Here is a 228960-nt window from a genome sequence, read left to right as displayed (position 1 = left end):
GCCGACCGAGCCGTCGGGGCATTCCACACATTCGCACACGCGAAAACTAGACAGTGGCGGCCCAAGCGCTTCACGTTATGGATGTTCTGTACCCAAACCGTGGCGCCCGGACGACACCGGCTCGGAGAGCGTCCAGGCCGTACCCCACCTGTCGCCGAACGCGACCTCCTCGAGCGGCCGCCGGACGCGCTCGCGCGCCTCGCGCTCGGCGTCGCGCGGATCGGCCTGCGCAGGGTCACCATGGCGGCCGACCGCGATCCCGGTCATGACCTGCCACCAGTCCGGTACGGCGAAGGCCGCCGCCACAGCATCGTGATCGAACCCGGCGAACTGGTGCGAGGAGAGGCCGAGGGACGCGGCCTGGACGGTCAGGTGCGCGGTCGCCTGACCGAGGTCGTAGTGGGAGTAGTCCGACCACTTCGGGCCGTTGCCGTCCGGGCCCGCGCCGACCTGGGAGATCGCGACGAAGACGACCGCTGCTCGCGGAACCCAGCCGGAGTTGCCGCGCGAGAGGTGGCTGACGAACGTCTCGTGCCCGGCGGAGCCCCGCGGCAGGACCAGGAACGACCATGGCTGGCTGTTGCCCGCGCTCGGCGCCCACCGGGCCGCCTCGACGAGCAGCCTGATCTCGGTGTCGGCGAGCTCGTGGGTCGGATCGAAGACGCTCACCGACCAGCGGTCACGCAGGTGCTCGGTCAGATCCTCGGCGCCGGGCTGTGGCGCTCGCTTCGCGGCAGTCATGCGGCCATTCTGCAATGTCTATCGAGTTGGCAGACAAACCGTCTCAGAGCCGCTCACGCGAGGTAGCGGCCGGGGCGGTGGTTGAAGGCCAGGATGATGTTGAGGACGACCGCGCCGAGGGCCGAGAGCAGGACGGTCGCGGGCGAGACGACGAAGAGCGCGAGCAGGATGACGCTGAGGTCGAGGCCCATCTGGACGTAGCCGGCGCGCAGACCGACCCGCTCCTGCAGGACCAGGGCGAGCACGTTGAACCCGCCCAGCGAGGCGCCGTGGCGGAAGATCACCAGGAGCCCGAGGCCGACGAGCAGGTTGCCGGCCACCACGCCGTAGATCGTGTCGAGGCCCTCGAGCGGGAGCAGGTCGGCGTGGACCCGGGTCATCGCGGACACCGCGATGACGCAGCCCAGCGACCGGGCGGTGAACCCGATGCCCTTCTTGGAGAGCGCTAGCCCGAAGAAGGGCAGGTTGACCAGGACGAAGAGCACCTCGAACGGAAGCCCGGTCCAGTAGCTCACCAGCAGGCTCAGGCCTGCCGTCCCGCCGGTCACCGCGCCGACGGACTGGATGAGGTAGAGACCCATCGAGGTCACCACGATGCTGGTCACGTAGCCGAGCGCGTCCTCCACCAAGGTGTGGGGGATGCGGATCGACTCGAGGGAGTCTGCGTACGGCTCTGACACGACACTCATTGTGGGCGTCGAGGCCGAGCCGGGCAGAATTCATCAGCACGAGACGTGCGTCACGTTTCCGCTGGTCAGGGATGCGTTCCCCAGAGCATGATGTCCCCATGAACCAGTCGCCTCGGGACGACCAGCCGCCTCCACCACCGCCCCCACCGCCACCTCCGGCGTCGCCGCCACCGACGACGCCACCGACGACGCCACCGCCGGGAGCGTGGGTTCCACCGCCACCGCCGACCAGCAACGTATGGATCCCACCGCCGCCCCCAGGTGCCGCCTACGCTGCCGCTCCGCAGAAGAAGCGGTCCAGGACCGGCCGCTGGCTACTCGTCGGCGGCGGACTCACTGCGCTCGTCCTGCTCGTCACTGCCGGGGTCGGGGCCTTCCTGATCTTCGGTCCCGACGACAAGGGCGGATCCGGGGACGAGACGGCCGAGACGGTGGGGACCAACAGTGATCTCGACGCGCTGACCTCGGAACCCGAAGAGAGCTGGGCCTGGAAGACGAGGGAGACGGTCCGCTGGGCGGTGTCCGGTCCCGGCTTCACGGTCGCCCTCCTCGAGGGCAAGGCCGGCTTCGTGGTGCTCGATGATCAGGGCAAGGAGATGTGGCGCCCGGAGAAGCACGACTACAGCAGTGTCTGGGTCGACAAGGAGACCAAGACCATCGAGTCAAGCTGGTACGGCCCGATCTCGACCACTGCGAAGGGCAGCAGCAGCGACAGCGGCAGCATCGTCTGGGACTACGACGGCAACGTCCTGTGGAAGGACACCGGCGAGAACCGCTACATGTACGGCGTCGAGGGCGACGGTCGCTTCCTGCTCTGGGACGCCGCGGCCGAGACGCTCGCCAAGGTCCGCGAGCCCACCGATCCGGGTGAGTGGAAGATCCAGGGCGAGGAGTTCACCGTCGTCGACGACGCCGTCTACGCCCTCGACGGTGACACTCTCGCGCGCTACGCCCGCACGGACGGCAGCCTCGTCTGGAAGGCCGATCTCTCACCCGGCTGGAAGGGGATCAAGCAGTCGAGCGAGATTGACTATTACGCCAACGACGACCTGGTCGTCCTGTCCGCCGACCGCACCTTCGGCTACTCCGCCAAGACCGGCAAGGCGCTGTGGGATGCGTCCGGGAGCGGTGACGTCGTCGCGACCGCCGGCAACCGGCTGGCGGTAATCGAGCCCGGTACGTACGACGAGAAACAGGGCGTCACGATGCCGTCGACCGGGCCGTACCCGATCTACGACACCTCGGGCAAGGTCGGCTCGCTGCCGTTCTCCACCGGCACGCCCTATGCCGCGGTGCAGATGGTCAAGGTCGAGGGCAAGGGCGAGCAGGTCAACTTCGGGATCGACGACGGCCAGCTCTTCGACGCGGCCGGGAAGCCGATGGGCGAGGACGGCTACGAGCACGCCTTCCAGGCGCTCGACGATGGCGTCTACCTGCTCGACCGGGCCACCGTCTCGTTCCGGGAGTGGCACAGCACCGAGGACGCGTGGTCGCTGACCGTGCCCGACGTCGCCTCGGTTGGCGACAAGGAGAACAACCGCGACGTCTACATGCAGGTCGACGACGACCGGCTGATCGTCAACGACAAGCACACCGTCCGGCTCTACGAATGAGCGAAAGGGGCTGGTGACGTACAGGATCCCTGTACGTCACCAGCCCCCTCGATCAGGTCAGGCGTTGACCCTCGAGAGCGCACCGACGATCTCGTCGACCTTGGTCTTGGCGTCACCGAAGAGCATCTGCGTGTTCTCCCGGAAGAAGAGCGGGTTCTGCACCCCGGCATAGCCCGCGGCCATCGACCGCTTGAACACGACCACGTTCTTCGCCTCCCAGACCCGCAGCACCGGCATCCCGGCGATCGGGCTGGTGGGGTCCTCGGCAGCGGCCGGGTTCACGGTGTCGTTGGCACCGATGACCAGGACGACGTCGGTCTCGGCCAGGTCGTCGTTGATCTCGTCCATCTCCAGGACGATGTCGTAGGGCACCTTGGCCTCGGCCAGCAGCACGTTCATGTGGCCGGGGAGACGCCCGGCGACCGGGTGGATGCCGAAACGTACGTCCACGCCCTTGTCCCGCAGGATGCGGGTGAGCTCGGCGACCGGGTACTGCGCCTGGGCGACGGCCATGCCGTAACCCGGGGTGATCACGACGGAGGAGGCGCCCGCCAGGAGGTCGGCGGTGTCCTCGGCGTTGATCTCGCGGTGCTCGCCGTAGTCGACGTCGCTTCCCGGGCCCGCCTCGATGCCGAAGCCGCCGGCGATGACCGAGATGAACGAGCGGTTCATCGCCTTGCACATGATGTAGGAGAGGTAAGCACCGCTCGACCCGACCAGGGCACCGGTGACGATCAGCAGGTCGTTGCCCAGGAGGAACCCGGAGGCCGCGGCGGCCCAGCCGGAGTAGCTGTTGAGCATCGAGACCACGACCGGCATGTCGCCGCCGCCGATGGAGGCGACCAGGTGCCACCCGAGCGCCAGCGCGACGACGGTGACGGCGATCAGCAGCGGGAGCGTCGGGTCGATGACGTAGACGACCGTCAGGATCACGAAGACGACCAGGGCGCCGATGTTGATGGCGTTCTTGCCAGGCAGCATCAGCGGGGCCGACTTCATCCGCGCCGAGAGCTTGAGGAAGGCGACGATCGAGCCGGTGAAGGTGACCGCACCGATGAAGACGCCGATGAAGACCTCGGCAGAGTGGATGGCACCGCCGTGAACATGGCCGGCAGCGGCCTCGAGGTGGCCGTTCCAGCCGATCAGCACGGCTGCCAGACCCACGAAGGAGTGCAGCAGGGCGATCAGCTCGGGCATGCCGGTCATCTCGACCACCTTGGCGCGCCACAGGCCGATGACCGCGCCGACGGCGATCGCGGCGACCAGGACGATCACCGCAGTGGTGGTGCCGCCGTCGACGACCTGGATCACGGTCGCGACCAGCGCCAGCGTCATGCCGGCGACGCCGTAGAGCCAGCCCTGTGAGGCGGTCTCGTGCTTGGACAGCCCTGCCAGCGACAGGATGAAGAGGAGGGCGGCGACGAGGTAGGCCGCACCGGCGATCGAGAAGATATCCATGACGTGTTACCTCAGGCCTTCCGGAACATCGAGAGCATGCGACGGGTCACCGCGAAGCCGCCGAAGATGTTGATGCTCGCCAGCAGCGTGGCGATGCCCGCGAGCACGAGGACCACGTTGTCAGCGACGGTGAGCTGCAGCAGTGCACCCACGACGACGATGCCGGAGATCGCGTTGGTCACCGACATCAGCGGGGTGTGCAGCGCGTGGTGCACGTGACCGATCACGTAGAAGCCGATCACGATCGAGAGCGTCAGGACCGTGAAGTGCCGGGTGATCTCGGCCGGGGCGACCGCGTTGAGCAGGAAGAGGGCGAGCGCGCCGGTGCCGACCAGAGCGAGCTTCGCACCGGCGGAGAGCGGCTTCTTCTCCTCCTTGACCGCCGCCTCGACGGGGGCCGCAGCGGCCGGGGCCGCGGAGACCTGGACCGGCGGGGGCGGCCAGAGCACACCACCGTCGTGCACGACGGTCAGGCCGCGCTGGACCTGGTCCTCGAGATCGAGGGCGAGCTCGCCGTCCTTCTCCGGTGTCACCAGCTTCATAAGGTTCACCAGGTTGGTGCCGTAGAGCTGGCTGGACTGGGCCGGAAGACGCGCGGGCAGGTCGGTGTAGCCGATGATCGTGACGCCGTTGGGCGTGGTGACGACCTCGTCCTTCACGGTGCCCTCGACGTTGCCGCCCATCGCGGCGGCCATGTCGACGATGACCGAGCCGGGCTTCATGGACGCGACGTCGGCGGCGGTGATCAGCTTCGGCGCCGGACGGCCCGGGATCAGCGCGGTGGTCACGATGATGTCGACGTCCTCGGCCTGCTCGGAGTAGATCTCCGCGGCGCGCTGGTCGTAGGCCTCCGAGGTCGCCTTGGCGTAGCCGTCGGTCGACTTCTCGACCTCGACCTCGACCTTCAGGTATTCGCCGCCGAGCGACTTGACCTGGTCGGCGACCTCCGGACGCGGGTCGGTGGCACGCACGATCGCGCCCAGCGAGCTCGCGGCGCCGATGGCCGCCAGGCCGGCCACACCGGCGCCGGCGACGAGCACCTTGGCCGGCGGCACCTTGCCCGCTGCGGTCACCTGTCCGGTGAAGAAGCGGCCGAAGTGGTGGGCCGCCTCGACCACGGCGCGGTAGCCGGCGATGTTTGCCTGGCTGGAGAGGATGTCCATGGACTGCGCACGCGAGATGCGCGGCACCGCGTCCATCGCGAAGGCGTCGACCTTACGGGCGGCCAGGGCGGCGAGGAGCTCGCCATTCTGCGCCGGCGCCAGCGGGGCGACCAGGGTGGCGCCGCTCTTCAGCAGCTCGACCTCGCCGACCGAGGGGGCGTTGATCCGGAAGACCAGATCGGCGCCCCACGCGTCGCCGGCCGTGCCGATGCGGGCGCCGGCCTCGGCGTACGCCTCGTCCTTGAAGCTGGACGCCTCTCCGGCTCCACCCTCGATGACGACGTCATAGCCCAGACCGGTCAGCTGTTTGACGGTCGCGGGGGTGGCCGCCACGCGGGTCTCGCCAGGCTTCGTCTCTCGGGTCACTCCGATGAGCATCCTCGACTCCTTGGATCTAGCTGCGCAGTGTTGTCAGTGTCCAGCACGGTGGGATCCCGGTCAGCCGATCAGCGCGTGACCGAATCATGACCGGCACGGGTCCGGAACCCCACCGTGCTGGTTACCGGTCGGTAACGGTAGGGCAGATCAGCAGGTGGACGCCAGGGTTGTCCGGTTGTATCGGTCCAAGACCTGTGGTCTTCCTCACGGCCTCACGGCTGGCCTTTCACCAGTGCTCGAGCGGTACGCATCCATCGTCGCGGGCGGCCGGCGATTCCGGGAGTACCCACTATTTACTGGGGTACTTACCCAGCGGTGCGCACGTTCCACCGGAGTGCCGCGCCGTGGCCCTGGAACCAGCCGACCGGTCGCCCGTCGACCGCAAGACAGAAGTGGTGGGCGGCGTCGGGCACGCTCGGCGGTGAGGGTGCGAGCGAGGGCATCACTCGGGGACCTTCCAGGCTGACCCAGTGGCAGCGACCGGCTGCCACCAGCGTACGCATCCGCCTGTCCAGCTCGACCCGGTCATCCTCGTCCAGGTACGCCGCCGCCGCGCTGTGATGGACCACCGGGGTGCCACCCGAAGCAGCGGCGATCTCGAGCGCGCTGTCCAGCCGGTCGAGCATGTCGCCGGCGATGAGGCGGGGCGGCTCGGCCCTGGTGACCTCGATCGCCGCGGCCAGGCGATCGCGCCGCTCGTCGTGACCGGGCCAGATCAGGGTGAGCAGCCAGTCCATGTCCTCCTCGGCGGCGACGTCGAGCGGGTGGAGGTCGACCCCGATCCGGGCGGTGATGCGCGGGTGCACCGCCGGGACCGGCACCGGCCCGACCGCCGGGATCCGGAGCATCGGACCTCCCGATCCGCGGAGCTCGCCCGCGCCCTCCCATAGGTAGTCGTAGCGGTCCGGGTAGAGACACAGTCCGGCGCTGGCGCCGAGCTCGACCAGAGCCAGTGGCTCCGGACCGAGCATCCCGAGCGCCGGGGTCAACGCCGTCAGCCGGGCGACCTCGTTGGTCTGGGTCCGGCGGCTCAGGATGGTCTCTCGGACCGCCGGCCACTCCGGCCCGAGCAGCAGGGCCCGCAGGCTGTCGTAGGGACCGGGTTGCAGGCCGTGCCGACGGGCCGCGGCGAAGACGAGATTGGCCTGCTGCTTCAGGGTGGGCAGATCGCTCAGCAGCCGGAGCACCTCCGGGTCGCCGGCGGCCCCGCTGGCCCAGGCCTGATAGCACGGTGAGGTGGACATCTCGACGGCATAGAGCCGATAGCTCTCTCGGATGTCGGTCAGATCGCTCAGTGGCTGCATCGGTCTCCTCCTGGAACAGGTCGTGAGCCCCACCGTGCAAGAGGCGTACGACCCGGCGCGATGTCGATCGAGTCGACATGGCGCCGTGAGCGCTTCGTGAGCGAGAGTGTGGTCGTGACGGAGTGGATCTCGACCCGGGAGGCGGCCCAGCGCCTCGGGGTGAAGCGCACGACGCTCTACACCTATGTCAGCCGGCAACTGCTCACCCGGCGGCGCAGCGGCGGCGAGAGCCTGTTCGACCGGGCCGAGATCGACGCGCTGGCCAGCACCCGCCACCACCCCGGCTCTCCGCTGGGCGTGCTGCCGATGCGTTCGGTCCGTTCCAGCGTGAGCGAGGTACGTGAGGGCGAGCTGTTCCTGCGTGGCGTACCGTTGGCAGACCTGGCCGACGAACCGTTGGCGGAGGTGGTCGAACTCGTCCTCGGTACGGCTCCGGGGGTCGTCGTCTCGGTGCCGGCGCACCTGTCCGCGCTGCCGCTCCACCGCCGGCTGCCCGCCCTCGCGCAATGGGCGGGGTCGCAGGGTGAGCGGGTCGAGTCGGCCGCGGCCGCCGGCATCGCCAAGGGGCTGCTCGCCGCTGCCCCTGTCGCTCTCGGCGAGGTTGCGGACCCGGACCGACCGATCCCGGACGCGACCTTCGCCGCCGTCGCCGGGCGTCCCGGCGACCCGCACGAGGTGGCGACGCTCAACACCGCGCTGGTCGCCCTCGTGGACCACGGCCTGGCCGCCTCGGTGGTGGCGGCGCGGGTCGCCGCCTCGGCCCGAGCCTCTGCGTACGACTGTCTGGTCGCCGGGTACGCCGCTCTCTCGGGGCAGCTGCACGGTGGCATCGGGCCGTCCGCGCTGGCTGTGCTGCGGGACGGCCCGCCGGTCGATCCGAGCAGCCCGATCAGCCCGGTTCCCGGCTTCGGTCACTGGCGCCACCCCGAGGGTGACCCGCGGGCCGATGCGATCCTCGCCCGCCTCGCCCTCGTCGACGGCTCCGCGCCGGCCTTGGCCCGACTGGACGAGATCGCCGCCCGCACCGATCGCCAGCCGAACATCGACGGGGCCCTCGCGGCGCTCATCGTCACCTGCGACCTGCCCGATGCCGCCGGCGAGGTGTTCTTCCAGGTCGGACGTACGGTCGGCCTCGCCGCGCACATCGCCGAGGAGTCCACGGAGGACCCGCTGCGCTGGCGCGCCACCGACCCTGACGTCTGAGGTGCACGAACGGATGCACGTCTGTCCGGGTCAGCCGCGGTACGGCACCTGCCACAGCGCGCTGATCGGAACCGCCCGGAACTTGGGGCCGAAGGGGAGAGTGCGCGCTCCTGTGTGCAGCACAAAACCTGCGACGAGGTCGTCGCCTACTCGGTCGGCAAGGTGTTGCAAGCCACGGAAGTCCTCCGCCCTGGGCGTCGCCGACGCCTTGACCTCGATGCCGACCACCCGGCCGAGTCGATCCTCCAGCACCAGGTCGACCTCGACACCGTCCCGCGTTCGGTAGTGGAACATGTCGGCTCGAGTCTCGGACCAGGTGAGCTGACGACCGATCTCCATCGCCACAAGTCCCTCGAGCAGCTCACCGAGCGGTGCACCAGGCTTCCGGAGCCGCGCCTCGTTGAGCCCGAGCACGGCGGCCGCGACTCCGGAATCGACCATCGCCACCTTCTGCTGCGACACGGCACGAGCGCTCAGCCGCCGGGTCCAGGCCGGGATCCGTTTGATCAGGAAGACCTCCTCCAGCAGGGAGAGGTAACGGCTCACAGTCGGATGGCCCAGCCCCAAGGACGAGCCGATCGATGTCGGCGCGATGGGCTGCCCGGAGCGGCCGGCAACCGTCCGCACCAGCGCTCGCATCTGCAGGCCCCGTTCGATCTCGCTGAGCTGCACGACGTCTCGATTGATCAGGTCCGCAACGTAGCCGGTGAGGAAGTCCGCACGACGCGTCGAGGACCGACGGATGGCGTCCGGGAAGCCACCTCGGACGATCCGCTCGATGTAGTCATCCCTGCTGACCACCGATGCGTGACGCAACTCAGGACCGAGTTCAAACGCAGCGTCGACGAAGGCATCGGGTGTGCCGTCGATCTCTCCCTGCGACAGCGGCCACAGCTCGATGGTCTCCATCCGCCCCACCAGAGTGTCCGGCAGGTCCCTCAACCCGAGAACCCTTGCTGATCCGGTCAGCAGGAAGCGGCCCGGCTCCGGATCCTCGTCCACCCGCTCCTTGATCGAGAGCAACAGCTCGGGCGTTCGCTGGATCTCATCGATGATCATCCGATCCTCGAAGTGAACGAATCCGGTGGGATCGGCCTCGGCCAGGCCGCGAGTCTCCGCGTTGTCCAACGTGTACCAAGCTGCGCCGGCATCCCTCCCGACACGGCGTACGAGCGTGCTCTTCCCGCTCTGCCGCGCACCGTTCACCAGCACGACCCGCATGTCTCCCAGCGCTTCCGCAACCCGGGCGGCCGCCCGTCGAGGCACGTACGCACCGTTCGTGGGACCATTCACATCCTCGAACTCTGCCAGACCGTTGTTCGGATTGCCAGGGGCCACGCGTTCGGATTGCCAGGCCGTTGGTGTTCGGTTTGCCGGTCAGCGAGGTGTGGCCCACACTCACCGTTCGCTGTCGAGCTGGTCCATGAAACGGGTCGGGTAGCGGTCGCCACGGGCGGCGCCGACGGGCACGGCTGCATCGATGCGGGCCAGTTCGGCCTCGTCGAGGGTGACCGCGTTCGCGCCTGCCATCGACTCGACCTGACTGACCCGGCGCGATCCGATGACGGGCACGATGTGCTCGCCGCGGGCGGCGACCCAGGCGATCGCGAGCTGCGCCAGGGTGATGCCCTTGTCCGCGGCGATCTCCTCCAGGGTGGTCAGCAGCGCGCGGTTGTGGTCGAGGTTGTCGCCCTGGAAGCGCGGCATGAGGGCGAGCGAGCCGCCCAGGGCACCGCTGCCGCCGATCAGGCCGCGGCCAAGGACGCTGTACGCGGTGATGCCGATGCCCAGCTCGCGGCAGGTGTCGAGGATGCCGTTGGTCTCGATCCCCCTGCTGAGCAGGGAGTACTCGATCTGCAGATCGCTGATCGGGGCCACCGCGGCGGCGCGGCGGATCGTATCGGCGCTGACCTCGCTCAGCCCGACGTGGCGTACGTAGCCCGCCTCCACCAGCTCCTGGACGGCGCCCACGGTCTCCTCGATGGGCACCTGCGGGTCCACGCGGGCGGGGCGGTAGATGTCGATGTGATCGGTGCCGAGGCGCTGGAGGGAGTAGGTCAGGAAGGACTTGACCGCCTCGGGGCGGCCGTCGAAGCCCGCCGGCATCCCGACCGGGGTCAGCAGCGCGCCGAACTTCACCGAGAGCACCACGTCGTCGCGGTTGCGCTCGCGCAGCGCCCGGGCGATCAGCATCTCGTTGTGGCCGGCTCCGTAGAAGTCGCCGGTGTCGATCAGGGTGCCGCCGGCATCGACGTAGGCGTGGATGACGCGTACGCCCTCCTCGTCGTCGACCGCGCCGTAGACGCCGGACAGGCTCATCCCGCCAAGCGCGGGGGAGGTGACCGTGGGACCGTTCTTGCCGAGCTGTCGGTTCGTGCTGAACCTGATTTCGTGGGTCGTCATGCCTTCAGCCTGCGTCGCTCGGTGGACCCTCGGGAGGCACGGCACATCCAGGGACGGGCCGTCCCTGGATAACCAGCCACGGCAGACGGAGGATGGACGCGTGACCGACCGCAGCGAGCTCGCCGACTTCCTCCGCCGCCGCCGGGAGCTGCTCCGCCCCTCCGACGTCGGCCTTCCGGACGGTTCTCGGCGGCGTACTCCTGGGCTTCGCCGGGAGGAGGTCGCCTCGCTCGCCGGGGTCTCGACCGACCACTACACGCGGCTGGAGCAGGCGCGCGGGTCGGCGCCGTCGGAGTCGGTGCTCTCCGCGATCGCGCGGGCGCTGCAGTGCGATCTCGACGAGCGCGACCATCTCTTCTACCTCGCCGGGATGACGCCGCCCGCGCGGCGGGCCGGCCACTACGTACGCCCCGGCCTGATCGCGCTCGCCCGACGACTGACCGACATCCCCGTCGTGATCTGCACCGACACCGGCGAGCTCGCCTGGCTCAACCCGCTCGCCACCGCGCTGCTGCCCCCGATGCCCGGCGGGCCCGGCCGTGGCCGCAACCTGATGTGGCGCTGGTTCACCGAGCCCGACCACCGGCCCGCGCCGGCCGAGGACTGGGACCGGATGTCGGCGGCTCACGTGATGGATCTTCGGGCGACGTACGCCCGGCGGGCGGGTGATCCGGACATCACCTCGTTGGTGCACGACCTCCTCGACGAGAGCGAGGAGTTCCGCCGGCTGTGGGAGCGCCACGAGGTGGCCGTCCGGCGTGCCGACGTGAAGACGTTCCTCCACCCCGAGGTCGGCGCGATCGCCGTACGCTGCGAGGTCCTGATCACGGAGGAGGCCGACGTGAAGCTGCTCGCCTACTTCCCGCTCGAGGGCACCGACGCCGCGGAGAGGCTCGACCTCCTCCGCGTCATCGGCACCCAACGGCTCACGAGCGCGAACTCGCAGCGCGACGCGCCGCACGTGTCGGAGATCACGCCTCCACACCTCCGCTGAACGAGAACACATTCTAGAATTGAGCGTGAGACCCGCGTACGCCACGCAACCACCTGGTGGAACGGATTCGGAGGGTTGCACGCCCCCCTTTAGGCTTGCCTTAGTAAATCCACGGAAGGTTGAACTCCCTTATGCGTGACATCCGCGTTGCGATCGTCGGTGCTGGCCCGGCCGGCATCTACGCTGCCGACATCCTCACGAAGGAGCACCCTGGTGCGCGCGTCGACGTCATCGAGCGCCTGCCTGCTCCCTACGGCCTGGTTCGCTACGGCGTGGCTCCTGACCACCCGCGAATCAAGGAGATCATCAAGGCGCTGAAGCGCGTCCTGAACCAGGACAGCATCCGGTTCATCGGCAACGTCGACTTCGGCACCGACCTCAAGCTCGACGACCTGCGTCGGTTCTACGACGCCGTCATCTTCGCCACCGGCGCGATGGCCGACCGCGAGCTCGACATCCCGGGGATCGACCTGCCCCAGTCCTACGGTGCGGCCGACTTCGTCAGCTGGTACGCCGGCCACCCCGACGTCGCCCGCGACTGGCCGCTCGACGCCGAGGAGGTCGCCGTCCTCGGCGCCGGTAACGTCGCCCTCGACGTCGCCCGCATGCTGGCAAAGCCCGCCGACGAGCAGCTGGTCACCGAGGTCTCCGACAACGTCTACCAGGGTCTGAAGAAGAACCCTGCCAAGACGATCCACGTCTTCGCCCGCCGCGGCCCGGCACACATCAAGTTCAGCCCGATGGAGCTGCGCGAGCTCTCCCACTCTCCGTCGGTCGAGGTGGTCGTCAAGGAGGAGGGCTTCGAGATCGACGAGGCCGGCGAGAAGGCGATCCAGAGCCACAAGGCGACCAAGCTGGTGGCCGACATCCTCCTGAAGTACATGGAGGCGCCTGCCGGCGAGAAGCCCCACAAGATCGTCATCCACATGATGCAGAACCCTGTGGAGGTCGTCGGCGAGGACGGCCGAGTGGTCGCGCTGCGCAGCGAGAAGACCGAGTACAACGGCGACGGCACCGTGTCCGGCACCGGCGAGTTCACCGACACTCCGGTCCAGGCCGTCTACCGCGCCGTCGGCTACCTCTCCGAGGCGCTCCCCGACGTGCCCTTCGACAGCGAGAACGGCGTCATCCCCAACGCCGGCGGCCGGGTCCTCGACCTCAACGGCGACCACATCGACGGGACGTACGTCACCGGGTGGATCAAGCGCGGACCGGTCGGCCTCATCGGCCACACCAAGTCCGACGCCAAGGAGACCATCGACAACCTCCTCCACGATCTCGACAAGCTCAAGCCGGCCGAGATCGGCTCGACCGCGGCAGTCCTCGAGCACCTGTCCGGCAAGGGCGTCGAGTTCACCACCATCGAGGGTTGGGAGAAGCTCGACAACCACGAGCGCTCCCTCGGCGAGGCCCAGGGCCGCGAGCGGATCAAGGTCGTCCCCCGGGACGAGATGATCCAGATCTCCAACCACAACCACTGACGCACGACGTACGCCGCGGAGAAGGGGTTGTGAACCTTGACCTCGGTCGGCGCGAAGTCCTTGGTGTTCCTGGTCGCGACCGTGAGTCCGTTCTCCATGGCGGTGGCGGCGAGCAGGGAGTCGATCACCCGAAGCCGCCGGTCGGCATTCAGATCACCCCACCGCTTCGCGACGCCGAGCGTCACAGGAAGCAAGCGTTCCCGGTAGGCCTGTTCGACTCCGTCGATCCACTGCAACAGGGACTCCGACACGGCCTCGTCGCCGCGTGCCGCCAGCTTGAGCGCGCCCTTGCGCAGCTCGGCGATGGTCAACACCGAAACGTACAGATCTTCGTCCCGCTGGGCGGCTAGCCATCTGACGACCGCTTGGTCGGGGTGTCTGCGCCGCAGCTCGGACACAGACGAGACCGAATCACGACTGGAAGCCAGGCCGATCCGGCCGTCAACCGACGGTTGACGGGGACGGTATCGTCAACCTATGGTTGACGCATGGATGCTCCCACTTCCGCCCCCGCACACCGACAGCGACAGATGGCCGAGTCCTTCGGTGCTGACGCCGACCGTTACGACCGCGCACGGATGGCCTATCCCGACGAGCTGATCACCCGGATCCAGGAGCTCGCCCCAGGCCCTGAGGTGCTGGACGTCGGCTGCGGGACCGGGATCGAGGCCAGGCAGCTGCAGGCTGTCGGCGCGAGCGTGCTCGGCGTCGAGCCGGACGCGCGGATGGCGGCGTACGCCCGTTCGCACGGGCTCGTCGTGGAGGAGTCGCGGTTCGAGGAGTGGGATGCGGCGGAGCGTACGTTCGACGCCGTCGTCTCGGCGCAGGCATGGCACTGGGTCGACCCGGTTGTCGGTGCCGCGAAAGTGCGTGACGTGCTGCGGCCAGGCGGGCTGTTCGCGGCCTTCTGGAACGTCTATGCGCCGCCCGAGCCGGTCGGCGACGCCCTTCTCGACGGGCTGAGGAAGGTCATGCCCGACCTCCCTCTCGACCCCGCAGCCATGAAGCAGGCGGACAGGACGTACGAAGAGGGTGCCCGGCAGGTCGGCGAGCGCTTCGCCGAGCTGGGCGGGTTCGCCGAGCCGGAGCCGTGGCGGTTCTCCTGGTCGCGCGACGTCACGCGCGAGGAGTGGCTCGACTTCGTGCCGACGCAGGGCTTCCTCACCCGGCTCTCCCCCGAACAGCGTGCGCCGGTGCTGGAGGCGGTCGGTGCGGCCGTCGACGACCTCGGCGGCACCTTCACGCTGAACACCGTCACCGTGGGAATCGCGGTCCCGCTCCGGCGCGCGCCATGACCCGACAGTTCCGCTCACCTAGGAGAAACGCATGACCAGCACACCGGACCCTGCCCTCAAGGCCGTACGCCTCGACACCCTGATCGACTCGATCAAGAAGGCTCGTGACGAGCCGCTGGACCAGCTGGCCGACGCGATGGTGGTCGGTGAGCACCTGGGCGAGGTGGCCGACCATCTGATCGGGCACTTCGTGGACCAGGCTCGCCGCTCCGGTGCCTCCTGGACCGAGATCGGCACCCGGATGGGGGTGACGAAGCAGGCGGCCCAGAAGAAGTACGTCCCCAAGGCCGGCGAGACCGCGCTCGACCCCAACGCCGGGTTCGCCAAGTTCACCCCGCGTGCCCGCACGGTGGTCGTCGCCGCCCAGGGGGAGGCACGGAAGGCCGCGAACGCGGAGACCGGCGTACCTCACCTGGTGCTCGGGCTCCTCGCCGAGCCGGAGGGCGTCGCGGGCCACGCGATCAGGGCCCAGGACGTCACCCTCGACGCCGTGCGCGCCGCCGCGACCGCCGCGACTCCGGAGCCCTACGGCGAGGTCGGGGAGATGATCCCGTTCACCGCCGACGCCAAGAAGGTCCTCGAGCTGACCTTCCGTGAGGCCCTGCGGCTCGAGCACTCCTACGTCGGCACCGAGCACATCCTGCTGGCCCTCCTCGAGTACGAGGACGGCGCCGGGATCCTCCACGAGGCCGGGATCGAGAAGGCGCCTACCGAGCAGAGCATCACCTCGATCCTGGCCTCGCTCCAGGTCGACTTCGCGTCGGCCGAATCCGACGCCACGGAGTAGCCGGCCCGGATGGGCTACCTGATCTGAGGGACCGCCGGCACGTGCGAGCAGCACGTACCGGCGGTCCCGATACGTTCCGAAGATGTCCCGCCGTGTTGCCCGCCTCGTCCTCGGCCTCGTCCTGGCCGTCGCGGTCCTCAGCGTGCCCGCCGCGGTGACGACGCCATCAGCGGAGGCCGCCTGCCGGCCGGCACTCAAGTCGTTGACTCTCGCCAGGAGCACGGTGGCCGGAGGAACGTCGACCTCCGCCACGATCCGGCTCACTTGCCGGACTCCCAGGCGCGCCAAGGTGCAGCTCTGGGCCAGCCCAGGAATCCGAGTCCCGGCGTACGCCTATGTCGCCGGCGGCCGAAGCACGCGAGCCGTCACCGTCCGGACCTCACCGACAACCGTCCGCAGCAGCGGCAGGGTCAAGGCGGTCTACCGGCAGGTGGTACGCCGCGCGACACTCGTCCGCACGGCCACCGCCTGCTACCCGACGCCGGTGCCCACCGCGGTGACGTTGCCCGCCTACGTCCACGCCGGCCAGAGGGCCACCGGGACGGTCACGCTCGATTGCGTCGCCCGAACCTCGCTGGCCGTGAGCGTCACCTCGAGTTCGTCCTTGGTCACGGTCCCGGGCACGCTCACGATCCAGGCCGGGCGGCGTACGGCCTCGTTCACGGCGGTCACAAAGGCGCCGGTGGTCGGGACCCTGCCCGCCTTCAACGTGACGATCAGAGCCACCCGGAACGGGAAGAGCGCCGCCCGGACGATGCAGGTCCGACCGGAGATCCGGCCCTTCCGGGCCGGCGACCGCTTCACCGTCAACGAGCCGATCCTGACGCCCGAGGGGACCGACGGGTGGGTGCGGGGAACCCTCCGGATCACCTTGGACCACCCGGCGCCGCCAGGCGGACTCGACGTCAACGGCCTGACCGTTCCCGAGGGCACGACCTGGACCGAGGTGACGATCCATCACAACCCGTATCCACCGGACTCCCGCGTGACCGACCACCTCACGATCACCGACTCATCCGGAACGGTCGTGCTCCGCGAGGACTTCACCTACAGCGTGCATCCGGCACCGTGAGGGGATCCCTGGCGTGCCGGGGCAACACCCCTGTGCCGAAGCACGCCAGGGACGTATCAGGCGCCGGCAGGCGCGAGGACGATGTCGAAACGCACCGTCGACCAGGTGCCGTCGACGACCCGGCCGTCAGGGGTCGGCGTCCCGGCGGCCTGCCGCTCGAACCTCTTGATCAGCGACTCCTTGACCCCGAAGACGGTGTCCTTCCAGCCGATCGGATCGCCCTCGGGGAAGATGTGGGTGACCAGCGTGCGGCAGCCCTCGTGGGTGACCATGAAGTGCAGGTGCGAGGCGCGCAGCGGCGAGCGCCCGACCGCGGCCAGCATCTTGCCGACGGGGCCGTCGTCGGGGATCGGGTACGGCGTGGGCGTCAGCCCCCAGAACCGGTAGCCGCCCTCGGCGTCGGTGAACAGGTGCGCCCGAGCAGCCCGCGCGCCGGCATCGCGCTGGACGTCGTAGAGCCCGTCCTCGTCCGCCTCCCAGACCTCGATCTTGGCTCCGACCAGCGGTTTTCCGTCCGTGCCGGTGACCGTGCCGGTGACCCAGCACGGCTCGCCCGGGGCCCCGAAGGCCATGTCCTCGCCCTGCTCGATCGCGGGGGAATCCTCCACGAAGAACGGGCCGAAGACGGTGGCCTCGGTCGCATCGGCGTACGCCTGGTTGTTGATGTTGATCGTCTGCATCGAGGCGCCGAGGGTGTCGGAGAGGAGAATGAACTCCTGGCGTACGTCGTCGGTGATGTGGCCGGCCTTGGTCAGGAACTCGATGGCGGCTGCCCACTCGTCCTCGGTGAGGCGTACGTCGCGGATGAAGGCGTGCAGGTGACGCGTCAGCGAGACCATGACCTCCTTCAGGCGCGGGTCCTCACAGGCGTCGAAGGACGCGACGACGGTGTCGACCAGGGTCTGCTCGACCGCCTGCTGCTCCGGCGATACGCCAGCTACGTCGCTCATCAGCTCTCCTCTCCCGCCCACGCCGCGGTCAGCAGCGCGGTCAGGTTCTCCTCGGTGACCGGGGTCGGGTTGTTGTCGGGAATCGCGGCCATGATCGGCGCGACCGCCTTGGCGATGCCGTCCTCGGGCATGCCGTAGTCCTCGAGCGCCTTCGGCGCCGAGAGTGTCGTACGCAGGGCGCCGAGCCCCGCGACCGCGCTCGGCGCCCCGAAGGCCGCCGCGATCCGCGCCTCCGCCTCGGGTGCGGACGGCGCGTTGAAAGCGAGCACGTGCGGGAGCACGACCGCATGGGTCTGGGCGTGCGGCAGGTTGAACATCCCACCGAGCACGTGGCAGATCTTGTGGTGCATCCCGGATCCGGCGGACGTGAACGAGACCGCCGCCAGGTAGGCGCCGTAGAGGGTCTGCTCGATCCCCTCGATGCTCTGGGGATTCGCGGCGACCAGCGGAAGCCCGGTCGCGAGCCCGCGGATCCCCTCGGCGGCGTTGACCTGGTCGATGGGGTCCACCCGGGGGCCCCACATCGCGTCGACGCAGTGCGCGAGCGCGTTCAGGCCGCTGGCGACGGTCATCTCGCCGGGCAGCGTGGTCAGCAGCGAGGCGTCGTAGACGACCGATCGTGGCAGGACGCGGGCGTCGATGCCGGTGGTCTTGGTCTCGCCCGTGGTCAGGCCCCAGACGTTGGTCGCCTCGGACCCGGCGTACGTCGTCGGGACCGCCACGATCGGCAGGCCCGTGGTGAGCGCGACGGCCTTGGCCAGCCCGGTGGTCGAGCCACCGCCGACGCACACCAGCGCGTCGACGCCCGCCTCGGCCGCCCGCTCACGAGCCCGCTCGGCGACCTCGACCGGCACGTGCATCACGACCTCGTCATGGTGCAGCGCGACCGGTACGTCGGCCGTCACCCGGGCGGCGAGCTCGGCCTCGCGCGCGCCGGCGATGACCATCACCCGCCGCGCGCCGAACTCGTCGATCTCTGCTGCCACCGCAGCGGGCGCCTCGCCGGTGGCGAAGCGGACCCGCTGCGGCAGCGAATCGTGCGTGAACTTCATCGAATCCCCCCGTCTGTCGACCGAATCGGTCAGGCCTTGCCCAGCAGCGTCGCGACCGCCTCGCCCAGCGCGGCGCCGGGGTCGTCGGGCAGCGACATGGAACGCCAGGCGATGTGCTTGTCGGGACGGACCAGGAGGGCGCCCGACTCCTCGACCTCGCGGAGCTTCGCCCAGTCGAAGTAGAGGTCGGTGACAGCTCGGCCCGGGCCGATGACGACGGTCTGGAGCGGGATCCCGAACTTCGTCCGGGCCGCCTCCGCCGCGTCCTCCCACGCCTCACCGGCGACACCGGTGATCAGCGTCCACTTCGTGTAGGGCGCGAGGTCGAGCATCGCGTGCTTCTCGACGTTGTCACCCACCCAGGCGTGCGGCAGGTGAGCCCCCGGCGAGGTCGACATCCGGTGGTAGAGGTCCTCGTCGTCGGTCGGCGCGGGCCGGGTGCCGTCAGAGACGATCGCGTTGGACTCGTAGAACTGACCGAGCTCGACACCGTGGGCGTTGAACTCGTAGTTCTTGCGCTCCATCGCGGTGACCAGCGCGGCGCGCTTGGCGGCGCCCTCGGGGGTGTTTGCCTTGCGCTCCTCGATGGCCTTGGCCATCTCCTCGCCCTCGAGGCCGACGACGCCGAGCGCCTCGAAGAGCTCGCCGAACTCGCGCGCGGACTGGTTGGCGCGAGTGACGATCCGCTTGGCGACCGGGGCGCGCTCGGCGGAGTAGGAGTCCAGCAGCGAGGTCTCCGCATAGCCCTGGAGCACGGCGGCGAGCTTCCAGGCCAGGTTGTAGGAGTCCTGGATCGACGTGTTCGAGCCGAGACCGTTCGACGGCGGGTGCCGGTGGATGGCGTCGCCGGCGCAGAAGACGCGGCCCTTCTGGGCGTGGGTCGCGTACATCTCGTTCACGCCCCACAGCGAGTAGCCGGTCACGTCGGGCTCCAGGTCGGGCATCCCGAGCAGGTCGCGGATGACCTTGACCGCGTACTCCTCGGTCAGCTCCGGCGGCGGCTGGTTGATGTCGTAGCCCCACACGATCAGCCATTCGTCCCAGGGGCGGACCATGCGGACCAGGCCGGTGCCGATGCCGCCGACGTTCGAGCCCGGCTGGATGACCCAGTAGAGGACGGACGGGCGGTGGTCGACGAGCTCGGAGAGGTCAGCCTTGAAGGTGATGTTCATCGACCCGGCGATGTCCATCGCGCCTTCCATCGGAAGATCGATGTCCGCGCCTACCTGGGTGCGGGCGCCGTCTGCGCCGATGAGGAACTTCGAGCGGATCTTGTACTCGTGACCGGTGAGCCGGTCGCGGGCGATCGTGGTGACGCCGTCCTCGTCCTGGACGTGCGAGAGGTATTCGGTGGAGAACCGGGTCTGGGTGCCGCGCTCGGTGGCGTTGCGGACCAGGATCGGCTCGAGGTAGGTCTGCGGGATGTCGACGGTGAGACACGGGCTCGCCAGCTGATAGTCGGCCTCGCGGTCGGGGCGGGTGCCCCAGGTGCGGATGCGGCCGATCTCCTCGCCGGCGATGCTGGTGCAGAAGACGGTGTCACCGACGAGCTCGTGCGGCGTCGCGTCGGCCTGGACCTGCTCCTCGATGCCCAGGTCGCGGAAGATCTCCATCGCGCGCTGGTTGGTGATGTGCGCCCGCGGGGTGTTCGCGGTCCAGCGGTATTTCGTGATCATGATGTTGTCGACACCGAGCTCGCTCAGGAAGAGCGCGGCGGAGGCACCCGCCGGGCCGGATCCCACGACGAGGACGTCGGTGGTCACCACATCCTCGGTCTCGGGGACCTCGGTCTCTTGCTGACCGTCGTCGAAGACTGGCATTTCCTCACCTTTCCGAGACCGCGGTGGGGTGTGTGATCGCAGCCTCAAGGCGAGTCATATCGTGCCGCGCCAGCGGCATCAAAGGAGGGTGTCGACTGTTGGCGGAAATGCGTACGCGCTGTCAGCTCGACGGCACTGAGACCCGGGTCCCATCGGCCAACGACGTCTCGACGGCATCGACGAGCTCCGCGACCCGAACCGCACGCGCGACGTCGACGGTGACGGGACTGCCGTTGCGGACGGCGCCGGCGAGCTCTGCTCGTGCCGTCGTCCAACACTCGGCGTGGTCCATGCCGGCCGTGCTGTAGCGCGCGACGCCCGCCGAGGAGTAGACATCGACGTCGGTCAGGACGCCGTCAGCGGCCACAGCTCCGGACAGGGTGACCTGCGCGACGGCGCCGTCAGCGTGCCAGGTGGTGATCGCGGTGAGCTGGTCGCGCGCCTGATCGGCTCGGGCCGCCACGACGGGCCCGACAGCGAGGTCGACGAGGTCCAGCAGGTGTGGACCGAGGTCGCGCAGGGCCCCGAGCGGTCCGGCCCGCCAAGTCCCGTCGGCAGCGGCGAACGAGCCCTGCAGGAAGCCGCCGTGCAGGTAGCGCGCGGACGCCCCGAGCACCGGTCCCTCCGCGCGGAGGGCGGCGGCGTCGGCAAGGAACGCGCGGGTCTGCGTGTGGTAGCGCTTGGTCAGCACGACGAGGTGCGGCACGCCTGCCTCGCGGACCGCGTCGGCCACCTTCCGAGACTCCTCGAGGGTCACGCCGAGCGGCTTCTCCAGCATGAGGGCGCGTCCGCACGCGGCGGCGCGTACGGCCAGCTCGGCCTGCACATGCGGCGCGACCGCGAAGTCGACGGCCTCGCACTCGTCGACGAGCTCGTCGAAGCTGCCGAACGCCCGGACCCCGTGCTCGGCGGCGAGCGCAGCGGTCCGGTCTGGGTCCCGGCCCCATACGCCCACGAGCCGAGTCGGGCCGGGGCTCGCATGCAGGGGCGCGTGGGTCGTACGTGCCCAACCGCCGGTGCCGACCAAGCCCACGGAGACGGGTGCGACGTCACTGCTCATGCCAACCTCGTGTTCACTGCTTCTGCGGAGAGCTCCTGCTGCACGACCTGTCCGGCCATTCCTCGGAGGCTGGAGTCGTCGCCGAGCTCGGCGAGCCGGATCTCCAGACGTCGGGTCGCGCGCGGGAGAACGGCCGGGTAGAGGGATTCCTGGACGCCGCTGAGCAGCGATGCCGAGGCCAGGTCGCCACCGAAGACGAGGACGCTGGGATTGACGAGCGTGACCACCGTGGCGAGAACCCGGCCGATGACCCGGCCCGCCTGGCGGGTGACCTGGACCGCATCCGGGTCACCCTGGTCCAAGAGCTGCTTGACCGCCCGACCCGACGGCGCGTCCCGACCGAGCTCGCGCAGCTGGCGGGCCACCGCCCGCCCGGAGGCGATCGCGGCGAGACACCCGGTCGCACCGCACTGGCAGAGCGCGCCTTCGGCCTCGGGGACGCGGACGTGGCCGATGTCGCCGGCGGCACCGTCGTTGCCCTGGTAGATGTGGCCTTCGATGATGATGCCCGAGCCGATGCCGGTGGACGCCTTGAGCAGGAAGAGCGACCGGGGGTGGTCCGGGACCGCCAGGTATTCGCCGTATCCCATTGCGTCGGCATCGTTTCGCACGATGACCGGAGCGTCGCCCCACCGCCGTCCGGTCAGGTGCGCGCCGATGTCGAAGTCGTCCCAGCCGGGGAGGATCGGGGGCTCGCTCGGCCGGCCCGTCGCCGGGTCGATCGGGCTGGGCAGACTCAGCCCGATGCCAAGTGGCCGGCCACGGTTCTCGTCGTCGATGACATCGGCCAGCGCAGCCGCGACGCGGTCCAGGGTCGCGACCGGCCCGGCGGCGACGTCCACGTCTATCAGCGTACGACGCTGGATGACGCCCCAGAGGTCGGTGATCGCGACCTCGGCGTGGGCCGTGTCGATCGCCGCCACCGCGACCCGGCCGGCATCGGCGTTGAACGCGAGTCGCGTCGGGCGACGTCCGCCCGTCGCGCTCCCCGACCCGACGCCCTCGACCAGTCCGGCTGCGAGCAGGGCGTCCACGCGGTGCGCGACCGTGACGCGCGACAGGCCGGTCAGCTCGGCGATCTCGCCCCGCGTGGTGGCACGGTCCTCCCGCACCAGTTCGAGGATGTCCCCAGGTCCGATACCCATACTCGCTCCGCCCGCTCTCTCAGCCCTTGTCAGCACCCGCCGTGAGACCCTCCGTCAGCGCACGCTCTGCGAGACCATAGAGCAGCACCACCGGGATGGTGAGCAGCACCGACCCAGCCATGAGCACGGTCTTGGACACCTCGATGCCGTTCGAGAGCTGCGAGAGTCCGAGCGACACCGTCCACTTGTCTCGGTCGGTGACCAGGAACAGGAGCGCGAACAACAACTCGTTCCACGCGATCATGAAGATGTAGAGCGCCGTCGACATGATCGTCGGCATCGCCAGCGGAACGGTGATCGTACGCAGCGTCGTCCATCGGCTGGCGCCGTCGAGCTTCGCGGCCTCGTCGATCGACACCGGGATGGTCTCGAAGTACGACCGCAGCATGTGGATCGACGTCGGCACGGTGAGCGCGATGTAGACGAGGACCAGACCGATCAGCGAGGTGCCCAGGCCGACGCGGGAGAAGCCGACGAACAGCGGGATGGCGATGACGATCGCGGGGAAGAGGTAGACGGCCAGGAACAGCGTGCCCATGAACTGGCGGCCCTTGAACTTCAGGCGCGAGACGGCGTACGCACCGGGGATGACGGCGAGCAGAGTCAGCAGCGTGCACGCCAGCGACACGATCGCCGAGTTGCGCATGAAGAGGGCGAAGCCCTGCCCACCCTCCTCCTCGCTGCGGAGCACCTCGCGGTAGGTCTCGGTGGTGAGGTTCTCCAGCGGCACCCAGAGCCGCTCGGGGTGCTGCAGCAGCTGCTCGATCGGAACGAAGCTGAGCAGCACCATGTAGTAGAAGGGGAAGACCGTTGCGACCACGAGGGTTGCGATGAGCAACCACCGCAGCACGGGCCAGAGCTTGGTCTCGAAGGCGAGCCGGTTCATCCGTCCTGCTCCTTCCGGCCGAAGAACCGCATGTAGACGGTGAGGAAGAGGGCCAGCACGACGGCGAGGACCAAGGCGTTCGCCGCGGCGCCGCCGATGTCGAGGTTGCCGGTGAGCTGGTCGTAGACACGTACGGGAGCGATCTCGGTCCCGGCCGTCCCGCCGGTCAGCAGGTAGACGTCGTCGAACTTGTTGAAGGTCATGATCAGGCGCAGCAGACACAGCAGCGCGATCGTCGGGACCAGCTGGGGGAAGATCACGTGCCGGAACGTCTGGGACGGGGTCGCACCGTCCACGCGGGCCGCCTCCTCGAGCTCGACCGGCAGCGCGACCAGCCGGGCGGTCAGGAACATGAACGCGAACGGGAAGTAGCGCCAGATCTCGAACGCGATGACGGTGAGGAGCGCGAATGGCTCCTGCCCGAGGAAGTCGACCGGCTCGTCCCAGCCCAGCCAGGAGGTGCCCCACGTGTTGACCAGGCCGTACTGCGGGTTGAGCAGCATCTCCCACACGAACGCGACCGCGACGACAGGCGCGACGTACGGCAGCAGCATGAACGCCCGCAGCAGGCCGCGCGACCGGAACGGACGCCGGAAGGCCAGCGCCGCGGCGAGCCCGACCGCCACCGACCCGGCGGTTGCGGCCACCGAGTAGACGACCGTCGTCCACAGCGACGACCAGAAGCCGGACGCGGTGAGGACCCGGACGATGTTGTCGAACGTCGGGGAGCCGGTGATTCCCCGCTCGGCGATGGTCTCGAGGGAGGTGTCCTGGAACGCCAAGACCACGTTCCAGCCGATCGGGATCACGATCACCACCAGGATGATCAGCGCCGTGGGCGCGATCATCGTCAGACCGTCGCGATTCTCCATCCGCGCGTCGAGCGATGCCCGCCGGCGCGGCGGGGCGGCGGCCCGCGTCAGGGTCGGGGTGCTCACTCGTCGACCTCCTCGGTGATGGACTCCACGTCGCTCTGGGCCTGTGCGGCCGCCTCCTCGGGCGGCAGCCCGTTCGCGAGCTCGCTGACCGTCTTCGACAGCGGCAGCTGCGTGCTGACCGGGCCGAGCACCGCGCCCTGGCCCTGGGTGATCGCCCACCGGTCGATGTTTTCGGCGACAGACCGCAGCGCGTCCATGGTCTGTGCGTCGTACACGTCCGAGAGCGGCTTCTTGGTGTCCACGCCGGCCTCGAGGTCCTCCCAGGCGTCGGTGAACCGCGTCGGGTTCTCGGCGTCACCGGTGCGGACGGGGAACTTGCCCTCCGGCGCCATCCCGATCCAGTCCTCGTATCCCTCGGACAGCATGTATTCGACCAGGCGCGACGCCCGGTCGGTCGGGGCGCCGTCCAGCAGGGTCCACGAGGTGATCTCGCCGTACGTCGCGCCCTCCGGGTTGTCCGGGCCCGAGATCGACGTGACCACACCGCTGTTGCGGGCCAGCCACTCCGGGTCGTCCTCGCACTCGTCGCACGCGGGCATGGCATCGTTCCGCAGGCCCGCGAGCTCGTCGAGGATGAAGGTGGACCACACCGTCATGGCGGCAGTGCCATTGAAGTAGGTCGCTCGCGTCGAGTCCACGGACTGGGTGCCGCGCGGCGAGTTCTCCGTAGCCAGCTGGCCGTAGAGGTCCCAGGCCTGCTGGCAGGCGGGCGAGTCCAGGGCGGCGTCGCCGGAGGTGTCCACCAGCTGGCAGTCGTTGCTCAGCGCCAGGGACTCGAACGACTGCGTGGTGAACACGTCCGCCGGATCCGTCGCCAGCGTGATGCCGAACCGACCGTCGCCGGTCAGCTCGTCGGCGGCGGTGCGGATCGCATCGTACGTCGTCGGGGGCTGCAGGCCGGCCTTCTCGAAGAGATCCTTGCGATAGACCAGGACCTGGCTCCACGCGTCGGACGGCACCGCGAGGTGGTCCTCGTCGTCGCTGGTGAGCTCGAGGGCGGACTCCTCGAACGTCTCCGGGCCGAGGTCGGCGACGACCTGGTTCGTCGCGGCGGTGTCGACCAGGCCGAGGTCGGCGATCTGGCGCACGTACGACAGCGAAAGGGCGCCGATGACATCCGGCATCTCGTCCGAGAGGACCGCGGACTGGATGAGCTGCGGGACCTGCTGCTCGTCGACGGCGACCAGCTGGACGTCGATCCCGGTCTCCTCGCTGAAGCGGTCGACGATGGCGCGGGTCGCCGCCACCCGCTCCGGCAGGTTCTCCAGCGACCAGACCACGAGCGTGTCCTCGTCGGTGTCCTTCGCCGGCCCGCACGCCGTCGTCCCGGCGACGACGGCCGCCGCCACGGCTGCGCAGCCGACTCGTCTCCACCGCCGTGTTCGCCACGGTGCGGTCATCTGTGGCACCTCCTCGTCAGAGCTTCGTACTCATCCTCGAGCACGGGCGCTACGCTAGCACTTCTGTCAACCCTGTATGCTTAAGTAGCAAAGCAGCTTTCTAGATGTGGCCTCCGGGCCAGGAACGGGACCGATTCGTGACACAGGTCGTGCGATTCGCGGCACCTCGCCGCGTCGAGGTGATCGAGACCAGCCCGCAGCCGCTCTCCAGCGGTCAGGTGCGCGTGCGCACCATCGCCACGGGGATCTCCGCCGGCACCGAGCTGACGGCATACCGGGGTACGAACCCGTACCTCACCTCCACCTGGGACGCGGAGTCCCGGGTGTTCCGCGACGCCGACCAGGTCGCGCCGCCCGGATACCCGCTCGACGGCTGGGGCTACTCCGAGGTCGGCGAGGTCGTCGAGATCGCGCCTGACCCCGCGCGCCAGGCCAACCACGACGACGTCGCCGTCGGCGACATCGTGTGGGGCATCTGGGGCCACCGCTCCGAGGGCGTGCTGACCCAGGACGCGCTGCGCGGCCACCAGCTTCCCGAGGGCCTGGACCCGGTCGCCGGCTGCTTCGTCCGGGTCGGCGCGATCGCGCTCAACGCCGTCCTGGCCGCGGACCTCAATCCCGGCAGCACCGTCGTCGTCCTGGGCCAGGGCGTCATCGGCCTGCTCGCCACCCGGTTCGCGACGCTCGCCGGTGCCCGCGTCGTCGCCGTCGACGGCATCGAGCGCCGCCTCGACGTCGCGAAGACGTTCGGCGCGCACGACGTGCTGACGCCCGGCCCCGAGCTGCCCTACCAGGTTCGCGAGCTCGCCGGCAGCACCGGCGTCGACGTCGCGATCGAGCTGTCCGGCAGCTACCACGCGCTGCAGTCCGCGACCCGAGTCGTCGGCCCGGACGGCACCGTCGTCGCGTCCGGCTTCTACCAGGGCGAGGCGCAGCCGCTGCGGCTCGGCGACGAGTTCCACCACAACCGCGTGCAGATCGTCGCCTCCCAGATCGGCGGCGTGCCGCCGCGGCTGCAGGCCCGATGGGACGTACCGCGCCTGCAGCGGACCGTCGTCGACCTGCTCGCCCAGGGGACCCCCGACGTACGCGAACTGATCTCCCACCGGTATCCGATCGCCGACGCCGCGGCTGCGTACGAGCTGCTGGACACCGACGGTGCCGCCGCCATCCAGGTGGTGCTGGACGCATGAGCACGCTTTCCCCGAACCAGGAGCAGACAGTGACCCACCCGATCCTCGTCCAGGAGCAGCACGTCCCCGGGCGTGACGTCGAGGAGAAGTTCGAGGTCGCTCGATCCTGGGGCTTCGACGGCCTCGAGCTGCGCGGCCAGGGCGACTACGCCCTGGAGAAGCGGCTGCCCGAGCTGCGCCGAGCGCACGCCAACGGCGTGGTCATGCCGACAGTCTGCGTCGAGATGCTGCACTTCGTCGGCGCGTTCGATCCCGACCTGGCCGAGGACGCGGTGCGCCAGCTGACCTCTCAGCTCACCGTGATGGCCGAGCTCGGCGGCGTCGGCGTGATGACCCCGGCCTCGTACGGGATGTTCTCGCTCCGGCTCCCGCCGTTCACCCCGCCCCGCTCTCCTGAGGACGACCAGAAGCAGCTCGTGGACGCGTTCGGTCGCTTGGCCGAGCACGCTGCCGAAGTCGGGACGCACATCCTGCTCGAGCCGCTGAACCGGTACGAGGACCACATGATCAACTCGATCGCGCAGGGCGTCGCGCTGTGCCGCGAGGTCGACAACCCGGCGTTCCGTCTGGCGCCGGACACGTACCACATGAACATCGAGGAGGCGGACCCCGCGCGCTCGCTCGCCGACGCGATCGAGTTCATCGCACACGTCCAGGCTTCCGACTCCAACCGGCTCGAGCCGGGTGCCGGGCACGTGGACTGGGCTCTGGAGATGTCGACGCTGCGCGCCGCCGGGTACGTCGGGCCGATCGCCGTGGAGTCGCGCCTCTCCGGGCCGGCCGAGGTCGTGCTCCCCACCGTCCCGCCGTTGCTCCGCAGGCACCTGACGTGACGGCGACTCTCCCCGACCGGCCGGCAATCGTCCACGACCGGGTGGCGACGCTCGCCGCGGCGACCGCCGTCGTGCGCGGCAACTGGGGCGGCGCCTACACCGTCCCCGCCACCGGTCTGTACCCGCACCAGTGGAGCTGGGACTCGGCCTTCATCGCGATCGGCCTGCGGCACCTCTCCCCGCGCCGTGCCCAGCTGGAGCTGGACAGCCTGCTGTCCAGCCAGTGGGCCGACGGCCGACTGCCACAGATCGTCTATGACGCCCGTCGCGACGACGACTACGCGCCCAGCGCGGCTTTCTGGGGCTCCGCCGATCTGCCGGGCAGCCCGCCCGTCCCGACGACCGGCCTGATTCAGCCGCCGGTGCACGCTTGGGCCGTCTGGCTGGTGCACGCCCACGAGCCCGCCGAGTCCGCGCGACGCGGATTCCTCGAGCGCGCCTACCCGCGGCTCGTCGCCTGGCATCGATACCTGCGCGAGCGTCGGGCCGCGCAGGACGGGCTCGCTGCCGTCGTCCATCCCTGGGAGTCCGGCACCGACAACTCGCCGCTGTGGGACGACGCTCTGGCCCGTGTGCCGGGCACGCCGCGTGCCCCGATCGAGCGCCCCGACCTCCAGCACGCCGACGCGAGCGAGCGGCCGAGCAACAAGGAGTACGGCAAGTACTTCTGGCTGGCCGAGCGTTACCGCGACCACGGGTGCTCCGACGCCGACCCCGACCACCCGTTCGTCGTGAACGACCCGACGACGAACGCGCTGTGGGCGCGCGCCGAGCTGGCCCTGGCCGACATCGCCGAGGCACTCGGGCGCGACGGCGCAGCCCACCGTGCCGAGGCCGCGCGGATCGTCGCGGCCATGGAGGCGCTGTGGGACGCTGACCTCGAGGTCTATGTCGCTCTCGACCGGCGCACCGGAGAGCTGGTGCGCAAGGCGACCGTGGGCGGGCTGATGGCACTCTTGCTACCCGCCGACGTCCTGCCTCCTGGGCGCGCCGACGCCCTGCTGCGCACCGCCCAGGGTCCGCGGTTCCTCGACGTCGATGGTGCCGCGCCACAGTTCATGGCGCCGAGCTACGACGCCACCGCCCCCGACCTCGACCCCGCCCTCTACTGGCGCGGCCCCGCATGGTTCAACATGATGTGGCTGCTGCTCGAGGGCCTGCGTACCCATGGTCTGGACGCTCGGGCGGAGAAGTACGTCGATCCGATGGTGGAGGCGGCGGTGCGCGAGGGTTTCCCCGAGTACGTCAACCCGTGGACCGGCGACGGGCACGGCACCCGGAGCTTCAGCTGGACGGCTGCGCTGACCGTCGACCTGCTGTCCCGCACGGTCTTCCCCGAGGCACCGGCGGGGCCCGAGGAGAACGAGAGAGCATGACCTCCGAGATCACCCTCGTCCGCGCCGGCACGATGCTGCTTGCCGACGCCGCCGGCGACGTCCTCGCGACCGCTGGCTCCGCACAGGGCCTCTACCTCGATGACGTACGACACCTGAGCACCTGGCGTCTGGTGCTGAGCACCACCGAGGGATCCGTGCCGTTCCGAGTGGCCGGCACCATGACCGACGCCTCCCTCGCCACCACCGCGCTGGTGCCGCCCGCCGCCCGCAACGAGCCCACCGAGGTGCTTCTCGCTCGCGAACAGGAGGTGCGCCGGGACGGCCTGCACGAGCGGTGGCGGATCACCCGCACAGCCCCCGGCGGCAGCAGCGCCCTGCGGCTGCGTCTGGAGGCCGGCGCGGACTTCGCCGACCAGTTCGCCGTGCGCTCGGACGGGCGGATCTTCGCCACCACCACGTCGACCTCGACGCGTACCCGTGCCGACGGTGCCGACCTCGATGGCGCCGTGACTGCGGGCGACACGACCCTCAGGCACACCACGAGCATCACCGCGTCGCCGGTCCCCGACCGGGTGCACACCGGCGACGGCGTCACCCTCGAGTGGGACCTGCGGCTCGACGCCGGCGAATCGGTCACCGTCGAGCTCCGGGCATCGGCAACCCACCGTCGAGTCGGCGCGTCGGAACGAGCCGACTCGGCGGGACCAAGCGGACAGGGCGTGGCGGCCCGCGCCCTCGGCGATCTCGACGCCCTGGTCATGCCCTGCCCGGGCGCGGAAGACCTGTCGATCCCCGCCGCCGGGGCGCCGTGGTTCCTCACCCTGTTCGGCCGCGACTCGATCCTCGCGTCGCTGCTTGCGGGCGAGGCAAGGCCCGGCCTGCTGCCCGACGTCGTGCGCGCCCTCGCCCGCACCCAGGCCACCACCGACGAGCCCGAGCGCCTCGCTCAGACCGGCAAGATCGTGCACGAGGTGCGTGTGGGCGACCTCGCCCGGCTCGACCTGGTCCCCTACTCGCGCTACTACGGCACCGTCGACGCGACCGCGCTGTTCCTCGTCGCGCTCGGTGCCCTCGACCCCGAGGACGCCCGCGACGAGCAACTGGAGGCTGCGGCGCGTGCCGCCGTCGGCTGGCTCCGCGGGCCCGGCGGGCTCGACGCCGGTGGGTTCGTCACCTACGTACCCGACCCTGGCGGCCTCATCAACCAGGGGTGGAAGGACTCCCACGACGCCGTCGCCTTCCGCGACGGCACCCTCGCTACCGGACCGATCGCCCTCTGCGAGGTCCAGGGATACGCCTGGCGCGGCCTCGTCGACACCGCGCGTCTCGCTCGCACCGTGTGGCAAGACCCCGCCTGGGCGGACGAACTCGACGAGCTGGCCGCCGACCTGCGCGACCGTTTCATGGACCGCTTCTGGATGGACGACCTCGCGTTTCCTGCGCTCGCCCTCGACGGCGCCGGTCGGCAGGTCGACGCGCTCGCCTCGAACGCCGGCCACCTGCTGTGGTCCGGCATCCTCGATGCCGACCACGCCACCGCCGTCGCCGACCGGCTGCTGGCCCCCGAGTTCTTCACCGGGTTCGGGATCCGCACCCTGGCCGCGGGCCAGGCGCTCTATGCGCCGACGTCGTACCACAACGGGTCGGTGTGGCCCCACGACACCGTTCTCGCCGCCGTAGGCATGGAGCAGGCCGGCCTCACCGCTCAGGCACGCACGGTCGCCACCGGGATCCTCGACGCCGCCACGGAGTTCGGCGGGCGGCTTCCCGAGCTTTTCGGAGGGTTCTCGACCGACGAGTTCCCCGTCCCCGTGCGGTACGCGCACGCCGGGGTGCCTCAGGCATGGGCTGCCGCGGCGACCGTCGCAGCGGCCAGGCTGCTCGCGAGCCGAGGCTAGTGGGTCAGCGGCGGGACTCCACCTCGAAATCCACAGACTGAGCCTCTTGTGGAGAACCCTGTGGATAAACCTGGTGACCGACCGGGAAGACCTCGTAGCGACCCCGCGTCGCCAGGCCCCACAACCCGCGCGGCGCCAGCAGGACGACCGCGATCGCGACGGCACCGAGGGCGATGAGATACCAGGTGCCGTAGGAGTCGAGCACCTGTTGGAGCGCGAAGAAGATCACCGCGCCCAGGATCGGGCCCTCGATCGTCCCGAGCCCGCCGATGACCACGATGAAGATCATGAAGGCGGTGTACTGGACCGAGAACATCGAGTCCGGCGAGACCCGCAGACCGTTGACCGCGATCAGCGCGCCGGCCAGGCCGGCACCGCCGGATGCGGCGACATAGACGATCCGCCGCGAGCGCCGGACCGCGACGCCGAGGGACGCCGCCGCGGTCGGGTCGTCGCGGATCGCGGTCAGGCCGAGCCCGATGCGCGAGCGCATCAGGACGTACGTCGCGAGCACGACGAGCACGGCCAGCGCGAGCGCCAGGTAGTAGACGGTCGCGATCCGGGTCACCCGGTCGACGCCCTGGAAGGCGGTGAGCGAGAGGCCGGAGCCGCCGCCGAAGCCCGGAAGCTCCTGGGTGACCAGCTTGAAGACCTCGGCCACCACCCAGGTGCCGATCGCGAAATAGCCTCCGACCAGCCGGAACAGCAGGAACGAGGTGGGGAGGGCCAAGGCGGCGCAGACCACGCCGGCCGCCACGACGGCCACCGGGATCGGTAGCCCGGCGATGTCGGCGAGCTTGATCACGCCGTAGCCGCCCGCGCCGATGAACGCCTGCTGCCCGATCGAGACGAGCCCGCCGTAGCCGGCCATCAGGTTCCAGGTCGTGCCGAGGATGATCAGCGCGAAGAGCGTGACCAGGTTCGTCACGTCGCCCGGGCTGAACACGAACCACGGGGCCGCGGCCAGGAAGACCACGATCGCGGCGAGGACGCCTCCGCCTGCGAGTGAGGGCCAGCCGCCGCGTACGACCTTGATGGTTGGGGTCATGCGACGACCGCCTTCGAGAGCAGGCCTTGGGGCCGGAACAGGAGTACGACCAGGAAGACCAAGTGACCGGCGAGGACGCCGTAGGCCGGGTCGATCTGGGCGCCGACGGTCTGCGCGACGCCGAGCACGAGGCCGCCGAGGAGCGTGCCCCACAGCGAGCCGAGGCCGCCGATGATGACCGCCTCGAAGGCGAAGATGAGGACCAGATCCCCGTACGTCGGGCTGAACTGTGTCGACATGCCGAGGAAGACGCCGGCGAGGGCGACGGTGCCGATCGCGATCGCGGTGGCCAGGGCGTACATGTGCCTCTCGTCGATCCCCATGAGCGTGGCTGCCTCGGGATCGTCCTTGGTCGCGCGCATCGCGCGGCCGATGCGGGTGTGGGAGAGGTAGAGCTGGAGGCCGACGATGACGGCGACCGCCACCACGAGCGTGAGCAGCGAGAAGGCGCCGAGCCGCAGGCCGCCGAGCTCGACGGATGCGGTGGACAGGTCGCCGATCGAGATCTTGCGGGAGTCGGCGGTGAAGATCTCCTGGAGCAGGTTGGCGCCGATGACGGCCAGGCCGAACGAGACCAGCAGCGGCGACAGCTCGCCGTGGCGCAGCGCCGGGTTGAAGAGACCGCGCTGGATCGCGTAGCCGACCGCGGCGAGCACGGGGATCACGATGACGATGGTGAGGAACGCCGGCATCCCGGTCTGCTGGACGAGCCAGTAGGCGAGGTAGGCCGAGGCGACGGCGAGGACGCCGTGGGCGAGGTTGACGATGCGCATCACGCCGAAGATGAGGCTCAGACCGCAGGCGAGGAGTGCGTACTGCCCGCCGAGCAGGACTCCCTGGAGGACCGCGTTGATCCAGTCCATCAGCCGACCTCCTGCTCGTCGATCCCGAAGTACGCCGCCTGGACCTGCTCTCGGGTGACGTCGGCAGCCGCGCCCTCGAGGACGGTGCGGCCCTCGAGCAGGCACTGCACCCGGTCGGCGACAGTTAGTGCCTGGGTGAGGTCTTGCTCGACCACGAGCACGGTCGTCCCCTTCGCGGTGATCGTGGGGAGCGCCTTGTAGATGTCGGCGATCACGACCGGGGCGAGGCCGAGCGAGACCTCGTCGAGCAGGAGCAGCTTCGGGTTGGACATCAGCGCTCGGCCGATGGCGGTGGCCTGCTGCTCGCCACCGGACAGGTGCGCTCCGCGGCGTGTTTTCTTCTCGGCCAGCAGCGGGAACGCGTCGTAGACGGTCTGGAGGTTCCAGGGGCCGGGCCGGCGTCCGTGTGCGCCAACCTTGAGGTTCTCCTCGACGGTGAGCGAGGCGAAGATCCGGCGTCCCTCCGGCGTGAGCGCGATGCCCTCGCGAACCCGCCGGTGGGCCGGGGTGTGCGAGACGTTGTGGCCGTTGAACCGGAGCTGGCCGGCGGTCGGGCGGAGCAGACCGGCGATCGTCTTCAGCAGCGTCGACTTGCCGGCGCCGTTGGCGCCGATCACAGCCAGCGTCTCGCCCTCGGCGACCCGCAGCGTGATGCCGTGCAGGGCGCGGAAGTCGCCGTAGCTCACGTCGATCGCGTCGACCTCGAGCAGGGTGGTCATCGGCCTTCCTCGAATGCTGACCGAGGTAACTCGGTGAACGGGTGCTTATTTCGTGGAACTCCACGAGGGAAGTGGTCGCTGACCGAGGTAACTCGGTGAGCATTCGCCGGGCCGCCCCGGACCGTTGACCGAGGTAACTCGGTGAAAGGGTGCTTGCTTCGCGGAACTCCACGAGGGAAGTGCGCGTCGACCGAGGTAACTCGGTGAGCATTCGCCGGGCTCACTCGCCCTCCAGATCAGGGGAGCCGAGATAGACGGCGGCGACCGCGTCCGAGGCCATCACCTCGCGCGGGTCGCCGGTGGCGACGACGTCGCCCTGCGCCAGGCACATCAACCGGTCCACGACCTGCAACAACGCGTGCACGATGTGCTCGATCCAGACGACTCCGGTGCCGCTGTCGCGGATCGCGGAGATGGTCTCGATCAGTGCCGGCAGCTCGTGCTCGGTGAGGCCGCCGGCGATCTCGTCGAGGAGCAGCAGCCGCGGCTGGGTGGCCAGCGCGCGGGCAAGCTCGAGCCGTTTGCGGTCGAGCAACCGCAGCGAGCCGGCGCGGGTGTTGGCGAGGTGGGCGAGCGAGGCGGTCTCCAGCGCCTCCCACGCCTGCGCGGCGGCCTCCTTCCGGCGCGACCCCGCGCCGAAGGTGGACCCGACCAGCACGTTCTCGAAGACGGTGAGCCCCTCGAAGGGGCGGGGGACCTGGAACGTACGTCCGATCCCCAGGGTCGTACGCCGGGCGGCCGGCATCCGGGTGACGTCGGTGCCGTCGAAGCGGATGGTGCCCGCGTCGGCCGGGAGGGTGCCGGTCACCAGGTTGAGCAGCGTGGACTTGCCGGCGCCGTTGGGGCCGACGATGCCGAGCGCCTCGCCGGCGGCCACCTGGAAGGAGACCGAGCGGGCCGTGACGACCTGGCCAAAGGACTTGGCCAGGTCGTCAACGTGAAGCAAGGTCACTTGAGCGCCTCGGGCTCGCCCCCGAGAGGTACGTCGGGAGCCAGCGAGTTCTGCACGACGACCAGCTCGAACGGGTGCTCCCCGCCCTCGACCTGGCGCCACTGACCGCCCGCGAGGGAGGTCTTGGCGACGTACGGCGGGACGTTCGGGTCCTTGCCCCAGGCCACGTCACCGACGACCGTCGAGACCTCGAGCCCGGAGAGGGCCTTGGTGATCGCGTCGGCGTCGGTCGAGCCGGCCTCGGTCACCGCCGCGGTGGCGACCTCGAAGAGCGCGTGCGCGAAACCCAGCGGCTGGGTCCACTGCTTGCCGGTCTTCTCCTCGTACGCGTCGGCGAGCTCCTGCGCGGACTGGCCGGTCAGCGAGGACTCGTAGGGAGCGGTCGGGGTCCACCACACCTCGGTGGAGAGGTTGTGGGCGATCGGGCCCAGCGCCTCGACGCTGCTCGGGAACAGCAGCGCCTTGCCGATGGTCGCGACCTTCGGGTTGTAGCCCTGCTGCTTGGCCTGCTGCCAGAACGTGGTGAAGTCCGGCGGGATCGGGACGCCGACCAGGACGTCGTGACCCTTGTAGGCACTGATCTGGGCGGAGAAGTCCTTGGTGCCGTTGGGGTAGTTGCCCGGGTTGTCGATCGTGACGCCCGACGCCTCGGTCAGCGCCGGGAAGTTGGCACCCCAGGCCTCACCGTCCGGGTCCTTCGGGAACAGACCGCCGGCCTTCTTGTTGTTGGGGACCTTGCCCCAGATGTCGGCGTAGACCGTCGAGACGTCCTCGAGGCCCCAGAAGAAGTGGTAGCTGTACTTCAGCTCGGCCGGCTTGTCGCCGCTGCGGATCGCGAACGGCTGCCACGGGGCGACCGTGGTGATGCATGGGATCGAGTTGGCCTCGCACTGCTCCGAGACCGGGTTGACGATGTCGGGCGTCGAGGAGGCGACGATGATGTCGGCGCCGTCCTTGTTGATCAGGTCGCCGGCCACCGCCCCGGCCTTCGTCGTGTCGCTCTGCGCGTCGCGCACCACGATCTCGACGTCGAGCTCCTTGTCGCCGGCCTTGACCGGGTTCTCCTTGAAGTAGGTCTCCAGCTCGTCGACGACGAAGCTGTTCGCCTCGCCGAAAGGTGCCGAGGAGCCGGTCTCGGTCGAGACGAAACCGATGGTGAGCGTGTCCTCCCCGCCACCGCCTTCGTCGTCGATGCCGCCCGACCCGCAAGCGGTCAGGGTCAGCGCCATCGCTGCGACACCGGCGGCGGCCATGCTCAGGCCGCGTCCGGTGGTGAGTCCGTTGGGCACGTACTTCTCCTTAGAGAGTGGGGGTGGTGAGGAGTGTCGTCCGCCGCTGCCCCTGCGGGTGGGAAGCAGGGTCTGGTTGGCGGAAAATCGCATGGAAGACCTATCGGACTTTGGTGGACTTGTCACCCTTTCGCGCCGAGAAGTCACGTACGTCGGTCGAGAAGTCACGTGCGTCGGCCGACTTGGCACTCGATTGCCCTCTCGGGCGACGGGAGTGACGCCTCGGGCGACGGGGGTGACGCCTCGGGCGACGGGGGTGACGCCTCGGCTGAATGGGGTCAGGCGAGGGCGGCGCGGCGTACGTCTCCGGCGGCGATGCCGAAGCGCTTGCGGAAGGCCTGGGAGAAGTACGAGGCGGAGGTGAAGCCGCACTTCTCGGCGACGTCGACGGTGCGGATGCCGGGGTCGGAGCCGGCGGAGAGCATCGCATAGGCGAGCTCGAGGCGGCGGCCGAGGATGTGGCGGGGGACGCTGGTGCCGGTGTCGGCGAAGAGCCGGGACAGGTGGCGCTCGGAGATGCCGGCGCCTGCGGCGACGGCGGGAGCGGAGAGACCGGGGTCGGCGAGATGGTCCTCGATGAACGCCTTCGCCGCCGCCCGGTGTGCGGTGGCCAGCGACACCTTGCCGGCGGTGGCGATCACCGAGATCAGGTCGAGCACGGCACCCTCGTCAGCCGGAACCGGGTCGTTGGCCCGAAGAGCACGGCCGACCATCTGCACCAGGGCTCGCCCGTGCGGGTCCTGGTCGCGGCCGGCGTCGAGGACGAGCGGCGTAGGCATGGACGCCATGCCGGTGCGGGCCGCGAAAGCCGGCACCGGGACCTTGACCGCGAGCTCCTCGAGCCCGTGCCCGAAACCGCGCAGGAACGGCGCGTCCACGTCACAGACGATCAGCTGTCCGGGCCGGATGACCTTCCGGTGGCCGGCGTACTCGAGGATCGCCTCGCCGCGGAGGCTGGCGTAGACGGCGATCGATCGGGCGGGCATCTCCTTGACCAGGCTGGCCGGCCGCTCGACGACGTGCCGGGTGGCCCGGACCCGGGCCAGATGGATCTGGTCGAGCTGGAGATTGATCTCTTGCGCATCGAAGCCGTGGCCGTCGATGGGCCGACAGGAGAGCGCCACCAGCGCGCTCGCGTTGTGACGTTCCCACGCCTCGACCTGAGCGTCCGCGCTCAATCGGTTGGTCTCGAAGACCTCCGGGCGACGAACCGGTGCGACGAGGGGGACTGAAGCGTCTCCGGCTGACGGCACGAACCGACTCTACGGCGTCCCCACAGCCCACGACGATGACTTAGGGAAGACTTACCTTTCTGGAATCGTTCAAGAAAAGGTGGCACAGTTGCTTCCAGAAGCAGAGACCAGAACACAACCCAGGGGGATCCACCGAACATGACCACCAAGACCGACACCAGCAGCGCCACCCACACCTCGCACCCGGCGTTCGTCCCGAGCCCGGCGTTCGCGACCCAGATGCAGCGCCTGCTCGTCGATCTGACCGAGCTCAGCCTGCAGGGCAAGCAGCTGCACTGGAACGTCGTGGGCAAGAACTTCCGCGACATGCACCTCGTCCTCGACGAGGTCGTCGACGCCGCTCGTGCCTTCACCGACGAGGTCGCCGAGCGGATGCGCGCGCTCTACATCCTCCCCGACGGCCGCACCGGCACCGTCTCCGAGGACACCACCCTCGCGCCGCTCCCGGCGACCGAGGTCGACACCGCGACGGCCGCAGACCTCGCCGCCGCCGCGCTCTACGCCACCTCGAAGACGGCTCGTGAGATCCACGACGACATCGACGCCGAGGACCCGACCACCGCCGACCTCCTCCACGCGATCATCACGCGGGTGGAGCAGCTCGCCTGGTTCATCGACTCGGAGAACCGCGTCGCCAACCAGTCGAAGCCGGCTCAGCTGACCGTCTGACCCAGTCGGCGCATCTGCCCCAAAGAAACCCGTCGAGTCGGCGCATCTGTCCCGAGTTATCCACAGGCCCTGTGGAAAACCTGGGACATTTGCGCCGACTCGGCGGATTTAGAGGAGCTTGCGGAGGTTCTGGGTCACGTCTGCCAGATCAGACGCCCGTACGTCAACCTGCCGGTCGATCATCCTGCGGGCTGCGCGCACGGCGTTGGGGTCGTCGACCGCGACAGCGCCGATGACGCGCTCGCTGCGGAGAGTGAACACCGAGAAGGGTGGCTCGCCGACCACGCCACGTACGACGGTCTGATGCACGGCATCCGGAGACCGCATCTCGCCGACCCCTTCGACGTGGAGGCCGTAGCGGTCCGTCCACCACCACGGAGCGGCGGCGGGCGGGGGCGCGATCTCGAGGATCGTCGCCGCCGCGCGGGCGCCGTCGACCTGGGCGGCTTCCCAGTGCTCGGCCCGCGGATGGTCGCGGAGACGGGAACAGTCTCCGACCGCGAGCACCGACGGGTGGCTGGTCAGCTGACCGGCGTCGATGAGGACGCCGCGGTCGACCTCCAGGCCGGCCGACTCGGCCAGGACGTTCTCGGGGCTCAGGCCGACGGCCAGAAGTACGGCGTCGAACTCGCGCGAGTCACGTTCGCCCTGCAACTGGACTGCGACTCCGGTCGGGGTCTCCAGCAGCGTCTCGACCGTGGTCGCCAGCGCCTCGACACCGTGGACTGCGTGCAGACCGTGCAGCCAGGTCGCAACCTCGGACCCGACCGCGGCCGCGAGCGGCGGCACGAGGGGGTCGACCAGCACGACCTCCGCCCCGAGGCCACGCGCGGTGGAGGCGACCTCTGCCCCGATCAGCCCCGCCCCGACGATCAGCAGGCGCGCCCCGGGCACGAGCTGCGTACGAAGCCGATCAGCGTCCGCGACCTCTCGCAGCACGTGGATCGGGGCTGCCTGAGCGATCGGCGGCCGGACCGCACGACCCCCGGTTGCGAGCACGATCCGGTCGGCGGTGAGTATCTGTCCGTCGGCGAGCTCGACCTCGCCCGCGTCCGGGCGCACCGCAACGGCGGCAGCGCTGCCGATCAGCGAGATCCGCTGCTCGGCGTACCACGAAGGCGGCTGCAGCGCGATCGACTCGAGGTCGCGGCTGCCGGCGAGATACTCCTTCGACAGCGGCGGGCGGTCGTACGGGACGGCATCGGCCGAGACGAGCGTCAGCTCACCGGCGTACCCATGCTTCCGCAGCTCTGCGACGGTCGACACCCCCGCGATCCCGCCACCGACGACGACGACGGACGAGACCGTCACGGCCTCTCGCCGGGGAACAGGTAGACCTCGCCGTCGCGCACCTCGACCCGGTGCGGCACGGTGTCGCGGGTGGCCGGGAGGCCGTCGACCTTGCCGGTGCGCAGGTTGAACCGCGAGGAGTGCAGCGGGCACTCGACGTCCCCGTCCTCGACCCAACCCTCGGCCAGCGAGGCGGTCTCGTGAGTGCAGGTGTCGTTGAGGGCCCAGCAGGTGCCGTCGTCGTCCCGCAGGATGGCGATGTCGTCCTCGGTGCCGGTGATGTCGGAGGAGATGGCGATCCCCTCGCCCTCCGGGATGTCGTCGACGGACGCGACGCGGATGCCTGTGCTGCTTCCGTCGTTTCCACTGATTCCGGTCATGCCCCCATCTTCTAACGCCGGGCACAAGGAACCGGCCACCTCCCCCCGAGGTGGCCGGTTCGTTTCCTACGTCAGACCGTCAGATCAGTCCGGGCAGGTGTTGCGGTAGTCGGACAGGTTGATCGAGGACGGCGCCGGGCAGAGGAACTGCGAGTAGCGGGTGTCGTCGTCGACGTACCTCTTCATCCAGGTGACGAAGAGGCGCCCTTGCCAGTCGTCGTCGGTGTTGGCGATGAAGTGGTCGCCGTTGTTGATCTCGCCGTACGCCTTCTCCCGGGCCCCGCTGGCGGAGGTGTAGAAGGGGATCGAGTGCGACGACACCGGCGCGACGCTGTCGTTCTCCGCGCCGATGATCATGGTCGGGACCTGGATGCCGGGCCAGGTCTTGTCGGTGTGCCAGGGCTGCAGCGCGACCGCGGCCTTGATCGAGGAGTCCTGGTTGGCCGCGGCGAGCGTGCCGCCGCCGCCCATCGAGTGACCTGAGACCGCGATCCGGGTCTCGTCCAGACGCGAAGCGACCGCGGACGAGGCACTGTTCTTGAGGTACGAGACCGCGGACAGGATCTGCGACCCACGGCTGTCGGGCTGGTCGTAGCGGGAGTTCGTGTCGATCGCGAAGACCACGAACCCGTGCGAAGCCACCCGGCGCGCGACGGCGGAGTAGGACGACGAGGAGGCCGTGAAGCCGGGGGCGAGCACGACACCGCCGTACGTCCCCTCGCTGGTCGAGGTGGGGTAGTAGATCGTCCCGCCGCCGAAGCCGGTCACCAGTGAGGAGACCGAAGCCGTGGAGAGGGAGAACGTGCCGTTGTCGAGAACGCTGGCCGAGGTGGGGTTCGGTCCGCGCTCGTAGGGGCTCTCCGCTTCGGCCGGGGCGACCAGACCGAAGAGGGGGAGAGTGACGGCCGCGGCGACCGCGGCGATTCGGAGAGAGAGTGATCTGAGCACCGAGCATGCTCCTTCGTCCATCCGGCCCCGGGCTGTCCGGGGTTCCGGTTGCTACTCGACGGTAGGGGCGCGGATCGGCGTCCGGCACCGGCACGGAGGCAGAACCTCGTTGGGCGGTTGTCACAAAACAGAAACACAATGGTGCGCCCCGGGGCGATCTCAGGGGAACGCCGGATGCCATAGGTACCGCGCCTACATATTGTCGACCCGTGACCACCCAGACACCCGCGCGCCGACCACGCATCAGCCTCCTCTGCTTCCGAGCTGTCGCGGTCGCGACCGCACTCTTCGCGATCGGACAACCGATCTTCATCGGCTCCTACTTCGCCGGCACCTTCGACGCCCTGGGGCTCCACACGGCCGGCGCGGCGGCCTTGCAGGGACTGGCACTGCTGCTCCCGATCGCTGCCGGGGCAGTCGTTGCAATGGGCGGTCGCTGGTGGTTCCTGATCTGGTCGGTCGTGCTCTTCCTCCTCATCCACGTCCAGGCGGTCCTCGGCTACACCCGGGTCCTCCAGCTGCACGTGCCCATCGGCGTCCTCACCGTCGGGGTCGCCGTGGCCCTGGCGATCGCCGCCGTGCGCCGCGGCGCCGGAACGCCGCGGGAGGTCCGGGGATGAGGCTCAGGCGACGCACCCTGCTCGGCGCCGGCCTGGCCGTCCCGATCACCGGATCGCTGACCGCCTGCGGAGACACGCACGGTCAGACCGGACAGGTCCTGGCCAGCGCGGCCCGGCTGCCCGAGGCGTACGCGACACCGTTGCCGCTGCCGCCCGTCAAGCGCCCTGCGGGCGGGCTGATCGAGATCGCCCAACGGCACGCATCGGTCGAGATCCTGCCCGGGCTGAAGACCGAGATGATGACGTACGACGGGGTTTTTCCCGGACCCACGCTGGAGACCCGTCGCGGCGAGACGGTGACGGTACGCCACACCAGCTCGCTCACGCTGCCGACCGCGACCCACCTCCATGGCGGGCACACGCCGGCGGAGAGCGACGGCTGGCCGACGGACCTGCTGGTGCCTCCGAGCTTCAACACCTACCAGGTGCCCCAGACCGGTCACGACGGGCACGCGCCGATGGCGGACCCGTTGGCGCAGGTCAGCACGGGGGAACGGGACTATCGCTATCCGCTCGACCAGCCCGCGACCACGCTCTGGTACCACGACCACCGGATGGACTTCACCGCCCCGCAGGTGTGGCGTGGGCTGGCCGGATTCCACATCGTCCGCGACGCCGAGGAGGACGCGCTCTCGCTGCCGCGCGGCGAACGGGAGATCCCGTTGATGATCGCCGACCGGGCCTTCGACGAGGACGGCGCGCTGCGCTACCCCGCGCTCGACCCGGAGCTGCTCGGCCAGCCCGGGGTCGAGGACCGCTACATGGCCGGCGTGCTCGGTGACGTCATCCTGGTCAACGGCGCCCCCTGGCCGGAGGCGGAGGTCGATGCGGCGCAGTATCGGCTGCGCCTGCTCAACGGTTCCAACGCGCGCCGCTACGAGCTGAGCCTGCGGACCGCCGACGGGAAGCCGTTGGCGTTCACCCAGATCGGCTCCGACGGTGGCCTGCTGGCTCGCCCCGTCCAGCACGACGCGATCACGATGGCCTCTGGCGAACGGTTCGACGTCGTCGTCGACTTCCGTTCCCTGGCACCCGGGACGACCGTCGAGCTGCGCAACGCCCTCGGCACCGGCCGGACCGCTCAGGTGATGAGGTTCCGCATCGCCCGCCGCGCGACCGACGACGTCCGGGTCCCTGAGCGGCTCGCCGACGTACCCGAACCCGAGAAGCCCGACGGAGCGGTCGTCCGTCGGTGGCACTTCCGCCAGGCGAAGGTGCACGGCCGCAAGGGCTGGGGGATCAACGGCAAACCCTTCGACCCCGCCGTGCCGCAGGCCCAGGTGCCGCTGGGCTCCACCGAGATCTGGGAGTTCTTCACCGACGCCCACCACCCTGTCCACGTCCACCTCTCGCCCTTCCAGGTGCTCCGCCGCGGCAACCGCGGCCCCGGCCCGATGGACCACGGCTGGAAGGACACCGTCGACGTCCGTCCCTATGAGGCAGTCCGGGTCAGGGTGAGGTTCGAGAAGTACGCCGGCCGGTTCCTGATCCACTGCCACAACCTGGAGCACGAGGACATGGCGATGATGGCCGGGTTCGAGACGGTCTGAACCGGCAGCGGCCGGGGCTCAGCTCGCGTCGAGCCGCTTCTCCATGTCGTCGAGGATCGACTCGACCCTCCGGTATGTGTGGGAGCTGTAGGCGCCGATGCTGCGCTCGGCGGCGAGCGCGTCGCGCATCGCATCGAGGTAGCGCAGCTGCAGGATCATCGTCTGCTCCATCGCCGCTGGCCTGAGTCTCGGCGTCTCCCGCACACCCGCCAGCACCCGCGGGAGGATGCTGTCCTTGAGCCTCGTCACCAGCTTCGGGTCGATCGGCTCGCCGTCGATGGTCTGGGACTCCAGCGGTCCGAGGGTGTCGATCGCATCCTCGCCGACCTGGCGCAGCAGCGCCCGGAACGCGTCGTGCCGATCCTTCGAGGACTCACCGGGGAAGCGCATCCGGCGGATCAACGCCGGGAGCGTGAGCCCGAAGAGCACGAGCGTGATGAGCGCGACCAGGAAGGCGGCGAGCACCACGGTGGCCCGGTAGGAGGTGCCGACGGGGATGGTCTGGGCGGCGGCGACCGTGACGACGCCGCGCATTCCTGCCCAGCCGATCGTCAGGAAGCCACGCCTGGTGATCGGCTCGCGCTCCTCGAAGTCGATGTCCGCCCGACCCCGGGCCAGTCGCCGACGCGCCGAGGTGATCCGGGCGTCCTCGCGATCATCGGCAGGGGTCAGCGAGTCGAGCTTCTCCTCGAACTGGTCCAGGCGGGCGCGTACCTGCTCCTGATCCTCCTCCCGGTCCCGGAGCGCCGGCCCGGCGAGCCCGACGAACCGCAGCAGGACCAGCAGGCCGACGATGACCAGAACGAGCCCGGTCAGCTCCCCGGGGGTGGTCTCGCCGCGGGCGGCATCGACGAGCGACGGGAGCTCGTAGCCCATCGCGAGGAAGACGCCGCTCTCGAGGATGAAGTTGAACGTCGTCCAGGTGGTGGCCTGGGTCTGCCGGTCGCGCGCGCTGAACCGGCGGCTGCCGAGCGCGCCGGTCACCAGGCCGGCGACGACGACAGCGAGGACTCCGGAGGCGTTCAGCTCCTCGGCCGGGAAGTAGGCGATGAACGGCACCGCGAACGAGATCGTGGTGTTGAGCACCGGGTCGTCCAGGCGCTGCCGGAGCACGACGGTGACCCAGCCGACGACACCGCCGATCACGAGCGCGCCCAGCACCGCCCACCCGAACTCCAGCGCCGCGCGCCCTACCGAGAACGAACTGGCCGCGGCGATCGCCGCGACTGCCGTCCGAAGGACGACGAGCGCGGAGGCGTCGTTGACCAGGCTCTCGCCCTCCAGCACCGTCATCACCCGCGGCGGCAGCCCGACCCGGCGCCCGATCGCTGTCGCCGCCACCGCGTCGGTGGGGCTGACGACCGCGCCGAGCGCGACCGCGAGCGGGAACGAGATCGCTGGGAACAGCCAGTGGACGACGGCGCCGATCACCAGCGCCGAGACGATCACCATCACGACCGACAGCCAGCTGATCAGCCGGAGGTTCCGCCGGAAGTCGATCACCGGCAGGTTGACCGCGGAGGAGTAGAGCAGCGGCGGCAGTACGCCGGCCAGGATCAGCTCCGGCTCGATCTCGATCTCCGGAGCCCCCGGCAGATAGCTCGCCCCGATCCCGAGCCCCACGAGCAGCAGCGGCGCCGCCACCCCCGTTCGCCGCGAGAACACCGACGCCGCGATCATGATCGCCAGCGCCGCTCCGACGATCAGCATCACCTGATGGTCCACGTTGGGGATTCTAAGTGTCCCCCGCGGTCAGATCGGGGAGGAGCGGCGACCGCCAATCAGGCGTCCATGGACGTCACACGCACTTCGTCATGGCCTCGGTGAGCTTCTCGTCACCCATCATCGCGGAGACGGACGAAGGGTCGGTGATGGAGTCCAGGTCCACGTTGTCCATGAACGCTGCCGACATGCACGTCGCCTGGTCGTCGGTCATGCCCGCCTTGACGTACATCTCGGTGAGGTAGTCCTCGAAGCCATCCGGGTCGTTCGTCGGGTCGGGGATGTCCCCGACAGCCGGCACCGACGGCTCTGCCGCGGCCTCGGTCTCGGTGGCCTCGGTCTCTGCAGCCTCGGTCTCGGTCGCCTCGGCCTCCGCGGCGGGCTTCGAGTTCGGCTCCTCGCTCTCGGAGCCACCGCAGGCGGTGGCCGTGGCCAGGAGCAGCAGCGGGACGGCAACGGCAGACGCCATGCGGCGAACATTGATCTTCATGGTCGACATCCTCCTCAGGTCGCTCGCCGACTGTCCACAAAAGCGCACAGAAGTGCGGAAACGTTGGGTCGCCACACCAACGCCACGACCACGAGCACCCGGCCGTCCCGATCACTTGGTGGCGTACGCGACGATCTGCTCGCCGATCGGCGAGAGCCGGTCCGCCTCGACCACCAGGTCCCAGCCGTGGCCGCCCTCGGCGGGCACGAACTCCGAGGACGTGGCCTGCGCCAGCGCTCGAGCGGCGTCGGCCTCATCGGCCCCGTCGACGTCCTCGGCGATGACGACCAGGCCCGGCATCCTGATCGAGTCGGCGAGGGCGGCCAGGTCGACGTCGGCCCACGTCGAGGGCCCCGACAGGTCGACCCAACCGTCGACGTCCACCCCGGCGGCGACGGCCCGCACGGTCTGGCTGCCGCCCATCGAGGCACCGACGAGCACGATCGGGGTGTCCGGCCACTGCTTCTCGACCTCGCTCAACGCGGCCCGCACCTGTGGCACCGGGTCGTCGAGATCCTTGATCCGACACTCGGCCGCGCCATAACCGCATTGGTCGAAGGAGAGCCCGGCGACGTCGTGGTGACCCGCCAGGATCGCGAAGTCACCCCAGCCGCAGCGGTCCCCGTCGGTCTGATGCAGCATCACCAGGACCGCCGACGGAGCCTGGCCGTCCGGAGGCGTGAAGCGGATGGCCGGCAGCGCGAGCGCCGGCCCCGACACCTGGATCGACTCGACCTCGACACCGGTCGACGGCAGGAAGCAACCGCGGAGCTCCCCCTCGACGTACGGACCGTCCGACGGCAGCACCGGACCCGACGCCTTCGCTTCTGCTGGGTCCCCGGCGCGGCCCTCCGCACCACACCCGGCCACCAGCAGGCCGATCACCGCCGCACCGGCCGCTATGCCGCCCTTCACGCTCCGCATATGTCAATATTGACATATGCCAGACCCGGCCGCACCTGTTTCCAACCTCGGCTTCGCGATCCTCGGGCTGCTGGCGCGACGCGAGAGCACCGGCTACGAGGTCGCGCAGCGGATGCGACAGCCGATCGGCTACTTCTGGACCGCCCGCCACTCCCAGATCTATCCGGAGCTGAACCGTCTCGACGCCGCCGGACTGGTCGAGCACGAGGTCATCGAGGGCGCCGGCCCCCGGCCGACGAAGCGATACCGGATCACGGAGGCCGGCAGGACCGCCCTCGCAGCATGGGTCGTCGGCGACCTGGATCCCCAGCCGGTCCGTGACCTGGAGATCCTTCGGCTGTGGTCGATCTGGACGGTCGAGCCCGCAGCCGCCGAGGACCTGGTCAGCCGACTCGAAGCCGCCCATCGGCGCACCCTCGACCGCTATCTCGAGGAGTTGGCCGAGATCTCCGACAGCCCGGGCGTCCGCGATCCCTCGAACCCGCTGTTCGCCAGCCGGATCACGCTCGAGGGCGGCATCCGGTCGCGGCGTACGGCGCTGGAGTGGTGTGCCTGGGTGCGTGCCGAGCTCGCCGCCGCCGAGCGCTGATCAGCCCAGGTTGGAGACCTCGGCGGCGATCGTGGTGTCGTCACCGTGGCCGGTGTGGACGACCGTCTCACCAGGAAGCGCGAACAGCTTGGCCCGGATCGACGCCTCGATGGTCGGTCGGTCGCTGAACGAGCGCCCGGTGGCCCCGGGACCGCCCTGGAAGAGGGTGTCACCGGTGAAGACGCAGCCCAGCGAGGGCACCGACAGACAGACCGCTCCCGGCGCATGACCGGGCGTGTGCAGGACGGTCACGTCGGTGTCGCCGATCTGAAGGATCTGCCCGTCGGAGAGGTCGGCGTCCCACAGCTCGTCGGGATGGGTGAGCTCCCACAGCGGCCGGTCGTCGGGGTGCAGCAGGATCGGGGCCCGGACTGCCTCCCGCAACGCCGGCGCCATGCGTACGTGGTCGTCGTGGGCATGGGTGCACACGATCGCCTTCACGGTGCGGTCACCGACCACCGCCAGGATGTCCTCGACCGAGTGCGGAGCGTCGATGACCAGGCACTCCGTGTCGTCGCCGACCACCCAGAGGTTGTTGTCCACCTGGTGCGTCTCGCCGTCGAGGCTGAAGGTGCCGCTCGTGACCGCGTGGTCCACACGTACGGTCATCAGAGCACCACCACCGAGCGGAGGACCTCGCCCCGGTGCATCTTCTCGAAGGCCGCCTCGATGTCCCCGATCCCGATCTCCTCGCTCACGAACGCGTCCAGGTCGAGCCGCCCCTGGCGGTAGAGGTCGACCAGCATCGGGAAGTCGCGGCTGGGAAGGCAGTCGCCGTACCAGCTGGACTTGAGCGCGCCACCGCGGCCGAAGACGTCGATGAGCGGGATCTCCGGCACGGTCATGTCGGGCGTGGGAACACCGACGAGGACGACGGTGCCGGCCAGGTCGCGAGCGTAGAAGGCCTGCTTCCAGGTCTCCGGACGCCCGACCGCCTCGACGACGATGTCGGCGCCTTCGGCACCGTCGTACGTCTCGGCGCAGATCCGCTTGATCTCCTCGACCGGGTCGGTCTGCGAGGAGTCCACGGTGTGCGTCGCGCCCATGGCCGCGGCGCGCTCGAGCTTCTTGGGGTCGATGTCGACGGCGATGACCGGGCTCGACCCGGCCAGCGCCGCACCGGCGATCGCCGCCACCCCGACACCACCGCACCCGATGACCGCCACCGAGCGCCCGCGGGTCGCGCCGCCGGTGTTGATGGCGGCACCGATGCCGGCCATCACGCCGCAGCCGAGCAGGCCGACGGCGGCGGGCCGGGCCTCCGGGTCGACCTTCGTGCACTGACCCGCCGCGACCAGCGTCTTCTCCGCGAAGGCGCCGATGCCCAGCGCGGGCGAGAGCTCCGTGCCGTCCTCGAGCGTCATCTTCTGGGTGGCGTTGAACGTGGCGAAGCAGTACTGCGGCTCACCGCGCTTGCAGGCCCGGCAGCTGCCGCAGACCGCGCGCCAGTTGAGCACCACGAAGTCGCCCGGCGCCACGTCGGTCACGTCCGGACCGACCGCCTCGACGATCCCGGCGGCCTCATGACCCAGCAGGAACGGGAACTCGTCGTTGATCCCACCCTCGCGGTAGTGGAGATCGGTGTGGCACACCCCGCACGACTGGATCTTCACCACCGCCTCACCCGGCCCCGGTGCGGGTACGTTGATCGTGACGAGCTCGACGGGCGCGCCCTTGGCGCGGGCGATGACGGCCTTGACCTGCTGCATATCTCTCCTCTCGAGGCACCGGAGACGTCCGGTCCCTCGCGATTCATCCTCGACGGTTGCTCATCGGCACGGCAAGGGCCGCCCGACATGATCCTGTCAGTTGCCTGCGCCGACCGCGTCGGCCGGCTCGAACTTCTCCCGATGGATCAGCCGGGGTGCCATCCGCCGCCGCTTGAACGCCTTGACCCCGGCCTCGACCAGTGCCGGCGAGCCGCACAGCCAGCCGGACCAGCCTCGGGCGCTGGCGATGTCGTCGACGAAGGCATCGGGTGCGTAGCCGCTGCGGTGCCCGGGCACTGACTCCCGGGAGAGCACCGTGACGAGGTTGAAGCCGCGATACGTCGCGGCCAGCTCCGCGAGCCGATCGGTGTCGTAGAGGTCCGCGGCGGTGCGTACGCCGTGGTAGAGCACCATCGTGCGGTCCGGGTGCCGCTCCAGAGCGGTGCGAGCGATGCCGAGCAGGGGTGCCAGCCCGGTGCCGCCACCGATGAGCACCATCGGCTCGCCGTCGTCCTCGTCCGCGTCGGGGACATGGAAGTCGCCGAGCGGGCCGCGTACCTCGACCCGGTCACCGACCGCGGCCGCGCCGAAGAGCCACTCGCTGGCCACCCCGCCGGGGATGCGGCGCACGTGCAGCTCGAGGACCTTGTCCTCCTCGGCGGTGTTGGCCAGCGAGTACTGGCGTCGCTCGCCGGTGCCGGGGACCAGCAGCTCGACGTATTGCCCCGCCGAGAACGCGAGCGGCTCCTCGAGGCCGAGGAGGACCCGCCGGGTGTCCCGGGCGATCTCCTCGACCTCGACGACGGTGGCGGTGAGGTCGCGCAGCACGTGGGTCGTACGTCCCATCTCCTCGCCCCGCAGCGCGACCTCGGTCTCCGCGAGCGGCCGGGCCTGGCAGGCGAGCGCCAGACCGGCGGCGCGCTCCTCCGCGGTCAACGTGTCGAGCGGCGAGCCGCCGTGGTCCACCTCGCCGCAGACGACCTGCAGCTTGCAGGTCCCACAGGTGCCCTGGTTGCAGGAGTTCGGCATCCAGATCCCGGCCCGGAGGAAGGCCTCCAGCATCGACTGGTCATCGGTGCACTCGACCCGGCGGCCTGAGACGCTGATCGCGGTGGCCACGGCTCACACCTCCCAGGTGCTGTGCAGGCTGGTCGGGCCGCGGAATCCCCAGCCCCAGAACTCGACACCCTCGCCGGTGTCGCGCTCCAGGTTGGGGATCGCCTCGAGGAGCTCCTCGAGACCGATCCGCATCACCTGGTTGGCGTAGTAGATCCCGGCGCACGCGTGGTTGCCGGCGCCGAAGGCGAGGTGCGGCAGCGGCGGCCGGTGCAGGTCGTACGCCGTGGGTGCGTCGTATTTCCCGGTGTCGTGGTTCGCGGAACCGTAGGACAGGATCACCGGGGTGCCGGCGGGCAGGTCGACGCCGGTGATCGTGACGGGCGTGGTGCTGATCCGCGCGGTCGCCGACCAGATCGGGGAGGTCCAGCGCATGCCCTCGGAGATGGCCCGCGGCAGCAGCGACGGGTCGTCGACGACCTCCTCCATCTGCTCGGGACGGCTGAAGAGCCCGACCAGTGTCGAGGCCATGCCGTGCCCCGGCTCCTGCATCGCACCCAGCAGGTAGACATAGATCGTCGGGTAGATGTACTCGCGGTCACGGGTCTTCCCCGGCGGCATCCCGTCGTGGAGCCAGTGCGAGATCGCGGTGTTCTCGGGGTGCTCGATCCACCGGTCGATAAGCGGGTCGACGACCGCCTGGATCTCCGCGCGAGCCTCGTCACCGGGAGTGAAGCCGTCGGGGTTGGTGAACTCACCGTTCTCGTCGACCCCGGCGTTGGTGAAGGACACGCTGAGCTTGTGGAACCACTCGCGGAGCTTGTCGGAGGAGACCGACTGCAGCCCGAGCAGGTCGCCGAGAGAGCGTACGGAGACGGGCTCGCAGTACTCCGCGACCAGCTCGGCGCGGCCGCGGTCCTCGAACTGCTCGACGTAGTTCCGCGCGATCGGGCGGACCAGGTCGTCCACCCAGCTGTCGACCTCGGCCGGCTGGAGCTGGGGCTCGACCATGCCGCGCAGGTCGGCGTGGATGTCGCCGTTGACGCCGATGATCGCCGGGTGGCCGAACGTACGCCCGCCGGCCGGGGTGATCACCGCCTCGAAGTCGGGGCTGGTGGCGACCTCCCGGCAGATCTCCGCGGTGGAGGCGACATAGGAGCCGAGGACCGGGACAAAGGCGAGCGGCGCCTCGCGGCGCAGGCGCTCGTAGGTCGGGTAGGGGTTCCGCTCGAGCTCGGTCATCGTCACGTCGTCGAGCCAGGAGAGGTCCTGCTTGCCGGCTTGCTGCGTGGTCGTCATGGGTGCTCCTCGAGAGATGGGAGGGTTCCGAACAGGACTCGAAAGTAGTTCGGTCCTCGCGACCCGGCGACACGGATTGCGCGGGTTCAGCACCCCGGACGCGACCAATTTGTGACGCTCGTCTCAGGTACGCTCTGCGGCATGGCCGGTCGTATGCGAGCCGCTCCCAGGGACTGGGGGCAGGCCTCGCGCGTCGTGGCCCAGGCCTACTTCCCGCACGAGCTCCGGCCGGTCGGCGGCGCTCACGAGCCGCGGCTCACGCTGCGTACGCTGGATCTCGGGCCGGTCCTGATCGGCCACGTCGGCTGGGGCGCGGATGTCGCGATCGAGTGCGACTACCCGAGTGCGTACGAGGTGAACATGCCGATCACCGGCCACCTGGAGAGCCGCGGCCGGTTCGGGGACCTGACCTCGGTCGTCGGCCAGGGCACCGTCTTCCGGGCCGACACCCCGTCCCTGATCAGCCACTGGGACGCGACCTGCACCGTGCTCGGCGTGAAGTTCGACAGCGACTGGCTGGAGGTCGAGACCGAGCGGATCCTGGGCACCGACCGCGTCAATGCCCGCGCCCTCCTCCCGGAGCAGCTCTCGCTGGAGCACGGCCGCGGACGCGCCTGGCACCACCTGATCACCAGCCTGGCCACCAACCTGCACGACCCGGACCTCTTCGCCGACAGCGAGCTCGTACGCCGCCAGCTCGCCGGCGCGGTCGCCGCCGGCCTGCTGGAGATGTGCTCCCCCGACGGCGGCGTCACCGCGGCCGCGCAGCCGCGGACGATCCGCCGCGTGGTCGAAGCCCTCCACGACGACCCCGCCCGGGCCTGGACCGCCGCCGACATGGCTGCGCTGGCCGGCACCAGCGTCCGGCGCCTGCAGGAGGGATTTCAGCGGTGGGTGGGCAGTCCGCCCTCGCAGTACCTCCTCGACATCAGGCTCCAGCGGGCCCACGCCGACCTGCAGACCAACCCGGCCCTGAGCGTCGCCGACGTCGCGGCGGCCTGGGGATTCTCGTCCGCGAGCCGTTTCGCTGCCGCTCATCGACGGAGGTACGGAACGGCGCCATCGGCCGTCCTACGGCACGGCGGCCGCACCATCTGACAGTTCCCGGCCGGGCCGACCGCTCGAGGACGCAGGGGTCAGGACGGGATCCCGTCGCGCAGCAGCCGGCGCTGCGTACGCCGCCCCTGCGCGACCACGAGAGGTACGGCCGCGAGGCCGAGCCCGGGCAGGGCATCGCCCAACCTGGCCACCAGCCCCCGCCAACCCGGCACGGCGGTCACCGGCCGCGGCTTGTCGAGAACCTTCGCGACCGCAGCGACGACCTCGCCGGGCTGGAGCAGCTTTCCCGAGAACGACAGCGCCGAGGCAAGGTCGTCGAGCTTGTCGTGCAGCATCGGCGTCCAGATCCCGTCGGGGCAGATGCACGAGATGTCGATGTCCTCGACGCCCGCCAGCCGAAGGTCCTGCAGCGTGCTGAGGCTGAACCCGATCGCGGCATGCTTCGAGGCGGCGTACACGGCCTCGCCCGGCACCGCGGTCAGGCCCGCCAGGGACACGATGTTGACGATGTGGCCGCCGGTGGTGCGCATAGCCTCGATCGCCGCGACCGTCCCGTTGATGGTGCCGCCCGCGTTGACCTCGAGGATCAGGTTCCGCTGCTCGGGCGACTGCTCCCAGGCCGGGCCGGTGAACAGTACGCCGGCGTTGTTGACCCAGACGTCGAGCCTGCCTGCGGCCTCCACGACCGCGTCCCGAGCCGCCTCCACCTGTGTGGCGTCACGTACGTCGACGGCCATGGCGGTGGCTCCACGGCCGATCTCGTCGGCGGCCGCCTGAGCGCTCGCGGCATCGACATCGGTGACCAGCACGTGGTGACCGCGGGCTGCGAGCAGCTCGGCGATCTGCCGGCCGAGGCCGCGCCCTGCTCCGGTGACCACGGCACCGCCGCGGACCTCGCTCATCGCAGCCCTTGCCAACGTCTTCTCCTTGCCACCAGGGAGTGATCAGGTTACGACCAGGTCATGTTGATCGCTCGCTGGAAGTTGATGTAGCCGGCACGGCTGAAGGCCTGCGCCATCGGGATGTTGTCGAGGTCCGTGGACGCCCGGATCCTCGGTACGTCCTGAGCTGCGAGGATCCGCGTGCCTTCGCCCAGCAGGTCGTCGATGTAGCCGTGACCCCGATGCGCGGGCAGGACGCCGACGTAGGCGATGATCGCGTGGTAGCTGTTCCGGGCGGGAATGACGAAGCCGACTGGCTCGCCGTTCTCGAGCTCGGCCACCTGCCACCACTCCCGCGGGCTGGAGAACCCGGCGAACTCGTCGTCGAAGTGCTTGGCGGCGACGTCCGCCGGCGACATCGTCTCGAGGTCGGCCTGACTGTGAGCGTCGAGCGTCCCCTTCAGTACGGGCTCCATCAGAGCCACGAGCTCGTCACGATCGCTCACCGATCGGAATCGCAGGCGCGCGCTCGGCGCCGGAACCGAGGAACCGGCCCGCCACTCGAGGCGCAGACGCTCGACGAGCGGTTTCGCGCCGAGTCCCTCGAGGACGGACATGCGCGACTCGACGACGCGTCGAGCGGCCGGATCGTCCCGCCAGTCGGGCGGGATGTACCGCCCGTACTCCGGAGGCGTCGACCCGGCCGGTACGACGGCAGCCTGCGCGGTCCGCAGGAGCCGGGTCCCGATCGCGATGGCCGCGTCCGAGTCCAGGGTGTCGTCGAGGTCGAAGAAGTCCAGGACGTCTGGTGCCGTCGCGTCCGGTCGACCCCACCACGAGGCGCGGGCAAGCAGACGGTCGCCGCTCATGGCGACCCACATCCACTCGGGGCGACGCCGCCCCTCGGCCAGATCGTCGGCCAGCTCGTCGTCGAGCACGTAGGTGAGCCGAAGGAACAGGTCGAGCTCGTCCTGGCCGGAGAGGGGTCGGACGACGACGTCGCCGATCGAGTCAGTGATGTTGTGCTCCTCGAGAGTGGGGGGGTGGGGTGCGGGTGCCGTCGTAGGCTAGGGCACCTTGTCCGGACCCGCGGGACTGGATCTACCTGACCAGTGGCACCAGAAGGAATCGCTCCAGCAGGCGACGTTCCGACTCGTCGCCCCCGGGGTTGGTGAGGAACGACAAGATGACCCGCAGGACCCAGTCGGCGAGGTCGGGGTCCTCGGCGCCGTCGGCGAGGTACGCCTCGGCGGTCCCGCGGATCAGCGGCGAGTCTCGGAGCACCTCCCGGAGCAGCGTGCTGTCACCGGCGTACCAGGGCTGGAGATGGGGCCGCTCGCGCACGGCGGCGAGGCAGGCGAGGACGGCCTCGACGATCCGGCGGCGGGGTTCGGCGAGGTCGGCCGTGGCTCGGGCGACCTGTGCGGTGATCTGCCGCGCCTCGCGGTGGGCGAAGGCGTGGACGAGCGCGTTGCGGTTCTCGAAGTAGCGGTAGAGCGTCGCCCTGGAGCAGCCGGCCGCGCGCGCGACCTCGTCCATACCGGGACGGTCGACGCCGCGCTCCACGAAGAGCGCGCCGGCGGCGTCGAGGATCCGCTCGGCCGCGAGGTCCGACCGGGCGTCAGCCAGCCAGCTCATCGGGCCACCTCGACGCGGAGACGGACGGGCCTGCGTACGTAGCTCCCCGGCGCCCACTCCACGGAGTCGTGGTCGACGGTGAACGACGGAATCCTGGTCAAGATCTCGGTCAGGGCCACCCGGCCCATCATCCGGGCAGCGGCCGCACCCAGGCAATGGTGGGCGCCGTGGGCGAAGGTCAGGATCTGCCGCGGGTTGCGCGTGACGTCGAGCTCCTCGGCGTCGGGACCGAAGACCCGCGGATCCCGGTTGGCGGCGGCGTAGCAGAGCAGCACCTTCTTCCCGGCCGGGATGGTGACGTCGTGGATCGTCACGTCGCGGGTGGTGGTCCGAGCGAGTCCCTGCACGGGAGAGGTGAGCCGCAGCAGCTCCTCGACGGCGGCCGGGACATCCTGCAGGGCGAGCTCGCGCTGGTCGGGCCGGTCCGCCAGCAGCGGCAGGCCGCCGCCCAGCAGCCCCGTGGTCGTGTCGTTGCCGCCGGCGACCATCGTGAAGGCGAACGCGAGCACCCGCAGCAGGCCGGCGTCGTCGTCGGCCTCGCCGGCCGCGACGAGGTGGGAGACGGTGTCGTCGCCGGGCTCGCGTCGACGTCGCTCGATGAGCTCGGCGAAGTAGCCCATGAGCTCGGCAGCGGCTCCGGCTCCGGCTCCGGCTCCGATGCTCTCGTCCTGCGCCGCATTGGCGGTGACGATGGCATCGGTCCAGCCATCGAAGCGACCCCAGTCCTCCTCGGGGACGCCGAGATAGTGGGCCACCACCATGCTCGGCAGGGGCTTGAACAGGATCTGGACGATGTCGCCGCCCCCGGCCGCCCTGATCTGCTCCACCCGTTCGACGACGAACCGGGTCACCCGAGGGGTGATGTCCTCGACCTGCTTAGGCGTGAATCCGCGGTTCACCAGCTTGCGGAAAGCCGTGTGCGACGGCGGATCGGTCATCACCATCGGCGGGTTGTCGGCCAGGCCGATCCGCTCCAGCTCGTCGGAGGCCGTGGTCAGCCCGCCGGTCGAGCTGAACGTCTCGTGGTCGCGTACGGCGGTGTGGACATCGTCGTACCTGGTCAGGACCCAGTAGTCGCCCTTGGTGACGTGGTGGACCGGGTCGCGCTCGCGCAACGCGGCGTACATCGGCCACGGGTCGGCCCAGGTCGCCCCCGTCAACGGGACATAGGACACCGGGCCGTGAGACATGACGGAGATCATGTCTCATAGAGTCGACAGTCGACACCAATGTGTCAAGGGGGTGGTTGAGTTATCGTGAGATCGGCTTCCTTCCGCAACGGGACGTTCTACGTGCGGTAGCCCTCAAACCAGGAAGTCTTGGTGTGTAGCCTCTCGGGCGGCCGTCGCGAACCCCGCGTCAGCCGCCGACAGCCGAAATCACTATCGTTCGTGATCGGCGTCACAAGAAGTATCGAGCAAGGAGGCGGAAATGAGCACGACACCTGAGAGCGTGCCGGACGGAGCAGCGGCTAAACGCGGAGCATTCTCTTCGCGAGGGGTCTTCATCTTCGCGGCGATCGGGTCCGCGGTGGGCCTGGGCAACATCTGGCGTTTCCCGTACGTCGCCTACGAGAACGGCGGTGGCGCCTTCGTCATCCCCTACATCGTGGCGCTGCTGACGGCCGGTATCCCGTTCCTCTTCCTCGACTACGCGATGGGCCACCGCTTCCGCGGCTCCGCGCCCCTGTCCTTCGCCCGCCTCCGCCGTGGCACCGAGGGCCTCGGCTGGTGGCAGGTCGGCATCTGTTTCATGATCGCCATCTACTACGCCGCCGTCATGGCGTGGGCGGTGCGCTACACGATCTTCAGCGTCACCAAGGCCTGGGGCGACGACCCCGAGGGCTTCTTCTTCGGCGACTTCCTCAAGGCCGGCGACCCGGGCGTCTCCACGACCCCGGTGTGGGGCGTGCTGATCCCGCTGCTGCTGGTGTGGGTCGCGATCGTGGCGGTGCTGCTGCTCGGTGTCCAGAAGGGCGTCGGCGCGAGCTCGGCCATCTTCATCCCGATCCTCGTGGTCGCGTTCGGGATCCTGGTGGTGCGCTCGCTCTTCCTCCCGGGTGCGGCTGAGGGCCTGGACGCGCTCTTCACCCCGAACTGGGGAGCGCTGACCGATCCGACGGTGTGGGCTGCGGCGTACGGCCAGATCTTCTTCTCGCTGTCCATCGGCTTCGGCATCATGATCACCTACTCCTCCTACGTCCACAAGCACACCGACATGCCGGGGTCGGGCCTCGTGGTCGGCTTCGCCAATTCGGGCTTCGAGCTGCTCGCCGGCATCGGCGTCTTCGCAGCGCTCGGGTTCATGGCGCAGGCAAACGGGGTCGCTGTCGGCGATGTCGCCACCTCCGGCATCGGGCTGGCGTTCGTCGCCTTCCCCGCGATCATCAGCGAGGCGCCCGCTGGTGCCCTGATCGGCGTGCTCTTCTTCTTCTCGCTGGTCATCGCCGGCTTCACCTCGATGGTGTCCATCGTCGAGGTCGTGATCTCGGCGGTGCGTGACAAGTTCGAGATGACGCGCACCCGCGCCACGATCGCGGTCACCATCCCGATGGCCCTGGTCAGCCTGGTGTTCTTCTCCACCACGAGCGGGATCTACGTGCTCGACATCGTCGACCACTTCATCAACCAGTTCGGCATCCTGCTGGTCGCCGTCATCTCGATGCTGGTCCTGAGCTGGGGGCTGCGCGTGCTGCCGACCTTCAGCGACCACCTCTCCGACGGCAGCTCGATCGTCGTCGGCGCCTGGTGGCGGATCCTGGTCAGCATCGTCGCCCCGATCGGCCTCGTGCTCGTGCTCGGCCTCTCCTTCTGGGAGGACGTGAAGACGCCGTACGAGGGCTACCCGACCTGGATGCTCGCCGTCTTCGGCTGGGGCGTGGCCGGCGCCGTCATCGTCTTCGGGTTCCTGGCCGCGCAGGCCAAGTGGCGCGACCCCGAGACTCTGTCCGAGGTTCACTTCAACAAGAAGGGAGCACAGTCATGAGCGGCTCCGCCATCGTCATGATGCTCGTCGCGATGCTGATCATCTGGGGCGGTCTGGCCGTGGCCATCGTCAACCTGCGACGCAGCCCCGACCTTCCGCACGCGGACGAGATCCAGCGCGACCTCTGATGGTTCGCTGACCGGACCCAGACGTAAGGGCCTGTCTCGGAGAGTGGCGTCAAGCCACCTCCGAGACAGGCCCTTCCTACGTCTACGGGCGGGCTAGAACGGCTCCAGCCCGAAGCGACCCCAGGCGACGAAGAGCATCGCGGCCAGGAAGAGCAGGTCACCGACCAGCTCCTTGTGCTCGCCGCGCCGGAGCCGTTCGGTGATCGCTCCGGCCATGTAGAGCGCCATGCCCGAGGCTGCGATCGGCACCAGGATCGGCGCCACGTCGACCAACGCCGGGATCACCAGGCCGATGCCACCCAGGACCTCGACCAGGCCCATGAACTTCACGTTCCCCGGTGTGAAGTCCTCGGGCCAGTGCAGCTTGGCTGCGTATCTCTCGTACGGCATCGTCAGCTTGATGGTGCCGCCGATGACGTAGGCGAGGCCGAAGACGCAGGCGACGATCCACAGGGCGATGTTCATGATGTCTCCAGGTTCGTTTCAGTGCACGGACGATCCCTATGACGGGGCAGGCGGTGCATCTGTGACATCTCCTGCGACATCGGTACGCCGCTCGGACCGCTAGGGGTTCCGGGGCGACGAGACCGGGTCGATGAGCACGCCCGGGTTGAGGATGCCGGCCGAGTCCAGGGCCTGCTTGGCTGCCGCGAGGGCGCTGGCGAAGGGGTCGGGTCGCTGGCGGTCGTACCACGGACGGTGGTCTCGGCCGACCGCGTGGTGGTGGGTGATCGTGCCGCCGTTGTCGATGATCGCCTCGGACACGGCGGCCTTGATCTCGTCCCACTGGGCCAGCGTGCTTCCCCAGCGGCCCGGCGCGTAGATCCCGTAGTAGGGCGCGGGGCCGTCCGGATAGACGTGGGTGAACCGGCAGGTGATCACCCCACCTCCGCAGATGTCGTCCAGGGCGGTCTGGGCGGCGGCACGGACGGCCGCGTCGAATCCGGCGAACCGGTCCCAGGTGCACGCGGTCTCGAAGGTCTCCACGATCATGCTGCGGCGGGCGAGGGCGTCACGCTGATAGGGCATCCGCAGGAAGTTCGACTTCCAGGCGCCGGCCGAGTCGCTGCCTTCGTCTCCGCGCGCACGAGCGGCACCGATCATGCCGCCGAGGTCGGCGGCGATCTCGGTGGCGCGGGCGAGCCAGGGCTCGACCGGGTGGTCGGCGGACTCGAAGGCCAGGATCAGCATCCCTCCGGTGGTGGCGACGCCCGCGCTCAGCAGCGCCTCGCCGGCGTCCAGCAGCCGGCAGTTGGTGGGGTAGAGGCCGGCCTGGGCGATCGTCCGCACCGCGGCGACCGCCTCCTCGTAGTCGTCGAAGGTCACCGAGGTGGTGACCTGCCAGCGCGGCCGGTCCTGCAGCCGCACCCACGCCTCGGTGATGACACCGAGGGTGCCCTCCGACCCGAGGAACAGCCGGTCGGGGGACGGACCGGCGCCCGATCCCGGGAGCCGCCGCGACTCGCTGATGCCGCTCGGGGTGACGACCCGCATCGACTCGGTGAGGTCGTCGATGTGCGTGTAGAGCGTGGCGTAGTGCCCACCGGCACGGGTCGCGAGCCAGCCGCCCAGCGTCGAGAACTCGAACGACTGCGGGAAGTGGCGAAGCGTCAGGTCGTACGGTCGGAGCTGGTCCTCGAGCGACGGCCCGAGGACGCCGCCCTGGATCCGCCCGGCGCGGCTGGCCCTGTCGACCTCCAGCACGCGGTCGAGCCGCTCGAGGTCGAGGCTGATCGCCGGCCCGTCGAAACGAGGCTCGACACCCCCGACGACCGAGCTGCCGCCGCCGTACGGGACGACGGCGATGCCGGCACCGCTGCACCACTCCAGCACGTCGACGACGTCCTGCTCGGTGGCGGGTCGGACGACCAGGTCCGGAAGATGTCGGATGTCTCCGTGCAGGTTGCGCACCACATCGCGGAACGCCTTGCCACGAGCATGAGCGAGCCGGTCCACGGTATCGGCCGAGCAGAGCCCGGCGAGTGCGGACGGCGGCGAGACACGAGGGGCGGGCACCGAAAGGCTCGACGGCGCGGGCGGGGGATGGTCGGTGAAGTCGTGATCGGGCAGCATCTGGCGCACCCGGTCTAGCAGCGAGTCGAGCTCCGCGCCCACGACCTGAGCGTCCTCACGCCCCCAGCCCCACCACGAGCGCGTCATGACCGGCCCTCCGCAAACATCGTCACGAGCGACTGCACGATACGCGCCATGTGTTCCTCCGTCTTCCTCGCGGGCTCCTCCGGGGTGGTCGATCCACCAGAGGCACAATGGCAGACATGTCACGACGCCGTCCTGCCTGGATCTACGACCAAGGGGAGGAACCCGACTACCGGTTCAGCTTCGCCAACGAACGCACCTTCCTCGCCTGGATCCGAACCGCGCTCGCCCTCGTCGCGGCCGGCGTCGCGCTCGACGTCGTCGACCTCCCGGGCTCATCGCACGCCCAGGAGGTGGCCGCGATCGCGCTGATCCTCCTGGGCATGATCGGCGCAACGTTCGCCTGGGCACGCTGGGCGCTGGCCGAGCGGGCCATCCGCCGTGCAGAACCGCTGCCCTCGTTCGGGTTCGGCGCCTTCTTCGCCGTGGTCGTCGTCCTCGTCGCGCTCGTCCTGCTGCTCGCCGTGCGATGACGATCGCCCAGCGCCCCGACGAAGGCGCGTCCAACGAGCGCACCGCCCTGAGCTGGCAGCGCACTGCGCTGTCCCTGCTCGGCGGCAGCGCCATCATGGCCCGCCTGACCTGGTCGTCGCTGGGGTTCGTGGTCCTGATCCCGCTCGGCATCGCGACCTGTCTGGCCCTCTGGGTCTTCCTCGAGAGCCGTGGAAGGTACGCACACGATGCCGGCACCCGCTCGCGGGGACGATCTCGCGGCGGGACCGCGCCGGCGTCCCTCGCGGTGGCCACGACCCTGCTCGCGGCCACCGAGCTCGCAGCGCTGACGCTCGGCTGAGGCACCACGACCGGGTTCCGGCCACAAGCGGAGCCCCGGCCGAGATGCGCCGTTCCGCGAGTGCCCCTAGAGACGCAGCGCCGCAGCGATCCGCTCGGCTTCGGCACGGCCCTGTGCGCGTCCTGCCTGCGCTGCGGGGGCCCGGGTCGCCGGGTCGAGCGGGTTGGCGCCGATCGCCCGGGTCGAGGCCTCATCCGGAGCCACCAGCGCGGTGCCCACGTTCCGCAGCGCCTCGAGCTCCTCCTGGACGCTCGCGCTTCCCCAGAGCCCACCCGGGAACGGGGCGATCACCAGGCAGGCGTCGCAGCCGTCGGCGAGCGTCGCATGGGTGGTGGACTGGATACCGCCGTCCATGTAGCGCCGTCCGGCGATCGTCACGGGTGGCCAGGCGCCGGGCATGGCGCAGCTCGCCGCCACGGCATGGCTCAGCGGGATGCCGTCGCGCTGCGACCACGTCCGTAGCTGTCCGCTCTGGATGTCGACCGAGGTGAGGATGAGCTCTTGTGTCGGCCACTCCGACCTCGGAAGACGCGCCTCGATGATCGAGAGCCGCTCCTGCTCGCTCATCGTCGCACTGCTGACGGCGTAGTCCCCGATGCGGCGCATCGCCTCGTCCGGGTCGTCGGCCCCTTCGGTGATCCGCGCCCAGTGCTCCTTCTGCTCCGCCAAGGCGTACGAGACGTGCTTCTCCGGCACCGACCCCACGATCTGAGCGTCGAACAGGTCAGGCAGAGAGATACCGCTGACCAGCTGCGGCCCCACGACCGACCCTGCCGACGTACCGATGATCCGGTCAGCGGTGGTGAGGTCGACGCCGCCGTCGGCGAGCCCAGCGAGGACGCCGGTCTGCCAGGCGATCCCTGCAACGCCGCCTCCACCGAGGACAAGTGCGAGTGTCATTCTGTCTCTCATTTCATTCTGCTGATGTCTGGATGTCTCGTTGGTCGAGCCGACCGCCGCTCACGCCACGAGGTCGCGGTCCCGGGTCTCATTGGTGATCAGGATGAGCACCGCGCTGACGGCGGCGAGCGCCATCACGAACAGCGACATCGGCCAGATCCCGCCGTGCGCGCCGCCGGCGAGAGCGGCCAGGACGGTCGGGGCGAAACCACCGCCGAGCGCCGCGAGCTGAAAGCTGACCGACGCGCCCGTGTACCGGCTACGCGTCGCGAACTGCTCCGTCAGGAACCCGGCCATCGGGCCGAACATGGCGTTCTGGCACACGCTGAAGAGCAGGAACGCCAGGAAGACGCTCGTCGGGGCACCTGATCCCAGGACCGAGAACATCGGATAGGCGAGCAGGATGATCCCGAGCGCACCGCCGACCATCACGGGCCGGCGACCGATCCGATCGGAGAGGTTGGCGTAGCCGAGCACCAGGAAGACCGCCACGAACGAACCGGCGGCCACGCCCAGCAGCGCATCGGTCCTCGAGGTCCCGTGCTGCACGGCGTACCCGATCCCGAAGGTGGTGATGATCGACTGCAGCGCGAAGCTGGTGACGCAGGCACCAGCGGCGACCAGGACCGTCTTCGGAGCCTTGAGCACCTCGATGATCGGCAGGGCCTCGTCCTTCTCCCGCCGGTCCTGCTCGACCGCCGCACGGAAGATCGGGCTCTCGGTGATGCTCAGTCTGACGAACAGACCGACGGCGAGCATCACCGCCGACAGGAGGAACGGGACCCGCCATCCCCACGACAGGAACTGATCGTCGGGCAGCTGCGCCGCCACCATCATCGCCAGCGTGCCGAGAACCCCGCCCATCGGCGCACCGGCATTGGTGAAGGACGCGTAGAAGCCACGTCGCCGAGGTTCCGCGTGCTCGAGCGCCATGAGTGCCGCCCCGCCCCACTCCCCACCGATGGCGACGCCTTGGCACACACGGAGCGTGACGAGGATGATCGCCGCCCACGAACCGATCATCGACGCGGGCGGGATCAGCCCGATGAGCACCGAGCCCAGACCCATCAAGGTCATCGATACGACAAGCATCTTCTTGCGTCCCAGCCGGTCACCGAAGTGTCCGAAGACGATCCCGCCGAGCGGCCGGGCCACGTATCCGACGGCGAAGGAGGCCAGCGAGGCGATCGTCGCCGCAGCTGCCGAGAGGTCAGGGAAGAACACGGGGCCGAAGACCAACGCCGCCGCGGTCCCGTAGAGGAGATAGTCGTAGTACTCGATGGTCGTCCCGAGAAAGCTCGAGACGACCACGCGGCGTGCCTCTCGACTCCTGGTCCCCGCGGACGACGACCTGTCGGGCGTTGATTGCTGCATTTCGGCGCTTCTGGCCATGGTGTTCTCCTCGATGAGGCGCTCGGTCGAGATCTGGATCGCCTCCGCGATGCGGACACGAATGAACGGCGGACCGAGCGGGTCCGGTCCCGCCCTCTGCCGTCGTCGGGCAACCAGCTGTCGTCAGCGGCCGCGCCGGGAATGTGACGACAGTCATCTGGTCGACAACCATGCTCACCGCCCAGCACCCGTGAGCACCAATGCCTATTCGTCCCTGCGACATAGCCGTTCAGGCATCCCGGGGTCGGACGCGGTCCCAGCGCCGCGGCCCGGAGTATCCTCTGGAGCATGTCGTCCGGACGCCTGCTCGACGGCAGACTCAAGATCCGCCACCTGATCTTGACCAGGACCATCGCCGAAGCCGGCAGTGTCGTCGGAGCGGCCGAGCTGTTGCACGTGACGCAGCCGGTGGTGACCCGCGGACTGCGTGAGGTCGAGGAGATCCTGGGTGTCACGCTGTTCGAACGACTCCCTCGCGGCGTGCAACCGACGGTGTACGGCGAAGCGTTCCTCGCCCATGCCGGCGCGGTGCTGGCGCAGCTTCGGGCGGCGGAGGACCAGATCGAGCGGCTGCGAAGCGGCGATCTGGGGACCATCACCGTCGGCGCACACTTCGCCGGCTCCAAGCTTCTACCGCTTGCAATCGCGGGCCTGAAGAAGGAGCACCCCAACGTGGTGGTGACCGTCAAGGAGGCGATCCCGGAGGCCTTGGAGCGCCAGCTCCTCACCGGCGAGCTGGACGTGATCGTCGGTCGGCTGCCACGCAGGACATCGGATCGCATCCGCCGGGTCAAGCTCCACGAGGAGCCGTTTCGCATCGCAGCCCGGCTCGGGCACCCGATCCACGATCACCCCGACCCGCAGCTCGCCGACACCGCACGCTTCCCCTGGATCCTTCCTCCCGAACAGACCAGGTTGCGCACCGAGCTCGAGCGGGTTTTCGCCGAACAGCGAGTCGACCTGCCGGCCGACGTGGTGGAGTGCACCTCCATCGTCACCCTCCGCGACCTGCTGCACGCGAGCGACATGATCACGGCCGTACCGATGTTCGTGGTCGAGCAGGACCCGGACCTGCGATCGCTGGCCATCGAGCTGAGCAACATCCGCAGGTCGGTCGGGGTCATGGTCGACGCGGAGCGTCCGCTGGCTCCGGTTGCTGCCATCCTCATCCGCCACCTGTCCGATGAGGCAGCTCGGATGACAGCCGACGCAGACGCGAACCGCCCTTTCGCAGAAACCGAAGGATCGCTTCCCGCAGCGACGGCCGAGCCCGGCCAGCCGTCGACGACTGGACTCTGAGCACAATCAACCGGCTTCCAGTTGTGGCGAACGCGCAGCGAGCTCGCGGTCCCGAGCGACGACGATGAAGCCATGAACTCAGCCGCTCGCACCTCTTCGCCGCGCCGAGTCGCCGTCGTCGGCGCCGGCATGGTCGGTCTGTCCACCGCGTGGTATCTCCAGGAGGCCGGCGTCGATGTCACCGTCGTCGACCGCGACGGCGTCGCTGCCGGGTCGAGCTGGGGCAACGCCGGCTGGCTGACGCCGAGCATCGCGGTGCCGCTTCCCGAGCCGTCCGTCCTGCAGTACGGCCTCCGTGCGGTCCTCAGCCCGTCCTCGCCCGTCTACGTACCGCCCACCGCGAACCCTCGGCTTCTGCGATTCCTTGCCCAGTTCGCCCGCAACTGCACTCCCGCACGCTGGCAGCAGGCGATGCGGGCGCTGATCCCGCTCAACAACGAAGCGCTGGCAGCGTACGACGAGCTCGAGCAGGGTGGGGTCGAGGCGCGGACGAAGGCGGCGAGCCCGTTCACCGCCGCGTTCCGGAGCGTCGAGGACAGCCGCGCGCTGCTCGACGAGTTCGAGCACATCGAGGCCTGCGGTCAGCGGGTGGACTTCGAGGTGGTCGACGGCGACCGTGCCCGTGCCGAGGAGCCCGCGCTCGCCGACAGCGTCGCGACCGCCATCCGGATCCACGGCGAGCGGTTCATCGACCCTGCGGCGTACGTCCACTCGATCGCGGACTCGGTGCAGAAGCGCGGCGGTCGTCTGGTGACCGGGACCTCGGTCGAGCATATCCGGTCGACCGACCGCGAGGTCGTCATCGCCGGCGAGCCCTACGACGCCGTGGTCGTCGCGACCGGAGCCTGGATCGGCGCGCACGGCCGGCAGGTCGGCGTCCGGCGCATCGTCCAGGCCGGACGCGGCTACTCCTTCACCGTGAAGGTCGACGACGTGCCGCGAGGCCCGGTCTACTTCCCCACGCAGCGGCTCGCCTGCACTCCGGTCGGCGACCGCCTAAGGATCGCCGGGATGATGGAGTTCCGCGACGCCGACGCACCTCGGGACCCGCGGCGGATCGACGCCCTCGTGGGCGCCGCCCGAACCATGCTCGCGGGAGCGCACCTGGACCAGCGCGAGGACGAGTGGGTCGGCGCCCGGCCGTGCACCTCCGACGGTCTTCCTCTGATCGGTGCCTCGAACGACCCACGGGTCTTCATCGCCGGCGGTCACGGGATGTGGGGCGTCACCCTCGGTCCGGTGACCGGACGGCTGCTGGCCGAGCAGATCGTCACGGGCGTACGTCCCGAGCAGCTCAGGAGCGTCGACCCGCTGCGCTGAGCGCCCGGAGCCGGGCGATCTCCAGCCTCAGCGCGAGCCGCTGCTCGGGATCCTCGAGGTCGATGGGGCACAGCGTGACGATGCGGGCCGCCCGGTTCCTGACCGTGTTCGGATGCACCCCGAGCGACCGGGCGGCTCGCTTCGGCTCGCCCCAGAAGTCGATCATCGCCTCGAGCGTGTCGACCAGGAGGCCGGCACCGTCGTCGTCGAGCAGGTCCCTGAGCGGTGACACGAGCGGACGGCTCTCCTGCCCGCGCACCGCCCGTGCCAGCACGATCGCCGGCCACCCGTCTGCGACGGTGACGACGGGGCCACCCTCGTCTCCGGTCGCAGCGAGCTCCGCCGCCGTCGCCCGCGAGTCCTCGAGATCGCGTGGCGAGTCGACGGTGGCGCCGACGTACATCCGTACGGCGGCGTTGGTCCGCCCCTCGCTGCGCACCAGATCCGCGAGCCAGCCGTCGGCTCCGGGGCCGGGCGCGCCGACGCGGAGCACGGCGTACACCTGGTCGTCGAGGTCGGCGACCACGGGTCTGCGCCACCCCCGCCGACGGCAGAGCGCCTGCCACAGCTGACAGCGGGCCTCCGCGTGCAGATCTGCCGGACCGACCAGGACCGCTACCCGCCACGGACCGTCGACGAGCCATTCCGGCTGCTCGGTCGTCGACCCGCGTACGAGGGAACGGACCTGGTCGAGCTGGACCTGCTGGTGGAGCTCAGCCTGCGCGCGGAGCCGGAGCAGGGAGAGCGCGACCAGCTCGGTTGCCGCATCCAGCTCACGCTCGTGCCCAGGCGGAAGCGGGTTCGCGGCGATCGCCCAGATCGACCCCAGCCACTCGCCGCCGGCACGGACCGGGACGACGTACCGTGCCTTGACGCCGGTGCCTGCAGGTACGAAGAACGCCGCATCGGAGCGGGCCATCCGCCGGAACACGCCGAGCGAACGGAAGTGGTCGCGCATCTCGCGGGGCACCCGGCGGCCGACGATGGTCGCCGTGCGGGCGTCGTCGATGTCGGACTGGCCACGCGAGTACGCCAGGACGTGCGAGCTCGCGTCCTCGATCGTCACCGGGGCGCCGAGCAGCGAGCTGATCCGGTCGGCCACGTGGAAGAGATCGTCGTGGAGATGGTCGGCCGACGTCCGTGAGGGCGCGGCCGACGCGTCGATCGCTGATCGGACGACGGCGACCACCGAGCTCAGCGAAGCCCCCTCGACCATCCCGAGCAACGGCAGCCCCGTCTCGGCACAGCGCCGGGCGACCTCGATCTCGTCCGCCAGCGAACGGCGCAGGAGCAGGCCGGCGGCGTCAGCACAGGACGAGATGATCGCCAGCACCTGTTCGGCGCTCGTGGCACCGACCACCGTCACCAGCTCGCCCCGTCCTAGCGCAACCTGTTCCCCGGCCTCCGCGATCTCCAGACCGAAGACCTGACGCGGCTCGCCCGGCACGACGACCTCGACAAACCCCTGGGGGAGGGAGTCGGCCAAACCGGCGGCAGTGATCACGACGCCACTGTGCCACGGTACGAACCGGTCGATCTGGCCGGATCGACGTCTTCCAGACCCTGCTACTCGTGACGAGTCGCAGCGAGCACCATCGCGATGCTGGCCGTCAGTCGCTGGGTGTAGGGCAGGTGCAACGACTCGTCCGGGCCGTGCGCCCCTGCACCAGGGCCTTGTACGCCGCACGCCAGGAACTGTGCGTCGGGGAACAGACCGCTCAGCATGCCCATCAGCGGGATCGTTCCGCCCTGGCCGAGCATGGCGAGCCCGGCGCCGTCGAAGTAGCCACGACTGGCGCGATCCAGTGTCCGTTCGAGCCACGGCTCGAGCGGCGGGGCAGACCAGCCGTCGGCGACGACGGTGTCGGGGGTGAAGGTCACCCGCGCACCGTACGGCGGGTCGTTCTCGAGCAGGGCCTTCAGCGCCCTCAGCGCGGCACGGCTGTCCACCTGAGGCGGTAGCCGGAGGGACAGCTTGAGGCTAGTCGAAGGTCGGAGCACGTTGCCCGCATCCGCGATGGCCGGCAGGCCGTCGGCGCCCGTGACGGCAAGGCTCGGTCGCCATGCGCGATTGAGCAGCTGCTCCGCGCCGTCCGCCGTCGTGGGGACGGTCGATCCGGACCAGTCGAAGCGGGCGGCCACCGCCGGGCCGAGGACGCCGGCAGCCGTACGAGCCTGCCGGATGCGCTCGTCCGGGATCGGACACCAGGCTGCGCCGAGCCGGACCTCCCCGGTTGCGCTGGACTCGAGGCGATCGAGCAGGCTGCGTCCGATCCGGAAGGACGACGGCACTACTCCTCCGGCATCACCCGAGTGCGCACCGTGGTCGAGCACCTGGACGTCGAGACGGCCACCACAGTGACCACGCAGCGAGGTCACCAGCCAGAGTCGGTCGTAGTCGCCCGCGCCGGAGTCGAGGCAGACGACCAGGTCGACATCGGCGATCCGCGACTCCAGCCGGGAGAGCCAGAACGGGAGATCGGGGCTTCCGGACTCCTCGGAGGTCTCGAAGATGCCGACACAACGCGGACGTGGGGCGTGTTGTTCGTCGACGGCCTGGATCGCCGCGACGGCCGCGTACAGCGCATAGCCGTCATCGGCGCCGCCGCGACCGTAGAGCCGGGTGCCGTCGAAGTGCGGTATCCAGGGGTCCCGGCCGGCGGACCAGCCCTCGCCCGCCGGCTGCTTGTCGAGGTGGCCGTAGAACAGGACCGTGCCCGACTCCGTGTCGGGCGCCGTTCCGGGCACGTCGACCAGGACGAGCGGAGTGCGCCCGGGCTCACGGAGCACGTCGACCTCGGCGCCGGCCAGACCCTGGGCGCGAATCCACTGCGCAGCCCGGTCGGCAACCGCATCCAGCTGGCCGGTCGCCTCCCACGCCGCGTCGTACGCCGGGCTGATGGCGCGAGCCTCGATGAAGGCGCTCAGCTCCGCGAGCAGGTCGGTCTCCCACCGGTTCCGGCAGTAGTCGAGGACCCGCCCCGGGTCGAGCGCCGTCGCAGACCGGGTCTCAGGCACCGGCAAGCACCGCCGGAGCGAACCTGCGGTCGAGCGCAGCCTCGAGCGGCGCGTAGAGGTCGGGCATGAACATGGTCTCGGCGAGGATGAGCTTCTCCGCCGGGACGGTGACCACAGTCAGCTCCATGCCCTCCGCGACGACGCCGGAGGGCACCGGGCGCGGCGGTCCGGACGTCGCGCTCGCGCCGTCGGCGACGAAGGTCATGATCAGGTCCGGGAAGGCCGAGATCCGGGTGCTGCCCTGCTCGAGCACCATGTACTCGTTGACGAAGTGCAGGGCCGTCCGGTCATCGTCGTCGAGGGTGACCACACCGACGTCCAGCCCCTCCTCCTGCCGGCAGGTGAAGCCGCTCACGGTGCCGGCGGTGACGACTCGACCACCCAGGTGCTCGATGGCACCGTGAAGACCGCCCTTGAGGTACTGCTGCCCCAGCTCGATGGCGCTGGTGATCGCACCCGGGGCGCCGTGATCGCGGCTGTAGCCCACGCTCACCGGGTTGCGCGCGACGCCCACCCAGCCGCCGGCGTCCATCGAAGCCCGCCGGACGACGCCGGAGGTCGCGTCGAGGTTGCCGGTGGTGGCTCCTTCGAGGTACTGGTGGGGATGCCCGCCGGCGTACGCCTGGATGGAGGTGTAGCCCTCACGCAGGTGCAGGCCCATCGCCCCCATCACGCTCGACGGGTGGGCTCGACCGTTGCATGCCAGGTCGATGACCGGCAGTCCGGACATCGCCGACTGGAACCACCCGTTGACGGTGGTCTCCGCGCCGTTCTCGTTGGAGTTGATGGCGACGATCTCCCGGCCGGGAAGCTCACGGTTGAGGAGCTCGAGAGCACGCATCAGGTGACGGGGCGTGACGAGCGGCGAGGGTGCCGCCGGCGCGCCTACCAGCGCGACCGTTGCGACCAGGTCGTCGTCGTCGAACTCATCGAGGGTCCAGAGCTGGGGGGTGCCGGCCGTGAGGGCGAGCTCGGCCGTGCGGAGCCCCTTCTCGACGAAGCCGCCGCCGCCTCCTCCCAGGATCGCTCCGCCCAGCACGGCGGCTTCGATGTCGTCCATTGTCAGTGCACGCTTCACGGCGCGTCTCCTTCGGTGGTGCGAGTGTGGTGGTGGGAGGTCAGTTGCGGAGGGTGTTGTAGGCGCCGTTGCCGAACGAGTAGAGCGCGTCACCTGCGATGGAGCCGCCGGCGAAGACCTCCAGGTCCTCCTTGATGCCGGCACCGAAGACCCGGGTGGCCAGTACGCGGACGACGAGTCCGGCCGCGACCAGCCAGCCGGCCGCGGGGCTGAGGATGAGCAGGCCGGTGGCGAGCAGGATGCCGAGCTGCTGGCGCGGTCCGCCGATCAGCTGGAGCAGCGCGCCCGGGATCGCCCAGATGAGGAGGGCCCGGGCCGTCTCGCCGGAGACGCCGGCCTGGATCGAGGCGACGTACGCCGCATCGATCGGCGCGGTCTTCCCCGCGTCGAAGAACATCTGGTAGGACACCGCCACGACGACGATCGCGACCACGAAGCCGACCATCGCGGCGATGAACTGCTGGCGGCGCCCCTCGAGCTCGAACTCCGGGTCGGCACCGTTTCCACGGAGGACGAAGCCAGCCTTGAGGTCGTAGCCCATGTCGGCGAAGGCCGGGCCGGTGGCTGCGGTGAAGCCGGCCATCACGACCAGCGCCTCAGGCGGGAAGCCGATCAGGATACCGATCAACAGCGTGATGAGAGCGACCGCGAAGGCGGGGAACCAGCCGGAGTGCATGGCGGCGATGCCGACGATGAGCTCGTGGACGAACGCGGCAACGGTCGCGAAGGCGATGAATCCGATCAGCTCGAGCAGTCCCATGTCGGTGACGATGCCCGTGCCGAGCGAGAGCCCGATGGCGACGACGAGGTAGGCGAACCCACCGGTGGCCAGCGACGTGCCGAGACGGTGCGCTGACTGGGACTCGTCCTCAGACGCGCTGACGGTCGCCGAGCGGCGGCCGCCCTTGGAACGATAGGCGCCGACGACGGCGCGACCGACCTGGACCAGCGCCACGATCCCTGCGCCGATCATCATGCCGTGCGGAATGTAGTGGGCGTAGAGGTCGATCCCGATGAGGTCGACGGAGTAGGCACGGGAGAGCAGGCCGGCACCGAAGGCGATCATCGCGCCGAAGCTGCCGATCAGCGCGACGCCGAAGGCCGACATCGGCAGAGCGAAGATCGCTCCGACCACACCGGTCACGAAGCCGCCCGCGAGCACGACCGCACGGCGACCGCCCTCGTCACCGGCACGGATGGTCTCCGCGGCGGCGATGCCGAGGGGCCACGGGTTCTTCGCCGGGAACGCCGGGGTGTCGAACATCCGGAAGAGCAGCCAGGCGTCGAGCAGCATGGCGCAGGAGACGCCGATCAGCATCGGGACGATCATGTCCGGCAGCCCGAACAGGAACGGGATCCCGATCGGCAGGAAGAGGCTGTTGGCCGCGCCGAAGGTCGCCGAGGAGATGCTGGTCTGCGCGAGGTTCTGCGCATGGACCGAGCGGTATGCCCGGAAGGCCACCAGTGGGATCCGCGCGAGCGTCATCGCGACGATAGCGCCGAGCAGCGACGTGCTGGGCGTGATCCCGAGGCTCGCCAGGAGCTGGATGCCGACAATCGCACCGAGGACGCTCAGCAGCACCGTGAGGACGAGATTGGCAGGCGCAAGGGCCCGCGGATGGCGCGGGGTGGACGCCGGCGTCGGCAGCGTCTCGGACGAGCGTTCGGTCATGGCTTTCTCCTGCAGGAAGGGCGGTTCCATTATTTCGAACTAGGTTCTACAATATGGATTGTGAGCCTGATAACACGCCGTCGTCAAGACCTGCCCGCCAGGGGATCTCGGCGACCACCTAGGCTGAGCCGGGCGAGGGAGAGGGAATGAAGCGTTGAGCACCTTGGCCAATGCGCGCGACGTACTGCGCCTGATGACACGCCTGCGGCGCGACCTGACCGTCACCGACGTCGCCACCGAGCTGGCCGTGCCGAAGAGCTCGGCGTCCCGCACCCTGAGCATGATGGCCGACCACGGCTTCCTCGAGCGCGACGCACAATCGCTGGCCTATCGGCCGGGACCTCTGGTCATGGAAGCGTCCTTCCACTTCCGCGCATCACGCAACGCGCTCTCCTTGCTCGAGGAGGAGCTCTCCGCGATGGTCGGGGACACGGGGTACGCGGGTTACATCAACCTTCTCGACGAGGCCGAGACGGTGGTCATCTCCATGCGCACCGGCAAGGTCGGCACCCTGCAGGCCTACACCCCCGTGGGCACCCGCGGTCCCGCTCACGCGACCTCGACCGGACGCGCCCTCCTCGCGCGTCTCGACGACCAGGAGGTCACGGCCCGCATCGGCACGGATCTCGCGCACATCGGCACCGCGCCCGACTCTCCTGACGAGCTGCTGCAGGCCCTGCAGCGCGTGCGGATCGACGGCTGGTCGGTCTCCCGTGGCGAGTTCGTCACCCAGGTCGCCGGCGTCGCCGCGGCCGTACTCGACCCGACGTCGGGACAGCTCTTCGGCATCGGCCTCGCCCTGCCCAGCGACGAGCTCACCGACGAGGCCGTCCCTGCGTACGGCGAACGCATGCGCGCCTCGGCCATGCGGGTGGGCAAGAGCATCGGCGACCCCTACTGGCTCGACTTCGACCAGGCCGGCCCGGCCTGAGCCCTCAGGCCACGAACGGCGCCAGCGCGTGCGCGAACACCTGACCGGAGACCAGCACCGCGACGGTGACGCCCGCTGCACGTAGCGCGGCGTGGTGCCCCTCGCCGTACGCCATGCAGTCGAGAACCAGAGCGCGCGCACCCACCGACATCAGGCCCTCGGCTGCGGCGACCAGCTGTTCGTACCCTTCGTCGAAGGGCGAGGCGGCCGCGAAGTGCACCTCACCGTCGAGCACTGACCATTTCTCCCGAGCCTCGGGAATCTGGTCGACGAGGGGCACGAGAACGCCGACCGTCGCATCCCGCACGAGGGTCGGGATCGCCGTCGTGATCACCCGGTCCGGCTCCAACAGCCAGGCATCACCGACCCGAAGGGTCGGGAACTCCCCGGTGCACAGAACGGCGATGTTGCGGACGCCCTCACCTTCGAGCCGCTCGATGCAGCGCTGCAGACCTTCCTCGATCCGCACCGGATCCAGCGTGACCGTGCCACCGTCCTGCAGCCGGGTGACCAGCACCGGACCACCCTCGCGCGCACCGAAGCTCTTCTCGACCTCGACTCGCGAGAGACCGTCCAGCACACCGAACTCCTCGACCCGGGTCCGAGCGGGCAGCACGGCGCGGGTGCTCGCCGAGAGATCCGGACGAGGCGCCTGCCCGATCGTCAGCAGGGCGAGGTCGATGTCAGTCACCATGGTGGAACCGTTCCATTATGTGCAACCCAAGTCAATATTTTGGAACCAACCAGCCATTCGAGCAGTCCTCCTCAACCCACCGAGGAAGAACCACCCAGTCGCTGCAGCAGCAGCGCCTCGGCCAGGCAGGCGTTGCGGAAGTCGCCCAGATGCAGGCTCTCGTCGTAGCCGTGCGCCCGCGTGTCGGGATCCTCGACGCCGGTGACGAGAACCGCTGCGTGTGGAAAGACCGAGGACAGCAGGTGGACGAGCGGGATCGTGCCACCGACCCCGATGGCGACCGGCGTCGACTCCGGCCAGGCAGCCCTGAACGCCTCGAGCGCGAGCCGGTGCGCCGGGCCGGTGGGGTCGGCCTCGAACGGGTGGGCCCTGATGCCCGGCACGACACGTACGTGGGCGCCGTGGGGAGTGGTCGCACGGAGGTGCTCGGTCAGCGCATGCAGCGCTCGATCGGGGTCGTCGCCGGGGGCGAGCCGCACCGAGATCTTCGCGCGGGCGGTCGCAGCAAGTGCGTTGGGCGCCTCGGCGACGCTGGGACAGTCGATGCCGGTCACCGTCACGGAGGGCTGGTGCCACAGTCGGTCGGTGAGGCTACCGGCACCCGTCAGGCCGACGCCTGGCAGCAGCGCGGCGTCGGCACGGAGCTGCTGCTCGTCGTACTCGACCGGGCTGGACACGGACCGGGCCACCAGGCCGGGGACGGCGACGGCCCCGGTGTCATCGTGCAGGCCCGCCAGCATCCTCACCAGCACGGCCAGTGCATCCGGTACGACGCCACCGAAGGCACCGGAGTGGAGTGGATGCTCCAGGGTCGCCACCTCGACGGTCACCTCGACCAGGCCGCGCAGCGACACGGTGAGCGCCGGGGTGCCGACCTCCCAGTTGAGGGCGTCAGCGATGACGACGACGTCGGCGGCCAGCCGGTCACGGTGCTCGGCCAGCAAAGCGGGGAGCGTCGGCGAGCCGATCTCCTCCTCGCCCTCGACGAGCACGATCACCCCCACCGGAAGGTCGGGGCCGAGCGCGCGGATCGCGGCGAGGTGGACGGCGAGGCCGGCCTTGTCGTCGGCCGCCCCACGGCCGTAGAGCCGTCCGTCTCGTTCGACCGGCTCGAAGGGTGCGCCGGTCCAGCCGTCGGGATCACCGGTCGGCTGGACGTCGTGGTGGGCATAGAGGAGGACGGTCGAGGCCCCCGGCGGGGCCGGACGGTGTCCGATGACGGACGGCAGGCCACCGTCGGCACGGACCACGGCGGCGTCGAGGCCTTCGGCGGTCAGAAGTCGCGCGACCTCGGTGGCGCTGCGCTCGACGTCGTGATGATGACGAGGCAGCGAGCTCACCGATGGGATCCGCACCAAGTGCTCGAGGTCCGTCATCAGCGCAGGCGTCCCGGCGTCGATCCTGTCGGCCAACGTCTCCAGGACAGCGACGTCGCGGTCGTCGTGAGCGGTCATCGGACGGTCCTCATCCAGCCGTTGTGATCGTGCGCGGTGCCCTCCTGGATGCCGAGCAGCGCATCACGCAGACGAGTGGTCCACAGACCTGGCCGGCCGTCGCCGACCACGAAGTCGGCTGCCTGCGTACGCACCGTACCGATCGCAGTGACCACCGCTGCGGTGCCGCAGGCAAAGGCCTCCGTCACCGTGCCGTCCGCCGCCCCGGCGCGCCACTCCTCCAACGAGACCGGCCGCTCCTCGACGCGCAGGCCGAGGTCGTCGGCCAAGGTGATCAGCGAGGACCGGGTGATGCCCTCGAGAAGGGTGTCGGAGACGGGCGGGGTGACCAGGGTCGGCCGGCCGTCGACCTCGCGGACGAGGAAGAGGTTCATGCCGCCGAGCTCCTCGAGCCAACGACCCTCGCGCGCGTCCAGGAAGACGACCTGCTCCGCACCGTGCTCGGCCGCGACCTGCTGTACCAGCATGCCGGCGGCGTAGTTGCCTGCGCACTTGGCGTACCCGGTGCCGCCCGGGTGGGCACGAGGATGGTCCTCGGAGACCCAGACCGTGATCGCGTCGAAGCCGGCGGTGAAGTACGGCCCGGACGGGGAGGCGATGACCAGGAAGAGGTACTCCCGCGCCGGCCGGGTCCCCAGGGTGGCCTCCGTGGCGATCGTGAACGGCCGCAGGTAGAGGCTGTGCCCGGGCTCCGCGGGAACGTGCTCCCGGTCGGCGTCGACGAGCATCGAGACCGCCTCGACGAAGTCAGCCTCGGGGAGCTCGGGCATCGCCATCCGCCGGGCAGAGGTCGCCAGCCGCGACGCGTTGCGCTCGGGCCGGAAGAGCCGGACGGCGCCGTCCGGGTGTCGATAGGCCTTCATGCCCTCGAAGATCGCCTGGCCGTAGTGGAAGACCATCGTCGCCGGGCTCAGCGCGAGGTCCTCGAAGTCGCGCAGCGTCGGGCGCTCCCAGCCGTCCGGCGTCCAGCGCATCGCCGTCATGTGCGGGGTGAAGACCTGACCGAAGCCGAGCTCGCCGGCGGGTGCCGTGGGCACGGGGGATGGCGTGGTTGTCATGGCCGTCACGCTAGGAATCCCACCGACTCCGGTGAAGAGGCTTCCTGCACAGCCCGAGCCGTCGGGTCGTGCACGTCGCCCGGCATCAGCGCACGCACGGCGGCGAGCAAGCCGTCGACGTCCTCGGCCCGGGTGTCCCAGGCAGTCATCAACCGCACCGTTCCCGGCCCCCAGTCGCTGAACGAGTACGTCGCCCGCAGCTGCTCCGCGACGCCGGCCGGGAGGGAGGCGAAGACGGCGTTCGCCTCGACCGGATGGACGACCCGCACGCCTGGCGCCCCCCGAAGGCCGGCGGCGAGCCGGTCCGCCATCGAGTTCGCCTGGGTGGCGTTGGCTCGCCACAGGTCGCCGTCGAGCAGGGCGAGCAGCTGCGCCGAGACGTACCGCGTCTTCGACGGCAGCTGGGTGCCGGCCTTCTGCAGGAAGCCGACGCCGTCCGCGTCCGGGTCGAGCACGACCACCGCCTCGCCGATCATGCCGCCGTTCTTCGTGACGCCCAGCGAGATCACGTCCGCCCCTGCCGCGGCCTCGGCGAGGCCGACCCCCAGCCGGGCGGCCGCGTTGGCGAGCCGGGCGCCGTCGACGTGGACCTTCCACCCGTGCCGGTGTGCCTCCTCGGTGAGGACAGCCAGCTCGGCCGGGCGGTAGCAGGTGCCGAGCTCGGTGCTCTGGGTCAGCGACAGCACTCCCGGCTGGGCACGGTGCCGGTTGCGGGCGTCCCGAGCGAGGTCCGCCAGGTCGTCCGGGTCGAGCCGTCCGTCGGCGGTCGGCACGGTGAGCAGCTTGAACCCGGCGTACTCGGGGGCGCCGCACTCGTCGGTGTGCAGGTGGGCTGCGTCTGCGCACACGACGGCGGACCATCGTGGTGTCACGGCCTGCAGCCCGAGGATGTTGGCGCCGGTCCCGTTGAACACCGGGAACGTACGCGCATGCCGTCCGAAGAGCTCACGCACCCGCTCCTCGAGAAGGGAGGTATAGAGGTCGGCGCCGTAGCTGGGCAGATGGCCGCCATCCACCGCCTCGAGCGCCGCGAGGACCTTCGGGTGAGCGGCCGCGCAGTTGTCGCTCGCGAAGTCGCGTCGCGTCTCGTGTGTCCTCATCGTGCCCCCAGGAGCGCCGCCAGCCCAGTCCGCAGTGCGGCGGCATCGGTGTCGATCGCATGCAGGTCGAGCGCCACGCCGCGATCGTCCAGGTCCGCGGCCAGCCCCGGATCGCCGGTGAAGGCACCGGTGATCCGATCGTGCCGCCGGGCCGCCGCGAGCGCCTCGCGGATGGCGTCCAGCACCTTCTCCGAGCGCACCGGTTCCCCGAGCGAGAGAGCGAGGTCGTAGGGCCCGACGAAGATGCCGTCGATCCCGGGCGTCGCCGCGATCTCGTCGGCGGCCTCCAGACCCTGGCGGGTCTCGACCATCGGCAGCAGCAGGGGGCGCTCCGGCGCGCCGACCAGCCCAGCACGGGCCAGCCCGCCGCTGCGCCGTCCGCGTGGCGGCAGATGGGCCGCGGCGACGAGACGCTCGGCCTCCGCAGCCGACTCGACCGTCGGCACGATGACGCCGTCCACGCCGGCGTCGATCGCCCGAGCGAGCGCGGCCGGGTCGTGGGATCCCAGCCGGGCCAGCACCGGCACGTCGGCGACCCGCAGGAGCGGGGCGAGCTGGGCGGCGTCGAGGTCCCCGTGCTGGAGATCCACGCCGATCCAGTCCGCCCCGCTACCGGAGGCGGCCTCGAGGCCGAACGGAGTCAGGAAGGTGACCCACAGTCCGCGCAGCGTGGCCGGCACCCCGACTCTCAGTCCGTCGACGAACCCGGGCACGTCGTTCACGCCGAACGGTCCTTGGCCGGCGGCGGCAGGTACGTCGTCCGGCTGGGCGTGACGCCGAGCCGGACGCAGCTCTCGAGCCAGGTGACGGCGGCCCCGGTCGGGTCGACGACCGGCACCTTCATGCCGGCCGCTGCCAACCGCTCCTGCAGCTCGGCAGCCACGCCGAGCATGCCGGTGCAACCGAGCACGATGACGTCGGCCTCGCCGGAGGTGATCGCGTCGACGGCCTGCTCCTCCAGCCGCTGCAGCAGCAGGTCCCGATCCTCCAGGCCGAGCACAGGCATGTCGATGACGCGCATCGTGCCGATGCGGTCCTGGATGGCGTAGCGGCGTGCGAGCGACCGAAGCATCGGCAGTACGTTGGGGAGCACCGTGATGATGCCGACGTGCTCGCCGAGGCTGAGCGCGGTGAGCACGGCCGGCTCGAAGCCGCCGACCACCGGTGCGTCGATGATCTCCCGGGCGGCGTGCACACCGGGGTCACCGAAGCAGCTGATGAAGACGGCGTCGACGTCGTCCTCGGCTGCTCGGGCGATCTGGTCGAGGATGCCGGGCGCGGCCAGCGCCTCGTCGTACTCCGACTCGATGCTCGCGGTGCCGCGCTCCAGCACCACCGCATCGACCTTCGTGTCGGGGGCTGCCCATTCGGCGACCTCGGAACGGACATGATCGATCAGGCTGTCGCCGATGATCGGCAGGATGACCCGGATGTGCATCTCGTCTCCTTGGGTTGAGTTCCACCCGCTGTCGACCTGAGGTGCGGTCTCGGGTGGATGACTCGACGCTAGGGACGCAGCGGGTCCTCCGGAATGTGCGTCCTGCCCGACCGGGCACCACCAGGTGGGCGGACTGCACGGTCGCGCCGGTCAGGCTCCCGTCGACCGGCAGGCCACCTGCAGCGCGAGCCGCTGGCTCGGGTCGTCCAAGTCGACGCCGAGCCGATCCCGGATCTGCTGCAGACGTGCCGTGACGGTGTTGCGGTGGACGCCCAGCGCCTCGGCGACGAGGACGACCGAGCCACCGCTCTCGAGATAGGCGCGCAGGGTGGCCATCAGAGACTCGTTCGAGCGGAGCGGTGCCAGCGCGGTCTCGGCGAACGCGCGCGTCACCGCCGACTGCTGCCAGGTCGCGAGCAGCCGCGCGACGCCGAGCTCGTCGGAGTGCTCCACCGCCGGCCGGAAGTCGTGACTCGAGGCGAGATAGGCGGCGTCGCGCGCCTCCGCGAGTGTCTCCGCCAGTCCGCCGGGCCCGCGATGCGGGCGCCCGATGCCCACAACCATCCCCCACTCGCGCGGCAGAGCCGCCGTCGCCAGACGTACGGCCCGCAGCAGCGCCCGAGCGTCGGCGGCCCCGGGCTCGGCCTCGTCGCTGCTCCAGAGCGCCCAGCCGTCCCCGCGGTCGACCGCCTCCGTCAGGGTGATGCCGTGCTCGCCGAGCGCGGCGCGCAACCGCTCCGGCGCAGCCGCCTGCTGGTCGCTCGCCGTCGGGTCGTCGCAGGAGAGGTGGAGCCCCACATGCCACTCAGGCAGCTGCCACCCGACCGAGACCGCGCCCTCGACGACGTCTCGGCTCACCGAGTCGCGCCCGGAGAGGACCTCCGACAGCAGGCGGGCTCGGAAGAGGACATCGCGATCGGCATGCGCACGCTGGGCGGTGAGCCAGGAACGCAGGAAAGGCTCGGTGATGGCGAGCCCCGCCGCCAGCAACCCCATCCGCGACTCGGCCGCCCGCTCGACCCGGCACGCGAGCCATGCCGCAGGTCGGTTCGCGTCCGGGTCGAGAACCGGGTGCACGAGGACGGCCCGGCCACGCTGCGCCACCGGTCGGTCGAGGTGCAAGGTCTCGTCGAGCTCGATGGGTGACCCGAGCAGGTTCGTACCGTCCGAGGTCACCAGCGCGAGCGGCGCCTCGAGCACCCCCTCGGCCGCCGCCACGATGTCCTGCCCGGTGTGGCGTGGCGCCAGCTGGCGCAGCAGCCGGTCGACGGTTCGGGCGCGGACGAGCTCCGGCGCGCGTACGCGGGGAGTCAGCTCCTGGACGATGATCACCGGCTCGGCGTCATCGAGCCAGAGGACCGGGATCTGCAAGCGGTCGGCGAGCCGGAGGCTCGAGAGCAGCGGTCTCACGGACGCACCGACGACGAGGAGACCGGCGGCGCCTGCCTCCCCGGTCCTGCGCACCAGCGCATCGAGACGGTACGACGGGGTGACCGGTTCAGCCCCGCACACCACGAGCTGGTCCTGGACGGGGGTCGACTCGCCCGTCCACCACCGCACGTCGGCGACCTCACGCTCCAGTCCTTCGCTCCCCGCCACCACCAGGGCGTCGGCGAGGATGGGCTCGGCGAGCAGGTCGGCGACACTCGGCAGGCTCATCACGCCGGCTCCTCGACGCGGAGGCCGAATCCGGCCGGGCCGACGGCCGCAGCCACTTCCGACGGCCAGTCGTGCAGCGCAGGCAGGGTGGCCAGCGCGAGCGACTGCCCGAGCCGCACCTCGTCGGTCCGGATCGGGCAGCGGGCTCGATGGTCGAGCGCCACGATGACCTCGGGCGCGCTGACGACGGTCCTGCCGTCGATGGTGACCGCGAGATACTCCTCGAGGTGGTCGACCCGCACGACCCCGCCGGTGTGACGGTCGATGAGGGTGATGCTGCCCGGCACCCGGCCCTCCCGCGGCCGGACCTGGTCGACCCGCCCTTCGCAGAGCAACCTGCCGCCGATCTGTTCGGCCGCGACGGTCGCGGGTGCGTCGGCGTCGACCGCGAGGAACGCACGTCCGAGGCCCACGCAGACGCTGAGGCTGCGGCGTACGCCGTGCTCGACCAGCGTGCCCGCCGTCGTCGGGAACATCGCCAACGTCGCCGCGCCCCCGAAGGCCGCCGCCGAGGACACCATCAGTGCCTGCGCCGCAGCCGCGGACGAGCGCGTGACCAGGACCGTGTCGCCGAGGGGTCCGACAAGGGCCATCGGCGCGATCGGGTGTCCGGCGACCGTGAGGGTCGCCTGGTCGAGGCGCGGGAAGGCCCGCCCCATCAGGTCGCCGTCGATCACCGGGACGCCCAGGCGAGCGGCGGCGATCACGCCCATCAGCGCGTTGAGACCACCGATCTCGATCACCCCGACCGCCGCCAGTCGACCGCCGGTCTGAGCGACGACGGCCTCGACGGCCCGGGCGCAGTCGTCGGGATCGACCAGCCGCTCGGCCAGCACGTCCGGCGCCCCGCCGACGCCGGCGTGGACGACGAGCGCGTCGACCGGGAGCTCGTCGGAGGCGATCACCGGCACCGGCTCGGCACCCTCTCGCTCGAGCATGCGCCGAAGCAGCAGTGCACCGAGCGCGACGTCACCACCCCCGCCCGACCCGAGCAGGGTCGCGCCGGACGCGAGCGCGTCGACGTGCTCCGCGCTGATCGCGCGGAGCACGTCGTACGACATCTCGGTCATCCGCCGATGATCGCATCAAGCGCGTCAGACCGGAACGTATTCGTGGTCGTAGCCGAAGTACGCAGGTCCGGCCAGTGCGAGCCCCTCGGTGCTGCGCCAGCGCGGGTCGCAAGGGGCGGCGACCACGCTGACCCGCAGGCCGTAGCGCAGCGTCTCCGTGGTCACCGGCTCACCGGTGTCGGTGTCGAGCAGGCAGATCAGGTCCGGCACGCTCACCACGACCTCGCCGTCACGGCTCGCCACGAGGTTCTCGTTCTGGAAGGCCACCTCCATGCGCGAGCCGAGGTCGTCGGCGAGCCCGTCGAGGACCGCCTCCCCGCGGGCGAACCCGCCCTGGGTGCCGCGCTGGACATCGACGATCTTCCCGCGGAAGACCACGCGCCCGCCCATCACCTCGGTGGCGGCGGCCACCGGGTCGCGGTGTGCCTCGCCGGCCTCACGGATCGCGGCACCCAGACGCTGGCACAGCGTCATGGTGCCGTGCACCATCATGTCCTTCACCTGTCGACCGGTCAGCACGTAGAGGCTCACCGCCGCGCTGCAGCCCATCTCGATGGTCACGCCGCGAGCGAAGCGCTCGGCCCAGCCGTTGGAGACCGTCTCGAGGCTGACCGCGTTGCCGCGCTCGTCGGCGATCGCCATCGGGGTGGCGGAGACGCCGCCCAGCGTCGGCAGCAGCATCTGCAGCTCCGGGAAGGCCCGGCCCATGCCGTCGGCGTCGATGAGCGGGAGACCGAGCTCGGCCGCCGCCACGAACGGGATCAGCGAGTTGAGCCCGCCGGCCTCGATGGAGACGGTGTAGGCGGCCTTCTTGCCGATCAGCTGCTCGAGGGCCTGGAGGGCAGCGGTCAGTTCCGCCCCGGAGGGCAGCTTCTCCAGCATGACCGTCGGGGCGCCCATGAAGGCCGTCGGGATGACGACGGCATCGTCGTCGATCTCCATCGGGTCGACCAGCTGCACCGGCCCGTGGCGCAGCAGCGCCTGCTGGGCGAGGAGGCGGCCGACGTACGGGTCGCCGCCGCCGCCGGTGCCGAGGACCGCGGCGCCGCGCGCCATGTCCGGCAGATCCAGTGGGGTGATCTCACGCATCGTTGCCTCCCAGGCTCAGCTCTCCGACCGCCTTGACCCGGATCCGGGTGGCGTTTCCCGGCAGGTACGCCAGGGGTACTTCCTCGATGTCGACGACTCGCACCGATCCCGGGCGGGCGCCGGCCGCGACCGTGCGGTCGACGGCCTCCTGCCGGGCCTCGTCCAGCACGGCGTCGCGCCGGCCGGGCTCGACCGAGAAGACTCGGTCGACCTCGCCGCCGACCTCGGCGATGGCCGCGCCGATGGCGTTGGCGACCGCGTAGTGCTCGGGCCGCACGACGACCGAGGCGCCGTCGAGCTGCTCGGGCACCAAGATGCTGCCGCCGCCGACGGCGACCACGGGGATCGGCTCGGCCGAGAGCCGCATCCGGTCGACGACCTCGGCGATCCGTCCGGCGACACCGTCGAGCGCGGCCCGTACGACGGCGGGGTCCAGGTGGGCGACGCGGGCGGCGTCGCCGATGTCAGCACGCCCGGCGGCCACGGCCAGGTCGGTCGCGGTGAGCTGGTCGCCGCCGAAGACCAGGGCCTGTTGGGTGAGCCGGTAGCCGACGCTCTGCGGGCCGACCTCGGGGATCGGACCGGAGCCGACGTGGCTGCCGCCGCCGATGCCGACCGAGAGCACGTCGGGCATCCGGAAGTTGGTCTGGATGCCGGCGACCGCGACGTCGGTCGACGCCTCGCGCGGGAAGCCGTTCTGCAGGATGCCGACATCGGTCGTGGTGCCGCCGATGTCGACGACGGCGCACGAGCTCTGCTCGGAGAGGAACGCGGCGCCGCGCATCGAGTTGGTCGGCCCGGAGGCGAAGGTGGCCACCGGGTACCGACGGGCGTGGTCGACGTCCATCAGGGTGCCGTCGTTCTGGCTGAGGAAGACCGGCGCCTGGATGCCGGCGCCGAGCACCGTCTCGGTCAGGCCGGTGGTCACGTTCTCGGCCAGCTCCCGCAGAGCGGCGTTGATGATCGTCGCGTTCTCGCGGCCGAGCAGACCCATTCGCCCGATCTCGTGCGACAGGCTCACCGGGGCACCCGGCAGCTGCTCGGCGATGATCTCGGCGGCCCTCAGCTCGAACTCGGCGTTGACGGGGGAGAAGACCGAGGAGATCGCGAACGAGCGGGCGCCACCCTGGACGGCCTTGTCGAGGACGTCACGGAACTCCTGCTCATCGAGGTCGGCGATCCGCGACCCGTCGTACTCGTGACCGCCGTGGCACAGGTAGCTGTGTCCGCCGATGGTCTTCGACAGCGCCGCGGGCCAGTCGACCAGCGGCGGCAGCGCGCTGGTGGCCGGGAGCCCGAACCGGATGGCGGCCGTCGGCGCGAGCCGGGACCCTTCGACGAGGGCATTGATGAAGTGGGTGGTGCCGATCATCACCGCGGCGACGTCCGCCGGGTCGAACCCGGCTTCCTCCCGCAGCCGACCGATCGCCGTGACGATGCCGGTCGTGACGTCGGACGTGGTGGGCGCCTTGGTCGCGGCCAGCACCAGCTGCCCGTCGATCAGGACGGCGTCGGTGTTGGTGCCTCCGACGTCGATACCGAGTCTCAACATGTGTCTTTCCTTGCTCGAGGTGGGTCGCCGGCTCAGGCGCCGGCGGGAACGGAAGCGGTGGGTTCGGTCGGGTGGGTTCGCGAGACACCGTGCCCGCGGACGAGGCCGAGCTTCGCCGCGCCGACGTACAGCACGAGCGCTGCGATCACCGAGTTGATCGAGGGGATTCCCCAGGTGACGTAGTGACCGATGAGCGAGGCGGCGGCCCAGACCACCAGGCTGGCGGGCACCCACGTGGGTGCGGTGGCCGGCAGCTCGCCTACGACTCTGGAGCTGTCGAGCTCGCCGCGCCAGGTGCGGGCGATGAAGTATTCCGCGACCATGATGCCGGCGATCGGCGGGAAGATGACGCCGAGCAGGATCAGGAAGTCGGTGAAGCTGTTGAGGATGCCCGCAGCTCCTGCGATCGAGCCAGCGATGCCGACGAAGAGGGTCACCGCGCCGCGGTGCACACGCCAGCCGAAGGCCTGGTCGAGGAAGTTCACAATGCCCAACGAGGCCGCGTAGAGGTTCCAGTCGTTGATCTTCAAGGTGGCGGCGATGATCACCAGTGTCCCCAGGAAGCCCGAGGTCGAGGTGACGATCGCGATCACGTCGTTGGTACGCAGCGCGAGGGCGAGCAGCACACCGATGAGGCCGATGACGTACTCGCCGACCGAGATGCCGACGACGGTCTGCTTGACCACGTCCCCGGGCGTCCGGTTGAACCGGCTCATGTCCGGGGTGATCACGGCACCGACGATGAAGCCGCCGGCGACGATCGAGGTGCCCTGGATCAGGCTCAGCTGCGGCCCGGCAGGCGCCGCCGAGAGCAGGTCGCCGAAGTCGTGGCGCGAGAGCTCGACCACGATCGACCAGCCGGCGAGCACGAGAAAGGCAGGCACGGTGATGTACGCCGTCCAGGCCATCTTCTCGAACCCGAACACCACGATCGCGGTGACCGCCAGACCGAAGACGAGCGCCCAGCCCCACAGCGGGAGAACGCCGATGAGGTTGGTCAGGCCTTGCGCGGAGACCGCGTTCTGGATGCCGAACCAGCCGATCGCGCTGATGCTGATGGCCAGGCCGATGACCGACGAGCCGGCGCGGCCGAAGCCGGTCCAGCGGGCCAGCACCGAGGTGGAGAGGCCCTCACGCTGGCCGGCGATGCCCGTGAAGATGGTGAGGATCTCCAAGATCACCGCGCCCAGGGTGATGGCCAGGACGGCGTTCCAGAAGCTCATGCCGAACCCGAGGGTGGCACCGATGAGGAAGCTCGCGAGGGAGCTGAGCATGCCGAACCGTTGAACTGCGATCGAGAACCAGTGGTAGCGCTTGTCCTGCGGCACGCGACTGAGTGCGTAGTCGTCGTGCTCGATGGTTGATCCCATGGGAACCTCCAGAGGGAATGTCTTTCCCGTGACGCTAGAACCCGAGGTGAGGTGCGTCACCATGCAAGACGCCCCGGTAGAGGCCTGGAACAGTGCATACCGCACAAGCCTGTCTGGTCGCCTGTCGGATTGGTTCGGGCGCACGCAGAAGCCCACCGGACCCACAGGGTGACGTGGGTCCGATGGGCTGCGACGCGGAGACCTACTGACGCGCCATCGCGATCCTGAACCGCTCGTCCGGGTCGATGTAGTGGTCGTGGACGTCGTCCCCGAGGTCGATCTGGACCCAGGCGATCTTGCCGCTGAACCGGCTCGTCCGGCTCGTGTAGTCCGAGGAGACCGTCGTACCCGACTCGTAGCCGATGTCGGTGGTCTCGTCGGCCGAGAAGACCATCGGCTGGGTCATCTCCACCCGGCCCGACCCCACCGGCTTGCCGTCGTCGAAGAGCCTGACGTCGCCTCCCTTCGCGAGCCCACCGCCGTCGTACGCGAACTCGACCCGGACCTGACGGGTCCCGGCTCCGAGCAGGGAGTCGGCGACGACGGGGAACTCGTGGATGCCGAGCACGTTGTAGACGAACTTGAGCCGGCCGTCGTTCGCGAAGAACGTCCAGCCGCCGAACCGGCCGCCCTGGGCGATGATCACGCCCTCGGCGCCGGCGTCCGGGATCGTCACCTCGGCAGTGACGGAGAACGACTTGTTCTTGATGCTGACCACGCTGTTCTCCGACAGCCGGCCCATGCCGGGGAAGAAGAGCTGGGTGGTCCCTCGGACGAGCGTCGGCCTGCCGGCCATCGTGGGTTCGAGCCGCTCGCTGGTGCGGTCGTCCATCGGCAGCACGCCGTACTTCACGGCCTCGATCAGCCAGAGCCGCTGCAGCTCGGCGAGCTTCTCGGGGTGCTCCGCCGAGAGGTCCCTCGCCTGGCTGAAGTCGGTGGTGCCTTCGTACAGCTCCCACACGTCGTCGTCGAACGCCGGCAGGTCTCCGCCGACCATCACCCACGGGGTGCGGTGCTTGGTGACCGCGCTCCAGCCCTGGTGGTAGACGCCGCGGTTGGCGAACATCTCGAAGTACTGCAGGTCGTGCCGCTCCGGCTCGCTCGCACCGCGGAAGGTGTAGAGCATGCTCGTCCCCTCCATCGGCGACTGCTGGACGCCGTTGACCATGGCGGGCTCGGGCAGTCCGGCCGCTTCGAGGATGGTCGGCGCCAGATCGATGACGTGGCTGAACTGCGAACGCACCGAGCCCGGGTCGTCGATCCCGTCCGGCCAGTGCACGATGGTGCCGTTGCGGGTGCCGCCCCAGTGCGAGGCGACCTGCTTGGTCCACTGCAGCGGCGAGTTCATCGCCCACGCCCAGCCGACCGAGTAGTGGTTGTAGGAGCTCGGTGACCCGAACTCGTCCATCTTCGCCCGCATGAACTCGGGCGTCTCCAGCGCCGCCATCCCGTTGAAGTTGGCCATCTCGTTGAAGGCGCCGTTGACGGTTCCTTCGGCGGAGGCGCCGTTGTCGCCGATGATGTAATAGACGATCGTGTTGTCGAGTACGCCGAGGTCGGCGATGGTGTCGATCACGCGGCCGACGTGGTGGTCGGTGTGCTCGAGGAAGCCGGCGTACACCTCCATCTGACGGGCGAGCACGGGCTTCAGCTCGTCCGGCATGTCGTCCCATGCCGGGATCTCGTCGTGGCGGGCGGTGAGCTCGGTGTCGGCGGGGATGACGCCCAGCTCCTTCTGCCGAGCGAAGGTACGTTCCCGCTGGACGTCCCAGCCCTCGTCGAACTTCCCGGCGTACTTCTCGATCCACTCCGGCGGCACGTGGTGCGGCGCGTGGGTCGCGCCCGGCGCGAAGTACGCGAAGAAGGGCCGGTCGGGCATCAGCGCCTTCTGCTGGCGGATCCAGGCACAGGCGTGATCGGCGAGGTCCTCGGTGAGGTGGTAGCCCTCCTCGGCCGTCGCCGGCGGCTCGATCGGGGTGGTGCCTTCGTAGAGCGCGGGGTCCCACTGGTTGTTCTCGCCGCCGATGAAGCCGTAGAACTTCTCGAACCCTCCGCCGGCCGAGGGCCAGGCGTCGAACGGGCCGAGCGGCGACGACTGCCAGACCGGGACCTCGTGGCACTTCCCGAACTGCGCCGTCGAGTACCCGTTGAGCTTGAGCGTCATCGCGAGCGGCGCCTTGGCGTTGGGCCGCACCGAGCTGTTGCCGGGCGCCGAGGTGGCCGTCTCGGTGATGCTACCCATCCCGACGGAGTGGTGGTTGCGGCCCGTCAGCAGCGCCTGCCGGGTCGGCGCGCAGAGCGCGGTGGTGTGGAACCGGTTGTAGCGCAGCCCGTTGCCGGCCAGCCGCTCGGCGACCGGTGTGGCACACGGTCCGCCGAACGCACTCGAGGCTCCGAAGCCGACGTCGTCGAGAAGGACGACGAGTACGTTGGGCGCGCCGTCCGGCGGGAGCAGCGGCTCGATCGGCGGATAGACGGTGTCCGGATCTTTGGCGTCGTACGTCGTGTGCCCCGTGGCCGGTCGGTCCGGGATCGGCAACATCGTCCGAGCGTGAGCGTCAGGGCGTTTCGGCATGACAAGGGCTCCGATGGTCGAGGGCGGAGCTTCGAGCGTCACACGCCGTCGGACCCTCGTCGTCCCCCTTACCGGGTAAACCCCCGGGAGCATCCCTGTGTGACTACATGGGCGCTAGCCCGTCCGCGAAGCCCTCTCGAACCTCTCGATGACGTCGGGCCTGCTCGCCACGCGCGCGGGGTAGCCGGGGCCGGGTCGGACGCTGACAGCGTCGAGGCGGACCGGCTCGTCACAGCTGCCGCACACGACCGTGGCGTCGAGATCATGACCGCAAGACTCGTGCCGCATGACGACCGGCACACCCTCCTCGCCGCTCAGCCAGCGGTCACCCCAGGCGTTGATCGCGGCGATCACACCGAAGAAGTCGCGACCCTTGTCGGTGAGCACGTACTCGTGGCGGACCGGGTCCACCTGGTACTCGCGCTGGTCGACCAGGCCCTCGTCGACCAGCAGACCGAGCCGGTTGGTCAACGTACTGCGCGGGATGCCCAGCGCGGTCGCGAACCCGTCGAAGCGGGTCTCTCCGTAGAAGAGCTCGCGCAGCACGAGCATCGTCCACGCGTCTCCGAGCAGGTCGACTGTCCGCGCGATCGAGCACGGCCAGGTGCCGAACGACTTCCTTCTCACCTGGCCAGCCTATCAGTCTTATCACTGGACGGACTTGCCGCGACGGGCCCGCTGCCGCTAGCGTCGAGTGAGTTCAATCATGAAACTAACTTCGAGGAGAACGAGCCATGCAGGAAACTGAGCGTCCCGCCGTCACCGTGGAGCGCCGCGGACGGGTGCTGCTGATGGGGCTGAACCGTCCGGAGAAGCGCAACGCGTTCACCAAGGCGATGCTGAACGAGCTGGCCGCGGCGTACGGGCTCCTCGAGTCCGACGACGAGCTGTGGTGCGGCGTGCTGTTCGCCCACGGCGACCACTTCACCGGCGGCCTCGACCTCGTCGACGTCGGTGAGGCGCTGATGACGGGCGAGCTCGGCGTTCCGGAAGGCGGGCGGGACCCGTGGCGCCTGGACGGCCCTTGGACCAAGCCGGTCGTCGCCGCCGCGCAGGGCTGGGTGATGACCCTCGCCATCGAGCTCCTGCTCGCGGCCGACATCCGGGTCGCGGCGGCCGACGCCCGCTTCTCCCAGTTCGAGATCCGTCGCGGCATCTACCCCTTCGGCGGCGCCACGTTCCGCTTCGTGCAGCAGGCCGGCTGGGGCAACGCGATGCGCTGGATCCTCACCGGTGAGGAGTTCGGCGCGGAGGAGGCTCTGCGGATCGGGCTCGTCCAGGAGGTGCAGCCCGACGCCGGAACCGCGCTGGAGCGGGCGATCGAGATCGCCACCGCGATCGCCGAGAAATCGGCCCCTCTGGGCGTACGCACGGCCCTGGCCTCCGCCCACCTGGCCCGGGACTCCGGCGAGGCGGCCGCGATCGAGCGGCTCCGCCCGGACATCAGCAGGCTACTCTCGACCGCCGACGGCGCCGAGGGCCTGCAGTCGTTCGTCGAGCGCCGGGACGCGATCTTCACGGGTCGCTGACACCGGCCGCCGACCACCTCACGACCACACAGGAGATCCACATGCACACCGGCCACAAGCCCCTCGAGGGCAAGACCATCGTCGTCACCGGAGGCGGCCGCGGCATCGGGAAGATGCTGGCCACCGGCCTCCTCTCTGCCGGCGCCAAGGTCTACATCAGCAGCCGCAAGCAGGCAGATCTCGACGCCACCGTGAGCGAGCTGTCTCCGCTGGGGGAGATCAGCTCGTTCACCGCCGACCTGTCCACCGACGAGGGGGTCCAGGCGCTCGCCGCCCACGTCACCGAACGTGAGCTGGCGGTGCACGCGCTGTTCAACAACGCCGGCGCCAACTGGGGCGCACCTCTGGAGGAGTTCCCCGCCGCCGCCTGGGACCGGGTGATGGACGTCAACGTGAAGGGCGTCTTCGGCCTGACCCAGGCTCTGCTCCCGCTCCTCCGGGCGGCATCCATGGCGGACGACCCCGCTCGCGTGGTCAACATCGGGAGCGTGGACGGGCTCCGCGCGCCCGCCCCGGGGTTCAACAACTTCTCCTACAGCGCCAGCAAGGCGGCCGTCCACCTGCTCACCCAGCAGCTCGCCGCGACCCTCGCCCCCGACGTACTGGTCAACGCCATCGCCCCAGGCCTGTTCGAGTCGAAGATGACCGCCGGTCTGCTCGCGGTGGGCGAGGACGCGATCGCCCAGCAGATCCCGCTCCGGCGCATCGGGCGCCCTCAGGACATGGCTGGCATCGCCGTCTTCCTCGCCGGCCCCGACAGCACCTACATCACCGGAGCCGTGATTCCCGTCGACGGCGGAGTCATCGCCAGCCGCTGAGGCTGGTCCGGATCACGTCCGCCCGTCGAGGTCGAGCAGGCGCTGGGCGTTGCCGCCGAGGTAGGCCTCCTGCGTCGCGGGAGCCAGCTCGAGCTCGTCGAGGCCGTCGAGCGCCGCGGCGGGCGTGCTCGTCTTCGTGAACCTGACCAGCTCGGCCGGAAGACGCTTCGAGGTGTAGGCCGAGGTGTCGATGTAGACGTTCTCGTGCTTGCGAGCCCCCGCGACCATCTCTTCGGTCCAGGGATAACCCACATGGCCGCAGACGATGACCATCTCTGGGAAGTCGAGGGCGACCTGGTCGATGTACGGGATGGGCCGACCGGTCTCGGAGGCACGCAGCGGTCCGGTGTGGCCGACCTGAGTGAAGAACGGAACGCCGAGGTCCACGCAGGCGGCATACAGGGGGTAGTAGCGCCGGTCGGTCGGCGCGGCCTCCCACAACCACGGCACGACCCTCAGGCCCTTGAAGCCGAGATCGTCGACGCATCGGCGCAGCTCACGGACGGCTTCCATCGGCCGGTTCAGGTCGACCGCGGCCAGGGCGGCGAAGCGGTCCGGATGCTCCTGGACCCAGCCGGCGACCTCGTCGTTGCTGATGAGCGGCGGCTGGTGCGGCGCCGACCAGGCGGCGATCAGCCCGAGGTCGACGCCGGCCGCGTCCATCGCCTCGAGCGTCCGGGCGATGTTCGGCACCGGGCTCGGCCCGTCGATCTTCGTCCAGCGACGCAGCGAGGCGATCAGATGACCGGATCCCACGGCCGGCCCCGACCAGGACCTGCAGGCACGCGAGGAGTCCCAGGACCAGTAGGGACCACCACAGTCGGTCCACGGAGACGTTGTGTCCCCACAGCAGCACGACCGCGCCGAGATCGACGGGTGGGACATCATCCCTCCTTCCGACGACTCAGCGTCCGGCCCATCGAGGCCTTGGGCGTCATCCAGACGATGTGAACCGCCGATCGCCGATCGCCGATCGCCGAGCCCCGAGCCCCGAGCCCCGAGCCCCGAGCCCCGAGCCCCGAGACGATGGTTTACGTACGGGCCGCGCAACAGTGCCTCGTCATCGGCACCGGCGGCCCGTTTACCCATACGATCAGCGCGAGCGGCCACCTCGAGGCGTATCACCTTCAGCCTGCCGGGACGGCTGGTTCAGCTCGGGCGAGGCTGACCTGGGGCGTGTCACGGCGAACCGCTTCGCCAAGGGGACAGCGCTGAGACCGTGAGCCAGGACGCTGAGCAGGACAGTGAGGGAGATGACCGCGACGGCATCCGCGCCGGCTCCGTGCAGGTCTTCGAGCGCGATCAGGGCGAAGATGACGGAGGCCAGACCGCGGGGTCCGAACCAGCCGACGAACGCGACGCTGAACCGGTCGAACCCGGTTCCGAGCAGCGCGATCGCGACGGGGAGCATCCGGACGATGGTCAGGCTGAGTACGGCGTAGCCCAGCATCGTCCAGTCCCACTGGTCTTGGATGACCGGCACGGCCAGCGCGCCGAAGACGAGCCAGCTGACCATGGCGGCCATGTCCCCGGACTGGCTCACGAAGTAGACCTCCTTCTCGCCGCTGGGCCCAGCGACGTTCCCGAAGACCAGGCCCCCGACGAAGGCGGCGACAAAACCATTGCCGTCCATCGTCAGAGCCGCCGCATAGGCGAGCAGGGCGAGGGCGAGGACGGCGGGACCGGCGAGCTCTGCGGAAAGCCAGTCGCGCTCACGAGCGAGTCTGGTGATCCAGCCACCCAGGCCACCGACGACGAGGCCCACAACCAGACCGACCAGCAGGGAGAGGACGGCACCGCCGGGGCTCTCGACGCCGATGATCCCCTGATCGGCCGCGACTCCGGCGATGGCGACCAGCACGATCGGCGTCGCGATGCCGTCGTTGAGCCCGCTCTCCACGTTCAATGCTCGCCGCACCTTCTCCGGCACGTGCGGGTTGGACATGACCGGAGCCCCGAGCGCGGCGTCGGTCGGGGCCAGCGCTGCGGCGACCAGGAGCGCCGCCCACAGGTCGAAACCGAGCACGATCATCGCGGCACCCACGCCGGCGGCGATCGTCAGCGGCAGACCGATCCCCAGCAGCCGAGCGTACGTGCTCAGGTCGCGCCGGAGCTGTCCCAGCCGAACCCGCGACGCGTCCGCGAAGAGCACCCAGACCAGGGTGACTTCGGCGATGACCCTGACCAGCTCGGGCTCGACCTCGAGGTCGAGCAGGCCGAGCACATCCGCGAAGAACCACCCGGCCGCGACGAACACGATCGGAGCGGTCAGACCTCGCGCCTGCAGCCGGCCAGCGAGCACGCACCACACCACGATGGTCGCGAGGACTGCAGAGACAGCCAAGGTTCCCATGCGACGAGCCTCCGGGTGGGCGGGGTCTCGGCTAGCGTAGAGAGCACAGCGACCGGTCTCATCACTCTGTCTGGGTGAAGTGCCGGGGCCCTCCCCGGACACGACGACCGAGTCTTCCGGGAGCCGTCGCGATCACCTGACCCACGAGCGCCGTGGTCAGGAAGCCGAAGGACACGACGTACAGCCACGTCAGATAGGTGAAGGCGACGCCGATCGCCCCATACCGGTCGGCGCTGGTCTCGAGTGCTCCCGGAAGCCACGCCTGGGTTGCTGGACGAACAGCGATCATCAATGCGGCGAAGAACAACGCCCCAGGAACGAGCATCCGGGCACGGACCGCGCCGGCGAGCAGCACCCACGGGACGAACGTTGCGACCCAGATGTCCCAGGTGAGTGACATCAAGCGTGGCCACACCTCCCGAGGGGGCAAGCCTTCGAGCGGCTCGCCCGCAGCGCGCACGATGACCAACGAGAGCGCGAGCACTAGGACCACTGCCAGCCACCGCCATGCCGAGCCCAGGTTCGTCGATGGGCTCGGCAGTCCCCAGATGCTGGTGAAGGCACGAGTCAGTGCACGGGACAGGCTGGTCGCCGAGATGAGCACGAAGAGCGCGCCGACGATGCCGAAGGTCGCACCACCGGCTTCGACGGCGTTCTCGAGGACCTCCCGGGACTGCTCGGGGATGTGGATCCCGTCGGCGAACCAGTCGCTGTTCGCGCCGAGCGTGGCGATCAGGATCAGCACCGGGAGCACCGAGGTGAAGAACTGCGCGGCGATCGTCATCGCCCGGTCGAACACCTCGATCCGCCCGAGTCCCTCCACGGTCTGGAGCAGAACCCGTCCCGGCCGACGCTTCGACAATCGGGCCGCTCGCCCCCGCAGAACGGCAGGCATCCGGCCCGGCTCGTCTCTCGCGCCCGCGGCAGGGGACTTCAGGCTGTCCGAGGATGGCGCCTCGTCGTTCGGATCCATCTCGAGCTCATCTCGACGTTCCCTCGGGCTGAATCGTGGCGGGGGGCGCCTGTTCAGGCTCCGGAGGCGGCTCGGTCTCGGGCTCAGGTCTCCCCGAGATCAGGGGCAGGGCCCACGTACCACGCGGGTCGGCCTCGACCAGGAGAGATTTGGCGAGCAGGCTGAACGGGACCGCGAGCAGCGCGCCGACCGGCCCGATCACCCAGGTCCAGAACACCAGCGAGAGGAACGTCAGCGTGGGAGAGAGGCCGACGGAGTCACCGACGACGCGCGGCTGGACGACGGACTGGATCACGAAGTTGATGACGCTGTAGACGACGATCACCGTGGCCATCACACCGGGGCTGCCGTCGAGCAGGGCGATCAGAGCTGGCGGGACGACCCCGATGATGAACCCGATGTTGGGGATGAAGTTGGTGACGAACGCCAGCACCGCCCACACGAATGCACCTGGGACGTCGAGGAGGTGGAGGGCGATCCCGTCGATGATCGCGACCACCAGCCCGAAGCTCGCCGAGACCGCCATATAGCTGCGGGTGCCACGGGCGAAGTTGTCCAGCGCGGCGACCGGGTCCGGGAACCGGCCACCCAGGGTCTTCATGCTGTGGCGCGTGGAGTCCGTGTCGAACGCGATGAACAGCAGCACGGTGATCAGGAAGAACAGGTCGGTGAGCAGCCCCAAGGTTCCGGACAGGACCGACATGGCGACGTCGATGATCTGCCCGGGATCGAGCGCATCGGTCACCGCATCGATCTGCCCTTGTTTCACGCCTGCGCCTCGCAAGGTGTTCCCGACGTTCGCGACGCCCTCCCTGATCTGGTCGGCGTAGGTGGGCAGGAGAGCGGCCAACTGGGCGACCGACACGATCAGGACGACGGCGAACCCCGCCAGCAGGAGGACAGCGGCGGCCAGCATGAGAACGGAGGTGACCCATCCGGGCAGGCGTCCTTGTTCCAGCCGGAGTCGGATCGGGTGCAGCGTGATCGTGATGACCAGCGCCATGAAGACCGGTCCGATGATGTCGGCGATGGCCTTCATCCCGGCGATCGCGATGGTGAGGGTGGCGACTCCCAGGAGCAGGCTCGCTGCAAAGGACCTCGCCTGCGGCCCTCGGGAGGCAGTGTCGGCGGCGTGCTTCATGGGATCTCCTGTCCTGCATCGGCGACCCGGACGGTCATCGCAGACAGGTCAGCGGGTGATGTCGCGCCCGTGAGCCGTGAGCGCCCAAATCACGAAGACGTCGAGCGCGATGATCAGCATCGACCAGAACGGGTAGTAGGGGATGAACGCGAAGTTGGCAATGGCGCTGAGCACGGCCAGGACGACGCCGATCGTGCGACCCCAGACCTTGCCGTACAGCACGGCGAAGCCGGCGAAGAGCACGAGCAGGCCCAGCAACAGGTGGATCCATCCCCAGGTGGTCGTGTCGAGCTCGAGCAGGTAGTTGGGCGTGGCGACGTAGATGTCGTTCTTGAACAGCGCAGCCATACCGACGAAGGACTGGAATCCGCCGGACAAGATCATCATCACGGCTGCGAAGACGATGAACCCAGTCGCCCACCCGCTCGGTGGCGGGGCATCCAGCTGGACGGGGTCGCGGTAGTTCGGAGTCGTCTGCTCGGACATGCTCGTGCCTCCTGGGTCACGCTGAGCCGCACCGGCTGTGGCGGCTGTCGGGACGCTCATCCCACCCCTGCGCCAGGGATCACGCGTCACTCTCATCGTGTGAAAGCGACCTTTCGGGAAGCGGTGCTCAGCTCTCCTGCTCGTCAGGGTTCGCCTTGCCCCGCTTCACGGCGCCGACATACACCCGCAGGCCCAGACCCAGGATCACGAGGTCGAGCAACATCTGGACGGTGACGAGCAGGCGGGCGCTCTCGGCCTCGGCGGCAATGTCACCGAAACCCACCGTCGCGAAGATCGTCACGGTCAGGTAGAGCGCGTCGGAGCGGCTCAGGGTCTCGGTGAAGGTCGCCGGGTCGTCCAGGCTGAGGACGTAGTAGCTGGCCGCGAAGAGGAGCAGGAACAGCGGCGTGGCCACCGCGAGCGCCTGGATGGCCCGGATGGCAGGGTACGTTGCGCGTTCGATCGCGCTGAGCTGCCAGGTGACCACGCCGACCAGGACGATGACCCCGACCGACAGCTCGGCAGCGACCGAGATGTCCGAGATGCTTCCCAGCGGCAGCGTGTAATAGCCCACCACCATCAGCGAGGCCGAGACGAACGCGCTCAGCAGGCCGCGCACGACGAGCCATCGCCGACGGCGCGGGTGGAGGGTGTCCGCGGTGGCCATCATGGGGACCTCAACGTCGCTCGGCGAAGTCTCATCGTCGGATGAGATCGCACGACCGCCCGCGACGCCTCCCACGGAGCGGGTGAACCTACGGCAGACGGGACGGCCTACACCCCGTTTGGGTGATGCGCCACGCAGGTCGCGCCACGTACGTTTCCAGAGTGACCGAGAGTCGTCCCTCGCGGACGCGGCCGGCTGCCGGGCTCGACGAGGTGCTGTTGGACGTCAAGCTGTCGGTGCCGCGGATACGGCCCGGGATGGTCAGTCGCGCCCCGCTGATCGAGGCCGCCCGCGCCAGTCCCGCGCGCGCGGCCGGGATCACGGCGCCTGCGGGGTACGGGAAGTCCACCCTGATGTACGAGTGGGCACAGACCGAAGACCGGGTCGTCGGATGGGTCTCGCTCGACCGTCTCGACGACGATCCCGGCATCCTGCTGGCGGTCCTCGCCTCGGCGTACGTTCGGATGTTCCCGGCATGGGCCGGACTGGTCGCCGACGTCCGTGGCGTGGGCGTCTCGGCCCTGGGCCGCGCAGCACCGGTGGTCGCGTCCGCGTTCCGGAGGAGTCCCGCACCTTTCGTCCTGATGCTCGATGACCTGCACGAACTTCGGTCCCCTGAGTGTCACGACGTCCTGGGCGTGGTGATGACCGGCATCCAGCCCGGCTCACAGCTGGTCACGGCCAGCCGCTTCGAACAACCCCATCTGTCCCGCCTGCGTGCGTCCGGAGACATGCTCGAGCTACAGGCGACGGACCTTGCCCTGGGGCCGGCCGGTGCCGAGCAGATCTTCTCGATGTCCGATGTCCCGCTGACCGTGGAACACGCCTCGCTCGTCACCGAGCGTACCGAGGGATGGCCGGTCGGCCTGCAGCTCGCGGCGATGATCGCCCGGGACACGGACCAAGAGGGTTGGACCGTGTCCGGCGACGACCGCTATGTCGCCGACTACCTCTACCGCGAGTCGCTGAGTCAGCAGGAGCAGACCACCCAGCAGTTCCTGCGCCGTACCGCGGTGCTCGACCGACTGCACGCCCCCTTGTGCGACGCGCTGCTCGGAATCACCGGCAGCCAGGACCAGCTGCGGACTCTCGAGGCGGTGAACTCGTTCCTGATCCCGCTGGACCGCCAGCGGGACTGGTTTCGGTACCACCCGCTGTTCCGGGAGTTCCTGCTCAGCGAGCTGCGCCGGGTCGAGCCCGACACGGTCATGAAGCTGCACCTGTCCGCCGCTGACTGGTACGAGGCGAACGGCTCCCCGGTGATGGCGCTGGAGCACCTGCTGAACACCTCTGAGCGCAACCGCTGCGTGCAGCTCGTGACCCAGTTGACTCTCCCGACCTACAGCGTCGGCCAGCTCTCGACCGTCAAACGGTGGCTGGCCGCGCTCGGCGAAGGCACGATCTCCTCCTACCCGCCATTGATGGTGCTGGCCGGGTGGATCGCGGTTCTTGCCGGCGAGCCGTTGGAAGCCGAAAGGTGGGCGGACTTGGCCGATGATGCCGTCTACGACATGGCACTCGTCGACGGGACCGCGTCGTTCGAGTCCGCGCGATCCATGCTCCGAGCCGTGATGTGCCGTTCCGGCGTCGCTCAGCAGCGACGTGATGCCGATGCTGCAACGGCTCAGGAACCGGTGTGGAGTCCGTGGCGCGATACCGCGCTCATCCTGTCCGCGGAGGCGCACCAGGTTGCCGGAGACATCGAGCGGGCGGCGGCCCTGTTCGCCGAGAGCTCCCGGGCCGGAGCCGAGCTCGGCAACACCGACACCATCGTCTACGGCGAGGCGTCTCTTGCCCTGCTGGCGATGGATGCCGGGCGGTGGGAGGAGGCCGCAGAGGGTGTTGCGAGATCCCTCTCGCCCGTCCAGGAGTACCTGATGTACGACTATGCGCCAAGTGTGCTCGCGTTTGCCGCTGCCGCTCGGCTCGCCCTGCACAACGGTGCTGCCGCCGATCTGGAGCGGCATCTGACCCAGGCGATGAGGGCTCGTCCGTGCTGCACCTACGCCTTCCCCACCCTCGCTGTGCGCAGCCGGCTCCTGATGGCCAAGGTGTATCTGGCGCGGAGCGACCCTGCGACGGCACGCCACCTGCTCCGCGAAATCGACGACATCTTCCGCCACCGGCCCGACCTCGGCACCTTGGTCGACGAGGTCGGCGACTTCCGCGATCTTCTCGCGTCGGGGGCCGGGAGCTCAGCTGCCGGGGGACCGCCGCTCACGCCCGCCGAGCTGCGGCTGCTGCCCTACCTCCAGACTCACCTGACGATCGCCGAGATCGGGGAGCGACTGTTCGTCTCACGCAACACAGTGAGCTCGGAGGTCGCATCTATCTATCGCAAGCTCGGGGTCTCCTCGCGCAACGAGGCTGTGGAGCGGGCGACCGCGGTCGGACTCCTCGGCGGATAGCGGGGTGGTCAACTGCTCGACGCCTGGTCCAACGCGTCGGTGTCGTAGCCGAGCGCCATCGCCAAGCGGGGCGCCGCCGCGACCACGCGTGCGGCACCTATCACCGGCAGCACCGCGACCAGGACGTCGACCACCTCGGCGGCGCTGGCGCCGGCATCGACGGCCATGTCTGCCGCGGCGGCGTACGAGGGAACCTCACCACCGACCGTGATCAGCGCTGCGAGCCGGACCAGGGCCAAGGTCCGTGGGTCCAGCGTAGGTACGAGCCATTCCCCGTCGCCCGCGCCGTCGGGGTTCACGGACCAGTCCGCCTGGTTGATGGCCAGGCGGTGGAGTCGATCGACGTAGTGCACTCCGGACCGTCCTTCCGACTCGATCTGAGCCCTACCGCGCCCTTCGAGCTCGCCGTCCAGTCAGACGGTCCGTGAAGGGATCACGCATGCGGCCCATTCATCCGCGGCACGGTTCCCTCCGCATCATGCAGATCTGGTGAAACTCACCCGGCCTCGATCGACCCGCTGAAGCCGCGTCACCGCCGGAGCTCGTTCATCCACTCTGTGTGACGTCGCCGGCAGCAGAGAGCCGTAGCTTCAACCGATCTCAGTCCATCGAATCGGAACGCCAGGCGACCACGGAGGAACGACATGAACCCTGTCATCCAGCGATCCGTGCTGCCCATCCCCGATCCGCTTCATGTCGGTGTCACGACGTACGACGCAAAGGACCCGGACACGTCGTACCCGCCGATCGAGCCGCTGCGTCCTCCCACAGAGGCACCCAACGTCCTGGTCGTGCTCGTCGATGACGCGGGCTTCGGCTCCTCCTCCGCGTTCGGGGGTCCCATCAACACGCCCAGCTTCGAACGGCTGGCGGCGGACGGGTTGCGCTTCACCAGGTTCCACACCACCGCGCTCTGCTCTCCGACGCGGCAGGCTCTGCTGACCGGTCGCAATCCCCACTCGGTCGGCATGGGCGGCATCACTGAGATCGCGACCTCCGCGCCCGGGTACAGCTCGATACGACCGAAGTCGATGGCCCCGCTGGCTGAGATCCTCAAGCTCAACGGATATTCCACGGCTCAGTTCGGCAAGTGTCATGAGGTCCCCGCCTGGCAGACCAGCCCGATCGGACCCTTCGATGCGTGGCCGACCGGGGGCGGAGGCTTCGAGCACTTCTACGGTTTCATCGGCGCCGAGACCAACCAGTGGGACCCGGCGATCTACCAGGACACGGTCCCGATCGAGCCGGAGCGGACAGAGGGCAAGGAGTATCACTTCACCGAGGATCTGACCGACCGGGCGATCGCGTGGATCACCCAGCAGAAGGCCCTGGCGCCGGACAAACCGTTCTTCGCCTACTTCGCCCCCGGCGCCACCCACGCCCCGCATCACGTGCCCCAGGAGTACGCCGACCGCTACGCCGGCCGCTTCGACGCCGGATGGGACGTGCTGCGCGAGGAGAGCGTCGAGCGGCAACGGCAGGCCGGGGTGATCCCGGTCGACGCGGAGCTCACCCCGCGCCCGGAGGAGATCCCGGCATGGGAGGACATGCCTGAGGGCCTCAAGCCGGTGCTGGCCCGGCAGATGGAGGTGTACGCCGGATTCCTGGAGCACACCGACGAGCACGTCGGACGGCTGATCGATTCGCTCGGCGAGTTGGGCGTCCTGGACGACACCCTCGTCTACCTGATCATCGGCGACAACGGCGCATCGGCCGAGGGCACCCTCAACGGCACGTTCAACGAGGCGATCACCCTGAACGGCTTCAGCGCTCTCGAGACCGTCGAGTTCATGTCCAGCCGGATCGACGACTTCGGGACGCCACGCGCGAACAACCACTACGCCGTGGGCTGGGCGCACGCCATGAACGCGCCGTACCAGTGGACCAAGCAGGTCGCGTCGCACTGGGGCGGAACCCGCAACGGCGCTATCGTCCACTGGCCCAACGGGATCTCGGCCGGCGGCGGGATCCGTAGCCAGTTCGCGCACATCATCGACGTCGCGCCGACGGTCCTGGAAGCCGCGCACCTGCCGCACCCATCGTTCGTGCACGGGATCCAGCAGGCCGCTCTCGAGGGCGTCAGCATGCTGTACACCTTTGATGACGCCGGAGCGCCCGAACGTCACGAGACGCAGTACTTCGAGATGTTCGTCAACCGCGGCATCTACCACCAGGGGTGGACCGCTGTGACCAGACACTCCACCCCGTGGAAGTCCGGTGAGAAGCTGCCTCAGCTCGACGACGACATCTGGGAGCTCTATGCCCCGGACGACTGGACACAGGCCCGGAACGTAGCTCACGACCACCCCGACCGGCTGCGCCACCTGCAGCGGTTGTTCATGATCGAGGCAGGGAAGTACAACGTCTTCCCGCTGGATGACCGCAAGTTCGAGCGCTTCAACGCCGACCTCGCTGGGCGCCCCCAGCTCATCAAGGGCAACACCCAGAAGATCTCCGGCGGCATGGGGCGACTCTCCGAGAACAGCGTCATCAACCTCAAGAACAAGAGTCACTCCGTCACCGCGGAGGTCGAGGTCTCTGCCACCGGCGCGGATGGTGTCATCGTGTCGCAGGGTGGTCGGTTCGGCGGCTGGGTCCTGTACGTCCACGACGGCAGGCTTGCCTACTGCTACAACCTGCTCGGTCTGCAGCTGTTCAAGATCTACGGGGACGCCGATCTCACGCCCGGCGACCACCAGGTGCGGATGGAGTTCGCCTACGACGGCGGCGGACTGGCGAAGGGGGGCGAGGCCACCCTCTACGTCGACGGCTCTCCCGTCGGGCGCGGCCGGGTCGACGCCACCCAGCCGATGATCTTCTCAGGCGACGAGACCACTGACGTCGGCGATGACACCGCCACACCGGTCAGCGACGACTACACCTCGGCTGCGAGCAGGTTCAAGGGCCACGTTCGATGGGTCCAGATCGACGTCGACGAAGCCGCCGAAGACGCCGACCACCTGCTCACCGCCGAGGAGCAATACCGAGTCGCGGTGGCCCGCCAGTAGTGGGCTCTCGGCTGCCGGCCGCCGGCAAAGCGCTTCATTGACTCTGTGTGAAGCGGCCCGGAGCCGAGAACCGTAGCTTCAGGGATCTCGGACCACCGAAACGGAACCCCTTGGCATCCCCGGAGGAACGCCATGAGTCATGACCACCACGCTCGCACGATGCTGCCGATCCCGGACCGCCCCGTAGGAGGTCTGACGACGTACGACGCCAAGGATCCGGACACGTCCTACCCACAGATCGAGCCGCTCAGGCCGCCGGACAACGCGCCGAACGTGCTCGTCATCCTGCTCGACGACGTCGGATTCGGCGCCTCCAGCGCGTTCGGCGGCCCCTGCGCCACGCCGACCGCCGAACGGCTCGCTGCTGGCGGACTGCGCTTCAACAGATTCCATACCACGGCGCTGTGCGCGCCCACCCGGCAGGCGTTGCTGACGGGTCGCAACCACCACTCGGTCGGGATGGGCTCCATCACCGAGACCGCCACCTCGGCGCCGGGCAACAGCTCGCTGCGCCCTAACACCAAGGCACCTCTGGCGATGACCTTGAAGCTGAACGGCTACTCGACCGCCCAGGTCGGCAAGTGCCACGAAGTGCCGGTCTGGCAGTCCTCCCCGATGGGACCGTTCGACGCCTGGCCGTCCGGCGGCGGTGGATTCGAGACCTTCTACGGCTTCATCGGCGGGGAGAACAACCAGTGGGACCCCGCCCTCTACGACGGCACCACGCCCGTCGAGCCACCGGCCACCGAGGGCTACCACCTCACCGAGGACCTCACCGACCGGGCGGTGGGGTGGATGCGGCAGCAGAAGGCACTCATGCCCGACAAGCCGTTCTTCGTCTACTACGCGCCTGGCGCGACCCACGCCCCGCACCACGTACCCAAGGACTGGATCGACAAGTACGCCGGCAAGTTCGACGACGGCTGGGACGTCCAGCGCGAACGCACCTATGCCCGTCAGAAGGAGCTCGGGATCATCCCGGCGGAGGCGGAGCTGACCGCCCGTCACGCGGAGATCCCCGCTTGGGCGGACATGCCTGACGAGCTCAAGCCGGTCCTGGCCCGGCAGATGGAGGTCTACGCCGGCTTCCTCGAGCACACCGACCACCACGTCGGCCGGCTCATCGACGCGCTGGAGGATCTCGAGATCCTCGACGACACCATCATCTACTACATCATCGGCGACAACGGCGCCTCCGCCGAAGGCACGGTCAACGGCGCCTTCAACGAGATGGCCAACTTCAACGGCATGGCCGCTCTCGAGACCCCCGAATTCATGCGGGCGAAGATGGATGACTTCGGCTCACCCAGCTCCTACAACCACTACTCCGTCGGCTGGGCATGGGCGATGAACACCCCGCTGCAATGGACCAAGCAGGTCGCCTCCCACTGGGGCGGCACCCGCAACGGCACCATCGTGCACTGGCCCGGCGGGATCGCCGAGCGCGGTGGCATCCGCTCGCAGTTCACCCACGTCATCGACGTGGCCCCCACGATCCTCGAGGCGGCGGGCCTGCCGGAACCGACGATGGTCAACGGTGTCTTGCAGTCGCCGATGGAGGGCACGTCCATGATGTACGCCCTCCGCGACCCCGCAGCACCGGAGAGGCACGCCCTGCAGTACTTCGAGATGTTCGGCAACCGCGGCATCTACCACCAGGGTTGGAGCGCTGTCACCAAGCACAAGACGCCGTGGATCATGGTCGGCGGGGAGATGCCCGCGTTCGACGACGACGTCTGGGAGCTCTACGACGGGAGCGTCGACTTCAGCCAGGCCCACAACCTCGCCGCCGAGCAGCCGGACCGACTCGAGGCGCTGAAGCGGCTCTGGCTGATCGAGGCGACCAAGTTCAACGTCCTCCCGCTGGACGACCGCAGTGCCGAACGGGTGAACCCGGAGATCGCGGGACGACCGACCCTGATCCGGGGGAGCTCCCAGCTCTTCTACCCCGGGATGGGACGACTCTCGGAGAACAGCGTCGTCAGCATCAAGAACAAGTCGTTCTCCATCACCTCCGAGGTGACCATCCCGTCCGACGACGTGACCGGTGTGATCATCGCGCAGGGTGGCCGGTTCGGCGGGTGGGCCGTCTACTTCGCGAAGAGCCGAGCGGTGTTCACGTACAACGTGCTGGGCATCCACTCGTTCACCACCGAGGCCGACCGTGAGCTCACCGAGGGCACCCATCAGGTACGGCTGGAGTTCGCGTACGACGGTGGCGGGCTGGCGAAGGGCGGCGATGTCAGCCTCTACTACGACGGCGAACAGGTCGGCGCCGGGCGGGTCGAGGCGACCCAGCCGATGATCTTCTCCGCCGACGAGACCACCGACATCGGCCACGAGACCGGCACCACCGTCACGACCGACTACACCACCGCAACGAGTCGGTTCACCGGCAAGATCCACTGGGTCCAGCTCGACACCGGCGCCGACGACCACGACCACTTCATCGATCCCGAGGAGAGGCTCCGGGTCGCCATGGCCAGGCAGTAGCCGGCGGCGACGGCCGTCCGGCCCGCGGGATCGGTCCAGGCGGTTCGCTACGCCAGGAACCAGCCCTCCGGAGGCGTCCCGCCCCGTTCGGCCGCCTGCTCGGAACCGGACGGATCGTCGTCGGTGACCGTGATGGACGGGGTGGACGGGGTGGACGGGGTGGACGGGCCGGACACGGTCGGGCAGCTCTCGGCCGGCGTACCTGATCGCCGGGGATCGTCCTCGCTCTGCGGCTCAGCGGTCACTGGCCGAGCTCGCGAAGGAAGATGTCCGCGAGCCCGTTGGTGTCGCCGCGGACCAGGTTGGCCGCGTAGCTCCGGAAGGCTGCGTACCGACCATCGGCGCTGATGTCCACCGAGTCCGAGGTTGCATCGCCGTGCGTCCCGTCGCCGGAAGCCGACAGCAGCTCGGTGGTGCCACTGACCCGGTCGCGGACGAAGACGTCGCGGCGTCCGTTGGCGTCATCGGCCACCAGGGTCGTGGCCAGGCTCTCGAACACCACCCGCCGGCCGTCATCGCTGACCGATGCCTGGCTGGAGAAACCGTCCCCCTCCGTCCCGTCCCGGGAGACGGAGACACGCTCGGTCTTCCCGGACTGACGGTCGTGCAGGAACACGTCTGAGGTTCCGTTGCTGTCACCTGGGGCCAGGTTCGAGGCGACGCTGTTGAACACCACGAACCGTCCGTCCGAGCTCAGCGAGGGGAACATCGAGCCGGCGTTGGACTGGACACCGTCGGCACCCAGCGAGACCCGCTCGGTGGTCCCGGTCTGCCGGTCGCGGACGAACACATCCTGAGCACGGTTGGTGTCGTCGGCCACCAGGTTGGTCGCACTGCTGTAGTACGCGACGTACCGTCCGTCCGAGCTGATGCTCGCCGCGTACGAGAGGCCGTTGCCGCCCGCGCCGGCGGCGGTCACGGAGACCATCTCGATGGCACCGGTCACCCGGTCGCGGACGAACACGTCCGGCCGGCCGTTGGTGTCGCCAGGGACGAGGTTGGTGGCAGAGCTGTCGAACGCGACGTACCGACCGTCCCCGCTCACCGCCGGTCGGTCGGAGTGCGCGTTGGCCTCGGTGCCGTCGCTCGCGACGGAGACCCGCTCGGTGGTTCCGATCTCGCGGTCGCGCAGGAAGATGTCGCTGGTGTCGTTGCTGTCGTCGCCGACGAGGTTCGTCGACAGGCTGTCGTACGCCACGTACCGGCCATCGGCGCTCAGAGACACCAGGGTCGAGGTGTCGTTGCCCTCGGTGCCGTCGCTCGCGACCGAGGCGCGCTCGACGACCCCGGTCGTCCGGTCCGCGACGAAGACGTCCCGACGACCGTTGCCATCTCCCGGAACCAGGGTCGTGGCTGGGCTGTAGAACGCCACGTAGCGACCGTCACCACTCACCGACGGCCCGGAGGCGTCCAGGTTGCCCTCGGTGCCGTCAGCGGCCGTCGACACTCGCCGGACTTTGCACCGTGGCAGGCTGAAGTCGAGGGTCGTCGGCTCGTCCACGACCACCTGCTGGGACAGCGGGTCGCTGCACCCTCCGACGGCCACGGCGGTTGCGGTGTGCGTACCCTTCGGCACGCTGGCGAAGATGTAGGAGCCCTCGGCATCGGTGGTGACCGGTGCGACGTTCGTCGCGTCGATCCGCACCGTGGCGTTGGCGACCGCTGCGCCGTCGGCGTCACGTACGTGCCCTGACACCGGGTGTGCCGCTCCCTGCGCGGCGAACTCAAAGAAGGCCCGGTGCTGCACCCCGTCAGTGCGGGTCACGACGAGCTCGCGACACGTACGTCCCCACTCCTTCAGCGTCTTCCAGCCGTAGGTGTAGCGGCCCGTCGCCGCGTCGAAGGAGAGTCCCTTGCCAGCCGGCACCGTCTCTTCCGGCAGCGGCCGTGGAGTGATCTGCTCGGCGCGAGGATCCTCCACGGCGAGCGTGCGGCAGTTCACCTGGCGCGAGTACGGCGAGCCTGCCAGGACGTCGAGTCCCTCGTCCCCACCGATGCTGAACTCCACCGACTGCGCCGATCCGGCCGTGGCCAGGTTGAGCGCCGGCTCGGCTGCCAGGCCCTCGAAACCGGCTCGACAGTCCGGGTGCGTGTCGAAGGCCTCCTGGTTGTCGTCGCGGTCGAAGCTGCTGCCCTGGGTGGCGCTGAAGCCGAGCCCGCGACGGGCGAAGGCGCTCCAGATCGTACAGGTGTCATCGCCGTCGCTGAGCTCGTCGGCGGCCGCGATGATGCCGTCGCGCGAGTCGAGGAGTCCCGGGTAGCAACCCTGGAACTTCAGTCCCTCGATCACGTACTGGATCGCCCGGTTGTTGCCACCGGTGCTCCACTCGTCGTAGACGTCCGGGTTGAAACCGTGCTTGTCGATCAGGTCCCAGGTCATGTCCCACAGCACCGCTGCCCAGCCGTGGCCGATGCCGTGGGGCGCCTTCAGCGTCGAGCCGTCGAGCCAGCCCTTGGTCTTGATGCTGTCGTAGGTGAACGGCTGGATGGTCATGTCACGCGAGTACGGCGCGGGGCGGATCCCCGCGCTGTGCCGGTCGGTGCCATACGTCACGTAGCCGCCCACCCCGCGCGGGCCGTCGGGGTCGTCGACCGCGGGGTCGAGCAGCATCGCCAACGCCAGGAAGTCGCTCCAGCCCTCTCCTGCCTGCTCGTCGCCGCCGAGGCAGTTGACGGTGGGACCGCCGGTGAGCCGGGTGGAGATCCCGTGCGCGTACTCGTGGACGATGATGCCGGCGTCGAGGTCGCCGTCACGGATGCCCGGGTGGTCGGGGTGCTGGCGGACCGTCACGGCGACGTCTCCCGCAGAAGCCTTGATCGTGGCGCCGTCGCTCTGGGTCACGCTGACCATCGGGATCTCGACGCGCGGTCCGCTCAGCGGCCCGTCGACCACGACCAGGTCCTCGGAGGCCACTGCGACGATGACCGCAGCGGCGCCGAGCTCCTGCGCGACCTGACCACGCTGCTGGAAGGTGCACATGCTCTCGGGGTTGCTGCCGCTGTCGACCACAGCCGTCCATGGCTGGGACGGCAGCGTCTGCGGGTACTGGCCGGCGTCGCAGCCGGTGCCGCCGTGGACGAGGGTGTCGGCCGTGACCCCCTCGCTCGTCGGGGCCGGGGCGAACCGGGACCAGCTCGCGTCGAACGACCCGACGCCGTCGACCACGACCTGGTTCTGGGCCCCGAACTGGTCGCCGGGCCACAGATACATCTGCATCCGCGGCTGCTCGCTACCGTCGACCGCCGGCGAGGCGAAGTTCGCGTTGTTGACGCCAGCGCCGTCGGCGGCCTCGGCGAGGACCGCGTCTCCGCCAGCACCTCCGCGGCCGTAGTTGTTGGCCGAGAAGTTGCCGGCCGCCTCGTCGAACCCATAGCCGTAGGCGATGTCGTGGACGATGTTGTTCCAGTAGAACAGGTTGGTCACCGCGGCGTCGCGATAGTTCTGGGCGTGACCGTCGAGGTCGGCCTCGGCGTCGAAGGTCAGGTCCTCGCCGCCGTCGACGACCCACGTCTGGTCCCGGTTGTTGTCACCGTTCTCGTCGAGGTACGCGGCGACGTTGTTGCCGTCGGTGGTGGTGTGCTCGGCTCCGGGCTCGCCGTCCGTGTCGTGCCAGCCGTGCGGTGACGCGGTCGAGTCGGCCGGGTTGGACACCAGGGCCCGAGGCCCCTCGAGCGGGCTCTCGCCCGTCACCACCCGGTACGTCGCGCCGTCCTCGACCGGGTCCGGCGACCCGTCCATCGCACGACGTGCCTCGGTAGCCACTCGCGGTGACCCGGCAGGTGCCGACCGGCCCAGTCGATGGCTGAGGTCGGTGACGGTGTCGTGAGAGGTCCAGTCCTCGACCTTGAGCACGCCACCGGTCTGGGCGTCGACCGTCGTGTTCCACAGGCTGGCGTTGTCCGGGTCGTCCAGGACCAGCTGCCAGGCCATCCGTAGCCCGTCGGCGGTCGGCTGCCATCCCACCCGGGCCGGGATCGGGTCGTCGGAGACGCCACCACCGGACAGCACGGTCTTGCGGGACTGTCCCTTCGGCTGGCTGGTCACCCGTACACCGCGCGGGCGGCCGATGTCGAGACGCTCCGACGCCGAGCGCGCGGCTGCGACGGCATCGAGATCGGTGCGGCCAGAGGTGTCGGCCAGGCCACCGACGAGGCTCTCGCCGACGAACAGGACCTCGCCGTCGGCGGCGACGTTGACGGTCGCGTACGCACCGAACACCTCGAGCCCACGCTGCCGCTGGCTCAGCGTGACGTGGGTGACGCCACTGTCCTCGCTGACGTACGCGCTGGCGACGGTGAGCTCGTCCACATCCGACTTCGTGAGCCGGTAGTCGCCCGGGTGGCCCTTGATGTGGGCGGTCGCGATCTCGATCGCCTCCGCCCGGGCAACCGGGCCAGCCTTCGCCGACGCGCTGGTGGCGCTGGCGACGGTGGGGACGGGAGCCGCCTCGGCTCCGACCGCGGACATCGCGCCGGCCGCGATCAGACTCATCACGGTCGCGACCCGGACCGGCTGCCTCAGACGTACCATCAGTGCTGCTCCTGCCTCGAAAGGTGCCTGCGCGAGTATGCGACGCGCCGCGGACCGGGCACCATGGGGATAAACCCCCAAGGATCGCTCAGGCGGGCGGTTCGACCTCGGACAGCCGGACCGCCAGCGCCACCCGGGTCGGCGTCTCGAGCTTCCGCTTGGCCGCGCTGACGTGCTTCTCCACGGTCTTCACGGACAGGTGGAGCTCGCGCGCGATCTGCTGGTCGGTCAGGCCCGCCGCAGCGAGCTCGGCCACCTGCCGCTCGCGCGGGGAGAGCTGGGAACCGTAGCCGTACCGTCCGCCTCGATGGCGACCTGGGACCGGCACCCCGATCCGGCGGCCCAGCCGGCTGGCCCGAGACATGTCCCACTCCGCCCCGAGGCTCTCGTACGCAGCCAGCGCTGTGCTCATCAGGTCCTTGGCCGCGGCGTCGCCGAGCTCGTGGTGACAGCAGGCCGCCTGCTCGGCCGCCTGCGCGGCCTCGTAGGGGAAGTCGAATCGTCGATAGTGGTCAGCGGCGGCCGAGAACAACCGCGCGGCATCCGCCCAGTCGGCGGCCGCGGCCGCGAGATGCCCACCCGAATGAGCGAAGACCGCCGGCGCGAGCAGGCCCTCCAAGCCCTCCACCGCAGCAGTGACCCGAGCCATCATGGCTCGGGCCTCGTCGACCCGGCCCGCGGTACAGAGCGCCTCCACGTACGGTGGGACGGCGCGGAGGGCGGGCACCCAGATGCCCATCGACTCGGCACCCCGGAGGACGTCCTCACCGACCCCGGCGGCCTCGGTCACCTCTCCCCGGGCGACCTGCAGGCGGATGAGTGCCGCGGCCGGGACCGGCAGGACATCGAGATCGTTGAGCTCCTCGGCTCGCCGCACGACGGCGGTCAGTCCCGCCATCGCGGTGTCGAGGTCGCCGCGGGCCAGGGCAAGGGCTCCGGCGACGGCCTCGACCACCAGCCGGCCCGAGGCGTATCCATCGAGCTCGTCGACCAGGACACGGACCTGCTCGTCGAGCCCCTCCCAACGTCCGCGGCTGTAGTCCAGCAGTGCCACCGAGCGGCGGACCCGGAGCTCGAGACGATGGCTCTCGCACGCGGCGGCCCCACGCAGGCCTGCGCTCAGCAGCCGCTCGGCGACGACATGATGACCGGAGTAACAGGCCTCGAGCCCCACCGAGTCATAGGCGTTGACCTCTCCTCGGCGTTGCGGCGACCCGCCGGTCTGCTCCTCCATCCGATCGACCAGGTGGCGCCACGCCGGGTCACCCAAGGCGACGAGCACCATCGCGGCCTTGCCCCACATGAAGACGCGAGACACCGGGTCCTCGATGCGCGGCACGATCTCGAGCGAGCGGTGAAGCCAGTGCAGAAGCTCGGCCGGCTCGACACCTGGGACCGTCGGGATACCGAGGCCGACCATCGCCCACGCCTGCAGGTCCGGGCGATGGCCGAGGTCGTCGACCGCGTCGGCGTAGAGCTGCCGGCGTAGCACCGGGTCACCGCCGACCTGGGAGAGCAGCACCGAGAGCGAGAGCCGGAGCTCGCCACGGGCCGGCGCCGGCAACGGCTCCTCGAGGACGCTCGCCAGCAGGCCCGTCACGTCGGGTGCGGCATGGATGGCCTCGACCGCCGCCTGCCCGAGCTTCACGGCAAGTCTGGCGCGTATCTCGGCGTCGAGGTCCGCTTCACGCAGTACGTCGGCGAGCAACCGGACCGCCTGCCCGTCGTTGCGCAGCGTCATCGCCTGGTCAGCGGCGCGTTCTGCGGCCTCAGCCCATGCCGCCGACCGTCCGGTCTCCCGCAGGTGGTGCGCGATCTGACCGATCGCCGGGTCGCCCAGCTCCTGCAGTGCCGCTGCGGCCCGGGAGTGGATCTGCCGGCGGCGCGGCCCGGGGATCGCGTCATAGACCGCTTGGGCGGCCAACGGGTGCCGGAAGCCGAGATTCGCGCCGTCCTCGAAGAGCAGACCGGACCGCAGCGCCTCCTCCAGAGCATCGAGGAGTACGTCGCCGCCGCAGTCCGCGCTCGCCTGCAGCACGTGCGGTGGCTGCGCGGTCTGGAGCACGGCCGCGGCCTCCGCCACCGTGCGCGCCGCCGGGGACAACCTGCCGGCGCGTTCCAGGACGGTGTCGCGGATTCGGTCCGGCACGTCGAGCTCGTCGAGTGCCCGGCGTATCCATTGGCTACCGTGCTGGGCCAGCGATCCACGGGCCTGCAACAACGCGAGCAACTCCTCGATCGCGAACGGCAGCCCTGCGGTCCGTTCCCACAGATAGGTCGCGAACTCCTCCGAAAGGGTGTCCGTGTCGAGGATCGCCGAGGCGAGCAGCCGGGTCTGCGGTGGGGTCAGTGATGACAGGCCGATCTGGACCTGGCCGACCTCGGCCGGGACCCGTCCCAGAACGGTGCGGGTCGGCGGCGCCACCTCCGCACCGCGGTAGGTCAGCACCAGCCCGAGCCGGGGTGGCGGGTCGCTCACCAGATAGTCGATGAACTCCACGGTCTGCTCGTCGGCCCAGTGCAGATCCTCGAGCACCAGCACCATCTCACCCAGAGCCTCGATGACCTCGACCAACCCGCGGAACACCCTGTGCCGTTCGGCAACATGGTCGTCGAGCCCCGGGGGCAGCGGCGGAAGGACCGACGACAGCTCCGGGAGCAGTGGACGTACGGCTCCAGCGACCGGCGACAGCGCTGCGATCTGCAGCGCCTCGCCATGCCGTCGCAGGCTCTCGACGACCGGCCCGAGCGGGAACGGCTCACCGATGCTGCGGCACCGTCCGACGGCGAACCGGCGCCCTGCGTACGCCGGGTGCGTGCGGAGCTCGTCGATGAGCCGAGTCTTGCCGATCCCGGAGTCGCCCTCGATCACCGCGACTGCCGGTGTCGTGGCGAGGCCCGCCACCAGGTCGGACAGCTCGCGTTCACGCCCCACCAGGGTGGCCGAGGAAAGCCGGTTCGGCTGGCCTCGGCGCGGGTTCGCGGCGGGCGGGGAGGCACGCTCGTCGCCGCGTACTGCGCCTGTCTGCGACAGGTCGTGCTCCGGATCTCGCATCAGCTCAAACTATCGCCGAGGCGGCCGGACATGGTCCGACCGCCCCGGCAGATCGTGCTGATCTCGGCTCAGCAGCCTGCCTTGTCGAGGTCGAGTGCGGCCTCGACAGTCTTCCCTGCCTCGATCCGGACCCGCTGCGACTCGATGGAGTACCCCGGATAGGCAGCGGCAACCGTCAGCGGGTTGTGCTGCTTGTCGATCCAGCGGGCGAAGGTGCCATCCGCTCCGGTGGTGAACGTGCCGTCCATGCCTCGCGAGGTCAGCTGGACGGTCGCACCGCCGAGCGGGCGGGCCGAGCCGTCGCACGCGACGCCCTGGACGACCCCGGCGAGCTTGCCCCACGACTTCGGCGGGGTGACGACCATGTCGACCTCCACCTCCGACTGCTGGTAGGGCGTGCTCTCCAGGATCGCCAGACCGGCGCTGTACGTGCCGGGCTGGTCGACCGCGGGGTCGACGGTCACCGTGATGTCGACGCTCTCGCCCGGATCGACGGTGACCGAGCTCCGGTCCACGGAGAGCCAGCCGACGTCGGCGGTGCCGGCATCGCACTGGTCGTAGCCAGGCAGCATCTCGGCCGCCGTACCCGGGGTGTACCCCTGGGCGGACCCGCCGACCGAGTAGAACCCGCAGGCGGCACCACCGCGGTAGCGCACGTTGTTGGCACCGGGCATCCCCGACCAGGTGTTGGTCGTCGGGTCGTAGGCGAAGGCCTGGTTGGTGACCTGGCCCCGCTGGATGCCCCCGACCAGCACCAGCCGGTCGTTGGCGACGCTGTAGCCGCTGCCCCACACGTCCACCGGGACGTCGGCCTTCGGAGCCCAGGTGTCAGCACCCGGGTCGTAGGCGAACGTCTTGTTGGTCGTGCTCGACCCGATCCCGCCTGCGCAGTGAATCGTCCAGTCGATCGTGCCGCAAGCGGCGTAGGCGAGCGCCAGCGGATAGTCCGCACGCGGCTGCCACTCGTCGGCGACCGGGTCGTAGGCGACCACATCTGCCGTCATCGGGGCGCAGTCCGCCGTGGTGCAGCCGCCGATCGCGAACAGCTGGCCGTTGACCACCGCTCCCGAGGCCCCGGCCCGCGGAGCCGGGTTGAGGGCACCGGGCGACCAGGCGTCCGTGCCCGGGTCGTAGACCCAGGTGTCCCCCTGCGGCTTGTTGGCCACGTCCCAGCCGCCAGTGGCGACGATGTGGCCGTCGATGACACCCGCGGTCATGCCGCTGCGCGGCGCCGGCAGCGAAGCTGCCTCCGACCATGTCATGTCGGCCGGGTCGTAGACCCAGACCGCGGCGAGCGCCCCGGCGGAGCCGTACCCGGCGATCGAGTAGATCTTGCCGTCCAGACGAACCATCGCGTTGTCCATGACGGGCGTCGGGTAGTCGGCGATGCCGGTCCACGGCGCTGCCTGGGGCTGGGCCGTGAGCTCGACCTCAGCAGCCTTCGTCACCGCCCCGACGTGCACGGGGACGTCCAAGCGACGGACCGGAGCGCCCTCGGCAGAGCCGATCGCGTTTCGCGAGACTGTGCTGCCGTCGGCGGTCTGGAGGACGAAGCCGCGCTCACGCTCGCCGATCCGGACCTGGGCAGGCGCCGTCCCGGTGTTGGTCACGGTGATCTCTTGGGAATCGGAGGAGTCACCGAGGCCTCGGGTGATCTCGACCGAGTCGGTGCTCAGCGAGAGCCGCCCGGCCGCGAGCTCGACGTCCTTGACGGTCAGACCGTCCAGGGCCACCGTGTCGGTCCAGGTGGAGTACTTGGACGCGGCCACGGTCACGTGCTGGTCCCCGCTCCGGGGGCTGTAGAGCCAGTAAAAACCGTCCACGAGGTCGGCGTCCTCGGGGGTGGCCGCCGACTCCGTGGTGGCATCCCCGATCGATACGCGCGCTCCGACGACACCGTCACCGGTGTTCGCGTCGGTGACCGACCCGACCAGCATCGCGCCGTCCTCGTCGGGGACGCACCCGAACGACCGCTCCGAGGTGTCGGCCCAGCCCATCGCGTTCCAGAAGACCTTCTCGGACGCGTCCAGCCAGGACCCGGCTCCGCGGGCGTGCATCGAGAGCAGGACGTGCCGGTTGCCGGTCCGCTGCTGGACCGCGATGCCCGGGCCGGAGACGCCCCTGGTCTTGTCGCCGGCGCCGGCGAGCACCAGGACGCCCTCGCCGGTGTAGCCGGTGAACCAGGCCGTCTGCGCGCCGCCGAGGTGGTCGATCCTGTCGCCGACCTCGAGACCCTCGAGGATCGGGTGCTCCTGGGTCACCTCGTAGAAGGTGCCGGAGCCGCCCGTGTTGCGGCGCTGCAGCGAGACCGGGTTGCCGGTCGCCGCGGACAGCGAGGCGATCCCGTTGCCGAGCCCGAAGGCGAAGTCGGCGAAGACGATCCCGGTGCCGCTGGCGTCGGTGCGAGCCAGCAGGTCGCGGAAGGCGGCACTGTCCGGCAGGTTGTAGTTCGACATCCACACGACCAGGTCGTAGCCGTCGATCTGACCGAGCTGGGTGGTGGTGAAGGTGGTGTACTCGATTCCGTACGAGCCGAAGAAGTCCCGCACCTCGAAACCCGGGTCGTTGGTGACCACGGCGATCCGGGGCTGCTCCTGGTGATAGCCGGGAGCCACGCAGGGCCGCTGCTGGACGGGCACGGCCAGGTTCACGGTCGCGTCCTCGGACACCTCGATGCTCTTGGTGAGCTTCTCGTAGCCGGGGTAGTCCACATCGACCGAGAGGTCGTACGTCGTGCCCTCGGGCAGATCGAGGCTGAAGCTCCCGTCGCGCGGGTCGGTGTGCTGCGTCAGCTTCGGTGCACCGGCCACGCGCACCTCCGCGTAGAGAGGCCAGCCCTGGCCGGAGCCGTCCGTGACCGTGCCGGTGACGGTCGAGGTGGGCAGCGCACGCAGGGCGAAGTCCTGGGTGGTGGTCCCGCCCTCGGTCACGGTGACGGTCTCGGCCGCTTCCGCGAACCCGAAGGACGAGGCGGTCACGTCGTACTCACCGATCGGCAGGGTGGCCGCGAAGTGCCCCTGTCCGTCCACCGCGAGGTCGCGGTCGACGGCGTCGTCACCGGTGCCACCGGTCACGTGCACCGTCGCGTCGGCGAGCGGGGACCCGTCGGCGTCCTCGGTGACGTCGCCGGCCAGAGTGCCGATCGGACCACGGTCACCGGCCTCGAGCAGCGCCACCGCGTCGAGCCTGCCTTCGCCGTAGACGTTGTTGTCGTCGGCGGTGCCGCCGCACTGCAGATCCTCGGTGTCGATCGCGGTGCCGTCGAGCATCTCCTCGGTGGCGGCGAGGTCGCCGATCAGGTCGGGTTGGGCCGACCAGAGCAGGCCGAGGGCGCCAGCGACGTGCGGGGCGGCCATCGAGGTGCCGCTCTTCACACCGTAGGTCCCACCGGGGACGGCGGAGCGCACGTTGACGCCGGGCGCGGAGATGTTCGGCTTGATCCCGCCGTCCTGGCCGGAGCCACGGGAGGAGAACGAGCCGATCACGTTGTTCACGTCGTACGCGCCCACGGAGTAGTTGATCGTCCGCGAGCCGGGGGAGCCGGCAGTCTGGCACTCCGGACCGATGTTGCCGTTGGACCAGATCGCGAAGATCCCGGAGGCGGCCCACGCCGTCGAGATGTCCTCCATGAACGGGTCGTTGGAGGGCGCCTGGCTCCCCCACGAGTTGTTGATGATGTGCGGCCGCCGCGCGGGGTCCGCTCCGGTCCCGTCCGTCTTCGTCGGGGCGAGCATCCACTGCCCCGCCTCGATCAGGTCGACGTCGGAGCAGGTGGCACAGCCGTTGGCGGTGATCCAGGTCGCGCCCGGCGCGACCCCGATCTGGTTCGTACCACCGTCGGAGCCCACCATCGTGCCCATCGTGTGGGTGCCGTGGCCGTCCTTGTCGCAGGGGCCGTCGTCACAGCTGCTGTTGGTGTCCAGCCAGTTGTAGTCGTGCGTGAAGGTCCCGTCGCCGTTGTTGCCGCGGTACTGCTTCACGAGGGCCGGGTGGTCGTACTGCACGCCGCTGTCGATGTTGGCGATCACGATGCCCTTGCCGGTGTCACCGTCGGCCCAGACCTGATCGGCCCTGATGTTGGTCACGCCCCACTCGACGGCCGCGGCGGTCGTCGCCCGGTCGGCCTTGACGTCGACCGGCTCGACGGGCTTGTACGTCTGGGTCGGCCACAATCCGTCGACAGCCGGCACGGCCGCCAGCGTCGCCACGAGCTCGTCCGAGCCGTTCTCGACGTACACCGCGTCGGTCGCCCAGAAGGTCCGGTACGTCACCTTGCGCTTCTCCAGCGCGGCGACGACCTCCTTCTGGTGCTCGGCGGCGCTCTTCTTCAGCTTCTCGACCACGTCCGCGCCGCGCTCGTCCCAGTCGCGGCCGGGGCCGGCGACACCCAGGTCGACGTCCCGCTCGAAACGGACCCAGAAGTCCGCGGTGCCGGTCTTGGCGAGCCGCTTCTCCAGACCCGGCTTGATCTTCTCCGCTGCCGTCTCCGGCGCCGGGTCGGCCTTCGCGCCGAGCGCGCCGCTCGCCAGGTTGCCGGGCGCCGCCGCCTGGGCCGCCGGGCCGAACCCGGTCAGCGCCGTCGTGGCCAGGAGCGCGGCGGTCGTGAGACCGACCCCGCGCAGCACACGAACTCTGGATCTCATCGCGGATCACCTGCCCCGGTCGGGGCAGGACGCCGTCTCGCGACGGGAGGACAGGACAGGGACATGGGGGAACCTCCACCGAAGATGAGCGAGGCGGACTCCGGTGTCCGCACATGATCCTTCGGAGTCTCGACCGCGGAGGGTCCCGCCACCATGGGGAAGAACCCCCAATGATTGCCACCCGGCGACGTCCGCGCAGCAAAGAACAAGGCCCGGATCGAAGGACCCGGGCCTTGCCTGTGGTGGTGCGCGAGGGGGGAGTTGAACCCCCACGTCCTTTCGGACACACGGACCTGAACCGTGCGCGTCTGCCTATTCCGCCACTCGCGCGTGCAGCAGAGGAAACGTTAGCCCACGCACACCCACCGCCCCAAAACGACGGCACCCCGCCAGCCTTGACGCTGGTGGTCACCGGATCGTGGGAGGATCGAAACCACGCAGAATGCGGGAAGTGGCAGATCCCCTAGGGTGCACCGATACGATCGGGCCGAATCCGGGGGCACCACTATGCCCGTAACCGAATGACCACTGACCCGACCGGCCCACCCGGCACCTGAGAGGAGCGCATCAACGTGAGCGGCCTGCAGAAGTTCGAGCAGAAGCTGGAGCAGTTCATCTCAGGCGCTTTCGCCAAGGCGTTCCGGTCCGAGGTGAAGTCGGTGGAGATCGTCGCCGCGCTCCAGCGCGAGATCGACAACAACGCCCAGGTGCTCAGCCGCCAGCGACGCCTGGTGCCCAACGACTTCTTCGTGGAGCTGTCCGCCAGCGACCTCGGCAAGCTGGAGTCCTACGGACCTCACCTCAAGGAAGAGCTGAAGCGCCAGCTGATGGACCACGCCGAGGCGCAGGGGTTCGTCTTCCCGGGCCGGGTGAGCATCGAGTTCGGCGAGGCGAAGGACCTGACCATCGGCCGGTTCAGGGTGCGCAGCCGCGCCCAGGCAGCCGTCTCCGGTGCCGACATGAGCGACACCCAGGTGAGCCGTGCGCAGGCCTACCTGGAGATCAACGGCACCCGGCACCCGCTCCACGGCAACCTCGTCGTGGGCCGAGGCACCGACGCCGATCTGCGCATCAACGACCCGGGCATCAGCCGCCGCCACATCGAGTTCCGCTCGAAGCAGGCAGGCGACCGCGTGCGTGTCGAGGTCTATGACCTCGGCTCGACCAACGGCATGCTGGTCAACGGGCAGAAGATGGCGAGTGCCACCCTGGACGACGGCTCTCAGGTGCGCATCGGCACCACCGTCATCACCGCGCACATCGTTGAGGAGCGCAGCAGTTGAGCGAGTTGACCCTTTTCCTCATCCGGGTCGCCTATCTGGCGATCCTGTGGATCTTCGTGCTGGCCGCGCTGTCGGTGATCCGCTCCGACATGTTCGGCGCGCGGGTCACCAACGCCTCCGCGGGGCAGCCCGCGGCCCCGCCTGCCCGCGGCAAGGCTGCGCCGGCGCGGGCGCCGAAGCGCGGCGTACCCACGCATGTGGCTGTCACCACCGGTTCCAACGCCGGCGTCACCGTGCCGCTCTCGCAGGCGCCGATCGTCATCGGACGCGGCAGCGATGCCGCGATCATCCTGGACGACGACTACGCCTCCACCCGCCACGCCCGGATCGCCGTCTCCGGCGACCAGTGGTTCGTGGAGGATCTCGGATCGACCAACGGCACCTACATCGGGTCCGTCCGGATCAATCAGCCGACCGCCATCTCTCTCGGGACCCAGGTGCGCATCGGTAAGACCATCCTGGAGCTGCGCAAGTGACCGCTGCGACCGACCCCACCCCTGACCCCGCGCCTAGCCCAGGCTCGGTCGACGGACGACCCTTCCGCCTCGAGTTCGCGGCGGTCTCGGACGTCGGCCGGGTGCGCAAGGACAACCAGGACAGCGGGTACGCCGGGCCCTGGCTGCTGACCGTCTGCGACGGTGTCGGCGGCGCCGCCCGCGGCGACATCGCCTCCAGCACCGCCGTCCAACAGCTGCGGAAGCTCGACGAGGAGCCGGCCTTCGGGCTGGTCGACGACGACCTGATCGGCCTGGTCTCCCACGCGCTGCACATGGCCCACGACGAGATCGGCCATCTGGTCGACCACGACCCGACGCTCAACGGCACCAGCACGACCTCGACCGTCGGCCTCTTCGACGGCGCCAAGCTGACCGTCGGGCATGTGGGCGACAGCCGCGCGTACCTCCTCCGCAACGGCGCGATCCACCAGGTCACCCACGACCACACCTTCGTGCAGACGCTGCTCGACGAGGGGCGGATCACCGAGGACGAGGCCAAGACCCACCCTCACCGCAACCTGATCCTCAAGGCCCTCGACGGCACCCGAGAGCTCGAGCCCGACCTGTTCATCGTCGACCTCGCCGCCGGCGACCGGCTGATGTTCTGCAGCGACGGTGTCTGCGGCTACGTCGACGACCCGCGGATCGCCGACATCCTGGCCACCGGCACCCCCGAGTACGCAGCCGTCGAGCTGGTCCGGGTCTCCCTCGACTCCGGCAGCACCGACAACGTGACCTGCGTGGTCGCCGACGTGGTGCCCAGCGACACCATGCCCTCCGCGGGTCTCGAGGCCCAGATGGTGGGTGCGGCGGCCGAGCTCAAGCGGAGGACGACCAAGACCGGCCAGATGACCGCCCTGTTCCGCGGTCACCGGATGGGCGACACCGGCGAGCTCGACCCGATCGACGAGGAGATCCCTGACGGTGCGATCGCCGCGGACCCGGAGGAGATGCGCTATGCCCTCCAGGCCCCGAGCAAGCACCCGAAGCTGCGCTGGACGTTCGGGCTGATGACGTTCATCGGTGTCGTCTGGATCGCGGTCGCGACCGGGTTCGTCTGGTCGCAGAACCAGTGGTACATCGGCGAGCAGGACGGCAACGTCACGATCTTCCGGGGTGTCCCCACCACCATGGTCGGCTTCGATCTCTCCGAGCCCTACCAGACCTCCGACCTGAAGGTCTCCGACCTGGCCGAGACCTACCAGCACCAGCTCGAGGACGGCATCCACAGCAAGGACCTGGCCGGCGCCCAGGAGAAGGTGCAGTCGCTGGCCGACCAGAGCGCCGCTGACTCGGGCAGTGGATCATGAGTGGTTTCACTCCGGCCAGCTCGATGCCGGTTTTCGTCCACCGGTCACGCCGGGGGGCGGAGCTGGTCCTGCTGATCCTGGCCCTGGTGGTCGGGATCGGCGCGTACGTCGCGGTCGGCCTCGGAGTGCAGGAGAAGATCCCGGTCGATCTCCTCGGCTACGGCGCGTGGCTGGTCGTGCTCCTGGTGGCAGCCCACATCGGCGTACGTCTGATGGCTCCGTACGCCGATCCGGTGCTGCTTCCGCTGGTGGCGATGCTCAACGGCGTCGGTCTGGCCGTCATCCACCGGCTGGACCTGGCTCTCGCCGAGGACGCCGACAAGTTCGCCAGACAGCAGCTGATCTGGATGACGATCGGTGTCGTCCTGTTCCTGATCACGCTCTTCCTGGTCCCCGACCACCGGATGCTGCAGCGGTTCACCTACACCGCGGGTCTCGCCGCTGTCGTGATGCTGATCCTGCCGATGCTCCCGTTCATCGGGAAGACGATCAACGGCGCGCGGATCTGGATCAACCTGGGACCGGTCAGCTTCCAGCCCGGCGAGGTCGCCAAGGTGCTGCTGGTGATCTGCTTCGCCGGCTATCTGGCCGTCCACCGCGACGCGCTCGCGCTCGCAGGGCGCCGGTTCGCCGGCATCGACCTGCCCCGCGCCCGCGACCTCGGCCCGTTGCTGATGATGTGGGCGATCAGCCTCGCGATCCTGGTGCTGCAGCGCGACCTCGGCTCCAGCCTGCTCTTCTACGGCCTCTTCGTGGTGACGCTGTACGTCGCGACCGAGCGCAAGGGCTGGATCGTCGTCGGCGGCCTGCTCTTCGCAGGGGGTGTCTTCGCTGCGCTGACCCTGTTCAGCCACGTACGCGTCCGGGTGTTCACCTGGCTGGACCCGTTCAAGTACTACCCCGTGGGCGACGATGGTGTGACCTCCTCGGGGCAGCTGGTCGAAGGCATGTTCGGGATGGCCTGGGGCGGCATGATCGGCCGCGGCTTCGGCTCCGGCGAGCCCTGGCGGATCCCCTACGCCAACTCCGACTTCATCATCCCGGCGATCGGTGAGGAGCTCGGCCTGACCGCGCTCCTCGCGCTGCTGCTCTGCTACGGCCTGATCGTCGAGCGCGGTCTGCGCACCGCGATCGTGGCCCGCGACGACTTCGGCAAGCTGCTCTCCGTAGGTCTGGCCACGTCGATCGCCCTGCAGACCTTCGTGGTCGTCGGGGGCGTGACCGGGCTCATCCCGCTGACTGGTCTGACCACACCGTTCCTCTCGTATGGTGGATCTTCACTGGTCGCCAACTGGGTGATCATCGCCCTGCTGTTGCGCGTCTCGGACCAGTCCCGCCGTCCACTGCCGACGGCACCGTCCGATGAAGACCTCGCCGCTGAGGAGACCCAGATCGTCAAGCTCGACAAAGGGGCGATGAGCAAGTGAACCGCCCTATCCGCACGCTGAGCGTCGGCTGCCTGATCCTGTTCGTGGCGCTGATGCTGAACGTGACGTACGTCCAGTTCTTCAAGGCCGGCTGGTACAACGCCCGCGGTGACAACCGACGAGTCACCGAGGAGGCCTACTCGCAGCAGCGCGGTGACATCCTGGTCGGCAAGAAGGCGATCGCCACCAGCGTGCCGAGCGACGACAAGTACGAGTGGCAGCGCACCTACCCCGGCGGCAAGAAGTACGCCCCGATCACGGGTTTCATGTCTTACTCCTACGGCCAGACCGGGATCGAGCGTTCCCAGGACTCGGTGCTGTCGGGCAAGGACAACAAGCTCTTCACCAACCGCCTCGTCGACCTCGTCACCAACTCCGAGCCGGCCGGCGGCAACGTCGAGCTCACGATCAACCCGAAGGTCCAGGACGCTGCGTACGAGGGTCTGACGAACCTCGGCGACGACGTCCAGGCGGCGGTGGTGGCGATCGAGCCGAGCACCGGCGCGATCCTGGCGATGGCCTCCACTCCGACCTTCAACCCGGACCGGCTGGCGACGCACGACTTCTCCGACGCGCAGAAGTCCTACAACCAACTGCGGAAGGACGAGGACGAGCCGCTGCTCAACCGGTCCATCCAGACCGCACTCCCGCCCGGATCGACGTTCAAGCTGGTCACCGCCGCCGCGGCGATCGAGAACCTCGGCATGGACGGTGACAGCAAGGTCTACGGCGGCGCCACGCTCGACCTCCCCGGCACGGACAAGGTCCTGCCCAACCACAGCGGCACCGACTGTGGCGGCGAGCAGGTCACGCTCACCCAGGCGCTCGACGTCTCCTGCAACACCGCGTTCGGGTTCCTCGGCATGGAGCTCTCCGACGAAGAGATGCAGGATCAGGCCGAGGCGTTCGGCTTCGGTCAGGACTACCTCGACGACATCGGCCCGCTGGCCGTCAGCCAGTACCCTGACAACGGCGGCGACAAGGCGAAGCAGGCGCGTGCCGCCATCGGCCAGGAGAGCGTGATCGCGACCCCGCTGCAGATGGCGATGGTCTCGGCCGGCATCGCCAACGGTGGCGAGGTCATGAAGCCTTACCTCGTCGACCGGGTCACCTCCTCTTCGCTCGATGTCATCGACCAGGGCAAGCCGACCACGATCGACAAGCAGCCGGCCGTGTCGCAGGACACCGCCGAGACGCTGACCGACATGATGGTGAGCGTGGTCGAGAACGGCACCGGTTCTCCGGCGGCGATCGACGGCGTCAGCGTCGCCGGCAAGACCGGCACCGCTCAGACGACTCCGGAGCGTCCTCCGTACGCCTGGTTCACCTCCTTCGCCCCGGCGGAGAACCCGTCCATCGCGGTCGCCGTGATGGTCCAGAAGAGCGGCACCGAACGCAGCGACATCGCCGGCGGACTGCTGGGCGGACCAATCGCGAAGGCCATGATGGAGGCAGCGATCTCATGAGTCGTTACGTGTTCCACGAGCTCATCGGCACCGGCGGGATGGGCGAGGTGTGGCGGGCGACCGACACGACCCTCAACCGCGAGGTCGCGATCAAGCTCCTCAAGCCCGAGCACGCCGAGGACCCGATCGGCCGGTCCCGGTTCGAGTCCGAGGCGAAGCACGCCGCGGCGCTCCACCACCCCAACGTGGTGGCCGTCTACGACGTCGGCGAGATGCCGACCGCCTCCGGTCTGATGCGGCCGTTCCTGGTGATGGAGCTGGTCGACCACAAGCCGCTCTCCGAGCTGCTCCGCGACGGCCGTCCGCTGGCCCCCGAGGTCGTACGCGACCTGCTCGGTCAGGCCGGCGACGCCCTGGCCGCGGCGCACCGGGCCGGCATCGTGCACCGCGACGTGAAGCCCGCCAACCTGCTGGTCACGCCGGCACGCAAGGTGAAGGTCACCGACTTCGGCATCGCCCGCGCCCAGGCGTCGACCGGGATCACCGGCACCGGGCAGGTGATGGGCACCCCGCAATACCTGAGTCCCGAGCAGGCCCGTGGCGAGAAGGCCACCCCGGCCTCCGACGTCTACTCCCTCGGCGTGGTCGCCTTCGAGTGCCTGGCCGGCTACCGGCCGTTCCAGAAGGAGACCCCGGTCGCGACCGCGATCGCCCACCTGCACGATCCCGTCCCGCCGCTGCCCGACCATGTCCCCGCCGACTTGGCCGCGATCGTGATGCGGAGCCTGCAGAAGGACCCGGCTCTCCGCTACGCCGACGCCGCCGCGTTCACCTCCGCGATGGTCGGTCAGGGCGCCACCGCCGGCCCGGACGCCGACGCCACCACCGTCGTAGCCGCCGCGCCCGCTGACGCGACCGCGACGTCGGTCATGGACCCGGTGCCCTCGCCCACCCAGAACTACGTCGGCATGCAGGGGGCCCCGGGCGGCCCCGACGGTCCGCCGCCCCGCTACCAGGATCCCTACGATCGTTACGGCGAGGACGAGGACCAGCGGCCCTGGTACAAGAAGCCGTTCAACATCGTCGTGATCGTGATGCTCGTGGCCGTGATCATCGCGATCATCTGGATCATCTCGACCCTTGCCGCGGACCCGAAGACCACCTCGGCCGAGGACACCTCCACGACCCCGTCCGCATCTCCGACGCCCACCCCTTCGGAGGAGCCCGAGGAGGAACCGAAGCCGGTCGAGATCAACGAGGCCGACTACATCGGCCGCAACGTGGACGACGTCCGCCGTGAGCTCCAGGACATAGGGCTCGAGGTCGATGCGACCGTCCAGGACAACGACGGCAGCCACGAGCCCGACACTGTCTCCAGCCTCGACCCGACCCGCAACCTCTCCGAGGGCGATCCGATCACGATCCGCTACTACGGCGAGCGCCCGGCGGTCGAGCCCCCTCCGGCCGAGGAGGAGCCCGACGAGGAAGAGAGCGACGAGGAGGAGCCGTCCGACGGAGAGTCCTCCGACGGCTGGGGCCTCCCCGAGCTCCCCGGCGGCGAGAACGACGGCGGCGGCAACGGCAACGGCAACGGGGGCGGCAATGGCTGAGGGAGCCCTTCTCGCGGGCCGCTACGAGGTCGGCGAGCTGCTCGGCCGCGGCGGGATGGCGGAGGTCCGCAAGGGCACCGACCACCGGCTCGGTCGCATCGTCGCGATCAAGCGGCTGCGGATGGACCTCGCCAGCGACGCGACCTTCCAGGCCCGCTTTCACCGTGAGGCGCAGTCCTCCGCCAAGCTCAACCATCCCTCGATCGTGTCGGTCTACGACACCGGCGAGGAGAAGGCGGTCGACGGCGTCGCCCAGCCCTACATCGTGATGGAGTACGTCGCCGGCCGCACGCTGCGCGACGTACTCCGTGAGGGTCGCAAGATCCTGCCCGAGCGGGCGCTGGAGATCAGCTCCGACGTGCTCAATGCGCTCGACTACAGCCACCGCAACGGGATCATCCACCGCGACATCAAGCCGGGCAACGTCATGCTGACGCCCGCCGGTGACGTCAAGGTGATGGACTTCGGCATCGCCCGAGCGCTCAACGACGCCCAGTCGACGATGACCCAGACCGCGGCCGTCGTCGGCACCGCGCAGTACCTGAGCCCCGAGCAGGCCCGTGGTGAGCAGGTCGATGCCCGCTCCGACGTCTACTCGGCCGGCTGTCTCCTCTACGAGCTCCTCACCGGCCGACCGCCGTTCGTCGGCGACTCCCCGGTCTCGGTGGCCTACCAGCACGTACGCGAGCACGCGCAGCCTCCTTCAGCCCACGACCCGTCGCTGCCGCGCGAGCTCGATGCGATCGTGATGAAGTCGCTGGCCAAGCGGGTCGAGGACCGCTACCAGTCCGCGCAGGCGATGCGTACGGACATCGAGCGCTTCCTCGCCGGGCGTCCGGTCCAGGCGACCGTGCCGCCGAGCTTCGACCAGACCCAGGTCGCTCAGAACCGCGCGGTCGACCCCTATGGCGACCCGGCCAACGGTGGTTTCTACCCGCCGCAGGACGATCGGTCCGACGGTCCGCGGCCATGGGTGCTGATCCTGCTCGGGCTCCTCATCGTCGGCCTGATCGGGCTCGGCGCCTACTTCCTGCCAGCGGCGCTCGGCCCGCAGACCACGCCGGCACCCGACGTGACCGGTCTGACCGAGCAGAAGGCCAGGACCGAGCTGAGCGCGGCCAAGCTGAAGGGCGAGGTCAAGCGGGAGTCGAGCGACACCGTCGCCGTCGGCGTGGTGATCTCGCAGAGCCCACCGGCCGGCCAGGACGTCGAGGAAGGCAGCACGGTCACCCTGACGGTCTCCACCGGTCCACCGAACCGGCAGATGCCCAACGTGGTCGGATCGCCGCAGAAGACGGCCAAACAGCTGCTCGAGAACGATCCCTACAACTTCACGGTCAAGGTCGAGACAACCAAGTCCGACCAGGACAAGGGCACCGTGGTCGAGACTGACCCGGTCGACGGCGAGAGCGTCACCACCGGCCCGTCGACCGTGGTCACCCTCACCGTCTCCGAGGGACCGATCAAGGTCCCGAACGTCGTCGGCAAGACCGAGGAGGAGGCGAAGGAGATCCTCCGCAGCGCAGGCTTCACGCCTGTGGTCAAGGACGAGCCGAACACAGACAAGCCCAAGGACACCGTCGTCGAGCAGTCGCCCGGCAAGGGCACCCCTCTCGCGCAGGACGGCGACGTGATCATCTTCGTCTCGACGAAGGAAGAGGCGCTGCCGAGCTGTCAGACGCTGGTGCCCGGGACGGACCCGGCCAACCCGTCGGCCTCGGCAACCCAGACCGCCGAGCCGGGCAATCCGCCGACCTGTGACCCGGCGCTACCGCCGAGCACTCCGGCGGCGCCGTAGGCGAAAGCTCGCCGAGCCCCTGTCTCAGTTCTCCTGAGGCAGGGGTTTCGCGTACTTCACGTCGAGCAGGCCGTCGTAGGCAGGCGCGGTGAGGTAGGTCAGCGGCTTGAGGAACCAGCCGATCTGGACGCCGGGGTCGCGGGCATCGGCCCGATAGTTCTGCACGTGGTCGTCGCGGTCGATCGCGGCCTGCAGCCGGTCAGGGTCGCCGACCGCCTCGATGACGTACGGCTGGGGATAAGGAACGCCGTCGAGCTGCACCGTGCTGCCGGAGCACTTGATGCCGGTGGTCGTGATGATCCGCTTGCCGGCGATGGTGATCGCCTCGGCGCCACCTGCCCACAGCGCGTTGACGACGGCTTGGATGTCCTGCTGGTGCACGACGAGCGAGTTGGGGTCGTCGCCGGTGTAGCTCTCCTGGACCTCCGAGGGCGCGTCGCCCAGCACGATCTGCATGCCGGCACCGCTGTGGTCAGAGGTGCCGGCGGGGTCGGCGAGCTTCGCCGACTGGTTCTGGAGCTTCTTGACGTCCTTGTCGGTGACACCGCTGGTGAGCTGGTCCACGTCGCTCTGCAGGTCGGTCAGCTGCGCCTCGAGGCGGTTGTAGCGACTCCGCTCCGCATCGACGAGCGTGGCCAGGTCCTCGTAGCGGCCCGGGCGCAGATCCGTACCGTCGGCGTTCACGAAGCTCACCGCCAGCAGGCCGCCACAGAGCAGCACCACGACGGGCGTACCGACCCGCCAGGACGTCGCGCGGGACCACCGCTTTCGCTTTGTGGTGGGGTTAGCCTGGGTTCCGGAGCTCACGAGCACTAGGGTATGCGCAGCAATCACATTTTGTCTGAGGAGCATCACCCGTGGCCAAGCTCAAGCTCTCGAAGAAGAGTGATCTGGACCTGCCCAAGGATCCGATCTTCACTCCCCGCTTCGGGGTCGCCCTGTTGCTGATCGCCCTCGGCATCGGCTGGATCGCCTACTACTACCTCGGCGTGCGCCCGAACGAGGTCGGTGGCGACTTCACCGGCCCGAAGCCGCTCCAGAAGCTCGAGGGGTGGAACTACCTCATCGGCTTCCTTCTCCTCTTCGCCGGCCTGGCCGTCGCCGCCAGCCCGAAGACCCCGCTCGGCCGTGGCCGCGGCGTCGTGGTCGGCATGCTCGGCTGCTTCCTGATCGGCCTGATCTGGATCTGCGTCTTCTACGTCTTCGCCAACGACCACCTGGACAAGATCCCGGTCTTCAACGACCTGGGCCAGAAGAACCTCCTGGTCGGCATCGGCTTCATGGCGGTGGGCTTCACCTTCGCCACGAAGTGGGAGTAGCCTCCGAACACAGCGAAAGCGGCGCAACCCTTGCGGTTGCGCCGCTTTGCATTACACGGATGTAGTTCTCCACAGGCTCCTCCACACCTGTGGATTTGTCCACGCCGTGAAAACGCCCCGAAAACACCTGACGCCAAGGCGTCAGAACAAGGCCATTCGTACGCCGACCGCCGCAAGCAACACCAACGTGAAGCCGCCCAGGGCGGCCCATTGCAACGGCGCCTTCCGGTCGGCCCGGAACTGGGTGAAGATGCCCGCGACGACGAGACCGCCGACGAAGCCACCGACGTGCCCCTGCCAGGAGATGCCGTTGCCGAAGAAGGTGATGCCGGCGTTGATCAGGAGCACCGGCAGCAGTGGGGCGAGCGACTGCCCGGCCCGGACGAAGAGCACCACCAGGACGCCAAGGAGCCCGAAGATCGCGCCGGAGGCGCCGACGGTACCTACGGTCGCCGCATTCGGATCGGTCGCCCACAGCACCAGCACTGACCCGGCGAGGCCAGAGATCAGGTAGAAGACCAAGAACCGGAGCCGTCCCACGATCGGCTCGAGGAACGAGCCAAGCATGTAGAGCGAGAGCATGTTGACAGCGATGTGCAGAAGGTCGATGTGCGTGAACACCGAAGTGAGCAGTTGCCACACCGCACCGTCATCGACCCCGGGATACCAACGGGAACCGAACTCAGCCGCCTGCGCACAGGCTTCCCGCGGCACAACGACCGGTCGGTCGTCCGGCCCGAGGCAGAACTGCCTGAAGCGGATCGGGAGCACCTGCGTCAGCACGGACGAGTGCCATCCGGTGAGGATGATGCTCAGCCACACCAGGACATTGACACCGATGAGCGAGAAGGTCACCGGGAGCGCCCGGAACCCGACCCGTGCGCCGGTGAAACGCTTGGGCTGGCGCACGGACTTCTGGCCCTCGCGCATGCACTCGGGGCACTGGAAGCCCACCGAGGCGGGCGTCATGCAGTCAGGGCAGATGGAGCGGCTGCAGCGCTGACAGCGAATGTGCGTCTCACGGTCGGGGTGGCGGTAGCAGACCGGCACCCCGACCGGAGTCGGGTCCGACAACTCAGCCCTCGACGATCTCGACCGTCTCGATGACGACCGGCTCGACCGGGCGGTCCATCGCGCCGGTCTTGGTGCCGGAGATCGAGTCGACGGTCTTCTTCGACTCCTCGTCGGCGACCTCGCCGAAGATGGTGTGCTTGAAGTTCAGCCACGGCGCCTGGCCGGTCGTGATGAAGAACTGCGAGCCGTTGGTGCCGGCCCCGGCGTTGGCCATCGCGAGCAGGTAGGGCTTGTCGAAGGTGAGCTCGGGGTGAGGCTCGTCCTTGAAGGTGTAGCCCGGGCCGCCCGTACCGGTGCCCAGGGGACAACCGCCCTGGATCATGAATCCGGGGATGACCCGGTGGAAGCCGAGACCGTCGTAGTAGGGAACGCCCGAACGGCCCGCGTCGTCCGTGTAGTCCTTCGTCCCCTTCGCCAGACCGACGAAGTTGTCGACGGTCTCCGGCGCGTGGTTGGGGAACAGGGTGATCGTGATGTCACCGTGGTTGGTGTGGAGGATGGCCTTCTGGTCAGCCATGACCTGCCCTTCCGACATTGGGATTGGTACGGGATGTAACTCCCCGATCCTCCCACATGGCGGCTGGAGATCAGGCGGCTGAGGCCTCGATCGCAACCCGCGTCAGCTTGGTGGCGCGGTGCTCGGCCCAGAAGCTGAGCACCGGGACAGTGCCGCATAGCGCAGTGACGATGGTGAAGGGCATCGGCCAGGCCGCCTTGCGCGACAGCAGGAACGCCGTGAGCAGGAAGATCATGTAGAGCCAGCCGTGGGCGACGCCGAGGTACTCCGAGATGTCGGAACCCAGCTGCCAGCCGGCACCGCTGTCCTTGGCCAGCCACGCTGCGTCGCTGACCAGGTAGCCGTAGTGGAGCGGAAGGCCGATGAGGCACAGCACCACAAGCAGCACACCCACGATGGTGGCCATGATCCGATAAGCGAGCAGGTTGCCGGAAAGACTCACGCCTCGGAGGGTACGCGGCTTTCCTGAGGGGCGTTCTCAGGGGTCGGTGTCGCGTCCTCGTTCTCGTCATCGCCGTCTTCGGGTCCCCGCAAGGTGTCGCGCACGTAGCGCCACCACACGTAGATCGCGAAGACGCCGAACAGCCACCACTCGATCGCGTAGAGGAGGTTGCGGAGCCCGGTCGTGGCCTCCGGCTCGGGCAGCTGTGGAGCCGGCACGTCGGCGACGTCGGTGGCACCGTCGTTGACCGGCATCGAGCTGGCCGGCCAGTTGGCCTCGACGGGCGAGCGCACCACGTAGGCGCTGTAGAGGTCGTAGCTGGTGCGCGAGATCAGGTCGGAGACGTCGAGCTGCGGGAAGACGTTGTCGGACTTGCGGTCGTCGGCGACGTCGGTCCAGTCGCTCGGCTGCAGCCAGCCGGTGACGGTGACACGGCCACGCGGCGCGGGCGGTGCGCTGCCGACCTCGGGGGTCCAGCCACGTACGACGTAGACGGCCGACTCAGTGTCCTCGACGAGCACCGGCGTGACCGCCCAGAAGCCGACCTGGGAGCCTCGCTCCATCCCGTCGACGAAGATGGTCTCCTCGGGCATCCAGATCCCGGAGACCGTCACCGGACGGCCGATCTGTTCCCACGGAAAGGCGTCGTTGGGCCCGATCAGGTCGGTGAATGCCTTCGGCTTCGCGTGCACCAGCTCTGCGACCTGGTCCTGCTTGTCCTGCTGGCTCGACTGGTACTGCCACACCCCGAGCAGCACCGCGCCGGTCACGAAGATCACCACCAGCGCGTGCGCACCCCACAGCCTCGGGGAGAACATCCCACGTGGAACGGCACGGTGCGGGGGACTGTTCTGGGCGGCCATAGCACTCCCAGAGTACGGGGGCTCAGTCGCAGACCGCGAATGGGACGGGATCGCTGGTCACCAAGGTGGCCGCCGTCACCGGGTTCGTCACCCGGAACCCGATCCGTCCCGTGGACGGATCTGCGACACCGTTGGTGAAGACCTTCTTGTACGCAGCGGCCTGGTCCCCCAGCTTCAGTCGGACGAACAGGTCGTCGCGGTCCTCGCCGACGCGCAGGGTCGCCAGCCCGCCGCCGAACTCGACGGAGTAGGCCTCGATCGGAGCCAGCCGGGTCTTCTCCTTCGGCCCACCCTCGGCACAGCCCTTCACGACGTACGTCGAGGTGGCCGGTCCTCCGGCGACGGCCACCATCGCCTCGTCGGCTGCCCAGTTCTCGGCGTCCGGGGCCGCGGTGTTCTTGGTGATCAGGTGGGTCTTCGGGTCGAACTCGGCGCCCCTCAGCGGTCCGATGCCGGCCTTGATCGCCTGCCGGGGATCGGCGCGGTCGGCGACCTTGATGACGAACCCTTCCTTGCCGCCGCCGGCGAACTTCGCCTCCCAGGCCACATCGGCCGCGCCCCACGAGAACTTGTCCCGCAGGCGCTGGTCGACCCCGCGCAGCAGCCCGCCGCTGACCTGTGCGGCCTCCTTGTCGGCCCGGTTCCACAGGTCCTTCTGATCAGCGGGACTCGACCGGCTGGTGACCGCATCGAGCCCGAAGAGAGACTTCACTTCGTCGTAGTCGGTCACCGCCAGCGTCCGCGCGTCGGCAGGAACGAAGGACATGGCGGCCGCGGCGGGGTCCATCGTCGTGGCGTACGCGGGATGGTCGGCCTCGCTCGGGGCCGCCTCCGGCTTCTTCGGCTCGCTGTCGTCCCCACAGCCGACCATCGCAAGCGCCAGGCCGGCGGCCAGCGCGGAGATGCCCCATCGCCTCACGTTCACCCGCACGAGTATTCCCGATCCTCATCACGTACCGCGGCAGATCCGCCCGCCGGATAGGCGCCGAGACGTCACCCACGTTGACCGAGACGTCACCCACGTCGACCGAAGCGTCACGAAATAGAAGGAGGCCGCAGGCGAAACGCCTGCGGCCTCCAGTATCCCGAGCGTCAGCGACCAGCGCCTGTGAGCTCAAGGGATCCAGGGAGAGGCTCGAGCACCGGGTCGATGATGCGCGAAGAGGCCTCCGACCGAGCGACCCGGCTGCGGCGCAGGTCCTTGACGGTCGTGAGGCGGCGCAGCCAACGGTCGGTGCCGTCGTAGCGAGCCGTGAACGGTTTGCGGCCGTGCAGTGCACGGTGGTTGTCGACGATGAGGATCTCGCCGGGGGCCAGCGCGACGTCCTCGACGTTCGCGGAGAGCTCCATGATGAGGAGCTGGAGCGCACGGTCCGCCTCGACATCACCCGGCAGGGCGGACATGTAGGGCGGGTCGAGCCGAACGTCCGGGGCCTGCGGGGAGCCGGAGAGAACTGCGGTCGGCGCGGCGAGCAGCTCACCCTCGTTGACGCCGGCCTCGCGAAGGTTGCGCAGGTGCTCGTCGTCGGGGCGGATGACGTAGCGCGCCTCGAACAGCGGGGCGTACTCAGGGCCGGTCACGTCGATCGAGCTGATGCCGACCGCGGTGGTCGGGACCATGTCCTCGTTGCGCAGCGAGATCAGTCCGAGATGGTCGCACCGGAGGTTGCTGAACGCGTCCTCGATGTGGAGGTCGAGCACCACATCGCTGCTGTGTCCGGTCTGCAGGCTCTCCTGCTTCTGGATCGGCAGGATGTTGTTGACCAGCTGGCCACCCTGCAGCGAGGACCAGGAGACCGCGTCGCCGAGCTGCGCCATGATCAGCGCGAGCCAGAAGTCGGCCATGTGAGGAGCCTGGGCGTCGGGGTGGTTCCAGTGCGGCGGGGTCGGGCCAGCGGTCACCGGGAGACCACTGATCACCAGCGCGTCGGTCGCATCGCCGTAGCGGAATGCACGGAGCGCCTGGGCGACGCTGATGGGAATATCACCGCCGAGGAACGGCGCGGTCTCGAGGAACTCCGACGCGACCGGGTTCTGGAATCGGTCGAGCAAGGACTCCGACAGCTTCGCTGCGGCCTGGGACTCTGCTGGGGTCATCTCGACCCGGGTGACTACGGACTTTGCGCCCACGACATTGACCTTTCGGACTTTGCAGTGGAGGGTTTCGTCAGAGCGTTTTCTGGCGCCCGCCAAAGGATTTCGATGCTTTCAGGACCACTTTGTTCCGCCGTACGGAATTCAAACGAGTGATAGGTCCAAATATCGAGACGATAGGTATTAGGCCCCTTGCGTAAACGGCCTGAACCTGTTTAGGGAATGTATCCACATTGCCGCTCGTCAGTTACCGGAAAACTCCCCGCCGGGCGCGGCTTTTCGAGTCCGTACGCCTCCCGCTCGAGCCTCTACGCTGAGCACCATGGCAGCGACGAATCCTCCGGGAGCTCCAGCGAGATCGACGGCAGGATTCGGTGGCTCGACCGCCGACCAGGTGCTGACGATCGTCCTGATCGTGCTCGGGCTCGGCGGATGCGCCGTAGCCAGCTTCATCGGCGCGTTCTCGATCATGGCCAGCGACGGATGCTTCGAGACCTGCAACTACACGCTGATGAACATCGGCGTCGCCATCATGGTCTTCACCCCGTGGGTCTGCTGGCTCGCCTTCGGCATCTGGGGGATCGTCCGCCTGGCGCGCCGCAAGCTCGCCGTCCTCGTCGTCGCGGCCGGCGGCGTACTCGCGATTGCCCTCTACATCCTCGGGGTCTTTCTTCTGACGGTCACCATCGGCTGAGAGGCACCGGGTCTAGCAAACATGCCTTGACAGGAATATTCCAATTGAGGCATGTTTGGGTGGTGCCCACCCGTGACGTCTTCAGCGCGATCGCCGACCCGACCCGTCGGCAGATCCTCGACCTGCTCTGTCAGCGCGAGATGGCGGTGGGAGAGCTCGTCGAGAGTCTCGGGCTCGCCCAGCCGAACGTGTCCAAGCACCTGCGGACGCTGGGCGAGGCCGAGCTGGTGCAGGTACGCATCGACGGGCCGCGGCGCCACTACCGGCTGCGGGCCGATCGGCTCCGAGAGCTGGAGGAATGGCTTGCGCCGTACCGCCGGGTGTGGGCCGAACGCCTGGACGCGCTCGAGCGACACCTGGACCAGCTCGACGACCCCGACCACGAGGAGAACTGATGACCGAAACGACCACCGGCCCGCTGGGCGAAGTGCTCCACGACGGCGAGCGGACGGGCCTTCGCTACGTACGTCTGCTTCACCACTCACCGGAGAAGGTGTGGCGGGCGCTGACCGAGACGGACGGCCTGCGGCACTGGTTCCCGGCGGACATCGTCGGCGAACGCGTTGCCGGCGCGCGCCTGAGCCTCCCGTTCTGGCCCGAGGGGCTGGAGCTGGCGAGCACGGCCGAGGCGATCGAGGACATGGGCGTCGACCCGGGCGACTACGTCTCGGAAGGGGAGCTGCGGGTGTGGGACCCGCCTCGGACCTTCGAGCTCACCTGGGGGATGGACGGCCGGGAGGATCTGACCGACCTGCTCCGCTTCGAGCTCGAGCCCACCGAGGACGGCACCCGCCTCACCTTCACCACCTGGCTAGGCGGCCCCACCGGTAACACCGACACCGCCGTCGGCTGGCACGTCTGCCTGGACGAGCTCGCCGACCTCCTCGACGACGGTCCCACCACCCTGACACCGGAGACCTCAGCTCTCCTCGTCCAACGCGTCAAGGACCGGACCGACGCGCTGCGACCGAAGTACGCCGCACTGATCGCGACCTGAGCGCCCCTCACCGGCTCCTGAAGAGCCGGAACCGCCGGCGGCGCCGGCGCGGAGCGGGATCGTCCACGCGCGCGGCCTGACGCCCCCGCTCGGCTCGCGCCGCTCGACGGTCGGCCCAGGCCTGCACGGTTGCGTCGGGGTCACGCGGCATGGTGATCAACGGCGGTCCCGACGGCAGCTCGTAGCGAGCCCGGACCACACGCACGTTGAAGTCGTCGATCTCGCGTCGTACCGCCGTCTCATCGGACATCTCGTCGAGGCGTCCGTCCAGGGCGGCGTCGTCCTTGCGCAGCTGGATGGACGGTGGCAGCAACGCGATGTGCTCACGTTGGACGATGCTCCGGACCCACCACTCCGGGTCGTGCTGATCAGGTAGGTCGATCGGCTCGCCGCTCCCAGGCAGGTCGTCGAACTCGCCACGCGCGATCGCTCTCCGCACCTGGAGGTCAGCGAGCAGGGTGACCGCGACCCCTTCGTCGATCGCGACGGCATAGGGATCGTGTAAAAGTACGCCGCCCCTGGCGATCGACAGCTCCTGATCGGTCATCGTCACCCCATTCGGCTTTTTCAAGTCACCTGTATTATGTCATACGTATTGAAAAGAGAAGGGGCCGTGATGCCGAAGCAGGTCGACCACCGCGAGCGACGCGAAGCGATCGCGCATGCACTGTGGCGGGTCGTTGAGCAGCAGGGATGGGCACGAGCGACCATGCGCGAGGTCGCCCGCGAGGCGGGGGTCTCCCTCGGACAACTGCAGCACTACTTCTCCTCGCGCACAGCGATGCTCACCTTCGCGATCGACTTCGCCGCCGAACAGACATCACACCGGGTCACGCACGGCCTGGCCGCTCTCGACCAGCCTCCGCACCCTCGGGAGGTGCTGCGAGTGGTCATCACCGAGATGCTTCCGCTGCAACCCGACGCCCGTACGACCAGCCGCATGAACGCCGCCTACGTCCTCGAGGCGCTCCACAACCCGGACCTGCAGGCACAGGCGTCCCTCGGGCTGCGAGAGGGGAAGGCGATGGTCGAGCGCCTCATCCGGCAGGCGCTGGCCGACGGGCAGATCCCCTCAGACCGTGACCCGACTGTCGAGACCGACCTCATCCTCGCGCTGACCGGGTTCACCCCGCTGCTCGAGCTCGACGTGGTCACACCCCAGGCCGCACTGGCCGCGATCGATCAGCACCTGGGCAGACTCTTTCATCCGTCAGAACGGCCAGCGTTCTAGTTGTCTATCTGGATACCGGGCACAACAGCCCTGGCTGGTTCGGTCCGAATCGCACGAAGGATTTCCGCGTTCCGCACGAGGAACGTGCGTTCGTCGAGCTTCTTGCGTCGCATCCACCCCGTCACCTCGCTGTTGTGCTTGCTCGCGTTGCAGGATGCGCATGCAGGGACCACGTTCTCCAGCGTGTATCGACCGCCACGAGAGATGGGCATGACGCAGTCGCGCTGGAGGGGCACGCCGTCCGCCCGGCAGTAGGCGCACCCGCGCCACGCTTCGATCAGCGCAGCCCATTGCTCCGCCGTGAGGTCGTTGTCCACCCGAGCGAGCCTGCGTTGTCGCCTCTTGGCATAGCGCTTGCGCGTCGACGCAGTCGCCACAGGAGAGGATCTACGGTTCCGCTGCATCCCCGCTCCGCCTCCCGCACCTTCTCCGGCTCCACGGATCACTGCCAGAACCAGTATGACCCATGGCTGCTTTGCGCTCCTCGACGTCGCTTGCAGTGTCGGCCATCGTCGGGCGGCAGGATCGGGATCACATGCATCGGTCGGCGGATGGGCGGTTACCGGAGAGGTACCAACGGAGCGGTCAGGGTGACTTCTCCTATATGGCGAGTGACACCACGAACTGCGCCGTTGGTGCCGCGGCCCAGTTGGCGGACGTGAGTGTGGGTCTGCTGGCGAAGGGCCAGCAAAAGTGACGATGCGACGGTTCCCCCCGACGTCGTATCGTGACAAAGGACTGGCGTGGCTCGTGAGTGAGGATCAGCATCCTCCACGAGACGTTGCGGTTCTAGGTGCGGCCCTGGAGAGTGAGCGCTCGGTCTACGGACTGGGCGCTCTTCTTCATTTCCGCGACACGGAGCGTCGGTTCTCTCGTACACGATGGCCAGACAGGCGCTTTCGCGTTTTGCCTGGTCAGAGTGGGTGGAGCGTAGGGGACTCGAACCCCTAACCCCCTGCTTGCAAAGCAGGTGCGCTACCAATTGCGCCAACGCCCCGGACGGGTGTCCGTCGGTCAGCTCACCGTGTCGGTCGCCTCGGCCCAGTGCCCCTTCTCGGGGTTTGACTGGTCGAGCTTCTTCTTGGCGAGGATGATGCCAGCCGCGGCCAGCAGTACGAGGACGATCTTCTTCATGTCATCTCCTGCAAGTCGTGGTGAGCATCGCTGCCCGTTAGACCAGGAAAGCGTACCGGCCCGCCCTGAGGCGTACGAAATCACCCGGCACCCGGGTCCGGCGCCAGGCCGAGCGAGGCGATGGGCGTGCAGGTCATGTGGGTGCTCGCCCACATCCGACCGATCAAGATCCCGAACCCGTACGCCGCGGGCCGACTGTAGGGGGAGGCGCCAGACTCGTAGGTGGTGATGAGCTCACCGGAGACCTCGACGATCGCCTCAGCCATGTTGGGGAACTTGTACTGGCGCCGGACCGCGCCGACCCCGCCGTCCGGCTTCCGCTCGCAGATGAAGATCGTGCTCGGCCGGTGGCGACCGAACGAGGAGGAGAAGACGTACTCAGCGCCACGCACCACGACGCCTTGGACCTGCGGCGGCGTGGTGGTCGAGAGGACCGGCTCGGAGAAGTCCCACTCACCATCCTCGGCCCTGGCGTAGGCGTACAGCGTCTGCTTGGCGAAGCCTCCGACGTACAGACGGTCTCCGCGGATCCGACAGTACGAGCCGGCCGCCACCTTCGTCGGCGCCTCGACCGGCTCCACCTCGGCGCCCTTGGTCGACTCGCCGATCGCGGAGAGCGAGTAGCGGTAGAGCCGACCGGCGCCCGCAGCCCCCTTGGAGACCCACACGTCGTCGCCGTCGATCGCGACACCGCCGGCGTGCCCGGGGCCGGCCTTGCCGCGGTAGCCCACCAGCAGCACCTCGGCGGCGGACCGGCCGCTCTTCAGGTCGACCAGCACCAGCGCCGACCCGTTGTCATGGGAGTAATAGCTCTGTGCCAGCAGGTTGGTCTCGGGATCATGGCCCAGCCCCTGCGGGGTCCAGTCGCCGACGCCCCCGGTGGCCAGCGTGTTGGGGATGAGTGGGCCGACGCGTCCACCGAGCCCCTGCACCCACCGGTCGGTGCGTTTCATCCCGCCCTTGACCCACCGGCGCGTACGTCCGGGGATGGAGTCGAGGTCGAACGGAAGGTCGATCTTGGTCATGACGTTGATGTTCGCATGCCTGAAAAGCAGAAACGCCCCGAACCGGAGTTCAGGGCGATGCTGTGCGCTTAGGAGGACTTGAACCTCCGACCCCCACATTATCAGTGTGGTGCTCTAACCGTCTGAGCTATAAGCGCAGGCGCCAACTGGAGGGTGGAAGCCCCTACCAGCAGGCGAGAGGAAACATTACCCGGCGGCCACCCGAGGAACCAAAACGATGAGCCCCCGCGGACCCTGGGGAGGTCTGTCCGAGCCTGGTTCGGATAGGCCTCCCCAGGGTTAGAGTGCCAGCATGTCCGACTCGGAGGACCTCGAGGCGATCTTCGCGCGCGAAGATGCGGCACGGATGCTCGACGCTCAGCGGCGGATGCAGGACGGCGTGACCACTTACGCTCAGCTCACGGCCGGTGGCCTCAGCCGGATCGACATCGAGCGCGCCGTGCGCCGCAACGAGCTGCGGCGCGTGCACCCGCGGGTATACGTCGACCACACCGGGCCTCTCACCTGGGAGCAACGCGCCTGGGCAGCAGTGCTCTACGCTGCTCCGGCCCTGCTCTGTCGAGAGAGCCTCGAGGCCCCGCGAGGACGCGACGACGGCCGACCGATCCACGTGGCCATCGACCACTCCCGCAAGGTCATGCCCCAGCCTGGCCTCGTCATCCATCGGATGCGCGACCTCGGGCTGAAGGCGTACGGAGGCACCCCACCGCGCCTCAAGGTCGAGGACAACGCGCTGGCCATGGCCCACCTGGCCAGGTCCGAGATCGATGCGATCGCACGGGTCGCCGAGGTGGCCAGCCGGTCGTACGTCACCGCTGTCACACTTCAGGAAGCGCTGAACCGCGCCCGCTCCCTACGCCGCCGCAAGCTCATCCAAGCCTTGGTCGACGACCTCGCGACCGGCACGCACTCGGTGCTCGAGCACGGATATCTCACCAAGGTCGAGCGGGCGCACGGTCTCCCTTCGGGACGGCGCCAGTCGCCACGGACCGGTGCTTCTGGCAACCAGTACCGCGACGTCGAGTACGAGGCGTACGCATTGGTGGTCGAGCTCGATGGTGCGCTCGGCCACGAATCCTGGCGCAACCAGGCCCGCGATGCGGACCGTTCGTTGGACGACCTGGCGGAGATGGGGACGGTCACCGCACGACTGCGGTTCCACCAGGTGTTCGACACCCCGTGCCAGACAGCCGCGCGGGTAGGACGGATCCTCACGAGAAATGGCTGGAGCGGGAGAGTGCGGGCCTGCGGGCAGAACTGCCGCCTGAACGAATGAACCTGGGGAGGGCCATCCGAACGGTGTTCGGACAACCCTCCCCAGGTTGCGGGTCTCGTCGGCTCAGTTCTCGGTGAGCTCTACTTCTACGCCGCCGAGGAGTGCGGCGGCCATGTTGTAGAGGAACGCGGAGAGGGTGGCTACCGCCGTCATCAGGACGATGTTGATGACCGAGACGACCATGGTGAAGCCCATGATGCGGGAGAGGCCGAGGTAGTCCTGCACGTTCCAGCCCGCGCTGGAGTCACCGACGACGTCCTTGACCGCTTGGTTGATCGCGTCCCACACGCCGGCGGCGCCGAGCACGGACCAGATGACGAAGACAGCGACGATCACCACGACGCTGAGCGCGATCGAGAGCAGGAAGGCCATCTTCATGACCGACCATGGGTCGATCCGGCTCAGGCTCAGTCGGGCCCGGCGTGCCGACCCGCCGGCCGCGGCCCGCTCCGCACCGGCAGGACCGGAGGTGCGGGCGGTCGAGGCCACCGCGGATGCGGCTGCCGAGGTCGTACGCTTGAACTCACTGGCCGCGTTGGCGACCGTGCCCGTGAGTCGCTGGGTCACGGGCTGCGCTGCGGTCTCGTTCCGCTCGGTCATCGCGACTCCCCCGGTCGTGTTGTCGGCGGTGCGGTCCGTCATCAGGATTCATCTTCCGTGGTCGACTCGGACGACGCTCCGTGCTCGCCGTCTCCACCGATTGTTACATCATCTGCAACCTCTGTCCCGGTGACAGCTTCATCGTCGACCTCACGGGCCTCGACGGAGCGGGCCACGACAGCGACCGAGTCGCCCTTCTTGGGCGAGACGAACTTGACGCCCTGGGTGGAGCGCCCGGTGGGCCGGAAGTCGGCGTTGATCGGGCTGCGTACGACCTGTCCGGTCGCGGTGATCGAGAGGATCTCGTCGCCGTCGACCACGATGAACGCACCCACGAGACCACCGCGGTCGGCGTTGGCCAGGGCCATCGTCTTGATGCCCAGACCACCGCGGGACTGCAGCCGGTAGTCGGAGATCTTCGTACGCTTGGCGAAGCCACCGTCGGTGATGGTGAAGACGAACTGCTCCTTGACCTCGTCCGGCGACTCGGCGCCCGAGATGGGAGCGGCGACGTCAGCGGTGTCCTCGTTGGCCTCCGAGAGGCCAGCCGCGATCTCGGCGGCGACGTGCTCGGCCCGGATGACCGACATCGACAGCAGCGAGTCGCCCTCGCGGAACTTCATGCCGGTGACACCCGACGTCGCCCGGCCCATCGGCCGCAGCTGACCGTCGTCGGCACGGAACCGGATCGCCTGGCCCTTGCGGGAGACCAGCAGGATGTCGTCCTCGGAGTTGACCAGCTCGGCGCCGATCAGCTCGTCGTCGTCCTCGCGGAAGTTGATCGCGATGACGCCCGCCTGGCGAGGCGAGTTGTAGTCGGCGAGGCGGGTCTTCTTGATCAGACCGGAGCGGGTGGCCAGCACGAGGTAGGGCGCCTGCTCGTAGTCGCGGATCGCGAGCACCTGGGCGATCGACTCGTCCGGCTGGAACGAGAGCAGCCCGGCGACGTGACCACCCTTGGCGTCACGCGCCGCCTCGGGCAGGTTGTAGGCCTTGATCCGGTAGACCCGGCCGGCGGTGGTGAAGAAGAGCAGCCAGTGGTGGTTGGTGGTCGCGATGAAGTGCTCGACCACGTCGTCGCCGCGCAGGGTGGCGCCGCGTACGCCCTTCCCGCCGCGCTTCTGGGTGCGGTATTCACCCGCGAGGGTGCGCTTGGCGTAGCCACCGCGGGTGATCGAGACGACCAGCTCCTCATCGGGGATGAGGTCCTCCATGGAGAGGTCGCCGTCGGCCGCGATGATCTGCGTGCGACGGTCGTCGCCGTACTTCGCGACGATCTCGTCGAGCTCGTCACCGACGATCTGACGCTGGCGGGCGACGTTGGCGAGGATGTCCTCGAGGTCGGCGATGATGATCTCGAGCTCGGCCAGACGGTCGACGATCTTCTGCCGCTCCAGCGCCGCGAGACGGCGCAGCTGCATGTCGAGGATCGCGTTGGCCTGGACCTCGTCGATCTCGAGCAGCCGGATCAGGCCCTGGCGAGCGTCGTCGACCTCGGGGGAGGAGCGGATCAGCGCGATCACCGCGTCGAGCTGGTCGAGAGCCTTGACCAGGCCGCGCCAGATGTGGGCGTCCTCCTCGGCCTTCCGCAGCCGGAACGCCGTACGCCTCCGGATGACGTCGATCTGGTGCTCGACCCAGTGGGAGATGAACTGGTCGAGGGTCAGGGTGCGCGGCACCCCGTCGACCAGCGCCAGCATGTTGGCGGAGAAGTTGGTCTGAAGCTCGGTGTGCTTGAGCAGGTTGTTGAGTACGACGCGGGCGACCGCGTCGCGCTTGAGCACGACCACGAGCTGCTGCCCGGTGCGGGAGGAGGTGTTGTCCTTGACGTCCGCGATGCCCTGCACCTTGCCGGTGTCGGCGAGGTCGGCGATCTTCTGGGCGAGGTTGTCCGGGTTCACCATATAGGGGAGCTCGGTGATCACCAGGTTGGTGCGGCCCTTGGCGTCCTCGTCGACCTCGATCACCGCGCGCTGGGTGATCGAGCCGCGGCCGGTGCGGTAGGCCTGCTCGATGCCCTCGCGGCCGGCGATCAGGGCGCCGTTGGGGAAGTCGGGGCCCTTGATCCGCTCGAGGAGCGCGTCCTGGAGCTCCTCACGAGTGGCGTCGGGGTGCTCGAGCGACCACTTGGCGCCGGAGGCGACCTCACGCAGGTTGTGCGGCGGGATGTTGGTCGCCATCCCGACCGCGATGCCGGCCGAGCCGTTGACCAGCAGGTTGGGGAACCGCGCCGGCAGGATGGCAGGCTCCTGGGAGCGGCCGTCGTAGTTGGGGCCGAAGTCGACGGTGTCCTCGGTGATATCGCGGACCATCTCCAGCGCCAGCGGCGCCATCCGGCACTCGGTGTAACGCATGGCCGCGGCCGGGTCGTTGCCGGGCGAGCCGAAGTTGCCCTGGCCGTGGATCAGCGGGTTGCGCAGCACCCACGGCTGCGCGAGCCGGACCAGGGTGTCGTAGATCGCCGAGTCGCCGTGGGGGTGGTAGTTACCCATCACCTCACCGACGACACGGGCGCACTTGGAGAAGCCGCGGTCGGGGCGGTAGCCACCGTCGTACATCGCGTAGAGCACCCGGCGGTGGACGGGCTTCAAGCCGTCGCGTACGTCAGGCAGCGCGCGGCCGACGATGACGGCCATCGCGTAGTCGATGTAGCTGGCCTGCATCGAGGACTGCAGCTCGATGGTCTCGATCCGGCCGCCGGCAGCGGTCTGCCCTGGGCCTTCCGGAGGAGTCTCGGTCACGATTTCACTTTCTGCGTGCGTCTATCGGTATCTAGGTCGTGGGCTAGAGCCCAGGTTCTAGATGTCGAGGAATCGGACGTCCTTGGCGTTGCGCTGGATGAAGGAGCGTCGCTCGGCGACGTCCTCGCCCATGAGGATGGAGAAGATCTCGTCGGCGTGAGCGGCGTCCTCGAGGGTGACCTGGAGCAGCAGTCGCTGCGACGGGTCCATCGTGGTCTCCCACAGCTCGTCGGCGTTCATCTCGCCCAGACCCTTGTAGCGCTGGACCGCGTTCTCCTTGGGCAGCTTCTTGCCCTGCTCGAGACCGTCGCGCATGAGCGCGTCGCGCTCGGAGTCGGAGTAGACGAACTCGTGCTCGGCCGGCTTGTTCCAGCGCAGGCGGTAGAGCGGCGGCTGGGCGAGGTAGACGTAGCCCTGCTCGATCAGCGGCTTCATGAACCGGAACAGCAGCGTCAGCAGCAGGGTGTTGATGTGGTGACCGTCGACGTCGGCGTCGGCCATCATCACGATCTTGTGGTAGCGCAGCCGGTTGATGTCGAAGTCGTCGTGCACGCCGGTGCCCAGCGCGGAGATGATCGACTGGACCTCCTGGTTGGCGAGCACCTTGTCGATCCGCGCCTTCTCGACGTTGAGGATCTTGCCTCGGATCGGGAGGATCGCCTGGATGCGCGGGTCGCGACCGGACTTGGCCGAGCCGCCCGCGGAGTCACCCTCGACGACGAAGATCTCGCACTCTTCGGGGTTGGTCGACTGGCAGTCGGCGAGCTTGCCGGGCAGGCCGCCTCCGCCGCCGATGCCCTTGCGGTTGCGGGCCAGGTCGCGGGCCTTACGGGCAGCGATCCGGGCCGAGGCGGCAGCCATCGACTTGCGGATGATCTCCTTGCCCTCGGCCGGGTTCTCCTCCAGCCAGGCGCCGAGCTGGTCGTTGACCGCGCCCTGCACGAAGCCCTTGACCTCGGTGTTGCCGAGCTTGTCCTTGGTCTGGCCCTCGAACTGCGGCTCGCTGATCTTCACCGAGATGATCGCGGTGAGACCCTCGCGGATGTCGTCACCGGTGAGCCGGTCTTCCTTCTTCTTGATCTGGCCCCACTCCTCGCCCCAACGGTTGATCAGGGTGGTGAGCGCGGCGCGGAAACCCTCCTCGTGGGTGCCGCCGCCGGGGGTGTTGACCGTGTTGGCGAAGGTGTGGACCGACTCGTTGTACGACGACGCCTGCCACTGCATGGCGATCTCGACGCTCATCGGGTTCGGCGCCTTCTCGTCGGTCTCGGTCTCGAAGGCGATGATGCTCGAGACCGGTGTCTTGCGCTTGTTCAGGTGGTCGACGTAGTCGGCCAGACCGCGCTCGTAGTAGAAGGACTGCTCGAGCACCCGCTCGCCGTTGCCGGAGCTGTGCAGCTCGTCGGCTCCGTCGGTGTCCTGCTCGACGGTGCCGTCCTCGACCGCCTCGGCGATCGCGGACGCCTGCGGCCGCTCGTCGCGCAGCTCGATACGCAGACCCTTGTTCAGGAACGCGGTCTCGCGGAAGTGGCTCGAGATCGTCTCGAGGTTGTATTCGGTCGACTCGAAGATCTCGCTCGAGGCGTTCCACGAGATCGTGGTGCCGGTGCGCTCACCCTCTTCGAGCTCGCACACCTCGCGGAGGTCGTAGTCGGGTACGCCGCTGGTGAACTCCTGCTCCCACAGCCGGCCCCGGTTCTTGATCTCCATGTGGAGATTGGTCGAGAGCGCGTTCACCACGGAGGAGCCGACGCCGTGCAGGCCACCGGAGACCTTGTAGCCGCCTCCACCGAACTTCCCGCCGGCGTGCAGCACGGTCAGCGCCAAGGTCGCGGCGGGCACGTCCTGGCCGGGCGCGGTGTCGGTCGGGATGCCTCGACCGTTGTCGGAGACGCTCACCCAGCCGTCCTCGCGCAGCGTCACCTTGATGGTGTCGCAGTAGCCGGCGAGGGCCTCGTCGACCGCGTTGTCCACGATCTCCCAGATCAGGTGGTGCAGTCCGCGGGCTCCGGTCGAGCCGATGTACATACCCGGTCGTTTGCGGACCGCTTCGAGGCCTTCGAGAACCTGGATGGCAGAGGCGTCGTATTCGACTCCGCCTGCGGTCTTGTCGTCCGGCATGGGAGTCGTCTGGTCGGCAGCGGTCACCGGTGCGATCCACCTGTCATTTCGGTCCGGAATCGGACGTGGTGTCGGTCGGGCATGCAACGGGCCGACCTGCGCCGGGTAGTGGAACCTAGGACGATCGACCCAATCCCCATAATACCCCGTAGAACCCCGGATTCCACGCACGCGGCCCGCCCTGAGGGGGAACTGTGATCGAAATGAGCGTCTGTGCGTCTCTTGACGGTGTCTCTGCGCCCTCAGCAGGGGGCTCGGTGAGTCCCTATACGTTCTCGGGGCGCCCAGAGCGGCAGATCGGAGCTCGTGACCTGGTCCTCGAACACCTGTTCACGATCGCCGTCCATCCGTCTCAGCCGTAGGTGTCGCGTGGGCCACGTCCGTCGCGGAGGCCTCTGGGTCCCTTCTTCCAGGAGGGGAGGTGCGGGCCGAGGACCTCGATGACGAGAACGGTGCCGTGGCCGAGCTCCTCGTTGAGCCGCTTGACCAGGTTCGGTGCGAGCAGCTTGAGCTGGGTCGCCCAGGCGGTCGAGTCGGTACGTACGGACAGCTTGCCGTCGGCGTACGACTCGGGGGTGGTGTGATCGGCGATCTCCTCGCCGACGATGTCAGCCCAGCGGGCCATCACGCCGTGCACCCGCAGCGAGGTGTCCCAGCCGTGATCGTTGACCATCCGGCTGACCACCGAGTCGATGAGCTGCGGGTCGCGGTCGTCGGGCCGGGCGCCGGAGACCGTGCCGCGGCGGGTGGCGTTGTAGGGCGTACGCCGCTTCTTCCGCATGCCTGCCTTCGGGGCGGGCATATTGGCCGTGGCGCGGGTCAAGGAGCGGGCTAGGTCCAGGCCGTCGGGGCGCTTTTCGGGATCCTCTTCTTCCACTGGCGTGGTCATCTCGACAGGCTCGACCACCGGGTCGTCGTCACTCATCGCGGGTCACCTCGCCGGCGCTGACCTGGTAGCGCGCGCCGGCGAGGACGGCGGGTACGTCCTCGGGGACAGCGGCGGTGACGAGGACCTGCTCCGCATCGGCGACCAGCTCGGCCAGCTGTCGCCGCCGTTGGCTGTCGAGCTCGGCGAAGACGTCGTCGAGGATCAGGATCGGATCGTCGCCGTCGGCCCGCAACAGGTCGTACGCAGCGAGCCGGAGCGCCAGCGCGAAGGACCAGGACTCGCCGTGGCTGGCGTAGCCCTTGACCGGGAGGCGCTCGCTGCCGGCGCTGATGTGGAGCAACAGGTCGTCGCGGTGCGGGCCGACCAGGCTGATGCCGCGGTCGAGCTCGTCCTTCTGGCGGCGGGCCAGCTCGGCGAGGATGAGCTCACGAAGCGACTCCACGGTCGGGGTGATGGTCTCGACAGGCTCGACCACCGACGACTTGTAGGTGATCTCGGCATCGTCGCGGGTCGCGCCGCGGGCGACCGTCTCATAGGCCTTGCCGACGTACGGCTTCAGTGCCTCGACGAGGGCGAGGCGCTGGGCAAGGATCTCGGCGCCGATGGTCGCCAGGTGGTCGTCCCAGACGGACAGCGTGGCGAGCGCGCCTTCGCGAGCGGAGCCGCGGGCGAGGCCGGCGGTCTTGAGCAACGAGTTGCGTTGCTTGAGGACGCGGTCGTAGTCGCTGCGTACGCCTGCGAGACGAGGGGAGCGCAGGATCATCAGATCGTCGAGGAAACGCCGCCGGTCGGAAGGGTCGCCCTTGACGAGGGTCAGGTCCTCGGGGGAGAAGACGACGGTGCGGACCAGTCCGACGAGGTCGCGGGTGCGGGGGAGCGGGCTCCTGTTGATCCGGGCCTTGTTGGCGCGGCCCGCGTTGATCTCGACCTCGAGCGTCGCGGTGCGGCCGTCACGTACGACGGCGGCGCGGACGACGGCCTGGTCGGCGCCGGCACGGACCAGCGGGGCGTCGGTGGCGACCCGGTGTGACTGCAGCCGGGAGAGATAGTCGATCGCCTCGACCAGGTTGGTCTTGCCCTGGCCGTTGCGCCCGACGAAGGCGGTCACGCCTGCCTCGAGGGGGACGTCGACGCTCCGATAGGAACGGAAGTCGTGGAGAGAGAGGTGTGAGACGTACATCGGGTTCCTCTCTCGTTAGGGTGCCTGCATGAGCCAGTCTCCCAACCCTTACGGCCCGCCTCCAGGGCAACCCGCCTATGGCGCTCCAGCAGGGCCTTTCTATCTGTCGGTGATGGGCCAGGTCCATGGCCCCTACCCGGTCGAGCAGCTCGCCCACATGGCGGCGGCGGGCCAGATCAAGTCCGACACCCCGGCCAGCCTCGGCACCGACCAGCAGTGGTTTCCCGTGAAACAGATCCCGGGCGTCTTCTCGAGCCGCGAGTGGCTCCTCACGCTGCTGCTCTCGATCTTCCTGGGGTCACTCGGCGTCGACCGCTTCTACGTCGGGCAGATCGGCCTCGGCGTCGTGAAGCTGATCACCTGTGGCGGCTTCGGGATCTGGACGATCATCGACATCATCCTCATCATCGTGAGAAAGTTCCCGGATGTCGACGGCAAGCCCCTCGCCTGACCTGCGTCAGCGCGTCGCGGCGGTGAGCTCCACGGAGATCACCGCCGCCATCGGCGTCGGCGGGGTCGTCATCGCGGCGCTCCTGCCGGCCGGCGGCATCGAGGACGGCCCGGTGATCTGTCCGTTCCGTGCGCTCACCGGCCTGCCCTGCCCAGGCTGTGGCCTGACCCGCTCCTGGGTCTACCTGATGCACGGCGATGTCGGCTCGGCGCTGGCCAGCAACTGGTTCGGTCCGGTCCTGATTCTGGCGGTCATCGTCCTCGCCGTGGTCTCCGTGCGTGCCCGGCTCACCCGGAGCCGCCCCGCTGACCTCGACAAGCTCGTCAAGAGCCCGATCGTCCTCGGCACCTTCGCGCTCTTCCTCGCCTACGGCGCCGTCCGCCTGATCCTCACGATGACCGGAGCGATCCCCGCCATCTAGGTGGTCGAGCCGGTGGTCGAGCTTGTCGAGACCACCACCCGAGCCCGGCCTCAGCCCTCGCCGACCCGGTGGTCGAGCCTGTCGAGACCACCCCACCCAACCTGAGGCCTCAGGCCTCGGACTCCGAGATCACCGCGTGCCCACCGAACCCGTTGCGCATCGCAGCGATCGCCTTCATGGCGTGGTCGTCCTCCTGCCGCGACACGAACCGCGCGAAGAGCGAAGCCGAGATCGCCGGCATCGGGACCGCGTTCTCGATCGCAGCCTCGACGGTCCACCGACCCTCGCCCGAGTCGTCGGCGTAACCCCTGATCTTGTCGAGGTGCTCGTCGGCGCGCAGCTGGTCGACGAGAAGATCGAGAAGCCAGGAACGTACGACCGTCCCGGTCCGCCACGAGGCGAAGATCTCCGGGACGTTGTCGACGATGTCGACCTTGTCGAGGAGCTCCCAGCCCTCGGCGTAGGCCTGCATCATCGCGTACTCGATGCCGTTGTGGACCATCTTGGAGAAGTGCCCGGCGCCGGGGGTGGAGCCGCAGTGGACGAGCCCGTCCTCGGTGCCGGCCGGCTTGAGCGCCTCGAAGGCGGGCATCACCTTGGCCGCGTTCTCCGCCGAGCCGCCGTACATCAGCGCGTATCCGTTCTGGAGGCCCCAGACGCCACCGGAGACGCCGCAGTCGACGAAGCCGATGCCCCTCTCCGCGAGGCTCTCGGCGTTCTTGGCGTCGTCGGTGTATTTCGAGTTGCCGCCGTCGACGACCAGGTCGCCCTCACCGAGGAGCTCCTTGAGCTCGGCGATCGTGGAGCGAGTCGGGTCGCCCGCCGGCACCATCACCCAGACCACCTTGGGACTGGGCAGCGCCTCGACGAGCTCTGCCAGGCTCGCCACGTCAGCGAGGTCTGGGTTGCGGTCGTAGCCGACGACAGTGTGACCAGCCTCCCGCAGCCGGGTGCGCATGTTGCCACCCATCTTGCCGAGGCCGACGAGTCCGATGTGCATGGAGAATTCCTCTCAAACCGGTGGTCGAGCTTGTCGAGACCACCTGTAGTACGCGACGGGTTCAGGAGAGCAGGCGCCGCGGCATCAGCAGGTAGCGGAAGCCGGGTTCCTCGCCGCCCTCGGCCGGCTTGCCGCTGATCACCACAGGCTTCGGCGCCTGGGTGAAGGCGAGCTCGACGACCTGCTGGTCGATGGCCTGCAGCCCGTCGAGGAGGAACTGCGGGTTGAACCCGGTGGTCAGTCCCTCGCCCTCCATGGTCGCCTCGATGGACTCCGACGCCTGAGCCTCGTCACCGGAACCGGCATCGAGCGTGAGCACGCCGTCCTCGAAGACCATCTGGACCGCGGTGTTGCGCTCGGCGACCAGCGCGACGCGCTTGACCGACTCGATCAGGGAGGCCTTGTCGACCAGCGCGGTGGTGAGGTGCTCGGCGGGAAACAGGCTGCGCACCTTCGGGAACTCACCGTCGAGCAGGCGCGTCGTGGTGCGACGTACGCCGCCCGCGGCCGCGCCCTCGAAGCCGATGATGCCCTCGCCGGTGCCGGTGGTGGACAGCGCCAGAGTGACCTCGCTGCCGCTGGTCAGCGACTTGGCGGTGTCACCGAGCACCTTGGCCGGCACCAGCGCGGCCATGCTCTCGTCGGGGGTCGCCGGGTTCCACTCGAGCTCACGGTGGGAGAGCCGGAAGCGGTCGGTGGCCAGCAGCGAGATCGTGGAGCCCTCGATCTCGAGCCGCACGCCGGTCAGCACCGGAAGCATGTCGTCGCGGCCGGCGGCGGTCACCGCCTGGGCGACGGCGTGGGCGAACAGCTCCGACTTGACCGTGCCGGCCGCGGTCGGCATCTCCGGCAGCGTCGGGTAGTCCTCCACCGGCATCGTCTGCAGGCTGAACCGTGCGCTCCCGCAGGTGAGCGAGACGCGAGATCCGTCGGTGACCATCTCGACCGGCTTGGCCGGAAGGCTGCGGCAGATGTCGGCGAGCAGCTTGCCCGAGACCAGTGCCTTGCCCTCGTCGGCGACCTCGGCCGAGAGCGTCGCCCTCGCTGAGGTCTCGTAGTCGAACGTCGAGAGCATCAGGCCCTCGTGACCCGCCTCGATCAGGAGGCCGGAGAGCACCGGGGTGCTGGGGCGGACCGGAAGGCTGCGGGCAGCCCAGGCGACAGCATCCGCGAACACGTCGCGGTCGACGCGGAACTTCACGATGACCTGTCCTTCTTCTAACTCGACATCGGGGCGTTTGAGGACATGCGGTCCGGGCTGTGCTTGAACCATGGGGAAGACGACACCGGTTCCGGAACGCCCCCGCGTTGACATGACCTGGAGTACGCATCCTGCCACGGACCGCCGACAACCGGTAAGCGCTCAGCCCTCTCGGCTCTGCACAGGCCTGCCTGTGGACTCCGGATCGCTGAGCGGGTTGTCCCCAGGGAGGGGCGCTCGAGGAATTTCACCGAGGATCCGTGGATTAAATAGTTTCGTACGTCGTAAGAGCATCTGTGGGAAATGTGGATGACGCACGTCTTCCCAGGTCGTGGCCGGAAATATGATTCCACAGGGGGTGTGGACGTCCTGCTGAAATGACGCACGTCACTGTGGGCTGTGGAGAGCTGTGAGCACTCCCGAGTGTTTTGTGCACAGGCCATCCCCTTTTCCATCCCATTTGAACGGCCGGTTCTCCACAGGTTTCGCCCAGCCTGTGGGCTGTGGACAACCTTGGGAGAACCTCGGGAAATCTCGGCCTGTGGGTTTTGGAAATCCCAAAACGCGGACGGGACACCTGTGGATGAGCCTCCGGAGGCGCAGCAAGGCATCGGTGGTCGAGCCTGTCGAGAGCACGCAAAGCACCGGTGGTCGAGCCTGTCGAGACCACCCCGTGAGTCACGGTCGAGTGGTCTCGACAAGCTCGACCACCGGTGGTGATCGGCCTGCGTACGTCCGGTCTAGGCCTGGCGCGCCTGCATCTTGACGCGGTTGGTGAGCTCGGAGACCTGGTTGAAGACGGCGCGACGCTCGGCGAGGAGCTGGTTGATCTTCCGCTCGGCGTACATCACCGTGGTGTGGTCGCGGCCGCCGAAGTGCTTGCCGATCTTGGGCAGGGAGTCCTCGGTGAGCTCACGGCACAGATACATGGCGATCTGACGGGCCATGACGAGGTGACGCCCACGCGAGGGTCCGGTGAGCTCGTCGATCGACAGCCCGAAGTAGGCCGCGGTCTGGGCGATGATCAGGCCGGCCGTGATCTCCGGCTCCCCGCCGTCGGGGATGAGGTCCTTGAGCACGATCTCGGCCAGCGTCAGGTCGACGTCCTGCCGGTTGAGGTTGGCGAACGCGGTCACCCGGATCAGCGCACCCTCGAGCTCACGGATGTTGGTCTGGATCTTGCTCGCGATGAACTCGAGCACGTCGGGCGGCGCGGTGAGCCGCTCCATCGCCGCCTTTTTGCGAAGGATCGCGATCCGCGTCTCGATGTCGGGCGGCTGGACGTCGGTGATCAGACCCCACTCGAATCGGTTCCGCAGCCGGTCCTCCAACGCCTCGAGGCGCTTCGGCGGACGGTCGGAGGTCAGCACGATCTGCTTGTTGGCGTTGTGGAGCGTGTTGAAGGTGTGGAAGAACTCCTCCTGCGTCTGGGTCTTCCCCTCCAAGAACTGGATGTCGTCGATCAGCAGGACGTCGACATCGCGGTAGCGACGCTTGAACCGGTCCTGCCGGTCGTCGCGGATCGCGTTGATGAACTCGTTGGTGAACTCCTCCGAGCTCACGTAGCGCACCTTCGCGCCGGAGTAGAGGCTCCGGACGTAGTGGCCGATCGCGTGCAGCAGGTGGGTCTTGCCGAGGCCGGACTCCCCGTAGACGAGCAGCGGGTTGTAGGCCTTGCCCGGTGCTTCGCTGACCGCGACCGCTGCCGCGTGCGGGAACCGGTTGGAAGATCCGATGACGAACGTCTCGAAGGTGTACTTCGGGTTCAGACGGGTCTCGAGGACATTGTGGCTCGGCTCGCTCGCCCTGGTCGGCGGACCGGGGACGAGCGGCCGGGGCGGGATCGGCTCCTCGACGGGAGCCACTGGCGGAGCCGGGGGATTTGTCGACATGTCGCCATAGCCGGGACGTACGTCGTCGTTCCCGGGAGCCGGCTGCTGCTGGCCGGGCTGCTGCTGGCCGGGCGGCGGCGCGATGGGCGCCGGCGGAGCCGAGTACGCCGCGGGGGCCTCCGGCTCGTCGCGTGGCCCGGGCGCCGGCGGACCGGGGATGAGTCCGGGCGAGTTGGGCGGGTAGACCGACTGGTGCGGGAACGCCGACTGGCTGGGGTACGCCGACTGGCCTGGGAAGGCCGTCTGCTGCTGGAGGGCAGCGGCGGCAGCAGCGTCCGCCGCGGCGATCTCCCGCTCGGAGATCATGATCGCCTGCGTGTCCGGATCCGGGGTTACGTCGAGATCTGGGTTGACGGTGACGGCGATGCGGATCTCGCGATGGAAGATCTCGCCCAGCGACTTCTCCAGGGAGCCACGCAGGCGGCCCTCGATCTGGTTGCGGGTGAAGTCGTTGGGGACCTCGACGATCGCGGTCGACCCGTGCAGAGTGAGTGGTTCGCTGTCCCGGAGCCAGGCGCGCTGGTTGGGCGGAAGCTCGGCGACCACCCTCGTCCATGCGGACTGGAGATCTGGCTGTGGTTCTGGCGCGAGGCCGGAGTGCTCCACAGGTTCCTGCCTTCCCTGATGGCTCGGGTGGGTGGTCTTGACATTGATGCGGCCTGGATTGATGCAACGGTCTGGTCTACATCCTCCACAGACTTTTCCACAAGCTGTGGAGCATCCCCGAATGTAGGCATCGGGGACCGACCGAGACACGTTGCCGTCCTCGAGAATCCGACCGTTTCGGCAGGTCAGGTGGGAAAATAAGATCCCCGCGTGGCATCCCCCCGAATGCGGCCGAAGCTCCTGGCGATGTGCAGGGAAACCTCGGTAGAGGACGAAACTACCGGCTGACAGCGGTGACGGGCAAGCCGTCCTCCACAGGTGGAGGGTGAATCACAGCGGTGTGATAGGGCGCGGGTTTGACCGTGGTTTCGCCGTCCACGTACCGTTGCTAGGTCACCTGGTCTACAGGTGCCGCATGTCCACGCCTCGGTCGCCGGGGCGCGGACGGGCGGTGCTTGTTGAATCGGCCCGCCTGGATCCACCGAGGGCGACCCCATCGTGCCGGATAGAGCGACCGGCCACCACACCACACAACTAAGGAAGCACCCGTGAGCAAGCGTACTTACCAGCCGAACAACCGCCGCCGTCACAAGACGCACGGTTTCCGCCTGCGCATGCGCACCCGTGCCGGCCGCGCGATCCTCGCTGCGCGCCGCGGCAAGGGTCGCAAGAGCCTGACCGTCTGAGGCCCCGGCCTCAGCCACCACGCGCGTGCTGCCACGTCGCCACCGACTGGTCGATTCGTCGGGCTTCAAAGAAGCGGTAAGACGAGGCAAGCGCGCGGGCTCGAAGAGCCTGGTGGTCCATCTGCTCGTCCCCGACACCGGCAGCGATGCCGGTCGGGAGCGGGAGCCACAGGTGGGCTTCGTGGTGAGCAAGGCCGTCGGTCCGGCCGTCGTCCGGAATCGCGTGAAGCGCAGACTGCGTCATCAGGCCCGGGAGTCCCTGAGCGGACTCCCGGGCTCTGCTGTGCTTGTGGTCCGTGCGCTTCCCGCCTCGGCCGACGCTTCGTACGACGATCTCGGGAGCGACCTGACGCGTTGTCTCGCTCGGGTGCTGTCATGAACGTCCTGCGGGGTGGACTCGACAAGCTCGACCGCCTGCTCGCGCTCGTCCTGGTGGGACTGCTCCACGTGTGGCGCACTCTCATCAGTCCGCTGTACGGAGATGTGTGCCGCTACTACCCGTCGTGCTCGGCGTACGGGCTCGAGGCCGTGAAGACGCACGGCCCCTGGCGCGGGAGCTGGCTGACGGTCCGCCGGCTGTGCCGGTGCGTCCCCTGGGCCAAGACACGTGGGTTCGACCCCGTGCCGACACCCAAAGAAATGCGTAGAGACCCTGAAGACCTTGTCCGTGTAAGTGCGGACTCCCGACACCGAGGAGCCTGATCCGTGGGAGCCATAGGCGATCTGTTCGGATGGATCGCAACACCGCTGTATTACGCCATCTCGGGCATCCTGCTCGTGTGGCAGAAGGCGTTCTCGTACATCATTCCGTCTGAAGGCTGGCAGTGGGCGCTGGCCATCGTCGGTCTGACCGTGACCATCCGCGCGATGCTGATCCCGCTGTTCGTGAAGCAGATCAACTCCAGCCGGAACATGCAGCTGCTGCAGCCGAAGGTGAAGGAGCTGCAGAAGAAGTACGGTCACGACCGCGAGAAGCTCGCCAACGAGACCATGAAGCTCTACAAGGACTCGGGCACCAACCCGTTCGCGTCCTGCCTGCCGCTGCTGCTGCAGATGCCGATCTTCTTCGTGCTGTTCCGGATGCTCGAGCATGCCTCGAACGGTGACGGCAAGGGCTTCCTGAGCGACGCCGACGCCCACGAGTTCGCGAACTCGACCTGGCTCGGCTCGCTGCTCTCGGACCAGTTCACGACGGCCGACCACATCAGCACGTACTTCCTGACCGGGTTCCTGGTCATCGCGATGATCGCCACCACCTTCCTCACTCAGCGTCAGCTGATGTCGAAGAACATGCCGGCCGACGCCATGACCGGGCAGTACGCCCAGCAGCAGAAGCTCCTGCTCTACGTACTGCCCGTCGTCTTCGCGGTCGGTGGTATCGCCTTCCCGGTCGGAACGATCCTCTATTGGACCTCCTCCAACCTGTGGACGATGGGCCAGCAGTTCTACGTGATCCGCAACAACCCCGCACCGGGGACGCCGGCGTTCGACGCCAAGCAGGAGCGCGACCGGGCCAAGCGGAAGAAGAAGGGCATGACCGACGCGGAGATCGACATCGTCGAAGCCGACGAGGCCGCCGCCGAGAAGCGCCCGGTGCAGCGCAACCAGCCCAAGAACCAGACCCGGAGCCAGCGTAAGAAGGCCGGCACGACCACCGGTCGCTCCACGACCCAGAAGGACGGGGGAACCAAGTGACGACTCAGGATGTGAGCGAGACCGTGACGGAGACTGTCGACGCAGTCAGCGACGAGACGCGTCTCAAGCAGCTCGAGCAGGAAGGTGACATCGCGGCGGACTATCTCGAGGAGCTTCTCGACATCGCCGACCTCGACGGTGACCTCGACATGGACGTCGAGGGCGACCGTGCCGCTGTCTCGATCGTCGGGGGAGACCTGCAGCAGCTGGTCGGTCGTCACGGCGAGGTCCTGGACGCCCTCCAGGAGCTGACCCGGCTCGCCGTCTACCGCGAGACCGGTGAGCGGTCCCGGCTGATGCTCGACGTCGGTGGCTACCGCGCGGACCGTCGCTCGACCCTGATGGCGCTCGCCGAGGAGACGGTGGCGAAGGTCAAGGAGTCTGGAGCCCCGGTCTCGCTCAAGCCGATGTCGCCGTTCGAGCGGAAGGTCGTGCACGACGCCGTCGCTGCCGCCGGTCTCACCTCTGAGTCCTCCGGTGTCGAGCCGCGACGCTACGTGGTCGTCCTGCCTGAGTGACGCTGAGCCAAAGAGATCGCCCCTCGTGCCGTGTGGCACGAGGGGCGATCTCTTTGTGGGGGTTTCACGTGGAGCGTGGTCTCGACAAGCTCGACCACCGTGGTCGTGCCTGTCGAGACCACGACCCCGCTACAGCGAGGTGGTCTCGACAAGCTCGACCACCGGCGCGGCTACGAGCGGTAGACGACGACCCGGTCGCCGATGCGGATCTGGTCGAAGACCCACGCGATGGCGGCCTTCTTGCGGACGTTCACGCAACCGTGGGAGCAGCCGTCGTAACCGCGTGCGGCGAAGTCGGCGGAGTAGTGCACCGCCTGGCCGCCGGAGAAGAACATCGCGTACGGCATCGGCGTGTGGTAGATCGAAGAGACGTGGTTGCGGCTCTTCTTGAAGACCTTGAAGGCGCCCATCCGGCTCGGGTTCGACTTGCAGCCGAAGCGAGCATCCATCGCCTTGACGATCTTGCCGCCACGTACGTAGCGCATCCGGCGGTCGGTCTTGTCGACGCAGAGGACGCGGCCGGTGAGGCAGCGACGGTCGAGGTTGTACAGGGCCGCGTCGGTCGGCGTGCTCGTCTTTGAACGGAGGCGGTCGAGCGTGCGCTGGTTTACCTTGCCGGTGATGGCCAGACGCTGGTTGCGCTGGAACACCTTGACGGAGCCGGTGGTCTTCGAGCCGTACGTGCCGGTGACCCGGCCGGTGTAGATGCCCCTCTCCTTGAGGCGAGCCTGGATCTTGCGCACCCCGAGACCGGTCGAACCGGACTTGTAGAGGACGGTGTAGGCGGTGTGGAGCCCGAGCTGTCCGACAGATGCCGACGGCGCACTGGCCTGGGCGCTGCTCGTGGCAGCGATCGAGCCCAGGGAAAATCCCAGGGCGAGGATGGCGGTGAGGAAGATCGCCACCGGGGTTCTACGGACGTTCACATCAGCTCCGTGGGTCATGGATGGTGGCCCGGTCGCGCGGGCCGCTGGTGTCGCATCGAGTGCGACTTCTACGACTAAGACGTTCGAGCAGCGCGCGCGGTTGCATCGCTCTTCGCAAGGCTGCTCGCGGACTTTAGCGCACCCGGCGGGCCGGCGGCTCCTTTCGGTCCGCTTCTGCGGATTCGTTGGGTGGCCGCTCTTCGCGGACTCGTCGATTGCGTGCGTTTCACGTGAAACGCCGTCGGTGGTCGAGGCTGTCGAAACCACGAGCTGCAGCGACTCACGGGTGGTGGTCTCGACAAGCTCGACCACCGGGGGTCGAGTCTGTCGACATCTCGTCGTTTGTCGTTCGTGGTCTCGACAGGCTCGACCGCCGGGCTCCGCTTGTCGTGTTGCGAGCTCGACCACCGGAGGTCGAGCTTGTCGAGACCTCTCCCGACGCGAGCGCAAGGGTTCACTCTCGGTGATCGTCAATCGTGCGGGGTCTCCGACGTGTTCGCGAGCCGCGGGAGATCGCCGAGGCGACCCTGGATGAGCGCGATCCGTTTGGCGCGGCTCCAGTTCTGGATCTGTTTTCCCGCGTGAACGCATGATCGACGTTGTCGTACTGCTCGTACCAGACCAGCTCCACAGGCAGGCGATGGCGCGTGTACTCCGAACCGAGGCCGACCCGGTGTTCGCTGATGCGGCGTTCGAGATCGGTCGTGCTGCCGACGTAGAGGGTTCGGTCGGCGCAGAGAAGAATGTATGTGTAAGCCATGACCTCATCTTGAGCGCGACCACCGACAGTTTTCCGTGGGTCGAACTCGTAGAGGGTTCTGCTGCTGCGGCGGGTGGGTGTGGTCTCGACAGGCTCGACCACCGGGGATTGCGCCTGGTGGGGTCACGAGTGTCGGTCATCGAGCTTGTCGAGATGACCTGACTGTACGTGCCGGTCTCGACAGGCTCGACCACCGGGATCGGGCTTGTTCGGGTGACATGGGGGTCTGGTCTCGACGACGGCTCGAGAACCGGTCATCGAGCTTGTCGAGATGACCCGGTTGCAGGTGCGGGTCTCGACGGGATCGACCATCGGGAGTTCTTGCTTGTGCGTTTCACGTGAAACAGTTTGGGTGTGAGCGAGGAACGTGGGGACGTGGGTGGTCTGGGCGAGCTCGACCCTCGGGCGGAGAAGGTCTTTCCGGCCGATCGGCTGGAGCTCGCGGAGAGGTACGCCGCCTGGCTGGCCGATGCGGGGGTCGTACGCGGCCTGATCGGGCCTCGAGAGGTCCCGCGACTGTGGGATCGGCACATCCTGAACTGTGCTGTGCTGGGGGAGGTGATCCCCGAGGGCATCGCCCTGGCCGACATCGGCTCCGGAGCGGGGCTGCCGGGTCTGGTCCTCGCGATCGCCCGCCCGGACCTTCAGATCACGCTGATCGAGCCGCTGCTGCGGCGTACGACCTTCCTCGAAGAGGTGGCCGAAGACCTCAGGCTCGAGAACGTCACGGTGCTGCGGGGGAGAGCGGATGCTTTCCACGGCGCGCTCGGCTTCGACGTGGTGACGTCCCGAGCGGTCGCCGGCCTGGACAAGCTGCTCGACTGGTCGATGCCGCTGGTTGTTCCCACGGGGTCGCTCATCGCGATGAAGGGGTCGAGCGTCGAGGCGGAGATCGATGAAGCCGGCCCGACGCTGAAGAAGTGGGGATGTGCGCCGCCGACCGTCTCCGAGCTCGGTGTAGACGTTTTGGAGACGACAACTGTCGCGGTTCGGGTGGTTTGGTCGGATCCCGCACGGGTAGATTGGCCGCCGGTCCCGAAGGGCGGTCAGAAGAGGTCCAAGGGCGGACCCCGGAAGAAGCGCCGCCGCTAAGGGTGGTCGAGCTTGTCGAGACCACATGATTCCGTACGGGAAGCGTCATCTCGACAAGCTCGATGACCGGCGACCAGCGACGACAGAGGATGAGGAAAATGCCGTACGACGACGAGAGCTCACAGAACGCCGTTTCACGTGAAACCGACGAGCCGGTGTCGATCAGGCTCCGTACGGCCGGTGACATCGCATCTCTCGAGAACGACTTCACCACCGAAGCGACGCCGCTGGCCGCTGCCGCCGAGCACACGCTCCTGGCTCGCGGGGCGGCGAGCAACCGGCCACCGATGCCGCGCCCGGCGAGCACGCGGGTGATCGTCTCCGCCAATCAGAAGGGCGGCGTCGGCAAGACCACCTCCACGGTGAACATCGCCGCTGCTCTGGCCCAGCTCGGTCAGAAGGTTCTGGTCATCGACCTCGACCCGCAGGGCAACGCCTGCACCGCGTTCGACGTCGATCACTATCAGGGCACACCGGGGACGTACGAGGTCCTGGTCGAGGGCGCATCGCTCGACGACGTCGTCGTGCCGGTACCGAAGCTCGCCGGTCTCGACCTCGTGCCGGCGACCATCGATCTGGCCGGAGCCGAGGTCGAGCTCGTCGAGGAAGACGGTCGTGAGCAGCGACTCAAGGAGGCACTGGCCAAGTCGCCCCGTGTCGGTGACGCGGAGGACCGATGGGACTACGTCCTCATCGACTGCCCGCCCTCGCTGGGCCTCCTCACCGTCAATGCACTCGTCGCGAGCACCGAGGTGATGATCCCGATCCAGGCGGAGTACTACGCGCTGGAGGGTCTCGGGCAGCTCCTCAGGACCGTCGAGATGGTGCGTGCCGCGCTGAACCCGACGTTGCGGGTCTCCTCGATGCTGATCACGATGTACGACGCCCGCACCCGGCTCGCGTCACAGGTCGCCGAGGAGGTGCGCGAGCACTTCGGCGACACGGTCATGCGCACCTTCATCCCCCGCGCGGTGCGCGTGTCCGAGGCGCCCTCGTTCGGGCAGACGGTGATGACGTACGACCCGGGCTCGCCCGGTGCGCTGAGCTATCTCGAGGCCGCCAAGGAGCTCGCCAAACAGGGCGAGCAGAGGTGATCGAGCTCGTCGAGATCACCTACAAAGCAGCACAGAAACTGACATGAAGAATCCCGGTGGTCGAGCTTGTCGAGACCACCATCAGCAGCATGGAACTGACATGGGGGACATCCAGAGATGAGCAAACAGCCGCCGAAACGTGGTCTCGGACGAGGTCTGGGATCGCTGATTCCGACCGCTCCGGCAAGTGGCGGAAGTGAGTCGGCCGACAGTGCTCCTGTCCAGTCGGACGTCCGTCATTCGGACCTTTCCGCTGGAGCGACTTCCGGCTCATCCGTGGACCCCAGGTCCACCGACTCGGCGGAAGGCCGCCAGATCGAAAATTCGGATCTGGCGCCCGTCGACGGTGCATATTTCGCGGAACTGCCGGTCACGCAGATCCACCCCAACCATGTGCAGCCTCGTCAGGTCTTCGACGAGGATGCGATGGCCGAGCTGGTCCATTCGATCAACGAGATCGGTCTTCTGCAGCCGATCGTCGTCCGGAAAGTGGCCACCGACTCCTACGAGCTGGTCATGGGGGAGCGCCGCTGGCGCGCGACTCAGCAGGCCGGCCTCGAAGTCATCCCGGCGATCGTCCGCGAGACCGACGACACCGACATGCTCCGGGATGCGCTCCTGGAGAACCTGCACCGCTCCCAGCTCAACCCGTTGGAAGAGGCGGCCGCCTACCAGCAGCTGCTCAACGACTTCGAGTGCACCCACGATGAGCTCGCCCAGCGGATCGGCCGTTCGCGGCCGCAGATCTCCAACACGATTCGGCTGCTGAAGCTGTCGCCCTCCGTGCAGCGCCGTGTCGCCGCTGGTGTGCTCTCGGCCGGTCATGCACGTGCGCTGCTCGCAGTCGACGGCGAGGCGCAGCAGGACAAGCTCGCGCAGAAGGTGGTGGCGGAGGGCATCTCCGTACGCGGCCTCGAGGAGATCGTCGCCCTCGGCGACCCTGACGGCGACGCCTTCGCCACGCCGCGCGTGAAGCGCGCCAAGCCGAGTGCTCCTGGGCTCAAGGAGATCTCGGACCGGCTCTCCGACCGCTTCGATACCCGCGTCAAGGTCGATCTGGGGCGCTCCAAGGGAAAGATCACCGTCGAGTTCGCCACGCTCGACGACCTGCGTCGGATCGTCGAACTGATGTCGCCGGCTGCTGACGAATCAGTTTAGACATCAAGCGATAAAGCGTTTTGTCGACAAATAGATGTGAAGCGGTGATCGAGCCTGTCGAGACGAGCCTCAGCGCCAGAGCGTCTCGACAAGCTCGACACGGTTCCCTGGTCATCGAGCTTGTCGAGATGACTTCCTGACGAGGGATCGACAAGCTCGAAAGCCCGATCTCCGGGGATGTCGGCCAACAACATGGCCAAAAATCTTCTCTGAGAGCCACTGAGAGGCTCGTCAGCCGTGGCTCATGGCGACAGATGTTGTCCAGATCTTGCTCTGAGAGCCTCTGAGCAAAGCTCGATCCCCGGTTTCGCGGTGACTCTTTGGGCGAGGCCTCGACAAGCTCGACCTCCGGATGCGCTACTGCGTGTTCGTCGAGGGGTGCTCGGCGCCGCGGATGGGAAGGCCCGGGATGGGGCCGGTCGCGCCGAACGTCTCCAGCAGCTCCATCTCGGCCTCGATGACGCCCGCCAGGCGGCGTACGCCTTCCCGGATCCGCTCCGGGGTGGGGTAGCAGTAGGAGATCCGCATCGAGGAGGCGCCGAAGCCGTCGGCGAAGAAGCCGGTGCCGGGGACGAACGCGACTCGAGCGGTGACCGCGCGGGGCAGCATCGCCTTGCAGTCGATGCCGGCGGGGAGGGTCAGCCAGACGAAGAAGCCACCGTCGGGCTTGGTCCACGTGCAGGACGCGGGCATGTAGGCCTCGAGCGCGTCGAGCATGGCGTCGCGACGCTCGCGGTACATCTCCCGCATCTGCTTGATCTGGCCCTGCCAGTCGTGGTTGGAGAGATACGCGGAGACGGCCATCTGGTTGAACGGCGGCGGACAGAGCGTCGCCGACTCCTGGGCGAGGACCAGCTTCTCGCGGATCGCGGAGGGGGCCAGCGCCCAGCCGACCCGCAGGCCGGGGGAGAATGTCTTGGAGAAGGAGCCGAGGTAGATGACCCCAGGATCCTGGGCGCGCATCGCCGGACGCGGCTCGTCGTCGAAGCCCAGAAGGCCGTACGGGTTGTCCTCGAGCACCAGGATGTCGTGGCGCCGGCAGATCTCGAGGATCTCGGTGCGGCGCGCGGGCGTCATGGTGACGCCGGTCGGGTTCTGGAAGTTGGGGATCGTGTAGAGGAACTTCACCTTGTGGCCCGAGGCCTTGGTGGAGACGATTGCCTGCTCGAGCGCGCTGGGGATGAGCCCCTCGGAGTCGACCTCGGCGTGCACGATGTCGCACTGGTAGCCCTTGAAGACACCGAGCGCACCGACGTACGACGGGGCCTCGCAGATCACCACGTCGCCGGGGTCGCAGAAGACCCGGGTGACCAGATCGACGGCCTGCTGGGAACCGACGGTCACGACGACGTCGTCGGGGTGGGCCTCGATGCCCTCCAGGCGCATGACGTCGCAGATCTGCTCGCGCAGCCTGGGGTCGCCCTGGCCGCCGCCGTACTGCAGCGCGGTCGGGCCTTGGGTCATGACCAGGTCCTTGATCGAGTCGCCGACCACGTCCAGCGGAAGGCTGGAGATGTTGGGCATGCCGCCGGCGAGCGAGACCACCTCGGGTCGGGCTGCCACGGCGAAGAGGGCCCGGACCTCCGAGACCGTCATGCCTGCCGTGCGCGCCGCATAGCGGTCCGCGTACGGGTCGAGGCGGGATGATGTTGCGCGCTGGGGAAGATCAGTCATGGTGTCACCATCATGAAGGATCGCATACGCTGGTGACAGACCCTTAACCCAGGATCAAGGGTGAGACATGGCACGTCGCGTACTTCCGTTGACGCTGGATCTCTTCGCCGAGGTCCCGGCGCCGTGCCGTGCCTGCCTGTTCTGGGAGCGCGACCCGGTCGGCCATCGCCGCGTCGACTCCGCGCAGACGGTCGAAGTCAAGGAGGCCTGGATCTCCGAGGTGCTCCGCGAATGGGGATCGTGCGGGCGGGTGGCCGTGATCGACGGTACGCCGGCGGGTTTCGTGCTTTACGCGCCGCCGGTCTTCGTGCCGCGGGTGGCCTCGTTCCCCTCCGGACCGGTCTCGTCCGACGCCGTCCTGATGACCACGGTGTGGATCGATCCGCGCCGCGCCGGCGGCGGGATCGGGCGGATGCTCGTCCAGGGCATGGCCCGCGACCTGGTCCAGCGGGGCCAGTTCAAGGCGATCGAAGCCTTCGGGGACGTGGGACCGTTGAGCGGCATCCACGGCCGGCGCTGTGCCGCGCCAGCGGACTTCCTGAGCAGGGTGGGTTTCAAGACCTATCGAGAGCATCCGACCGTGCCGCGGATGCGGATGGACCTGAAACAGACCGTCACCTGGATCGACGACTTCGAGACCGCGTGGGAGCGGCTCCGAGAGGTCGTACGTCCGCGCAGCCATCCCTCCCCAGCCTCCACCGAGCTGCACCGCGACGGCGAGTGAATGTTTCATGTGAAACGGTGGTCGAGCCTGTCGAGACCACCTCCACTCCCGGTGGTCGAGCCTGTCGAGACCACCCCCACAAGTGACGTCTCGCCCGACGCAAGTGACGTCTCGCCCGACGTACCTGACGTCTCGGCGAAATGACGATGGCGCGCCACCCGACAGGTGGCGCGCCATCGCGTGACAGCTGGTGTCAGCCGATAAACTCCTGCAGCTCCTTGAGGAGCGCAGCCTTCGGCTTGGCGCCGACGATGGACTTCACGACCTCGCCGCCCTGGTAGACGTTGATGGTCGGGATGCCGGTCACGCGGTAGGTGGAGGGGGTGACCGGGTTCTCGTCGACGTTCATCTTGGTGAAGGTGACCTTGTCACCGTGCTCGCCGGCCAGCTCCTCGAGGATCGGGGAGACCTGGCGGCAGGGGCCGCACCACTCGGCCCAGAAGTCGACCAGGACCGGCTTGTCGGACTTCAGGACCGTTGCGTCGAACTCGGCGTCGGTCACGGCGGTCATGTTGTCAGCCACGATGGGATCCTTCTTGGTAGGGACGATTTGAGGAAGTCTGTGGTCAGAACGCTGGGGCTGTGTCGCACATTCCCGGCGCCCGGTCATCGAGCTTGTCGAGATGACGACCAGAGTAGCCGCGGCGTTCAGGCCGAGACGGCAGCCGCCTCGGCGTGGGCCTGGTGAGCGAGGAACTTCTCCGCGTCGAGCGCGGCCTGGCAGCCGGTGCCGGCAGCGGTGATCGCCTGACGGTAGACATGGTCGACCAGGTCGCCGGCGGCGAAGACGCCCTCGATGTTGGTGGCGGTGGTGCCGTCCTTGGTGAGGACGTAGCCGTCGTCATCGAGGTCGACCTGCCCGGTGAGCAGCTCGGACCGCGGGATGTGGCCGATGGCGATGAACAGGCCGTTGCACTCGAGGTCACGCAGCTCGCCGGTCTTGGTGTCCTTGACGGTGATGCTCTCCACGGAGAGCTCGCCGTTGATGGACTCGACCACGGAGTTCCAGGCGATCTCGAGCTTCGGGTCGGCGAAGGCGCGCTCCTGCATGATCTTGGAGGCGCGCAGCTCGTCGCGGCGTACGAGCAGGGTGACCGAGGAGCCGAAGCGGGTCAGGAAGAGCGCCTCTTCCAGGGCGGAGTCGCCGCCGCCGACCACCACGATGGGCTTCTGGCGGAAGAAGAAGCCGTCGCAGGTCGCGCACCAGGAGACGCCCTTGCCGGAGAGCTCGTCCTCGCGGGGCAGGTCGAGCTTCTTGTAGCCCGAGCCGGTCGCGAGGATGACGGACTTCGCGTAGTGGGTGTCGGTCGCGGTCTTGATGACCTTCACGGGACCCGTCAGGTCCATCTCGATGACGTCGTCGGGCTCGAGCTCGGCACCGAAGCGCTCCGCCTGGGCACGCATGTTGTCCATCAGCTCCGGGCCCATGATGCCGTCACGGAAGCCGGGGAAGTTCTCCACGTCGGTGGTGTTCATCAGGGCACCGCCGGCGGTCACCGACCCCTCGAAGACGAGCGGCTGCAGTCCGGCGCGGGCGCTGTAGACCGCTGCGGTGTAGCCCGACGGGCCGGAGCCCACGACGATCACGTTGCGGGGGTCGGTCGGGGACGACGGGGTCGGCATCTTGAAGGCTCCTCAGGTGTGGCTGGCGAACTGCACAACAGATCGTAGGCCACGTACATTCCAGGACCCTGAACGCCGAGACGTCATGCCTCAGGTAAGCGGAACGCCGAGGACCTCGATCTCCTTGACCTCGGCGCGGTAGCCGCCGTCCCCGGTCGGGAGACCGGTCAGCCAGACGAGCACGTAGCTGCCCTCGGGAGCGCCGTCGAGCTTGATCTCGCCCTCGGCGCCGACGCTGCCCTTGGCTGCGGGGGCGCCCTTGGGATCACCGGTCCACGGTGAGTCGCCGACGTAGACGCTGATGTCGGTCGGCTCGCCCACCATCCGGAACTTCAGCGAGTCGACGGCATAGTCGCCCTTGAGGTTGAGCACGACGCCGATGCCCGGCTTGAGCGAGCGCGGGCCGTCGCCGATCTGGTCGTTGTAGGTCGAGGTGCGCCAGTTGGTGGCGGGATCGTCCTTGCCGTCGACGACGCCGCCGACGAGATCGGGATACTCGATGGGCGGGTTGCCATGGGGGTCGAGGTCCTTGGCGGTGATGCCCTTGATGGGGGTCGGCTTGGCCTCAGCGGGGGTGTCGCCGCCGTTGTTGCTCGTGCCCGGGCTCTCCGCCGTCGTGTTGGGGTCGTCGTTGACGATGTTCCAGGCGATCGAGCCGGCGATGAGCACCAGGACCACCAGGCCCACGACCATCGCGACGCGAAGCCAGTTGGTGCCGGGCTTCTGGTCGTAGTCCGGCTCTTCGGCGATCGGCACGTTGGCGCCGGTCCACGGGCCCTGCCAGCCGTTGTAGGAGGCATCCGGGGCCACCGGGCGCCGGGCGGCCGGAGTGGCCTGCTGCGCGCGCTGCGGCGCCACGTAACCCGGTGTCTCGTCGGCGAAGAGCGGCTTCGACGGCGTCGGATCGTGCATCGGCGGCGGGGACGACGGCCGCTGACGCTGCGGGCGTACGGCATCGGGAGCCACGCCGATGGCGTTCGACGCCGCCTGTGCCTCGACCGGCGACGCCTGGGTCGGCGGAGCCATCGCCTGGGTCTCCTCGCTGACGGCCGAGGGCCGGTTGAGCGGCGCTGTCGGCTCACCGGAGAAGCCGGCGAGCGCGGAGTGCAGCTCGGCCGCGGTCAGCGGCGGCATGTCCGCGCCGCTGCCCAGCACGCGGTCGCACAGGTCGTCGAGGGGACGCGGCACGCCGGCGCGTACCTGTCGGGGGCGCAGCACGCGGCCGTGGTCACGCGGCGCCGGAGGCATCGAGGAGAGCGTCTCGCCGGCCCACTTGCCGGTCAGGGCGGCGTAGAGGACACCGACGGCGTCGACGCGGTCACGCCGCTGGGAGTCACGGGTGTCGGGGTCGATCCCATGCAGCGCGGCGTCGACACCGAAGCCGATGACGCGCACAGCGCCGAGATCGTCGAGCAGCACGGCCTCGGGGTTGAGCCTGCCGTGGGCGTGGCCCTGATCATGGGCCAGGACCAGCAGGTCGGCGACCTCGGCGGCGATCCAGGCGGCCTGCTGCGGCGGCAGCGGGCCACCGGCGGCCAACGCGTTCTCCAGGGACGAGCCCTCGCCCCACTCGTTGACGACGTACGCCACCTCGTCGGTCTGGGCGGCATCGAGGACCCGCAGCATCCGGGGGTCACCGACGGCGGCGGAGTTGCGGGCGGCGGCCATCAGCCGAGGCGCACGCTCGTCGCGGGCATCGAGGACATGCACCGCAACCGGGCGGCCGAGCACCGCATCCTGGGCGCGCCAGAAGCGTCCCTCACGGGACTCGCTCAGCAGATCCGTCAGCTGGTATCTACCGGCGAGGACGTCGCCTGATTGCGTGAACTCCATATCGGAACCATTCTTTCAGACCGTGCCAGACAGTGCGGCGGCTGATCCGATGGTGGTCAGCGACGCAACCGTCGGGCAACCTGTTGCACCATCGTGGTCAGCTCCTTGACCTGGGCAGCCTGCGCCCCGAGGAGCAGCATGCCGAGATGCAGCGCCCCGACGATAGCGGCCCCGATCAGCGCCAGCATCATCGTGGGCTCGTCGTTGATCCAGCCCAGACCGGTGCGCAGCAGCCAGGCGGCGCTGGCAGCGACGAGCGTCACCAGCACCAGCCGAGCGAGGAAACCGAGCAGGCCGCGACCGTCCAGGTCGCCGAGGGTGCGCTTGAGGACGACGTACGAGACGACGGAGCCCACCAGGTAGGCGATCGAGTAGGCGCCGGCCAGCGCCGGGGCGGTGTACTCCGCGGAGACGGCCCGGGTCAGCAGCAGCGCGGCGACGATGTTGGTCGTGGCGACGGCGCACTGGATGAAGAAGACGGTGCGGTTCTGCTCCAGCGAGTAGAAGCCGCGCAGCAGCAGGTAGTGGATCGTGAAGAAGACCAGTCCGACCGCGAAGACCGAGAGCGTCGGGGCGTACTCCTTGAACGCGTCGGCGCCGGCGCCGTAGCCGAACAGGATGTGCGCGATGTCCTCGGAGAGCACCGGGATCAGCGCAGCGATCGGGATCACGATGGCGAGCGCGTTGCGCAGCTGGTGCGAGAGCGTACGTCCCAGCTCGGGCAGCTCCCCGGCCGCGCCGTAGCGCGAGAGCAGCGGCAGGATCGCAGTCGCGAGGGAGACGGTGATGATCGAGTGCGGCACTTGGGTGACCAGGAAGCTGTTGGAGTAGACCGTGTAGCCGGTGCCCTCGGCTTCCGACCCGTTTCCGGCGAGCCTCACCACGATCGTGTATGCCACCTGGTTCACGATCACGAAGAGCACCGTCCACACGGCCAGTCGCCCGGTGTGGGACAGACCCGCTCCGCGGAAGTCGAAGCGCGGCCGGAAGCGTACGCCGGTCCGGTGCAGCACCGGGAGGAGCAGCAGGAACTGGAGCACGATGCCGAGGGTGGAGCCCAGGCCCAGCAGCATCTCCTCGCCGGGCGAGTAGCCGCCGGCGTTGGAGGGGCCGAAGACGACCAGGTAGAGCACCAGGGTCGAGATGGCGACGATGTTGTTCGCGATCGGCGCCCACATCATCGGTCCGAAGCTGCCGCGGGAGTTGAGCACCTGCCCGACCAGCACGAACATGCCGTAGAAGAACACCTGCGGCAGGCACCAGCGGGCGAAGTCGATGGCCGACTCGAGCTGGGCGGCGTTCTCGGGTTCGTACCAGTTGGCGCCGAGGTAGAGCCGCATCAGCCACGGAGCGCCCAGCACCAGGACGATGGTGACCACGCCGAGGAAGAGACCCGCCAGCGTGATGATCCGGTCGGTGTAGGCAGTCCCGCCGTCCGCGTCGTTCTTCTGCGCCTTCACCAGCTGCGGCACGAGCACCGCGTTGAAGACGCCGCCCGCCAGCAGGATGTAGAGCATGTTGGGGACGGTGTTGGCGATGTTGAAGACATCGGCGTGGAACCCGGAGCCCAGGGCCGCGACCAGGAGCGCTGAGCGGATGAACCCGCTGGCCCTGGAGAACACGGTGCCCGCGGCCATCACGGCGCTGTTGGCCAGGACCGAGCTTCCGCCGGACTTCTGCTCGGTGGCTGTCACAACACTCCCGTAGACGTACGTGCTTTCTTGGCTTTCATGATGCGCCGGGTGAGCCGGACCGCGATCGCCGCGAAGAGTAGCGCGCAGCCGGTGCCGACGAACCACCAGATCACACCGCTCACCTGAGAGGGGCGGATGGGTACGGAGGCGTGCCCGCCCAGCGGGTTGCCCTTGGTGTCGGTGACCACGATCAGGGCGGTGTGGGTGCCGGTGTCGCGCATGCTCGCCGCGAGGTTGAAGCTGGCCTTCGAGTTGGCGTCGAGCTGGACGGGCTCGGAGGTCGCGACCCGCAGCGACTCGTCGGTGATCGCGTCCAGGCGCACCGTGACCGGTTCGTCGAGCTCGTTGCTCAGGGTGACCTGGAACTCTCCGCCCTTCATACTGGAGAGGATCACCTTCGGAGGCACGCTGACGGTGATCGAGCTCAGCTGGGCCCCGACGTAGGTCAGTGCATCGGCGGCCGCGTCGGTGTAGCCCCGGCGGGCGGAATAGGACGTCGAGGTCAGCGCCTCGTTGAGGATGTCGGCGGCGACCTCGTCGTTGTGCGTCAGGACGCGCTGCAGCATGTCGCCCGCGCCGATGAGCTCGTTGGCGGTCCGGATCCGGTCGGCCGAGATCTCGGCCCTCATCTCGCGGCGGGGGTAGCGGAGCTTCTCGGCGGTGACCGACGTCGGCTTGTGCCCGGCGACCGCCTCGGGCAGCGTCGAGGACGAGATCCAGGCGGCCTTCGTCCAGGGGGCGACGTACGAGGCCGCGTCCTGCGGAGGCTGCCAGCCGTCGGGGAGGAGCGCCACCAGCGGTTTGCCGGAACCGCGGAGCAGAGCTGCCTCGGCGACGAGGCGCTGGCGTACCGAGATCGCATCGGTGGGGTCGTTGGGCCCGGGTCCGCCGGCGGCCGCCCCGGAGGAGGTCACGATCATCTCGTGACCGTCGAGGTCGGCGATGACCGGCGTGGCACCGCGGAACATCTTGTCGCTGACCAGGTTGACCGCACCCGGCTCGAGCAGGTTGACCGCCGCGCGGTCGAGGTAGCCGGTCGGCGGAGCGACGGCGGAAGTCGCCTTGATACCGAGCTCGGCGAGCGCCTTGGTCGTCTGCTTGCGGGCGCTGGCCAGCAGGTCGGGATCGCTGGTGGCGAGCGCGGACAGGTCGGGGTCGGCGTAGGGAAGGGCGAGCACGTTGTGGCCGGCGAGCGCCTTCTGGAGGCGGCTCAGCCAGGCCGTCGCGGCCTCCTGCGCGTCCTGGGCCTCCTCGCTGGTCGGTGCTTCGGCATCGGCGTCGGCGCTGGCCGAAGGGCTCGGCAGCAGTGCCGACGCGGAGGGCGAAGCGCTCTGGCTGCCGCTCTCCTCAGGATCCTCGACGGGCTCATCCGTCGGCGCCAGGTTGCGCGCCGGGTTGCCTTCGGCGAGGTTGCGTACGGCATCGAGCAACGCCGGGTCGACGGCCCAGGTCAGGTCGGGCATCTCCGCGCCGGTCTCAAGCATCCGGTAGAGCCGCCCGCCCACTCTGAGGTCACGAGTCCAGCCGGGGAGGTAGCTCACGCTGCCGTCGGCGTCGTAGACCACGCTGCGCCGCAGCGGCATGACCAACGAGACCTTCTCGGCCTTGGCCGGCTTGTTGGGCTCCTTGACCAGCGGAAGGAAGGTGCGCGCGCGACCGTCGGCGGTCTTCGGCGTGGTGGCGCCCAGCGCGTGGACCCCGAACCAGTAGACCCCGGCCTCGGTGACCGGCAGGAGCTTGCGCGGCACCGTGAGCGACCACGAGTAGGTCTCGCCAGGTGCGAGGTCGGGGATCTCGGCGTACGCCCCCTCGGCCACGATCCGCTCGCCGACCAGAGCGTCTGCAGGCAGCTCGGCCGCCTCGGCAAGATCCTCGGAGGTGGTGATCGGCGTGTTGCCGATGAACGGGTAGACGTTGACCCCGGCCCACTCCTCCTCGGTGGTGTTGGCGACCTTGCCGCGCACCGTGATCCTGCCCTTGGTGCGGCCGTCGAGGCTGACCGTGTCGAGCTGGTCGATGCTCACCGCCAGCGGGTCGGTCTCCTCGACCTCGTCCACAGCCTGGGCCGGAGCGGCCAGCGTGGTAGCCGACAGCGTCAGCAGAAGGGGTGCCAGCAGCGTCAGGACGAGTGCGATGACGACTCGTCCGCGCGGCCGTGGCGGCCTCGCCTGGTGCTGGCGGACTGGCATGACTTCGAGAATATCTTTCCGGGGGTACGGTCCTCGTAGACTGCGGCGTTGTGTCCGACAGCCAGCTTCCCCCGATCAGCGTCGCCGATGTTCAGCGATCGGTGACTGCTGAACTGGACCGTATCGCACCTGTCATCGACTCCCTAGGCGAGGCCTTCGCTCGCTCCGGCTTCGAGCTGGCGCTGGTCGGAGGCCCTGTCCGCGACGCGATGCTCGGGCGCCCGCACAACGATCTCGACTTCACCACCTCGGCCCGGCCCGAGGAGACCGAGAAGATCCTGCGTACGTGGGGCGAGGCGCTGTGGGACATGGGCCGTGACTTCGGCACCATCGGCACCCGCAAGGGCCCGTGGCAGGTGGAGGTCACCACCTATCGCTCCGAGGCCTACGAGGCCGACTCCCGCAAGCCTTCCGTGGCCTACGGGACGTCCCTGGCCGACGATCTCGTACGCCGCGACTTCACCGTCAACGCGATGGCCGTCAGGCTCCCCGGCCGTGAGGTCGTCGACCTCTACGGCGGGGTGGTGGACCTGGCGACCCGGGTGCTTCGCACCCCTGGCACCCCCGAAGCCTCCTTCTCCGACGACCCGCTGCGGATGATGCGGGCCGCGCGGTTCGCGGCCCAGCTGGGGTTCGAGGTCGCGCCCGAGGTCGTCGCTGCGATGAAGGACATGGCGTCGCGGATCTCGATCATCTCCGCCGAGCGGGTCCGCGACGAGCTGGTGAAGCTGATCTGCGCGCCCTTCCCTCGCCGCGGCCTCTCGCTGTTGGTCGAGACCGGGCTGGCCGAGCTGGTGCTGCCCGAGCTGACCGCGCTGAAGATGGAGCGCGACGAGCACAACCGCCACAAGGACGTCTACGAGCACACCCTCACCGTGCTCGAGCAGTCCATCGACCAGGAGAAGCGTCTCGGTGGTGGGCCTGACTTCATCTCGCGGTTCGCGGCGCTGATGCACGACGTCGGCAAGCCGCGCACCCGCAAGTTCCATGACGACGGCACCGTCTCCTTCCACCACCACGACGTCGTCGGCGCCAAGCTGACCCGCAAGCGGATGAAGGCGCTGCGCTTCTCCAATGACGAGATCGACGCGGTCTCCTCGCTCGTCGAGCTGCACCTGCGCTTCCACGGCTACGGCGACGGCGAATGGACCGACTCCGCGGTGCGGCGCTACGTCCGTGACGCCGGTGACCAGCTCGAGCGTCTCCACATCCTCACCCGAGCCGACTGCACCACCCGCAACCGTCGCAAGGCCGACCGCCTCGCCCGCACCTACGACGCCCTCGAGGCCCGCATCGAGCGGATCTCCGAGGAGGAGGAGCTCGCCGCGCTCCGGCCCGCGCTCGACGGCAACCAGATCATGTCGCTGCTGGACATCTCTCCGGGGCGCGAGGTCGGCGCGGCGTACAAGTTCTTGATGGACCTGCGTCTCGACGAGGGCGTCCTCTCCGAGGACGAGGCTGCGAAGCGGCTCCTCGCCTGGTGGGCCGAGCGGAGCTGAACCGGGGGTCAGGCGACCTGAACGAAGGTAAACAACAGGTGTCTGGGAGACTTCCGGGGTCCGTTTGCCCCCTGATCCCGGCAGGAAGCACGATGACGAATCTCCCCGATCGGCTGAAGTCTGTCGTTGCCCGTCTCCGCAGCGGCGGGCAGGTCGAGTCGCCGACCGGTGTCTACCTCCGAGAGCCCACCGGCCTGCGTCGACTCCCCGGGACGCCTGAGCTCCTGCCCTCGCTCGGCTACTTCGGTGGAATCGGAGCCAGCTATCTCTCGGTGCCGGTCAAGGGACGTGTCTCGCAGATCAACGCGCATCTGCCCGCGAAGTTCACCGGCCAGGTGGACCTGCGCGGATTCGAGCTGTACGCCGCAGGCAAGCCGGTCCGGGTCGAGCCGGCCGCCCAGTCAGTCATGCAGAGCTCGGCCGCGCCGACGCAGCCGCAGGGCGCCGACCCGTTCAACTACGGCACGCTGCGTACGCGTCGGGAGGACGGCCCGTGGTGGACGGTCTCCCTGGCGCAGCCGGTGGAGGCCGACGAGCTCCGGGTCTACAACCGCCGCGACGGCTGGGGAGTCCGTAGCCGGCGGCTGACGATCGCGATCGCCGACGCCGACGACACCTTCCACACCCTCCGTTCGGTCGACTCCGACTCCTCGGTCGAGCGCACCCTGGCGCTGGTGTCCCGGTTGACGGGCCGCGACGTGGGCCGCGAGGTGCTGGAGTCCGAGGACGCCTCGCGCCAGGCGCACGTCGAGATCGTCGCCGACCTCGCCCGACTCGCGGAGAAGGGCCTGCTCACCGACGACGCCGAGGAGCAGCGGCTCCTCACCGCGCTCGTCCCGACGCGCCTGGCGGAGGACGCCACGCTCTCCGACGACGAGTGGGCTCTGGCCGGGCACCTGCTCGCTGCGGAGAGGTTGCGGGTGCCCGCCACGGCGACGTCGATGCAGGCGTACCAGCTGGTCCTTCGCTCCACCACCGACCTGCGCCGCCTCGAGACCGCGGTCAACCGGGCGGCGGTGGCGATCGGCGGTGAGGAGGCAGTGCTGACCCGCCACGGCTTCCGCGACGTCGGGGTGCTGCGCAAGCACTCGGCCGATTACGTGACGACCATGCGGCATGCCACCGAGCTGCTCGCCGAGCAGGGGTTGCCGGCGATGATGGCGTACGGGACGCTGCTCGGGGTCGTTCGCGAGAACGACTTCCTGGCTCACGACGACGACGTGGACATGCTGATCCCGCTCGAGGCCGCGACCCGGGAGGAGGCCGAGCCCGTCCTGGCGACGTTGCGCGCGATGATCGCTGAGCGCGGCTGGAAGGTCTCCAGACCCAACAACCAGCTCAACTTCCACATCACCGACCCGGCGACGCGGTTGCACATCGATCTGTTCCCGCTCCTCGTCGGGGGCGCGGAGACGACGCTGCACATGGAGAAGATGAAGCTGCGTCCGATCGCGACCTCGCTGGTGCTGCCGCCGACCGAGCTCACGTTCAAGGGAGCGAACCTGCTGGCGCCCGCCGATCCGGAGGGCTTCCTGGCCGAGCGCTACGGCCCGACCTGGGGCACGCCCAACCCGTTCTACGACTGGCCGTGGAAGCTGTCCGACACCGAGGACTGACCCGGTCTGCCGAGGGTCCGAGCCCTGTCGGACCCTGTCGTGATGGCCATACTGACGGTATGGTTCCGCCATGACGACGATCACAGACCTCCAAGCGTCCACCACCATCAACGCCACCCCGGCGCAGGTGTGGGCAGCGATCACGGACCTGCCACGGATGGCCTCATGGAGCCCGCAGGTGGTGAAGACTGTCGTGTTCGGCCAGGTGAAGGAGGGCACCCGCTTCTTCAACATCAACCGCCAGGGCTGGAAGCACTGGCCGACCAACGCCAAGGTCGTACGCTTCACCCCGCACTCCGACTTCGCCTTCCGCATCACCGAGAACACCACCGTGTGGTCCTACCAGCTGGAGGAGACCGCGGAGGGCACCGTCGTCACACACCGTCGCGAGACCCCGACCGGCATCTCCAGCCTGTCCCGCTCGCTGACGAAGGCGGTGCTCGGCGGTCAGGAGAGCTTCACCGAGGAGCTGCGTACCGGCATGGCGACCACGCTGGCCAAGCTCAAGGCCGACCTCGAAGGCTGACGCCCGAGGTTGGCTCAGGCAGGCGTCTTGACCCAGCGGCGGATGGTGCTGGGGTGCACACCCAGCCTGTCTGCCACCTTTGACACCGGCGCACCGGCTCGTACCAGGATTCGCGCCGCCTCACGGGGTTCGGAGGGCAGGTTGCTGAGCAGGTCCTCCTCCTCGTCGGGGAAGGTGTCCGGGTAGTCCATCGCCGGCTCCGGGTCCGGGACGTTCTCCGGGTACGAGATCCGGTCGAGCAGGGTGTCGTCGGCCTCGCCAGGCGTGGCCGCGGTCCGGCCGTTGCTGAACTGCGGAGCCATCACGGAGCCAGGGGCGGCGTCGGCAGCGGTGCGTACCGCCTCGGTCACCCGGCGCGACACCCGGCGCCGGGTATCGGGGGTGGCGAGCGCTGAAGCCATCTCGCGGGTCCGGCTCTCCCGCGGCGGCAGCACCTCGCGAGGCATGTCGGCGACTTCGATCGGCACCTCCTCGATGTTCTGATCCGCAGCCGGCTCGGGAACCTGGTTGGCGGAGACCCGTTCCGGGACCGGCACGCTGAGCGCCTCGTGCGCAGAAGGCAGGGCTATCGGCAGCCGGTCGGCCTGACGAGTCCCCTCGGCGACTGCGGCGAAGGCGTCGACCCACTGGGTGATCTGGTCGCGCATCGCGCCCGGCGCGACCGACCGCAGCGCTACCGCCTCGGCGCGCCAGTAGCGCTTCTGCGCGCGCTCGAGCTTCCGGCGGGAGGAGGCCGTCCGCTTCCGCAACGCCGTGTCGCGAGCCCGTCGCCACTCGACCCGGGTCGCCAGCAGGGCGTGCATCCGGGCGCCCGTCCGCAGCTCGGACCAGGAGCGTTCCATGGCCAGGTGGCGGTCGCCGACGAGCGCCAGGTGCCACATCAGCGCGGCGAGCAGCGGCACGATGAACCGGAACGCCGCCGCGGTGGCGGCGTGGCCGAGGTGGAGCTCGTGCCAGCCGGCGAAGAACCCGGACGCCGCCGACAGCAGCCAGGTCAGAGTCAGCAGGGTCTGGGCCGGCCGGTCCTGCTGGGCGGCCTCCCGGGCCATCAAGGCGACGGTGACCAGCGAGAGCTCGAAGACGCCGGCGAACGCATAGGCGTTGATCGCGCCCATGGCGAGCACGTCTCGCCCGAAGCCGACCATGGCGACGTACGCGGCGGCCGTCGAGATCAGTGCGACCGAGACCGCGCCGAACAGGATGAGACCGCGGCCCTTGCCGGAGCCGCTGGCTCTCGGAGTCGTCCGATCGGAGGTCGAGTTGTCAGGACGCATCGTGGGGGTCTCCGTGCCTGAGCCGGTCGATCGTGCGGGCCCTGGAGTCTAGGGGATGGAACAGGTGTTCGATACGGCCGTTGCCGGAGTGTTGCCGAACCGGGGAGAAATTCGGCGGTGGCGCTCGGTGGCGTGGGACTACAGTCCGTTCATGTCGAAGACGGCGGTGCGCCGCGTACTCTCCAAGTCGTTCTGGGCCGTGATCGGGCTGGTCATCGCGGTCAGCCTCTTCAAGCTGGCCTTCACCGGGTCGACGCAGAATGCCGACGGGGCGCCGCTGACGCCGACCGGGGAGATCCCACCCGAGGAGGTCGTCGCCGAGAAGGGCACGATCACCAACTCGCTCACGATCGACGGCACCATCGTGATCGACAAGCCGGTCTCGGCCACGAGCTCGGTCACCGGAGTGCTGGCACACCGGTTCGCCGAGACCGGCGCCAAGGTGGACAAGGGCGACAAGCTCTTCCAGGTGCGCGCCGAGGAGGAGCCCGCCGAGGCGGCAGCACCCGTCGAGGAGCCAGTCGACGAGCCCGGGAGCGTCGATGACGCCCGAGGCGACGGGGATCGCGACGATGCGCCGACCGAGCCGGCGCCACCCAAGCCGGTCTACCACTGGTACACGATCGTCGCCCCCGCCACCGGCATCGTCGGCAACTACGCCGTCGACATGCTGGGCGAGGTCGCCGAGGACGGGGTCGTCGTCTCGATCCGGCCCACCACGTTCCATGCGGTCGGCGCCATCTCGCCGCTGGACCGATACCGGCTGGCCGGCAACCCGGAGCAGGCGACCGTGACCATCGAGGGCGGACCGAAGCCGTTCGCCTGCACCGATCTGAGGATCGGCGACGCGGCGACCGAGACGATCACCGGCGACGCACCCGAGGGCGAGATGATGGAGGGCGAGCCGAGCGGCGAGGGCGAGTCCGGGACCGGTGCCCGGATCAGCTGTCTGGTGCCGCCGAAGGTGACCGTCTTCGACGGCCTGACCATGTCGATGGCCATCGACGCGGGCAAGAGCGACGGGGACGTCGTCACGGTCCCGGTCACCGCGGTCACCGGCTTGGTCGGCGAGGGCAGCGTCTGGGTCGTCGGAGAGGACGGGGCCCCGACGGAGCAGCCGGTCAAGCTCGGCGTCACCGACGGCAAGCTCGTCGAGGTCACCAGCGGGTTGAAGGCCGGCGACTCCGTGCTGCGGTACGTCCCGGGCTCGAAGGACTCGTCCGGCGGGAAGGGCGACGAGACGTCCGGCGAGATGCCCGAGGGGGAGATGTGAGCTCCGAGGAGCTTCTGAGGCTCACCGGGGTCGCCCGCACGGTCGAGCTCCCCGACGGGGATGACCTGCACATCCTGACCAGCGTCGACCTGCTTGTACGCCGCGGCGACCACGTCGGCATCGTCGGCCGCTCCGGCACCGGCAAGTCCACGCTGCTGAACCTGCTCGGCCTGCTGGACCGGCCGACCGGCGGGACCCTGGAATGGGCAGGGCGCAACGTCACCGACATCAGTGGTCGACAGGCCGCCCGGATCCGCGGACGTGACGTCGGGTTCGTCTTCCAGCAGTTCAACCTGCTCCCGGGGCGTACCGCCTTGGAGAACGTGATGGCCCCTCTCCTGTACGCCTCGGGCAAGGAGTTCTGGCAGCGACGCCGGATCGCGGCGGCGATGCTCGACCAGGTCGGGCTCGGTGACCGGCTCGACGCGATGCCGCAGTTCCTCTCCGGCGGTGAGCAGCAGCGCATCGCCATCGCCCGCGCCCTCGTCCGCAGGCCGACGGTGGTGCTGGCCGACGAGCCGACCGGAGCCCTCGACGTGGAGACCGGCGCGATGGTGATGAAGCTGCTCGACCAGGCGACCTACGAGTCCGGCGCGGCGCTGATCACCATCACCCACGACCAGAACGTCGCGGCCCTGGCGCGGCGCCGGTTCCGGCTCGCCGAGGGCCGGCTGCACCCGCTGGCCGAGGAGGCGGCGGTATGAGGGCGGCCGCGGCGCGCGTCGCCACGGGTCTGGCCGCCTCGACCGTGGAGGCGTGGCAGGAGCTGCGCATCCACAAGCTCCGGGTGCTGCTGTCGCTGGTGGGGGTGGCGGTCGCGGTCGCCTCGATCACCGCGACAGTGGCGGCCGGTCAGATCGCGAAGCAGATGTTCACCGAGTCCTACGAGACCGAGGGACGGCCGGCTCACATCTCGATCTCGGCCTACGACGACCGCAACGGCATGCCGCTCTCCGTCGAGCGGGTCCGGCCCGCGTTCCAGACGGTCGCGGAGCGGTTCGGCGTCACGTACGCCTCGGCGAGGATCTCGGCCTTCGACATCAAGGCGACCACCGCCGGCAGCAGCAAGCGGGTCGAGCTGATGGGGGTCGATCCTGCGTACGCCGCCATCCACCGGGTCGTGGTCCCGCAGGGTCGCTGGCTCGAGGAGTCCGACAAGGAGAGTCTCTCGCCGGCGCTGGTGGTCGACGAGACGTTTCTGAAGAAGCTCGGCCTGCAGGGCACGCCGTTGCCGACCTCCGTCGACCTGCGGGGTCAAGGAATGTCGGTGACCGCCACGATCGTCGGCGTGACGAGCATGCGTGGGTACGGCACGCCGCGGGCGTTCATGCTCGCCGACTCGCTGGTGCACTGGCAGACCGGAGCGCCGACGGACGCCGGCTACGAGATGTGGGTGCCGGTCGAGGGTGCCGACGAGCTCGCCGGTGAGATCAACGCGGCGATGCGCGCCGAGCTGCCGGGTCTTCAGGTCGACGCCTACCGCGACGACTACATGGCGTGGGGCGGGGAGGACCCGATCGGGCCGATCAAGTGGGTGATCATCGGGATCGCCGGCATCATCCTGCTGCTCGGCGCCCTGAGCTTGCTCAACATCGCCCTGGTCACCATCCAGCAGCGGATCCGCGAGATCGGGATCCGACGGAGCTTCGGCGCGACGACCGGCCGGGTGTTCTTCTCGGTGATGATGGAGAGCGTCGTGGCCACCGTCGTGGCCGGCCTGGTCGGTGTGCTCCTGGCCGTGGCCGCCGTCAAGAACCCGCTGGTGGAGAAGTACGTCCTCCAAGGCATCGACGACGTCCCGCCCTTCCCGCTCTCGGCAGCGTTCCTCGGCCTCGCCGTCGCCCTCGCCGTCGGCGCACTCGCCGGGATCCTCCCGGCGATGATCGCGGCGCGCGTCAAGATCATCGACGCGATCCGGTTCTGAGCCCAAGAACCCGCCGAGTCGGCGCGTTAGAACGCGCCGACTCGGCGGGATTTCTTGTCAGGATGCGCCGACTCGGCGGAAGCGGCTCACTCGCCGCGGATGAACGCCTCCAGCTGAACGCGACCCTCGGTGTCCTCGATCTGAACCGGCGGGCTCTTCATGAGGTACGCCGACGCCGGGATGATCGGACCGCCGATGCCGCGGTCCTTGGCGATCTTGGCGGCACGGACGGCGTCGATGATGATGCCCGCGGAGTTGGGGGAGTCCCAGACCTCGAGCTTGTACTCCAGGTTGAGCGGGACGTCGCCGAACGCGCGGCCCTCGAGCCGGACGTACGCCCATTTGCGGTCGTCGAGCCACTGCACATAGTCGGAAGGACCGATGTGCACGTTCCTGCTGTCGATCTTGTCGGCCAGCTCGCCGGTCAGGTTCGACGTCACGGCCTGCGTCTTGGAGACCTTCTTGGACTCCAGCCGCTCGCGCTCGAGCATGTTCTTGAAGTCCATGTTGCCGCCGACGTTGAGCTGGTACGTGCGGTCCAGCGCGACACCGCGGTCCTCGAACAGCTTGGCCATGACGCGGTGGGTGATGGTGGCACCGACCTGCGACTTGATGTCGTCACCGACGATCGGGACGCCTGCGGCCTCGAACTTCGCGGCCCACTCGGGGTCGGAGGCGATGAAGACCGGCAGCGCGTTGACGAAGGCGACGCCCGCGTCGATCGCGCACTGCGCGTAGAACTTGTCCGCCTCCTCCGACCCGACCGGAAGGTAGGAGACGAGGACGTCGACCTCGTTCTCACGCAGGACCGAGACGACGTCGACGGGGTCGAGGCCGGACTCGGAGATGGTCTGGCGGTAGTACTTGCCCAGACCGTCGAGCGTGGGGCCGCGCTGGACCTCGACGCCGGTGAACGGCACATCGGCGATCTTGATGGTGTTGTTCTCGGAGGCGTTGATCGCCTCGGAGAGGTCCTTGCCGACCTTCTTGTCGTCGACGTCGAAGGCGGCGACGAACTCGACGTCAGAGACGTGGTAGTCACCGAACTTGACGTGCATGAGGCCCGGGACAGTGCCCGCCGGGTCGGCGTCCTTGTAGTACTCCACACCCTGGACCAGGGAGCTGGCGCAGTTGCCGACTCCCGCGATTGCTACACGAACCGAACCCATCGGGGCTCCTTCCAATACTCCTGACCGGCGCACCGGCACGGAGGTCATTTCTCGTTCTCTTGGCTGCTCTGCGCTGTGCGCGAGACGTCCGCTCCGTCGCGTACGCCGTCGTCATCCCCCAGCTCCCCCCGACCCGTCGCCTGCTCGTCGAGCACAGGCTTCGGATTACGCTCGGCGTCGATCAACGAGGAGAGCCATCGGACTTCCCGCTCGACCGACTCGACGCCGTGACGCTGAAGCTCGCGGGCGTAGGAGTCGACCTCTTTCTGGGTCATGGCAAGCTCGCGCTGCACCCGGTCGAGCCGCTCCTGGAGCCGGCTGCGACGTCCTTCGAGGACGCGAAGCCTGATCTCCATGTCGGTGCGACCGAAGAACGCGAACCTGATGTCGAAATTGTCGTCCTCCCAAGCCATCGGACCCACCTCAGACATGAGCTGGGTGAACTCTCGCTCGCCGGCAGGCGTCAGCTGGTAGACGATCCGCGGTCGCCGGGTCACCGGTGTGACGCTCTGCGTCTCCTCCTCGATGAGGTGCTTGCGCAGCATCTTCTTCAGGGCTGGGTAGAGCGAGCCGTACGACAGCACTCGACCCCAGCCGAGCATCAGGTTGAGCCGCTTCCGCAGCTCGTAGCCATGCATAGGCGACTCGTGCAGCAGCCCAAGGACTGCCAACTCGATCGTCTCTGCGCGACGTGCCATGCGACCTATCGTACCGATATATCTGTGCAGGCAAAACAGAGACCTAAGTCTTGTCTGATGACGCCGAAAGAGACCACTTCGATGCAACCGTCACCGAACTGTTGACGTCGGGTGACTTCAGGCGCGCTGGGCGTGGATGCGCGGGCGCTAGCGTCGATTGCGTACGCTGATGGCTGCCGTTCACCGCCCCCGCGGAACCACCCGGGGAGATGTCCGGCAAGCGTCGCGTCAAGCAGAAGGGATTCCCTCGGGGAATTCAGCGACGTCGGGGGATTGTCAGTGTCAGCCCGTCCGGTCACGTGCCGGGCAGTCACAGGAGCAGTGCAATACCCGTGAGCGACCCTTCAGGCGCCTTTCCGAACGGACCCCGTCCGCAGAGGCCAGGCCCCAGCAACGCCAGTCCCCGCAGGCCCGATCGCGGTGGGCTGCCAGGACGACCCCAGGGCGGACCGCGCCCGCCACAGGGTGCTCTGTCCGGTCGCCCGCCGGCTCCGCGCCGCCCGCAGGGCGCTCCGCAGGGTCAGCCGCCGGGCGGTCGTCCGCGGCCCCCGGGCGCCCAGCGTCCGATGCCTCCTGGAGGTCCCCGACCCGGACAGCAGCCTCCCTACCCGGGTGCTCGTCGTCCCGGTGAGCCTCCGGTCGACCGGCTCGGTCAGCGGCCTGTGCGTCCCGAGCGACACGGTCGCGGCGTCAGCGGCGGCAGCGGCGGTGGCATGGGGCGTGACCCCAAGTCTGCTTTCGGTGCGGATGACGGCGGTCCGCTGGACAAGAAGGCGCTGGCGGCGCGGATCGGCAAGATCGCGGCCATCGGCGCGCTGGTCCTGGCGCTCATCGGCAGCGCTGCGGTGATCATCTCCTACAACATGATCTCGATCCCCAGCGCCAACGCGGCGTTCGAGGCCGAGTCCAGCTTCGTCTACTACGCCGGCGGCAAGAAGGAGATCGGCCGCTTCCAGGCGGGCGACCAGAACCGTGATGCGCTGAGCCCCGAGGAGATGCCCGCGCTCGTGAAGGACGCGGCCGTGGCCGCCGAAGATCGCAGCTTCTACGAGAACAACGGCATCGACCTCAAGGGCATCGCCCGCACCCTGTTCACCAACGCCACCACCGGAAGTCAGGGCGGCGCCTCGACGATCACTCAGCAGTACGTGAAGAACCTCTACCTGAGCGCGGAACGCACCTACTCCCGCAAGGTCAAAGAGGCGGTCGTCTCGCTCAAGATCAGCCGGCAGCATTCCAAGGACGAGATCCTGACGGGCTACCTCAACACCGTCTACTTCGGGCGTGGTGCCTACGGCGTCCAGACCGCGGCGAAGACCTATTTCCGCAAGTCGGCCAAGGACCTGAACATCAAGGAGGCCGCGGCGCTGACCGCGATCCTCAACAACCCGAACGGGTTCGACCCGGAGAAGGCGGGCGAGGACGCCGGCGGCACCGAGCTGCTCGGCCGTTATCAGTACGTCCTCAAGGGCATGGCCGAGCTCAAGAGCCAGGGCAAGGCGCTCAGCGAATACGACGAGGCCACCCTCGAGAAGGCGAAGGAATCGCTGCCGAAGTTCCCCAAGCCGAAGGCCGACAGCCGCCTCGGTGGGCAGAAGGGCCACGTGCTCACGCTCGTGAAGAACGAGCTGAAGTCCCTCAAGAACGAGGATGGCGAGCCGCTCTTCACCGAGGAGGAGATCGACAGCAAGGGGCTGAAGGTCACCACCACGCTGAGCGCGAAGGCGATGAAGGCCTCCGAGGACGCCGTCAGGGACGTACGTCCGGAGGACAAGAAGGCGGTCAATCCCAAGCATCCCGAGAACGAGCTGCACGTGGGGGCTGCCACGGTCGACGTGAAGACCGGTGCGCTCAAGGGCTTCTACGGCGGTCAGGACTACCTCGAGTCCCAGATCAACTGGGCGGCCTCGGGCGGCATGGCCGGGTCGACGATGAAGCCGTTCACGCTCGCCGCGGCTCTCGAGGCGGGCTACTCGCTCAAGGACACCTGGACCGGTGAGGCCGGTCTGGAGTACGCCGGTGGCGGCGAGGTTCGGAACTCGGGCCAGAGCGACGCGGATCCCAAGGGTCACAGCTACGGCGAGCACATCACCGGGATCAAGGCGATGGAGGAGTCGGTCAACACCTCGTTCGTCCAGATGTCGGCCGCGCTGCCCAACGGCAGCGAGGACGTCTACGAGATGGCGGTCAAGGCCGGTCTGCCGCCCGACGAGCAGCACGCCGAGGACGCTCCGGCCGACTACCGCTCGATCCCGGCCTACTCGATCGACTTCGACCCGAAGAACTATCTGCTCACCCTGGGCCGTCAGGCGATCAGCCCGATCAACATGGCCAACGGCTTCGCGACGATCGCCAACGGCGGCGTACGCAACACCGTGCACGTCGTCTCGAAGGTGGTCGACGCCAAGGGCGAGGTCGTCTACGAGTGGGACCAGCGTGACGGCGAGGAGCGGGCGATGTCCGAGGACGCCGCCGACGACACCTCGTACGCCCTCCAGCAGGTCGTCGAGAACGGCACCGGCAAGACGGCCGGTGTGATCAACCAGCCGGCCGCCGGCAAGACAGGCACGGCCACCAACGCCGAGGACGACGTCTCCTCGGCGTGGTTCGCCGGCTACACGCCCCAGCTGGCGACGGCAGTGATGTACGTCCGTGGCAAGGGCTCCGGCAAGCTGGACGACTGGCTCGACTCCTACTACGGAGCCGGTTACCCGGCCGAGACGTGGGCCGCGATCATGGGCCCGCTGACCGACGACCTGGAGCTCGAGGAGTTCCCGGAGCCGGCCTGGATGGACGGGATCGCGCCCCAGGACGGTCACGAGCCGTCGCTGACCGCGACCCCGGAGCCGACCCCGACCCCGTCGGAGGACTGCTCCAAGAAGGACGAGCGCAAGAAGCTGTGCATCCCGATCGAGGAGCCCGAGGAGACGCAGAAGCCGACCGACGAGCCCACCGACGAATGGCCGGGCGAGGAGACGACTCCGGACGAGTCCGAGTCGACGGACCCGGAGGTCACCGAGACCGCCTGTGACTGGTTCGGCGACTGCGAGTCGTCCTCGCCACCGGCGGACGGCAATAATGGCGGAGGCAACAACGACACAGGCACTGCGGAGGGCGCTACTCAGTGACGGATGGTCCAGTGACCTCCCCAGCGGCGGAGGACGCGGTCGTCAGGACCGCCTCCGCCGCGGTGGGTGGTCCTCTCGGGGGACTCGCACACGGCCGACGGCGCTGGTTCAGCGCTGTCGGCCTGTTGCTGCTTCTGACCGCGCTCACGTTCGCGATCGGGATGGTCTCCAAGCAGACCTGCTACAACGCCACCTGGACCAACGGCGAGAGCAGATACACCAACTTCTGCTACTCCGACCTGCCCTATCTCTACGTCGACCGGGGTCTGGCCGAGCACGAGTGGCCGTACTCCTCGGATCCCGAGGTCCGGGCGCGCTACCAGCAGGTGATGGAGTATCCGGCCGGCATCTCCTACTACGCCTGGGCGACGGCGCACGTCACCGACTGGCTGACCGACACCCCGGACGAGGACGAGCGTCATCTCGTCGAGACCTCGAGCTTCTGGGGCCTGCCCGGCATGCTCCATGAGATCCGGGTCTTCATCATCGTCAACGTGATCGGCTTCGCGGTCGCCGCGTTGCTCTCCGTCTGGTTCCTGGCGCGTACGCATCGCCGACGGCCGTGGGATGCGGCCGCGTTCGCGCTCGCCCCGGTGCTGGCGGTGACCGGGGTCATCAACTGGGACATGCTGGCCGTGGTCTTCGTGGCCGGGGCGTTGTGGGCGTGGTCGCGGGACCGGCCGCTGCTGACCGGGATCCTGATCGGGCTGGGCTGTGCGACCAAGCTCTACCCGCTCTTCCTGCTCGGCGGGCTGGTCGTCATCTGTCTCCGGCGCCGCCGCTACTACGACCTGGCGGTCGCCGCCCTGGCGACGATCCTCGCCTGGGTGCTCGCGAACCTGCCTGCGATGGCGACCGGCCTGGAGCAGTGGAAGGTCTTCTGGAGCTTCAACTCCGAGCGCGGCCCCGACCTCGGCTCGCTGTGGCTCGTAGCCCAGCAGGCCAGTGACGCAGCGATCTCGGCGCAGACGGTCAACCTCGTCTCCTGGGCCTTCTTCATCGCCTGGTGCAGCGGCGTACTGATCATCGGTCTGACCGCCCGCGAGACCCCGCGGCTGGCGCAGCTCGGGTTCCTGATCGTCGCCGGGTTTCTCCTGGTCAACAAGGTGTATTCACCGCAGTACGTCCTGTGGCTGCTGCCGCTGGCCGTCCTCGCCGTGCCGCGCTGGCGTGACCAGCTCATCTGGCAGGCAGGTGAGCTCATCTACTTCGTCGCGGTCTGGTGGTACCTCGCGGACCTGCTCGCGGGCAGCGGCGGTGACCAGCCGGCGTACTGGTTCGCGATCCTCGCCCGCGTCGCCGCCGAGGTCTACCTGGTCGTGGTCGTCGTCCGGGAGATCTACGAGCCGTGGCGCGACCCGGTCCGGTGGACCGAGGCTCGCGAGGAGGCCGAGGACAGTCAGCCGTCGAGGACGATCTCGTCGAACGAGGTCGCGGTGTAGCGCACCCGCACCTCGAGCTCCTCGCCGACCGCCGGCACGCGCGCGCCGGAGGGAAGCATGAGCATCGACTCCTGCATGTGCGGCGGCTCGGCGAACCAGAGCGCCTTGCCGTCGAGCGTGTACGGCGAGCGCGACTGCCCCATGGCGTCGAGCCCACCGCGGGCGACCGCGAGAGCGCGGGAGCGCAGGTGGGTGTCGCCCAGCGGCGCCTCGAGCCCGATCCCGTGGGCGGTGCCACCGGAGGCGACCACCAGATGGCCGGCACGCAGCGCGCTGCGGCCGCGGTAGCCGTAGGAGTATCCGCGTTCGAGCGGGTGCACGTCCTCGACGGTCGCGGTCACGGTGAGAGCGCCGCGGTCACCGAGCCACAGGCCGGTGCCGACCCGGGGACGGAAGATGATGTCACCGTAGGAGGCGCGCAGCTGGGCGAGCTCGTTGGCGCTCAGGTGGGAGACCCACACCGTGGTCGCTTCGGCACCGACGACGGCGTCCATCTGGGCGCGCACCTCGGCCAGCGACCCGCCGTCGAGGCCGAAGTGCATCGTGACGCCCTCGAAGCGGGCCCGCTCGTGGGCGATCGCGGAGGTCGGCCACAGGTCGCTTGGCGTCATCCCGTGGCGACGCATCGAGGTGACCAGCTCGAGGATCACCCGGGCGTTGGGCTGGCGCTCGAGCAGCAGCGGCAGGTCCTCGGGGCGGCTGATCGTGTGGATCACCCGGTCGGCGATCTCCGGGTTGATCTCGGGAGAGTAGGGCCGCCACGGCGTGAGGACGTAGATCGAGCCGCTGAACCGCGTCGCGACCTCCCAGACCTCGTTGTAGGTGCCCACCGCGAGGGTGTCGACACCGGTGCCGAGCTCGTTGAGCCACTCGGTCTGGTGGGCGAGCTTGCGGAGGGTGAGGCCGTAGCCGTTGCCCTTCGCGACCGGGACCAGGCCCGGGGTCGCCTCGGCGAAGGCCTGGACGTGCTTGCGCCAGCGATCGGAGTCGACGGTCAGTTTCAGCGGCATACGGTGATCAGCGCCTCTTCATGTAGACATCGAAGGCCGTGTAGATCGGCTTGTTCAGCGGCAGGTCCCACTCCCCGGCGTACTCCACCGCCTGGCCACCGGTGCCGACCTTGAACTGGATCAGCCCCACGTGGGAGTCGTCGGTGGAGAGCGTCGGAGTGATGCCGCGCAGGTCGTAGGTGGTCGCGCCGGCGGCCATGGCGTCCTGGATCATCGCCCACTGGAGGGCGTTGGAGCCACGTACGTCTCGCTTCTCGGTCGAGGAGGCGCCGTAGGAGTACCAGGCGTGCTGGCCGACGCGGACCATGATCGTGGCCGCGACCAGGTCGCCCTCGTGCCGAGCGAGGAAGAGCTTGATCCGCTCCGGGTCCTCGTTCGACATCGCCCAGAACATGGTGCTGAAGTAGCTCCGCTGCCGGGGAGTGAAGTGGTCGCGCTGGGCTGTGTGGACGTAGAGATCGTGGAAGGCGCTCAGGTCACCCTCGAAGTCGCCGTCCGCCGGGTTGACGGGGGAGGCGACGGTCACCTCGACGCCCATCTTGGCCGATTTCTTGATGTTGCGGCGCCAGAGCTGGTTCATCCCCTTGAGGACCTCATCCTCGGTCTTCGGGGTGCCGTTCTCGTGGGCCAGCGGGATGACGAAGTTGTATTGCGGCTGCCCCGCGCCGAAGCCGTCCTCGGGGCTCTGCAGCTTCCAGCCCGCCGCCCTGAGCTGGCTGACGACGCGCGCGCCGGTGGCGTCGCGGTGGGTCGGGGTGAGCTGGCCGAGGCGCTGGACGGTGTCGTCGGCGATGCCGTCCTTGACCTGAGCCGCGCTCCAGGTGGCGGTGGTCACCGGCGGGCCGATGCGGATGCCGAAGGCACCGTTCTTCTTCAGGTAGGCGGCCAGCGGGTCCAGCCACGGAGCCAGATCGCCCGACCAGTCGATGCTCGGACCCTCGGGCAGGTAGGCGAGCGTGAACCGCTCGAGCTTCGGGACCGGCCGGTGGAGCACCAGCGCGGCGCCGACGAGGGCACCGCCATCGTCGAACCAGCCGACCGACTCCGAGCGCCACTCGGTCTTGACCCGCGCCCACGACGGGGTCTGGAGGAAGCTCACGCTGGGTTGCTTCTCGATGAAGGCGAGATGCTCCGCAGCAGTGATGGGGCGCACGGTGAGACTCACCCGCAGAAGGCTACCCGCTACCGGTGGTCGAGTTTGCTCCCGGTGGTCGAGCTTGTCGAGACCACCCGACGAGGAGACCTCCACCACCTCGTTCACGCTACCTAGTGAGTCCGGCGCGTATAGACGCTATTGTCTGCGACCAGATGTATCACGGCTTGGGGCCCGGGCCTCCTGATAGTCGTGACAGCAACTATGACCACCACGATGACGCGTCCGCGCGACATCTGGCCCCCCACCGGCTCGCCGCCGACCCGGAGGCCGCCGGTCGAGGAGGGGACTGTGACACGGGTACGACGCGAGGTGGGTCATGCCGACGCACCTGCGACCGTGTGGTCTCAGGCCAGTGCCGACTTCGACCGCTGGCTCAGTGGCGACTCCGCCGCCCTCGACGATCTGGTCGCGACGATGACGCCCGTCCTGTGGCAGATCGCCCGCTCCTACCGGCTCACCCAGGAGCAGGCCGAGGACGTCGTCCAGACGTGTTGGCTTGCTTTCGTACGCAAGAACTCCTCGATCCTCGACACCGCAGCCGTCGGCGCCTGGCTCACGCTGACCACGCGCCGTGAGGCGTGGCGGGTCGCGAAGCGGTCCGGGCGTGACGTACCCGTGGAGGACGAGGCGCTCGAGTCCCGCGTCCCGACCCAGCGCTCGGCCGAGTCGCTGGTCGTCGAGGGCGACCGCAACTCGCTCATCTGGGCGGCCGTGGAGTCGCTCCCCGAGCGGTGCCGGCGGCTGCTGCGCGTGGTCGCGTTCTCTGATCGGCCGGACTACGCCGGCCTGGCCAAAGAGCTCAACATGCCTGTCGGCAGCATCGGCCCCACCCGCGGCCGCTGTCTCGGGAAGCTGCGGGACTCGCTTCGTGACGAGGGGGTGTCGTGATGGGTCGCTCGGAGGAGCCCACTTGCGATGAGCTGTTGGGTCTGGTTCGACAGGCTTATGTTGCCGGTGATCCAGTCCCGGGGGGCCTGATCTCCCGGATGCAGGCGGCCGCCGCTGGTGCTGCATCGGAATCCGGTCTGGGTCTCGATCTGGAGCTGATGCTCCTGGTGGAGTCGTCCACGGAGGCCCTCGGGGTGCGCTCGGCCGCTCCCGCCTCAGCCCGTTCTGCTTATACGTTGCGGTTCGCCCAGTCCGGTGTCGATGTCCTGGTCCGTGTCGCGTCGGACACCGACACCACCGCCCGCCTCGACGGCTGGGTCGTCCCCGGCTCACCCATGACCGTCCGCGCCATCCGCGCCGACGACGCCCGTACGCCCATCGTCGCTGTCACGTTGGGCGCCTCTGGCCGCTTCGAGCTCACCTCGCTCCCCGCCGGCCTCATCAGGCTCCGCTTCGAGCCCGCCGACGGTTCGTCGGCCTTCCTCACCCCCACGTTCGAGATCTGATCCAGGAGTAACAGTGCACCCCAAGAGTGAGCCACGGTTTTCGGTGGCGTACGGATCCGCAGAGGCACGCGTGCTCGATCCCACCAACGCGGTCGCCGTCGACGGCGTTAATGCGCGCTCGACGATCTACTCCTCATCTGTGCTGCTCGTCTCTAAATCGGTCGACTTCGAGGACACCTTCGACCGGATCGAGAAGGCCGCCAAGGGACTTGGTTGGCGCGCGGTCGCCGAGGACGAGCCGCCGCACGCAGCCGGGCTGCGATTCGGCGTACGTCGCGTGCGGCTGGGAGTTCGGCCTGGTAAGGCAGTCCAAGCGCCTGACGCGTGGACAGTGTTGCAGTACCTGAGGGCTTCGGATCCTGAAGACGTAGGTGGAGTGAGCCTGGAGCACGTCCTCGTCCCTGACCCTGTGATCGGTGACAAGCCCCACAATCGTGGCAACCCGCACAATCGCGGGAACCCGCACAACAGGGGAAATCCGCACAATCGGGGCAATAGCGACGATGACTACGACCCGCTGGGGACTGGCGGACGAATGCCAGTCGCTTACGTGGGGCATCCGCCGAAAAGGCGCAGCGATGATGAACTGGATGGTTGTGACCGCCCGGTGGTGGCGATTCTCGATACAGGATGCGGGGATCATCCCTGGCTGGGGTTTGTCGAGCGCGATGCTCGTCTGGGGGAGCATCCGATCGGGTGGCCTGCTCATGTGGCCAACTCCGAGCTTGACGGGGACCAGGTCGGGCCACTCGATGGGGTGATCGACCCGCTCGCCGGGCATGGAACCTTCATCGCTGGCCTCGTCCACCAGTCGTGCCCAGATGCCGAGATCCTTTCATGGCGGGTCGTACCGCCCGATGGTCCGATCGCCGAGACTGACTGGATCACGGCGCTTGCGCAGATCGCCGAACTGGTTCACCTCTACCGCCTCGGTGACCCTCGTGGACGCAGAATCGACGTTCTGAACTTGTCTATGGGCTACTACCACGAGACGCCGGCAGACAAGTACTTCGATCCCACGTTGTACGAGATTCTGGCCGATCTGTCTTCCAACGGCACGGTTGTGGTGTGCTCTGCTGGCAACGAATCCACCGATCGGCCGTTCTTCCCGGCTGCGTTCGCACCTTGGACCGACGGCGGTGGGCCCGTGAAGCCTAGGCCGGGCACGCTTCCAATCGTGTCGGTTGGCGCCCTCAACCCCAACGGTAAGACCGATGCCCTGTTCAGCAATTCGGGCGCTTGGGTGCGAGCGTACGAAATCGGGGCTGGGGTTGTGAGCACGCTGCCGAGCGGTTTTGAAGGGGGTTATCAGGCTCTGATTGAGTCCGAGCATCTAGGCCGCACTCGTTCGTCGTTGGATCCGGACGACTTCACCGGGGGATTCAGCACCTGGAGCGGTACGTCCTTTGCGGCACCGCTTCTAGCCGGACGGATCGCCCAACACTTGTGCGAAAACGGTCGTCCCGGTGACACCGAGCACGACATAACGCGCGCCAGGGAGGCGCTGGCGGCGCTGACCACGCTTCAACCTGAGGTCTGACGGGATGGACCAGGACGCTGAGGAGTTACACCGGCAGGGGGTCGTGGCCATGAACCTCGGTAACCTTGTCGAGGCTCAGAGCGTCCTGTCGAGGGCTCAGCACCTTGCAAGCGGGAGTGGCGATTCGGCGCTGCTGGCTCGGATCGAATCGACACTGGCCTACATCGAAGCAGATCAATCAGACCTTGATCAGGCGATGTCGATGCTAGATCGGGCACTGCGGCCCGGGTCCCTCGCTGGAGCGACCCGGGCGGCTCTGCTCCAGCAGAGGGCAACCTTGTTGAGGCGGGCGGGGCGTCCTTCTGAAGCCTTGCTGGTCTTCGGAGAGGTCATCGAGGAACTCAAGCATTCACCCCCGGACCTGGGCGACGCGTATCTCAACCGGGGGACAGTGCATCTGGACATGCACGATGTGTTGTCCGCGATGGCTGACTTCTCGTCGGCAGCCGAGACGTACCGCGTTGCTAATGATGCCTTGGCGGCTGCTCAGGCCGACCACAACCGGGCATACGCGCTCTTTCTGTCCGGTGACCTGGTTAGCGCCCTTGCGCTGATGGAGTCGTCGTATGACCTCCAGGCAGCAGCTGGGCCGCTGGTGAAGGCAGTGTGTGACGCGGACCGGGCCGAGGTACTGATGGCGGCGGGGCTGACGCGGCAGGGTGGCGAGATGCTCCGGCGGGCGGCGGAGGCGTACGGGTCGAAGGCGCAGCGGCAGCGGCAAGGAGAGGCCGAGTTGGTGCTGGCGTCCCATCTGGTGGCGACTGATCCGACCGAGGCCGAGCGGGTGGCGCGCTCGGCGCTGGGGAGGTTCGAAGAGGCGAAGGCGCCAGGGCTGGCGTTGCGGGCGCGGGCGGTGGCGTTTGAGGCGGCCGTGACGGCGGGGCAAGATCCGAACGAGGACGGCGAGGCGCTGGCCGGTCCGCTCGAGGAACAAGGTCTGAATTGGCCGGCGCTCCGCGTGCGGTTGCAGGCCCGGCTTGCGCGCATTCGTTCGGCGGAGAACGCCGGCCTGCCGGCGAGACCAGCCAGCGGGAGGGTCATCGGCCCGGTTCCGCCCGAGGCGCCCATCGACATCCGCCTGCTGGAACGAGAACTCCGAGCCGAACTGGCGGTGGCCGCGGGACGAGCCGTTGCTGGGCTCCGCGAGCTTCGGGCAGGGCTCGACGACTTCCATCTGTGGCAGAGCTCGTTCGGCAGCCTGGACCTGCAGACCAACGTCGCCGGACACGGACGCACGTTGGCCAAGCGCGGCTTGGAACTGGCCGTCGAGTCAGGTGAGACCGACGCGCTCTTCGAGTGGTCGGAGCGCTCGCGGATGCTGGCCTCGCGGGTCCAGCCGGTACGGCCCCCCTCCGACCCGCAGCTCGCCGCCGACCTGGCCGAGCTCCGCGGTGAGGTGACGCCCGAGCGCGAGGCCGAGCTACGCGAGCAGATCCGGCAGCGGGCCTGGCGGGTCAAGGGATCGGGCCAGGTCTCTGATCCGATCTCGCTGCCTGACCTGCGCGAACGCACCGGCAGCCACGCGCTCGTCGCCTATGTCGTCGCCGCCGGCCGGATCGTCGCCATCGTTGCGACCGATGACTCCTCCACTCGAATGGACCTCGGCGAGCGGGCCGCGCTCGGGTCCCTTCTCGGCGGCCTGCTGCCCGATCTCGACGTCGCTGCGACAGACCTCCCGGGCCCGCTCGGCGCGGCCGTGCGCGGTGACCTGACCGCTCGCCTCCGGCAACTCTCTGATCTGCTCGTCGCCCCGGTCCTCGACAGGATCGGAGACCGTCCTGTCGTCCTGACTCCCTCCGCCGTTCTGGCGGCAGTCCCGTGGACGTTGCTGTCCGGCTTCACCGGACGACCGGTGACGGTCGCCCAGAGCGCCACCGCGTGGCTGGGCCGCGCCGACACCCCACTGCGCGCCAAGACGGCAGGTTTCGTCGCCGGCCCGCGGGTCATGCGCGCCGCCGACGAGGTCACCCACAGCGCCACAGCCTGGTCCGGCTCGCGCACCCTCACTGGCACCGACGCCACCGCAGCGGCCGTATCCGCGCTGGCAGCCGAGGTCGACGTACTCCACCTGGCCGCCCACGGCCACCACTCCGCCGACAACCCGCTCTTCTCCGGCCTCGAGCTCGCCGACGGGACCTGGTACGGCTACGACATCGACGGCCTCGCAGCCGTCCCGGACGTCGTGCTCCTCTCCGCCTGCGAGGTCGGACGGTCGACCATCCGCTGGGGCGAGGAGCTGATCGGGCTGGTCGGAGCCTGGTTGCACGCCGGTGCCCGAGCCGTGATCGCCTCGCCTGCCATCGTGGCCGATGAGGCTGCGTACGAGGTCTTCAGCCGTCTTCACAGCGCCCTTGCGAAGGGCCTGGCTCCCGCTGAGGCTCTCGCCGAGTCCCTCCCTGCAGCGACCACGGACGCTCCGCCGGCCCCCTTCGTCTGCTTCTCGTAGTTGCGCCGGAATCAACGTGGACGGGGTGAGGACATGAGGCGGCTAGATGCGGGCGAGCCTAGCGGCTATATGCGGGTGCGCCCTTCGGCTAGATGCGGGCGAACCCCCTGGCTAAATGCTCGCCACCGGGTCATCATGGGTGCATGTGTTCCAGGGCGAGATCGACGACGCGCCCGATGGTTTCGTCGACGCCATCCTCGACCCTGACACCGAGATCCGCCACGACTCCAACCTGGCCCGTCGCGACTATGTCGAGCGGGTCGTACGCGGTGGTTTCCCTGAGGCCGTCGCGCGGGAGGGGCGCCGCAGGCGCAGCTTCCACGATGCGTACGTCGCCGACCTGATCAACCGCGACGTGGTCCAGCTTTCGGAGATCCAGCACGGTCGGGAGATGCGTCGACTTCTCAACCTCGTCGCAGCGCGTTCTGGGCAGCTCCTCCAGCAAGCCAACCTTGCTGCTCTGCTCAAAGCCTCCTCCACGCCACGAGCCGAAGACTTTCGCGGTCTCCGACATCTCCAGGAACGCACCGGTGACGATTTCCTCGGCGGTTATCTCCTCCATACCGGGCCCCGCACGATCTCGTTCGGGCCCAAGCTTCGGGCCGTGCCTATCAGCGCGCTCTGGGAGACGGCCGCCCCGGGCGACCCCTAGGAGACTCAGTCACGTGTGGCGTGACTCAGTCTCCTAGGGGTCTGAGGCTCCTGCTCGGCGGGTCGCAAGAAAGTTTCGGCGACGGTGTATCAGCCGATCTGTCGCGTACTCCTTGGGGCTGTCCGGGCCGAGATTCGGGGGAACTCGGTTCGGGCGCTGGCGCCGCCGCCTTGGGGGAGGCAGGCGGTTTCGGGGCCGCAGCGTGGGTTGGGCACTAGGGGGATGCCCAACCCACGTGCGGGTCTCGGGATGCGCGACCACCGGGGTGCACATGGACCGGGCGGGGCGGTGAGGGGATGACTGCCCCGCCCGGCAACTTTCGATTGTCCCGCTCGGCCGCCACGACGGCAATGGTTCCGTTGCTGCAGGACTGAAATGTGTTCCAGACGGAACATTCAGCCGGAAGGTGGGGTCTCGACAGGCTCGACCACCGGGGGCCGGCTCGACCACCGGCGGCCGGTTCTAGACGGGACGGTCCAGCCGGCCGAGCCGGTGGCCGAGCGCGGGGGTGACGCGGTCGACCCAGGTCGCGGTGATGTGGGAGTCGTCGTAGTAGGTGACGACGTCGCCGACCACGAGCGGGCAGCGCTCGGAGCAGACGAGGTCGACGATGTCGACGTACGCCGCCTCGGTCCCCTCGAGCGCCTCCTGGGTCACCTCGTTGGAGTCGACCTCGGTGCCGTCGGCCTTCACGACGCAGTCCTCGAGGAGGTTGCGGGCGTCGGAGAGGCACTCGCCGGGGTCGTTGTCGACGGCGGGGACATCGGCGAAGACGCGTACGTCAGGGGTGATCTTCTCGAAGGAGCTGACCCCTTCGCGTACGCCTTCACGCCACTGCTCCTCGGTCGAGACGCCGTCGCGTTCCTCCATGTCGAGCATCCCGCGGGCGCCGACGACGATCGTGTCCGGGTCGAGCTCGGCGATCTGCTCGTTGGTCCACTTCCGGAAGTCCTCGCACTCCTCGACGGTCATCTTCGAGGATTTCTGCTTCACCCCGTACGCCGCGCACCCGAGCTTCACGAACGGGACCAGCTTCACGTTCTGGCGTTCGGCCAGGGTGTCGAGCGCCGGCAGCCACATCCCGATGTGGGAGTCGCCGACGACGGCGACGGTGCGATCGGCCTTGCCGTCGCCGTAGACGCAGTCACCGTCGAGCTTGGTCTCGCCGTGACCCGCGTAGCAGTATCCGCCGCGCTCGGCCCATGAGTCGGTGGCGTCGAACTCGACCTCCGGGGGCAGCGGCGCACCCTCCTCGGCGGCCGCGACCGTCTTCTTCAGCACGCCGGTGACCGGCTTGTCATCGGTCTCGAGGACGTCCGGGTTCTCCTTGAACCACTCTTCGGCGTTGGCCTTGGCGACGTCGACCTGATAGCCGGCGTACGCCTGGGAGCTCGTGCTCGCGACCAGGGCGAGAGCAGCGGCGGCGGGCCAGAGGGCGAGCGCGCGGCGGCCCTTGGTGAGGTGCGGGATCTTGTGATGCTGGAAGGGCATCTCGATCCAGTGGTAGCTCGCCGCGGAGGCGGCCAGGATGAGCGCCAGCATGATCAGCAGCTGGCGTACGCCGCCGCCAGGGATCGCCGCGGGAGCGAGGATCAGGATCGGCCAGTGCCACAGGTAGAGGCTGAACGAGATGTCACCCAGGTAGCGGAAGGGCTGTTTCGAGAGCAGCCAGCCGGTCGGCGTGGCGGGGCCGGCGACCAGGAGGGCGACCGTGGCGAGCACCGGGACCAGGGCGTGCCAGCCCGGGAAGTGGGTCGCCTCGCTGAAGCTGGCGGTGGCGTAGACGAGGGTGCCGACACCGGCGATGCCGAGGGCTGCCGCGGCGAGACGACCGGTCCGCGTCGCGCTGGTCACGACCTGGAGCCGCCCCGCGACGCAGGCGAGCAGGGCGCCGGCGGCGAGCTCGAACGCCCGGGCGGGAGTGGAGAAGTACGCCGTGGTCGGGTCCGCTGCCGTGACGTGCAGCGACCACGCCAGGCTGATCACCGCCACGAGCGCGGCGAGCGCGGTGATCGCGCGGCGACGGTGGTGCTTCGGGATCCAGAGCGCGACGGCGAGCACGAGCAGCGGCCAGACGACGTAGAACTGCTCCTCGACCGAGAGCGACCAGTAGTGCTGGAACGGCGAGGGCGCGGCGTTGTGGAAGTAGTCGACGGCTTCGCTGGCGAAGTGGACGTTGGCCAGGAAGATCGCCGCCCAACCCGCGTCGCCCGCGATCTGGTCGGTGCGGGTCTGGGGCAGCACGATCGCGCTGTAGGCGAGCACGACAAGCATCGTCGCCGTCGCCGCCGGCAGGATCCGGCGGGCGCGGCGGGCGTAGAACTGGCTGATGCTGACCGTGCCGCTGCGATCGGTCTCGCGCAGCAGCAGAGTGGTGATCAGGAACCCGGAGAGGACGAAGAAGACGTCCACCCCGACGAACCCGCCCTCGAACCCGGAGAGCCCCGCGTGTCCTGCGATCACCAGACCGACAGCGACGGCACGGAGACCTTGAACATCGGCGCGCCAGTTCGAACTCATTCGAAGAAGGCTATGTCAATGGCCCGGTTGGGTCATAGTCGACAGTCCCGCTGGGTGGTCCTTCTCGCCGATTCTTCAGGGATCTCTCAGTGGGGACTCATCGTCAGAGCCGTTCGCGGAGCCAGGCGAAGTCGCTCGCGTGCTCGGCGGCGCCGCCGGGGGTCTCGCAGATGACCGGGGCGGCGGCGTCGCGGACGACGTTGGCCAGCAGGTCGGGGTCGATCTTGCCGGCGCCGAAGTTGGTGTGGCGGTCGGCTCCGGAGTCGAACTCGTCGCGGGAGTCGTTGCAGTGGACCAGGTCGATCCGGCCGGTGATCTTGCGGACGTCCTCGACGACGGTCTCGAGCGGGTTGCCGCCGGCATGGGCGTGGCAGGTGTCGAGGCAGAAGCCGACGCTCTCTGCGCCTTCGGCGGTGGAGATGGCCTCCCAGACGCCGGCGATCCGGTCGAGGTAGCGGGCCATCGCGTTGTCGCCGCCGGCGGTGTTCTCGATCAGCAGCGGGACCTTGATGTCGGTCGCTTCGACCGCCTTGCGCCAGTTGTCGAAGCCCTTGGCAGGGTCGTCGTCCTTGTTGACGTGCCCGCCGTGGACGATCAGGCCCTTGGCGCCGACCTCGGCCGCGACATCCATGTGCTGCTGGAGGAGCTTGCGGCTCGGGATCCGGATCCGGTTGTTCGTCGTGGCGACGTTGATGATGTAGGGCGCGTGGACGTACAGGTCCACCCCTGCTTCCTCTGCGCGGGCCTTGAGGGCGGCGGCACCTTCGGCGTACGTCACGACCGGGCCTTTGTAGGACTGGGGGTCGCCCAGGAAGAACTGCACCAGGCTCGCGCCGCGCGCGGTCGCCTCGGCGACGGGGTCGGTCTGGTCTACGTGGGCACCGATCGCAACAGCCATGGACTCAGTCTAGGACTGGGCACCGACGATCCCCGGTCGAGATCTTGACTTCATACCTTACGGGGGTATGGTAGATCGCATGGACGAGCACACCGGGCACGAAGACCACGCGGATCACGGATACCTCCACAACAAGAACAAGGAGGCGTACCTCAAGCGCCTCAAGCGCATCGAAGGACAGGTGCGCGGGCTGCAGCGGATGGTCGAGGACGAGGCGTACTGCATCGACATCCTCACCCAGGTCTCCGCATCCACGAAGGCGCTCCAGGCGGTGGCTCTCGGGCTGCTCGACGAGCACCTCGGGCACTGCGTGGCTGGAGCGGTCCTGAACGGAGGCGCCGAGGCCGACGAGAAGCTCGCCGAGGCCTCTGCTGCGATCGCCCGCCTCGTCCGGTCCTGACTGTCGAGAATCCTACGATTCCAAGGAGAACCTCATGAGCACCCAGAACTTCACCGTCGTCGGCATGACCTGCGGCCACTGCGCCGCCTCCGTGAGCGAAGAGGTGACCGAGATCGCCGGTGTGAGCGACGTCGACGTCGACGTCGCCTCCGGCACCGTGACCGTCACCGCCTCCGAGCCGATCTCCGATGACGCCGTCCGTGCCGCCGTCGAAGAGGCCGGCTACTCCCTGGCCTGATCACGATGACCCCCACCGCCACCGCGCCCACGGAGCAGCAGCTCGAGATCGAAGGCATGACCTGTGCGAGCTGCGTACGCCGTGTCACCAAGGCCATCAGCCGTGTCGACGGTGTCGAGGACGCCAACGTCAACCTCGCCACCGAGACGGCGCTGGTGCACTTCGATCCCACTCGAACCGATCTCGCCGAGATCAGCGCCGCCATCGAGAAGGCGGGCTACCAGGCAGTTCTGAGATCGTCGACTGTCGACAATCCACAGGCACCCGCGCCGGACGAGGACGATCGGGAAGTGCGTCGCGCGGCAGAGCTCGTCCAGCTCAAGCGGCGGTGGGTCACGGCGCTGGCGGTGGGGCTCGGCCTGATGGCCTTGATGTACGTCCCGCTGCCCGTCGACGCCATGGAGCCGGTCATGTCGATCGTGCTCGTCGTCGCCGCGGTCACCCAGTGGTGGGCCGGCCGGGACATCTACGTCGCGGCGGTCCGAGGCATCCGCCACGGCTCGGTCGACATGAACACCCTGGTCACGCTCGGCACCGGCATCGCCTTCGCCTACAGCGCCTTCGTGACCTTGTGGATGGGCCAGGCCGAGGCCTGGGGCCTGCCGCTCCACCTCTATTTCGAGACCGCCCTGGTCATCGTCGCGCTCGTGCTGATGGGCCGCTGGCTGGAAGCACGGGCCAAGTCGCGTACGGCTGATGCGGTCAAGGCCCTCGTCGGCCTGATGCCGGAGACGGCCACGGTCGTCCGCAACGGTCGTGACGTCACGGTCCCGGTCGCGAACCTGCAGGTCAACGACCGGATCCGCGTACGAGCCGGGGAGAAGATCCCGGTCGACGGCCGCATCGTCGCCGGGGCGTCCTACGTCGACGAGTCCATGCTGACCGGCGAGAGCGATCCGGTGCGGAAGGCCGAGGGCGAAGTCGTCATCGGCGCGACGATCAACCAGACCGGATCGTTCGAGTTCGAGGCGACCGCGGTCGGCTCCGAGACCACGCTGGCGCAGATCATCGCGATGGTCGAGTCGGCCCAGGGTTCCGGCACCAAGCTGCAGCGCCTGGCCGACCGCGTCTCCGCGGTGTTCGTGCCGGTGGTCCTGGTCGTGGCCGCGCTGACCTTCCTCGGTTGGCTGGTCTTCGGCCCCGACGCCGAGAGCCTCACCAGCGCCGTCACTGCGGCCATCGCGGTCCTCATCATCGCCTGTCCCTGCGCCCTCGGCCTCGCCACGCCCGCCGCCGTCATGGTCGGCGCCGGCCGCGCAGCCGAGCTCGGCGTACTGGTCGGCTCGGGCGAGACCCTGGAGCGCGCCCGCTCCGTCACCGCCATCGTCTTCGACAAGACCGGCACGATCACCTACGGCAAGCCCGAGGTGTCCGAGATCGTCCCCGCCCCCGGCTGGACGCCGGACGCCCTCGTCCGGATTGCCGCCGCAGCCGAGACCGGCAGCGACCACCCCCTCGCCACCGCGCTCCGAGCCCGCGCCGAGACCCCCGCCGAGACGTCACTCGCGTCGGCCGAAGCGTCACCCCGGTCGGCCGAGACGTCATCCGGTGCCATCTCGGCCGACGTACGTGACGCCTCGGCCGACGCGCCTGACGTCTCGGCGTTCGAGGCACACCCGGGGCGCGGGATCAGCGCGGTCGTTGACGGCCGTCGGGTCGTCGTCGGAAACTCGGCGATGCTCGCCGAGGAGGGCATCGACGCCGCCGACAACGGCGCGATCCTGGTCGCGGTCGACGGCGCGTACGCCGGGTCTATCCGGGTCGCGGACCAGATCCGCGAAGAGGCCAAGGAGACCGTACGCCTGCTCGAGGAATCGGGCGTCGAGGTGCACATCCTCAGTGGTGACGCCGCCGCGACGGTCGCGAAGGTGGCCGACGAGGTCGGCGTACGTCACGCCGCCGGCGGCCTCCTGCCCGAGCAGAAGCTCGCCCGGATCCAGCAGCTCCAGGAGGACGGCAAGGTCGTCGCGATGGTCGGCGACGGGATCAACGACGCCCCGGCGCTGGCCCAGGCCGACGTCGGCATCGCGATCGGCACCGGCACGGACGTGGCCCTGGCGGCCTCCGACATCACGCTGGTCGGTGGTGACCTGCGCGGCGTGGTGACCGCGCTGGCGCTCTCCCGTCGCACCGTCGCGACGATCAAGCAGGGCCTGTTCTGGGCGTTCGCCTACAACGTTCTCCTCATCCCGGTCGCCGCGCTCGCCCTTCTCGACCCGGTCCTCGCCGGCGCCGCGATGGCGATGAGCTCGGTCAGCGTGGTCACCAACGCGCTGCGGCTGCGCGGCTTCAAGCGGCCCGAGACCGCCGAGGCGTACGCCGGCCGTGGCTTCCTCACCAAGGCCCGTGACGGTGGATATCTGCTGGTCACCGCCGTGATCGCGCTCGCGATCGGTGCCACGCTGACCTACGCGTCGCGCAGCGAGCCGGCGCAGCGTGGGATGAACGGCATCCTGGAGTGGGCGCAGGGGATGAGCCCGATGCGGCCGTCGATGACGGAGACGCACGAGGTCGACGTGGCCCCGGTCGCCTCCGACGAGTCGGGCATCGATGTCGCGATCATGCGCCGCGAGGGTGGGCTCCGGTTCCTCGTCACCGACGCCGAGACCGGAGATCCCGTGACCGACCTCGGTCGCACCCACCAGGCCTGGATGCATGTCATCGTGACCAGCCAGGATCTGTCCTGGTTCCGTCACCTGCACGCCGAGCCGACCGGCCGCCCGGGGGAGCTCGAGACCGACGTGACCTTCCCCGCCGGAGGCACCTACCGCGTCGACACAGAGTTCCGCCGGCGCGCGGACATCGCAGATGTCCTCGACCGGCAGCAGCTCACGATCGAAGGTGCGCAGCCCCCGGCCGTACCGCTCGAGGCGAGCCCGAGATCGTCGACTGTCGACAATCTCACCGTCACGCTCGAGGGCGCGGTGGTCGCCGACCAGCAGAACGACCTGCACTTCAGGTTCGAGGACAGCACCGGGAAGATTGTCGACGATCTACAACCCTATCTCGGGGCAGCCGGCCACGTGGTGGTCATGAGTGCCGACGGTGGCACCTTCGTGCACGGTCACGCAGAGGGGTCCGAGCTGGCGGTCCCCGGGACGTCGTTCGGTCCCGAGCTCGGGCTCCACCTGGACGTACCCAAGGCCGGTCTCTATCGCCTATGGGCCCAGTTCCGGCTCGCCGACGACGAGGTGATCACGGTGCCGTTCACTGTCGAGGCCGTCGATTCGGCCGGCGAAACCGCTGGTTGATACGCTGACGCGTCCCCCTCCACAGATGGAGACGGGACATCGCATCAGCCCTCCTGCCATGGAGAGACCATGGCCGCCGAGTCCGTAGGAGGTGGAGAACGCTATGCGCGCCTATGAAGTAATGGTGATCCTCGAGCCCAGCCTCGATGAGCGCACCGTCGCCCCGACCCTTGACAAGTTCCTGAAGGTCGTCACCAACGATGGTGGCACCGTCGAGAACGTTGACGTCTGGGGACGTCGTCGTCTGGCTTACGAGGTCAACAAGAACGCCGAGGGCATCTACGCCGTCGTCAACCTGACCGCCGAGCCGAAGACCGTTCTGGAGCTCGACCGCCAGTTTGGCCTCAACGAGCAGATCCTCCGCACGAAGGTCATCCGTCCGTCCAAGTGACGCGGATGTCACCGTCGGTAAATGTCGGTGCCGGGCCCTATCTTTGGGCTCTAGGTAACAACTCCTGACCGACACCGACAACCAGATCAGACTCAAGGGAGATCTCATGGCAGGCGACACCGTCATCACCGTGATCGGCAACCTCACCGACGACCCGGAGCTTCGCTTCACGCCGTCGGGTGCAGCCGTTGCCAACTTCACGATCGCTTCGACGCCCAGCAGCTTCAACCGGCAGACCAACGCGTGGGAGGACGGGGAGACCCTCTTCCTGCGCTGCTCGATCTGGCGTCAGGCTGCTGAGAACGTCGCCGAGTCCCTGCAGCGCGGCATGCGTGTCGTCGCTCAGGGCCGCCTGAAGTCGAGGTCCTACGAGACGCGTGAGGGCGAGAAGCGCACTGTCTTCGAGCTCGAGTGCGACGAGATCGGTCCGTCGCTCCGCTACGCGACCGCCAAGGTCACCAAGGCCAGCCGCCAGTCCGGCGGCCAGGGTGGTGGCCAGGGCGGTGGCGGTTACAACCAAGGCGGCGGTGGCGCTGGTGGTTACAACTCCGGCCAGGGCGGCGGCTACGGCGGCCCCCAGGGCGGTGGCCAGCAGCAGGCTCCGACCGGCGGCAACGACCCGTGGGCCTCGCCGGCTCCGCAGCAGCCCGCCAACGCGGGCGGCGGCGCGCCGGCCAACGACCCGTGGGCGACCCCGGGCGTGGGCAACGACGAGCCCCCCTTCTGATCAACAGATCCACCATCCGAATCCCTCAACCATTCCGGCGCATGCCGGGCTTCTAGAAAGGAAGCACCACAATGGCCAAGGCAGTGATTCGCAAGCCTAAGAAGAAGGTTTGCCAGTTCTGCAAGGAGAAGGCGACCGGTGTCGACTACAAGGACGCCACCCTGCTCCGTAAGTTCATCTCCGACCGCGGCAAGATCCGTGCGCGTCGCGTGACCGGCAACTGCGTCCAGCACCAGCGCGACGTGGCCATCGCCGTCAAGAACGCCCGCGAGGTTGCTCTGCTGCCCTACACCTCCACCGGTCGCTGAGGAGGATCGACATGGCTACCAAGATCATCCTTCAGCAGGAGGTCACCGGGCTCGGTTCCGCCGGTGACGTCGTCGAGGTCAAGGACGGCTACGCCCGCAACTACCTGATCCCGCGTGGCGACGCCATCCGTTGGTCCCGCGGCGCAGAGTCGCAGGCCGAGTCGATCAAGGCTGCGCGCGCGGCTCGTTCCGTGCGCGACGAGGCTCACGCCGCCGAGATCAAGACCAAGCTCGAGTCCAACACGGTCAACGTGAAGGTCCGCTCCGGCAAGGACGGCCGCCTCTACGGTGCCGTCACCGCCGCTGACATCGCCGCCGCGGTCAACGAGACCACCGGCGAGTCGATCGACAAGCGCACCATCGCGCTGGGCAACCCGATCAAGGGCCTCGGTGCTCACGAGGTCTCCGTCAAGCTCCACGACGAGGTGTCCGCCAAGGTGGCCCTCAACGTCGTTCCCGCTTGATCTAGGGATTCCACAAGGCCCGCCTCCTTCGGGAGGCGGGCCTTGTCAGTTTTCGCCGAGACGTCTCGGCCGACGCGGGTGACGCCTCGGCTCAGAACTTGTCGGCCAGCTCGGTCAGCTTGGCGACGTACGCCGGCCAGTCGTACTCCGTGGGGATGTTGTCACCGGGCTTGCGCCAGCCGACCGCGCCGTCGGCCTCCTCGCGGAGGATGTCGGCCTGGCCGCCGTGGCCGGCGAGGTCGGAGAAGAGGTGCACCAGCATCTGGTGCAGGGTGACTTCCTCGCCGTCCCAGTGCGGCACGTGGCCGATGGCGTCCAGCGGAAGCGCGTCGATCGTCTCGTTCCCATGGGCGATGACCCGACGGTAGAGCCCGATGATCCCCTCGAGCGTCTCGTCCTCGGTGGCGTACCAGTCAGCCTGCGGGTCGACCTCGAAGACCTCGTCCGGGATCAGCGCGCCGGGCTCGGGGAACGGGCGGTCGAAGGTCGATCCGAGATAGACGGCCTCGACCCCGGTGACGTGCTTGATGATGCCGAGCAGGTTGGTGCCGGTCGGCGTACGCGGCAACCGCGCCTCTCGCTCCGAGAGATCCTCGACCTTGGAGATCAGCGCCTCGCGGCGGGTATCGATGTAGGACTTCAGTGTGCTCTTGGGGTCGACGGGCATGCCCTGACCCTGATGCCAAACCGGAATCGGCGCAACTGAGTTGTGCTGGCTCGCTCAGACGCCGGTGACCAGCCAGCGGTCAGACCGCGCCCGGAGGGTCAGCACCACGAACCGGGCTCCCATGAACCCGACGGCGAAGGAGATCCACACCCACACCAGCCCCCCGCCGAGGACGACGACGAGCGCGACGAGCGGAACGTAGGCGACGAGCGTCCAGACTCCGCCCCAAGCCAGGTAGCGGCCGTCGCCGGCGCCGATGAGCACCCCGTCGAGAACGAAGACGACGCCCGCGATCGGCTGTGCGACCGCCGCCACGAGCACCACGGGCACCAGCAGCTCCTGCACCGCCGGGTCGCCGGTGAAGAGTGCGCCGAGGAACGGGGCGAGAGAAGCGAGGAGTACGCCGGCCGCGACCCCGATCACGACACCCCACCACACCATGCGGGCCGTGATGGCCCGGGTCTCGTCGGCGTCTCCAGCTCCCAGCGACCGCCCGGTCAGCGCCTGCGCGGCGATCGCGATCGCATCGAGCACGAACGCGAGGAACGTCCACAGCGTGAAGGCGATCTGGTGGGTCGCCAACCCGACGGCCTGGTCGCCGACGGCGAGATGGGTGACGGCGTAGGTCGTGGCCAGGAGCGCCAAGCGCAGCGTCAGTGTGCGCACCACGAGGGCCACGCCGGCCCGCGCGGAAGCCCGGATGCCAGGCAGGTCGGGGCGCAACGGCGCACCCTCCTTGCGGGCGGCCCGCACCACGACGTAGGTCAGCATCGCGGCGGCCAGGATCTGCGCGATCACCGACCCGATCGCCGAGCCGGCGATTCCGAGGCCCGCGCCGTAGACGAGAGCGACGTTGAGCACGATGTTGAGTACGTTGGCGACGACCGCCGCGACCAGCGGCGTGCGGGTGTCCTGCAGTCCGCGGAGCACGCCGGTGGCGGCGAGCATCATCAGCAGAGGTGTGACCCCGAGGACGGCGATCCGGAGGTACGTCGTGGCCGGACCGACCACCGCGTCGCCCGCGCCGACCGCTCGACTGAGCGGCTCGGCCAGAACCATCACCGGGACCGTGACGACGACGCCGATGATGACGGCGAGCCAGATCCCGTCGATCCCCTGCCGGAGCGCGCCGGCGGTGTCCCCGGCACCGATGCGGCGGGCGACCGATGCTGTGGTGCCGTACGCGAGGAAGACACAGAGGCCGACGATCGTCTGCAGCACCACACCTGCGACACCGAGACCGGCGAGCTCGCTGGTGCCGAGGTGACCCACGATCGCAGAGTCGGACAGCAGGAAGAGCGGTTCGGCCACGAGGGCCAGGAACGCCGGGATCGCGAGTCGCCAGATCTCCTTGTCGAGACCTCGGCGGTCGGTCTTCGAGTGGGTCTTCGCATCCGCCGGGTTCTTCACGGCGTCAAGGTTAAACACCGTCCGCTCGGAGCGCTTTCCAGGGCAGGTGGAAAACCTGTGGAAAACGTCGTTGCGGCGCTATGTCGACAAAACGCCCGTATCGGCACAACCATGTCGGTCGTCAACCCGGATGGGTGACGTACTTTCTTTCGTCCACAGCCTCGGGAGAGTGAAATCCCAGGTCAGAGGCGCTCTGGTGGTGATTTTGCACCAGTTATGCACAGGCGGTTCCCCAGGCTGTTCACAATGACCAGGGGCTCGTCCACCGCTATCCCCTAGTTATCCCCAGGGCCTGTGGATAACTAGGTGTCGCCGATGTGGTCTGCGACGTAGGGTCGCGGAGACTTGAGGGTGTCGTCGAGGGTGGGCCGAGGACTGCGCGAGCAGGACTGTCGGTGCTCGCCCGTAGCGTGGGCAGGGACTCGATCAAGACCACGTCGCGACGATCGGCAGACCAGGGAGGTTATGGGAATGAGCGTCACCGAGACCGGCTCGATGGGCGGTCCGGGCGACTTCCCGGAGCCGCCGTTCGAGGAATGGGGCGACGGCCCCGCGGCGTACGAACCAGGCAATGCCCCGCGCGCGGTCAACGACCGCACGCCGCCGCAGGACATGGCAGCCGAGCAGGCCGTTCTCGGTTCGATGCTGATCTCGAAGGACGCCATCGCCGACGTCTCCGAGACGCTGCGCGGCACCGACTTCTACCGGCCGACCCACGAGACCATCTACGACGCGATCATCGACCTCTACGGTCGCGGCGAGCCGGCTGACATGGTCACCGTCGCCGACGAGCTGCGTCGCAAGGCCGAGCTCGACCGCATCGGTGGCGCCCCCTACCTGCACACGCTCGCCTCCAACGTCCCGATCGCGGCCAACGCGGGCTACTACGGGGAGATCGTCCGCGAGAAGTCAGTCCTCCGCCGCCTGGTCGAGGCCGGCACCAAGATCGTCCAGATCGGTTACGCCGGCGAGGGCGAGGTCGACAACATCGTCGACGAGGCCCAGGCCGAGGTCTTCAAGCTCACCGACAAGCGCTCGGGCGAGGACTACTCTCCGCTCGCCGACATCATGGACGGCGTCCTCGACGAGATCGAGGCGATCTCCAACCGCGAGGCCGGCCTCTATGGGGTGCCCACCGGGTTCGCCGACTTCGACGAGCTCACCAACGGTTTCCACGGCGGTCAGATGATCATCGTCGCGGCCCGTCCGGCTATGGGGAAATCAACGCTCGCCTTGGACTTCTGCCGCGCGGCCTCGATCCACAACAACCTGACCAGCGTCTTCTTCAGCCTTGAGATGAGCCGCTCCGAGATCACCATGCGTCTGCTGAGCGCAGAGGCGAAGGTGCCGCTCAACCACATCCGCAACGGCAACATGTCCGACGACGACTGGAACAAGCTGGCCCGCAAGATGGGCGAGGTCTCCAGCGCTCCGATGTTCATCGACGACAGCCCCAACATGACGATGATGGAGATCCGGAGCAAGGCCAGAAGGCTCAAGCAGCGCCATGACCTCAAGCTGATCGTCATCGACTATCTCCAGCTGATGAGCTCCGGCAAGAAGGTCGAGTCCCGCCAGCTCGAGGTCTCCGAGTTCTCCCGCCAGATCAAGCTGCTGGCCAAGGAGCTCGAAGTCCCGATCATCGCGTTGTCCCAGCTCAACCGTGGCTCTGAGCAGCGTGCCGACAAGCGCCCGGCGGTCTCCGACCTGCGTGAGTCGGGCTCGCTGGAGCAGGACGCCGACATGGTCGTCCTCCTCCACCGCGACGACGTCTACGAGAAGGAGTCGACCCGCCCCGGCGAGGCCGACGTGATCATCGCCAAGCACCGTAACGGCCCCACCCGAGACCTCGTCGTCGCCTTCCAGGGTCACTACAGCCGTTTCGTCGACATGGCCCACTGAGCCCGGCTAGGCACAGGCGAGCGCCGAGCCGTCCCTCGAGATCGATCGCTACGGCGGAGGGCGCTGGACGAGCCAGCCCGGCAGGTCCCCGATCGGCTTGTCGTCGGCCACGATGGCGAGAGCCTCGACCATCGCGTCGAAGCGCTCGGCGCCGACCTGGCGCCGCCAACCGTCCACGACGCGTTCGAAGCCGACAGCGCTCGCCGCCAAGAGCTCCTCGGCGCGCTCCGTACGCCGGAGCAGGACCGCCCGCCGATCCGCGGGGACCGACTCACGGGCGACGTACCCGGCGTTCTCGAGTCCGGTCGCGGTCTTCGCTGCGGCCTGCTTCGAGACGCCGAGGCGCTGACCGAGCTCGTTGATGGTGCATCCGTCGGGTCCGATGGCTTGGAGCGCGAAGCCATGCACCGGCCGAGCCCCGGGATAACCCTGCTCGGCCAGCTCGCCGTTGAGCGCGTCGACACCTTGGCGGAAGGCGCCGGCCAGGAGAAGTACGACCCGCCACCCGGGCTCACTCATCAACCCACCCCCGCTACTCGACAACCTGGTTGACGATATCGCAAGGCGGCCCTACGGTTTAGACAACCACATTGTCTAATGTACGGAGCCAACATGCCCGCCGCCAAGATCGCCCATGAAGACACCCGCCACACCGAGACGCCCAACGCCTCGATGACGACCCTGGCATCGCCGACTCAGGGAGGCACCGGGTCCCTGAGTCTGTGGCGGACCTCGATGCGTCCCGGTCAGGGACCGCTGCACACCTTCGACGTCGAGCAGATCTGGCACGTGCTGGACGGGACGGCGACGATCGTGGTCGACACCGAGTCCGTCGACCTGTCGGTCGGAGACACTCTGGTCCTGCCCGCCGGCGCTCCCCGACAGGTCCGCACCGAATCCGGAGTGTCCTTCGTCGTGTGCGGGCCGGCGAGCGGCCAGGCGACCCCGGACGGAGGAGAGGCCGTGTCGCCGCCGTGGATCGTGTGATGGCGGCACGCCCGGTCGGAAAGCCCGGGCCAGACGCGCTGGCGTGAAGCCGTGCCGCGCGGCCGAGCCCGAGGGTACGCTCCAGAAGTGGCCGACCTCGATGCCGTCGAAGACCGGATCTGGGCGCTCCTTGCCCGTTACCGCGACGAGCTCGAGGACGCGACGATCTACGGGATGCCGTCGCTGCGCTGGCCGGGTTCCGGCGCTCACGACTACTTCGCCGCAGTCAAGCGGAGTGCGCACAAGGTGAGCCTCTACGCGATCGCCGTCGACACCTGGCCGGAAGCGCTCGAGGGATCGTCGGAGGCATTCCGCAAGCGGCGTACGGGCAAGGCGACCTTCTCCTTCCCGACGTTGGACGAGGAGATGGCCGCCGAGCTCGAATCGTTTCTGGAGCGGCTCTATCGGCGCTATCGCGAGCACCACGCCGGCTAGCTGACGGCCCGCTTCACCTGCTCGGTGAGCTTCTCCTCGACGGCCGGGTTCATCACCTTGACGGCGAAGACGGTCGGCCAGATGTCGCCGTCGTCGAGGTTTGCCCACTCCTGGAAGCCGACCTCGGCGTAGCGCATCTTGAACTTCCCGGCGCACTTGTAGAACGCCACGACCTTGCCGTCGGAGTTGGCGTAGGCGGGCATGCCGTACCAGGTCTTCGGGGCGAGGTCGGGTGCGTGCGTGGTCACGATCCGGTGGAGCGCCTCGCCGATCTCGCGGTCGTTGTCGTCCATGGCCGCGATCTTCTCGAGGCAGTCCGCGAGATCCGCCTGCGCCTTCTTGCTGCCGGTGCCACGCTTGGCGGCCGTCCTGCGCTCGGCGGCGGCCTCCTTCATGGCAGCCTTCTCTTCTTCGGTGAACGTGCTGCTCTTCGCCATCGCTGTGCCCTTCCTGGGTGGTCTGTTGAGAGGAGCCTAAGGAGGCAGATGCGGCGTACGCTTCTTCGTTCCTGATCGTCTTGCTCAGACGCTCGCGGTAGGTGCCCCGGTATTTCTCCGACCATTCTCCGACAAACCCTGGCGCCTTGACGGTGCCATCGCGAAGAATCGGCGTCCGGAAGGTCTGGCGGCTCGGGGTGGCCGGACGAGTTCCTGATCGGCACCCGGCGGTCTCGCCGGTCTGAGAAAGCGACGGACCCCATGGCCCATTCGATCCCCGGCACTGCCAGCTGCGGCCACCTCGGCTCCGAGGCATACGACGTCGAGGGAGCAGTGCGATGAGCGCACACGAGCTCCCGAGCCGGGCTGAGCTCCACGATCGGCCCGGGCTGCTGCGCGGCACCTCCTGGGAGCTCTTCGCCGACCCCTGGCGTGGCACGCCGTCGTTCGCGGACGAGCAGAGCGTGGTGGCCGCCGCGGGCCTCGTCCAGCTCGGCGAGGTCTTCGGGCTGGACTATCCGATAGACGCGTTCAGGCCGGGGATGTCGACGGCCACGAAGCCGGTCGAGCACATCGTCTACGGCAACCATCCGGCACACCGCGGCGACTACCTCGACGGCTACTACCTCGAGTCCTCGACCCAGATCGACGGGCTACGTCACCGGCGCGCCGACGACGCCGGGTTCTACGGTGGGACCGCCGACGAGCTGATCGCACCCGGGACGGAGGAGATCGGCATCCAGGTCTGGGCGGACCGCCCCATCGTCAGCCGCGGAGTCCTGGTGGACATCGCGGGCCTCCTCGCCCGGCGCGAGGAGACGCTCGACCACGAGGCCGGCCAGCCGATCCCGTACGACTACATCGACCAGGCCCTGACCGCTCAGGCGATCGAGCTGCGCGCCGGGGATGTGGTCATGCTCCACACCGGGTGGTGCGAGTGGTTCCTCGGGCTCACCGCCGAGCAGAAGCTGGCGCAGCAGGCGCTGGGCCGCGCCACCGGCATCGCGCAGAGCGAGGAGGTCCTCGACTGGGCTTGGGACACCGGGTTGGCGCTGCTCGCCGCGGACACCTTCGCGGTCGAGTGCCTGCCGCCCGTACCGGACTCGCCCTTCCTTCGGTCGGCGCCGAGCGACCGCGGCATGATGCATCAGGAGTTTCTGGCCAAGCTGGGCATGCCGCTCGGAGAGCTGTGGCGCCTCGGGCCGCTGGCCCGCCGCATGGATGCCCTGCAGCGGTGGGAGGCCTTCGTCAGCGTGAAGCCGCTCAACGTCATCGGTGCGACCGGCTCGCCGGCGAACGCCGTCGCGATCATCTGAGGACTCGTCGACCGCAGACGGTCGCGATGCGTCCACCCTGTCGCCTCAGCCCCGTAGGTTGGACACGAACGCAGTCGTCACCGGGGGAGGGGAGTGTCGTGCGCCGCTGGGTGCGCCGGTCGTTGTGGGACATGATCCCGCGCGACCATCGGCAGAGTGAGTCCGCTCTGCGTCGCCGTCAGCTGGTCACGGTCGGCTTCGGGCTGCTCGGCGCGGTCGTGCTCGGCGCCTCGCTGCGTATCGAACCGGGGAGCTTCTGGTTCTATCCGGCGACCCTCGCCCTGGCCGGGGTGTGGACGATCGGCGCCTTCGCCTCCGGGCCGCTGCATCTCGGACACATCCGAGTCTGGCACCGGCAGGACGGCCAGGCCGAAGGTCGGTTCGTACGTCCGGTGCTGTCGCCGATCCTGCTCGGCCTGGGCCTGGCAGGCGTCTTCGTCATCGGCGGCCTGGTCGTGCGCGAGATCGCCTGGCTGGACCGGCAGGTGCGGTCGGTGCTCGACTTCGCCGATCAGGGCTCGCTGCCGCTTCTGATCGCGGTGACGGCCATCAACGGCGTGGCGGAGGAGCTGTTCTTCCGCGGCGCCGTCTACGCCGCCCTGCCGCGCCACCCCGTCACCTGGACGTCGGTGGCCTACGTGATCGCGACGCTGGCGACCGGCAACGTGATGCTCGCCTTCGCGGCGATCCTGCTCGGGGTGGTGGTCGGCTTCGAGCGGCGCGCATCCGGCGGCGTACTCGCGCCGATCCTCACCCACTGCGCGTGGTCGCTGTCGATGCTGCTGGCGCTGCCGCTGCTCTTCGGCTGAACGAGCCGCGCGGAGAGCGCGGCCTCAGACCGCCTTGCCGTCGGCCAGTCGCTCGGCCAGCGCCCGACGCACGGCCTCGCGATACGGCAGCGGTTCGCCGGGCACGACATCGAGGATCCGCCGGTCCTGCACGACGACCTCGGTGGTCATCGAGTCGATCAGGTTGCGCCCGGTGGTCAGGTCGACGTCGGTCACCAACGCCAACCAGTACGACGACAGCCGAGGTGTCAGCACCGGCACCGGGACGACCGGGATCGATCGGCCGTTGGCCAGCTCCGAGGCGACGGTCAGCATGTCGACGTACGTCATCGCCTCGGGGCCGCCGATCTCGAAGGTCTTGCCGATCGCATCCGGGTTGTCGATGACGCCCGCGAGGTAGCGGATCACGTCGTCGACGGCGATCGGCTGCGTCCGGGTCGCGGTCCACCGCGGCACCACCATGGCCGGGAGGTTCTTGACCAGCTGCCTGGTCAGCTCCCAGGAGACCCCGCCGTGGCCGACGACGATCGCGGCGCGCAGCGTCGTGACGGGGACACCGGCCTCACCGAGCAGGGACTCGACCTCGCGGCGTGAGCGCAGGTGAGGGGAGAGGTCTCCGTCGTCGCCGAGCCCGCCGAGATAGACGATCTGGCGTGTCCCGGCACGGGCCGCAGCGGCACCGAAGGAGCGTGCCGCCCGCGCGTCGCGCTCCTCGAAGTCGTCGTGATCGAGCGAGTGCACCAGATAGACCGCGACGTCGACCCCCTCGAGGGCGGCGGTCAGCGAGTCGGGTTCGTTGACGTCGGCCTTCACCGGTTCACCCGGCCCGTCGTAGTCGTCCGGGCGCCTGGTCATCGCGCGCACCCTGGTGCCGGCTTCGGTGAGCTCCGAGACCAGTCGCCGACCGATGAACCCGGTCGCGCCGGTGACGAGCACGGTGGTCTCCATGAGTCGAGCCTACGGGCCTGCCGCGCCGTCCGGCGTCATGCCGAGCCCGACGAGTCGAGGGGCCGACAGTCCTGCCCGCAGCCCTCGTCGGAGACCGGCCCGGCCGCGTGCGACGCCGGTCGGTGAAGTACGGCTCCGGTCGGCGTCACCAGCACGTCGGAGCCTTCGACGCGACCGGTGCCGTCGATGATCAGCGCGTGGTCGCGCGGCGTCAGCGGGGCGTACGTGAGGGTGAGCACCGGGTTGGTGGCGAGGTTCGCCCTGGTGCCGCCGCCGGGGTCGGCGACCCGCAGGAACGAGCCCTCGACGACCGGGTCCACGACCACGACCTTGATCCGCTCACCAGCGGTGGTCAGCAGGAAGCCGCTGCCGAACCGTCCGAGAGTTGCAGCGAGATCAGGCAGGGCTACCGGGATGCTCATGTCCATCACCTTAGTCCGAGCGGTGGCCTTCCCCTACGTTTCAGAGCAGCGCTCTGTTATTGTCGGGGAACCCCAGACCCGAGCTCGAGAGACGGGTCTCGAACGAAGGAGCTGCAACGTGGTCACCATCTCCACCGACGGACCGCTATGGACCCTCGATCTCGGCGACGACGAGAACCGTTTCTCGCCCGAGCGCCTCGACGCCGTCGGGGAAGCCCTCGACCAGATCGAGTCCTCCACCGAGCCGGCGGTGCTGATCACGACCGGCGGCGGCAAGTTCTTCTCGAACGGGCTCGACCTGGAGTGGCTGGGGCAGAACCTCGACCAGCACGACAGCTACGTCGCGCGCGTCCAGGAGCTCCTCGCCCGGGTTCTCGTCCTGCCCGTCCCGACGGTCGCCGCGGTCAACGGGCATGCCTTCGGTGCGGGCGCGATGCTGGCGATGGCCCACGACTACCGCGTGATGCGCGAGGACCGCGGCTACTTCTGCTTTCCGGAGGTGGACATCCACATCCCCTTCACCCCGGGCATGAACGCCCTGGTCACCAGCAAGCTCACCCCGCGCACAGCGCTCGACGCGATGGCGACCGGGCGGCGCTACGGCGGGGGAGACGCGGCGGCCGTCGGCCTGGTCGACGTCGCCGTCTCCTCCGAGGAGCTCGCCGAGACGGCTGCCGGGCTCGTACGCGACCTGGCCGGCAAGGACCGCGCGACGCTCGGCACGATCAAGGCCAGGATGTTCGCCGAGGTCGTCTCGGCTCTCGGCTCCGTCAACGCCTGAACCGGCGATGGGACGTCCCCGGCACTACGACCTCGACGAGCTCCTCGGTCACGCTCGGACGATCTGGCTCGAACGAGGCGTCGACGGCCTGACGATCCGGGCGCTGAGCGCAGCGTCGGGGGCGTCCAACGGCGCGGTCTACCACGCGTTCGGTTCGCGCGCCGGTCTGCTGGCGGGAGTCTGGTCCCAGGAGGCCGGCCGCTTCCTCGCCTTCCAGCGAGACCGGGTGCGGGAGGCGAGGCTCGACGGCGACGCGACCGCTGCCCTCGTCGCGGCGGCGCTCGCCCCGGCGACGTACGCGACAGACGATGCCGATGGTGCTCGCCTCCTGCTCGCGGTCACCGCGGACGACCTGCTGGCGGCGGACCCGGGAGTGCCGGCGCGCACTCGGCTGCTCGAGCTCCAGCAGGAGCTCGGTGCGCTTCTCGCCGACCTCGCCTCCGTGCTCTGGGGTCGGCGAGACCGGACGGCGATCACGGTCGTGCGCCACTGCGTCGTCACGCTGCCCGGAGCGTTGCTGCTGAACGCCGAAGAGCACACCGACCCCCTCGCGGCGTACTCCCTCGAGCACGCTGTCCGAGGCATCGCGTCCCTGTCGCCCCCGCAACCCTCCCCGGTGTGAGCGCTGCGGGAGGATGGTGAGGTGACTCGCCCCGACTCCGCCTACCGCTCGGACTGCTCCAACTGCGCGGGCCTGTGCTGCGTCGCGCTCTCCTTCACCCGCTCGGCGGACTTCCCCGAGGACAAGGCGGCCGGTGATCCGTGTCGTCATCTCGGTCCCGACTTCGGCTGCGGGATCCACGACCGGCTGCGCGACCGCGGGTACGCCGGGTGCACGGTCTTCGAGTGCTCCGGCGCCGGGCAGCAGGTCACCCAGGTGACCTTCGGCGGCACCGACTGGCGTACGGAGCCGAAGCTGCGGCAGAGCATGTTCGACGTCTTCGGGGTGATGCGGCAGCTGCACGAGATGCTGGCCCTGCTCGAGGAGGCCGGCTGGCGCGGCACCTCGACGGAGCTCGCCGAGGTGACCGAACGGGTCGCCGCCGCGGCGGGTGGCACCGCCGACCAGGTGCTCGCCACCGACGTCCCCGCGCTCCGCTCGGTCGTCGGGAACGCGCTCCGGCAGGTGAGTGCGGAGGTACGCCGCCCCGCAGGCGCTGCGCTGAGCGGTGCCGATCTGGTCGGCCGCGATCTGCGCAAGCGGGACCTGCGTCGCGCCGATCTGCGGGGCGCCCTGCTGGTGGCCGCGGACCTGCGCGGCGTCGACCTGGCCGATGCGGACCTGCTCGGCACCGATCTCCGTGACGCCGCGGCCGCCGGTGCGGACCTCTCCCAGGCACTCTTCCTCGCCCAGTCGCAGGTCAACGCCCTGCGCGGCGACGCCGGCACTCGGCTCCCCGAAGGTCTGGCCCGGCCGAGTCACTGGAAGTAGACCGGCGCTGACCGGCCCGAAGAGTGGGCGAAAGTGGCAGTCCGGACTGGATCCGGCTGCCACTTTCGCCCACTCCGACGGATCAGGCCAGCGTGGCCGTGTCGATCACGAAGCGGTAGCGCACGTCGGAGGCCAGGACCCGGGCGTACGCCTCGTTGATCTGGTCCGCCGAGATCACCTCGACCTCGGAGCCGATGCCGTGCTCGGCGCAGAAGTCGAGCGTCTCCTGGGTCAGCTCGATGCCGCCGATCATCGAGCCGGCGAAGTTTCGCCGGTTGGTGATCAGCGAGAACACGTTGACGCTCAGCGGCTCCGCGGGGGCGCCGACGTTGACCATCGTGCCGTCGACCGCGAGCAGACCGAGGTAGGCGTCGATGTCGATCTTCGCGCTGACGGTGTTCACGATCAGGTCGAACGAGCTGGCCAGCTGCTCGAAGGTCGCCGGGTCGGAGGTGGCGTAGTAGTGGTCGGCGCCGAGCCGCAGCCCGTCCTCCTGCTTCTTCAGCGACTGCGAGAGCACCGTGACCTCGGCACCCATCGCGTGCGCGATCTTCACGCCCATGTGGCCCAGTCCGCCGAGCCCGACGATCGCGACCTTCTTGCCCGGTCCCGCGCCCCACTTCTTCAGCGGCGCGTACGTCGTGATGCCGGCGCACAGCAGCGGCGTCGCGGCTGCCGGGTCCATGCCCTCGGGCACCTTGAGCGCGAAGTGGGCGTCGACGACCACGTGGGTCGAGTAGCCGCCCTGGGTGAACGAGCCGTCACGGTCCTTCGCGGCGTACGTCCCCACGCCGCCGCCGGGGGTCGTGCAGTGCTGCTCGTCGCCGTTGCGGCAGTTGTCGCACTCGCGGCACGAGTTCACGAAGCAGCCGACGCCGACGCGGTCGCCGACCTTGTGGTTGGTCACCGACGAACCCACCTCGGTGACGCGGCCGATGATCTCGTGGCCCGGGACGACCGGGAACGGCTGCCGGCCCCAGTCGCCGTTGACGGTGTGGATGTCGGAGTGGCAGATGCCGGCGTACTCGATCGCGATGAGGACGTCGTTCTCACCGACCGCGCGGCGCTCGATGGTGGTAGGGACCAGCGGTTCGCCGGCGGAAGGGGCTGCGTACGCGTTGACGCGCATGGATGTTCTCCTGGGTCGAGATGTTTGGTGGGTCACTGGCTCTCGCGGCTGCGGATCCGGTCGGCCAGGGTGTGTGCCTGCGCGCCGATCTCCTCGGCGCGGGCCTGCTCGCCGGCGGCGACAGCGCGCCAGTAGTCGGTCTTGAGACCGACGTAGCGCCGCCGCAGCTCGAGGTTCTCGGCCTCGCGGGCGAGGTGAGCGGCGTGCTCGGTGAGCATGTCGATCTGCTCGGCGGCGCCGTCGCTGCCGAGGCGGCTGTTGGCGACGTACGCCCGCATGTCGTCGATCGACAGCCCGATCGCCGCCAGGCAGGCGACGCCGGTCAGCTGGTCCAGGTCGGTCTCGTCGTAGACCCGGTGGCCGCTGCTGGCGCCGCGACTGACCGGCGAGATCAGCCCGATCGTCTCGTAGTAGCGCAAGGTGCTGGCCGGCAGGCCGGTCAGTGTCGCCACCTCGCGGATCGAGTACGTCCGCGAGCTCGTCGTTGCAGTCACACCAATGACGCTAGGAACTTCAAGTACTTGAAGTCAAAGGGATGATTTGTCGACTTGTGCATTTGTCGGACGCGCGCCCGCGGCCCGGGCGTAGATTGCCGATCATGACCCTTCGCCCGCACCCCGGCGTCGACAGCTACCTCGACGGTCTGCCCGAGTGGCAACGCGACATCTGCCGTGAGCTGCGAGAGATCGTCCACGATGCCGACCCGGAGATCGAGGAGACGATCAAGCGGACGGTCCAGCCCTACTTCGTGCTGCAGGGCAACGTGTGCGCGCTGCTCGCGACCAAGGACCACATCAACCTGTTCCTCTACGACCCGACCGTCCCCGATCCGGCCGGGATCATCAACCAGGGGCACGGCAACGCCACCGGTCGAGCCATCCAGATCTACCGCGGCGACCCGATCGACCGCCCGGCGCTGACCGAGCTGCTGCGCGCCATCGTGGCCAACAACCGCGCCGGCGGCTGGCGTCACCTGCAGAAAGACTGATCCCGGCCGGGTTCGATCAAGGGAAAGCGGAGAGTTTCAAGATTCCGCTTGACCTTGACCCAGCGTCAACCCACGACGCTGTTCCACATGAACCCGACACCAGCAATCGAGATCGCCGGACTGACCAAGTCCTACGGCGACGTACATGTCCTCCAGGGCGTCGACCTGACCATCGAGAAGGGGAACATCTTCGCCCTCCTCGGCTCCAACGGCGCCGGCAAGACCACGACCGTGAAGATCCTGACGACGCTGCTCAAGGCGGACGGCGGCACGGCGACGGTCAACGGCTTCGACGTGGCGACTCAGGCCGACGACGTACGCGGCTCGATCAGCCTCACCGGCCAGTTCGCCGCCGTCGACGAGATCCTCACGGCCCGCGAGAACCTCATCCTGATCGCCAAGCTGCGCCGTCAGAAGAACCCGGGTGCGATCGCCGACGAGCTCCTCGCCCGGTTCTCGCTCACCGAGGCCGGCAACCGCAAGGTCGCGACGTACTCCGGTGGCATGCGCCGCAGGGTCGACATCGCGATGAGCCTCATCGGCAACCCGTCGGTGATCTTCCTCGACGAGCCGACCACCGGCCTGGACCCGGAGGCGCGGCTCGAGGTCTGGCAGACCGTCAAGGAGCTCGCTGACGGCGGCACGACGGTCCTGCTCACCACGCAGTACCTCGAAGAGGCCGAGCAGCTCGCCGACCGGATCGCGATCCTCCACGAGGGCCGCATCATCGCCAACGGAACCCTCGCCGACCTCAAGGCGATGTTCCCGCCGGCGAAGAAGGAGTACGTCGAGAAGCAGCCGTCCCTCGAGGACATCTTCCTCGCCATCACCAGCAAGTCCAACGGCAAGCCCGCCAGCACCACCACCGTGAAGGAGTCATGATGAACACTCGATTCTTCGGCGACACCGCCATCCTGACAGGCCGCTCCCTGCGACACATCGGCCGGAGCCCCGACACCATCGTCACGACCGCGATCACCCCGATCGCCATGATGCTCTTGTTCGTGTACGTCTTCGGCGGCGCGATCGACACCGGATCCACCGAGAACTATGTCAGCTATCAGCTACCCGGCATCCTGTTGATCACCATCGCCTCCGGCATCGCCTACACCGCCTACCGTCTCTTCCAGGACAAGAACGGCGGCATGTTCGACCGGTTCCAGTCGATGCCGATCGCCCGGTCCGCGGTCTTGTGGGGTCACGTGCTGACCTCGGTGGTCGCGAACATGATCTCGCTGGTCGTGGTGGTGCTCGTCGCCCTGCTGATGGGCTTCCGCACCGGCGCGAGCGTGCTCGACTGGCTGGCGGTGATCGGCATCCTGGCCCTGTTCACCCTCGCGCTGACCTGGCTCGCGGTGATCCCGGGGCTCACGGCCGGCACGGTCGAGGGAGCCAGCGCGTTCTCCTACCCGCTGATCTTCCTTCCCTTCCTCAGCTCGGCGTTCGTCCCGACCGACACCATGCCCGCCCCGGTGCAGGCCTTCGCCGAGCACCAGCCGGTCACCTCGATCGTCGACTCCATCCGGGCGATCTTCGCCGGTCAGGACCCGGGCAACGAGGTGTGGATCGCGCTGGCCTGGTGCGTCGGCCTCCTGGTCGTCGCGTACGTCCTGGCCACCGCCGCCTACCGCCGCAGGTTCGCCTGACAGGCCTGCAGCACCGAGAAAATTCAAAAGCGATGACAACAACGCGGTTCATTGCCACTATTCGGCAATGCTCACGATCAGCCAGGTGGCTGCCGCCTCCGGAGTCACCGTCCGGGCAGTACGCCACTACCACGCAAAGGGCTTGCTGCTGGAGCCTGAACGTGACCACTCCGGCTACCGGCGCTACGACGCCGCCGCCGTCGTGGACCTGATCAAGATCCGCATCCTCGCCGACGCCGGCGTCCCGCTCTCCCGTGTCAAGGAGCTGCTGGACGCCGGCGACGACGATTTCAAGAAGGCGGTCGCCGAGATCGACAAGCGCCTCCGGCTCGAGATCCGAGAGCTCCAGGGCCACCGTGACCGGATCGCTCGCCTCGTCCACGGCGACGGCCTGGCCCTCCCGCCCGAGGCGGTCGCCTACCTGGAGAGGATGCGCGAGCTCGGCATCCCGGAGCGGATCATCGAGGGCGAGCGCGATGCCTGGATCCTCGTCGCCGCCCAGCAGCCGCAGAGCATGGAGGCCTTCATCCGCACCAAGGTCGGTCAGCTCGACGACCCGAACGTCATCGACACCTACGGGGAACTGGTGGAGATGCTCGAGTGGAAGCCCGGCGACCCGCGTGTGGAGTCCATCGCCGACCAGATCGTCGCCCAGGTCGAGGCGATCTCCCCCGAGGAGTGGAAGGCGTTCGCCGAATCGGACCAGGCGATGCCGCCCGAGCTCGTCGACCTGCTCGACTCGATGTTCGTCGAGCAGGTCCCGGTCGCCCGCGACCTCATGCGTCTGATCGAGAAGCGCGGCTGGACCGGCTGGACCCAGCTCGAGCGCATCGAACCGAAGCGCTAGTGGTCTGAGCCGGGCTGTTCGCCGGCTGGCTCGCCGCCACGTACGCGACCCCCGTCGGTTCGAGACGTCTCAGATCGGCTCGCCCCAGGCGATGGCCAGCTCGACGGCCCGCCGCCAGCGAGCGAGCTCGCTGTCGCGGGCCGCGGCTGACATGGCCGGTCGCCACTCGGCCGCCCGCTTCCAATGCCGCCGGAGCACCTGCTTGTCAGGCCAGTAGCCGGCCCCGAGCCCGGCTGCGTAGGCGGCACCGCGCGAGACCGTCTCGGCCACCAACGGCCGGACGACGGGGATGTCGAGGAAGTCGGCGATGGTCTGCATGAGGAGGTTGTCGGCGGTCATCCCGCCGTCGACCGCGAGGCGCCGCAACGGCACGTCAGCATCGGCGTTCATCGCATCGACGACCTCGCGGGTCTGCCAGGCGGTCGCCTCGAGGACGGCGCGACACAGGTGTGCCTTGGTGACGTACGAGGTCAGCCCCACGATCACGCCACGGGCATCGGGCTCCCAGTGCGGTGCGTACAGACCGGTGAAGGCCGGGACGACGTAGCAGCCACCGTTGTCGGCGACGGTCAGCGCCTGGGTCTCGATCTCGGCCGCCGAGCGGATGATCCCGAGACTGTCGCGGAACCACTGCACCAGGGACCCGGCGACGGCGATCGACCCCTCCAAGGCGTACGTCGCCGGTTCGCCCTCCATCGCATGAGCGACGGTCGTGATCAGCCCATGCTGTGAGCGCACCGGTGTCGAGCCCGTGTTGAGGAGCAGGAAGCCGCCCGTGCCGAAGGTGCACTTCGCATCGCCCCGGTCGAACCCCGCCTGCCCGAACAACGATGCCTGCTGGTCGCCGATGACGGCCGTCAGCGGGATCCCGGCGATCGGCGTGACGGTGGTCCCGAAGGGAGAGCCGGAAGACGAGATCGTCGCCCTGATGTCGGGCAGCATCGCCCGCGGCACCCGCATCGCCGCCAGCAGCTCGGGATCCCAGTCGAGCGTGGAGAGGTCCATCAGCATCGTCCGGCTGGCGTTGGTCACATCGGTGAGGTGTGTCCCTCCGGATACGCCGCCGGTGAGGTTCCAGACCAACCACGAGTCCATCGTGCCGAAGAGCAGGTCGCCGCGCTCCGCCCTCTCCCGTAGCGAAGGAGACGAGTCGAGCAGCCAGCGCACCTTGGGACCGGAGAAGTACGTCACCAGCGGCAGCCCGCACCGAGCCTGGATCTCCGCCTCCGGCATCTCGGCGGCGACCGCGGCAAGCACGGACGACGACCGCGTGTCCTGCCATACGATCGCGTTGTGCACGGGCCGCCCGGTGTGCCGGTCCCACACCACGGTCGTCTCGCGCTGGTTGGTGATCCCGAGCCCGACCACCTGAGATGGAGAGGCCCCAGCGTCAGCGATCGCCTCCGGCACCACCCGGCAGACGATGTCCCAGATCTCCATGGGGTCGTGCTCGACCCAGCCCGCGCGCGGATAGTGCTGATGGTGCTCCCGCTGCGCCAACGACACCATCCGGCCCTCGCGGTCGAAGAGCATGCACCGTGTCGAGGTCGTCCCCTGATCGAGCGCGGCGACATACAGCGGAAGACTCATGCCGCCCGACCGTGACCCAGCGCCCTCGAGATCGACCGGGCGACACCGACGACCGCCTCGATGAGATCGAGACGGGGCAGCCCACGCGCGTCGCACAGCCGCGGCACCGGCCCCGCGATGCCCACCGCGGCCACCACATAGCCACCCCGGTCGCGCACGGGTGCCGCGATCCCGGCGAGCTCGGGTCGCGACTCGGCGACGGCGGCCGCCCACCCGGTGTCGCGCGCGTCCGCGAGCGCGCGCAGCAGCTGGGAACGGTCGGTGATGGTCCGGAAGGTCAGCCGTTCCAGGCGTTGCCCGACCACGCTGCGAGCGGCCCCCGGGTCAAACGCGACCAGCACCTTTCCGAGCGCCGTAGCGTGCAACGGAAGCGACCGTCCCGTATCCATCACCTGCGTCCCCGGTCCCGCCCGGAAGACATGGTGAGCCACCACCGCCGAGCCGTCGCGATAGGCCGCGATCCGAGCCTCCTCGCCCGTACGCGCCGCCAACGTGTCCACCCAGTTGAGCGTCTCCGAGCGCAGCTCGTTGAGGTCCAGGGTCACGGACCCGAGATGCAGCAGTCCGGCACCCACCAGATAGCGCCCGGTGATCGGGTCCTGGTCGACGAACCCGGCCTCCGCCAACGTACGCAGCAACCCGTGGGCCGTCGGTTTGGCCAGCCCGACGGCGAGCGCCAGCTGGCCGAGCGGCATCGGCTCACTCTCGGCGGAGAGCACACGCAGCAGCGCCGCCGCCCGCTCGACGGATTGCACGGTCCGAGACATCAGGTAAAAGCGTAGGGGCCGAGCAAACCCCGTACGTCCGGTTCGGTCATCCCGGGGCCGGCCGGTTCCGCCCCGCGAGACACCCAGCGTTCGGCGATGCTGAACGCGCCTCGTTGTGACGTGCATCACTCGTCTCTACCGTGCGTGGAGTCCTCCAGACCCCACCACGGCAGGAGCAGCGCATGAAGACAAGACGAACGCTCATCGGGGAGCTCAGCGCGGAGTTCGCCGGGACGATGATCCTGATCCTCTTCGGAGTCGGTGTGGTCGCGCAGGTCGTCACCGGCGACGGTGGCCTGGGTGACCACGACTCGATCGCCTGGGCCTGGGGGATCGGGGTGATGCTGGGCATCTACACCGCCGGAAGGATCAGCGGCGCGCACCTCAACCCGGCGGTCAGTCTCGCCATGGCCGTGTTCAGCGACTTCGAGTGGCGCAAGGTCCTTCCCTACAGCCTCGCCCAGATCCTCGGCGCCTTCGTCGCCGCCCTCATCGTGCGTGCCGCCTACGGTGACGCCATCGCCAGCGTCGACCCCGAGCACACCCACGCCACCCAGGGCATCTTCTCGACGCTCCCGGGCAACGGTGACGCCGCGCTCGGCATCAGCCTCACCACCGCTTTCGCCGACCAGGTGATCGGCACCGCGATCCTGCTGTTCCTGATCATGGCGATCACCGACGCGAAGAACTCCGCCCCGATCGCCTGGTTCGCCCCGGTCGCGATCGCGTTCGTGATCGTCGGTATCGGGATGGCCTGGGGGGCCAACGCCGGCTACGCCATCAACCCCGCCCGAGACTTCGGGCCGAGGCTGGCCTCCTTCCTCACCGGGTACGAGGGGGCGTGGAGGACTGCTGCCGGCGACCTCTACTTCTGGATCCCGATCGTCGGCCCGCTGCTCGGTGCGCTCGTCGGAGCCGGTGCCTACAAGCTGTTGATCTCGCGTTTCCTTCCCGCACAGGAGGAGGGTGAGGAGGTAGGAACGATCCCCGGGGCAGCAGACGAGGACGACCTGGAGCCTGAGCGCAAGACCGCCTGACCGAGCAGACCGAGCAGACCTACAGAAGACAGAGAGGACCGACGACATGCCCGACTACGTCGCAGCCGTCGACCAAGGCACCACCAGCACCCGCTGCATGATCTTCGACCACGGCGGCAACGAGGTGGCCCGTCACCAGCTCGAGCACGAGCAGATCATGCCGAAGGCGGGCTGGGTGGAGCACAACCCGGTGGAGATCTGGGAGCGCACCAGCTCGGTGATCCAGACCGCGCTCGGCCGCCAGGGGCTCACGGACCAGGACATCGCCGCGCTCGGCATCACCAACCAGCGCGAGACCACCGTCGTCTGGAACCGAAAGACCGGCCGCCCCTACTACAACGCCATCGTCTGGCAGGACACCCGCACCGACCGGATCGCCTCGGCGCTCGACAGGGACGAGCGCGGCGACATCATCCGTCGCAAGGCCGGGCTCCCGCCGGCGACCTACTTCGCGGGCGGCAAGATCCAGTGGATCCTGGAGAACGTCGACGGGGTCCGCGAGGCTGCGGAAGCAGGTGATGCCATCTTCGGGACCACCGACAGCTGGGTCGTCTGGAACCTGACCGGCGGCCCCAACGGGGGTGTCCACGTCACCGACGTCACCAACGCCAGCCGCACCATGCTGATGAACCTCGAGACCCTCGACTGGGACGACGAGCTGCTCGGCTTCTTCGACATCCCGCGCCAGATGCTCCCCGAGATCCGGCCCTCCTCGGAGCCCAAGTCCTACGGCACCACCCTCGCGAACGGCCCGCTCAAGGGCGAGGTCCCGATCACCGGCATCCTCGGTGACCAGCAGGCCGCCATGGTCGGCCAGGTCTGCCTGGACGCAGGCGAGGCCAAGAACACCTACGGCACCGGCAACTTCCTCCTCCTCAACACCGGCCAGGAGCTGGTCCGCTCCGAGAACGGCCTGCTCACCACGGTCTGCTACCAGTTCGGCGACGAGCCCCCGACGTACGCCCTGGAGGGCTCGATCGCCGTCACCGGCTCCGCGGTGCAGTGGCTGCGCGACCAGCTGAGGGTGATCAGCAACGCCGCCCAGTCCGAGACCCTGGCCAAGGAGGTCGAGGACAACGGCGGGGTCTACTTCGTCCCCGCTTTCTCCGGTCTCTTCGCCCCCTACTGGCGCTCGGACGCCCGTGGCGTGATCGTCGGCCTGTCCCGGTTCAACACGTCGGGCCACATCGCAAGGGCGACCCTGGAGTCGATCTGCTACCAGAGCCGCGACGTCGCCGATGCGATGGAGAAGGACTCCGGCGTACGCCTCGAGGTCCTCAAGGTCGACGGCGGCGTCACGGTCAACGAGCTGTGCATGCAGATCCAGGCCGACGTCCTCGGTGTCGAGGTCAGCCGCCCGGTCGTCGCCGAGACCACCGCGCTCGGGGCCGCCTATGCAGCCGGCCTGGCTGTGGGGTTCTGGAAGGACACCGACGAGCTCCGCAAGAACTGGAACGAGTCGAAGCGCTGGCAGCCGTCCTGGAGCGAGGAGCAGCGCGAGGCCGGGTACGCCGGCTGGCGGAAGGCCGTCGACCGCACCCTCGACTGGGTCGACGTCGACTGAGACGGAAACGCCCCGTTTGGGGTATGCGCGAGCCGACCCTGCGGACGTACGTTGCCAATGGGCCCGGCCGGGGCCCGGCAACTGCCTCGACCGGTCCGTTGGCATACCAACGACCGAGGGAGACAGCAATGTTCATCCAGATGATTCAGGGCCCGTGCACCCGGCAGGACGACGCCCACCAGCTGCTCGACGAGTGGCGTCGCGACCTGGCGCCGAGCGCGACCGGGTGGCTGGGCGGCACCTACGGATTCACCGACGACGGCCAGCTCATCGGGGTGGTCCGCTTCGAGTCCCGCGAGGCGGCGATGGCCAACTCCGACCGCCCCGAGCAGGGGGAGTGGGCAGCGAAGATGGCCGAGGTCATGGACGGGCCGATGGAGTTCCACGACTGCGACGACGTCACGATGCTGCTCGACGGCGGCTCCGACGACGCCGGGTTCGTGCAGATCATCCGAGGCAGGGTCGACGACCCGAGCCGGCTCAAGGCGATGATGGCCGACACCACTCAGATGCACGAGGCGCGCCCGGACATCCTCGGCGGCACGCTCGCGATCGAGGAGGACGGCAGCTTCGTCGAGACGATCGCGTTCACCAGCGAGGCCGACGCCCGCAAGGGCGAGCAGGTCGAGCCTCCGGCCGACGTACGCCGCGAGCTCGACTACGCGATGAAGGGAGCCACCTTCTACGACCTCCACCGCCCCTGGTTCGAGAGCGCCTGAGGGGACGAGGGGCCCGGCTCAGCCGGGCCCCTCGCCCGCGGCGACATGCTGAGCCAGGTAGGCCTGAAGGCCGACCCGTTCGATCGCGTCGAGCTGGGACTCGAACCAGTCGGCGTGCTTCTCCTCGTCGCGGACCATCTCCTCGAAGACGGCAGCGGTGCCGTGGTCTCCGAGCTGGTGGCACTCCTCGCCCCCGGCGTTGAACTGGGCGACCGCGGCACGCTCGCTCTCCAGCGCGAGCGAGAGCATCTCCTCGGCGGTCTCGCCGACCTGGATGGCGTTGAGCCGCTGCACGTTGGGGTGGCCGTCGAACATCAGGATCCGGTTGATCAGCTCGTCGGCGTCGCGCATCTCGTCGATGGAGAGGTCGTAGAAGACCTTGCCGAGCTTCGGGAAGCCCCAGTTGTCGAGCATCCGGGCATGCAGAAAATAGGTGTTGGTGACGGTGAGCTCGAACGTGAGCGCCTCGTTGAGGAGCTCGACGACGCGTGGATCGACTGGCTGCATGACGTACCTCCGGTAGCGGGATCTTTCCCGATACTGGCACGGCACCCCGGGAGTGAGGACAGACTCAGTTTGCGCCCGGTTGCCTGCGTCAGGTGCGTACGTCAGCTCGCGGCGCCGTCGGCCACCAGGTGCGAGCACTCCTGCTCGAGATGCCGGGTGACCTGCTTCTTCACCGAGAAGATGCACGAACCACAGTCCTGAGCGGCGCCGGTGGAGCGGCAGATCGCGCTCACTGTCCGCGCCCCGTCGGCCAGGGCAGCGTCGACGTCACGGTCGGTGACGACTCGGCACTGGCAGACGATCATGTACTTAGGTTAGCCGACCCTAATCAAGATGACGAGATCACGTCTCGGTTCTTACCGTTCGGTCCGGTCGGCGCGGCGACTCACATTCTCCCGGTATGGTCCAGGTCACATCGTCACACCGTCGCCCCCGGACCTCGGAGGATCCCTTGCGCATCGCAGTCATCGGCACCGGTTTCGGCGGCCTGGCCGCCACGATCGAGCTCAAGAAGCGTGGCCACGACGACATCGTCGTGTTCGAGAAGGCCGGAGACGTCGGCGGTGTCTGGCGGGAGAACACCTACCCGGGCGCCGCCTGCGACGTACCTTCCAGCCTCTACTCCTACTCCTTCGAGCCCAACCCGCACTGGCCGCACAAGTTCTCCCGCCAGCCCGCGATCCTCGACTACATCCATCGGGTCGTCGACAAGTACGACGTACGCCGCCACATCCGCTTCCACACCGAGGTGACCGCCGCCCGCTGGGACGACGAGGAGAAGACCTGGCAGCTCGACCTCAGCACGGGGGTGACGGAGACGTTCGACCTGTTCGTCCCGGCGGTCGGACAGCTCTCCCGACCCTCGATCCCGAGCATCCCCGGCATCGACACGTTCGAAGGAGAGGCCTTCCACTCCGCCGAGTGGAACCACGACCTGAGCCTCCACGGCAAGCGGGTCGCGGTGATCGGCACCGGCGCGAGCGCCATCCAGTTCGTGCCCGAGGTGCGGAAGGATGCGGCGAAAGTGCTCCTCTTCCAGCGCTCGGCGCCCTACATCGTCCCGCGCAAGGACTTCGAGCGCGCCGACCCCGACCGCCCGATCCGGCAGCTCGTCGACCGGGCGAAGATCTGGGTCCAGGCCGAATGGCTCACCACGTCCTTCCACGTCAAGCCGTTCGGTGCGGTCATGCGGGCCTGGTCCAAGCGCCACATGAAGGCGCAGACCGCGGCGAAGCCGGGGCTCTTCGAGAAGGTCTGGCCCGACTACGCGTTCGGGTGCAAGCGCATCCTCTTCGCCGACGACTACCTTCCGGCCCTCGCCCAGCCCGATGTGGATGTGATCACCGAGGACATCACCGAGATCACCTCGACCGGCGTCACGACCGGCGACGGGAGGCACCACGAGGTCGACGTGATCATCTGGGGCACCGGGTTCAAGGCCACCGACTTCCTCGCCCCGATGACGATCACCGGCACCCAGGGCCGCGACCTGCACATCCACTGGAAGGACGGCGCCCACGCCTACCACGGCATGACCGTCCCCGGCTTCCCCAACCTGCTGATCATGTACGGCCCCAACACCAACACCGGTGGCGGCTCGATCATCTACTTCCTCGAGACCCAGGCCCGTTACCTCGGCAGGTACGCCGACCACGTCGCCGAGGCCGGCCCGCTCGAGGTCCGGGCGGAGATCGAGGAGGCCTACGACGCCCGGATCCAGGAGAAGCTGGCCGACAGCGTCTGGAGCAAGTGCACCTCCTGGTACCGCGAGAAGAACGGTCGCATCACCACCAACTGGCCCAGTATCTCGGCCCACTATCGGCGCAGCGCCAGCTTCGACACGAGCGACTACACGCGGGCTTGAAACGATCTGATAGGCCATTGTGACCAACCTGTGCATTCCCTTATTCGTGTTCGAGGCCACATACTCGAAGGGATGACTACCTCAACCCCCCGGCGGCGACACTTCGCCGCGAGTCCTTTCAAGGCAGATCCCGAGCCGGTCATTGAGCAGTTCGAGTCCGGAGACCTGGTCTCCCACGACTCCTTCGGCCTGGGTCGGGTCGTCAACAAAGAAACGGCCGCAGTCACTGTCGACTTCGGTCCCCGTCTGGTGCGCATCGCCAGCCCCTTCTCGAAGCTTTCCAAGCTCTGACGACCGTCTGAGCTGACACGAGATCGCCCTCCCCGAGCACTGCTCGGAGAGGGCGATCTCGTGTCGAAGGCCTACTTCCTCTTCACCGGATAGGCCGCGTCGACCTCCACCTCGACGAGCCACCCGTCCACGGGCAGGTTCTCGATCTCGAGCGCGAACCGCGACGGACGGGCAGGATTGACGACCATCGGGGCTGCCGGCGCAGCAGTGCCGAGCGGCACCGGGACGGCCTCGCCGGTCGACACCGACGTGTTCGCGAAGAACTGCCGGTAGGCCCGGTTCCAGCCCGCGAAGTCCATCTTCGCCTCGCCCGCCGGGTTCTGCAGGAAGACGCGCATCGTGATCACGTCGTCGTAGGAGAGCCCAGCCGCCTCGAGGTTCTCCCCGATCCGGCGCAGCACGTTGATCCCCTGGGCCTCGGTGATGGTCACGCCCGGTGGCAGCTCACCACCCGGGAACACCGCGGTGTCGATGTAGCCCAGCTCGCCGCTCGCCCCGGTGTTCAGTCGCGACGGACCGAGCCCGCTGGTCTTGTAGATCGCCGCCTCCGGCCCGATCGCGACGCCGTTGGCGATCGACGGGTTGTCCTGCCCCGCGGGCAGCACCGAGATCGTCTCCCCACCGCGCGGGGGGCGGTGCCCATTAGAAGCGCCGGACCACGTGCTTCCGGCGACCGCCGCCGTTGGAGCGACGAGAGCCGCGGTCAACCCGACCACGGCCAGCACCTTCGTACGCGGCGACGTCATGCCGTCACCCGCGCGTGCAGCTTCTCGACGGCCGCCCGGGCGGCCGTGATCGCGCCGTGCTGCCAGGCTACGGAGTGACTGAGGTGGTCACCGGCGAAGTACGTGTTGCCGGTGGCGTCCAGCAGCCTCGTATAGAGCGGATCGGTGTCGGCCGTCGTCGAGTACGCCCACGCTCCCTCGGAGAACTTCTGCGTCTTCCAGTCCTGGCTGTACGAGGCGGTGATGCCCTCGCCGTAGACGTCACCGAAGATCTGCTTGCCCATGTCCACCGCCCGCGAGAGCCGCTGCGCGGGGCTGAGCACGCCGTAGGTGTCGGCCGCGCTCCCCGTGTTGTAGTAGCCGATCATCGTGCCCTTGTCCCCGTGGAACCCGTACGACGGATGCCACATGTTGCGCAGGTCGAGGCGGGTGTTGGTGATGCCGCCGTAGATCCGGAAGTCCTCCTCCCACCAGCGCCGGTCGTACTCGATCCCGATCTTGCCGGCGTTCGAGGGCCCGAAGGACTTCAGGCTCGCGGTGATGTCGGCGCCGAGGTTGTGCGGGACCTTGGCCGCGATGTTCGGCGGCATGCAGTTGATCGCGAAGTCGGCCTCGATGGTCTCGGTCCTCCCGCGGGCCTTGTAGGCCACCGAGACGCCGGTCGGGGTGTTCTTCCACTCCACCACCTCGGCCCCGTAGCGGATGTTCCGCGCCCCGACGGCCTTGGCGAAGGCGTACGGGATCGCGTCCATGCCGCCGACCGGCTGGTACATCATCATCGCCTGGTCGTAGCCGAACTCGAAGGAGAAGTACTGACCCAGCCCGGCGGCGAGGACAGCACTCATCGAGTTCGGGGCCACCGCGGTGCCGGACTCCTGCCCGGCACCCGGCTCGACCGTGTAACCGGCGCGGCTCGACCCGGTGTAGGCGTACCCCTCCGCCTTGGAGCCGAGATCGCCGAAGTTCCTCAGGAAGGCGATCAGCGCCTCCTTGTCGGCGGCGGTCAGCTCCTCGTCCAGGGCGCCCTTGTCGGTCGCCTTCGCGAGCAGCTCGGAGACATAGCCGTACGTGTCCGCCTTCGCCTGACGCATCTGCACCGCTCCGATCCCGTGGTCGCCGGGGTAGTAGAGCAGCGCGTTGGCGTTCTGGTTGGTGAACGCCTCGATCGGGACCCCCAGCTCCTTGCAGTAGTCCAGCGTGATGTGGCTCTGCGGCAACCGCCCCGGTCCCGCGTTCATGTACTCACCCTTGGAGAACCTGGCGACCTGCGTGACCCCGTTCAGGTCGGTCACCCGAGTCCCTCCACGGACGGTGAAGTTGCGACCGCCCGGCCGGTCCCGTCCCTCGAGCACGGTCACCTTGTAGCCACCCTTGAGCAGCTCGTACGCAGCGGTGAGCCCGGCGATTCCGCCGCCGAGGACGACGACCGACCTGCTGCCGGCCCGCGCGAGGTCGGAAGGCTTGGGAGGAGTGAACGCGGGGGTCTCCGCTGCGTGGGCCGAGGTGAGCCCGAGCGCGCCCATGCTGTGCAACATGACGCCCGCACCGCCGGCGACGCCGACGTTGCGCAGGAAGTTCCGACGTGACTGAGTCATGTGGGGGTCCAATCTGTTGGGGACGCCCCGAAACGTAGGAAGCCTTTGTTGCGTCGCGATTGCGTTCACGTCTCGCTAGAACGCGTGTTCCCGGACCCGTCAGTAGCCCTAGGATCGGCACCGTGACCGTCACCATCCGCGATGCAGCCCCCGCCGACGTACCCGAGATCCTCCGCCTCGTCCACGCCCTGGCCGAGTACGAGAAGGAGCCCGACGCCGTCGAGGCCACCGAGGCAGACTTCACCGCTGCGCTCTTCCCCGAGTCCGGCACCCCGACCACCCGCGGCCTGATCGCCGAGAGCGACGGCACGATCATCGGCATGGCGGTCTGGTACGTCACCTTCTCCACCTGGACCGGCCGCAACGGCATCTGGCTCGAGGACCTCTTCGTCGACCCGGCGCACCGCGGCGCCGGCGCCGGCAAAGCCCTTCTCGTACGCCTCGCCGAGATCTGCGTCGAGAACGACTGGCGTCGGCTCGAGTGGTGGGTGCTCAAGTGGAACGAACCCTCGATCGCCTTCTACCGCTCCCTCGGGTCGGTCCCCCAGGACGAGTGGGAGGTCCACCGCATCGACGGCGCCGAGCTGAAGAAGCTCGGCGCCGCCGGCGGCATCTAGTTGTACGCAGCGGCAGACCTATTCCGGCTGGCTAGCCCGCTGAGCCTCGCCGAGCACCGTCGCCACCAATCCCTCGACCTCGTCGGTACGCAGCGGCACCGGCGTCATCAACCGCCGGTAGAACACCGCGCCGGCGAGGGCCTCGGCCGCCCGCTCCGGATCTCCGACGACGTGGCCTGACTCCTGCAGCCGGGTGAGCGCCTCGACCAGACGCGTACGTCGCTGCGTGCTGTAGCGGTGATGCAGCTCTCTGAGGCCGGGATCGCGCTCGGCACCGTCGAGAACGGCAGGGAGGCAGTCGGACATCAGGGAGGACTGCATCGCCGCGGCGAGGTGAGAGACGATCGCCACCACGTCGGCCCGAGGGTCGTGGCCCCCGGGTTCGGGACGCGGCTGCACGTTGAGCGTCTCCATCGCCGCAGCGACGAGACTGAGCCGATCGTGGCCGAGCCGATAGATCGTGCTCCGCGCCACCCCTGCCCGGGTTGCCACCCCGTCGATGCTGAACCCGCCATAGCCGCGCTCGGCGAGCTCCGCGAGCGCCGCTTCGAGCACTCGTTCCCGGCTGCGTACGACTCGAGGGTCTGTGCGCTCTTGACGAGAAGCCATGCGCCGAGCCTACTATGCAACAGTAGTGTTGCAGAAAGGAGAGAACGATGAGGCCAGGATTTCGCTGCATCGTCGACGACATCCCTGCTGCCGTCGCATTCTACCGCGAGCTCGGGTTCGACGACGTCGGTCCGAGAGCCGGCGGCTTCGCCATGCTCGATGGCCACGGGCTGAGGCTGATGCTGAACACGCCGGGAGCGGGGGGAGCCGGTCAGCCGGCCGACGACGGGACGCGACCGAGCCCCGGTGGCTGGGGCCGCATCCAGCTCGAGGTGTCGGACATCGATCAGGAGCTCCGCCGCCTGGGCGGCGCCGGCGTTCGGGTACGCACCAGCCGCATCGATGGGCGGGGCGGATCCCAAGCGGTGATCGAGGACCCGGCCGGTAACCCGGTGGAGCTCTTCACGCCTGCCTGAACCGCGGCGTCAAGGGCCCTGGCACCCGGTTGTGCGAACCGGTGACGCGCCTTGCCCGGGGGTCTACAGTGGAGGCCAGAACACCGCACGAAGAAAGTTGCTCTGGTGATTTGAAACGGCGCCAGGGTGTGTGTAGTGTTCTCCGAGTCGCCAGGGTGCGGCGGGAAGCAAGCGCGAGTCTTCGGGCGGGCTTCCGGCCCCGGAACGACCGCCTCCACTCTTCGAGCATCGCTCGAGCCAGGGTGTTCTAGATGTGGATCTTCGGATCGACGACAGAGACTCGGGACTGGTTCAACCGGGCCCACAAGGTCATGGGTGGAGAAGGCAGAAGCGATAAACACCGCGGGTTTCCCGAATTGGTGATTAGAGCGAAAGCCACTAAAGTCCTCCAGGACTGAAGCGGATAAAGCTTCGAACTTAAGCAAGAAAGCGCCGAAAGCGCCGAATTGCGAAAGCGAGAAACAGTCCGCTAAGGTTCAGAAAGACAAAGTAGAAACACCGAGCTAAACACCGAGAAAGCGTGAAAGCGCCGAGTTGGTAAAGCGAAAGTGAGTCTGATAAAGTCTGCGGGGCAGGGCCGAGGAAAGCTTCTGGAGCTGGCAAGGAAAGCGCGAAAGGCGCCGAGTTGCTAAAGCGAAAGAAAGCCTGATAAGGTTCAGCACGAAGAACAAAGCGAATATAGCAGTCACCGGACTGGCTGGGACGAGAGTCTGAAATCTACCGGTGTGCGTGTGATTCTTGAGAACTCAACAGTGTGTCATAGTCGACGAATTAGTTTGTTATGCCCCGTCGACCGCATCCCAAGGGGATGATGGTTGATGGTTTCTTTGACAATTGATTCTGGCAATTATCCAGTCTTTCGGGATTGGAACATGTCAGTGTCTCCTGTCAGGGCATCTCTTTTTCCAGGTTATCGTAAGATGGTCTGGTGTTGTTT

207 protein-coding genes, 3 tRNA genes and 1 pseudogene are annotated in these 228960 nt (G+C 68.8%); 91 read left to right on the top strand and 120 right to left on the bottom strand.

Annotation, left to right across the window (positions count from 1 at the left end; genetic code table 11):
• Positions 1 to 75: 75 nt before the first annotated feature.
• Together IEY84_RS10020 and IEY84_RS10015 are read right to left on the bottom strand one after the other, a co-directional pair.
• The gene (locus IEY84_RS10020; RefSeq protein WP_183542625.1) at positions 76 to 741 is read right to left on the bottom strand and encodes a nitroreductase family protein; all 666 of its coding nucleotides are present in this window, start codon (positions 739 to 741) and stop codon (positions 76 to 78) included.
• A 53-nt stretch (positions 742 to 794) separates the two neighbouring features.
• Positions 795 to 1430, bottom strand: coding sequence for a YitT family protein (locus IEY84_RS10015; protein WP_183542623.1), 636 nt, complete (start codon positions 1428 to 1430; stop codon positions 795 to 797).
• A gap of 98 nt (positions 1431 to 1528) precedes the next feature.
• Here IEY84_RS10015 and IEY84_RS10010 point away from each other — a divergent pair, with 98 nt between their 5' ends.
• A complete protein-coding gene (locus IEY84_RS10010) occupies positions 1529 to 3043 on the top strand; it encodes a PQQ-binding-like beta-propeller repeat protein (protein ID WP_183542621.1) in 1515 nt (504 codons plus the stop codon).
• Between the two features lie 57 nt (positions 3044 to 3100).
• On the opposite strand, the gene pntB is transcribed toward IEY84_RS10010, so the two are convergent.
• From pntB to IEY84_RS09995, 3 genes are all read right to left on the bottom strand, one after another.
• Positions 3101 to 4501, bottom strand: coding sequence for a Re/Si-specific NAD(P)(+) transhydrogenase subunit beta (pntB, locus tag IEY84_RS10005; protein WP_183542619.1), 1401 nt, complete (start codon positions 4499 to 4501; stop codon positions 3101 to 3103).
• An 11-nt stretch (positions 4502 to 4512) separates the two neighbouring features.
• Positions 4513 to 6042, bottom strand: coding sequence for a Re/Si-specific NAD(P)(+) transhydrogenase subunit alpha (locus tag IEY84_RS10000; protein WP_183542617.1), 1530 nt, complete (start codon positions 6040 to 6042; stop codon positions 4513 to 4515).
• A gap of 305 nt (positions 6043 to 6347) precedes the next feature.
• On the bottom strand, positions 6348 to 7346 hold the full coding sequence (locus tag IEY84_RS09995) for a DUF2332 domain-containing protein (RefSeq protein ID WP_183542615.1): 999 nt from the start codon (positions 7344 to 7346) through the stop codon (positions 6348 to 6350).
• A gap of 114 nt (positions 7347 to 7460) precedes the next feature.
• Here IEY84_RS09995 and IEY84_RS09990 point away from each other — a divergent pair, with 114 nt between their 5' ends.
• A complete protein-coding gene (locus IEY84_RS09990; protein WP_183542613.1) occupies positions 7461 to 8549 on the top strand; it encodes a citrate synthase in 1089 nt (362 codons plus the stop codon).
• Positions 8550 to 8579: 30 nt separating this feature from the next.
• On the opposite strand, the gene IEY84_RS09985 is transcribed toward IEY84_RS09990, so the two are convergent.
• Together IEY84_RS09985 and IEY84_RS09980 are read right to left on the bottom strand one after the other, a co-directional pair.
• Positions 8580 to 9815 carry an ATP-binding protein gene (locus tag IEY84_RS09985; protein WP_229788566.1) on the bottom strand — a complete coding sequence of 412 codons (1236 nt, stop codon included), beginning with the start codon at positions 9813 to 9815 and terminating at the stop codon, positions 8580 to 8582.
• A gap of 132 nt (positions 9816 to 9947) precedes the next feature.
• Positions 9948 to 10952 carry an aldo/keto reductase gene (locus IEY84_RS09980; RefSeq protein WP_183542611.1) on the bottom strand — a complete coding sequence of 335 codons (1005 nt, stop codon included), beginning with the start codon at positions 10950 to 10952 and terminating at the stop codon, positions 9948 to 9950.
• A gap of 100 nt (positions 10953 to 11052) precedes the next feature.
• Here IEY84_RS09980 and IEY84_RS09975 point away from each other — a divergent pair, with 100 nt between their 5' ends.
• Positions 11053 to 11946: a helix-turn-helix transcriptional regulator gene (locus IEY84_RS09975; RefSeq protein WP_183542609.1), complete on the top strand. Its 894-nt coding sequence runs from the start codon at positions 11053 to 11055 to the stop codon at positions 11944 to 11946.
• A gap of 131 nt (positions 11947 to 12077) precedes the next feature.
• Positions 12078 to 13427 (top strand): FAD-dependent oxidoreductase, encoded by a 1350-nt coding sequence (locus IEY84_RS09970; protein ID WP_183542607.1) that lies wholly within the window; start codon positions 12078 to 12080, stop codon positions 13425 to 13427.
• Positions 13428 to 13546: 119 nt separating this feature from the next.
• Here IEY84_RS09970 and IEY84_RS09965 read toward each other — a convergent pair.
• Positions 13547 to 13825 (bottom strand): annotated as a pseudogene (locus tag IEY84_RS09965) (PIN domain-containing protein); the annotation flags it as partial.
• A 90-nt stretch (positions 13826 to 13915) separates the two neighbouring features.
• On the opposite strand from IEY84_RS09965, the gene IEY84_RS09960 reads away from it, so the two are divergent.
• The 3 genes from IEY84_RS09960 (at position 13916) to IEY84_RS09950 (ending at position 16581) form a co-directional block, all read left to right on the top strand.
• Positions 13916 to 14722 carry a class I SAM-dependent methyltransferase gene (locus IEY84_RS09960; protein WP_221208535.1) on the top strand — a complete coding sequence of 269 codons (807 nt, stop codon included), beginning with the start codon at positions 13916 to 13918 and terminating at the stop codon, positions 14720 to 14722.
• A 31-nt stretch (positions 14723 to 14753) separates the two neighbouring features.
• Positions 14754 to 15509 (top strand): Clp protease N-terminal domain-containing protein, encoded by a 756-nt coding sequence (locus IEY84_RS09955; protein WP_183542605.1) that lies wholly within the window; start codon positions 14754 to 14756, stop codon positions 15507 to 15509.
• An 82-nt stretch (positions 15510 to 15591) separates the two neighbouring features.
• On the top strand, positions 15592 to 16581 hold the full coding sequence (locus tag IEY84_RS09950) for a hypothetical protein (protein WP_183542603.1): 990 nt from the start codon (positions 15592 to 15594) through the stop codon (positions 16579 to 16581).
• Positions 16582 to 16637: 56 nt separating this feature from the next.
• Here the strand turns inward: IEY84_RS09950 and IEY84_RS09945 are convergent, their stop codons facing one another.
• The 8 genes from IEY84_RS09945 to IEY84_RS09910 all read right to left on the bottom strand — a co-directional run bounded on the left by IEY84_RS09945 (position 16638) and on the right by IEY84_RS09910 (position 25832).
• On the bottom strand, positions 16638 to 17531 hold the full coding sequence (locus tag IEY84_RS09945; protein WP_183542601.1) for a hydroxyquinol 1,2-dioxygenase: 894 nt from the start codon (positions 17529 to 17531) through the stop codon (positions 16638 to 16640).
• Entirely contained in the window at positions 17531 to 18583 is a 1053-nt protein-coding gene (locus IEY84_RS09940; protein ID WP_183542598.1) for a maleylacetate reductase, read from the bottom strand. Before IEY84_RS09940 ends, IEY84_RS09945 begins: the two co-directional genes overlap by 1 nt.
• Before the next feature lie 29 nt (positions 18584 to 18612).
• Positions 18613 to 20403, bottom strand: a complete 1791-nt coding sequence (locus IEY84_RS09935; RefSeq protein ID WP_183542596.1) for an FAD-dependent oxidoreductase — start codon at positions 20401 to 20403, stop codon at positions 18613 to 18615.
• 121 nt (positions 20404 to 20524) lie between these two features.
• Positions 20525 to 21463, bottom strand: coding sequence for a Gfo/Idh/MocA family protein (locus tag IEY84_RS09930; RefSeq protein WP_183542594.1), 939 nt, complete (start codon positions 21461 to 21463; stop codon positions 20525 to 20527).
• Positions 21460 to 22608 (bottom strand): ROK family transcriptional regulator, encoded by a 1149-nt coding sequence (locus IEY84_RS09925; RefSeq protein WP_183542592.1) that lies wholly within the window; start codon positions 22606 to 22608, stop codon positions 21460 to 21462. Before IEY84_RS09925 ends, IEY84_RS09930 begins: the two co-directional genes overlap by 4 nt.
• Positions 22609 to 22627: 19 nt before the next feature.
• The gene (locus tag IEY84_RS09920) at positions 22628 to 23494 is read right to left on the bottom strand and encodes a carbohydrate ABC transporter permease (protein ID WP_183542590.1); all 867 of its coding nucleotides are present in this window, start codon (positions 23492 to 23494) and stop codon (positions 22628 to 22630) included.
• Positions 23491 to 24432 (bottom strand): carbohydrate ABC transporter permease, encoded by a 942-nt coding sequence (locus tag IEY84_RS09915; RefSeq protein WP_229788564.1) that lies wholly within the window; start codon positions 24430 to 24432, stop codon positions 23491 to 23493. Before IEY84_RS09915 ends, IEY84_RS09920 begins: the two co-directional genes overlap by 4 nt.
• Positions 24429 to 25832, bottom strand: coding sequence for an ABC transporter substrate-binding protein (locus tag IEY84_RS09910; RefSeq protein ID WP_183542588.1), 1404 nt, complete (start codon positions 25830 to 25832; stop codon positions 24429 to 24431). Before IEY84_RS09910 ends, IEY84_RS09915 begins: the two co-directional genes overlap by 4 nt.
• 137 nt (positions 25833 to 25969) lie before the next feature.
• On the opposite strand from IEY84_RS09910, the gene IEY84_RS09905 reads away from it, so the two are divergent.
• Genes IEY84_RS09905 through IEY84_RS09890 form a run of 4 tightly spaced genes read left to right on the top strand, consistent with a single transcriptional unit; the run spans position 25970 to position 31093 of the window.
• Positions 25970 to 27025, top strand: a complete 1056-nt coding sequence (locus IEY84_RS09905) for a zinc-binding dehydrogenase (RefSeq protein ID WP_183542586.1) — start codon at positions 25970 to 25972, stop codon at positions 27023 to 27025.
• Positions 27022 to 27858, top strand: coding sequence for a sugar phosphate isomerase/epimerase family protein (locus IEY84_RS09900; protein WP_183542584.1), 837 nt, complete (start codon positions 27022 to 27024; stop codon positions 27856 to 27858). Before IEY84_RS09905 ends, IEY84_RS09900 begins: the two co-directional genes overlap by 4 nt.
• Entirely contained in the window at positions 27855 to 29234 is a 1380-nt protein-coding gene (locus IEY84_RS09895) for an MGH1-like glycoside hydrolase domain-containing protein (protein WP_221208533.1), read from the top strand. Before IEY84_RS09900 ends, IEY84_RS09895 begins: the two co-directional genes overlap by 4 nt.
• The gene (locus IEY84_RS09890) at positions 29231 to 31093 is read left to right on the top strand and encodes a glycogen debranching N-terminal domain-containing protein (protein ID WP_183542582.1); all 1863 of its coding nucleotides are present in this window, start codon (positions 29231 to 29233) and stop codon (positions 31091 to 31093) included. The genes IEY84_RS09895 and IEY84_RS09890 overlap by 4 nt, the downstream gene beginning before the upstream one ends.
• A 4-nt stretch (positions 31094 to 31097) precedes the next feature.
• Here IEY84_RS09890 and IEY84_RS09885 read toward each other — a convergent pair whose 3' ends face one another.
• From IEY84_RS09885 to IEY84_RS09860, 6 genes are all read right to left on the bottom strand, one after another.
• Entirely contained in the window at positions 31098 to 32141 is a 1044-nt protein-coding gene (locus tag IEY84_RS09885) for a branched-chain amino acid ABC transporter permease (protein WP_183542580.1), read from the bottom strand.
• Positions 32138 to 33004 carry a branched-chain amino acid ABC transporter permease gene (locus IEY84_RS09880; RefSeq protein ID WP_183542578.1) on the bottom strand — a complete coding sequence of 289 codons (867 nt, stop codon included), beginning with the start codon at positions 33002 to 33004 and terminating at the stop codon, positions 32138 to 32140. Before IEY84_RS09880 ends, IEY84_RS09885 begins: the two co-directional genes overlap by 4 nt.
• Entirely contained in the window at positions 33004 to 33723 is a 720-nt protein-coding gene (locus IEY84_RS09875; protein ID WP_183542576.1) for an ABC transporter ATP-binding protein, read from the bottom strand. Before IEY84_RS09875 ends, IEY84_RS09880 begins: the two co-directional genes overlap by 1 nt.
• Positions 33724 to 33943: 220 nt before the next feature.
• Positions 33944 to 34675, bottom strand: a complete 732-nt coding sequence (locus IEY84_RS09870; protein WP_183542574.1) for an ABC transporter ATP-binding protein — start codon at positions 34673 to 34675, stop codon at positions 33944 to 33946.
• Positions 34672 to 35964: an ABC transporter substrate-binding protein gene (locus IEY84_RS09865; RefSeq protein ID WP_183542572.1), complete on the bottom strand. Its 1293-nt coding sequence runs from the start codon at positions 35962 to 35964 to the stop codon at positions 34672 to 34674. Before IEY84_RS09865 ends, IEY84_RS09870 begins: the two co-directional genes overlap by 4 nt.
• A gap of 278 nt (positions 35965 to 36242) precedes the next feature.
• Positions 36243 to 37217, bottom strand: a complete 975-nt coding sequence (locus IEY84_RS09860; RefSeq protein WP_183542570.1) for a helix-turn-helix domain-containing protein — start codon at positions 37215 to 37217, stop codon at positions 36243 to 36245.
• Between the two features lie 138 nt (positions 37218 to 37355).
• On the opposite strand from IEY84_RS09860, the gene IEY84_RS09855 reads away from it, so the two are divergent.
• Positions 37356 to 37886 (top strand): Dps family protein, encoded by a 531-nt coding sequence (locus IEY84_RS09855; RefSeq protein WP_183542568.1) that lies wholly within the window; start codon positions 37356 to 37358, stop codon positions 37884 to 37886.
• A 108-nt stretch (positions 37887 to 37994) separates the two neighbouring features.
• Here the strand turns inward: IEY84_RS09855 and IEY84_RS09850 are convergent, their stop codons facing one another.
• From IEY84_RS09850 to IEY84_RS09840, 3 genes are all read right to left on the bottom strand, one after another.
• Positions 37995 to 39197, bottom strand: a complete 1203-nt coding sequence (locus tag IEY84_RS09850) for an NAD(P)/FAD-dependent oxidoreductase (protein WP_183542566.1) — start codon at positions 39195 to 39197, stop codon at positions 37995 to 37997.
• Positions 39194 to 39556, bottom strand: a complete 363-nt coding sequence (locus tag IEY84_RS09845; protein ID WP_183542564.1) for a non-heme iron oxygenase ferredoxin subunit — start codon at positions 39554 to 39556, stop codon at positions 39194 to 39196. Before IEY84_RS09845 ends, IEY84_RS09850 begins: the two co-directional genes overlap by 4 nt.
• Positions 39557 to 39640: 84 nt before the next feature.
• Entirely contained in the window at positions 39641 to 40504 is an 864-nt protein-coding gene (locus IEY84_RS09840; RefSeq protein WP_229788563.1) for an alpha/beta hydrolase family protein, read from the bottom strand.
• Between the two features lie 209 nt (positions 40505 to 40713).
• On the opposite strand from IEY84_RS09840, the gene IEY84_RS09835 reads away from it, so the two are divergent.
• Together IEY84_RS09835 and IEY84_RS09830 are read left to right on the top strand one after the other, a co-directional pair.
• Positions 40714 to 41124, top strand: coding sequence for a hypothetical protein (locus tag IEY84_RS09835; RefSeq protein WP_183542560.1), 411 nt, complete (start codon positions 40714 to 40716; stop codon positions 41122 to 41124).
• Complete coding sequence (locus tag IEY84_RS09830) at positions 41121 to 42674, top strand: multicopper oxidase family protein (RefSeq protein WP_183542558.1); 1554 nt, start codon at positions 41121 to 41123, stop codon at positions 42672 to 42674. The genes IEY84_RS09835 and IEY84_RS09830 overlap by 4 nt, the downstream gene beginning before the upstream one ends.
• 18 nt (positions 42675 to 42692) lie before the next feature.
• On the opposite strand, the gene IEY84_RS09825 is transcribed toward IEY84_RS09830, so the two are convergent.
• The 3 genes from IEY84_RS09825 to IEY84_RS09815 all read right to left on the bottom strand — a co-directional run bounded on the left by IEY84_RS09825 (position 42693) and on the right by IEY84_RS09815 (position 45810).
• Positions 42693 to 44399, bottom strand: coding sequence for a cation:proton antiporter (locus tag IEY84_RS09825; protein ID WP_183542556.1), 1707 nt, complete (start codon positions 44397 to 44399; stop codon positions 42693 to 42695).
• A 73-nt stretch (positions 44400 to 44472) separates the two neighbouring features.
• On the bottom strand, positions 44473 to 44886 hold the full coding sequence (locus IEY84_RS09820; protein WP_183542554.1) for a hypothetical protein: 414 nt from the start codon (positions 44884 to 44886) through the stop codon (positions 44473 to 44475).
• 111 nt (positions 44887 to 44997) lie between these two features.
• The gene (locus IEY84_RS09815; protein WP_183542552.1) at positions 44998 to 45810 is read right to left on the bottom strand and encodes an alpha/beta hydrolase; all 813 of its coding nucleotides are present in this window, start codon (positions 45808 to 45810) and stop codon (positions 44998 to 45000) included.
• 16 nt (positions 45811 to 45826) lie between these two features.
• Here IEY84_RS09815 and IEY84_RS09810 point away from each other — a divergent pair, with 16 nt between their 5' ends.
• On the top strand, positions 45827 to 46399 hold the full coding sequence (locus IEY84_RS09810) for a PadR family transcriptional regulator (protein WP_183542550.1): 573 nt from the start codon (positions 45827 to 45829) through the stop codon (positions 46397 to 46399).
• Here IEY84_RS09810 and IEY84_RS09805 read toward each other — a convergent pair whose 3' ends face one another.
• From IEY84_RS09805 to IEY84_RS09790, 4 genes are all read right to left on the bottom strand, one after another.
• A complete protein-coding gene (locus IEY84_RS09805; RefSeq protein ID WP_183542548.1) occupies positions 46400 to 47008 on the bottom strand; it encodes an MBL fold metallo-hydrolase in 609 nt (202 codons plus the stop codon).
• Positions 47008 to 48108 carry an S-(hydroxymethyl)mycothiol dehydrogenase gene (locus IEY84_RS09800; RefSeq protein ID WP_183542546.1) on the bottom strand — a complete coding sequence of 367 codons (1101 nt, stop codon included), beginning with the start codon at positions 48106 to 48108 and terminating at the stop codon, positions 47008 to 47010. Before IEY84_RS09800 ends, IEY84_RS09805 begins: the two co-directional genes overlap by 1 nt.
• A gap of 96 nt (positions 48109 to 48204) precedes the next feature.
• Positions 48205 to 49227 (bottom strand): FAD-binding oxidoreductase, encoded by a 1023-nt coding sequence (locus IEY84_RS09795; RefSeq protein ID WP_183542544.1) that lies wholly within the window; start codon positions 49225 to 49227, stop codon positions 48205 to 48207.
• A gap of 3 nt (positions 49228 to 49230) precedes the next feature.
• Positions 49231 to 50463 (bottom strand): cytochrome P450, encoded by a 1233-nt coding sequence (locus IEY84_RS09790; protein WP_183542542.1) that lies wholly within the window; start codon positions 50461 to 50463, stop codon positions 49231 to 49233.
• A 141-nt stretch (positions 50464 to 50604) separates the two neighbouring features.
• Here IEY84_RS09790 and IEY84_RS09785 point away from each other — a divergent pair, with 141 nt between their 5' ends.
• Positions 50605 to 51561 (top strand): helix-turn-helix transcriptional regulator, encoded by a 957-nt coding sequence (locus IEY84_RS09785; RefSeq protein ID WP_183542540.1) that lies wholly within the window; start codon positions 50605 to 50607, stop codon positions 51559 to 51561.
• Between the two features lie 38 nt (positions 51562 to 51599).
• Here IEY84_RS09785 and IEY84_RS09780 read toward each other — a convergent pair whose 3' ends face one another.
• From IEY84_RS09780 to IEY84_RS09765, 4 genes are all read right to left on the bottom strand, one after another.
• Positions 51600 to 52439, bottom strand: a complete 840-nt coding sequence (locus IEY84_RS09780) for an SDR family oxidoreductase (RefSeq protein ID WP_229788558.1) — start codon at positions 52437 to 52439, stop codon at positions 51600 to 51602.
• Positions 52440 to 52471: 32 nt separating this feature from the next.
• Positions 52472 to 53341, bottom strand: coding sequence for a GNAT family N-acetyltransferase (locus IEY84_RS09775; protein WP_221208532.1), 870 nt, complete (start codon positions 53339 to 53341; stop codon positions 52472 to 52474).
• 163 nt (positions 53342 to 53504) lie between these two features.
• Positions 53505 to 54041: a TetR/AcrR family transcriptional regulator gene (locus IEY84_RS09770; protein ID WP_183542538.1), complete on the bottom strand. Its 537-nt coding sequence runs from the start codon at positions 54039 to 54041 to the stop codon at positions 53505 to 53507.
• A complete protein-coding gene (locus IEY84_RS09765) occupies positions 54038 to 55243 on the bottom strand; it encodes a cytochrome P450 (protein WP_183542536.1) in 1206 nt (401 codons plus the stop codon). Before IEY84_RS09765 ends, IEY84_RS09770 begins: the two co-directional genes overlap by 4 nt.
• 229 nt (positions 55244 to 55472) lie before the next feature.
• Here IEY84_RS09765 and IEY84_RS09760 point away from each other — a divergent pair, with 229 nt between their 5' ends.
• Positions 55473 to 57026, top strand: a complete 1554-nt coding sequence (locus tag IEY84_RS09760; protein ID WP_183542534.1) for a sodium-dependent transporter — start codon at positions 55473 to 55475, stop codon at positions 57024 to 57026.
• Positions 57023 to 57154: a methionine/alanine import family NSS transporter small subunit gene (locus IEY84_RS09755; protein WP_183542532.1), complete on the top strand. Its 132-nt coding sequence runs from the start codon at positions 57023 to 57025 to the stop codon at positions 57152 to 57154. The genes IEY84_RS09760 and IEY84_RS09755 overlap by 4 nt, the downstream gene beginning before the upstream one ends.
• Before the next feature lie 93 nt (positions 57155 to 57247).
• Here the strand turns inward: IEY84_RS09755 and IEY84_RS09750 are convergent, their stop codons facing one another.
• Positions 57248 to 57619, bottom strand: a complete 372-nt coding sequence (locus tag IEY84_RS09750; protein ID WP_183542530.1) for a DoxX family protein — start codon at positions 57617 to 57619, stop codon at positions 57248 to 57250.
• 99 nt (positions 57620 to 57718) lie between these two features.
• Complete coding sequence (locus IEY84_RS09745; RefSeq protein ID WP_183542528.1) at positions 57719 to 59314, bottom strand: FAD-binding oxidoreductase; 1596 nt, start codon at positions 59312 to 59314, stop codon at positions 57719 to 57721.
• Positions 59315 to 59430: 116 nt separating this feature from the next.
• On the opposite strand from IEY84_RS09745, the gene IEY84_RS09740 reads away from it, so the two are divergent.
• Together IEY84_RS09740 and IEY84_RS09735 are read left to right on the top strand one after the other, a co-directional pair.
• Complete coding sequence (locus IEY84_RS09740; protein ID WP_221208531.1) at positions 59431 to 59784, top strand: YidH family protein; 354 nt, start codon at positions 59431 to 59433, stop codon at positions 59782 to 59784.
• The gene (locus tag IEY84_RS09735; RefSeq protein WP_183542524.1) at positions 59781 to 60104 is read left to right on the top strand and encodes a DUF202 domain-containing protein; all 324 of its coding nucleotides are present in this window, start codon (positions 59781 to 59783) and stop codon (positions 60102 to 60104) included. Before IEY84_RS09740 ends, IEY84_RS09735 begins: the two co-directional genes overlap by 4 nt.
• A 66-nt stretch (positions 60105 to 60170) precedes the next feature.
• Here IEY84_RS09735 and IEY84_RS09730 read toward each other — a convergent pair whose 3' ends face one another.
• Positions 60171 to 61004, bottom strand: a complete 834-nt coding sequence (locus IEY84_RS09730) for a patatin-like phospholipase family protein (RefSeq protein WP_183542522.1) — start codon at positions 61002 to 61004, stop codon at positions 60171 to 60173.
• A 60-nt stretch (positions 61005 to 61064) separates the two neighbouring features.
• Complete coding sequence (locus tag IEY84_RS09725) at positions 61065 to 62315, bottom strand: MFS transporter (protein WP_308424450.1); 1251 nt, start codon at positions 62313 to 62315, stop codon at positions 61065 to 61067.
• A 369-nt stretch (positions 62316 to 62684) separates the two neighbouring features.
• On the opposite strand from IEY84_RS09725, the gene IEY84_RS09720 reads away from it, so the two are divergent.
• Positions 62685 to 63695, top strand: coding sequence for a LysR substrate-binding domain-containing protein (locus IEY84_RS09720; protein ID WP_183542519.1), 1011 nt, complete (start codon positions 62685 to 62687; stop codon positions 63693 to 63695).
• Between the two features lie 72 nt (positions 63696 to 63767).
• On the top strand, positions 63768 to 65015 hold the full coding sequence (locus tag IEY84_RS09715) for an NAD(P)/FAD-dependent oxidoreductase (protein WP_183542517.1): 1248 nt from the start codon (positions 63768 to 63770) through the stop codon (positions 65013 to 65015).
• Here the strand turns inward: IEY84_RS09715 and IEY84_RS09710 are convergent.
• The 4 genes from IEY84_RS09710 to IEY84_RS09695 all read right to left on the bottom strand — a co-directional run bounded on the left by IEY84_RS09710 (position 64990) and on the right by IEY84_RS09695 (position 70783).
• On the bottom strand, positions 64990 to 66519 hold the full coding sequence (locus tag IEY84_RS09710) for a PucR family transcriptional regulator (protein WP_183542514.1): 1530 nt from the start codon (positions 66517 to 66519) through the stop codon (positions 64990 to 64992). The genes IEY84_RS09715 and IEY84_RS09710 overlap by 26 nt on opposite strands.
• Before the next feature lie 62 nt (positions 66520 to 66581).
• Complete coding sequence (locus IEY84_RS09705; protein WP_221208530.1) at positions 66582 to 68033, bottom strand: M20/M25/M40 family metallo-hydrolase; 1452 nt, start codon at positions 68031 to 68033, stop codon at positions 66582 to 66584.
• On the bottom strand, positions 68026 to 69111 hold the full coding sequence (locus IEY84_RS09700; RefSeq protein ID WP_183542510.1) for an S-methyl thiohydantoin desulfurase domain-containing protein: 1086 nt from the start codon (positions 69109 to 69111) through the stop codon (positions 68026 to 68028). Before IEY84_RS09700 ends, IEY84_RS09705 begins: the two co-directional genes overlap by 8 nt.
• A 40-nt stretch (positions 69112 to 69151) precedes the next feature.
• Positions 69152 to 70783 carry an OPT/YSL family transporter gene (locus IEY84_RS09695; protein ID WP_183542508.1) on the bottom strand — a complete coding sequence of 544 codons (1632 nt, stop codon included), beginning with the start codon at positions 70781 to 70783 and terminating at the stop codon, positions 69152 to 69154.
• 154 nt (positions 70784 to 70937) lie between these two features.
• Here IEY84_RS09695 and IEY84_RS09690 point away from each other — a divergent pair, with 154 nt between their 5' ends.
• Positions 70938 to 71714, top strand: coding sequence for an IclR family transcriptional regulator (locus tag IEY84_RS09690; RefSeq protein WP_183542506.1), 777 nt, complete (start codon positions 70938 to 70940; stop codon positions 71712 to 71714).
• 4 nt (positions 71715 to 71718) lie between these two features.
• Here IEY84_RS09690 and IEY84_RS09685 read toward each other — a convergent pair whose 3' ends face one another.
• The 13 genes from IEY84_RS09685 to IEY84_RS09625 form a co-directional block, all read right to left on the bottom strand.
• Entirely contained in the window at positions 71719 to 72408 is a 690-nt protein-coding gene (locus IEY84_RS09685) for an AroM family protein (protein WP_183542504.1), read from the bottom strand.
• Between the two features lie 71 nt (positions 72409 to 72479).
• Positions 72480 to 73862: a dipeptidase gene (locus IEY84_RS09680; protein WP_183542502.1), complete on the bottom strand. Its 1383-nt coding sequence runs from the start codon at positions 73860 to 73862 to the stop codon at positions 72480 to 72482.
• Positions 73859 to 74920, bottom strand: a complete 1062-nt coding sequence (locus IEY84_RS09675; RefSeq protein WP_183542500.1) for a branched-chain amino acid aminotransferase — start codon at positions 74918 to 74920, stop codon at positions 73859 to 73861. The genes IEY84_RS09680 and IEY84_RS09675 overlap by 4 nt, the downstream gene beginning before the upstream one ends.
• Before the next feature lie 5 nt (positions 74921 to 74925).
• Positions 74926 to 76020 carry a threonine aldolase family protein gene (locus IEY84_RS09670; RefSeq protein WP_183542498.1) on the bottom strand — a complete coding sequence of 365 codons (1095 nt, stop codon included), beginning with the start codon at positions 76018 to 76020 and terminating at the stop codon, positions 74926 to 74928.
• A complete protein-coding gene (locus tag IEY84_RS09665; protein ID WP_183542496.1) occupies positions 76017 to 76742 on the bottom strand; it encodes an HpcH/HpaI aldolase family protein in 726 nt (241 codons plus the stop codon). The genes IEY84_RS09670 and IEY84_RS09665 overlap by 4 nt, the downstream gene beginning before the upstream one ends.
• Positions 76739 to 77458 (bottom strand): aspartate/glutamate racemase family protein, encoded by a 720-nt coding sequence (locus IEY84_RS09660; RefSeq protein WP_183542494.1) that lies wholly within the window; start codon positions 77456 to 77458, stop codon positions 76739 to 76741. The genes IEY84_RS09665 and IEY84_RS09660 overlap by 4 nt, the downstream gene beginning before the upstream one ends.
• Positions 77459 to 77608: 150 nt before the next feature.
• Positions 77609 to 79117, bottom strand: coding sequence for a helix-turn-helix domain-containing protein (locus IEY84_RS09655; protein ID WP_183542492.1), 1509 nt, complete (start codon positions 79115 to 79117; stop codon positions 77609 to 77611).
• Positions 79117 to 80187 (bottom strand): S-methyl thiohydantoin desulfurase family protein, encoded by a 1071-nt coding sequence (locus IEY84_RS09650; RefSeq protein WP_183542490.1) that lies wholly within the window; start codon positions 80185 to 80187, stop codon positions 79117 to 79119. Before IEY84_RS09650 ends, IEY84_RS09655 begins: the two co-directional genes overlap by 1 nt.
• 24 nt (positions 80188 to 80211) lie before the next feature.
• Positions 80212 to 81276, bottom strand: a complete 1065-nt coding sequence (locus tag IEY84_RS09645; protein ID WP_183542488.1) for an S-methyl thiohydantoin desulfurase family protein — start codon at positions 81274 to 81276, stop codon at positions 80212 to 80214.
• Positions 81269 to 82828, bottom strand: coding sequence for a hydantoinase/oxoprolinase N-terminal domain-containing protein (locus tag IEY84_RS09640; RefSeq protein ID WP_221208529.1), 1560 nt, complete (start codon positions 82826 to 82828; stop codon positions 81269 to 81271). Before IEY84_RS09640 ends, IEY84_RS09645 begins: the two co-directional genes overlap by 8 nt.
• Positions 82829 to 82860: 32 nt before the next feature.
• Entirely contained in the window at positions 82861 to 84198 is a 1338-nt protein-coding gene (locus tag IEY84_RS09635; protein ID WP_183542486.1) for a purine-cytosine permease family protein, read from the bottom strand.
• A 202-nt stretch (positions 84199 to 84400) separates the two neighbouring features.
• Positions 84401 to 86740 carry an arylsulfatase gene (locus tag IEY84_RS09630; protein ID WP_275944475.1) on the bottom strand — a complete coding sequence of 780 codons (2340 nt, stop codon included), beginning with the start codon at positions 86738 to 86740 and terminating at the stop codon, positions 84401 to 84403.
• 147 nt (positions 86741 to 86887) lie between these two features.
• The gene (locus IEY84_RS09625; RefSeq protein ID WP_183542482.1) at positions 86888 to 87400 is read right to left on the bottom strand and encodes a winged helix-turn-helix transcriptional regulator; all 513 of its coding nucleotides are present in this window, start codon (positions 87398 to 87400) and stop codon (positions 86888 to 86890) included.
• Between the two features lie 107 nt (positions 87401 to 87507).
• Here IEY84_RS09625 and IEY84_RS09620 point away from each other — a divergent pair, with 107 nt between their 5' ends.
• Positions 87508 to 88302, top strand: coding sequence for a crotonase/enoyl-CoA hydratase family protein (locus IEY84_RS09620; RefSeq protein WP_183542480.1), 795 nt, complete (start codon positions 87508 to 87510; stop codon positions 88300 to 88302).
• 41 nt (positions 88303 to 88343) lie between these two features.
• Positions 88344 to 89120, top strand: coding sequence for an SDR family oxidoreductase (locus tag IEY84_RS09615; RefSeq protein ID WP_183542478.1), 777 nt, complete (start codon positions 88344 to 88346; stop codon positions 89118 to 89120).
• Positions 89121 to 89132: 12 nt separating this feature from the next.
• On the opposite strand, the gene IEY84_RS09610 is transcribed toward IEY84_RS09615, so the two are convergent.
• From IEY84_RS09610 to IEY84_RS09585, 6 genes are all read right to left on the bottom strand, one after another.
• Positions 89133 to 89876: an amidohydrolase family protein gene (locus IEY84_RS09610; RefSeq protein WP_221208528.1), complete on the bottom strand. Its 744-nt coding sequence runs from the start codon at positions 89874 to 89876 to the stop codon at positions 89133 to 89135.
• Positions 89877 to 90213: 337 nt separating this feature from the next.
• Positions 90214 to 91473, bottom strand: coding sequence for a cation:proton antiporter domain-containing protein (locus tag IEY84_RS09605; RefSeq protein WP_183542474.1), 1260 nt, complete (start codon positions 91471 to 91473; stop codon positions 90214 to 90216).
• Between the two features lie 61 nt (positions 91474 to 91534).
• Positions 91535 to 92296: a YhjD/YihY/BrkB family envelope integrity protein gene (locus IEY84_RS09600; protein WP_183542471.1), complete on the bottom strand. Its 762-nt coding sequence runs from the start codon at positions 92294 to 92296 to the stop codon at positions 91535 to 91537.
• A gap of 157 nt (positions 92297 to 92453) precedes the next feature.
• A complete protein-coding gene (locus IEY84_RS09595; RefSeq protein WP_183542469.1) occupies positions 92454 to 93587 on the bottom strand; it encodes an AI-2E family transporter in 1134 nt (377 codons plus the stop codon).
• A gap of 48 nt (positions 93588 to 93635) precedes the next feature.
• Positions 93636 to 94073 (bottom strand): DUF7144 family membrane protein, encoded by a 438-nt coding sequence (locus IEY84_RS09590; RefSeq protein WP_221208527.1) that lies wholly within the window; start codon positions 94071 to 94073, stop codon positions 93636 to 93638.
• A gap of 127 nt (positions 94074 to 94200) precedes the next feature.
• The gene (locus IEY84_RS09585; protein ID WP_183542467.1) at positions 94201 to 94740 is read right to left on the bottom strand and encodes a potassium channel family protein; all 540 of its coding nucleotides are present in this window, start codon (positions 94738 to 94740) and stop codon (positions 94201 to 94203) included.
• A gap of 161 nt (positions 94741 to 94901) precedes the next feature.
• On the opposite strand from IEY84_RS09585, the gene IEY84_RS09580 reads away from it, so the two are divergent.
• Positions 94902 to 97148, top strand: a complete 2247-nt coding sequence (locus IEY84_RS09580; RefSeq protein ID WP_221208526.1) for a LuxR family transcriptional regulator — start codon at positions 94902 to 94904, stop codon at positions 97146 to 97148.
• A gap of 8 nt (positions 97149 to 97156) precedes the next feature.
• On the opposite strand, the gene IEY84_RS09575 is transcribed toward IEY84_RS09580, so the two are convergent.
• On the bottom strand, positions 97157 to 97501 hold the full coding sequence (locus tag IEY84_RS09575; protein ID WP_221208525.1) for a carboxymuconolactone decarboxylase family protein: 345 nt from the start codon (positions 97499 to 97501) through the stop codon (positions 97157 to 97159).
• A gap of 291 nt (positions 97502 to 97792) precedes the next feature.
• Between IEY84_RS09575 and IEY84_RS09570 the strand changes: the two genes are divergently transcribed.
• Entirely contained in the window at positions 97793 to 100156 is a 2364-nt protein-coding gene (locus IEY84_RS09570) for an arylsulfatase (protein ID WP_183542463.1), read from the top strand.
• Positions 100157 to 100288: 132 nt separating this feature from the next.
• On the top strand, positions 100289 to 102649 hold the full coding sequence (locus IEY84_RS09565) for an arylsulfatase (protein WP_183542461.1): 2361 nt from the start codon (positions 100289 to 100291) through the stop codon (positions 102647 to 102649).
• Between the two features lie 47 nt (positions 102650 to 102696).
• Here IEY84_RS09565 and IEY84_RS26905 read toward each other — a convergent pair whose 3' ends face one another.
• The 5 genes from IEY84_RS26905 to IEY84_RS09545 form a co-directional block, all read right to left on the bottom strand.
• Positions 102697 to 102825 (bottom strand): hypothetical protein, encoded by a 129-nt coding sequence (locus IEY84_RS26905; protein WP_260173333.1) that lies wholly within the window; start codon positions 102823 to 102825, stop codon positions 102697 to 102699.
• Positions 102826 to 102890: 65 nt separating this feature from the next.
• On the bottom strand, positions 102891 to 107180 hold the full coding sequence (locus IEY84_RS09560) for a M36 family metallopeptidase (RefSeq protein WP_183542459.1): 4290 nt from the start codon (positions 107178 to 107180) through the stop codon (positions 102891 to 102893).
• Between the two features lie 88 nt (positions 107181 to 107268).
• Entirely contained in the window at positions 107269 to 110235 is a 2967-nt protein-coding gene (locus IEY84_RS09555) for an ATP-binding protein (protein WP_183542458.1), read from the bottom strand.
• Positions 110236 to 110303: 68 nt separating this feature from the next.
• Positions 110304 to 114878, bottom strand: coding sequence for a S8 family serine peptidase (locus tag IEY84_RS09550; RefSeq protein WP_183542457.1), 4575 nt, complete (start codon positions 114876 to 114878; stop codon positions 110304 to 110306).
• Positions 114879 to 115121: 243 nt separating this feature from the next.
• Positions 115122 to 115208, bottom strand: a tRNA-Leu gene (locus IEY84_RS09545).
• A 242-nt stretch (positions 115209 to 115450) separates the two neighbouring features.
• Here IEY84_RS09545 and IEY84_RS09540 point away from each other — a divergent pair.
• From IEY84_RS09540 to pknB, 7 genes are read left to right on the top strand one after another with little or no spacing between them, the layout of a single operon-like run.
• Positions 115451 to 116161: an FHA domain-containing protein gene (locus tag IEY84_RS09540; protein ID WP_183542456.1), complete on the top strand. Its 711-nt coding sequence runs from the start codon at positions 115451 to 115453 to the stop codon at positions 116159 to 116161.
• On the top strand, positions 116158 to 116637 hold the full coding sequence (locus IEY84_RS09535; protein ID WP_183542455.1) for an FHA domain-containing protein FhaB/FipA: 480 nt from the start codon (positions 116158 to 116160) through the stop codon (positions 116635 to 116637). The genes IEY84_RS09540 and IEY84_RS09535 overlap by 4 nt, the downstream gene beginning before the upstream one ends.
• A complete protein-coding gene (locus IEY84_RS09530; protein WP_183542454.1) occupies positions 116634 to 117968 on the top strand; it encodes a PP2C family protein-serine/threonine phosphatase in 1335 nt (444 codons plus the stop codon). The genes IEY84_RS09535 and IEY84_RS09530 overlap by 4 nt, the downstream gene beginning before the upstream one ends.
• A complete protein-coding gene (locus IEY84_RS09525; protein ID WP_183542452.1) occupies positions 117965 to 119395 on the top strand; it encodes an FtsW/RodA/SpoVE family cell cycle protein in 1431 nt (476 codons plus the stop codon). Before IEY84_RS09530 ends, IEY84_RS09525 begins: the two co-directional genes overlap by 4 nt.
• The gene (locus IEY84_RS09520) at positions 119392 to 120861 is read left to right on the top strand and encodes a peptidoglycan D,D-transpeptidase FtsI family protein (protein WP_183542450.1); all 1470 of its coding nucleotides are present in this window, start codon (positions 119392 to 119394) and stop codon (positions 120859 to 120861) included. Before IEY84_RS09525 ends, IEY84_RS09520 begins: the two co-directional genes overlap by 4 nt.
• Complete coding sequence (locus tag IEY84_RS09515; RefSeq protein WP_183542448.1) at positions 120858 to 122411, top strand: serine/threonine-protein kinase; 1554 nt, start codon at positions 120858 to 120860, stop codon at positions 122409 to 122411. The genes IEY84_RS09520 and IEY84_RS09515 overlap by 4 nt, the downstream gene beginning before the upstream one ends.
• Entirely contained in the window at positions 122404 to 124209 is a 1806-nt protein-coding gene (gene pknB / locus IEY84_RS09510) for a Stk1 family PASTA domain-containing Ser/Thr kinase (protein ID WP_183542446.1), read from the top strand. The genes IEY84_RS09515 and pknB overlap by 8 nt, the downstream gene beginning before the upstream one ends.
• 24 nt (positions 124210 to 124233) lie before the next feature.
• Here pknB and IEY84_RS09505 read toward each other — a convergent pair whose 3' ends face one another.
• Positions 124234 to 125016: a DUF881 domain-containing protein gene (locus tag IEY84_RS09505; protein WP_229788552.1), complete on the bottom strand. Its 783-nt coding sequence runs from the start codon at positions 125014 to 125016 to the stop codon at positions 124234 to 124236.
• Between the two features lie 50 nt (positions 125017 to 125066).
• On the opposite strand from IEY84_RS09505, the gene IEY84_RS09500 reads away from it, so the two are divergent.
• On the top strand, positions 125067 to 125528 hold the full coding sequence (locus IEY84_RS09500) for a cell division protein CrgA (RefSeq protein ID WP_183542442.1): 462 nt from the start codon (positions 125067 to 125069) through the stop codon (positions 125526 to 125528).
• 141 nt (positions 125529 to 125669) lie between these two features.
• On the opposite strand, the gene IEY84_RS09495 is transcribed toward IEY84_RS09500, so the two are convergent.
• From IEY84_RS09495 to IEY84_RS09470, 6 genes are all read right to left on the bottom strand, one after another.
• Entirely contained in the window at positions 125670 to 126497 is an 828-nt protein-coding gene (locus IEY84_RS09495; RefSeq protein ID WP_183542440.1) for a rhomboid family intramembrane serine protease, read from the bottom strand.
• A 106-nt stretch (positions 126498 to 126603) separates the two neighbouring features.
• Positions 126604 to 127119: a peptidylprolyl isomerase gene (locus tag IEY84_RS09490; protein ID WP_183542438.1), complete on the bottom strand. Its 516-nt coding sequence runs from the start codon at positions 127117 to 127119 to the stop codon at positions 126604 to 126606.
• Positions 127120 to 127189: 70 nt separating this feature from the next.
• Positions 127190 to 127561 (bottom strand): DUF3817 domain-containing protein, encoded by a 372-nt coding sequence (locus tag IEY84_RS09485; protein ID WP_221208523.1) that lies wholly within the window; start codon positions 127559 to 127561, stop codon positions 127190 to 127192.
• Positions 127558 to 128424 carry an SURF1 family protein gene (locus IEY84_RS09480; protein WP_183542436.1) on the bottom strand — a complete coding sequence of 289 codons (867 nt, stop codon included), beginning with the start codon at positions 128422 to 128424 and terminating at the stop codon, positions 127558 to 127560. The genes IEY84_RS09485 and IEY84_RS09480 overlap by 4 nt, the downstream gene beginning before the upstream one ends.
• 22 nt (positions 128425 to 128446) lie before the next feature.
• Positions 128447 to 129349, bottom strand: a complete 903-nt coding sequence (locus IEY84_RS09475) for a hypothetical protein (protein ID WP_183542434.1) — start codon at positions 129347 to 129349, stop codon at positions 128447 to 128449.
• Positions 129350 to 129516: 167 nt separating this feature from the next.
• Positions 129517 to 130554: a TauD/TfdA family dioxygenase gene (locus IEY84_RS09470; RefSeq protein ID WP_183542432.1), complete on the bottom strand. Its 1038-nt coding sequence runs from the start codon at positions 130552 to 130554 to the stop codon at positions 129517 to 129519.
• A 286-nt stretch (positions 130555 to 130840) separates the two neighbouring features.
• On the opposite strand from IEY84_RS09470, the gene IEY84_RS09465 reads away from it, so the two are divergent.
• From IEY84_RS09465 to IEY84_RS09455, 3 genes are all read left to right on the top strand, one after another.
• A complete protein-coding gene (locus tag IEY84_RS09465) occupies positions 130841 to 131212 on the top strand; it encodes a hypothetical protein (RefSeq protein WP_183542430.1) in 372 nt (123 codons plus the stop codon).
• Between the two features lie 62 nt (positions 131213 to 131274).
• Positions 131275 to 131607 carry an ArsR/SmtB family transcription factor gene (locus IEY84_RS09460; RefSeq protein WP_183542428.1) on the top strand — a complete coding sequence of 111 codons (333 nt, stop codon included), beginning with the start codon at positions 131275 to 131277 and terminating at the stop codon, positions 131605 to 131607.
• Complete coding sequence (locus IEY84_RS09455; RefSeq protein ID WP_183542426.1) at positions 131607 to 132209, top strand: SRPBCC domain-containing protein; 603 nt, start codon at positions 131607 to 131609, stop codon at positions 132207 to 132209. Before IEY84_RS09460 ends, IEY84_RS09455 begins: the two co-directional genes overlap by 1 nt.
• Positions 132210 to 132216: 7 nt before the next feature.
• Here IEY84_RS09455 and IEY84_RS09450 read toward each other — a convergent pair whose 3' ends face one another.
• The gene (locus tag IEY84_RS09450) at positions 132217 to 132756 is read right to left on the bottom strand and encodes a DnaJ family domain-containing protein (protein ID WP_183542424.1); all 540 of its coding nucleotides are present in this window, start codon (positions 132754 to 132756) and stop codon (positions 132217 to 132219) included.
• A gap of 69 nt (positions 132757 to 132825) precedes the next feature.
• On the opposite strand from IEY84_RS09450, the gene IEY84_RS09445 reads away from it, so the two are divergent.
• Positions 132826 to 133440 carry a TetR/AcrR family transcriptional regulator gene (locus IEY84_RS09445; protein WP_183542422.1) on the top strand — a complete coding sequence of 205 codons (615 nt, stop codon included), beginning with the start codon at positions 132826 to 132828 and terminating at the stop codon, positions 133438 to 133440.
• Here the strand turns inward: IEY84_RS09445 and IEY84_RS09440 are convergent.
• From IEY84_RS09440 to IEY84_RS09425, 5 genes are all read right to left on the bottom strand, one after another.
• Positions 133437 to 133757, bottom strand: a complete 321-nt coding sequence (locus tag IEY84_RS09440) for an HNH endonuclease (RefSeq protein ID WP_229788536.1) — start codon at positions 133755 to 133757, stop codon at positions 133437 to 133439. The two genes, IEY84_RS09445 and IEY84_RS09440, sit on opposite strands and share 4 nt — an antisense overlap.
• 607 nt (positions 133758 to 134364) lie before the next feature.
• Positions 134365 to 134437: transfer RNA gene (locus tag IEY84_RS09435), tRNA-Ala, on the bottom strand.
• A 17-nt stretch (positions 134438 to 134454) separates the two neighbouring features.
• Entirely contained in the window at positions 134455 to 134574 is a 120-nt protein-coding gene (locus IEY84_RS26670; RefSeq protein ID WP_221208520.1) for a DLW-39 family protein, read from the bottom strand.
• An 80-nt stretch (positions 134575 to 134654) separates the two neighbouring features.
• Positions 134655 to 135599, bottom strand: a complete 945-nt coding sequence (locus tag IEY84_RS09430; RefSeq protein ID WP_183542418.1) for a hypothetical protein — start codon at positions 135597 to 135599, stop codon at positions 134655 to 134657.
• Positions 135600 to 135662: 63 nt separating this feature from the next.
• Positions 135663 to 135736, bottom strand: a tRNA-Ile gene (locus tag IEY84_RS09425).
• A gap of 155 nt (positions 135737 to 135891) precedes the next feature.
• Here IEY84_RS09425 and IEY84_RS09420 point away from each other — a divergent pair.
• Complete coding sequence (locus IEY84_RS09420) at positions 135892 to 136875, top strand: type IV toxin-antitoxin system AbiEi family antitoxin domain-containing protein (RefSeq protein WP_183542416.1); 984 nt, start codon at positions 135892 to 135894, stop codon at positions 136873 to 136875.
• Between the two features lie 63 nt (positions 136876 to 136938).
• Here IEY84_RS09420 and IEY84_RS09415 read toward each other — a convergent pair whose 3' ends face one another.
• The 5 genes from IEY84_RS09415 to recF form a co-directional block, all read right to left on the bottom strand.
• Positions 136939 to 137517: a DUF3566 domain-containing protein gene (locus IEY84_RS09415; RefSeq protein WP_183542414.1), complete on the bottom strand. Its 579-nt coding sequence runs from the start codon at positions 137515 to 137517 to the stop codon at positions 136939 to 136941.
• Entirely contained in the window at positions 137517 to 140138 is a 2622-nt protein-coding gene (gene gyrA / locus IEY84_RS09410) for a DNA gyrase subunit A (protein WP_229788593.1), read from the bottom strand. The genes IEY84_RS09415 and gyrA overlap by 1 nt, the downstream gene beginning before the upstream one ends.
• Before the next feature lie 135 nt (positions 140139 to 140273).
• Positions 140274 to 142337: a DNA topoisomerase (ATP-hydrolyzing) subunit B gene (gene gyrB, locus IEY84_RS09405; RefSeq protein ID WP_183543344.1), complete on the bottom strand. Its 2064-nt coding sequence runs from the start codon at positions 142335 to 142337 to the stop codon at positions 140274 to 140276.
• A 352-nt stretch (positions 142338 to 142689) separates the two neighbouring features.
• On the bottom strand, positions 142690 to 143262 hold the full coding sequence (locus IEY84_RS09400; protein WP_183542411.1) for a DciA family protein: 573 nt from the start codon (positions 143260 to 143262) through the stop codon (positions 142690 to 142692).
• Entirely contained in the window at positions 143255 to 144406 is a 1152-nt protein-coding gene (gene recF / locus IEY84_RS09395) for a DNA replication/repair protein RecF (RefSeq protein WP_183542409.1), read from the bottom strand. Before recF ends, IEY84_RS09400 begins: the two co-directional genes overlap by 8 nt.
• Before the next feature lie 28 nt (positions 144407 to 144434).
• Between recF and IEY84_RS09390 the strand changes: the two genes are divergently transcribed.
• Both IEY84_RS09390 and IEY84_RS09385 read left to right on the top strand, forming a co-directional pair.
• On the top strand, positions 144435 to 144857 hold the full coding sequence (locus IEY84_RS09390; protein ID WP_183542406.1) for an NINE protein: 423 nt from the start codon (positions 144435 to 144437) through the stop codon (positions 144855 to 144857).
• A complete protein-coding gene (locus tag IEY84_RS09385; protein WP_183542404.1) occupies positions 144832 to 145278 on the top strand; it encodes a DUF2752 domain-containing protein in 447 nt (148 codons plus the stop codon). Before IEY84_RS09390 ends, IEY84_RS09385 begins: the two co-directional genes overlap by 26 nt.
• Positions 145279 to 145387: 109 nt before the next feature.
• Here IEY84_RS09385 and gnd read toward each other — a convergent pair whose 3' ends face one another.
• The 3 genes from gnd to dnaA form a co-directional block, all read right to left on the bottom strand.
• Entirely contained in the window at positions 145388 to 146278 is an 891-nt protein-coding gene (gnd, locus tag IEY84_RS09380) for a phosphogluconate dehydrogenase (NAD(+)-dependent, decarboxylating) (RefSeq protein WP_183542402.1), read from the bottom strand.
• A gap of 61 nt (positions 146279 to 146339) precedes the next feature.
• Complete coding sequence (gene dnaN, locus IEY84_RS09375) at positions 146340 to 147479, bottom strand: DNA polymerase III subunit beta (RefSeq protein ID WP_183542400.1); 1140 nt, start codon at positions 147477 to 147479, stop codon at positions 146340 to 146342.
• A 740-nt stretch (positions 147480 to 148219) separates the two neighbouring features.
• Entirely contained in the window at positions 148220 to 149917 is a 1698-nt protein-coding gene (gene dnaA, locus IEY84_RS09370) for a chromosomal replication initiator protein DnaA (protein WP_229788534.1), read from the bottom strand.
• A 608-nt stretch (positions 149918 to 150525) separates the two neighbouring features.
• Here dnaA and rpmH point away from each other — a divergent pair.
• From rpmH to IEY84_RS09345, 5 genes are read left to right on the top strand one after another with little or no spacing between them, the layout of a single operon-like run.
• A complete protein-coding gene (gene rpmH, locus IEY84_RS09365) occupies positions 150526 to 150663 on the top strand; it encodes a 50S ribosomal protein L34 (protein WP_091044043.1) in 138 nt (45 codons plus the stop codon).
• A 25-nt stretch (positions 150664 to 150688) separates the two neighbouring features.
• On the top strand, positions 150689 to 151042 hold the full coding sequence (gene rnpA / locus IEY84_RS09360) for a ribonuclease P protein component (RefSeq protein WP_183542396.1): 354 nt from the start codon (positions 150689 to 150691) through the stop codon (positions 151040 to 151042).
• Positions 151039 to 151365, top strand: coding sequence for a membrane protein insertion efficiency factor YidD (gene yidD / locus IEY84_RS09355; RefSeq protein WP_183542394.1), 327 nt, complete (start codon positions 151039 to 151041; stop codon positions 151363 to 151365). Before rnpA ends, yidD begins: the two co-directional genes overlap by 4 nt.
• A gap of 3 nt (positions 151366 to 151368) precedes the next feature.
• Positions 151369 to 152358, top strand: coding sequence for a membrane protein insertase YidC (gene yidC, locus IEY84_RS09350; RefSeq protein WP_183542392.1), 990 nt, complete (start codon positions 151369 to 151371; stop codon positions 152356 to 152358).
• Positions 152359 to 152369: 11 nt separating this feature from the next.
• Positions 152370 to 152876: a Jag family protein gene (locus tag IEY84_RS09345; protein WP_183543342.1), complete on the top strand. Its 507-nt coding sequence runs from the start codon at positions 152370 to 152372 to the stop codon at positions 152874 to 152876.
• A gap of 170 nt (positions 152877 to 153046) precedes the next feature.
• On the opposite strand, the gene IEY84_RS09340 is transcribed toward IEY84_RS09345, so the two are convergent.
• Both IEY84_RS09340 and IEY84_RS09335 read right to left on the bottom strand, forming a co-directional pair.
• Complete coding sequence (locus IEY84_RS09340) at positions 153047 to 153802, bottom strand: L,D-transpeptidase family protein (protein WP_229788533.1); 756 nt, start codon at positions 153800 to 153802, stop codon at positions 153047 to 153049.
• A gap of 454 nt (positions 153803 to 154256) precedes the next feature.
• On the bottom strand, positions 154257 to 154562 hold the full coding sequence (locus IEY84_RS09335) for a GIY-YIG nuclease family protein (protein ID WP_229788531.1): 306 nt from the start codon (positions 154560 to 154562) through the stop codon (positions 154257 to 154259).
• A 354-nt stretch (positions 154563 to 154916) separates the two neighbouring features.
• Here IEY84_RS09335 and rsmG point away from each other — a divergent pair, with 354 nt between their 5' ends.
• The 3 genes from rsmG to IEY84_RS09320 all read left to right on the top strand — a co-directional run bounded on the left by rsmG (position 154917) and on the right by IEY84_RS09320 (position 157906).
• The gene (gene rsmG / locus IEY84_RS09330) at positions 154917 to 155654 is read left to right on the top strand and encodes a 16S rRNA (guanine(527)-N(7))-methyltransferase RsmG (RefSeq protein WP_229788529.1); all 738 of its coding nucleotides are present in this window, start codon (positions 154917 to 154919) and stop codon (positions 155652 to 155654) included.
• 287 nt (positions 155655 to 155941) lie between these two features.
• On the top strand, positions 155942 to 156748 hold the full coding sequence (locus IEY84_RS09325) for a ParA family protein (RefSeq protein ID WP_183543338.1): 807 nt from the start codon (positions 155942 to 155944) through the stop codon (positions 156746 to 156748).
• A 117-nt stretch (positions 156749 to 156865) separates the two neighbouring features.
• Positions 156866 to 157906 carry a ParB/RepB/Spo0J family partition protein gene (locus IEY84_RS09320; protein ID WP_183542388.1) on the top strand — a complete coding sequence of 347 codons (1041 nt, stop codon included), beginning with the start codon at positions 156866 to 156868 and terminating at the stop codon, positions 157904 to 157906.
• Between the two features lie 357 nt (positions 157907 to 158263).
• Here IEY84_RS09320 and IEY84_RS09315 read toward each other — a convergent pair whose 3' ends face one another.
• A complete protein-coding gene (locus IEY84_RS09315) occupies positions 158264 to 159580 on the bottom strand; it encodes an aminotransferase-like domain-containing protein (protein ID WP_183542386.1) in 1317 nt (438 codons plus the stop codon).
• 67 nt (positions 159581 to 159647) lie between these two features.
• Between IEY84_RS09315 and IEY84_RS09310 the strand changes: the two genes are divergently transcribed.
• Complete coding sequence (locus IEY84_RS09310) at positions 159648 to 160304, top strand: GNAT family N-acetyltransferase (RefSeq protein WP_183542384.1); 657 nt, start codon at positions 159648 to 159650, stop codon at positions 160302 to 160304.
• 193 nt (positions 160305 to 160497) lie between these two features.
• Here the strand turns inward: IEY84_RS09310 and trxA are convergent, their stop codons facing one another.
• The 5 genes from trxA to IEY84_RS09285 all read right to left on the bottom strand — a co-directional run bounded on the left by trxA (position 160498) and on the right by IEY84_RS09285 (position 167643).
• Positions 160498 to 160827 carry a thioredoxin gene (gene trxA / locus IEY84_RS09305; RefSeq protein WP_292653202.1) on the bottom strand — a complete coding sequence of 110 codons (330 nt, stop codon included), beginning with the start codon at positions 160825 to 160827 and terminating at the stop codon, positions 160498 to 160500.
• 125 nt (positions 160828 to 160952) lie between these two features.
• The gene (trxB, locus tag IEY84_RS09300; protein WP_183542382.1) at positions 160953 to 161927 is read right to left on the bottom strand and encodes a thioredoxin-disulfide reductase; all 975 of its coding nucleotides are present in this window, start codon (positions 161925 to 161927) and stop codon (positions 160953 to 160955) included.
• A 90-nt stretch (positions 161928 to 162017) separates the two neighbouring features.
• The gene (locus IEY84_RS09295; RefSeq protein WP_183542380.1) at positions 162018 to 163760 is read right to left on the bottom strand and encodes a protein kinase family protein; all 1743 of its coding nucleotides are present in this window, start codon (positions 163758 to 163760) and stop codon (positions 162018 to 162020) included.
• Between the two features lie 56 nt (positions 163761 to 163816).
• Positions 163817 to 165454: a murein biosynthesis integral membrane protein MurJ gene (gene murJ / locus IEY84_RS09290; protein WP_183542378.1), complete on the bottom strand. Its 1638-nt coding sequence runs from the start codon at positions 165452 to 165454 to the stop codon at positions 163817 to 163819.
• The gene (locus tag IEY84_RS09285; protein WP_183542376.1) at positions 165451 to 167643 is read right to left on the bottom strand and encodes a DUF6049 family protein; all 2193 of its coding nucleotides are present in this window, start codon (positions 167641 to 167643) and stop codon (positions 165451 to 165453) included. Before IEY84_RS09285 ends, murJ begins: the two co-directional genes overlap by 4 nt.
• A gap of 50 nt (positions 167644 to 167693) precedes the next feature.
• On the opposite strand from IEY84_RS09285, the gene IEY84_RS09280 reads away from it, so the two are divergent.
• The 3 genes from IEY84_RS09280 (at position 167694) to IEY84_RS09270 (ending at position 171284) form a co-directional block, all read left to right on the top strand.
• Complete coding sequence (locus tag IEY84_RS09280; protein WP_183542374.1) at positions 167694 to 169142, top strand: CCA tRNA nucleotidyltransferase; 1449 nt, start codon at positions 167694 to 167696, stop codon at positions 169140 to 169142.
• A 92-nt stretch (positions 169143 to 169234) separates the two neighbouring features.
• Positions 169235 to 170758, top strand: a complete 1524-nt coding sequence (locus tag IEY84_RS09275; protein ID WP_183542372.1) for a LicD family protein — start codon at positions 169235 to 169237, stop codon at positions 170756 to 170758.
• A 70-nt stretch (positions 170759 to 170828) separates the two neighbouring features.
• Entirely contained in the window at positions 170829 to 171284 is a 456-nt protein-coding gene (locus IEY84_RS09270) for an SRPBCC family protein (RefSeq protein ID WP_183542370.1), read from the top strand.
• A gap of 14 nt (positions 171285 to 171298) precedes the next feature.
• Here the strand turns inward: IEY84_RS09270 and IEY84_RS09265 are convergent, their stop codons facing one another.
• Positions 171299 to 172558: a helix-turn-helix domain-containing protein gene (locus tag IEY84_RS09265; protein WP_183542368.1), complete on the bottom strand. Its 1260-nt coding sequence runs from the start codon at positions 172556 to 172558 to the stop codon at positions 171299 to 171301.
• Positions 172559 to 172709: 151 nt separating this feature from the next.
• Here IEY84_RS09265 and IEY84_RS09260 point away from each other — a divergent pair, with 151 nt between their 5' ends.
• From IEY84_RS09260 to IEY84_RS09250, 3 genes are read left to right on the top strand one after another with little or no spacing between them, the layout of a single operon-like run.
• Complete coding sequence (locus IEY84_RS09260; RefSeq protein WP_183542366.1) at positions 172710 to 173831, top strand: permuted SH3 domain-containing protein; 1122 nt, start codon at positions 172710 to 172712, stop codon at positions 173829 to 173831.
• Entirely contained in the window at positions 173828 to 174535 is a 708-nt protein-coding gene (locus IEY84_RS09255) for an ABC transporter ATP-binding protein (protein ID WP_183542364.1), read from the top strand. Before IEY84_RS09260 ends, IEY84_RS09255 begins: the two co-directional genes overlap by 4 nt.
• Entirely contained in the window at positions 174532 to 175755 is a 1224-nt protein-coding gene (locus tag IEY84_RS09250) for an ABC transporter permease (protein WP_183542362.1), read from the top strand. The genes IEY84_RS09255 and IEY84_RS09250 overlap by 4 nt, the downstream gene beginning before the upstream one ends.
• 86 nt (positions 175756 to 175841) lie before the next feature.
• Here IEY84_RS09250 and IEY84_RS09245 read toward each other — a convergent pair whose 3' ends face one another.
• Together IEY84_RS09245 and IEY84_RS09240 are read right to left on the bottom strand one after the other, a co-directional pair.
• On the bottom strand, positions 175842 to 176924 hold the full coding sequence (locus tag IEY84_RS09245) for an inositol-3-phosphate synthase (RefSeq protein WP_183542360.1): 1083 nt from the start codon (positions 176922 to 176924) through the stop codon (positions 175842 to 175844).
• Positions 176925 to 176968: 44 nt separating this feature from the next.
• Positions 176969 to 177622: a PadR family transcriptional regulator gene (locus tag IEY84_RS09240; protein WP_183542358.1), complete on the bottom strand. Its 654-nt coding sequence runs from the start codon at positions 177620 to 177622 to the stop codon at positions 176969 to 176971.
• 713 nt (positions 177623 to 178335) lie between these two features.
• Here IEY84_RS09240 and IEY84_RS09235 point away from each other — a divergent pair.
• Together IEY84_RS09235 and IEY84_RS09230 are read left to right on the top strand one after the other, a co-directional pair.
• Entirely contained in the window at positions 178336 to 180750 is a 2415-nt protein-coding gene (locus IEY84_RS09235) for a transglycosylase domain-containing protein (RefSeq protein WP_229788518.1), read from the top strand.
• A gap of 11 nt (positions 180751 to 180761) precedes the next feature.
• Entirely contained in the window at positions 180762 to 182192 is a 1431-nt protein-coding gene (locus IEY84_RS09230; RefSeq protein WP_229788515.1) for a glycosyltransferase family 87 protein, read from the top strand.
• On the opposite strand, the gene IEY84_RS09225 is transcribed toward IEY84_RS09230, so the two are convergent.
• Positions 182150 to 183202: an alanine racemase gene (locus tag IEY84_RS09225; protein ID WP_183542352.1), complete on the bottom strand. Its 1053-nt coding sequence runs from the start codon at positions 183200 to 183202 to the stop codon at positions 182150 to 182152. The genes IEY84_RS09230 and IEY84_RS09225 overlap by 43 nt on opposite strands.
• Before the next feature lie 7 nt (positions 183203 to 183209).
• A complete protein-coding gene (locus tag IEY84_RS09220; protein WP_183542350.1) occupies positions 183210 to 184367 on the bottom strand; it encodes a lipid II:glycine glycyltransferase FemX in 1158 nt (385 codons plus the stop codon).
• A 279-nt stretch (positions 184368 to 184646) separates the two neighbouring features.
• Here IEY84_RS09220 and IEY84_RS09215 point away from each other — a divergent pair, with 279 nt between their 5' ends.
• The 5 genes from IEY84_RS09215 (at position 184647) to IEY84_RS27105 (ending at position 190390) form a co-directional block, all read left to right on the top strand.
• A complete protein-coding gene (locus IEY84_RS09215) occupies positions 184647 to 185246 on the top strand; it encodes an RNA polymerase sigma factor (protein WP_183542348.1) in 600 nt (199 codons plus the stop codon).
• A gap of 98 nt (positions 185247 to 185344) precedes the next feature.
• On the top strand, positions 185345 to 185752 hold the full coding sequence (locus tag IEY84_RS09210) for a hypothetical protein (RefSeq protein WP_183542346.1): 408 nt from the start codon (positions 185345 to 185347) through the stop codon (positions 185750 to 185752).
• A gap of 70 nt (positions 185753 to 185822) precedes the next feature.
• Entirely contained in the window at positions 185823 to 187292 is a 1470-nt protein-coding gene (locus tag IEY84_RS09205) for a S8/S53 family peptidase (protein ID WP_183542344.1), read from the top strand.
• Positions 187293 to 187695: 403 nt separating this feature from the next.
• Positions 187696 to 189738, top strand: coding sequence for a CHAT domain-containing protein (locus IEY84_RS09200; protein ID WP_183542342.1), 2043 nt, complete (start codon positions 187696 to 187698; stop codon positions 189736 to 189738).
• A gap of 115 nt (positions 189739 to 189853) precedes the next feature.
• On the top strand, positions 189854 to 190390 hold the full coding sequence (locus IEY84_RS27105; RefSeq protein ID WP_505816259.1) for a DUF8612 domain-containing protein: 537 nt from the start codon (positions 189854 to 189856) through the stop codon (positions 190388 to 190390).
• A gap of 462 nt (positions 190391 to 190852) precedes the next feature.
• Here IEY84_RS27105 and IEY84_RS09190 read toward each other — a convergent pair whose 3' ends face one another.
• The gene (locus tag IEY84_RS09190) at positions 190853 to 192910 is read right to left on the bottom strand and encodes an acyltransferase family protein (protein WP_183542338.1); all 2058 of its coding nucleotides are present in this window, start codon (positions 192908 to 192910) and stop codon (positions 190853 to 190855) included.
• A 103-nt stretch (positions 192911 to 193013) separates the two neighbouring features.
• Complete coding sequence (locus tag IEY84_RS09185) at positions 193014 to 193808, bottom strand: deoxyribonuclease IV (RefSeq protein WP_183542336.1); 795 nt, start codon at positions 193806 to 193808, stop codon at positions 193014 to 193016.
• Between the two features lie 79 nt (positions 193809 to 193887).
• On the opposite strand from IEY84_RS09185, the gene IEY84_RS09180 reads away from it, so the two are divergent.
• The 7 genes from IEY84_RS09180 to rplI all read left to right on the top strand — a co-directional run bounded on the left by IEY84_RS09180 (position 193888) and on the right by rplI (position 199587).
• A complete protein-coding gene (locus IEY84_RS09180; protein ID WP_183542334.1) occupies positions 193888 to 194208 on the top strand; it encodes a metal-sensitive transcriptional regulator in 321 nt (106 codons plus the stop codon).
• Between the two features lie 34 nt (positions 194209 to 194242).
• Complete coding sequence (locus IEY84_RS09175; protein ID WP_183542332.1) at positions 194243 to 194446, top strand: heavy-metal-associated domain-containing protein; 204 nt, start codon at positions 194243 to 194245, stop codon at positions 194444 to 194446.
• 5 nt (positions 194447 to 194451) lie between these two features.
• Complete coding sequence (locus IEY84_RS09170; RefSeq protein WP_183542331.1) at positions 194452 to 197697, top strand: heavy metal translocating P-type ATPase; 3246 nt, start codon at positions 194452 to 194454, stop codon at positions 197695 to 197697.
• Between the two features lie 103 nt (positions 197698 to 197800).
• Positions 197801 to 198088, top strand: a complete 288-nt coding sequence (rpsF, locus tag IEY84_RS09165; protein ID WP_183542330.1) for a 30S ribosomal protein S6 — start codon at positions 197801 to 197803, stop codon at positions 198086 to 198088.
• Between the two features lie 106 nt (positions 198089 to 198194).
• A complete protein-coding gene (locus IEY84_RS09160) occupies positions 198195 to 198815 on the top strand; it encodes a single-stranded DNA-binding protein (protein WP_183542329.1) in 621 nt (206 codons plus the stop codon).
• Between the two features lie 71 nt (positions 198816 to 198886).
• On the top strand, positions 198887 to 199123 hold the full coding sequence (gene rpsR, locus IEY84_RS09155) for a 30S ribosomal protein S18 (protein WP_008355445.1): 237 nt from the start codon (positions 198887 to 198889) through the stop codon (positions 199121 to 199123).
• Between the two features lie 11 nt (positions 199124 to 199134).
• A complete protein-coding gene (gene rplI / locus IEY84_RS09150; protein WP_183542328.1) occupies positions 199135 to 199587 on the top strand; it encodes a 50S ribosomal protein L9 in 453 nt (150 codons plus the stop codon).
• A gap of 91 nt (positions 199588 to 199678) precedes the next feature.
• On the opposite strand, the gene IEY84_RS09145 is transcribed toward rplI, so the two are convergent.
• Both IEY84_RS09145 and IEY84_RS09140 read right to left on the bottom strand, forming a co-directional pair.
• Positions 199679 to 200254: a DinB family protein gene (locus IEY84_RS09145; protein WP_183542327.1), complete on the bottom strand. Its 576-nt coding sequence runs from the start codon at positions 200252 to 200254 to the stop codon at positions 199679 to 199681.
• Positions 200255 to 200308: 54 nt separating this feature from the next.
• Positions 200309 to 201664 carry an MATE family efflux transporter gene (locus IEY84_RS09140; protein ID WP_183542326.1) on the bottom strand — a complete coding sequence of 452 codons (1356 nt, stop codon included), beginning with the start codon at positions 201662 to 201664 and terminating at the stop codon, positions 200309 to 200311.
• A 471-nt stretch (positions 201665 to 202135) separates the two neighbouring features.
• On the opposite strand from IEY84_RS09140, the gene dnaB reads away from it, so the two are divergent.
• Positions 202136 to 203566 (top strand): replicative DNA helicase, encoded by a 1431-nt coding sequence (gene dnaB / locus IEY84_RS09135; RefSeq protein ID WP_183542325.1) that lies wholly within the window; start codon positions 202136 to 202138, stop codon positions 203564 to 203566.
• 48 nt (positions 203567 to 203614) lie between these two features.
• On the opposite strand, the gene IEY84_RS09130 is transcribed toward dnaB, so the two are convergent.
• Entirely contained in the window at positions 203615 to 204085 is a 471-nt protein-coding gene (locus IEY84_RS09130) for a MarR family winged helix-turn-helix transcriptional regulator (RefSeq protein ID WP_183542324.1), read from the bottom strand.
• Between the two features lie 93 nt (positions 204086 to 204178).
• On the opposite strand from IEY84_RS09130, the gene IEY84_RS09125 reads away from it, so the two are divergent.
• Positions 204179 to 204553 carry a cupin domain-containing protein gene (locus tag IEY84_RS09125; RefSeq protein WP_183542323.1) on the top strand — a complete coding sequence of 125 codons (375 nt, stop codon included), beginning with the start codon at positions 204179 to 204181 and terminating at the stop codon, positions 204551 to 204553.
• Positions 204554 to 204640: 87 nt separating this feature from the next.
• Positions 204641 to 204988, top strand: coding sequence for a hypothetical protein (locus IEY84_RS09120; RefSeq protein WP_183542322.1), 348 nt, complete (start codon positions 204641 to 204643; stop codon positions 204986 to 204988).
• Here IEY84_RS09120 and IEY84_RS09115 read toward each other — a convergent pair.
• Positions 204985 to 205425 carry an iron chaperone gene (locus IEY84_RS09115; RefSeq protein WP_183542321.1) on the bottom strand — a complete coding sequence of 147 codons (441 nt, stop codon included), beginning with the start codon at positions 205423 to 205425 and terminating at the stop codon, positions 204985 to 204987. The two genes, IEY84_RS09120 and IEY84_RS09115, sit on opposite strands and share 4 nt — an antisense overlap.
• A 338-nt stretch (positions 205426 to 205763) precedes the next feature.
• On the opposite strand from IEY84_RS09115, the gene IEY84_RS09110 reads away from it, so the two are divergent.
• Both IEY84_RS09110 and IEY84_RS09105 read left to right on the top strand, forming a co-directional pair.
• Positions 205764 to 206741: a cyclase family protein gene (locus tag IEY84_RS09110; RefSeq protein ID WP_183542320.1), complete on the top strand. Its 978-nt coding sequence runs from the start codon at positions 205764 to 205766 to the stop codon at positions 206739 to 206741.
• Between the two features lie 98 nt (positions 206742 to 206839).
• A complete protein-coding gene (locus tag IEY84_RS09105; protein WP_229788493.1) occupies positions 206840 to 207550 on the top strand; it encodes a CPBP family intramembrane glutamic endopeptidase in 711 nt (236 codons plus the stop codon).
• A 24-nt stretch (positions 207551 to 207574) separates the two neighbouring features.
• Here the strand turns inward: IEY84_RS09105 and IEY84_RS09100 are convergent, their stop codons facing one another.
• Both IEY84_RS09100 and IEY84_RS09095 read right to left on the bottom strand, forming a co-directional pair.
• On the bottom strand, positions 207575 to 208477 hold the full coding sequence (locus tag IEY84_RS09100) for an NAD(P)H-binding protein (protein WP_183542318.1): 903 nt from the start codon (positions 208475 to 208477) through the stop codon (positions 207575 to 207577).
• 35 nt (positions 208478 to 208512) lie between these two features.
• Positions 208513 to 208899 carry a pyridoxamine 5'-phosphate oxidase gene (locus tag IEY84_RS09095; protein WP_183542317.1) on the bottom strand — a complete coding sequence of 129 codons (387 nt, stop codon included), beginning with the start codon at positions 208897 to 208899 and terminating at the stop codon, positions 208513 to 208515.
• A 118-nt stretch (positions 208900 to 209017) separates the two neighbouring features.
• Between IEY84_RS09095 and IEY84_RS09090 the strand changes: the two genes are divergently transcribed.
• From IEY84_RS09090 to IEY84_RS09080, 3 genes are read left to right on the top strand one after another with little or no spacing between them, the layout of a single operon-like run.
• Positions 209018 to 209680 carry an enoyl-CoA hydratase-related protein gene (locus tag IEY84_RS09090; RefSeq protein ID WP_229788488.1) on the top strand — a complete coding sequence of 221 codons (663 nt, stop codon included), beginning with the start codon at positions 209018 to 209020 and terminating at the stop codon, positions 209678 to 209680.
• A gap of 7 nt (positions 209681 to 209687) precedes the next feature.
• A complete protein-coding gene (locus IEY84_RS09085) occupies positions 209688 to 210302 on the top strand; it encodes a TetR/AcrR family transcriptional regulator (protein ID WP_183542314.1) in 615 nt (204 codons plus the stop codon).
• Between the two features lie 21 nt (positions 210303 to 210323).
• A complete protein-coding gene (locus tag IEY84_RS09080) occupies positions 210324 to 211112 on the top strand; it encodes a pentapeptide repeat-containing protein (RefSeq protein WP_229788487.1) in 789 nt (262 codons plus the stop codon).
• An 82-nt stretch (positions 211113 to 211194) separates the two neighbouring features.
• Here the strand turns inward: IEY84_RS09080 and IEY84_RS09075 are convergent, their stop codons facing one another.
• Positions 211195 to 212241 (bottom strand): NAD(P)-dependent alcohol dehydrogenase, encoded by a 1047-nt coding sequence (locus IEY84_RS09075; RefSeq protein WP_183542312.1) that lies wholly within the window; start codon positions 212239 to 212241, stop codon positions 211195 to 211197.
• 32 nt (positions 212242 to 212273) lie between these two features.
• Positions 212274 to 212735 (bottom strand): MerR family transcriptional regulator, encoded by a 462-nt coding sequence (locus tag IEY84_RS09070; protein ID WP_183542309.1) that lies wholly within the window; start codon positions 212733 to 212735, stop codon positions 212274 to 212276.
• A 104-nt stretch (positions 212736 to 212839) separates the two neighbouring features.
• Between IEY84_RS09070 and IEY84_RS09065 the strand changes: the two genes are divergently transcribed.
• From IEY84_RS09065 to IEY84_RS09050, 4 genes are all read left to right on the top strand, one after another.
• Positions 212840 to 213229, top strand: coding sequence for a DUF1801 domain-containing protein (locus tag IEY84_RS09065; protein ID WP_183542308.1), 390 nt, complete (start codon positions 212840 to 212842; stop codon positions 213227 to 213229).
• Between the two features lie 87 nt (positions 213230 to 213316).
• Entirely contained in the window at positions 213317 to 214111 is a 795-nt protein-coding gene (locus IEY84_RS09060) for an ABC transporter ATP-binding protein (RefSeq protein ID WP_183542305.1), read from the top strand.
• Entirely contained in the window at positions 214111 to 214875 is a 765-nt protein-coding gene (locus tag IEY84_RS09055; RefSeq protein WP_183542303.1) for an ABC transporter permease, read from the top strand. Before IEY84_RS09060 ends, IEY84_RS09055 begins: the two co-directional genes overlap by 1 nt.
• 67 nt (positions 214876 to 214942) lie before the next feature.
• Positions 214943 to 215722 (top strand): MerR family transcriptional regulator, encoded by a 780-nt coding sequence (locus tag IEY84_RS09050; RefSeq protein ID WP_183542301.1) that lies wholly within the window; start codon positions 214943 to 214945, stop codon positions 215720 to 215722.
• Positions 215723 to 215791: 69 nt separating this feature from the next.
• On the opposite strand, the gene glpK (IEY84_RS09045) is transcribed toward IEY84_RS09050, so the two are convergent.
• Positions 215792 to 217312 (bottom strand): glycerol kinase GlpK, encoded by a 1521-nt coding sequence (gene glpK / locus IEY84_RS09045; protein ID WP_183542298.1) that lies wholly within the window; start codon positions 217310 to 217312, stop codon positions 215792 to 215794.
• Positions 217309 to 218079 carry an IclR family transcriptional regulator gene (locus IEY84_RS09040; protein WP_183542296.1) on the bottom strand — a complete coding sequence of 257 codons (771 nt, stop codon included), beginning with the start codon at positions 218077 to 218079 and terminating at the stop codon, positions 217309 to 217311. Before IEY84_RS09040 ends, glpK (IEY84_RS09045) begins: the two co-directional genes overlap by 4 nt.
• A gap of 182 nt (positions 218080 to 218261) precedes the next feature.
• Here IEY84_RS09040 and IEY84_RS09035 point away from each other — a divergent pair, with 182 nt between their 5' ends.
• The 3 genes from IEY84_RS09035 (at position 218262) to IEY84_RS09025 (ending at position 221399) form a co-directional block, all read left to right on the top strand.
• The gene (locus IEY84_RS09035; protein ID WP_183542294.1) at positions 218262 to 219116 is read left to right on the top strand and encodes an MIP/aquaporin family protein; all 855 of its coding nucleotides are present in this window, start codon (positions 218262 to 218264) and stop codon (positions 219114 to 219116) included.
• A 46-nt stretch (positions 219117 to 219162) separates the two neighbouring features.
• Positions 219163 to 220680 (top strand): glycerol kinase GlpK, encoded by a 1518-nt coding sequence (glpK, locus tag IEY84_RS09030; RefSeq protein ID WP_183542292.1) that lies wholly within the window; start codon positions 219163 to 219165, stop codon positions 220678 to 220680.
• 128 nt (positions 220681 to 220808) lie between these two features.
• Positions 220809 to 221399 carry a hypothetical protein gene (locus IEY84_RS09025; RefSeq protein ID WP_183542291.1) on the top strand — a complete coding sequence of 197 codons (591 nt, stop codon included), beginning with the start codon at positions 220809 to 220811 and terminating at the stop codon, positions 221397 to 221399.
• A gap of 18 nt (positions 221400 to 221417) precedes the next feature.
• Here the strand turns inward: IEY84_RS09025 and bfr are convergent, their stop codons facing one another.
• Positions 221418 to 221906, bottom strand: a complete 489-nt coding sequence (gene bfr, locus IEY84_RS09020) for a bacterioferritin (RefSeq protein WP_183542290.1) — start codon at positions 221904 to 221906, stop codon at positions 221418 to 221420.
• 101 nt (positions 221907 to 222007) lie between these two features.
• On the bottom strand, positions 222008 to 222211 hold the full coding sequence (locus IEY84_RS09015; protein WP_183542289.1) for a (2Fe-2S)-binding protein: 204 nt from the start codon (positions 222209 to 222211) through the stop codon (positions 222008 to 222010).
• A 146-nt stretch (positions 222212 to 222357) separates the two neighbouring features.
• Between IEY84_RS09015 and IEY84_RS09010 the strand changes: the two genes are divergently transcribed.
• Together IEY84_RS09010 and IEY84_RS09005 are read left to right on the top strand one after the other, a co-directional pair.
• Positions 222358 to 223770, top strand: a complete 1413-nt coding sequence (locus IEY84_RS09010; protein ID WP_229788486.1) for a flavin-containing monooxygenase — start codon at positions 222358 to 222360, stop codon at positions 223768 to 223770.
• Between the two features lie 72 nt (positions 223771 to 223842).
• The gene (locus IEY84_RS09005; protein WP_183542287.1) at positions 223843 to 224061 is read left to right on the top strand and encodes a hypothetical protein; all 219 of its coding nucleotides are present in this window, start codon (positions 223843 to 223845) and stop codon (positions 224059 to 224061) included.
• A gap of 71 nt (positions 224062 to 224132) precedes the next feature.
• On the opposite strand, the gene IEY84_RS09000 is transcribed toward IEY84_RS09005, so the two are convergent.
• Positions 224133 to 224807: a Rid family hydrolase gene (locus IEY84_RS09000; RefSeq protein WP_183542286.1), complete on the bottom strand. Its 675-nt coding sequence runs from the start codon at positions 224805 to 224807 to the stop codon at positions 224133 to 224135.
• Positions 224804 to 226381, bottom strand: a complete 1578-nt coding sequence (locus tag IEY84_RS08995; protein WP_183542284.1) for a flavin monoamine oxidase family protein — start codon at positions 226379 to 226381, stop codon at positions 224804 to 224806. The genes IEY84_RS09000 and IEY84_RS08995 overlap by 4 nt, the downstream gene beginning before the upstream one ends.
• Positions 226382 to 226503: 122 nt before the next feature.
• Here IEY84_RS08995 and IEY84_RS08990 point away from each other — a divergent pair, with 122 nt between their 5' ends.
• On the top strand, positions 226504 to 226998 hold the full coding sequence (locus IEY84_RS08990; protein ID WP_183542282.1) for a GNAT family N-acetyltransferase: 495 nt from the start codon (positions 226504 to 226506) through the stop codon (positions 226996 to 226998).
• 18 nt (positions 226999 to 227016) lie between these two features.
• Here the strand turns inward: IEY84_RS08990 and IEY84_RS08985 are convergent, their stop codons facing one another.
• Positions 227017 to 227607 carry a TetR-like C-terminal domain-containing protein gene (locus IEY84_RS08985; protein WP_183542280.1) on the bottom strand — a complete coding sequence of 197 codons (591 nt, stop codon included), beginning with the start codon at positions 227605 to 227607 and terminating at the stop codon, positions 227017 to 227019.
• Between the two features lie 47 nt (positions 227608 to 227654).
• Between IEY84_RS08985 and IEY84_RS08980 the strand changes: the two genes are divergently transcribed.
• Positions 227655 to 228023 (top strand): VOC family protein, encoded by a 369-nt coding sequence (locus IEY84_RS08980; protein WP_183542278.1) that lies wholly within the window; start codon positions 227655 to 227657, stop codon positions 228021 to 228023.
• Positions 228024 to 228960: the final 937 nt, after the last annotated feature.

Origin of the sequence: Nocardioides albus (genome assembly GCF_014648255.1) — a bacterium.
GTDB lineage: Bacteria > Actinomycetota > Actinomycetes > Propionibacteriales > Nocardioidaceae > Nocardioides > Nocardioides albus.
This window is presented reverse-complemented; position numbering and strand designations above follow the sequence as displayed.

Bases quoted from the DNA above. Each gene is read 5' to 3' on its own strand.
- IEY84_RS10020 (WP_183542625.1), bottom strand. From the start codon at position 741: ATGACTGCCGCGAAGCGAGCGCCACAGCCCGGCGCCGAGGATCTGACC.
- IEY84_RS10015 (WP_183542623.1), bottom strand. From the start codon at position 1,430: ATGAGTGTCGTGTCAGAGCCGTACGCAGACTCCCTCGAGTCGATCCGC.
- IEY84_RS10010 (WP_183542621.1), top strand. From the start codon at position 1,529: ATGAACCAGTCGCCTCGGGACGACCAGCCGCCTCCACCACCGCCCCCA.
- pntB (WP_183542619.1), bottom strand. From the start codon at position 4,501: ATGGATATCTTCTCGATCGCCGGTGCGGCCTACCTCGTCGCCGCCCTC.
- IEY84_RS10000 (WP_183542617.1), bottom strand. From the start codon at position 6,042: ATGCTCATCGGAGTGACCCGAGAGACGAAGCCTGGCGAGACCCGCGTG.
- IEY84_RS09995 (WP_183542615.1), bottom strand. From the start codon at position 7,346: ATGCAGCCACTGAGCGATCTGACCGACATCCGAGAGAGCTATCGGCTC.
- IEY84_RS09980 (WP_183542611.1), bottom strand. From the start codon at position 10,952: ATGACGACCCACGAAATCAGGTTCAGCACGAACCGACAGCTCGGCAAG.
- IEY84_RS09970 (WP_183542607.1), top strand. From the start codon at position 12,078: ATGCGTGACATCCGCGTTGCGATCGTCGGTGCTGGCCCGGCCGGCATC.
- IEY84_RS09960 (WP_221208535.1), top strand. From the start codon at position 13,916: ATGGATGCTCCCACTTCCGCCCCCGCACACCGACAGCGACAGATGGCC.
- IEY84_RS09955 (WP_183542605.1), top strand. From the start codon at position 14,754: ATGACCAGCACACCGGACCCTGCCCTCAAGGCCGTACGCCTCGACACC.
- IEY84_RS09950 (WP_183542603.1), top strand. From the start codon at position 15,592: ATGTCCCGCCGTGTTGCCCGCCTCGTCCTCGGCCTCGTCCTGGCCGTC.
- IEY84_RS09945 (WP_183542601.1), bottom strand. From the start codon at position 17,531: ATGAGCGACGTAGCTGGCGTATCGCCGGAGCAGCAGGCGGTCGAGCAG.
- IEY84_RS09940 (WP_183542598.1), bottom strand. From the start codon at position 18,583: ATGAAGTTCACGCACGATTCGCTGCCGCAGCGGGTCCGCTTCGCCACC.
- IEY84_RS09935 (WP_183542596.1), bottom strand. From the start codon at position 20,403: ATGCCAGTCTTCGACGACGGTCAGCAAGAGACCGAGGTCCCCGAGACC.
- IEY84_RS09930 (WP_183542594.1), bottom strand. From the start codon at position 21,463: ATGAGCAGTGACGTCGCACCCGTCTCCGTGGGCTTGGTCGGCACCGGC.
- IEY84_RS09925 (WP_183542592.1), bottom strand. From the start codon at position 22,608: ATGGGTATCGGACCTGGGGACATCCTCGAACTGGTGCGGGAGGACCGT.
- IEY84_RS09920 (WP_183542590.1), bottom strand. From the start codon at position 23,494: ATGAACCGGCTCGCCTTCGAGACCAAGCTCTGGCCCGTGCTGCGGTGG.
- IEY84_RS09910 (WP_183542588.1), bottom strand. From the start codon at position 25,832: ATGACCGCACCGTGGCGAACACGGCGGTGGAGACGAGTCGGCTGCGCA.
- IEY84_RS09900 (WP_183542584.1), top strand. From the start codon at position 27,022: ATGAGCACGCTTTCCCCGAACCAGGAGCAGACAGTGACCCACCCGATC.
- IEY84_RS09890 (WP_183542582.1), top strand. From the start codon at position 29,231: ATGACCTCCGAGATCACCCTCGTCCGCGCCGGCACGATGCTGCTTGCC.
- IEY84_RS09885 (WP_183542580.1), bottom strand. From the start codon at position 32,141: ATGACCCCAACCATCAAGGTCGTACGCGGCGGCTGGCCCTCACTCGCA.
- IEY84_RS09880 (WP_183542578.1), bottom strand. From the start codon at position 33,004: ATGGACTGGATCAACGCGGTCCTCCAGGGAGTCCTGCTCGGCGGGCAG.
- IEY84_RS09875 (WP_183542576.1), bottom strand. From the start codon at position 33,723: ATGACCACCCTGCTCGAGGTCGACGCGATCGACGTGAGCTACGGCGAC.
- IEY84_RS09855 (WP_183542568.1), top strand. From the start codon at position 37,356: ATGACCACCAAGACCGACACCAGCAGCGCCACCCACACCTCGCACCCG.
- IEY84_RS09845 (WP_183542564.1), bottom strand. From the start codon at position 39,556: ATGACCGGAATCAGTGGAAACGACGGAAGCAGCACAGGCATCCGCGTC.
- IEY84_RS09830 (WP_183542558.1), top strand. From the start codon at position 41,121: ATGAGGCTCAGGCGACGCACCCTGCTCGGCGCCGGCCTGGCCGTCCCG.
- IEY84_RS09820 (WP_183542554.1), bottom strand. From the start codon at position 44,886: ATGAAGATCAATGTTCGCCGCATGGCGTCTGCCGTTGCCGTCCCGCTG.
- IEY84_RS09815 (WP_183542552.1), bottom strand. From the start codon at position 45,810: ATGCGGAGCGTGAAGGGCGGCATAGCGGCCGGTGCGGCGGTGATCGGC.
- IEY84_RS09810 (WP_183542550.1), top strand. From the start codon at position 45,827: ATGCCAGACCCGGCCGCACCTGTTTCCAACCTCGGCTTCGCGATCCTC.
- IEY84_RS09805 (WP_183542548.1), bottom strand. From the start codon at position 47,008: ATGACCGTACGTGTGGACCACGCGGTCACGAGCGGCACCTTCAGCCTC.
- IEY84_RS09800 (WP_183542546.1), bottom strand. From the start codon at position 48,108: ATGCAGCAGGTCAAGGCCGTCATCGCCCGCGCCAAGGGCGCGCCCGTC.
- IEY84_RS09790 (WP_183542542.1), bottom strand. From the start codon at position 50,463: ATGACGACCACGCAGCAAGCCGGCAAGCAGGACCTCTCCTGGCTCGAC.
- IEY84_RS09785 (WP_183542540.1), top strand. From the start codon at position 50,605: ATGGCCGGTCGTATGCGAGCCGCTCCCAGGGACTGGGGGCAGGCCTCG.
- IEY84_RS09770 (WP_183542538.1), bottom strand. From the start codon at position 54,041: ATGAGCTGGCTGGCTGACGCCCGGTCGGACCTCGCGGCCGAGCGGATC.
- IEY84_RS09765 (WP_183542536.1), bottom strand. From the start codon at position 55,243: ATGATCTCCGTCATGTCTCACGGCCCGGTGTCCTATGTCCCGTTGACG.
- IEY84_RS09760 (WP_183542534.1), top strand. From the start codon at position 55,473: ATGAGCACGACACCTGAGAGCGTGCCGGACGGAGCAGCGGCTAAACGC.
- IEY84_RS09755 (WP_183542532.1), top strand. From the start codon at position 57,023: ATGAGCGGCTCCGCCATCGTCATGATGCTCGTCGCGATGCTGATCATC.
- IEY84_RS09750 (WP_183542530.1), bottom strand. From the start codon at position 57,619: ATGAACATCGCCCTGTGGATCGTCGCCTGCGTCTTCGGCCTCGCCTAC.
- IEY84_RS09745 (WP_183542528.1), bottom strand. From the start codon at position 59,314: ATGACGCGCTCGTGGTGGGGCTGGGGGCGTGAGGACGCTCAGGTCGTG.
- IEY84_RS09740 (WP_221208531.1), top strand. From the start codon at position 59,431: ATGTCACGACGCCGTCCTGCCTGGATCTACGACCAAGGGGAGGAACCC.
- IEY84_RS09735 (WP_183542524.1), top strand. From the start codon at position 59,781: ATGACGATCGCCCAGCGCCCCGACGAAGGCGCGTCCAACGAGCGCACC.
- IEY84_RS09730 (WP_183542522.1), bottom strand. From the start codon at position 61,004: ATGACACTCGCACTTGTCCTCGGTGGAGGCGGCGTTGCAGGGATCGCC.
- IEY84_RS09720 (WP_183542519.1), top strand. From the start codon at position 62,685: ATGTCGTCCGGACGCCTGCTCGACGGCAGACTCAAGATCCGCCACCTG.
- IEY84_RS09715 (WP_183542517.1), top strand. From the start codon at position 63,768: ATGAACTCAGCCGCTCGCACCTCTTCGCCGCGCCGAGTCGCCGTCGTC.
- IEY84_RS09695 (WP_183542508.1), bottom strand. From the start codon at position 70,783: ATGACCGAACGCTCGTCCGAGACGCTGCCGACGCCGGCGTCCACCCCG.
- IEY84_RS09685 (WP_183542504.1), bottom strand. From the start codon at position 72,408: ATGGTGACTGACATCGACCTCGCCCTGCTGACGATCGGGCAGGCGCCT.
- IEY84_RS09680 (WP_183542502.1), bottom strand. From the start codon at position 73,862: ATGACCGCTCACGACGACCGCGACGTCGCTGTCCTGGAGACGTTGGCC.
- IEY84_RS09675 (WP_183542500.1), bottom strand. From the start codon at position 74,920: ATGACAACCACGCCATCCCCCGTGCCCACGGCACCCGCCGGCGAGCTC.
- IEY84_RS09670 (WP_183542498.1), bottom strand. From the start codon at position 76,020: ATGAGGACACACGAGACGCGACGCGACTTCGCGAGCGACAACTGCGCG.
- IEY84_RS09660 (WP_183542494.1), bottom strand. From the start codon at position 77,458: ATGCACATCCGGGTCATCCTGCCGATCATCGGCGACAGCCTGATCGAT.
- IEY84_RS09655 (WP_183542492.1), bottom strand. From the start codon at position 79,117: ATGAGCCTGCCGAGTGTCGCCGACCTGCTCGCCGAGCCCATCCTCGCC.
- IEY84_RS09650 (WP_183542490.1), bottom strand. From the start codon at position 80,187: ATGACCGAGATGTCGTACGACGTGCTCCGCGCGATCAGCGCGGAGCAC.
- IEY84_RS09645 (WP_183542488.1), bottom strand. From the start codon at position 81,276: ATGCGTGAGATCACCCCACTGGATCTGCCGGACATGGCGCGCGGCGCC.
- IEY84_RS09640 (WP_221208529.1), bottom strand. From the start codon at position 82,828: ATGTTGAGACTCGGTATCGACGTCGGAGGCACCAACACCGACGCCGTC.
- IEY84_RS09635 (WP_183542486.1), bottom strand. From the start codon at position 84,198: ATGGGATCAACCATCGAGCACGACGACTACGCACTCAGTCGCGTGCCG.
- IEY84_RS09630 (WP_275944475.1), bottom strand. From the start codon at position 86,740: ATGTTGCCGATCCCGGACCGACCGGCCACGGGGCACACGACGTACGAC.
- IEY84_RS09620 (WP_183542480.1), top strand. From the start codon at position 87,508: ATGCAGGAAACTGAGCGTCCCGCCGTCACCGTGGAGCGCCGCGGACGG.
- IEY84_RS09615 (WP_183542478.1), top strand. From the start codon at position 88,344: ATGCACACCGGCCACAAGCCCCTCGAGGGCAAGACCATCGTCGTCACC.
- IEY84_RS09605 (WP_183542474.1), bottom strand. From the start codon at position 91,473: ATGGGAACCTTGGCTGTCTCTGCAGTCCTCGCGACCATCGTGGTGTGG.
- IEY84_RS09595 (WP_183542469.1), bottom strand. From the start codon at position 93,587: ATGAAGCACGCCGCCGACACTGCCTCCCGAGGGCCGCAGGCGAGGTCC.
- IEY84_RS09590 (WP_221208527.1), bottom strand. From the start codon at position 94,073: ATGTCCGAGCAGACGACTCCGAACTACCGCGACCCCGTCCAGCTGGAT.
- IEY84_RS09585 (WP_183542467.1), bottom strand. From the start codon at position 94,740: ATGGCCACCGCGGACACCCTCCACCCGCGCCGTCGGCGATGGCTCGTC.
- IEY84_RS09570 (WP_183542463.1), top strand. From the start codon at position 97,793: ATGAACCCTGTCATCCAGCGATCCGTGCTGCCCATCCCCGATCCGCTT.
- IEY84_RS09565 (WP_183542461.1), top strand. From the start codon at position 100,289: ATGAGTCATGACCACCACGCTCGCACGATGCTGCCGATCCCGGACCGC.
- IEY84_RS09560 (WP_183542459.1), bottom strand. From the start codon at position 107,180: ATGGTACGTCTGAGGCAGCCGGTCCGGGTCGCGACCGTGATGAGTCTG.
- IEY84_RS09555 (WP_183542458.1), bottom strand. From the start codon at position 110,235: ATGCGAGATCCGGAGCACGACCTGTCGCAGACAGGCGCAGTACGCGGC.
- IEY84_RS09550 (WP_183542457.1), bottom strand. From the start codon at position 114,878: ATGAGATCCAGAGTTCGTGTGCTGCGCGGGGTCGGTCTCACGACCGCC.
- IEY84_RS09525 (WP_183542452.1), top strand. From the start codon at position 117,965: ATGAGTGGTTTCACTCCGGCCAGCTCGATGCCGGTTTTCGTCCACCGG.
- IEY84_RS09515 (WP_183542448.1), top strand. From the start codon at position 120,858: ATGAGTCGTTACGTGTTCCACGAGCTCATCGGCACCGGCGGGATGGGC.
- pknB (WP_183542446.1), top strand. From the start codon at position 122,404: ATGGCTGAGGGAGCCCTTCTCGCGGGCCGCTACGAGGTCGGCGAGCTG.
- IEY84_RS09495 (WP_183542440.1), bottom strand. From the start codon at position 126,497: ATGACGCCCGCCTCGGTGGGCTTCCAGTGCCCCGAGTGCATGCGCGAG.
- IEY84_RS09490 (WP_183542438.1), bottom strand. From the start codon at position 127,119: ATGGCTGACCAGAAGGCCATCCTCCACACCAACCACGGTGACATCACG.
- IEY84_RS09480 (WP_183542436.1), bottom strand. From the start codon at position 128,424: ATGGCCGCCCAGAACAGTCCCCCGCACCGTGCCGTTCCACGTGGGATG.
- IEY84_RS09465 (WP_183542430.1), top strand. From the start codon at position 130,841: ATGGCAGCGACGAATCCTCCGGGAGCTCCAGCGAGATCGACGGCAGGA.
- IEY84_RS09455 (WP_183542426.1), top strand. From the start codon at position 131,607: ATGACCGAAACGACCACCGGCCCGCTGGGCGAAGTGCTCCACGACGGC.
- IEY84_RS09450 (WP_183542424.1), bottom strand. From the start codon at position 132,756: ATGACCGATCAGGAGCTGTCGATCGCCAGGGGCGGCGTACTTTTACAC.
- IEY84_RS09445 (WP_183542422.1), top strand. From the start codon at position 132,826: ATGCCGAAGCAGGTCGACCACCGCGAGCGACGCGAAGCGATCGCGCAT.
- IEY84_RS26670 (WP_221208520.1), bottom strand. From the start codon at position 134,574: ATGAAGAAGATCGTCCTCGTACTGCTGGCCGCGGCTGGCATCATCCTC.
- IEY84_RS09430 (WP_183542418.1), bottom strand. From the start codon at position 135,599: ATGACCAAGATCGACCTTCCGTTCGACCTCGACTCCATCCCCGGACGT.
- IEY84_RS09420 (WP_183542416.1), top strand. From the start codon at position 135,892: ATGTCCGACTCGGAGGACCTCGAGGCGATCTTCGCGCGCGAAGATGCG.
- IEY84_RS09415 (WP_183542414.1), bottom strand. From the start codon at position 137,517: ATGACGGACCGCACCGCCGACAACACGACCGGGGGAGTCGCGATGACC.
- gyrA (WP_229788593.1), bottom strand. From the start codon at position 140,138: ATGCAGGCCAGCTACATCGACTACGCGATGGCCGTCATCGTCGGCCGC.
- gyrB (WP_183543344.1), bottom strand. From the start codon at position 142,337: ATGCCGGACGACAAGACCGCAGGCGGAGTCGAATACGACGCCTCTGCC.
- IEY84_RS09400 (WP_183542411.1), bottom strand. From the start codon at position 143,262: ATGAGTGACGACGACCCGGTGGTCGAGCCTGTCGAGATGACCACGCCA.
- recF (WP_183542409.1), bottom strand. From the start codon at position 144,406: ATGTACGTCTCACACCTCTCTCTCCACGACTTCCGTTCCTATCGGAGC.
- IEY84_RS09390 (WP_183542406.1), top strand. From the start codon at position 144,435: ATGAGCCAGTCTCCCAACCCTTACGGCCCGCCTCCAGGGCAACCCGCC.
- IEY84_RS09385 (WP_183542404.1), top strand. From the start codon at position 144,832: ATGTCGACGGCAAGCCCCTCGCCTGACCTGCGTCAGCGCGTCGCGGCG.
- gnd (WP_183542402.1), bottom strand. From the start codon at position 146,278: ATGCACATCGGACTCGTCGGCCTCGGCAAGATGGGTGGCAACATGCGC.
- yidD (WP_183542394.1), top strand. From the start codon at position 151,039: ATGAACGTCCTGCGGGGTGGACTCGACAAGCTCGACCGCCTGCTCGCG.
- IEY84_RS09335 (WP_229788531.1), bottom strand. From the start codon at position 154,562: ATGGCTTACACATACATTCTTCTCTGCGCCGACCGAACCCTCTACGTC.
- IEY84_RS09325 (WP_183543338.1), top strand. From the start codon at position 155,942: ATGCCGCGCCCGGCGAGCACGCGGGTGATCGTCTCCGCCAATCAGAAG.
- IEY84_RS09320 (WP_183542388.1), top strand. From the start codon at position 156,866: ATGAGCAAACAGCCGCCGAAACGTGGTCTCGGACGAGGTCTGGGATCG.
- IEY84_RS09315 (WP_183542386.1), bottom strand. From the start codon at position 159,580: ATGACTGATCTTCCCCAGCGCGCAACATCATCCCGCCTCGACCCGTAC.
- IEY84_RS09310 (WP_183542384.1), top strand. From the start codon at position 159,648: ATGGCACGTCGCGTACTTCCGTTGACGCTGGATCTCTTCGCCGAGGTC.
- trxB (WP_183542382.1), bottom strand. From the start codon at position 161,927: ATGCCGACCCCGTCGTCCCCGACCGACCCCCGCAACGTGATCGTCGTG.
- IEY84_RS09295 (WP_183542380.1), bottom strand. From the start codon at position 163,760: ATGGAGTTCACGCAATCAGGCGACGTCCTCGCCGGTAGATACCAGCTG.
- IEY84_RS09285 (WP_183542376.1), bottom strand. From the start codon at position 167,643: ATGCCAGTCCGCCAGCACCAGGCGAGGCCGCCACGGCCGCGCGGACGA.
- IEY84_RS09275 (WP_183542372.1), top strand. From the start codon at position 169,235: ATGACGAATCTCCCCGATCGGCTGAAGTCTGTCGTTGCCCGTCTCCGC.
- IEY84_RS09270 (WP_183542370.1), top strand. From the start codon at position 170,829: ATGACGACGATCACAGACCTCCAAGCGTCCACCACCATCAACGCCACC.
- IEY84_RS09265 (WP_183542368.1), bottom strand. From the start codon at position 172,558: ATGCGTCCTGACAACTCGACCTCCGATCGGACGACTCCGAGAGCCAGC.
- IEY84_RS09260 (WP_183542366.1), top strand. From the start codon at position 172,710: ATGTCGAAGACGGCGGTGCGCCGCGTACTCTCCAAGTCGTTCTGGGCC.
- IEY84_RS09250 (WP_183542362.1), top strand. From the start codon at position 174,532: ATGAGGGCGGCCGCGGCGCGCGTCGCCACGGGTCTGGCCGCCTCGACC.
- IEY84_RS09245 (WP_183542360.1), bottom strand. From the start codon at position 176,924: ATGGGTTCGGTTCGTGTAGCAATCGCGGGAGTCGGCAACTGCGCCAGC.
- IEY84_RS09240 (WP_183542358.1), bottom strand. From the start codon at position 177,622: ATGGCACGTCGCGCAGAGACGATCGAGTTGGCAGTCCTTGGGCTGCTG.
- IEY84_RS09235 (WP_229788518.1), top strand. From the start codon at position 178,336: ATGGGGCGTGACCCCAAGTCTGCTTTCGGTGCGGATGACGGCGGTCCG.
- IEY84_RS09225 (WP_183542352.1), bottom strand. From the start codon at position 183,202: ATGCCGCTGAAACTGACCGTCGACTCCGATCGCTGGCGCAAGCACGTC.
- IEY84_RS09210 (WP_183542346.1), top strand. From the start codon at position 185,345: ATGCAGGCGGCCGCCGCTGGTGCTGCATCGGAATCCGGTCTGGGTCTC.
- IEY84_RS09200 (WP_183542342.1), top strand. From the start codon at position 187,696: ATGCACGATGTGTTGTCCGCGATGGCTGACTTCTCGTCGGCAGCCGAG.
- IEY84_RS27105 (WP_505816259.1), top strand. From the start codon at position 189,854: ATGCTCGCCACCGGGTCATCATGGGTGCATGTGTTCCAGGGCGAGATC.
- IEY84_RS09190 (WP_183542338.1), bottom strand. From the start codon at position 192,910: ATGAGTTCGAACTGGCGCGCCGATGTTCAAGGTCTCCGTGCCGTCGCT.
- IEY84_RS09185 (WP_183542336.1), bottom strand. From the start codon at position 193,808: ATGGCTGTTGCGATCGGTGCCCACGTAGACCAGACCGACCCCGTCGCC.
- IEY84_RS09180 (WP_183542334.1), top strand. From the start codon at position 193,888: ATGGACGAGCACACCGGGCACGAAGACCACGCGGATCACGGATACCTC.
- IEY84_RS09175 (WP_183542332.1), top strand. From the start codon at position 194,243: ATGAGCACCCAGAACTTCACCGTCGTCGGCATGACCTGCGGCCACTGC.
- IEY84_RS09170 (WP_183542331.1), top strand. From the start codon at position 194,452: ATGACCCCCACCGCCACCGCGCCCACGGAGCAGCAGCTCGAGATCGAA.
- rpsF (WP_183542330.1), top strand. From the start codon at position 197,801: ATGCGCGCCTATGAAGTAATGGTGATCCTCGAGCCCAGCCTCGATGAG.
- IEY84_RS09160 (WP_183542329.1), top strand. From the start codon at position 198,195: ATGGCAGGCGACACCGTCATCACCGTGATCGGCAACCTCACCGACGAC.
- rpsR (WP_008355445.1), top strand. From the start codon at position 198,887: ATGGCCAAGGCAGTGATTCGCAAGCCTAAGAAGAAGGTTTGCCAGTTC.
- rplI (WP_183542328.1), top strand. From the start codon at position 199,135: ATGGCTACCAAGATCATCCTTCAGCAGGAGGTCACCGGGCTCGGTTCC.
- IEY84_RS09145 (WP_183542327.1), bottom strand. From the start codon at position 200,254: ATGCCCGTCGACCCCAAGAGCACACTGAAGTCCTACATCGATACCCGC.
- dnaB (WP_183542325.1), top strand. From the start codon at position 202,136: ATGAGCGTCACCGAGACCGGCTCGATGGGCGGTCCGGGCGACTTCCCG.
- IEY84_RS09130 (WP_183542324.1), bottom strand. From the start codon at position 204,085: ATGAGTGAGCCCGGGTGGCGGGTCGTACTTCTCCTGGCCGGCGCCTTC.
- IEY84_RS09125 (WP_183542323.1), top strand. From the start codon at position 204,179: ATGCCCGCCGCCAAGATCGCCCATGAAGACACCCGCCACACCGAGACG.
- IEY84_RS09115 (WP_183542321.1), bottom strand. From the start codon at position 205,425: ATGGCGAAGAGCAGCACGTTCACCGAAGAAGAGAAGGCTGCCATGAAG.
- IEY84_RS09110 (WP_183542320.1), top strand. From the start codon at position 205,764: ATGAGCGCACACGAGCTCCCGAGCCGGGCTGAGCTCCACGATCGGCCC.
- IEY84_RS09100 (WP_183542318.1), bottom strand. From the start codon at position 208,477: ATGGAGACCACCGTGCTCGTCACCGGCGCGACCGGGTTCATCGGTCGG.
- IEY84_RS09095 (WP_183542317.1), bottom strand. From the start codon at position 208,899: ATGAGCATCCCGGTAGCCCTGCCTGATCTCGCTGCAACTCTCGGACGG.
- IEY84_RS09085 (WP_183542314.1), top strand. From the start codon at position 209,688: ATGGGACGTCCCCGGCACTACGACCTCGACGAGCTCCTCGGTCACGCT.
- IEY84_RS09075 (WP_183542312.1), bottom strand. From the start codon at position 212,241: ATGCGCGTCAACGCGTACGCAGCCCCTTCCGCCGGCGAACCGCTGGTC.
- IEY84_RS09065 (WP_183542308.1), top strand. From the start codon at position 212,840: ATGACCCTTCGCCCGCACCCCGGCGTCGACAGCTACCTCGACGGTCTG.
- IEY84_RS09060 (WP_183542305.1), top strand. From the start codon at position 213,317: ATGAACCCGACACCAGCAATCGAGATCGCCGGACTGACCAAGTCCTAC.
- IEY84_RS09055 (WP_183542303.1), top strand. From the start codon at position 214,111: ATGAACACTCGATTCTTCGGCGACACCGCCATCCTGACAGGCCGCTCC.
- IEY84_RS09050 (WP_183542301.1), top strand. From the start codon at position 214,943: ATGCTCACGATCAGCCAGGTGGCTGCCGCCTCCGGAGTCACCGTCCGG.
- glpK (WP_183542298.1), bottom strand. From the start codon at position 217,312: ATGAGTCTTCCGCTGTATGTCGCCGCGCTCGATCAGGGGACGACCTCG.
- IEY84_RS09040 (WP_183542296.1), bottom strand. From the start codon at position 218,079: ATGTCTCGGACCGTGCAATCCGTCGAGCGGGCGGCGGCGCTGCTGCGT.
- IEY84_RS09035 (WP_183542294.1), top strand. From the start codon at position 218,262: ATGAAGACAAGACGAACGCTCATCGGGGAGCTCAGCGCGGAGTTCGCC.
- glpK (WP_183542292.1), top strand. From the start codon at position 219,163: ATGCCCGACTACGTCGCAGCCGTCGACCAAGGCACCACCAGCACCCGC.
- IEY84_RS09025 (WP_183542291.1), top strand. From the start codon at position 220,809: ATGTTCATCCAGATGATTCAGGGCCCGTGCACCCGGCAGGACGACGCC.
- bfr (WP_183542290.1), bottom strand. From the start codon at position 221,906: ATGCAGCCAGTCGATCCACGCGTCGTCGAGCTCCTCAACGAGGCGCTC.
- IEY84_RS09015 (WP_183542289.1), bottom strand. From the start codon at position 222,211: ATGATCGTCTGCCAGTGCCGAGTCGTCACCGACCGTGACGTCGACGCT.
- IEY84_RS09005 (WP_183542287.1), top strand. From the start codon at position 223,843: ATGACTACCTCAACCCCCCGGCGGCGACACTTCGCCGCGAGTCCTTTC.
- IEY84_RS09000 (WP_183542286.1), bottom strand. From the start codon at position 224,807: ATGACGTCGCCGCGTACGAAGGTGCTGGCCGTGGTCGGGTTGACCGCG.
- IEY84_RS08995 (WP_183542284.1), bottom strand. From the start codon at position 226,381: ATGACTCAGTCACGTCGGAACTTCCTGCGCAACGTCGGCGTCGCCGGC.
- IEY84_RS08985 (WP_183542280.1), bottom strand. From the start codon at position 227,607: ATGGCTTCTCGTCAAGAGCGCACAGACCCTCGAGTCGTACGCAGCCGG.
- IEY84_RS08980 (WP_183542278.1), top strand. From the start codon at position 227,655: ATGAGGCCAGGATTTCGCTGCATCGTCGACGACATCCCTGCTGCCGTC.